Source organism: Nostoc parmelioides FACHB-3921 (assembly GCF_014696625.1).
GTDB classification, from domain to species: Bacteria; Cyanobacteriota; Cyanobacteriia; order Cyanobacteriales; family Nostocaceae; genus Trichormus; species Trichormus parmelioides.
Genome location: NZ_JACJQL010000007.1, coordinates 1 through 168,544 on the forward strand (window position 1 = coordinate 1; position 168,544 = coordinate 168,544).

At 41.0% G+C, this 168,544-nt stretch carries 146 protein-coding genes, 1 tRNA gene and 1 pseudogene; 72 read left to right on the forward strand and 76 right to left on the reverse strand.

Translation table 11 applies throughout. The features are described 5' to 3' along the window. From H6G14_RS06980 to prfB, 3 genes are all read left to right on the forward strand, one after another. Positions 1-241, forward strand: a 241-nt coding sequence (locus H6G14_RS06980) for a hypothetical protein (RefSeq protein WP_190566367.1), incomplete at its 5' end; no start/stop codon positions are given. 335 nt (positions 242-576) lie between these two features. Further along, entirely contained in the window at positions 577-3,057 is a 2,481-nt protein-coding gene (locus tag H6G14_RS06985; RefSeq protein ID WP_190566368.1) for a DUF4114 domain-containing protein, read from the forward strand. 435 nt (positions 3,058-3,492) lie between these two features. Then, a protein-coding gene (gene prfB, locus H6G14_RS06990; protein WP_190566369.1) for a peptide chain release factor 2 occupies positions 3,493-4,615 on the forward strand; the annotation gives its coding sequence in 2 pieces (ribosomal slippage) (positions 3,493-3,564 and positions 3,566-4,615; 1,122 coding nt in all). Between the two features lie 3 nt (positions 4,616-4,618). On the opposite strand, the gene H6G14_RS06995 is transcribed toward prfB, so the two are convergent. Next, positions 4,619-4,804, reverse strand: coding sequence for a hypothetical protein (locus H6G14_RS06995; RefSeq protein ID WP_190566370.1), 186 nt, complete (start codon positions 4,802-4,804; stop codon positions 4,619-4,621). Position 4,805: 1 nt separating this feature from the next. Here H6G14_RS06995 and H6G14_RS07000 point away from each other — a divergent pair, with 1 nt between their 5' ends. The 5 genes from H6G14_RS07000 to H6G14_RS07020 all read left to right on the forward strand — a co-directional run bounded on the left by H6G14_RS07000 (position 4,806) and on the right by H6G14_RS07020 (position 7,696). Beyond that, entirely contained in the window at positions 4,806-4,961 is a 156-nt protein-coding gene (locus tag H6G14_RS07000; RefSeq protein ID WP_010994449.1) for a DUF3285 domain-containing protein, read from the forward strand. 43 nt (positions 4,962-5,004) lie between these two features. After that, complete coding sequence (gene ybeY, locus H6G14_RS07005) at positions 5,005-5,535, forward strand: rRNA maturation RNase YbeY (RefSeq protein ID WP_190566371.1); 531 nt, start codon at positions 5,005-5,007, stop codon at positions 5,533-5,535. Positions 5,536-5,674: 139 nt separating this feature from the next. Continuing rightward, positions 5,675-6,130, forward strand: coding sequence for a diacylglycerol kinase family protein (locus H6G14_RS07010; protein ID WP_190566372.1), 456 nt, complete (start codon positions 5,675-5,677; stop codon positions 6,128-6,130). A gap of 195 nt (positions 6,131-6,325) precedes the next feature. Further along, positions 6,326-6,925 carry an anthranilate synthase component II gene (locus H6G14_RS07015; RefSeq protein ID WP_190566373.1) on the forward strand — a complete coding sequence of 200 codons (600 nt, stop codon included), beginning with the start codon at positions 6,326-6,328 and terminating at the stop codon, positions 6,923-6,925. A 3-nt stretch (positions 6,926-6,928) separates the two neighbouring features. Continuing rightward, entirely contained in the window at positions 6,929-7,696 is a 768-nt protein-coding gene (locus tag H6G14_RS07020; RefSeq protein ID WP_010994445.1) for an MBL fold metallo-hydrolase, read from the forward strand. Positions 7,697-7,831: 135 nt separating this feature from the next. On the opposite strand, the gene H6G14_RS07025 is transcribed toward H6G14_RS07020, so the two are convergent. Next, complete coding sequence (locus H6G14_RS07025) at positions 7,832-9,061, reverse strand: FG-GAP repeat domain-containing protein (protein ID WP_190566374.1); 1,230 nt, start codon at positions 9,059-9,061, stop codon at positions 7,832-7,834. Between the two features lie 780 nt (positions 9,062-9,841). On the opposite strand from H6G14_RS07025, the gene pepP reads away from it, so the two are divergent. After that, positions 9,842-11,152 carry a Xaa-Pro aminopeptidase gene (gene pepP, locus H6G14_RS07030; RefSeq protein ID WP_190566375.1) on the forward strand — a complete coding sequence of 437 codons (1,311 nt, stop codon included), beginning with the start codon at positions 9,842-9,844 and terminating at the stop codon, positions 11,150-11,152. Between the two features lie 142 nt (positions 11,153-11,294). Beyond that, entirely contained in the window at positions 11,295-11,855 is a 561-nt protein-coding gene (locus H6G14_RS07035; protein WP_190566376.1) for a thermonuclease family protein, read from the forward strand. A 24-nt stretch (positions 11,856-11,879) separates the two neighbouring features. Here H6G14_RS07035 and H6G14_RS07040 read toward each other — a convergent pair whose 3' ends face one another. Beyond that, positions 11,880-12,335 (reverse strand): response regulator, encoded by a 456-nt coding sequence (locus tag H6G14_RS07040; protein ID WP_190566377.1) that lies wholly within the window; start codon positions 12,333-12,335, stop codon positions 11,880-11,882. Between the two features lie 640 nt (positions 12,336-12,975). Here H6G14_RS07040 and H6G14_RS07045 point away from each other — a divergent pair. The 4 genes from H6G14_RS07045 to psbV all read left to right on the forward strand — a co-directional run bounded on the left by H6G14_RS07045 (position 12,976) and on the right by psbV (position 17,057). After that, positions 12,976-14,178, forward strand: coding sequence for an AAA family ATPase (locus tag H6G14_RS07045; RefSeq protein ID WP_190566378.1), 1,203 nt, complete (start codon positions 12,976-12,978; stop codon positions 14,176-14,178). 113 nt (positions 14,179-14,291) lie between these two features. Beyond that, entirely contained in the window at positions 14,292-15,281 is a 990-nt protein-coding gene (locus H6G14_RS07050; protein ID WP_190566379.1) for a threo-3-hydroxy-L-aspartate ammonia-lyase, read from the forward strand. 109 nt (positions 15,282-15,390) lie between these two features. Further along, complete coding sequence (locus H6G14_RS07055; RefSeq protein ID WP_190566380.1) at positions 15,391-16,221, forward strand: carbohydrate ABC transporter permease; 831 nt, start codon at positions 15,391-15,393, stop codon at positions 16,219-16,221. A gap of 344 nt (positions 16,222-16,565) precedes the next feature. Beyond that, a complete protein-coding gene (gene psbV / locus H6G14_RS07060; RefSeq protein ID WP_190566381.1) occupies positions 16,566-17,057 on the forward strand; it encodes a photosystem II cytochrome c-550 in 492 nt (163 codons plus the stop codon). Positions 17,058-17,197: 140 nt separating this feature from the next. Here psbV and H6G14_RS07065 read toward each other — a convergent pair whose 3' ends face one another. Continuing rightward, positions 17,198-17,413 (reverse strand): hypothetical protein, encoded by a 216-nt coding sequence (locus H6G14_RS07065; protein ID WP_190566382.1) that lies wholly within the window; start codon positions 17,411-17,413, stop codon positions 17,198-17,200. A gap of 51 nt (positions 17,414-17,464) precedes the next feature. Between H6G14_RS07065 and petE the strand changes: the two genes are divergently transcribed. Then, positions 17,465-17,884 (forward strand): plastocyanin, encoded by a 420-nt coding sequence (gene petE / locus H6G14_RS07070; protein WP_190566383.1) that lies wholly within the window; start codon positions 17,465-17,467, stop codon positions 17,882-17,884. 308 nt (positions 17,885-18,192) lie between these two features. Next, positions 18,193-18,558, forward strand: a complete 366-nt coding sequence (gene petJ, locus H6G14_RS07075; protein WP_190566384.1) for a cytochrome c6 PetJ — start codon at positions 18,193-18,195, stop codon at positions 18,556-18,558. Positions 18,559-18,809: 251 nt separating this feature from the next. Here the strand turns inward: petJ and H6G14_RS07080 are convergent, their stop codons facing one another. Continuing rightward, the gene (locus H6G14_RS07080) at positions 18,810-20,285 is read right to left on the reverse strand and encodes a hypothetical protein (protein WP_190566385.1); all 1,476 of its coding nucleotides are present in this window, start codon (positions 20,283-20,285) and stop codon (positions 18,810-18,812) included. A 465-nt stretch (positions 20,286-20,750) separates the two neighbouring features. Here H6G14_RS07080 and H6G14_RS07085 point away from each other — a divergent pair, with 465 nt between their 5' ends. After that, positions 20,751-21,446 carry an esterase/lipase family protein gene (locus tag H6G14_RS07085; protein ID WP_190566386.1) on the forward strand — a complete coding sequence of 232 codons (696 nt, stop codon included), beginning with the start codon at positions 20,751-20,753 and terminating at the stop codon, positions 21,444-21,446. Between the two features lie 345 nt (positions 21,447-21,791). Beyond that, complete coding sequence (locus H6G14_RS07090) at positions 21,792-22,433, forward strand: cytochrome b N-terminal domain-containing protein (RefSeq protein ID WP_190566387.1); 642 nt, start codon at positions 21,792-21,794, stop codon at positions 22,431-22,433. On the opposite strand, the gene H6G14_RS07095 is transcribed toward H6G14_RS07090, so the two are convergent. Further along, positions 22,430-24,319, reverse strand: coding sequence for a cation:proton antiporter (locus tag H6G14_RS07095; protein WP_190566388.1), 1,890 nt, complete (start codon positions 24,317-24,319; stop codon positions 22,430-22,432). The two genes, H6G14_RS07090 and H6G14_RS07095, sit on opposite strands and share 4 nt — an antisense overlap. A gap of 392 nt (positions 24,320-24,711) precedes the next feature. Between H6G14_RS07095 and H6G14_RS07100 the strand changes: the two genes are divergently transcribed. Continuing rightward, a complete protein-coding gene (locus H6G14_RS07100) occupies positions 24,712-25,542 on the forward strand; it encodes a metallophosphoesterase (protein WP_190566389.1) in 831 nt (276 codons plus the stop codon). 240 nt (positions 25,543-25,782) lie between these two features. After that, positions 25,783-26,610 (forward strand): metallophosphoesterase, encoded by an 828-nt coding sequence (locus H6G14_RS07105; protein WP_190566390.1) that lies wholly within the window; start codon positions 25,783-25,785, stop codon positions 26,608-26,610. 171 nt (positions 26,611-26,781) lie between these two features. Here the strand turns inward: H6G14_RS07105 and H6G14_RS07110 are convergent, their stop codons facing one another. The 3 genes from H6G14_RS07110 to H6G14_RS07120 all read right to left on the reverse strand — a co-directional run bounded on the left by H6G14_RS07110 (position 26,782) and on the right by H6G14_RS07120 (position 28,915). Further along, positions 26,782-26,976, reverse strand: a complete 195-nt coding sequence (locus H6G14_RS07110; protein WP_190566391.1) for a hypothetical protein — start codon at positions 26,974-26,976, stop codon at positions 26,782-26,784. A gap of 286 nt (positions 26,977-27,262) precedes the next feature. Next, the gene (locus H6G14_RS07115) at positions 27,263-27,919 is read right to left on the reverse strand and encodes a hypothetical protein (RefSeq protein WP_190566392.1); all 657 of its coding nucleotides are present in this window, start codon (positions 27,917-27,919) and stop codon (positions 27,263-27,265) included. Between the two features lie 384 nt (positions 27,920-28,303). Then, positions 28,304-28,915: a J domain-containing protein gene (locus H6G14_RS07120; protein WP_190566393.1), complete on the reverse strand. Its 612-nt coding sequence runs from the start codon at positions 28,913-28,915 to the stop codon at positions 28,304-28,306. Positions 28,916-29,067: 152 nt separating this feature from the next. On the opposite strand from H6G14_RS07120, the gene H6G14_RS07125 reads away from it, so the two are divergent. The 3 genes from H6G14_RS07125 to H6G14_RS07135 all read left to right on the forward strand — a co-directional run bounded on the left by H6G14_RS07125 (position 29,068) and on the right by H6G14_RS07135 (position 31,040). Continuing rightward, entirely contained in the window at positions 29,068-30,144 is a 1,077-nt protein-coding gene (locus H6G14_RS07125; RefSeq protein WP_190566394.1) for a tocopherol cyclase family protein, read from the forward strand. Between the two features lie 33 nt (positions 30,145-30,177). Further along, positions 30,178-30,251, forward strand: a tRNA-Arg gene (locus tag H6G14_RS07130). Between the two features lie 282 nt (positions 30,252-30,533). Then, entirely contained in the window at positions 30,534-31,040 is a 507-nt protein-coding gene (locus H6G14_RS07135) for a YdcF family protein (RefSeq protein ID WP_190566509.1), read from the forward strand. 56 nt (positions 31,041-31,096) lie between these two features. On the opposite strand, the gene H6G14_RS07140 is transcribed toward H6G14_RS07135, so the two are convergent. The 10 genes from H6G14_RS07140 to H6G14_RS07185 all read right to left on the reverse strand — a co-directional run bounded on the left by H6G14_RS07140 (position 31,097) and on the right by H6G14_RS07185 (position 41,675). Next, positions 31,097-31,390 (reverse strand): DUF2288 domain-containing protein, encoded by a 294-nt coding sequence (locus H6G14_RS07140; RefSeq protein ID WP_190566395.1) that lies wholly within the window; start codon positions 31,388-31,390, stop codon positions 31,097-31,099. 195 nt (positions 31,391-31,585) lie between these two features. After that, entirely contained in the window at positions 31,586-32,623 is a 1,038-nt protein-coding gene (locus H6G14_RS07145; protein ID WP_190566396.1) for an AI-2E family transporter, read from the reverse strand. 96 nt (positions 32,624-32,719) lie between these two features. Then, on the reverse strand, positions 32,720-33,358 hold the full coding sequence (locus H6G14_RS07150) for a lysophospholipid acyltransferase family protein (RefSeq protein ID WP_190566397.1): 639 nt from the start codon (positions 33,356-33,358) through the stop codon (positions 32,720-32,722). Positions 33,359-33,593: 235 nt separating this feature from the next. Beyond that, positions 33,594-34,472 (reverse strand): ACP S-malonyltransferase, encoded by an 879-nt coding sequence (gene fabD, locus H6G14_RS07155; protein ID WP_190566398.1) that lies wholly within the window; start codon positions 34,470-34,472, stop codon positions 33,594-33,596. A gap of 94 nt (positions 34,473-34,566) precedes the next feature. Beyond that, entirely contained in the window at positions 34,567-35,559 is a 993-nt protein-coding gene (locus H6G14_RS07160; RefSeq protein ID WP_190566399.1) for a beta-ketoacyl-ACP synthase 3, read from the reverse strand. Positions 35,560-35,665: 106 nt separating this feature from the next. Beyond that, a complete protein-coding gene (gene plsX / locus H6G14_RS07165; protein ID WP_190566400.1) occupies positions 35,666-36,691 on the reverse strand; it encodes a phosphate acyltransferase PlsX in 1,026 nt (341 codons plus the stop codon). A 230-nt stretch (positions 36,692-36,921) separates the two neighbouring features. Beyond that, the gene (locus H6G14_RS07170) at positions 36,922-38,397 is read right to left on the reverse strand and encodes a leucyl aminopeptidase (protein WP_190566401.1); all 1,476 of its coding nucleotides are present in this window, start codon (positions 38,395-38,397) and stop codon (positions 36,922-36,924) included. A gap of 173 nt (positions 38,398-38,570) precedes the next feature. After that, complete coding sequence (locus H6G14_RS07175; RefSeq protein WP_190566402.1) at positions 38,571-39,617, reverse strand: hypothetical protein; 1,047 nt, start codon at positions 39,615-39,617, stop codon at positions 38,571-38,573. A 119-nt stretch (positions 39,618-39,736) separates the two neighbouring features. Then, complete coding sequence (locus tag H6G14_RS07180; RefSeq protein ID WP_190566403.1) at positions 39,737-40,567, reverse strand: alpha/beta fold hydrolase; 831 nt, start codon at positions 40,565-40,567, stop codon at positions 39,737-39,739. A gap of 382 nt (positions 40,568-40,949) precedes the next feature. Continuing rightward, positions 40,950-41,675, reverse strand: coding sequence for a lysophospholipid acyltransferase family protein (locus H6G14_RS07185; RefSeq protein ID WP_190566404.1), 726 nt, complete (start codon positions 41,673-41,675; stop codon positions 40,950-40,952). A 379-nt stretch (positions 41,676-42,054) separates the two neighbouring features. Here H6G14_RS07185 and metG point away from each other — a divergent pair, with 379 nt between their 5' ends. The 3 genes from metG (at position 42,055) to lptC (ending at position 46,059) form a co-directional block, all read left to right on the forward strand. Next, positions 42,055-43,647, forward strand: a complete 1,593-nt coding sequence (gene metG, locus H6G14_RS07190) for a methionine--tRNA ligase (protein ID WP_190566405.1) — start codon at positions 42,055-42,057, stop codon at positions 43,645-43,647. A gap of 174 nt (positions 43,648-43,821) precedes the next feature. Continuing rightward, positions 43,822-44,451 carry a LabA-like NYN domain-containing protein gene (locus H6G14_RS07195; protein ID WP_010994409.1) on the forward strand — a complete coding sequence of 210 codons (630 nt, stop codon included), beginning with the start codon at positions 43,822-43,824 and terminating at the stop codon, positions 44,449-44,451. A gap of 450 nt (positions 44,452-44,901) precedes the next feature. Further along, a complete protein-coding gene (gene lptC, locus H6G14_RS07200) occupies positions 44,902-46,059 on the forward strand; it encodes an LPS export ABC transporter periplasmic protein LptC (RefSeq protein WP_190566406.1) in 1,158 nt (385 codons plus the stop codon). Between the two features lie 206 nt (positions 46,060-46,265). Here the strand turns inward: lptC and H6G14_RS07205 are convergent, their stop codons facing one another. The 9 genes from H6G14_RS07205 to sixA form a co-directional block, all read right to left on the reverse strand. After that, a complete protein-coding gene (locus H6G14_RS07205) occupies positions 46,266-47,870 on the reverse strand; it encodes a glycosyltransferase family 39 protein (protein ID WP_190566407.1) in 1,605 nt (534 codons plus the stop codon). Between the two features lie 478 nt (positions 47,871-48,348). Beyond that, positions 48,349-49,152: a GNAT family N-acetyltransferase gene (locus H6G14_RS07210; protein ID WP_190566408.1), complete on the reverse strand. Its 804-nt coding sequence runs from the start codon at positions 49,150-49,152 to the stop codon at positions 48,349-48,351. A gap of 322 nt (positions 49,153-49,474) precedes the next feature. Next, positions 49,475-50,395: an NAD(+) kinase gene (locus H6G14_RS07215; protein ID WP_010994404.1), complete on the reverse strand. Its 921-nt coding sequence runs from the start codon at positions 50,393-50,395 to the stop codon at positions 49,475-49,477. Positions 50,396-50,401: 6 nt separating this feature from the next. After that, the gene (gene nuoK, locus H6G14_RS07220) at positions 50,402-50,707 is read right to left on the reverse strand and encodes an NADH-quinone oxidoreductase subunit NuoK (RefSeq protein ID WP_011319473.1); all 306 of its coding nucleotides are present in this window, start codon (positions 50,705-50,707) and stop codon (positions 50,402-50,404) included. 37 nt (positions 50,708-50,744) lie between these two features. Then, entirely contained in the window at positions 50,745-51,353 is a 609-nt protein-coding gene (locus H6G14_RS07225) for an NADH-quinone oxidoreductase subunit J (RefSeq protein ID WP_190566409.1), read from the reverse strand. Between the two features lie 141 nt (positions 51,354-51,494). Continuing rightward, entirely contained in the window at positions 51,495-52,079 is a 585-nt protein-coding gene (ndhI, locus tag H6G14_RS07230) for an NAD(P)H-quinone oxidoreductase subunit I (protein ID WP_011319471.1), read from the reverse strand. An 88-nt stretch (positions 52,080-52,167) separates the two neighbouring features. Next, positions 52,168-53,286 (reverse strand): NADH-quinone oxidoreductase subunit NuoH, encoded by a 1,119-nt coding sequence (gene nuoH / locus H6G14_RS07235; protein ID WP_190566410.1) that lies wholly within the window; start codon positions 53,284-53,286, stop codon positions 52,168-52,170. A gap of 411 nt (positions 53,287-53,697) precedes the next feature. After that, the gene (locus tag H6G14_RS07240) at positions 53,698-54,834 is read right to left on the reverse strand and encodes a citrate synthase (RefSeq protein WP_190566411.1); all 1,137 of its coding nucleotides are present in this window, start codon (positions 54,832-54,834) and stop codon (positions 53,698-53,700) included. A 258-nt stretch (positions 54,835-55,092) separates the two neighbouring features. Further along, positions 55,093-55,587, reverse strand: coding sequence for a phosphohistidine phosphatase SixA (gene sixA / locus H6G14_RS07245; protein ID WP_190566412.1), 495 nt, complete (start codon positions 55,585-55,587; stop codon positions 55,093-55,095). Positions 55,588-55,853: 266 nt separating this feature from the next. Between sixA and H6G14_RS07250 the strand changes: the two genes are divergently transcribed. The 6 genes from H6G14_RS07250 (at position 55,854) to H6G14_RS07275 (ending at position 61,802) form a co-directional block, all read left to right on the forward strand. Beyond that, positions 55,854-56,570: an isopentenyl transferase family protein gene (locus tag H6G14_RS07250; protein WP_242053368.1), complete on the forward strand. Its 717-nt coding sequence runs from the start codon at positions 55,854-55,856 to the stop codon at positions 56,568-56,570. A 327-nt stretch (positions 56,571-56,897) separates the two neighbouring features. Next, a complete protein-coding gene (locus tag H6G14_RS07255) occupies positions 56,898-58,655 on the forward strand; it encodes a putative bifunctional diguanylate cyclase/phosphodiesterase (protein WP_190566413.1) in 1,758 nt (585 codons plus the stop codon). A 157-nt stretch (positions 58,656-58,812) separates the two neighbouring features. Then, complete coding sequence (locus H6G14_RS07260; protein ID WP_190566511.1) at positions 58,813-59,532, forward strand: pyridoxine 5'-phosphate synthase; 720 nt, start codon at positions 58,813-58,815, stop codon at positions 59,530-59,532. A gap of 211 nt (positions 59,533-59,743) precedes the next feature. Then, positions 59,744-60,463, forward strand: a complete 720-nt coding sequence (locus H6G14_RS07265; protein ID WP_190566414.1) for a nuclear transport factor 2 family protein — start codon at positions 59,744-59,746, stop codon at positions 60,461-60,463. Positions 60,464-60,619: 156 nt separating this feature from the next. Beyond that, positions 60,620-60,949 carry an MgPME-cyclase complex family protein gene (locus H6G14_RS07270; protein WP_190566415.1) on the forward strand — a complete coding sequence of 110 codons (330 nt, stop codon included), beginning with the start codon at positions 60,620-60,622 and terminating at the stop codon, positions 60,947-60,949. Positions 60,950-61,163: 214 nt separating this feature from the next. Further along, positions 61,164-61,802: a hypothetical protein gene (locus H6G14_RS07275; RefSeq protein WP_190566513.1), complete on the forward strand. Its 639-nt coding sequence runs from the start codon at positions 61,164-61,166 to the stop codon at positions 61,800-61,802. A gap of 95 nt (positions 61,803-61,897) precedes the next feature. Here the strand turns inward: H6G14_RS07275 and H6G14_RS07280 are convergent, their stop codons facing one another. The 3 genes from H6G14_RS07280 to folD form a co-directional block, all read right to left on the reverse strand. Next, positions 61,898-62,368, reverse strand: coding sequence for a divergent PAP2 family protein (locus H6G14_RS07280; RefSeq protein ID WP_190566416.1), 471 nt, complete (start codon positions 62,366-62,368; stop codon positions 61,898-61,900). Positions 62,369-62,491: 123 nt separating this feature from the next. After that, the gene (gene crtE / locus H6G14_RS07285) at positions 62,492-63,421 is read right to left on the reverse strand and encodes a geranylgeranyl diphosphate synthase CrtE (protein WP_190566417.1); all 930 of its coding nucleotides are present in this window, start codon (positions 63,419-63,421) and stop codon (positions 62,492-62,494) included. 148 nt (positions 63,422-63,569) lie between these two features. Beyond that, positions 63,570-64,469, reverse strand: coding sequence for a bifunctional methylenetetrahydrofolate dehydrogenase/methenyltetrahydrofolate cyclohydrolase FolD (gene folD, locus H6G14_RS07290; protein ID WP_190566418.1), 900 nt, complete (start codon positions 64,467-64,469; stop codon positions 63,570-63,572). Between the two features lie 238 nt (positions 64,470-64,707). Here folD and H6G14_RS07295 point away from each other — a divergent pair, with 238 nt between their 5' ends. The 3 genes from H6G14_RS07295 to H6G14_RS07305 all read left to right on the forward strand — a co-directional run bounded on the left by H6G14_RS07295 (position 64,708) and on the right by H6G14_RS07305 (position 66,776). Next, a complete protein-coding gene (locus H6G14_RS07295) occupies positions 64,708-65,088 on the forward strand; it encodes a hypothetical protein (protein ID WP_190566419.1) in 381 nt (126 codons plus the stop codon). Between the two features lie 31 nt (positions 65,089-65,119). Then, positions 65,120-65,560 (forward strand): NUDIX hydrolase, encoded by a 441-nt coding sequence (locus H6G14_RS07300; RefSeq protein ID WP_190566420.1) that lies wholly within the window; start codon positions 65,120-65,122, stop codon positions 65,558-65,560. 94 nt (positions 65,561-65,654) lie between these two features. Further along, a complete protein-coding gene (locus H6G14_RS07305) occupies positions 65,655-66,776 on the forward strand; it encodes an AI-2E family transporter (protein WP_190566421.1) in 1,122 nt (373 codons plus the stop codon). Positions 66,777-66,837: 61 nt separating this feature from the next. Here H6G14_RS07305 and H6G14_RS07310 read toward each other — a convergent pair whose 3' ends face one another. Then, positions 66,838-67,389, reverse strand: a complete 552-nt coding sequence (locus H6G14_RS07310; protein ID WP_190566422.1) for a PEP-CTERM sorting domain-containing protein — start codon at positions 67,387-67,389, stop codon at positions 66,838-66,840. A 444-nt stretch (positions 67,390-67,833) separates the two neighbouring features. Here H6G14_RS07310 and H6G14_RS07315 point away from each other — a divergent pair, with 444 nt between their 5' ends. Continuing rightward, complete coding sequence (locus H6G14_RS07315) at positions 67,834-69,432, forward strand: alkaline phosphatase D family protein (protein WP_190566423.1); 1,599 nt, start codon at positions 67,834-67,836, stop codon at positions 69,430-69,432. Positions 69,433-69,791: 359 nt separating this feature from the next. Then, entirely contained in the window at positions 69,792-69,974 is a 183-nt protein-coding gene (locus H6G14_RS07320) for a hypothetical protein (RefSeq protein ID WP_190566424.1), read from the forward strand. Between the two features lie 104 nt (positions 69,975-70,078). On the opposite strand, the gene recQ is transcribed toward H6G14_RS07320, so the two are convergent. The 4 genes from recQ to H6G14_RS07340 form a co-directional block, all read right to left on the reverse strand. Then, positions 70,079-72,235, reverse strand: a complete 2,157-nt coding sequence (gene recQ / locus H6G14_RS07325; RefSeq protein ID WP_190566425.1) for a DNA helicase RecQ — start codon at positions 72,233-72,235, stop codon at positions 70,079-70,081. A 211-nt stretch (positions 72,236-72,446) separates the two neighbouring features. Next, the gene (locus tag H6G14_RS07330) at positions 72,447-72,926 is read right to left on the reverse strand and encodes a PD-(D/E)XK nuclease superfamily protein (protein WP_190566426.1); all 480 of its coding nucleotides are present in this window, start codon (positions 72,924-72,926) and stop codon (positions 72,447-72,449) included. 334 nt (positions 72,927-73,260) lie between these two features. Further along, positions 73,261-74,475, reverse strand: coding sequence for a HetZ-related protein (locus H6G14_RS07335; protein WP_190566427.1), 1,215 nt, complete (start codon positions 74,473-74,475; stop codon positions 73,261-73,263). A gap of 371 nt (positions 74,476-74,846) precedes the next feature. Next, positions 74,847-75,506 (reverse strand): L-threonylcarbamoyladenylate synthase, encoded by a 660-nt coding sequence (locus H6G14_RS07340; protein WP_190566428.1) that lies wholly within the window; start codon positions 75,504-75,506, stop codon positions 74,847-74,849. A 254-nt stretch (positions 75,507-75,760) separates the two neighbouring features. On the opposite strand from H6G14_RS07340, the gene larC reads away from it, so the two are divergent. Continuing rightward, the gene (gene larC, locus H6G14_RS07345) at positions 75,761-77,035 is read left to right on the forward strand and encodes a nickel pincer cofactor biosynthesis protein LarC (RefSeq protein ID WP_190566429.1); all 1,275 of its coding nucleotides are present in this window, start codon (positions 75,761-75,763) and stop codon (positions 77,033-77,035) included. Between the two features lie 112 nt (positions 77,036-77,147). On the opposite strand, the gene H6G14_RS07350 is transcribed toward larC, so the two are convergent. Continuing rightward, positions 77,148-77,681 carry a hypothetical protein gene (locus H6G14_RS07350; RefSeq protein ID WP_190566430.1) on the reverse strand — a complete coding sequence of 178 codons (534 nt, stop codon included), beginning with the start codon at positions 77,679-77,681 and terminating at the stop codon, positions 77,148-77,150. A gap of 57 nt (positions 77,682-77,738) precedes the next feature. Then, positions 77,739-78,305 (reverse strand): DUF6658 family protein, encoded by a 567-nt coding sequence (locus H6G14_RS07355; protein ID WP_190566431.1) that lies wholly within the window; start codon positions 78,303-78,305, stop codon positions 77,739-77,741. Positions 78,306-78,810: 505 nt separating this feature from the next. On the opposite strand from H6G14_RS07355, the gene H6G14_RS07360 reads away from it, so the two are divergent. Then, positions 78,811-79,737 (forward strand): lysylphosphatidylglycerol synthase transmembrane domain-containing protein, encoded by a 927-nt coding sequence (locus H6G14_RS07360; RefSeq protein WP_190566432.1) that lies wholly within the window; start codon positions 78,811-78,813, stop codon positions 79,735-79,737. Between the two features lie 180 nt (positions 79,738-79,917). Here H6G14_RS07360 and H6G14_RS07365 read toward each other — a convergent pair whose 3' ends face one another. Further along, positions 79,918-81,249, reverse strand: a complete 1,332-nt coding sequence (locus H6G14_RS07365; protein ID WP_190566433.1) for a hypothetical protein — start codon at positions 81,247-81,249, stop codon at positions 79,918-79,920. A gap of 425 nt (positions 81,250-81,674) precedes the next feature. On the opposite strand from H6G14_RS07365, the gene H6G14_RS07370 reads away from it, so the two are divergent. Beyond that, complete coding sequence (locus H6G14_RS07370; RefSeq protein ID WP_190566434.1) at positions 81,675-82,028, forward strand: Spx/MgsR family RNA polymerase-binding regulatory protein; 354 nt, start codon at positions 81,675-81,677, stop codon at positions 82,026-82,028. A gap of 86 nt (positions 82,029-82,114) precedes the next feature. On the opposite strand, the gene H6G14_RS07375 is transcribed toward H6G14_RS07370, so the two are convergent. Next, on the reverse strand, positions 82,115-82,696 hold the full coding sequence (locus H6G14_RS07375) for a hypothetical protein (protein ID WP_190566435.1): 582 nt from the start codon (positions 82,694-82,696) through the stop codon (positions 82,115-82,117). Between the two features lie 429 nt (positions 82,697-83,125). On the opposite strand from H6G14_RS07375, the gene H6G14_RS07380 reads away from it, so the two are divergent. After that, positions 83,126-83,980 (forward strand): alpha/beta fold hydrolase, encoded by an 855-nt coding sequence (locus H6G14_RS07380; RefSeq protein WP_190566436.1) that lies wholly within the window; start codon positions 83,126-83,128, stop codon positions 83,978-83,980. Between the two features lie 102 nt (positions 83,981-84,082). Then, a complete protein-coding gene (locus H6G14_RS07385) occupies positions 84,083-85,744 on the forward strand; it encodes a serine/threonine-protein kinase (RefSeq protein ID WP_190566437.1) in 1,662 nt (553 codons plus the stop codon). 110 nt (positions 85,745-85,854) lie between these two features. On the opposite strand, the gene H6G14_RS07390 is transcribed toward H6G14_RS07385, so the two are convergent. The 4 genes from H6G14_RS07390 to H6G14_RS07405 all read right to left on the reverse strand — a co-directional run bounded on the left by H6G14_RS07390 (position 85,855) and on the right by H6G14_RS07405 (position 90,957). Continuing rightward, positions 85,855-86,643, reverse strand: a complete 789-nt coding sequence (locus H6G14_RS07390) for an ABC transporter permease (protein ID WP_190566438.1) — start codon at positions 86,641-86,643, stop codon at positions 85,855-85,857. Between the two features lie 17 nt (positions 86,644-86,660). Further along, positions 86,661-87,641 (reverse strand): ABC transporter ATP-binding protein, encoded by a 981-nt coding sequence (locus H6G14_RS07395; RefSeq protein ID WP_190566439.1) that lies wholly within the window; start codon positions 87,639-87,641, stop codon positions 86,661-86,663. Between the two features lie 335 nt (positions 87,642-87,976). Beyond that, positions 87,977-89,620: an ABC1 kinase family protein gene (locus tag H6G14_RS07400; RefSeq protein WP_190566440.1), complete on the reverse strand. Its 1,644-nt coding sequence runs from the start codon at positions 89,618-89,620 to the stop codon at positions 87,977-87,979. 272 nt (positions 89,621-89,892) lie between these two features. Beyond that, the gene (locus tag H6G14_RS07405) at positions 89,893-90,957 is read right to left on the reverse strand and encodes a mannose-1-phosphate guanylyltransferase (protein WP_190566441.1); all 1,065 of its coding nucleotides are present in this window, start codon (positions 90,955-90,957) and stop codon (positions 89,893-89,895) included. 116 nt (positions 90,958-91,073) lie between these two features. On the opposite strand from H6G14_RS07405, the gene H6G14_RS07410 reads away from it, so the two are divergent. The 5 genes from H6G14_RS07410 to H6G14_RS07430 all read left to right on the forward strand — a co-directional run bounded on the left by H6G14_RS07410 (position 91,074) and on the right by H6G14_RS07430 (position 99,792). Then, positions 91,074-92,585 carry an LCP family glycopolymer transferase gene (locus H6G14_RS07410; RefSeq protein WP_190566442.1) on the forward strand — a complete coding sequence of 504 codons (1,512 nt, stop codon included), beginning with the start codon at positions 91,074-91,076 and terminating at the stop codon, positions 92,583-92,585. An 85-nt stretch (positions 92,586-92,670) separates the two neighbouring features. Next, positions 92,671-93,177: a pentapeptide repeat-containing protein gene (locus H6G14_RS07415; protein ID WP_190566443.1), complete on the forward strand. Its 507-nt coding sequence runs from the start codon at positions 92,671-92,673 to the stop codon at positions 93,175-93,177. Positions 93,178-93,265: 88 nt separating this feature from the next. Beyond that, a complete protein-coding gene (murJ, locus tag H6G14_RS07420) occupies positions 93,266-94,870 on the forward strand; it encodes a murein biosynthesis integral membrane protein MurJ (protein WP_190566444.1) in 1,605 nt (534 codons plus the stop codon). A gap of 945 nt (positions 94,871-95,815) precedes the next feature. Beyond that, positions 95,816-97,099, forward strand: coding sequence for a DHH family phosphoesterase (locus tag H6G14_RS07425; RefSeq protein WP_190566445.1), 1,284 nt, complete (start codon positions 95,816-95,818; stop codon positions 97,097-97,099). A 545-nt stretch (positions 97,100-97,644) separates the two neighbouring features. After that, positions 97,645-99,792 carry a hybrid sensor histidine kinase/response regulator gene (locus tag H6G14_RS07430; RefSeq protein ID WP_190566446.1) on the forward strand — a complete coding sequence of 716 codons (2,148 nt, stop codon included), beginning with the start codon at positions 97,645-97,647 and terminating at the stop codon, positions 99,790-99,792. 14 nt (positions 99,793-99,806) lie between these two features. On the opposite strand, the gene H6G14_RS07435 is transcribed toward H6G14_RS07430, so the two are convergent. Further along, the gene (locus H6G14_RS07435; protein WP_190566447.1) at positions 99,807-101,219 is read right to left on the reverse strand and encodes an MlaD family protein; all 1,413 of its coding nucleotides are present in this window, start codon (positions 101,217-101,219) and stop codon (positions 99,807-99,809) included. A gap of 45 nt (positions 101,220-101,264) precedes the next feature. After that, a complete protein-coding gene (locus tag H6G14_RS07440; RefSeq protein WP_190566448.1) occupies positions 101,265-102,047 on the reverse strand; it encodes an ABC transporter ATP-binding protein in 783 nt (260 codons plus the stop codon). Between the two features lie 64 nt (positions 102,048-102,111). Here H6G14_RS07440 and H6G14_RS07445 point away from each other — a divergent pair, with 64 nt between their 5' ends. Then, a complete protein-coding gene (locus H6G14_RS07445) occupies positions 102,112-103,653 on the forward strand; it encodes a phytoene desaturase family protein (protein ID WP_190566449.1) in 1,542 nt (513 codons plus the stop codon). Positions 103,654-103,683: 30 nt separating this feature from the next. Here H6G14_RS07445 and rph read toward each other — a convergent pair whose 3' ends face one another. Next, the gene (gene rph / locus H6G14_RS07450) at positions 103,684-104,427 is read right to left on the reverse strand and encodes a ribonuclease PH (RefSeq protein ID WP_190566450.1); all 744 of its coding nucleotides are present in this window, start codon (positions 104,425-104,427) and stop codon (positions 103,684-103,686) included. A gap of 140 nt (positions 104,428-104,567) precedes the next feature. Further along, entirely contained in the window at positions 104,568-105,122 is a 555-nt protein-coding gene (locus tag H6G14_RS07455) for a nucleoside monophosphate kinase (protein WP_190566451.1), read from the reverse strand. A 313-nt stretch (positions 105,123-105,435) separates the two neighbouring features. Between H6G14_RS07455 and H6G14_RS07460 the strand changes: the two genes are divergently transcribed. The 3 genes from H6G14_RS07460 (at position 105,436) to H6G14_RS07470 (ending at position 107,125) form a co-directional block, all read left to right on the forward strand. Continuing rightward, positions 105,436-105,972: a P-loop NTPase family protein gene (locus H6G14_RS07460; protein WP_190566452.1), complete on the forward strand. Its 537-nt coding sequence runs from the start codon at positions 105,436-105,438 to the stop codon at positions 105,970-105,972. 72 nt (positions 105,973-106,044) lie between these two features. Continuing rightward, positions 106,045-106,614: a dCTP deaminase gene (gene dcd / locus H6G14_RS07465; RefSeq protein WP_199326080.1), complete on the forward strand. Its 570-nt coding sequence runs from the start codon at positions 106,045-106,047 to the stop codon at positions 106,612-106,614. Between the two features lie 160 nt (positions 106,615-106,774). Beyond that, positions 106,775-107,125: a hypothetical protein gene (locus H6G14_RS07470; RefSeq protein WP_190566454.1), complete on the forward strand. Its 351-nt coding sequence runs from the start codon at positions 106,775-106,777 to the stop codon at positions 107,123-107,125. 376 nt (positions 107,126-107,501) lie between these two features. On the opposite strand, the gene H6G14_RS07475 is transcribed toward H6G14_RS07470, so the two are convergent. From H6G14_RS07475 to H6G14_RS07485, 3 genes are all read right to left on the reverse strand, one after another. Further along, positions 107,502-107,738, reverse strand: coding sequence for a DUF4327 family protein (locus tag H6G14_RS07475; RefSeq protein WP_010994241.1), 237 nt, complete (start codon positions 107,736-107,738; stop codon positions 107,502-107,504). Between the two features lie 1,048 nt (positions 107,739-108,786). Further along, on the reverse strand, positions 108,787-109,188 hold the full coding sequence (rbfA, locus tag H6G14_RS07480) for a 30S ribosome-binding factor RbfA (RefSeq protein WP_011319421.1): 402 nt from the start codon (positions 109,186-109,188) through the stop codon (positions 108,787-108,789). A gap of 179 nt (positions 109,189-109,367) precedes the next feature. Then, complete coding sequence (locus H6G14_RS07485) at positions 109,368-109,574, reverse strand: DUF751 family protein (RefSeq protein WP_190566455.1); 207 nt, start codon at positions 109,572-109,574, stop codon at positions 109,368-109,370. Positions 109,575-109,734: 160 nt separating this feature from the next. Here H6G14_RS07485 and H6G14_RS07490 point away from each other — a divergent pair, with 160 nt between their 5' ends. The 3 genes from H6G14_RS07490 to H6G14_RS07500 all read left to right on the forward strand — a co-directional run bounded on the left by H6G14_RS07490 (position 109,735) and on the right by H6G14_RS07500 (position 114,264). Further along, the gene (locus H6G14_RS07490) at positions 109,735-110,568 is read left to right on the forward strand and encodes a DNA adenine methylase (RefSeq protein WP_190566456.1); all 834 of its coding nucleotides are present in this window, start codon (positions 109,735-109,737) and stop codon (positions 110,566-110,568) included. Positions 110,569-110,878: 310 nt separating this feature from the next. Further along, positions 110,879-111,166 (forward strand): DUF427 domain-containing protein, encoded by a 288-nt coding sequence (locus H6G14_RS07495; RefSeq protein ID WP_190566457.1) that lies wholly within the window; start codon positions 110,879-110,881, stop codon positions 111,164-111,166. Positions 111,167-112,083: 917 nt separating this feature from the next. Further along, entirely contained in the window at positions 112,084-114,264 is a 2,181-nt protein-coding gene (locus H6G14_RS07500; protein WP_190566458.1) for a Wzz/FepE/Etk N-terminal domain-containing protein, read from the forward strand. Between the two features lie 125 nt (positions 114,265-114,389). Here the strand turns inward: H6G14_RS07500 and H6G14_RS07505 are convergent, their stop codons facing one another. The 6 genes and pseudogenes from H6G14_RS07505 to H6G14_RS07530 all read right to left on the reverse strand — a co-directional run bounded on the left by H6G14_RS07505 (position 114,390) and on the right by H6G14_RS07530 (position 122,047). Continuing rightward, the gene (locus tag H6G14_RS07505; protein WP_190566459.1) at positions 114,390-115,415 is read right to left on the reverse strand and encodes a 2-hydroxyacid dehydrogenase; all 1,026 of its coding nucleotides are present in this window, start codon (positions 115,413-115,415) and stop codon (positions 114,390-114,392) included. 168 nt (positions 115,416-115,583) lie between these two features. After that, positions 115,584-117,197 carry a glycosyltransferase family 39 protein gene (locus tag H6G14_RS07510; protein ID WP_190566460.1) on the reverse strand — a complete coding sequence of 538 codons (1,614 nt, stop codon included), beginning with the start codon at positions 117,195-117,197 and terminating at the stop codon, positions 115,584-115,586. Positions 117,198-117,373: 176 nt separating this feature from the next. Continuing rightward, positions 117,374-118,693, reverse strand: a complete 1,320-nt coding sequence (locus H6G14_RS07515; protein WP_190566461.1) for a D-alanyl-D-alanine carboxypeptidase/D-alanyl-D-alanine-endopeptidase — start codon at positions 118,691-118,693, stop codon at positions 117,374-117,376. 163 nt (positions 118,694-118,856) lie between these two features. After that, positions 118,857-119,927: an LOG family protein gene (locus H6G14_RS07520; RefSeq protein ID WP_190566462.1), complete on the reverse strand. Its 1,071-nt coding sequence runs from the start codon at positions 119,925-119,927 to the stop codon at positions 118,857-118,859. A gap of 273 nt (positions 119,928-120,200) precedes the next feature. Beyond that, a pseudogene (gene trxA, locus H6G14_RS07525) lies at positions 120,201-120,548 on the reverse strand (thioredoxin); the annotation flags it as partial. Positions 120,549-120,883: 335 nt separating this feature from the next. After that, positions 120,884-122,047: a GuaB3 family IMP dehydrogenase-related protein gene (locus tag H6G14_RS07530; protein ID WP_011319410.1), complete on the reverse strand. Its 1,164-nt coding sequence runs from the start codon at positions 122,045-122,047 to the stop codon at positions 120,884-120,886. A 373-nt stretch (positions 122,048-122,420) separates the two neighbouring features. Between H6G14_RS07530 and H6G14_RS07535 the strand changes: the two genes are divergently transcribed. The 4 genes from H6G14_RS07535 to H6G14_RS07550 all read left to right on the forward strand — a co-directional run bounded on the left by H6G14_RS07535 (position 122,421) and on the right by H6G14_RS07550 (position 128,668). Continuing rightward, entirely contained in the window at positions 122,421-124,838 is a 2,418-nt protein-coding gene (locus tag H6G14_RS07535; RefSeq protein WP_190566464.1) for an endonuclease MutS2, read from the forward strand. Between the two features lie 726 nt (positions 124,839-125,564). Continuing rightward, entirely contained in the window at positions 125,565-126,170 is a 606-nt protein-coding gene (locus tag H6G14_RS07540; RefSeq protein ID WP_010994225.1) for a DUF3038 domain-containing protein, read from the forward strand. Between the two features lie 25 nt (positions 126,171-126,195). Next, positions 126,196-127,773, forward strand: a complete 1,578-nt coding sequence (locus tag H6G14_RS07545) for a DUF4335 domain-containing protein (protein WP_190566465.1) — start codon at positions 126,196-126,198, stop codon at positions 127,771-127,773. 610 nt (positions 127,774-128,383) lie between these two features. Next, positions 128,384-128,668, forward strand: coding sequence for a YiaA/YiaB family inner membrane protein (locus H6G14_RS07550; protein WP_190566467.1), 285 nt, complete (start codon positions 128,384-128,386; stop codon positions 128,666-128,668). Positions 128,669-129,045: 377 nt separating this feature from the next. Here H6G14_RS07550 and H6G14_RS07555 read toward each other — a convergent pair whose 3' ends face one another. The 3 genes from H6G14_RS07555 to H6G14_RS07565 are packed head-to-tail and all read right to left on the reverse strand — an operon-like array spanning position 129,046 to position 130,139. Then, positions 129,046-129,504, reverse strand: a complete 459-nt coding sequence (locus H6G14_RS07555) for a ferredoxin (RefSeq protein ID WP_010994222.1) — start codon at positions 129,502-129,504, stop codon at positions 129,046-129,048. Continuing rightward, the gene (locus H6G14_RS07560; protein ID WP_011319404.1) at positions 129,504-129,890 is read right to left on the reverse strand and encodes a DUF1257 domain-containing protein; all 387 of its coding nucleotides are present in this window, start codon (positions 129,888-129,890) and stop codon (positions 129,504-129,506) included. Before H6G14_RS07560 ends, H6G14_RS07555 begins: the two co-directional genes overlap by 1 nt. A gap of 39 nt (positions 129,891-129,929) precedes the next feature. Next, on the reverse strand, positions 129,930-130,139 hold the full coding sequence (locus H6G14_RS07565) for a DUF2997 domain-containing protein (protein ID WP_010994220.1): 210 nt from the start codon (positions 130,137-130,139) through the stop codon (positions 129,930-129,932). A 1,130-nt stretch (positions 130,140-131,269) separates the two neighbouring features. Between H6G14_RS07565 and H6G14_RS07570 the strand changes: the two genes are divergently transcribed. Genes H6G14_RS07570 through H6G14_RS07580 form a run of 3 tightly spaced genes read left to right on the forward strand, consistent with a single transcriptional unit; the run spans position 131,270 to position 134,807 of the window. Beyond that, positions 131,270-132,256: a glycosyltransferase family 2 protein gene (locus H6G14_RS07570; protein WP_197535804.1), complete on the forward strand. Its 987-nt coding sequence runs from the start codon at positions 131,270-131,272 to the stop codon at positions 132,254-132,256. Positions 132,257-132,268: 12 nt separating this feature from the next. Then, positions 132,269-133,225 carry a lysylphosphatidylglycerol synthase transmembrane domain-containing protein gene (locus tag H6G14_RS07575; protein WP_190566469.1) on the forward strand — a complete coding sequence of 319 codons (957 nt, stop codon included), beginning with the start codon at positions 132,269-132,271 and terminating at the stop codon, positions 133,223-133,225. Further along, the gene (locus tag H6G14_RS07580) at positions 133,215-134,807 is read left to right on the forward strand and encodes a hypothetical protein (RefSeq protein ID WP_242053369.1); all 1,593 of its coding nucleotides are present in this window, start codon (positions 133,215-133,217) and stop codon (positions 134,805-134,807) included. Before H6G14_RS07575 ends, H6G14_RS07580 begins: the two co-directional genes overlap by 11 nt. Positions 134,808-134,940: 133 nt before the next feature. Here H6G14_RS07580 and H6G14_RS07585 read toward each other — a convergent pair whose 3' ends face one another. Together H6G14_RS07585 and rfbB are read right to left on the reverse strand one after the other, a co-directional pair. After that, positions 134,941-135,816, reverse strand: coding sequence for an alpha/beta fold hydrolase (locus tag H6G14_RS07585; RefSeq protein WP_190566471.1), 876 nt, complete (start codon positions 135,814-135,816; stop codon positions 134,941-134,943). Between the two features lie 23 nt (positions 135,817-135,839). After that, a complete protein-coding gene (gene rfbB, locus H6G14_RS07590) occupies positions 135,840-136,910 on the reverse strand; it encodes a dTDP-glucose 4,6-dehydratase (protein ID WP_190566473.1) in 1,071 nt (356 codons plus the stop codon). A 562-nt stretch (positions 136,911-137,472) separates the two neighbouring features. Here rfbB and H6G14_RS07595 point away from each other — a divergent pair. The 3 genes from H6G14_RS07595 (at position 137,473) to H6G14_RS07605 (ending at position 139,316) form a co-directional block, all read left to right on the forward strand. After that, positions 137,473-137,610 (forward strand): hypothetical protein, encoded by a 138-nt coding sequence (locus tag H6G14_RS07595; RefSeq protein WP_041456794.1) that lies wholly within the window; start codon positions 137,473-137,475, stop codon positions 137,608-137,610. Between the two features lie 175 nt (positions 137,611-137,785). After that, positions 137,786-138,232 (forward strand): tellurite resistance TerB family protein, encoded by a 447-nt coding sequence (locus H6G14_RS07600; protein WP_190566475.1) that lies wholly within the window; start codon positions 137,786-137,788, stop codon positions 138,230-138,232. A gap of 715 nt (positions 138,233-138,947) precedes the next feature. After that, on the forward strand, positions 138,948-139,316 hold the full coding sequence (locus tag H6G14_RS07605) for a hypothetical protein (protein ID WP_190566477.1): 369 nt from the start codon (positions 138,948-138,950) through the stop codon (positions 139,314-139,316). A gap of 72 nt (positions 139,317-139,388) precedes the next feature. Here the strand turns inward: H6G14_RS07605 and H6G14_RS07610 are convergent, their stop codons facing one another. Then, on the reverse strand, positions 139,389-139,559 hold the full coding sequence (locus H6G14_RS07610; RefSeq protein WP_190566479.1) for a hypothetical protein: 171 nt from the start codon (positions 139,557-139,559) through the stop codon (positions 139,389-139,391). A 112-nt stretch (positions 139,560-139,671) separates the two neighbouring features. On the opposite strand from H6G14_RS07610, the gene H6G14_RS07615 reads away from it, so the two are divergent. Both H6G14_RS07615 and H6G14_RS07620 read left to right on the forward strand, forming a co-directional pair. Continuing rightward, positions 139,672-139,968, forward strand: coding sequence for a hypothetical protein (locus H6G14_RS07615; RefSeq protein WP_190566481.1), 297 nt, complete (start codon positions 139,672-139,674; stop codon positions 139,966-139,968). Between the two features lie 130 nt (positions 139,969-140,098). Further along, positions 140,099-143,944 carry a CHAT domain-containing protein gene (locus H6G14_RS07620; protein ID WP_242053370.1) on the forward strand — a complete coding sequence of 1,282 codons (3,846 nt, stop codon included), beginning with the start codon at positions 140,099-140,101 and terminating at the stop codon, positions 143,942-143,944. On the opposite strand, the gene H6G14_RS07625 is transcribed toward H6G14_RS07620, so the two are convergent. Next, a complete protein-coding gene (locus H6G14_RS07625; RefSeq protein WP_190566483.1) occupies positions 143,941-144,321 on the reverse strand; it encodes a hypothetical protein in 381 nt (126 codons plus the stop codon). The genes H6G14_RS07620 and H6G14_RS07625 overlap by 4 nt on opposite strands. A 196-nt stretch (positions 144,322-144,517) precedes the next feature. Between H6G14_RS07625 and H6G14_RS07630 the strand changes: the two genes are divergently transcribed. After that, positions 144,518-145,873: a UDP-N-acetylmuramoyl-tripeptide--D-alanyl-D-alanine ligase gene (locus tag H6G14_RS07630; RefSeq protein WP_190566484.1), complete on the forward strand. Its 1,356-nt coding sequence runs from the start codon at positions 144,518-144,520 to the stop codon at positions 145,871-145,873. 86 nt (positions 145,874-145,959) lie between these two features. On the opposite strand, the gene H6G14_RS07635 is transcribed toward H6G14_RS07630, so the two are convergent. From H6G14_RS07635 to menA, 3 genes are all read right to left on the reverse strand, one after another. Next, on the reverse strand, positions 145,960-147,378 hold the full coding sequence (locus tag H6G14_RS07635; RefSeq protein WP_190566487.1) for a 2-succinylbenzoate--CoA ligase: 1,419 nt from the start codon (positions 147,376-147,378) through the stop codon (positions 145,960-145,962). Continuing rightward, complete coding sequence (locus H6G14_RS07640; RefSeq protein WP_190566489.1) at positions 147,363-148,325, reverse strand: o-succinylbenzoate synthase; 963 nt, start codon at positions 148,323-148,325, stop codon at positions 147,363-147,365. Before H6G14_RS07640 ends, H6G14_RS07635 begins: the two co-directional genes overlap by 16 nt. 112 nt (positions 148,326-148,437) lie before the next feature. Further along, a complete protein-coding gene (menA, locus tag H6G14_RS07645) occupies positions 148,438-149,343 on the reverse strand; it encodes a 2-carboxy-1,4-naphthoquinone phytyltransferase (protein WP_190566491.1) in 906 nt (301 codons plus the stop codon). A gap of 280 nt (positions 149,344-149,623) precedes the next feature. Here menA and H6G14_RS07650 point away from each other — a divergent pair, with 280 nt between their 5' ends. Beyond that, positions 149,624-151,039 (forward strand): isochorismate synthase, encoded by a 1,416-nt coding sequence (locus tag H6G14_RS07650; protein ID WP_190566492.1) that lies wholly within the window; start codon positions 149,624-149,626, stop codon positions 151,037-151,039. Positions 151,040-151,092: 53 nt separating this feature from the next. On the opposite strand, the gene H6G14_RS07655 is transcribed toward H6G14_RS07650, so the two are convergent. The 4 genes from H6G14_RS07655 to H6G14_RS07670 form a co-directional block, all read right to left on the reverse strand. Further along, entirely contained in the window at positions 151,093-151,665 is a 573-nt protein-coding gene (locus H6G14_RS07655) for a transposase (protein ID WP_190566494.1), read from the reverse strand. A 121-nt stretch (positions 151,666-151,786) separates the two neighbouring features. Continuing rightward, positions 151,787-153,265 carry a glycogen synthase GlgA gene (gene glgA / locus H6G14_RS07660; RefSeq protein ID WP_190566496.1) on the reverse strand — a complete coding sequence of 493 codons (1,479 nt, stop codon included), beginning with the start codon at positions 153,263-153,265 and terminating at the stop codon, positions 151,787-151,789. A gap of 237 nt (positions 153,266-153,502) precedes the next feature. Then, on the reverse strand, positions 153,503-155,212 hold the full coding sequence (locus H6G14_RS07665; protein ID WP_242053371.1) for a B12-binding domain-containing radical SAM protein: 1,710 nt from the start codon (positions 155,210-155,212) through the stop codon (positions 153,503-153,505). A gap of 312 nt (positions 155,213-155,524) precedes the next feature. Then, a complete protein-coding gene (locus H6G14_RS07670) occupies positions 155,525-159,190 on the reverse strand; it encodes a WD40 domain-containing protein (protein ID WP_190566519.1) in 3,666 nt (1,221 codons plus the stop codon). Positions 159,191-159,760: 570 nt separating this feature from the next. On the opposite strand from H6G14_RS07670, the gene H6G14_RS07675 reads away from it, so the two are divergent. From H6G14_RS07675 to H6G14_RS07690, 4 genes are all read left to right on the forward strand, one after another. Next, positions 159,761-160,156 carry a hypothetical protein gene (locus tag H6G14_RS07675; RefSeq protein WP_190566499.1) on the forward strand — a complete coding sequence of 132 codons (396 nt, stop codon included), beginning with the start codon at positions 159,761-159,763 and terminating at the stop codon, positions 160,154-160,156. 193 nt (positions 160,157-160,349) lie between these two features. Then, a complete protein-coding gene (locus H6G14_RS07680) occupies positions 160,350-160,589 on the forward strand; it encodes a hypothetical protein (protein WP_224311691.1) in 240 nt (79 codons plus the stop codon). 73 nt (positions 160,590-160,662) lie between these two features. Next, positions 160,663-160,884, forward strand: a complete 222-nt coding sequence (locus H6G14_RS07685; protein ID WP_190566501.1) for a hypothetical protein — start codon at positions 160,663-160,665, stop codon at positions 160,882-160,884. 242 nt (positions 160,885-161,126) lie between these two features. After that, positions 161,127-161,567 (forward strand): SRPBCC family protein, encoded by a 441-nt coding sequence (locus H6G14_RS07690; RefSeq protein WP_190566503.1) that lies wholly within the window; start codon positions 161,127-161,129, stop codon positions 161,565-161,567. A 21-nt stretch (positions 161,568-161,588) separates the two neighbouring features. On the opposite strand, the gene H6G14_RS07695 is transcribed toward H6G14_RS07690, so the two are convergent. The 5 genes from H6G14_RS07695 to H6G14_RS07715 form a co-directional block, all read right to left on the reverse strand. Beyond that, positions 161,589-162,404, reverse strand: a complete 816-nt coding sequence (locus H6G14_RS07695) for a SirB1 family protein (protein ID WP_190566505.1) — start codon at positions 162,402-162,404, stop codon at positions 161,589-161,591. A 176-nt stretch (positions 162,405-162,580) separates the two neighbouring features. Continuing rightward, positions 162,581-162,787, reverse strand: a complete 207-nt coding sequence (locus tag H6G14_RS07700) for a phycobilisome linker polypeptide (RefSeq protein WP_010994200.1) — start codon at positions 162,785-162,787, stop codon at positions 162,581-162,583. 217 nt (positions 162,788-163,004) lie between these two features. Then, the gene (apcB, locus tag H6G14_RS07705; RefSeq protein ID WP_010994199.1) at positions 163,005-163,493 is read right to left on the reverse strand and encodes an allophycocyanin subunit beta; all 489 of its coding nucleotides are present in this window, start codon (positions 163,491-163,493) and stop codon (positions 163,005-163,007) included. 65 nt (positions 163,494-163,558) lie between these two features. Further along, complete coding sequence (gene apcA, locus H6G14_RS07710) at positions 163,559-164,044, reverse strand: allophycocyanin subunit alpha (protein ID WP_010994198.1); 486 nt, start codon at positions 164,042-164,044, stop codon at positions 163,559-163,561. Between the two features lie 455 nt (positions 164,045-164,499). Then, entirely contained in the window at positions 164,500-167,895 is a 3,396-nt protein-coding gene (locus H6G14_RS07715) for a phycobilisome rod-core linker polypeptide (RefSeq protein WP_190566507.1), read from the reverse strand. Positions 167,896-168,544 lie beyond the last annotated feature (649 nt).

Below are 168,544 nucleotides of genomic sequence, written 5' to 3' on the forward strand. Positions count from 1 at the left end.
TTGGATTGCTAATGGTAGTTTACCAACTAGTAAGAATACTGTGACAGACTTCGCTGTCGGTGTTGACAAAATTGGACTGGGTGGAGTTGGTGTGACACAATTTAGTGGTTTAAGTCTGGTACAGCAAGGTGCTAATACTTTGGTGAAGCTAGGCGCGACTGAGTTAGTGACATTACAAGGAATTACTTCAACTAGTCTGACTGTGACTGACTTTGTTTTTGCTGTCAGTGTGGTTGGTTAGTGATGCTGCAATCAAAGATTGAGTTTTAGTGAATATGCGAGGGGATTATATTCCCTCGTTTTTTATAGAAAGTTGGTTTTTTCTCAACGCAGAGGCTCGCGGAGGTTTACGCGGAGGAACGCAAAGCTATCTAAAAAGTTAGATATTTGGTAATAGTCATTGGCAGATTTTTTGTTGTCTTCATTATGGTTTGGGTATAACTTAATCTTTTAATAATCTCTCGATAAACATTTTTTAATTGTTGTATGAGTTCATGTTTATTGGTGATTAGTTATTTATTAATACCGCAATAATTGAGCTATTTATATACAAGAAATAGGTAAAAAATATAGTATATGATTATTAATGGCACTTCTGGGGTAGATGAGTTATATGCCAATAAAGATAACCAAGTTTTTGGTTGGGAAGGCGATGATATTCTAGATGCTTCTAACGGTGAAGGAAATAATTTATTAGCAGGTGGTGCTGGTAGCGATCGCCTATTTGCCAACAATAATGATACCCTCAAAGGTGACGCTGGAGAAGATTATCTATATGCGTTGGGTAGTCTAGGCTTCAATACACTAGAAGGTGGCGATGATAACGATCAGCTTTTTGTAGTCGAGGGTGGAAATAACACCCTGGATGGAGGACAAGGAAGCGATCGCCTGATAGTTTTAGATGGCAGTGGTTACAATACCCTCTCTGGGGGACTGGGAAACGATTTATTAGATGTCTCTAACGGTACAGGGAATAACATCCTCTACGGTAATGAGGGCGATGATATCCTGATTGGTGGAGTCAATACTGACCAGTTATTTGGCGGTGCTGGAGATGATTTACTCTTCGGTGGTCAAAGAGGTAGCCAATTAACCGGAGGTACAGGCTTAGATAGATTTTTCCTCACCAGTGCAGCAGTTTCTGAAGTCCCAATCGAAGTATTAGATTTTACTAAAAATGACGATAAAGTTATAGTCGCCGGTATCCCTGAAGTGCGGACATTTCAAGATTTGCAATTGCAGCAGACCGGATCTGATACAGTTGTCAAAGCTAGGATAAATAATGTTGTGCGAGAGTTAGGCATTTTAAGAAACATCCAAGCCAACACTCTAACACCAGACGATTTTGACTATACAACAGCTATTTTCTCTATTACCAACTCTTCTGCCACCGAAGGCAATAGCATCACCTTCACCATTAACCGTACAGGAGATACCCAAACTCAGCAAAGTGTGACGGTCTATACATCTATAGCCACAGGGGACACAGCTAGTAATACTGACTTTGTAGCCAAAACCCAAATCCTGACTTTTGAACAGGGAGAAACCCAGAAAACTTTTACTGTAGACACTACTCAAGATTTCTCAGTTGAACAAAACGAAAGCTTTACCGTCAGCTTAAGCAATCCTACTAACGGTACAATTCTCAGTCCTACAGCAGCCACAGCTAAAGGCACTATCAACGATGATGATAATGTAGGTGTCATCATTACCCAGACTGGTAATAACACTATAGTTACAGAAAATGGGACAACTGATAGTTACGCCATAGCACTTACTAGTCAACCTACATCTGATGTCATTATCAATATCAGTAATGGTCAACAAATTCGTACTAATCCCAGAACTTTGACCTTCACTACCGAAAATTGGAATGTAGCACAAAATGTAACAGTAACAGCCGTAGATGATTTCTTAGTGGAAGGTGACGGTAATGATACTATTACCCATACAGCTATAAGTAACGATATCAATTACAATGGTATTGCTATAAACCCCATAGCAGTAGGCATCACTGATAACGATATCCCATTATTTCAGAACCCTAACAGTGATACTTTTACAATTAAAGGCAACAGTAACAAAGCCAATCTCCAAGTCACTCTTACAAGACGCAATTCCCGTTTCACCAATGAATTAAGCGTCTTTACAGTAGATGATGCTAATGGCACCATTAATGGTATTGCTCCTGGTGCAGTCGGTTATACTGAAGCAGCGCTACAACGTGCCAGAGTAATTTTCTCAGCTATAGCTAACAACCCAAACGGATTTAACTCCAATAATCTAGCTAGTTTGTTGGAATTTAATTCTGGCGATAATTTGAGGTTTTATTTAGTCAGAAATAGTAGTACAGATGCCGTACTAGCAGGAATCACACCCATCTCAGATGTAGTATTGGCTAATTCCTCAACCCAAAAAATTACCAACTTAGGAACAGATGGGTTTTCCTTAGGATGGGAAGACGGATTCGGTAATAATAGTGGATTTGCAGATTTAGTAGTCAAGATTCAGACGACAAATCAAACTTTACCTTTAGGTGCAAATTTACAAAGTCAATCACAGGGAGAATTGATTGATTTACGAGGGGTGACACAATCAGTAAAAGCTGATTTTGTTGTTAATAGAGAAGCGGCTTTCAACAACTTCATCGGCTTCTATCAGGTGACTGATGAGAATGGTGGTATTGACACCAATAATGATGGTTCCGCAGATATTCTCCCTGGACAATCTGGTTATACTCAAGCTGCTGTTAATGGTCGTGTTCCTGGGATTGATTTGGTCGTGAATAACCGAGGAACTGCAACTTATACTGGCACGTTCCAACCCGGTTCTTTATTTGCACCATTCATCATTATTAATAGTAGACCAGAGAGAATTTTAGATAACAATCCCAATAACGACCCAGCCGTATATTTTCCATTCTTAGGCGCTAACCGTAATCGGGTTGATCATATTCGTCTATTGGCAAGCAATGTCTTTGGCTTTGAAGATTTACCAAATGGTGGTGATAAAGACTTCAACGATATGATTGTACGAGTCAATCTAAGCATTGCTTGAGACATTTAGGACTCATACTTGATTTTTGAAATATATAGCTGTTGACAGTTGACAGTTGACAGACTTGAAAGTCTTGTTTTATCAGGGTTTGATGTTGGCTGGATGTCCTAATCTATCTGGCTACGGCTATACATAGTAGCGTGGCAAGCCTTAAAAGTTGCATTAAAATTCTCTTGTGGGATAAGCTCTTTAGTCCGTCCAGTGCAGGCAAGATGCCTACACCACAAAAACTTTTTTTATACACTATTTTAGCCCGGTCACGGTTCCCGTAGGGTATTTTGAATTTTGCGGAAAGTTGCGGTGCGGTGGTTCCCCCGTTGAGCAAACTTTTCAAGACGAATTTTGAATTCGGAGCAAAGCGACGTGACCAATTACCGCTAAAATCAAAAAATCAAATACAATATCATCCAAAGCGCTGTATTTTGAGCGAGCTTTATGGAAGTTTTAGAACTGAAACGCGAAATCGAAACGTTGTCTAGCCGCCTGGGTAAAACCCAGGACTATCTTTGACGTACCTGCACTGACAGCCAAAATTCAAGACCTAGAACAAATTGCAGCACAGCCAGAATTTTGGGATGACCAAAACCAAGCCCAGAAAACGCTGCAAGAACTGAATGACCTCAAAGCCCACTTGGAAAGATATCATCAGTGGCACGCCAATCTAGAAGATACTAGGGCAGTGGTTGAGTTGTTGGAGTTGGAAACCGACGAAGCACTATTGCAAGAAGCGGAATCTACCATCACTAAGCTTAATCGAGACCTTGACCAGTGGGAATTACAACAGTTACTTTCTGGCCCCTACGATGCGGAAGGGGCAGTATTAACGATTAACGCTGGTGCTGGCGGGACAGATGCTCAAGATTGGGCATTTATGCTGCTGAGAATGTATACCCGTTGGGCTGAAGACCAAGGCTACAAGGTAGCTTTAGCAGAAGAGTCAGAAGGTGACGAGGCGGGAATTAAATCAGCCACCTTAGAAATTACTGGTCGTTATGCCTATGGTTACTTGCGGTCAGAAACAGGCACTCATCGCTTAGTGAGAATTTCACCTTTCAATGCCAACGGCAAGCGGCAAACTAGTTTTGCTGGGGTGGAAGTTATGCCGCAATTAGATAATACGGTGCAGTTGGATATTCCAGATAAGGATTTGGAAATCACTACAACTCGTTCTGGTGGTAAGGGTGGACAGAACGTTAACAAAGTAGAAACAGCAGTGCGAGTGGTTCACCTTCCCACAGGTATCGCTGTACGCTGTACGGAAGAACGTTCCCAGCTACAAAATAAAGAGAAAGCCCTCGCCCGCCTGAAAGCCAAGTTGTTAGTGATTGCTCAAGAGCAAAAAGCTCAAGAAATTGCCCAAATTCGTGGCGATATGGTAGAAGCTTCTTGGGGCAACCAAATTCGTAACTATGTATTCCATCCTTACCAAATGGTAAAGGATTTACGTACCAATGCGGAAACAACTGCGATCGCTGACGTGATGAACGGTGAACTGGATATGTTCATCCAATCCTATCTACGTCAGGAGAATCAAGTTGTAGAAGGTGAAGCAAGTTAGAAATTAGGGGTTTAGGGGTGTAAGGGTGTAGGGGTGTAGGGGAAAAACATTTACTTTATTTTGAATTTTGAATTTTGTAGGCTTGCCTTCCCGTAGGGTATTTTGAATTGATTCATCCCCAGTCCCCAATCCCCAATCCTCACCATCACCTGTTACATTTATATATAAAAGCATTTGCGATTTATTCATTATGAGTAATTCTCCCTCCACAGAGTCCCAACCCAGCTACGTCAAACTTGCCATGAGAAATATGGTGCGTAAGGGTGGTACTTCTGCAAAACATTTTTTGCTGACAGCCGTAGGCCTTTTATCTGTCCTCATAGGCCTTGCTTACTTAACTCGCTAATCGTAAGCAAAAACCTAAAGTGCTGAGTGAGGAGAGTGGGTATTTGGTACAAGTTGAACTAGATGTACAAGATTGTTTCCTTGAGTCTTCCCCGGAAGCAGCTCAGGCTTGTGGATATATGAATAATCAGGTTTCCCCTGCAACTTGGGAAGACTGGTTTCATCGTTGGTTAGAAATTCTGGATTCTTCTCTTCCGCCTGCACCAAGCTACGAAATCGGACTGCGGCTAACGGATGATACAGAAATTCAAGCGATTAATGCCCAATATCGTCAACAAAACAAACCTACAGATGTTTTAGCCTTTGCGGCTTTAGAGGTAGATTTGCCGCAAAATCCGGAAATGGTGGCAGAACCTTTGTATCTAGGTGATATTGTTGTTTCTATCAATACGGCACAGCGACAGGCTGGTCAACAAGAGCATAGTTTGTCAACTGAGTTAGCTTGGTTAACAGCTCACGGCTTATTACACCTGTTGGGCTGGGATCACCCTGATGAAGAAAGTTTAATAGCAATGCTGCAACAACAAGTAATATTACTAGAGGCTATTGGTATCAATATAAACGTTAATTATTAAAAATTTGCCATTTTCTGAGTATTTATCCTTAACCATGCTTTTATAATACTTTAAGAGAAAATTGCCTAAAACCACATAGCAGATTAAAATCGGCGAAGATTTCTCACTGAACCTATCTCAAGTTTGTATTTTTAAGCCTATGTCCCAACAAGTCTCCCCGCCACCAACGCAAAACAGCCTACCATCACTAGTAATGAAAGAACGGGAACTTTCTTGGCAAGTTGCCACTAATTTATTGATTAGCTTTAAATATGCCTGGGCTGGAATTACCTATAGTTTTCAAACTCAGCGAAATTTTCGCATTCATGTGAGTGTTTGTACTTTAGCGATCGCTTTAAGTATTTTCTTACATTTGCAAGCCGTAGAAATAGCCATTATTAGTATCACTAGCGGTTTAGTTTTGGTAATGGAGTTGTTGAATACAGCGATCGAGTCTCTTGTAGATTTGACTGTAAAACAGACTTACCACGAGTTAGCCAAAATTGCCAAGGACTGTGCCGCAGGTGCAGTCCTCGTTTCTGCTTTGGTAGCTGTGCTAGTTGCAGCAACCCTTTTGCTTCCACCCTTGGTAGTTTTAATTATCTCAGCTTTGTAGCACGAACACACAACTAGTTCCCTATTATTAATATAGGTAAACCCACTCAAAAACCAAAAAAGAGCGGGTAAAATCCCATCGTCTTCATTCTCATCTACTAATCCCCAGTCCCTAATTTGTAACGATGACGTTTATAGCAGCGCAAATCTGGTAAAAACTAAACATGGTGAGATTAGTAACCAGGAGCTATGAGCGTTGATTATAGTCATCGATAATTACGACAGCTTTACTTATAATTTGGTGCAGTACTTGGGAGAACTAGCATCTGAGTTTCCCGTCGCATCAGATATTCAAGTTTTTCGCAACGATAAGATAACTGTAGATGAGATCCGAGGATTAAATCCTGATGCGATCGTCATTTCACCTGGGCCTGGTCGTCCGGAAGATGCAGGTATATCTTTGAATTTAATTCAAGAACTCGGTACTAACCTGCCAATTTTAGGCGTATGTTTAGGTCATCAAAGCATTGGTCAGGTATTTGGTGGTAATATTGTCTCTGCTCCAGAGTTAATGCACGGTAAAACTTCTCAGGTAACTCACACTGGGGTCGGAGTTTTTCAAGGATTAGAGAATCCTATGATTGCTACCAGATATCATAGTCTGGTAATTGACCGCCCAACTTGCCCCGAAGTGTTAGAAATTACTGCTTGGGTAGATGATGGTACGATTATGGGAGTGCGACACCGGAACTATCCTCACATTCAAGGAGTCCAATTTCACCCAGAGAGTGTTTTAACATCTTTAGGAAAGCAGTTACTACGAAATTTTCTGGAACAGTTACAGTTACGAGAATAATTAATGAAAAGACGACAGTTGCTAGGCTATGCTGGGGCGGGATTAGCCACAGCTTTTGTCTCTACCCTTGGTTCAAACTTCCAAGCCGATGCACAATCTAGCGGTTTATCGGTGCAGTGGTTGGGTCATACCAGTTTTTTGTTTACTGGTGGTGGGGCGAGGATTCTTGTCAATCCATTTCGGACGATTGGCTGTACAGCGCGTTATCGTCCACCAAAAGTGACAGCAGATTTAGTATTAATTAGTAGTCAATTATTGGATGAAGGGGCAGTAGATGGGTTACCAGGTAATCCTAAACTTGTATATGAACCCGGAGTTTATGACTTTAAAGGTATAAAATTTCAAGGAATCTCCATAGCCCACGATCGCAAAAATGGTAGACAATTTGGGATGAATACCGCTTGGAAATGGACACAGGGCGGAGTTAATATCTTACATTTGGGTGGGGCGGCTGCACCCATTTCCATTGAGCAAAAAATCCTTATGGGACGACCTGATGTTTTGTTAGTCCCAGTAGGTGGTAGTGATAAAGCTTACAATGCTCAAGAAGCAAAGCAAGCAATTGAGGTATTAAATCCCAAACTGGTAATTCCTACTCATTACCGTACACAAGCAGCTGATCCGGCTGCCTGCGATATTGCCCCACTGGACGAATTTCTCACATTAATGCAGGGCGTAACTGTGCGTCGTAGTAATAGCGACAGTATTAATATTAGTTCTGGTAATTTACCGGAAACTAGTACAGTTCAGGTTTTGAGTTACAAGTTTTAATGAGGGGATTGGGGACAAAAAAGTCAAAAGTCAAAAGTCAAAAGGTAAAAGATTTTTTCTCTTGCCTTTTGACTTTTCCCTTGAACTGAGGATTGGGTCAATTTTTCTTCCCTAAACCCCTAAACCCCTACACCCCTAAGCTGTGTACCACTCTGGAGTTAGAGCATCTGTAACAGGAGTTTCAGTAGCCAAGGTACCATCCATAGTCCAAATGGCATCTGTACCGGTTGTCTGATCGCGCCAGTAAATATCAGACTTACCATCGCTGTTATAATCGCCAATATAGGCCTGGGAACCTGGAGTTCTACTTGGAAGAAAGGCTTCACTGGTAACGGATGTACCATCCATCAACCAAGCAGTGTTCTCGCCAGTTGTGCTGTTGTTCCAGAAGATATCGGTTCTACCATCACCATTGAAATCACCAATGCTGGCTTTCCAATCAGAACCGAGGGTGTTTAAAGCACCTTCAGTAACGAAAATGCCGTTCATTGTCCAAATTTTGTTTTCGCCGGTGACGGTATTACGCCAGAGAAGATCAGTAGTGAAGTCTCCGTTGAAATCACCAAGGCTGTAAGTCCAAGATGCGTCTTGTGCTTGTAGATCGTACTTGGTAGCTTGGATACCATCCATGAACCAAACGGAGTTGGCACCGGTGGTTGTGTCTCGCCAGAAGACATCACTCTTACCGTTTCCGTCGAAATCAACAATAGTAGCAGTCAATCCTGGGGTTGTGGTATCCAGAACATTGGCACTGAGGACGGTTGTGCCATCCATGAGCCAAATCGCATTTTCACCTGTTTGAGTATTATTCCAGTGGATGTCGGTTTTGCGATCGCCGTTAAAATCACCAATGCTGGCATTCCAACCCGAATCAACTTTGTCTAGATAAACAAAGTTAGCAACTCTAGCTCCATCCATAATTGCAATAGCATTCTCACCTGTTGCGTTGTTCCGTAACAGGAAGTCAGTCTTGCCATCACTGTTAAAGTCAGCAATTTTATAAGTCCAGACGCTCAGGTCAAATGTTCCTAAAGAAGCTTCTTCTTGAGTGACTGTGCCGTTCATCAACCTGACTTTGATTTCGCCTGTTTGAGTATTAACCCAAACTTTATCTGCCTTACCATCGGCATTGAAATCAGGTGAAATCGCTGCGCTAGTTAAGTAAGGATTAGGATTTGGGTTAGCACTCAAACCAGGAATGGAAATTGGCAAGTCTACTTGTGTTGTTGCAGAACTACTACTAGATGATGGTAGATCCGTATTTAAATCACTTACATAAGCACTTGATACCAAAGATGCTGATCTTGCAAAAGATGTATTAAGTGAATTATCAATTCTCTTGGAAAAGCTTTGCGTTTCTTGCATGGTGGTTTCTTAAACTTGTTGTCTTAAAAGTTTTAGCCGATAATTCGTTTTGGCTTCTGTTAGCTAATAACATTATTTTAAGTTTATAAATTACTGTATCTACACTCCTATTTTTGAGAAAATATCAAATTTTACATATAATTTTTACGGTTAATTTTAAACATATTTCCGAAAAAATCAAGGTTGTTTTGAACAATCCCTAAATCCTCAAATCATGATTTTTTATGTCAAGATCTCTAGATATAGATATTGCTTTGTATCTCTTCGACAATGATGCCAATTCACTTGATGGACTGGGAGTGATTAGAAGTTAGGTTTTACCAGATGTAATTTGAGACTGCTATGTTAAGCAAACCGTCTTCAATGCAACAGACATAAAATTAATTCGTGAAAAAATTGGCTAAAAAAATCTTTTTCTTAATTTGTGTAAAGGATAAAAACTAATAGTTATATCAGCGATTTTTAATAAAACTGCACAAAGCAGCATAAATCACAAAATATATAGTTAAATAATGCAAAATCCAAACACAAAAATTAGACGGATTAAAAATTACTTAGAAAAATTATTTTGTGTCATAGCAAATAAATATTTCAACTGTCGAAACTAATTTATGCTAGGAATACCATCTTCAAAAGATGCCTAATTTTTTGTACTAACCCCTGAGTTGAAATAAATATTGGTTAAAATACTTAAATTAGCAACTACTGCAAGATAGTAACTTTCAGACTAATAGTTGCCAAAAGTGTAAAATTATACGAAAATTTCCAAGAATAACGGTTATGCAGGCAGAATATCGGCAGCGTCGTGAGCAATTAATGGCGAAGATTGGTAGTGGTACAGGGATTTTTCGCAGTGCGCCGATGGCGGTGATGCACAACGATGTCGAATACACTTATCGCCAAGATAGTGATTTTTTCTATTTGACTGGTTTTAACGAACCGCAAGCAGTAGCCGTATTAGCGCCCCATCATCCAGAACATCGGTTTGTCTTGTTTGTCCAACCCAAGGATCGAGAAAAGGAAGTTTGGACTGGCTATCTGTGTGGGGTAGATGCAGCCAAGGAAATTTATGGTGCAGATGAGGCTTACCCCATATCTGAATTAGATGAGAAATTGCCCCAGTATCTAGAAAAAGCCGATCGCATTTACTATCATTTAGGACGCGATCGCAATTTTAATGACAAAATCCTGGGACATTACCAACAATTGCTGCGGACTTATCCCAAGCGGGGTACAGGGCCTATAGGAATAGAAGATACAGGCCCCATCCTCCACAGCATGAGATTAATCAAAAGTGCATCAGAGTTGGTTCAGATGCGTCAAGCTGCGGCGATCGCCACTGAGGCCCATAATAAAGCCCTGGAATCCTCTGCACCTGGGCGTTATGAGTACGAAATTCAAGCAGAAATAGAACATATATTTCGCCTGCGGGGGGCAATGGGGCCTGCTTATCCCTCGATTGTGGCTTCCGGTGCAAATGCTTGTGTCCTCCACTACATCGAAAATAACCGTCAGATGCGGGATGGAGACTTGCTATTAATCGACGCTGGCTGTGCTTATGGTTATTACAACTCAGATATTACTCGCACATTCCCAGTAAGCGGTAAATTTACCCCAGAACAAAAAATCCTCTATGAAATTGTACTAGAAGCGCAAAAACAAGCGATCGCTCAAGTCCAACCAGGGAACACATTTAAATCCGTCCACGATACCGCCGTGCGTGTCCTCACAGAAGGTTTAGTAGAAATTGGTATCCTCAGAGGTGAGGTTGACAAATTAATTGAGGAAGAAAAATATAAACCTTACTATATGCACCGTACTAGCCATTGGTTAGGGTTGGATGTCCATGATGTAGGCGTTTACCAGCACGGTGACGATAAACCGCAGATTTTACAGCCAGGTCAAGTATTAACGGTGGAACCAGGACTATATATTGTCCCAGATACAAAATTAGCCGAAGACCAACCAGAAACAGACCCACGCTGGGTGGGGATTGGGATTCGCATTGAGGATGATGTTTTGGTAACAGCTACAGGACATGAGGTGTTAACTGCTGGAGTTCCTAAGGAAGTACATGAAGTAGAACGTTAAGCCAGTAAGGCGGGGGGATGATAAGTGTAGGGATTGATAAAATTAAGCTATTCTGCTTTTAAGTTGCATAATCTATCGTAAGGTTTGTTGGCGGTTGACCGTTAACAGTCAACCGTCAACAGTCAACAGACATACATTTGAAATGAATAAGTCAAGTAAAAAAGCGCTGATTGTACTGAGCGCAGGTATTATTTTGTTATGTTTAATGGGTTGCGATCGCTTCTTTGGTGCGAGTGGGGATTCAGTAGAAAGAGTCAGCGATGGTGATACATTAGTTGTGAAAGATGCCCAAGGGAAGAAAGTTACTGTGCGATTTGCTTGTATGGATGCGCCAGAAATTGCCCACTCCAATAAAGAAAAGCAAAGTAAACGTGCTAGAGATCGCAATCAATTTACTTGGGGTGTGAAAGCACAGGAACGGGTGGAGCAATTGGTAAAACAAGGAGGCGATCGCGTTACCTTGAATATTACAGATAGCGATCGTTATGGGCGTAAAGTTGCCGAAGTCAGATTAAGCGATGGTACTTTTGTACAGCAAGTACTCATACAAGAAGGTTTAGCTAAAGTGTATCGCCCTTATTTAAATAAGTGTCCCAGCAAAGCGATCGTGCAGCAAGCCGAAACCCAAGCCCAACAACAAAAAATAGGAATTTGGGGAGATCCTAAATTTGTCAATCCGTGGGAATATCGCAGTTTAAAGTAAGTAGCTAAATGCCCTCTCCTGCTTCTATTCTTGACACAGTTGGTAAGCTGAACGCGGATAAAACTTACCGCACAACATTTTGTATATAACTGCTTCTAAGTCTTCAATCATGTATGGCTTGCAGATGTATTCATCAAAGCCTGCCTTCATAATTTTGTTTTGATCTTCCTTTGTAGCTAAGGCTGTGACAGCGATTACGGGGATTTCCTGAGTCAGAGGTTCTTCCTTCAGATGACGTACAACCTCCAGCCCATTTAAACCCGGTAATAAAATATCTAACATAATTAAATCAGGCTGATACTCTTTTGCCACCAATACAGTTGCAGAACTGTCTTTTTGGCAAATGAATCTACAACCAATTGACTCAAGGGCATAACTAATCAGCAAAAGACTGTCATCGTGATCTTCAACTGCCAAAACTAAAGGCTGCTGAGAGTAGTGCTTCTTGTTATCACTTATGAATGAATTGGTTAGATACATTTCTTCTCCATGAAGATGCCATTGGGTTTTATCGTCATTCTTGTGGAAACAGACCAAATATAGCGTAAAGAGCAGATTAAGCTATATTTTGATATTGGCTTACATTTTCCTGCTTCCTATTTATACTTTTCGTTAAGACCGATAACTCACAGGTGTAAGAGTTTTAGTTTTATCAGTTGAGCAGATATCTATCGATTGATTATACGCAATCCTACAGGAATATTTCTTCGTAACTTCATGATAACTTGTTATACAAAATTCGGTTTTACTGTGTCATCCTTAGTGTTATTGATTTCAGCACAACTAAAGTTACCTTTTTGTAAGGATAAATGCTCAATTTGATGTAGCAAAAATAACGCTTTTGTCTGGCATCATTCTGTAGCTAGCAGCAACTTATGGAATATATACTTGCCTCTTGCATTTATGTAGTATGTGTAATACAATAGTAGTTACAGATAACAAAAGGTAACCAATATGCCATAACTAAAAATAACAGACTATTAAAAATCAGTGAAAAGCCCGACAGATGGGTTTAGAGAGAGATCATCAAACTCGCGTTAAATTAAAGCCGATAGCATATGTATTACAAGTAAATATTAATTTTAAACCTGTCTAGTAAATGTGAATTTTCTCGGTAAATATGGAATTTGATTACTTTAGAAATAACGAAAATAGTAATAATAATCAAAATAGACAAAACTTACTATCTAGTGGTTGGCGACCATTAAATAGAGACTTGGACTTAGGTTTTTTATGGCAACTAATACACAGTGACACACGAGAATTAACTCAAAAATCATTAAGCGTAGCTAGTAATTTTGCTGAAGTTTTAGGCAGGAAAAATTTTACTTGGTGGGCTAATATATTAAGCTTAGTATCTGAAAATACCCGCTACGAAATTGAAAAATATTGGAATTACATTACACCAGATCCTCAATCACCAGACCACCGATACAAAGATGTTTTGAGTACAGAAACCCCCATACATCAATTTGTTAGCCGTAATAGTATTCCAATTGATTATGTTCTCAACCGACTGCAAGAAATTACTGTATTACGACTTTTGGAATTATTAGGTCGTCCTGATGTCATAACTCAATATTACTCAGAAAGAGATTTTTATTACCCTGTAGAAAAGTTTATTAATTGGGAACGTATAGATGTCGTTAACACTGTTTATGCTTATTGGTCAAGGCATGATATTTGGTTACAAATCGAAGCCTACGATCGCGGGCGGCGACAATACACTTTAATGTCCAAAGATATCTCACCATTAGTTAACAAAGCCACTCAGGATTTAGCTGTCATGCTGAGTGGTTATCAAAGCCGTGTCGGGAAAGTTCATAGCCAATTTCCCATTCGGACTTTTCCTACAGATATTCAAAATTTTACTGATGCAGTACAGCAGGCTATTCTCAATCAAAATCAGCTAGCCGTTGTAGTCCACGGAGAACCAGGAACAGGAAAAACTGCATGGACACAAGCTGTAGCTAAAGAAATTCTTGTACCTTTAGGGTATGTAATTTTTATTTTGGATCATGATGCTATTACCAACTTTGTCCCACCAACTTATTTAGAAAGAATTTGCATCATCATCAACGAAGCAGATAACTTAGCTCAAAATCGTGCCTCCGAAGTAGCTCAATATAACAACAAAACAGAGCATATTTTAAGTTTATTAGATGGGACTTTATACCAAAGTGTCATTGATGAAGCGGGGATTCATCTCAAGCAGCGTTTAGTTGTCTTGATGACTTGTAATACTACAGAAAGGTTAGACCCGGCAATGTTGCGTAAGGGAAGGGTAGATTTGATGTATGAATTTAATCAGCGATATGTTTAGGAATCTGGTTTCTTGATTCTTCAATTCCCTTGTTTCCTCTGCTTAAGGAATGATTGGCAGTCATACTCTTCCATCTGAAAATGAAGAGTAAATCTTTTGAAAAACTGCCATAGATGTCACAGCTTAACTCTGTAACCATAACTGATGTGCAGGCAGCACAGCAGCGTCTTGCTGGTATTGCCCATCGCACACCTGTGTTAACTTCTACAACTGTCAACGATCGCACTCATAATCAAGTCTTTTTCAAGTGCGAAAATTTTCAACGCACAGGTGCTTTTAAGTTTAGGGGTGCTTATAACGCCCTAGCACAGCTATCACCAGCACAAAAAGACAAAGGTGTGTTGACTTTTTCATCGGGGAATCATGGACAAGCAATCGCCTTAGCAGGTAAATTACTCAACATTCCCACCACAATTGTGATGCCTGATGATGCACCTATCATCAAGCAAACCGCTACCAAAAGTTACGGTGCAGAAATAATTTTATATAATCGCCAGGAAACAAATCGGGAAGAATTAGCGCAAAATCTGGCAAGCGATCGCGGTTTAACCCTAATTCCTCCATACGATCATCTCCATGTGATAGCTGGACAAGGTACGGTTGCATTAGAACTGGTGCAAGAAGTTGGTGAACTGGATTTGCTGTTGGTTTGTTGTGGCGGCGGGGGATTAATTTCTGGTTGTGCGATCGCCGCTAAAGCCCTTTTACCTAATTTGCGCGTAATTGGTGTAGAACCGACACTCGCTGATGATGCTACTCGTTCCTTTTACACCAAAACCCTACAAACAGTCAAAAATCCCCAGACTATCGCCGATGGTGCGCGGACTCCTAGCCTGGGACAGATGACATTTCCCCTAGTTTTACAATACGTTGATGAGATGGTGACGGTATCAGAGGAAGCAATTATTCACACCATGTTTTTCCTCTGGGAACGACTAAAAATAGTCGTTGAACCCACAGGAGTATTAGCAGCCGCCGCTTTACTCGAAGGTATAGTCACAGCACAAGAAAAGAGAATTGGTGTGATTATCAGTGGTGGAAATGTAGATTTCAGCAATGTAGCTAGTTATTTAGACTTGGGTGCTAAATTTGGTAATTTGTAACTAAATCAGTAGTTTTTTATACTGTAGCCGTATCCAGATAGACCAGGACATCAAGCTAAGACAAAACCCTGAAAAGCCATTCAACCGTCAACCGTCAACAGCTATATCTATGCTTCGTTCTTTACCGTTGGCTAAAGTACTGCTATATGTGTTGTTAACTACCTATGCAGTTATCACCTTAGTTCCTTTTCTGTGGGCGCTTTCTGCATCTTTCAAACCCTTATCAGAAATTGTTAGTGGTACGCCAAATTTCTTTCCTCAAAATTTCACCCTGGATAATTACAGACAAATTTTTCTACAAGAACCATTATTTTTACGTTGGCTGTTTAACAGTGTGGTAATTGCTGTCAGCGTTACTTTACTTAATTTATTGTTCAACTCAATGGCGGGTTATGCCTTAGCCAGACTCAGCTTTGTAGGTAAAGATTTTTGGTTCTTCTTAATTTTGGCAGTGCTAGCCGTACCAGCCCAAATTACGTTAATTCCTACATTTTTGATTTTAAAAGCGATCGGTTGGCTGAATTCTTACCAGGGCATGATTGTACCTAGTATGGTTAATGCCACCTTTATTTTTATGATGCGACAGTTTTTTATCAATTTTCCTAAAGAGCTAGAAGAAGCAGCGCAATTAGACGGCTTAAACACCATAGGAATTTTTCGTTACATTATTTTACCTCTAGCAAAACCAGCACTGGCAGCACAGGCAGTTTTTGTCTTCATGGGTAGTTGGAATAATTTTTTGCTCCCAGTAGTGATCTTATTTGAACCAGAAATGTTTACGTTGCCCTTAGGTTTGAACACGTTTAAAGGTCAATATATCAGCTACTGGAACTACATTATGGCTGCTTCTATGGTATTTACCTTACCAGCTTTAAGTATTTATGCTTTTTTTAATCGCTACTTTATCCAAAGCGCCACTTTTACAGGCGGTAAAGGATAGACATTAGTAATTAGTCCATAGTCAAAAGTTATTCTCCAGTGTTTCTCCAATCCCCACCTTCCCAATCCCCGATCCCCAGTCCCCAATTTTAGGCGACAAATTGCACTCTTAACATGATATTGGTATTACAGCGACTTAATCTCTATATGTCAGTTAACGAACATTATGGGTTTTGTAAACCTAGCGATTACCTACAATGGGGCGTAGCCAAATGCCTGTGGCTGCCGGATACGTCATCGCAGAGATAGCCGACTACAGTCACTCTGTAGCCAAAGTGTTGTCTCGATTGAGATTGAGTTTTGTTTTATTAGCTGTGTTGAGCGTCAAAAACTTTAAGGGGAAACATGTTTAGAAGACTTATTGGCGTTGTTGTAGCTACTGTTTTACTGACGTTTCAGTTGATTGTCGGTAGCGCAACTGCTTTGGAACTGGACGAAGCTACCCGGACAGTTCCACTAAATGCTCAGGGTGATACCGTAACTCTTAGCCTTAAACAAGTAAAAGAAGGAAAACGTCTATTTCAATACGCTTGCGCCCAATGTCATGTTGGCGGTGTTACCAAAACAAACCAGAACGTAGGACTCGAACCAGAAGCTCTGGCATTAGCTACACCCAAGCGTAACAATATTGAAGGTTTGGTGGACTATATGAAGAACCCCACCACCTACGATGGGGTAGAGGAAATTTCCGAAATACATCCCAGTACCAAGAGTGCAGATATTTTCACCGCAATGCGAAATCTGACGGATAAAGACCTGGAATCTATCGCAGGTCATATTCTACTACAACCAAAAATTCTTGGCGACAAGTGGGGCGGTGGCAAAATCTACTACTAAAGCCTGCGAACTTAACTGAGTGCTGAGTACTGAGTACTGGGTGCTGAGACTAATGGGAGCGGTAAGTTGTTAAACCTGCATTCCGGCTTCCCAGACCATACAGGACTCAGAACACAGTACTCAGATTTTTCGCTGAGGTACTAAATTAAAATTGGGCAATCTTCGCGCCCCTCTAGCTTGACAGAGGGTGTAGGGGTGTAAGGGTGTGGGGGTTTAGGGGAAAGATATTGTTCATCTATATTTATTGCCATGCAATTATAGTGATTTTTAGCGATCGCATAACGTTTTTCGCTATATTTATGCCGCTCAAAAAAAATTTTGTCCAAAGTACGACGATATGTCGTATTTGGTGTCAATTTTATTTAAAATGAAATAAGAAAAATAAAACTACAGGTTAGGAGAACGCCATGAAATTGATTGCGGCAAGCTTGCGGCGCTTAAGTTTAGCTGTGTTGACTGTTCTTTTAGTGGTTAGCAGCTTTGCTGTGTTTACCCCCTCTGCGGCGGCTGAAACATACACAGTCAAACTAGGCAATGATAAAGGACTGTTAGTATTTGAACCCTCAAAATTAACAATCAAACCAGGCGACACAGTTGAATTTTTAAACAACAAAGTTCCTCCCCATAATGTTGTGTTTGATGGTGGCCTCAACCCGGCTAAGAGTGCTGATTTAGCTAAGTCTTTATCTCACAAACAGTTGTTAATGAATCCAGGCCAAAGCACCAGCACTACCTTCCCAGCAGATACACCCGCAGGTGACTACACCTTCTACTGCGAACCTCACCGTGGCGCTGGTATGGTTGGTAAAATCACCGTCGCTGGCTAGAAATAGCGCCAGAAACAAGTGAATGATTTTCTCGGCTCCCTTACAAAACTAGCTAAGAGCCAAAACCCATAATTAATAGTGGTGGCGAGTCCTATCCAGCCAAAAGTTACAAATGCGAATTAGCGCAGTCAGGAATGGACTTGTCACCGTATATCTTGGGTAAATTTCCCTCAAATCGTTAATCTTTGAGATTAAAGTATATACTCACCATAGAGTCCCTAATTTCTGAAATCGATTACCCATAGGGGCATAGGTAATTTTGGTACTTCTAGCATAAGTTGCCAGAGACTGATTGAGAGGAAAATGATTTGAGAATAATTTTATTACTATTATTTCTGGCGATCGCTACATTTAAACTTATATTTATCAGTCCAGCCCTAGCCGCCGAACTACCAGCCGGGGAAAAAATTTTTAATAATAACTGTGCTTCGTGCCATATAGGCGGTGGTAATATACTTATCACCGAAAAAACCCTCAAAAAAGAAGCGCTATTAAAGTACCTGGAAGATTATGACACCAACTCAATCCAGGCTATTATCCATCAGGTACAGTATGGTAAAAACGCCATGCCTGCTTTTAAAGACAAATTAAGTACGGAAGAAATCCTAGAAGTGGCTGCTTATATTTTTCAAAAAGCAGAACAAGACTGGTCAAATCTAGAAAAAGAAGGTTAGCTGACATCTTGCGCCATTTCTGAAAGACTGTAAATCGCGCTGAGAATCAATGTCAGTTAGTTGAAGGGAATGCAATACGGTTCGGAGAAGCAGGGGAAGCAGAGGAGGAAAGGAGGTTATTTTCATAATTTTTCTCTTCCCCTGCCTCTCTTCTCCCCTAACTTCCCGTGCCTGCTTTAACCAAGAAATCCCTTAACCGAACCGTATTGGAAGGGAATGGGAGAGTAATTATTACTCATTACTCCCCAGTCTTATCTTTCTGAAGAATTAGGCTCTTGTCTTTGCTGTTGCTGTTGTCTAGCCTCACGCAGCTTTTCTAGAAGTGTTTGACTAGGTTCCACCGTTGAAGATAGCTGATTTTTGCCAGATGTCCTCTCAGGTGAAGCCTCAACACTTGGTGTCTGGGTAGGTTGGTCTTTTTTGATTTGTACTTGTGTTGAAGGTTGAGGGGTAGCTTCTCTCAGTTGTAGTTGTGGTAAAGGTTTAGGAGCCGTGATTGGTGCTGCTGCTGGTTGAGTACGATTGACTAACGGAGTCGAAGGTGCTTGGGGAATCACTGCACCAGGTTTTTTATCTTCAGTCACCGCAGTATTATTGCTGTTGTTTTGGATACTCAAGCTGAAAGGATAACGACTAATTTGTCTGTCTCCCTTAGGGGCATTTTTTGTAAAATATTCCCTTGCTTTTAATTGCAATTCAGGAGAAACAGTCTTGTCTTGAAACTTGATATCTAAAACTTTGCCTTCTGTATCAACTACCAAGAAACCTAAGACAGTACCTTCAACACCTGGTTTATCTGTCGCAACTGTGCTGCGAATAACCGCTTTTTCTTGGGAATTTGGATACGCTTGCTGAAGAGCTTTACGTAGGTCTTCGTATGAGTTTACCTGAGCAATCAGTCCCGTTTCTGATCTTTGCTGAGGATTCTGCCAGGGTAATTCGGGTGTTTTGAGTGTAGAACCTTGTTGCCATTTAGGGATACTTTCGTTAGCAAAAGCTAAATTATCATCCGCTTTGGGAGCTTGGACAATAGGAGCTACCTGGGGTTCTATTGGAGCCACAGTTGCGGCATCACTTCGAGAATCAGCCACTGGTGGAGTTGTATTACTGGGTAGATTCGGCGGTAAATCGTCGGGGAGTTTTGCCGCGTTTAATTCCGGTAATCTATCTACAGGTAGAGGCCTAGATGTTTCTGGTATTACTTCCCTGTCATTAAAACTGGGAGGCGTTACTGGGGTGAATTTTTCTCCAACAGCGCTAAACCCAGAGTTATCAAATCCCAAATCCCTTCTGGGTGACTGCCGCAGAGGTTGACTTCTGGGTAAGGAGGCAATGCGATAATTATCAGGGGTTGTATAAACGGGTGGTAGTGAAATTGGTGGGGCAATCGGTGGCGGTAAAGGAGGTAAAATAGCTGTCTGGTTGTTAAAACTAGGAATATTACCTAGTTGTGGTTGTTGGGGAAATTGTGATTGTAAAGGTAGTTGTGCTTGCAGACCAACTTGATTCGGATCTGTACTTTGTGGTAAACGGTTTTGGTCTGCTTGACTGAGTTCTAAAACACCAACTGATTTTGGTGATGATTCATTAGATTTATTAGCATCAACTGGCATCAATGGCACAATCAACGCAATAGCACCGTGGATGCCAAGAGAGGCTATTGCGGCTATCCCAGTTGGCTGTCCTAAGATGTCTGGTATATTTTTTAACAGGGAGACGTAAGACATAACTGTTATCGTTCACTCGGCTCGGTTGCAGTTGACTAGCAGAAAAATATTATCTTGAATGCAATAAATGCGCCCTTTTAAAAATGATAACTGTCTATGCTGGCACTAAACAGGCGAGAATAGCCACTTTGTTAATTTTTTATTTTTTACTACGCTGTGGGTATTAGTTGTGATTTGTCTTCTGGTTGCACTTGCCAAGGAAGCGATGGAAAATATTTGATTTGTACTATCCAAAGCTTACACATAGGGTAGTTAGCAGTTGGGGCGATCGCATCCACCTAAATGAATATATCCCCAAGAAGATACCCTAGCCTCTAGTCCCTGTAATATTTTGGCAAGCCGCGATATATTAACACCTCTGGTTACCTGGAAACTGTGGCCGAATTTGCTATTTTCCTGACCATCATTCCCGTTATTCTAAAATTTGTTGCTGCCCTTTTGAAAACCCAAAATTATTGCTCTCAGATGCCATTACCTACCGTGATTGTCCCTGGATATTTAGAAAGCGCGATCGCTTATCAGCAACTAGCCACCTCATTACAAGAATTGGGTTTTCCTACAGTTACAGTACCTCTGAGAAGGCGGGATTGGTTGCCTTTGATTGGTGGTAGATCAGTCGCGCCTATTATACAACAACTTGACAAAACAGTCAAACAAGCTTTACAAGAACATAACGCTACTCAAGTTAACTTAATTGGTCACTCTGCGGGCGGTTGGATTTCTCGGATCTATTTGGGTGAAAAGCCTTATGCTGCCAGGGGTAAGGCACAGACTTCTCTTTGGAATGCCTATCCTCTGGTGGCTACCCTTGTCACCCTTGGTACACCCCACATCAGCCAAGAACGCTGGACGCGGTGGAATCTAGATTTCGTTAACAAAAATTACCCTGGAGCTTTTTACCAAAATGTCCGTTACGTTTGCGTGGCGGGAAAGACTATTTTGGGAGAGAGAAGGCGAGGCGGCTGGTTAGCTTATAGCAGTTATCAGTTAACTTGCGGTACTGGTAACACCTGGGGTGATGGAATTACACCGATTGCGGCTGCTCACTTGATAGGGGCAGAAAATCTGATTATTGAAGGTGTTAGACATTCCCCCAGAAATCCAGGGATCTGGTATGGCTCTCCAGAACCCTTGAAGGCTTGGATGCAGTATTTGGATTAATCATGAATGTCGCTCTTGTAAACGTGAAACTCTCGCTGTAACTGGGTGTAGGGGTGTAGGCAATACGGTTCGGAGAAGCAGGAGAAGCGCAGGAGGCAGGGGAGGAAGGAGGTTATTTTCATAATTTTTCTCTTCCCCTGCTTCTCTCCTCCCCTTATTTCCCCTGCCTGCCTTAACCAAGAAATCCCTTAACCGAACCGTATTGGGGGTGTAGGGATTTTTATTTAGACGGGTGCTTTGTTTAGAAAAGTAAATTATTTTTATGAGAAATACAAATATATTAATATTTCTTAAGCTAAAATTTAAGAAAATACATACTATGCAAATAACCAGGAGGGGTGAACTATGCAAAACACCCAGTTTGATAGGATTTTGCGGCGAATAGCAACAGTATTATCGGTCGTGATTCTTTCCCTGTGCCTGATTTATGTATCTACGGGAATTTTATTGTCTTTTAATTACGAGCCGACAGCAGGCGGGGCTTATAGATCGTTGAGAATGATTGATACGCAAGTGGCTTATGGCTGGTTGTTCCATCGGGCCCATGATATTGCTGGTAATGCCATGATTGCGATCGCCTTAGTCCAAATAGTCATCATGTTTTTAGGACGACAATTCCGCAATAGTTGGCTGATTGCTTGGGTAAGTGGTATTTTCTTGACCTTGAGTGCGATCGGTCTGGATTGGACGGCGATGATTTTAGATTGGACTCAAGAAGGATATTGGCGTTTTAATATCGAGTTGGGAAATATTGAAGCGATTCCCGCCGTTGGTACACTGTTGAGAGATATCCTCACTGGTGGAGGAGCTATTAGCAGCTTGACAGTCCTGCACCTATACACACTCCACAATTATTTTATTTCCGTTGCAGCAATAATTTTTGCTGTGGTACATCTGTCAGCTTTATTGTGGCAAGAACGACAAATGTACGCAGAAACGAGAGAGGAAATTATTCAACTTACACAAGCGTCACTAGCTGAAAGTTAAAGCGCCTTTGCTAAAGGTACTTCTTCCACCTCTGGTAACGTTTCTAAAACTAGAGGTGTGGATTGACTAGCACCGGATAGACGTTTTAATAAGTTCGGTCTGGGGTCATGTAATAGGTAGATAATGCGATCGCCTACTTCCCATTCTTGGTTAGCTGGGATAATTTGTAGGCGTTCTTCCCTTTCTACTAACAAAGGCACTAACACCCCAGTCCGAATTTTTTCTTGGATATGTTCCTGTTGACTAGTAAACTCCGATTCGCTCAGAGTAGTTGTGCCTAACTTCACCCGTCCATCATTCAGATATTCGTTCCAAGTCTTAATGGGCAAATCGGAAACAAAAGCTTGTTGGACTTTATTATTAGTCGAACCGTTAGCCTGAGGATCGCGGGGAAAAACAGCCAAAACACGGGGCGGATTAAATTCCTCGGCTGCCCTTTCGGCTAAAACAAAGTTTACCTCACCGTTACTAGTCATCGCCAAAAAAGTCCCCATCGATGCCAGTCCCGCCTCTTCTAATACCTCGCCATCCAGCGCACTGCTAGCAATCACCCGCAGATTTTGTGTTTCGGCTTGAGCAATACAATCTGGATCAGTATCAATTAAGACGACATTTTCCCCCCGTTCTTGGAAGAATCTGGCGATTAACAGACTCAAAGGATTACAACCGACAATCACTGCACCTGTAGCTTCTTGGGAAGTGATGCCCAAAAATTTCGCCACCCAACCAGCTGTTAATCCTTGACAAACCACCGTCATGATAATGGTGAGGAAAACCAAAGCTTTGATGGAATCACCGCCATTGACCCCACGCTGAGTGAGCAAAATCGCAAACAAGGACGCAACAGAGGCAGAAACAATTCCTCTAGGTGCAACCCAGCTTAAAAATAGTTTTTGTCGCCAGTTTAAGTTACTGTTCCAAGTGCAGAACAAGATATTTACTGGGCGAACAACGAACATCAAGACCAATACAGTAAACAAGCTGCCCCAACCCAAAGCAAACACGCTGGCAATGGATAAATCAGCTGCTAACAGAATGAAGAGGACAGAAACGCTCAAAATCGTCAGTTGACCTTTGAAGCTGCGTAAGGAACGTTCCTCTGGTACGGAAGAGTTAGCGAATACTGCCCCAGCGATGACAGTTGTCATTACACCCGATTCACTGCGAATCATCTGCGCTAGAGTAAATAAGCTCCATAGCACCGCCAAAACCACTAGGTTTTTTAACTCAGACGAAAGAAAATTGGCGCGTTTGAAAATCAAACTCATGAAATAACCACCAGCCGCACCGATGGCTGCACCAATACCCAAGCGCATGAGTAAACCGATAATGGCGTTTACTGGGTCTGCATCACCGTTAACGATGGTGTCCAACACCACAAAAGCTAAAATAGCTCCCACTGGGTCGATGAGAACTCCCTCGCCTTCTAATAACGTCGCCACTTGCCTGTCTACATTGATTTGTTTGAGCAGAGGACTGATGACCGTAGGCCCTGTAACCACAACAATAGACGCGTAGAGAAAAGCTATATTCCAAGGAAATTCACCCAGCCAATGGGCGGCCATACTACCCCCAATGAGGGTGATTAGCGTCCCTAAGGTGACCAGCCTTTGCAGGCTGATAGAAACTCTACCTAATTCGCGTAAATCTAAATTCAACCCACCTTCAAACAGGATGATTGCCGTTGCTAGGGCAACAATCACTTCCAGCCCTGTACCGAGTAATTGGGGATGTAATAACCCAACCCCATCAGCACCTAGAAAAATGCCCAACAAGAGCAATATGACGATGCTGGGTACACGCAAATAAGCCGCTAGGACTTGAGCGCCGATGCCTGCAAAAACAGCGATCGCCATTTGTAGGGTGACTTCAAATGATGCTTCCATGTTTTAGATTTTGAGCGATTTCTTTCAAAATCCTTTGTAAAGAAAAGTAAATGTCATCTTTACAGGTTACAACATCAGACAGTTTATACCTCGATGAATTTAGAGATTTTTTCATAGGTAGTTGCTCACACTACTCCATTTGTAGCCGATTAGCTATAAAACTGGAAGATTAGTATTAGACATAGGAGAAGAAATCATAACAATTCAATGCTACTGAAAATATAACTGAGAATGTTCAGTGTGTACGCAAAAGTAAGTGCTGAGTCACAAATCCGCACCGCAAATCTCCTTTAAATTGTAGATTTGCGATTTTAGATTTTTTTATTCCCAATCGACAATCTAAAATTACCCAATTCCCCAGTCTCCAGTACCAATTCCCCATTCCCAATCTTATGCACCGTTTTTTATCTGGTTCGTTGAGTGTAGAACAATTGACGGTGAATATTGCAGGCTTGTCTGCATCGCTACAAGGTAAGAAGTTGGTGCATCTATCAGATTTTCATTACGATGGGTTACGTTTGTCGGAAGCAATGTTAGAAGAAGCGATCGCAGTTAGCAATAAAGTACAACCCGATTTAGTTTTACTCACCGGTGATTACGTCACTACTACTCCACAACCCATTCATCAGCTAGCCAAGAGGCTGCAAAAACTCCAAAGTCATGCAGGTATCTACGCCATTCTCGGTAACCACGACCTTTATCAGAAAAATTCCCAAACAGAAATTACCCAAGCACTGACGAAAGTTGGTATTCAGGTTCTGTGGAATGAAATCGCCTATCCCTTGGGAAAAGAATTACCCGTAGTGGGAATCGTTGATTATTACTATCGGGAATTTAATCCGCAGTTGCTTTTTAACCAACTAGAACCAACCACACCGCGCATTGTTTTATGCCATAACCCAGACACCGCAGCTACGCTGCAAGCTTGGCGAGTAGATTTACAATTATCCGGCCATACTCACGGAGGGCAAATTGTCATTCCTGGCCTTGGGGCTGTGTTACCTTATCACAAGAAAATCGTCCGCAAAGTACCAAGAAAAATACGTCAACTGTTGCCATTTATATTCAAAGAATATTTGATAGTACGTCATCCCGAATGGTTACAAGGCTTACACCGCCTTGGCAAAAACCAGCTATATGTAAATCGTGGTTTGGGAACATATCTACCAGGACGCTTATTTTGTCCTCCAGAATTAACCGTAATTACACTGGAAGCCGAGTAATTTAGATGATAGACACCTGATTTTCTTAGATATCGGGTGTCATTTTATCGTGGCGTAAATAAGCCACCCCTGGGAAACGACGACAATGTCCACAAGAATCTAGTTATAAATTAAAAATTATGCCCCAAGGTACTAGTTTTTAGTATTAAATGAGAGTTACTGTAAGCTTCTTTAAGTTTTAAGTTATTACTTTTATTTTTGATAAGCTGTAGGCGCTGGTATGAGGAGTTCTAGCGAATTATGCACTGGTTGTTTACAGGACGTTTAAGCGTAGATAAAATAACGGTTAAGATTGCTAATCTTTCACCAAGTTTACAAGGTATAAAGCTAGTACAGTTGTCGGATTTTCATTATGATGGTTTGCGGCTATCAGAAGAAATGTTAGAGGAGGCGATCGCAGTTACTAACGAAGCTGAACCAGATTTAATACTATTAACTGGTGACTATGTGACTGATGATCCTACACCAATTAACCAACTCGCACTAAGACTTAAATATCTACAAAGTCGTTATGGTATTTTTGCTGTGCTAGGCAATCATGATATTCACTATAGTCACTCTCAAACTTCAATCACAAAGGCTTTAACAGGTATTGGTGTTAATGTTCTGTGGAATGAAATTGCTTATCCTTTTGGACATGAATTACCAATAGTCGGACTGGCTGACTATTGGTCAAAAGAATTTCATCCTGCATCGGTTATGAACAAACTCGATCCAACTACACCCCGGATTGTTTTATCTCATAACCCAGATACTGCGAAAATATTGGAACAATGGCGAGTTGATTTGCAACTGTCTGGTCATACTCACGGTGGACATATAGTTCTTCCTGGTATAGGCCCTGTTGTCTATCACTATAAAAAGCTTCTAAAAAAAGTTCCCAAAAAACTGCGGCGTTGGGTACCATTTTTACTAGGAGACTGCTCAAAAGTTGTCCGCTACTGGGAATGGGCGCAGGGATTTCATCAAGTAACCAACAATCAGTTATATGTGAATCGTGGACTAGGAACTTATCGACCTGGACGCTTATTTTGTCCACCAGAGGTTACTGTAATTACCTTAACTTAGCCCAGCATAGATTGATAAAATTCTTTTAACAACTCAAGTTTTTGTTACTAATAAGATTAACCGCCATCAGCTAAGATAGAAAATCTCATTAGCAAATGGCGGTTTGGTAAATATATGATTGTCAGAGAAGATAGGAAAAAACAGAATTAAACAACTCAACTAAGGTGGACATTATCCGCAATTAAAAGCCCCTAAAATCGTGCATCCTTGATTCCAATAGGCAGGCATTTCTGGCTGTAATTTCAACACCTCCATAAAAAGCAATACACTCAAGGAGAAAACACTTTCAATGAGGATGCGGCCAACGAGTTTAGGATTGCGAATACTTAAAACATTAGAGCGAGGAGGTACAGACTCTAAGTCCAAGATTTTTTAATAAACTTTTAACCTGTTTGTACCTTGCTCTTAATGTAGCACCATTTTTTTCTAGTAGTGTATCTGTTTGCTAAACTTCATCACCATTAATTTAACGCAATAATTTAGAAATATTTCTTAAAATTACTGTTTTAACCTAAGTACCTTCCTCAATCTTAGGAAACACCAAAAAATAAATTATTTGAAATTAGTGGTTTTGTAAGATGCGTCAGTGCAATAGAACCTAACCATAGTCGGCAGTTATTCATACTGACGCACCCTTGTATATATTGAGTTGTTATTGATCCGGATTACTGTTTTGATTAACATCATCAGCAGTAGAAGAACCACTATTCACGCCGCTTTGTGACTGGTCTCTAGCTTCAGGTGTAATCGTTGGAGAGGGGCTGGGTTGTGTATTCGTAGTAGGCGTACTAGTTTGAGTTGGCTGAGGAGTAATAGCAGGCGCTGTCTCTCTTGCAGAAGGCTGGGGTGGAACAGTCACATTAATCTGTGGCTGAGAATTTGTTGTTGAAGGTGGGACTTGTTGTTGGGGAATGACAACAGGAACTTCTCTGGTTCTTTCAATAATTGTTGTTTGTTGTGGTTGAGGCGATAGGGTAGGGCTAGCGTTAGTAGGTAAAGAAGTTTCCACTGGTGTGCTAGGTTCAACTGCTGCGTCGTTCTGATTAAAATACCAAAATGCACCAGCAATCAAACCCACTAAGGAAGTTAACAATATACCAAAAATCAGCCCATTAGCGGCATTTTCATTATCACGTTCTACTTGATAGTTACGTTCAATATTACGTCCATTGATATAACCATTACGGTAAGAATTATTTGGTGTTTCAGTTGTTCTTGTTACGTTAGTGTGAGTATTACCATTACTATCAGTATGAACATCACGGTTAACGCTTTGGTTATAAGTTTCACGCTCGTTAGGATTAGTCATAGTTTTCGATTACGCTCCTTATTTTCATATTGGCAATATCAATTTTTAGTAAATACGAAATAACTTACTAATGTTTGATATATTTGGTGTTAGATTTGTAACTCTGTTTTAAATATCCTCAGAATAACTTCTCAGCTTTGACTAACGGATCTACCTTGAGGTGAAAGCTCAATACATCGGAAGAATGAATATAGGTGGGGTTTTGCTAGATTTTTCTACTTATTGAAATAAATATCTACTAATTTTCCCGCATTAGCTAATTTTTACTTATTAGATAATATATTTATGTTTGCATTAGGTTTTATGGTTGTGTGATATTGAGTACTTGTATCAAAGGTGCGATAAAAATACTCTACTGTTGTTTTATGAATCCTGAATTATTACTCAATATCTATTTAGCTTTAGTAGTCTTTTAATTTTCTGGCATAATCTTGCGAGCCAGGATTTAGGCTTAGTTTTATATCTTGGCGATGAGACATAAGCAGCTTTGGGAATTTTCCCTTCTAACTGTGCGGCTTTATTTAAATCGGAAGTAGCTCTATATTCATATCCCAATTCAGAGCAAATGAATCCTCGGTATTTGTAAGCTGCAATGTAGCTGGGATTGAGGCGAATTGCTTGGGTAAAATAGGCGATCGCTTCTTCATATTCTTTTTTGTCCACACTTTCCACACCCCAGTTGTAGAAAGTCTCTGCACCCCAACGATTAACAGATGCTTTTACAGGCTTTTTTGGTGGAGGCGTAGCTGAAGCTGGCTTCTCAACAGTTGGTGTCACTGACTTAACTCTGTTGTAAGCGGCGTTGATTCTTTTAATTTTTGTCTCGGCTTGCTGTTTTTGCTCGTCATCAACAAAGCGATCGGGATGCCAAATTTTAACTAGCTTCCGATAAGCTTGCTTTACTTCTACCTGTGATGCACCAGGTTTTAAACCGAGAATTTCATAAGCATGACTGATATCAAGTTGTAAACCATCTCGCGGCTTGTCGTTAGACATCGCGCATACTAAAAAATATAACTACGTAAATCTATCTTAACTAAACTCTCAAACTGTTTTATGAGATAGAATCTCTAAAATCGTTTGTGAATTACCAGATTCCCGACTTTTTTAAAAATTTGCTAATCGAAACGTAAGTGCGATCGCCTACAATGTTCAAAACTCTGCAAACTCCCCATAGTGGATACCATTGGGACGGTAGTAGTCGCCGTTTCTTTGAAGGTTGGTATTATCGTGTAACTTTACCAGACTGTGGTCAAACCTTTGCTTTCATGTATTCCATCGAAGACCCCATTGGCGGTAAAGCCTACAGTGGTGGCGCAGCTCAAGTCCTTGGTGCTGATGATGAATATATTTGTCGGACTTTTCCCGATGTCAACAAATTTTGGGCTAGTCCAGATGTTCTGGCTTTGGGTCATTGGGGCGAAACAAACCTCAACACCAAACCTATTTACCTGTTACCAGCAGAGTTTGAACGTCATGTACAGCAAGGATACCAAGCTACAGCCGCCCTCAATCAAGGCATAATTGTTGACCCTGCAACAGGTAACTATTGCCGTTGGCGTTACGAAATTCAACCGATATACGGCTGGGGAAATCAAGATGGTATCCAGCAATCAACGGCTGGGTGGCTGTCTTTTTTACAGATTTTTGAACCCGGATGGCAAATTTTGATGGCTCATGGCTTGGCTACTGGCTGGATTGATTGGAATGGCAAAATCTACCAATTCCAGAACGCGCCAGCCTACGGGGAAAAAAATTGGGGTGGCGCTTTTCCTGAAAAATGGTTTTGGCTTAACTGCAACAGCTTTGATGGCGAACCTGACTTAGCTTTAACTGCTGGTGGTGGTAGACGCGGTGTACTTTGGTGGATGGAATCTGTAGCCATGATTGGGTTACATTATCAAGGCAAATTTTACGAATTCGTTCCTTGGAACTCGAAAGTAGAGTGGAATATTCAGCCTTGGGGTAGATGGCAAATGAGAGCAAAAAACTTAGATTATGAGGTTGAATTAACGGGAACTACGCATCTACCCGGTACAGACTTACGTGCGCCAACAGTCCAGGGTTTACAATACTGCTGTCGAGATACTATGCAAGGAAAACTGGATGTGGAGTTACGACAAATGCGAGGGGAAAATCCTCTAGTCATCCTGAAAGCACACAGTTATCTTTGTGGTTTAGAAATAGGTGGTGATTCTTGGAGCAATTCTTGGCAGTCTAGTTAAAACTACTGCTATCATTATATATGCTTCACAGTTGGGGCTGTAGCTCAGTTGGATAGAGCGAGCGCCTCCTAAGCGCTAGGTCGTGCGTTCAAGTCGCACCAGTCCCGTCACCACAAAATAGTTAAATCAAATAATTAGTCAGAAATCCTGTATCTAGGATCATGACTAATTATGTGAAAAAATTGTGCTAATACACATTAAATGATGAATTAGCTTGACGGTATTCCTGCCAGGGTAAATTTCGCCAAAGTCTGTTAACTTACATAGATATTTTTCTTATTTTGAGAGAAAATAACGCCCTCAACAAACAAAGTTATAGAGCCTTGAAGAATAATCTATTGTTTAGAGGTAAATCATTTTCGTTTGCGGTGCTATTTTTACCGCTATTAATGTGGTTTGGATACCAAGAAGCTAAAAACGCCTACACACAACCCCAAGCCGTAATAGTTTTAGGTGGTTCGACTAGAAATCTAGAAAGAGAAAAGTTTACTGCTAGTTTTGCCCGTAAGCACCCAAATTTACCAATTTGGATTTCTGGAGGTAGTCCACCTGTCTACACTAAGCGGGTATTTAAGAAAGCTGGTATTGATACCAAGCGATTACACTTAGACTATGAAGCGGTAGATACAGTAACAAATTTTACTACGTTAATTGACGAGTTACAATCTCGTGGTATTAAAAGCGTTTATTTAATTACTTCTGATTTCCATATGCGCCGCGCCTGTATCATTGGCGAAATAGTTTTAGGTAGTCGCGGAATTACCTTTAAACCAATCTCAGTCCCTTCAGAAAACTCTCCTGAACCAATTGAAAAATCTTTGCGTGATGGGGCTAGGGCTTTATTATGGGTGGCTACTGGTTATACAGGTGCAGACGAAAAACATAAGCGTCAATAGTTCCCTGTTCTCCCACCTACCTTTTTTTATGGCGTTAGCAGTGGGAGTTACATAACCTATACTGCTATTTCCTGTATCAGAACATAGGGCTGCACTATCAGGGTGTTAAATCTTTTTTGCTGATTGGCGTTCCATTCTCCCAGTTGCTGAGGAGAAGGTTTATTAATTAATTGCTCATCAATCCATCGTTGAACTGAAGGTATATTATCACTAGCGATCGCCTCTCCCACATCTAGCAAGTTCAAATCTAGTGATACTAAAATCACAGCATCTCTCTGTGCATGAGGAATTAGCCATTCCCACTCTGATTCATCTATAGTTTCTGATAACTCTGTTCTCAAATCTGACATGATTTTTTATTCTTATCCTCATCTTTCGATTTTACATTAAATGGAAGATCAGAATAAAGAGTGAAGGGCAAACCGATGAATAAGCTATTCTGCCTTTAATTTGCATAATCTATCGTGAGGGCTGTTAACTTTTAACAGTCAACGTCAACTATCTTATTAGTAGTTGGGACATTTAGACGCGCATTAGCTTATTAACTAAACTTCAGACTTCATTTCATCAATTTCAAATAAAGATACAATCACTCCTGTAATGGGGATAGAAATAAAAACACCCAATAAACCTGCCACTCTAGCACCTACTAATAAAGCAAAAAATACTACCACTGGATTCAGATTCAACGCTCCCTGCATGATGCGAGGTGAGATTAAATTATCTTGGATTTGCTGGAGTATTACACAAGCAATCAATACTTTTAATGCTAACCAAACATCTTGGGATAAGACAATTAAAGTAATTGTTCCCACGCCTAAAGTAGCTCCAATGCCAGGAATTATATCTAATATTCCCACTATTACGGACAGTATCAAAGCAAAAGGCACTTGTAATAATAAGAAAATAATGAATGTTGAACTTGTTAAGAATAAGCACAATAATAACTGACCGCGAAAAAATCCTAGAAAACTACGTCGCATGATATTTGTAAATCTAATGCGGCGTTTTTGGGGAACTATTTTGAGAGTAAAATTCCAAAGTTTTTCACCATCGAGTAGCATGAAAAAAGCTACGACAGCAATTAAGATAAATGTCACAAAATTAGTGAGAAACTGTTGCACAATTGCCAAACTTGTAACTAATGTTGATACAGCTTGGGTTCGCAATTGTTCCTGAATGACACTTAAATCTATTTGCAGATTGCGGTTACGTAATAAACCCTCTATTCTTTCCAACAAAGGTAACAAAGAAGTTAAGAAAGCAGATATACTATCAATTAATTGTTGACCCTGGGATAAAATTGCTATAGCAACGGTAATCAGTAATCCTCCTAAAATCACTATGCTGATTAGGAAAACTACGACAACTGCAACACTGTGGGGTAAAAAACGGCGCAGCCATTGCACAGGGTAGCTCAGTAAAAAAGCCAAAATAGCTGCAAAAGTAAAAATTATAATTACTGTCTCAAAGTAAGCTAGAAGCTGTACGATCGCCCAACCAGCCGCAACTAACAGCAAAAAGCGGACTAGTGCCAAATTATTTAATCGATGCCACAGATTTTTGGCTTCAATACCGCTCATATACTGTATCAAAAAATTTGATTAATTGATTTTCAACATACAACAATCAAATAGCGATCGCTACCTACTTACAGCATATTTTCTCCAATTGGATAATCAGCGCCCTAAATCGTGCATTTGATTAATGGCTGCTGCACACTTTTGGGTAATTGACTCTAATTCGTCTTTACTAGTAGAACTGGGAGTGTCAATTAAATTACCGATTCTCACTGTTAGAGGCACTGCACGAGGTACAGAAGAACCTTTTTGTAAAATATTCTCCGAACCCCACAAACAAACGGGTAATATCGGCGCTTTTGCTTTAGCTGCTAGTAGTGCTGCGCCTCTTTTGGGGTCACTAATGCGACCATCTGGGGTGCGAGTACCTTCCAGGAATACACCCACAGCCCAGCCATTTTCCAGATATTCTAGAGCTGCACGAATGGCATTGCGATCGGCACTTCCCCTACTGACTGGGTAAGCACCATATAATTTAATCGCCTGTGCTAAAACAGGAATTTCAAATAATTCTTGCTTCGCCATGTATGCCACTGGACGACGCACACAATTAGAGACGATGGGCGGGTCAAAGTAACTAGCATGATTACTTACAACGACTACAGGGCCTGATTGGGGGACATTTTCCACACCGTAAATCCGACCCCGAAAGTAAGCGTGTAACATCGGGCTGACAACTGACCACTTAAAGGCATGATACAGTGCCAGACTAATCAATGGTTCGCGGGTTCGGGACATAAGAAATTGGGGATAAAAAAGTAAAAAGTAAAAAGTAAAAAGGTAAAAGATTTTTTCTTTTGACTTTTGCCTTTTGACTTTTGCCTTGAACTGGGGATTGGGCCAGGCTTCCCTAATAGAGGTTGCGCCAAAGGGTAGCTAGTCCGGGGGCAAGTATGAGAAGGGAAACATTTTTGAGTAGGGTCTCGTAGAAAGGGAAAGCCTCTCGCTGCGCTGTCTCAATCATCCCTAGTCTCTAATTTAGTAGTTCCGTAGCGTTGCGGATGTTTTTTAAAATTAAATTAGCAGTAGTGCGTTTAATCAAACCTGTTAGTACGTTACCGGGGCCGATTTCCACAACTTTCTCAACACCATTGGTTGGTAAGGTTAAAGAAATTTCTCGCCAGCGCACTGAACCGGTCATTTGTTGGCTGAGGCGTTGTTTTAAAATTGTGGCATCAACTGCTGGCACTGGCTCGACGTTTGATAATACGGGTACGGTAGCCTGTTGAAATTCTACAGTTTCCAGAATTTCTTGGAACTCTACAGCAGCAGTATTCATGAGGTGTGAATGAAATGCTCCCGAAACTTTCAACGGGACAGCACGCTTGGCTTTGACTTGAGACATCACCGTCTGCACAGCTTCTGGAGTACCGGATATAACAACTTGCGCCGGACTATTATCGTTTGCTAGCACCACATCAGGAGTCTGGGAAATTACTGTTTCCAACTGTTCGCGGTCAAAATTCATCATAGCCGCCATCATGCCGCCTGCGGCGCTATCCATGAGTTCAGCTCGTCGCTTGACTAGTTTTAAACCAGCCGACCACTCAAAAACGCCGGCAACGTAAAGGGCGATGTATTCTCCTAAACTATGACCAGCAACTAAATCTGGCTGGTGTCCCCGTTCTTTTGTCAGGTCTGCAAGGATACTCTCTACTACATAAAGACTGGGTTGGGTGTAGAGTGTCTGTGATAATTTTTCTTCGTTTTGGCAGATTTCGCTTACAGACCAGCCTAAGATTGCTTCAGCTTGAGCAAATTTTTCTTTGGCAGTTGGTATATCTAGTAAGTCTGTTCCCATCCCCAGTGCTTGAGAACCTTGTCCGGGGAACACCCATGCGGTTTTTGTCATTTTTCAGTCGCTTCGCTCTAATTCAAAATTCAAAATTAAAAATTCAAAATGAACAATCCAATTTTTGAATTTTGCATTTTGAATTTTTAATTGATTATCTTCCCCATTGGAAAATTGCTGCACCCCATGTTAGACCGGCTCCAAAGCCGGATGTAGCAATGATATCGTTGGGTTTTATTTTACCTTCTCGCACGGCTTCATCTAGGGCTAGGGGGATAGAAGCGGCGGAGGTATTGCCGTAATTAGCGAGATTACTAATTACTTTGTGTGAGGGAATATTTAGGCGTTGAGCTACGGTATCAAGAATGCGTTGATTTGCTTGATGTAGTAGTAGCCAATCGATTTGGTCAACAGTTAGTTGAGCCTCAAATAGAGCTTTATCAATGATTTCTGGGACTTTTTGAGCAGCAAAGCGGTAAACTTCTTTGCCGTTCATGGTTACGGGTTGATATGTGCCTTGAGTAATCTTGACATTGGGGAGAATTTCTTGGGCAGTGCCTTGATAAGCTAGGTTGAGATAATGGTTTTGTGTCCCATCACTTTTGAGGGCAAATCCTAATAAGCGATCGCTTTGGTTGGACTGCAATACAATAGCCCCAGCACCGTCACCAAATAGCACGCAGGTACGTCTGTCTTGCCAATCTACCCAACGGGAGAGGATATCAGCCCCGATCAAAAGTACATTCTGATATACACCTGTTCTGATAAATTGGGCTGCTGTGACTAGACCAAAAACAAAGCCGGAACAGGCTGCGGTTAAATCAAAGGCTACGGCTTTAGTAGCTCCCAAATCAGCTTGAATTTTAGTAGCAGTACCAAACAGATCATCAGGTGTGGAAGTTGCAAGTAAAATCAAGTCTATATCGGATGCTGTAATCCCCGCAGAGGCGATCGCCTGTCTACTAGCCGCCGCCGCCAGACTGCTTAATGATTCAGTGGGTAGGGCTAAACGCCGTTGGCGGATTCCCGTTCTGGTGCTGATCCACTCGTCTGATGTCTCTACCAGTTGGCTTAACTCTTCGTTGTGAAGGGAAGTTTCAGGTGCTGCTGAACCACTTCCGGTAATTGCGATGCCTAAGTTTTGCACTCCTACTCTCCCAAGCTATGAGTGATTAGAGACGTTTTATACAACGTCTGTACAAATTATTAGTCATTAGTCATTTACTTTTGACTAATAACCCACAGAACTGATGCTAATCGCTGGTGCTGTGTAGAATTTCATATTGGGATTGCAGTTGTTGCATCACTTGATTATCTACAGCTTCTTTGGCCATGCGAATGGCATTAAATACTGAAGGAGCTTGAGAGCTACCGTGACCGATTAGACAAACACCTGATACCCCTAACAGCAAAGCACCGCCGTGTTCTGCGTGATCCATGCGCTGCTTAATGCGCTTCAGGTTGGGTTTTAAAATGGCTGTACCGATTTGACCGTGTAAGCCTTGGGGCAATTCTTCCCGGAGGATTTGCAGAATTACTCCGCCGATCGCCTCCGCAAACTTGAGTAAAATATTGCCAACAAAGCCATCGCACACAATCACGTCAAATTCGCCGGAAAGTACATCTCGCCCTTCCGCATTACCAATAAAATTGATGTTGGAGTTTTCCTTCAATAGTTGGTGAGTACGTAAGGCTAATTCATTGCCTTTGGTATCTTCCTCGCCAATATTCAACAAACCCACCTTGGGTTCATCTGTTCCTAAGACATACTGGCTGTAAATTGAACCAATCACAGCAAACTGCTCTAAAAACTTAGGACGGCAGTCTACATTAGCGCCAACATCTAATATCAATACAGGTTTACCAGCTTTGATTGTGGGAAACACTGTACCAATTGCGGGGCGGTCAACTCCTGGTAATCGTCCCAAGCGTAATAAAGCTGATGCCATAGCTGCACCAGAATGGCCAGCCGAGAATATGGCATCCGCCTGCTCTCGCTTGACTAAATCCATCGCCACATTAATAGAAGCCTTGCGCTTGCGTCTTACCGCGTTCAAAGGCTCCTCATCCATTGCGATCGCTTCCTCAGCAGGAACGATCTCCACCCTCTCCAAATTAGTTTTTGGTGGCAAGGCAGATGCAATTTGTTGGGGATCACCTACCAACAGTACTTTCACACCCAATTCTTCGCTTGCTCGCACAGCGCCAGCTACGATTTCATTGGGTGCGTGATCCCCTCCCATTGCGTCAATTGCTATCCGTACGCAAGTCGATCCCATTGCTCAAAGCTTCTAGAAACCTTACAAATTTTACCAGATGGCTTGGCTGAAAAATCTTAACTTTCTCACCACCGCATCTCTCTTGTGATAATTGCAACAAGTTTTAGCGGCAAGCCCAAGATAGCACATTGTGTATGAGGGTGTGAGGGTGTGAGGGTGTAAGGGTGTAAGGGAAAAGAAATTTATTATTCCTTCCCCTATACCCCTACACCCCTATACCCCTACCCCCCCTACTCACTCAATACCCAATCAACCAACAACCTTACGCCATAACCGGTTGCACCTGGGCCGTTGTAGCCGTTTTCTTTGTCTGCCCAAACTGGCCCGGCAATGTCTAAGTGCGCCCACGGGGTGTCTTTGACAAATTGTTTGAGGAACAAAGCAGCTGTGATAGAACCACCAGGACGAGGCCCGGTGTTTTTCATGTCGGCAATGCCAGATTTTAGCCCTTCAAAATATTTTTCTTCTAATGGCATCCGCCAAATCTTTTCACCAGATTCACTAGCCGCTTGCTCTAGTTGCCCGGCTAAGGCATCATCGGGAGTATACAAACCAGCAATGTCATCACCTAAGGCAATAACATTGGCACCGGTGAGGGTGGCTAAATCAACGATCGCATCTAATCCCAATTTATCGGTATAGACTAGGGCATCTGCTAGAGTTAAGCGCCCTTCGGCATCGGTGTTGTTCACTTCGATGGTTTTGCCATTGGATGCTGTCAGGATGTCTCCTGGGTGCATAGCCTTACCGCTAATCATGTTTTCGGTTACGGCTGAGATGAAGTGAACTTCTACATTTGGTTTGATTTGGGCAATGGCTTTGGCTGCACCTAAGGTAGCGGCCGCACCTCCCATATCAATTTTCATGGTTTCGATACCACTACCAGCACCTTTAATATTGAGTCCACCAGAATCGAAGGTTAAACCTTTACCGACAATTGCCAGTTTCCGCTTGGGTGTGCTTTCTGGTTTGTAGGTTAAGTGAATAAATTTAGGCGGTAAATCTGAGGCGAGGGCAACTCCTAAAAATGCACCCATGCCTAGTTTTTCACAATCTTCCTGCTCTAAAATTTCTATTTGTAAACCATAATCTTGGGCAATCTGTTGAGCCGTTTCTGCCATTGTAATTGGTGTGACGCTATTGGCTGGTGCTGCTACCAATTGGCGAGCCAAGATTACCCCAGAGACGATTTGATTTGCTCGGTTAATTGCTGCTTCTTGTCCGGCAAAACCAAGTAATTCTACTGTTTCGACTTGGGAACCTTTGTCGTCTGGGTCTGATTTAAAGCGATTATCTTGATAGAGCGCTAACTGCACGCCTTCGGCAATTGCTTGGGCTGAGGCTGTAGGATCATTATTCCACAGAGGAAAACTCAGTCCGATAACTTTGCTTTTTTGTTTTTTGCCTACTTTACCTACAGCCGCCGCCGCACGTCTTAAGGTTTCTATTTTGAAGGCTTCCGTTTTGCCTAAACCCACCAAAATTATTTTCCGTACTGGGATATTAGAACTCACACGAGTAAAAACTGTGCTGTTGGCTTTGCCTGTAAATTCTTCTTCGGCAATTAGTTCTTTTAAAATACCAGCAAACCTTTCATCTAAACTCGCTAGTTCACCAGTTAACTCGACCGCATCTTCAAATAATGCGATCGCCAAAGTATCGCCTGCCCATTCTAGTAGAGGCTTATCACTCAGTTGAATTGCCATGTTGGGGTCTTATCTATGTATATATGCCTTCCTGTACCAGTATTGCTCAAAAATTTTGTTTCAGGATAGGGGGGTTGGGGATTGGGGATTGGGGATTGGGAAGAGATAAAGAAGCAGACAAGCAGGGATCAAGGGAAGTATTGATCTAGAGGAAAATAACAGTTGACTGTTGACTATTGACCAATATCGAATTTCTTGGCGATCGCATTGATTATTTCTAGCTCTCGTGGTTTAGTCTGATGGTCTAGTTCGGCAATTTTGCGACAACGGGCTAGTAAGGGGACGGCAAAATCACGATTTAATTGGTTCAGCAGTTGCTCGAAAGGTTGGGGTGATTTGATGTTTTGCTTGATTGCTGCTAAGGATGTGGGGCTGAGATTGGCAGCTTGCAAGTCTGGTAGGATTTCTTCCCAGGTTTTCTCTGGATGGCTGGCCAGGATCATGTGAACTAATATCTGATCCATAATGGCTTCTTGAGCGATCGCTTTTTCTAAATATTTCTCACTCTCGGCTTTTAAGTTTGCCAATGTCTCTGGAGAATTGATCGATGTTGCAGCGTCTAACTTGGCTTCGTAAAATCGACAAGCTGCATATCCTAAAGAATAGCTGAGTGTAGCATTGGAACTGGCAGCGATCGCCGCACCAGCAAATGGAACATTTCTTAGTAAGGCTAATCCGGCTGCTTTCAGGAGACGATTTCCACCCAGTCCTAAACCAAAAATTGTCAAAAGCTCCCCTTTTCGAGCAGGGTCTTTTAAATCCAGTCCATAAGCAGCAGCAATCTGATAAAGCATTTCTGTCTGCAATTTCATTGTTGCGGCTAAATCCACGGCAAATAAGGCTGCGGCTACTCCCGGTAAAATGCTACTCGCTAGACCTACTCCACCGGATTTAGCTGCTTTGTCCATCATGATGCGGTGGGCAATTTGGCTTGGTGATTCCTGAGGATACTTTTGTTTGAGTTTGTTAACTGAGGTGGCAACTTTTTCTATATCTACACTGTCACTTGCCCCAATTAGCCAATTAAGATTCAAAAATCCTGAAATTCTTCTAATCAGCCAATTATCACTGAGATGGTTGATGAGGTTACCTGTTATTTGAGTACCTTGCTCAAATAAATTTTGTGTTTGCTTAACCGTTGCTTGCCCAAGTTGAGCAACAGCATCTATTACAGATAGTTTAGGCGTTTTTTCGATGTTTGCTGGTGGTTTGTCTGGCATTGCTTGTCATCATCCTTATCAGACCCTCTGTTTTGGTTGTAGTTGATCTTTGCCAGCCTTGACATCTATCAACCAGGGCAATTCTCTAGGATTTAATATTTCTACCACTGGGATACATCTCAAATTTTCTGTTGGGGAATTTTGAGATGAGAAATTTTGGGGCTTTTAATTTCTAAAAAGTTATTAACTTGGAGAATTTCATAGAGATTCACATCTTGCTCTAGCAAACAGGCGTGTCCACTGTTGGGTAGAATCACTTTCTGAGAATGAGAGATAATATTTGCTAGGCGCGTAGCTTCACTGACAGATGGTAACAGGCGATCGCTACCACCGGCGATTAACAATGTTGCTTGAGTCAGACAACGCAATTGCTCATCGCTGACATCAAATTCTCGTAATAAAGATAACCGCCAAAGAACTGTTTCTGGTGGTACATAACGCATGGTTTTTAGCAGTTCTTGGCGAATATTCCGAGATATACGCTGCAAGGATGCCAAAAAGGGTAATAAACCTAGTGCGCCTGCATCATAAAGGCATTCAGGGACTAATTGCACCAGTTGAGATAGCCCATCCAACCAAGGACGGAGCTTAAAAGCTGAGGCGGAATTAATCAGAATTAGACGTTTAAATAAGTGGGGCGATTTAATCGCTACTTTCATCGCCAAACAACCCCCGAAAGACTCACCGCATAAGTAAACTACCCTTTGGGAACTTTTTTCTAATTCCGCATGAATTAAGTCTAGGACGTTATTTGTGAGGACATCCCAAGTGGTTAGGTCTTGGCGGGGGATCGCCAAACAACGGACATCAAAGCCAATTTCTAACCCCGCCGTTTGCGATCGCAATAATTGACCAGTTCCATCCATTCCTGGCAAATAGACGAACAACGGATACTCAGGGCGTACTCGTCTAGGAGTTAGGAAACACGGCTTTAGTTCAACGTCTGGCATTGTAAAATTTAAATTCTATTTGCTGTTTTTATAAACTTTACCTTATGTCAAGCTTATACTTTGTATCGATAGGACAATACAAGATGAAGCCGAATCGTTGACAGTTGACAGTTAACCGCCAGCAGTCAAGAAACCATACAACTGACTATGTAATTTAAAAGCGTAATAGCTTAGTCCAGTTAAAATCATAGCTTGCACTGTATAAATTCTTCTTGAAGATACTTTGATTAATTAATGATGATCCTAGAGATTAATCTAGGAATAAAAAAAGATTTGCTATATCGATTATGATCCTATTTACTAGTAAATCGAAGAACTGGCTTATTATTCTTAAACCCCTACACCCCTACACCCTTACACCCTTAAACCCCTATACCCCTACTTAATAACAACCTTGAGCTAGTAAAGTAGAGATTTCATCATGGCAATGTGTGGTTAGTTCAGCCACAACATTTTTCGCCTGTTTGCCATGATATTGATTGTGATGTTGGGCTGTAATCCAATAAGGACGACCGACTAAGACAGCCACTCGATGATAGATTACCAGGGGATGCCAACCATATTGATTGAATAATGGTTCGGAAGGGTCGAACAAACTCAATAATTTTAGGGGAAAAGCCGCAGTGTTACTCTCTTCTAAGGAAGCGATCGCTACTGGTAACACTGCCAAGTTCTGGACTTGAGAACGTAACGCTAGATGAGCAAAGCCCCGGCGAAATTCCCCTACTTCATTGGCTGGAGTATACTTCACCATCGGATCAGCACCTTCAGGAAATACTCCCACCATTTGTTTTGTTTGTAGTAGCTTTTGTGACTGCACAAAAAAGCTTTGCTGACGATGTTGATTTTCTTCTAAAGGAAAGCAACCCAGCTGTCCTGTGACAATCTCCCGCAATATTGGCACTTGTCCCATATAGTGATGACAAGCAAAACGAATCGGATTCGATAAAGCCGCCATTAAAGTTAGTGCGTCCATAAAACTGCGGTGATTGCTCACTATTAACAAACTAGCATCTTGGGGAATGCGATCCTCGTAATAGCGAAACATTTTAGTAGAGAGTGTGTTTAAGAATATCCGAGAAATATCTAGGGGGTTATTTGCACTCATGCCTGATCAATGTGTTTTTTTGGGAAAATATCGCAGTTTATCTTGATTTAATTTTTACATTTCTTCACCCTTGCGTTGACCGTCTTAAGGTAGAAATGTTTTATCCACAAAAGCCGCGAAATTCTCTAGTTTGGGAGATTTGTGTTCTTCATCACCATCAATGTAATGAAAGCATTCTCCAAAATTATTAATAGTTGATTTCAGTCTTTTGTTTAGGATTATTTGGATTCATAGATATTACAAAATAATACTTTGGATGGTAAATTTGCTAATATTAAAGTGTTATTTCAGTAAAAGGAGCTATTATCGTATAATTGCGTGAATTTGTTGATAGAAGTTAAGATATAAAACGTTTTTATAAGTTAATTTTTTATTTTGCATGAATCTAGTGAATAAATCAGAAAAAACATTTGCACTGACAACACCTCTGTATTATGTAAACGATGTTCCTCACATTGGTAGTGCCTACACAACAATGGCAGCAGATGCAGTAGCGAGGTTTCAGAAGCTATTAGGGCGTGATGTACTGCTGATAACAGGTACAGATGAGCATGGGCAGAAAATTCAGCGTTCAGCCGAGAGTTTAGGAAAAGCCCCACAAGAGTTTTGTGACGAAATTGTCCCCAGCTTTATGAGTTTGTGGCAATTGTTGAATATTCAATACGATCGCTTTAGTCGGACTACGGCTGTCCGTCACAAAGCCATTGTAGATGAATTTTTTGCACGGGTGTGGGAGGCTGGCGACATCTACCAAGGACAGCAAAAAGGCTGGTACTGTGTATCTTGCGAAGAATTTAAAGAAGAAAGGGAACTACTAGAAGGAAATCGCTGCCCTATTCATGTTAATAAAGAAGTTGAGTGGCGAGACGAACAAAACTACTTTTTCCGCCTCTCGAAATATCAAACTCAATTAGAAGCATTTTACGAGTCTCATCCAGATTTTATCCAGCCGGAAAGCCGTCGTAATGAAGTCCTTAGCTTTGTTAGCCAAGGTTTGCAAGATTTTTCCATTTCGCGGGTAAATCTAGATTGGGGTTTTCCAGTACCCACCGATCCAAAGCATACCTTATATGTTTGGTTCGACGCTTTGCTAGCTTACGTCACAGCATTGTTAGATCCAAAAGATGAACCAACATTAGAAAATGCCTTAGCAAAATGGTGGCCGATCAATTTGCACCTGATTGGTAAGGATATCTTACGTTTCCATGCTGTTTACTGGCCGGCAATGCTTTTATCTGCTGGCTTACCTTTACCCGATAGAGTTTTCGGCCACGGCTTTTTGACCAAAGACGGTCAAAAAATGGGCAAAAGCTTAGGTAATACCGTAGACCCCGTAGGACTAGTCCAGCAGTATGGTAGCGATGCAGTTCGTTATTACTTCCTTAAGGAAATCGAATTTGGCAAAGATGGCGACTTTAATGAAGTTAGATTCATCAATGTGCTGAATGCAGATTTGGCAAATGACTTAGGTAATTTGCTCAATCGCACTCTGAACATGGTGAAAAAATACTGCACTAATTATGCGTTATCGATTACCAATGAAGATATTCCTGCGGAAAATACATTGAAAGCATTGGGCTTAGATGTAGGAGCAAAGGTCAAACAAGCTTACGAAGTGTTAGCTTTTAATCAAGCTTGCGGAGTCGTGCTTTCACTGGTACAAGCCAGTAATAAGTTTATTGATGATCAAGCTCCTTGGTCATTATATAAACAAGGCCGACAACAGGAAGTAGAAACAGTGCTGTACACTGTTCTAGAATCTGTGAGGCTTGCCGCCTATCTGCTTTCTCCAGTGATTCCCAACATCAGTAGCAATATCTATCAGCAACTGGGTTTTGGGATCAACTTTAATGAACAAACTGATATTACTCCTTTTGCGAGTCATGCACAATGGGGCTTGCTATCTAATAAACAGCAGTTGGGTCAACCCCAACCCATTTTTAAACGCATAGAACAACCAAAAAACGTTTAATTGCTTTTAATTCTTGCTTAAAGCCAATTCAGTTCAATTTGTTAATTCTTTCCCAGAAAATCAACGGGGCTGGACTGTATCTTAGCCCCGAAAAATTATCATAAGTCGATCTAAAAAATCAAAGTTGATAATTAGTATCAGAAATAACAAGGATAAAATTGAGGTATGACATCAATGTTGAATAACTTGGAAAATGATTCAATATTTACACCAGAACAGGTTTTAGAAAATCGAGGACGGGTTGCCATTTTTATTGATGGGTCAAATCTATTCTACGCTGCTTTGCAATTAGGAATTGAAATAGATTACACGAAATTGCTATGTCGTCTGACTGGTGGTTCTCGATTGTTGCGGGCTTTTTTCTATACCGGTGTAGACAGAACTAATGAAAAGCAGCAAGGGTTTTTGTTGTGGATGCGCCGTAATGGCTACCGCGTCATTGCTAAAGACTTGGTACAGTTGCCAGATGGTTCCAAAAAAGCCAACCTGGATGTAGAAATAGCTGTAGATATGATGGCGTTAGTTGATTCTTACGATACTGCTGTACTAGTCAGTGGTGATGGGGATCTGGCTTATGCGGTCAATTCTGTTAGTTATCGTGGCGTACGGGTAGAAGTTGTGAGCTTACGTTCTATGACTAGTGATAGCTTAATTAATGTGAGCGATCGCTATATTGATTTAGAGGCTATCAAAGAAGATATCCAGAAAACCCCCCGCCAAAGCTATCCTTATCGACCTTTATCTAGCATGGGTTTTTTAGATGATCCCAGAGATAGCGATGGACACCTAGAAATGCAGGATTAATGACCTTTTCACAAGCTAGACAACAAAAAAGTATAAACTTAAACCAACGGGGGGAATCAACAAAACTTCCCCCCGCTTCTGTTTTTGATAGTAGTTTGCTTTGATTTTAAATAGGACTTACCTATGAAAATGAAAGATCAAGGGTTTGGAGAAGGGTGTAGGGGTATGAATCAATTCAAAATTCAAAATTCAAAATTCAAAATAAATGTTTGAAACCCTTACACTCGGTATCAACAGAAAATCTGGGTACGTAATACCAATTCTCTATGAAGTTGCGTCAAATAAATGATGTAGAGACGTTGCATGCAACGTCTCTACAGTACAGAATAAAGTGCATCTTTATCAAGAAACGGTATAAGTCCTATTAAAAATAGCTTGCGGTAAGGTAAAGGAGAAATTAAACATTACCAATTACCAACTCCAACAGACCATACAATTATTTAATTAGACATGATATTCAAGAAAGTAAATTGGTATCACCTGCCTTGGACTATTTTTTTAATTATTGCTTTAGTGGCTTGTGGGGTTAAATCTCCCAATAATAACCAACCAAATAATTCTGATACGACTAACCGAGAGAGTAATTTGACCTTCTTTGATGTCATCTTAGAACAAGCAGATGAAGTTGGTAGACCAGTTTGGAGAGTTAGGGCAAAACAGGCACAATATACCAAAGAAAAACAAATAGGTGAAGCCGAAAGCCCCTATGGGGAACTTTATCAAGATGGAAAAGTAGTTTATCAAGTCAAAGCCGAGAAAGCTGATATCGAACAAGATGGTAAGCAATTATTTCTCAAAGGCAAAATAGTGGCTACAGATCCCAAAAATGGTATTGTTTTATACGGTAATGAATTGGAATGGCGACCTCAAGAAGACTTATTGATTGTTCGTAATAAAATTAATGGTACTCACAAACAAGTACAAGCAGTAGCCCAGGAAGCCAGAGTAAAAACCCGCGAACAACGAATGGAATTTTCTGGTCAAGTGGTGGCTAACTCTGCTGATCCCCAAATGCAAATGCGTACTGAACATTTGATTTGGCAAATTCAAGAACAAAAATTAATAGGCGATCGCCCGATTCAAATTGATCGCTACAAAAACAACCAAATTAGCGATCGCGGTCGGGGTAACTCGGCTGAAGTAAACTTAAAAACCAAGATTGCCACAATTAATAAAAATGCCCAAATAGATTTACTAGAACCACCAGCCCGAATAACTAGTAATTCCATGAATTGGGATATGAACACGGAAATAGTCACGACCAAATCCCCCATCCGCATATTCCAACGTGTAGAAAACCTAACGGTGACCGCCAATCAGGGAGAAATGAGAATACCGCAAAAAACAGCTTATTTAACAGGAAATGTGAATGCTGTGGGGAAACGTCGTCAGACTCTCAACTCTCAAAAACTAACATGGTATCTTGACAGAAAACTCGTAGAAGCCCAAGAAAATGTAGTTTATCGACAAGTTGATCCGCCCCTGACATTTAAAGGTGAAACTGCTGTTGGTAATCTGGATACGGAAAATATAGTGGTTAAAGGCGGAAATTCTGGCGATCGCGTAGTTACAGAGATTATTCCACAAGAACCAAGCACGAGGAATTAGTATTACAAGGCGTAATTTAAAAATTCCTGTCTGAGAGGATGTTTGAAAAGTATCATTGCTAACACCAAAATCTTAAAAACCTAACCCCCCAGCCCCCCTTCCCTGCGTTCGCGCAGCGTGTCGGAGACAGGGAATGGGGGTTTCAAAGCCTCTCTCCGTGTCGGGGAGAGGTTTGGAGAGGGGTTTCTAGTATATTTTTCAACTTTTCAAACACCCTCTGAATGAGGTTGAACTAATTTCCAAACTAAGTAGTAGTCATCTCCATACACAAGATTTGGCTTTAACTGATACTTTCTAGCTATTTGCAATCGCCAAGCATTTGTGGGGTTTAGCAGGAAAATATCAGTAAAATCATTAGGTATGCTAGGCACAGTTTGATCCGGTACTAATTGAAATCTTGCCTTTGCTTCTAAAAGATAACTTAAAGAAACAACATTTCCATAATTAATCTCAGAAAAATTAGTAATTAATAATGGACGATATTTTTGATTAATAAATCTAGCAATTTGAGGATTACCGGAACTTACACCCTTACTCCACCAAGTGTCTGCTTGGTAATATACTCTAGACGAAATTAAGCTACAAATAATTAACAGTCCAATAACTATTTGCCAGATTCTTCGATGTGATACATTACCGTTATACATTTGTGTGGCGAGTAAGTAGGCAACAATAATTTGCACCCCTAAATAAGACGGTAATAAATAGGGTTCGTAACCTGAACTAATACGACCAGAAGCCAAATTTGGTAAGATTAATGGCAAGGCAGGTACTACAATCAAAGTAATGATAAATAGCCAAACTTGGTAGTTAGTTGTACGGCATAAAAAATAAATAGCGTATGCGGCTAAAATTAAAAAAATAGCGGATATTAAATAATTAATTGGATTATCTAAACTAATATTTAAATCAAAAAAACTCCTACTCATTTGTACGAGTAAGAAAGGAATTAGGGGTATGATATTTGAATCTGAATTATTTGTGCCATCTGATGAGAGGACAAATTGAAAGAACTTAGCAAAAACGACCAATAACCAAGGAAAAAATGCGAAAACAGCGAAAATCGTGGCTATCAGATAATATCTAACAGTTTCAGTCAAACGTAGTTTAGCGATTAATATTACATAAATACCATGAGCGATCGCCACAAAGATAGTCCACAAGCAAGTATACAAACTTAAAGCCAGTGTAATCACATAGATTCCCCAGGTTGTGAAGGGATCTGATTTCTGGTTTGATTGCAGACGTATCGCCCTTAGTAATGCGGTACTAGCAAGTATTATAGTCACTAACCAAAGGATATACTCCCTGCCTTCTTGGGCGTATACTAGGTGCATGGGTGAATTAGCCATGAGAGCGATCGCTAAACTAGGCAGCGATAAAGTTACATTAAATAACTCTCGACAAAACCAATAAAGGCACGGAAAAACTAATAAACTAATTAGTGCTGATAAATATCTAATTACAGTTACAGAATTGCCAAATCTTTCCACCCAAAACCTAGCTATTATAAAATATAACGGTGATTTCTCTGGGCTTTCAATCACGAGAGACATCACGGTATCACTAATATTTTTATTCAAATTGGGGCTTTGAAATTCTGTGAAGTTTTCTCTAGAGATTACCTGACTGTTAAATAATTGCTGTTTTACTTCAGCTAAGGTATAGCCAGAAATCCGCAAAGAAGTATAAGTTTCATCTAAAGAATATACCTTTCTGTCAACATATACAAATCTAAATAATATACACATTACTAAAAGTATAATCATTAAAAATCGTAACCAACTCGGCACGAGTGTTATATGCCGCATACATAGTTGTCTCAAGAATTATTTACTTCACAATCACTCAATCAATAGAAGCCTCTGCATAGTGTACTTAATTATCTATAAGATCACTACATATTTTTGAAAATATGAGTAGTGATGCCCACTCAACACATTATCTGTGGCAATATCAGCCCTATAGGCACTTTGATTTACCATAACAAACTTGATTTCTGTATAGGCAAATTTATAACCGTAGCCAGATAGATTAAAACATCAAGCTAAGACAAAACCCTGACATCACAAAGCTTTTAAGTCTGTCAACCGTCAACAGCTATATATACAGATTAATATTGTCAACATCATAATTCTCCACTTTCGCAATAATTGTTTCATCATTATTAACAGTTAAAGAAACTGCTACTGTTTATTTAGATACTATAATTAGGTATTTAAAAATATCCGCTACGTAAAAACTGATAAACAAGCTATTTTAAAAGGTGAATTTTGTATTTTTTTGAACCTATTTATCTAAACTATTGGTATGATTCCACCTTGTAAATTCTTTAATATTAGCTATAGTCAAAAAATCAATAGTTTTAAATTTGCGATCTATTGCAGGTAAGCTACAAATTTTAGCTCCGACATTTAAATAAGCTTGCAAAATATTAGGAATATCTACATGACAAACATCATTAGACTTGTGGGAAACATCTAGATAAAATTGTGAGTGAGGAAATACCAAAATATCCTTATGTATGAAATTATGTCGTTCAAAATAATGATAAGCACAAGCAGCTTCCCAAGGACGTTGTGTTAGTAATGAAGCACATCCAAAAAAATATTTGCTACAATTTAAAATAAGATAGTCAGCCAACCCTTTCCATAGCAGTAAAAGAGATTGAAAGCTGCGGTATTCTTTAGCAATACAAGCACGTCCCACCTCTACAGAAACCTTTAACACAGATTCAGGTATAGTTTTCAGTTCAAATATATCAGCAGCATCAAATCCCAATCCTTGAGAAGCCATTTTATAGGTTTGCATTCTATAAGTACCTATAGTTTTTCCCGTAAGCTTAGAAATTAGCATCAAATGATGGCAAACTTCATCAAATTCATCTTGATCCATTTTAGTCAAGTTAGAATCAGCCAATCCTAAACCTAATTCCACATTAAAAACTTCAAACCTTAAGCGAAAAATAGATGCTAATTCTTCTTCAGTCGCAGCAAGTTTAAGAATATATTTATCAGTTTCTAAGATAGGGAAATCTTTGATAATAGTAGGAGGACGAAGTGGGTAGTTGATGTGGTGATATGAAATTTCCATCTGTCTTCCAACTTAAAGATGTGAAGATATACTAGCTTTTGGGATTTACTTGCTACACAAACAGAGCATTTTATGTGTTAGCGTGTCAAAGCGATACTCATGCAGTTTTTGAAAACAACCTGATCCAAAAAGTAAAAAGTTGTAATATCGTTTTATTATGCACCTAACTGATCATCAAAATCTGGCACTAGGATACAGAATTTTCTGAATATCAAGTTTAGATAACTGTTGGCTCAACATCTACTCATATTCAGTAAAATTCGTAACTCGTAATCTCATGATTAATTACGAATTACGAATTAAAAATTACAAAATAAATTACTCAATTGTGTTGAGTACTAGTGTAGCGAACCCTAGTACCAGCCCACAGTAATTTCTCTCGCAACGTTTGATAGTAGGAATTATTTTCCCGTAATACAATAAATTTTGCCCGACAATCAGCCATGCGGATATCAACGCGATGTGCAGGCCAAATCGAAGTAGCTAAAACCCCATCCATCCACAATTTGGTACTTAAATCATAGTCTCCCAAAGGCCAAATACTGACAACAGAACCTGCGGGAAGTATGAGAGGACGACTAGAAAGACTCATGGGACAAATAGGAGTGATGGTAATCGCCTCCATACCGTCGTGCATAATGGGGCCACTAGCAGAAACAGTGTAACCAGTTGAACCTGTGGGTGTGGAAATAATCAATCCATCGCCTACATATTGATCTACTACCTCACCATCAATTTCCATTTCTAGGATAGAGGTAATCATGCGATCGGCTGAGGCTGGTTTGACGCAAAATTCATTTAACCCAAGATATCGTTCTGTTACAGGTTCCAGATTTGTTCGGTGTCCTTCATAAACAGCCGCTTGCAACATCATCCGCCGTTGAATAGCGTAGCGGTCTTCGAATAGACGATCCCAAACTTTCTCTGTGTCTTGAAATTCATCAACTGACTCAGTTAAAAAGCCCAGATGACCCCCCACATTGACACCGAGAATGGGGATACCAGCTGGGGCTAAATGTCTGGCACTAGTTAAGACTGTGCCATCACCACCTAATACAATTGCCAGGTCGATTGGTTGACTAGCTGAAGCCAAAAACACCGGATAAGGGTTATCTTTTGGCCCACTAGGTCCCATTAAGACCTGACAATTGCGATTTTCTAGCTGCTTGGCGCAGAGTTCTGCCCAACGTTTGCTTTGGGAATCTCGCGCCTTATAAGCAATGATTACCTGCTTGAGTTGCACACGCAATTACCATTTCAGGAGATTAAACTGCTCCATATCGACGGTATCGCGGTTGCGATAAATGGCCAGCACGATCGCTAAACCAACCGCCGCTTCAGCAGCTGCCACGGTAATCACAAACACTGTGAAAACCTGACCCTTAATTAATGTTGAGTCAAGATAGTTGGAAAATGCCATTAAATTCAGATTAACAGCATTCAGCAATAATTCAATAGACATCAACACACGTACAGCGTTACGGCTGGTAATCAAACCATAGATACCAATGCAAAATAAAGCTGCTGCAAGTAATAAAAAGTACTGAAGTTGCATGAATCTTTGTCTTCCTTGTGAAAAATCTGGCTTGTTGTTACTCTTGAGTTTCGCTACCAGCACCTACTAATTCTCTGGGGCGTTCTGGTAATGTCAACACGGTTTGAGGTAAGTCAGATGGTGTTACTTCAGGCAAGTACTCACGACGTGCCAAAATAATTGCTCCTACCATCGCCATTAACAACAAAACAGAAGCAAGTTCAAAAGGCAGCAAAAAGTCGCTAAAGAAATGCTCCCCAATTAAAACGATTGAACTATCTCCAGCCTTTGAAGTGGTTGAATAAGCCCAAGGTGTAGCTAACACCATCGTACTTAACAACGCAAATAATCCGACACTAACGATCGCCGTCAAAATTTTCCGTATCCCAGCGCTAGGATAAGGTGTAAAATCCTGCCGCTTGTTCACCAACATGATAGCGAACAAAATCAACACGTTTACCGCCCCAACATAAACCAGCACTTGGGCGGCCGCGACAAAATCACCGTTTAGCAACAGGTACATTCCGGCAATACTGATGAATACACCTCCCAGCAAAAAGGCAGAATAGACGATGCTGGTTGCTAGAACCACACCAAGGGCGGTTCCAATCAACATCGTAGCTAGTATGCCAAAGGAAACTACCTGTACTCCTTCCGCTAGATTCACTTTTTTTTCCTCTGTCAGTTGTTAGTTGTGAGCCAGTACGGTCTTGGGGGTTTCCCCCATGAGTAACTGGCGAACCCGGAGGGTCAGTTGTCAGTTGCTATTCTATGTTTTTTGCTACTGACTACTGACTATTGACTACTATCATGCTTCTGTTTTTTCTACCAAGTCTTCTGGACGTGCGCCAGCGCGGGGTGCATTGGCGGGTAGGTCGTGGGGGTCAAGTACACCTTTAGGTAGGTAAACTAGTTCCCGGAGTGGTGTCACCATTGGGTCGTCGGTAACTTTGTAGGGGAGACGACCTAAAGCCACACTATCATAGTTGAGTTCGTGGCGATCGTAAGTTGCCAATTCGTACTCTTCTGTCATTGATAGACAGTTTGTCGGGCAGTACTCAACACAGTTACCGCAGAAAATACAGACCCCAAAATCGATACTATAGTGGTTGAGCTTTTTCTTCTTGGTAGCTTTGTCGAATTCCCAATCAACTACAGGCAAGTTGATAGGACAAACCCGCACACAGACTTCACAAGCGATACACTTATCAAATTCGTAGTGAATCCGACCACGAAACCGTTCACCAGGAATGAGTTTCTCGTAGGGGTACTGTACGGTGACAGGACGGCGGCGCATATGGTCGAAAGTCACAGATAGTCCTTGACCAATGTAACGACCGGCTTGTACTGCTTCTTTGGCGTAATCACCAACTTGCTTGAGGAACTTTAGCATTTTGTGTCTCTCTACTCTTTTGAGGTAATTGGTAACAGGTAATTGGTAATTGGTAATGATTTTTCCATTACCGATTACCGATTACCGATTACCCGCCGAAGGCGACGGGAAAAGCCAGTTTCAGGGCTGCTGTTAAAAGTAGGTTCACTAAACCAACCGGTAACAAAAACTTCCATCCTAAATCTAACAACTGGTCAATCCTTACCCTTGGTACTGTCCAACGCAAGAGGATGGCAATAAATACTAAAAAGTAAGCCTTGACTAAGGTCATGGTGATACCTAAGGCAGCGCTGACCACCTGTAATACAGGATTTGCTTCGCTGACTCCCACCAAATTAGCTAAGACATTGATGGGAATGGGAAAATCCCAACCACCCAAGTACAATACTGCTACCAAAAGAGCCGACAGGACTAAGTTAACGTAGGAACTGAGGTAGAACAGCGCAAATTTCATCCCTGAGTATTCAGTTTGATAGCCTGCAACTAGTTCTTCTTCCGCTTCGGGTAAGTCGAAGGGCAAACGTTCGCATTCTGCAAGAGCGGCTATCCAAAAGATGATAAAACCAAGGGGTTGCCGCCAAATGTTCCAGCCCAGAATACCGTAGCCAGATTGTTGGTTCACAATATCTACAGTACTGAGGCTGTTAGACATCATGACGATCGCTAACACACTCAGCGCCAAGGGAATTTCATAACTAATTGATTGCGCTGCTGCTCGCAAACCCCCTAGTAGGGAATACTTGTTATTGGAAGAGTAGCCAGCCATTAACAAGCCAATTGGTTGGATGCTAGATAAAGCAATCCACAAGAATATCCCTGTGCCTATATTAGTAATGACAATATTCTGTCCAAAAGGAACAATCAAATAAGACAAAAATACTGGCAAGACTACAAGAATCGGGCCGAGGGTAAATAGCCAAGGGTCAGCTTGAGCCGGTACAATATCTTCTTTAAATACCAGCTTCAGACCATCTGCTACCGGAGCCAGCAAGCCCAAAGGCCCGATGTATTCAGGGCCAATCCGTTGTTGTGCGGCTGCCGAAATCTTCCGTTCTAGCCAAACACAAACCAGCACGCCCACCGTCGCCCCAATCAGCATCAGGATCATGGGCAGAGGCATCCAAATCGCTTTAGCCGTTCCTGGTGGGATTCCTAAATCCATTAGGGATTTAATAAACGTTCCTTGGAGGTCAATTCCTGAATTCATGTTTTCGCTCTTTAAGTCATCAAGTCATGGTGAAGCTCAAACATTAGTTAAACTAATACCTGCAACTACACCCATTAATATCTCTGCTGAGATGACACCTGATTGAAGATTTGTTGCCATTTCCCATGCCTAGTATATCGCCGGATGGTTTTAGGCTTTTGTAACTATATGAGAACTTCTACTTATAGGTAGGATTGAGTGGGGCTATGGGGCATGAGGAAGCACGAGGAGAACAGAGGCAGAAAAGATGGAGGGGGATTATTGTTGAACTTTCCTCCTCTGCTCCCCTGCTGCCTCTAAATCTTAATTTTTACCCCCGATTCCCCGTACTTCACAGAAGCATCAGAAAAACACCGCTTCCATTTTGGTAACGGTTATCAGCTGGCTATTGATTTACTGATTCCCCAGCTTTTAACGTTGGTCAATGGGGGTGTAAGTAACACTGTGTTTGCCGTTATAAACTTGGGTGGGACGGAAGATACGGTTTTCTTCGAGTTGTTCTTTCCAGTGGGCTAACCAACCAGCCACACGAGCGATCGCAAATATTGGTGTAAACAAGTCTGTAGGAATACCCATCTTCCTATACACCAAACCAGAGTAAAAGTCAACATTGGGATAAATCCCTTTATGACCAAGCTTCTCTTCCACTACCCGTTCCATTTCTTGAGCGATGTCGTAGTACTTATCTGCACCGAACTTAGCAAACAACTGCTCTGCCAGATGTTGCAAAATTGTCGCCCGTGGGTCTTTCACCTTATAGACACGATGTCCAAAGCCCATGAGCTTGTCTTTCCGTTGCAGCCTCTCCTCGACATAAGAACGAACATTCTCCACGGAACCAATTTCTTCCAACATCTGAATTACTTCTTCATTGGCTCCACCGTGTAAAGGCCCTCCCAAGGTTCCCACAGCGCTAGCAACCACCGCATAGGGGTCAGTCAAGGTGGAAGCTGTTACCCTAGCACTGAAGGTAGAAGCATTCATCGTATGCTCGACATGGAGAATCAAGCAGATATCAAAGATTTTTGCCGCCAAAGCATCCGGTTCTTTCTCGTTGAGCATGTAGAGAAAATTGGCGGAATAATCTAAATCATCGCGGGGTTTAACCGGGTCGTTGCCTTTCCGCATCAACTGGAATGCAGCTACCATCGTCGGGATAGTAGCTATTAAGCGCACTACAGCATCCCGAATATAGACAGGATTGTGCAAATCTCGACGGGAGTAAAACAAGCCTAAAGCCGCAGCAGAGGCTTGGAGTGCATCCATTGGATGACCAGATTCGGGGAAGCACTTCATCATATCCCGAATCCGGTATTTAATCCGCCGATGAAGACGGACTTCCTCCTCAAATACTTGCAATTCTTCTTTTGTTGGCAATTCACCCCAGATTAAAAGATAAGCAGTCTCCAGAAAAGTACTTTGCTGGGCTAAATCCTCAATCCGGATGCCACGATATTCTAGTATTCCCTTTTGCCCATCTACATAACTGATACTCGATTGGGCTGCGGGAATGCCTTCTAAACCAGGCTTATATTCGCACACCATCATGGCAACACCATTTGCTTAGTGAAATATCTGATCAAGCTAACTTACCAGAAATTATTGCCGCCATAACACTAGCCTAACTCACAACAATTCTTGGCCGAACTAACGCAAGGAGACTCTCCGTCTTAGGGGGTACAAGGGATTAAGAGTGCAGGAGTATGAGGGTTGTAAATCCTGCACTTCTACACCCCAAACCCTCCAAAACCCTCGATTTTTCGTTTTCATGCGTCAGTCCTACTTAGGGGAAAAGTTGGAGAACAGTTATAGCAAGTACCTGGGTGGTGTCAACCAGAACATCTGACTACGACCCACAGGTGAACCTATTTCTGGTAGTTTTAATCCGATCATACCTGCTTTTTTCAGGACTAAGCTGTCTTTGGCTTCCCCCCATAGGAGAATTTCTGCCCAGTTACTTAAACAAGGCTCATGTCCCACGATCGCAATTTGGGCATTTTCAGGAAAATTTTTGGGTTTTAACCAATAATCCAGCCAATTAAAGATATTGCCATTGGGTGCAAGATGATTGGATGCTTCTAGCTGACAACTGAGTCCACACGCTAAGAAAATTTCTGCTGTTTGGCGAGCGCGCATTAACGGGCTAGTGACAATTAAGTCAAATTGCCGTCCCAATTCTAAGAGACGGTGAGCAACTTTCTCAGTTTTTTGTTTTCCTTCCTTGGTAAGCTCTCGCTCCTCATCTTTTATACCTGTTTTTTGTTCTTCCGCAATGCCATGACGAATTAGGTAAAGTTCCATATTTTTAGGCGTGATTCATCGCCATCCATATCTTGTAGTACCTAAGAAATACTAATAATTATATTTTACTCTGGCATACGTAATTACAACACCTGTGACTTTACTAGTCTCTATCATGTATCATTTAAAATTTAATTTTTATTTCAGTATTAATACTGGATTTTCTGATATGCAGAACGAAATTACCGTAAATATGTCATGTTCATTGCCAGTTTCTTCCCTTAAGCTCATGGCACAAAACTTCACAGAGTTAAGTATAAACCCTCATGCAGTTACATATAATTCTTGGCCCAACTAGCGTAGGTAAGACAGATCGCTCCGTTGTTTTAGCCAAACAAACCAAAGCTCCAGTGATTGTACTAGATCGCATCCAGATTTATCAGGAACTAGCAACTGGTAGCGGCAGGCCACTGATTGACGAACTTGAGGGAACGACTCGGATATATCTTGAAGAACGTCAGCTAGCAGACGGTAATCTGAATGCACTTGAGTCGTTATCGTTGGCTTTGCAGCACATCGACCGGCTCTCATCACAACATAAATTGCTGATTCTTGAGGGAGGATCGATATCACTCTGCACAGCTTTATGGAAGAGCGGGATTTTAGAAAATTATCAAACCACTATTGAATACATAACAGTCGAGAACGAGGAACTTTATCAAAGTCGATTGTGGAGGCGTATGCAGAATGCACTGATATCGAATCCCCGACGACCATCACTTATAGAAGAACTGTCCAGGGTATGGCAAGATCCTCACAAATTGGCATTTGTACAAACAGTGGTTGGCTATGATGTATTGATATACTGGTGCCAAAAATATGATCTCTCGCCAGATAAAATGTGGAAAAGTTTTCAAGATAATTCTTTTTACATTAATCTAATACAAGAGATGTTTTTAGCTTACATACAGTACTCACAAGACCAACGTAAAGTTTTTGATCAGCTTGTAGTCGAATATAAACAAAAAATCCTTGTTTGCTAGCGCCGTAACCTTTTAAATGGTTCTAATGCTTCTATTCGCCCACAGAAAATAAATAAGATAACAAAATTTTTATCGGTTGCCAGTCAAAATCAATCAGACCCAAATTGTAAAAATCAAAAATCAGAATTAGGAATTTCAGTCAGCCTTTCAGGGGTATCAAGGAGTAAGAGTTTTCAATATTGATACTCTTACTTCCTCACATTTTCACTGCCTGTGCTATTCTTTGTCCTAGAGTTTGGCAGACTGTTGTTATCATTTCATTACAAAGACGAAAGTTTTGAGTGACCTTATATTGGATATGGGGAGGCAACACGGAGCGTCATCTGCATGACAGGCATCAGTGAAGATATTACTGACGGCAATCAAGCTGAAGCGGCACTGCGTGAAAGTGAAGCTAAATTCCGTTCGCTGATTCAAAATAGCTCTGACATCATTGGTATTTTTGAACCAGATGGAACGATTCGCTACGAAAGTCCATCTGTTGAAAGAATTCTAGGATATAAACCAGAAGAACTAGTCGGTAAAAACGCTTTTGAGTTTATTCATCCCGATGATATTGCTGGTAGTTCGGAAAGCTTTAGTTACTTAATACAAAATTTAGGCGCGACTGTACTAGTAGAGTCGCGTTTTCGACGCAAAGATGGTTCGTGGTGTTTTCTCGAATCGACTGGTAGTAATCTTTTGGCGGAGCCATCTGTGAAGGGCATAGTGATTAATTCTCGTGATATTACTGATCGCAAGTTAGCAGAAGAGCGATTAGTTCATGATGCCCTACATGATGTACTAACAGGGTTGCCAAATAGAGTCTTATTCATAGACCGCTTAAGACGTGCAGTTGAGTATGCAAAACGATATTCGGATCATCTGTTTGCTGTACTGTTTCTCGACTTGGATCGCTTCAAGTTTATCAACGACAGCCTGGGACACACAATTGGCGACCAATTACTGGTGATTATTGCTCAAAGGCTAATAGAGTGTCTGCGACCTACAGATATAGCTGCACGTTTCGGTGGAGATGAATTCATCATTCTGCTGGAAGGCATTCAAGACATTAGTGACACCGTGCGTGTGGTTGAGCGAATACAGGAGAAATTGTTAGTTCCGGTGGTTCTAAGTGGCCATGAAATTTTTACCACAGCTAGTATCGGTATTAGCTTGAGCGCCACAGGTTACAAGCAACCAGAAGACCTTTTACGTAACGCCGATATCGCAATGTACCGAGCTAAAGCGCGTGGTAAAGCGTGTTACGAAATATTTAATAGTGATATGCACGTTCAGATAGTGGAACGTTTGCAGCGAGAAAACGACTTACGTAAAGCAATTGAACGTCATGAGTTCCTAGTTTACTATCAGCCTATTGTGTCACTCACAACCGGAAGAATTACTGGTTTTGAAGCCCTTGTACGTTGGTTACATCCAGAACAGGGAATTATGTTTCCGGAGGAGTTTATGCCAATCGCCCAAGAAACCGGGTTGATTATCCCGATTGATGCCTGGGTATTGCGTGAGGCGTGTCGTCAGACAAGGCAGTGGCAGGAACAGATTCCCTCCCAATCAGCAAATTTACATAAGCAGCCTTTGAGCATCAGTATTAATCTTTGTAGTTCCCGATTCAGCCAAAAAAAGCTGCTGGAGGAGATTAATCAGGTACTACAAGACACTGGTTTAGATGCACAGAGTTTGAAATTGGAAATTACAGAAAGTGTAATTATGGAAAATGGGGAAAATGCCACTACTATGCTCAATCAATTGAGAAATTTAGGCATTGAATTGGCAATTGATGATTTCGGTACAGGATATTCCTCATTAGGTCGTCTCCATAATTTTCCGATTAATGGATTAAAGATTGATCAGTCTTTTGTCAGTGGGAGAGGTGTAGAAGCAGGCAATTTACACATTGTGGAGACTATAGTTACCCTCTCTAACAAACTGGGTGTGGATGTAACAGCCGAGGGGGTGGAAACACCAGCGCAACTACAAAGGCTGAGAGAGTTGAAATGTGAATATGGTCAGGGATACTTTTTCTCGGAACCATTGGATAGCGATTCGGCAAAGGCGTTAATTATGAGCAATCCCCAATGGTAGACATGATTTTTAGGCGATCGCTCTAAAGCCATTATGCTAATGAGTACTGTTTTGGATAATAAGCTTCTGCCGTTAGCACTGATGCAAATTATACGATTTATAGACAATCTCAGGTAAGATCAATACTCTGATGACTGTAGAGAGGGAGATATTCGCCTTGGCTACTCTTGGGGTAAACATTGACCATATCGCTACCATTCGCCAAGCGCGGCGGACGGTGGAGCCAGACCCTGTGGCGGCGGCGGTGCTGGCAGAATTAGGTGGTGCTGATGGCATCACAGTACATCTACGGGAAGACCGTAGGCATATCCAAGACCGGGATGTACAACTGTTGCGCCAAACTGTGCGTACTCACCTGAATTTAGAAATGGCTGCTACAGACGAAATGGTGGGAATAGCCCTTGACATTAAACCCGATTATGTGACATTGGTTCCCGAAAAACGGGAAGAAGTCACCACAGAGGGTGGTCTAGATATTGTTGGGCAAATTGCTAGAATAGGTGAAGTCGTAAGTAAATTGCAGAATGCTGCCATTCCTGTGAGCTTGTTTATTGATGCTGAACCGTCACAAATAGAAGCATCTGTCAAGGTACAAGCAAAGTTTATTGAACTACACACTGGCAGGTATGCTGAGGCGATCGATGAGACTAGTCGTCAGCAAGAGCTAGCATTTTTAGCCGCAGGGTGTGAACAAGCGATTAAAGCCGGACTACGAGTCAACGCTGGTCATGGACTCACCTACTGGAACGTTTACCCCGTGGCTGCACTTCCAGGGATGGAAGAACTCAATATTGGTCACACCATTATCAGCCGAGCGGCTTTAGTGGGAATAGAAAGAGCTGTTCGGGAAATGAAACAGGCAATAAGAGGGGTGTAGGGGTATAGAGGTATAGGGGTTAGTGAAATGATGATTCTTTTGGTAGTCTGAGAGTCATGACTCACTTTTTTGTAAAAAACCTACATTTGTGAGGAGTACGGACTGGGGAAGAGATCAATAATTTAGCCTCTTATGCCTAATCTTTAATTTTTAGGCTCTGGAGGGGGTCGCTGCGTAATCTGGAAAATCTGTGGTAATTTGAGAGACTTCTATGAGCGCAACACAATCTAATGACCTTCCACTTTGGGTGCAGGACAGAGACCTGGTAATTGCTGAAAGCACTGATGTTCAGTGGCGGTATCAGACTCCTCCAGACTATTCTCGCTCTAAAGAGAATCTTGCCAATGAGAGTACACGCAATCATCTAGAGGGTACACTGGAGGCTATTGTACAGAACTTAGTCAGAACCTTTGAGATGGAGGTATCTTTTAAAACTGATCCACAGCAATGGTTATCGGTTGTCAACGACCAGTTTCGCGTCAGTACTAACGGGGGAGCAGAATTCACAGCAGAAGATGTATCTGCCCAAGGTACTTACAATCTATTTATGGCGGATTCTGAACATTACAAAGCATCACAGGAAAGCTTTGAATCATCTGCTAAACTCTTCCATACAACGTTTCCTCAAGGTTTTCCTTGGGAAGTACTGGAAGTCTACTCAGGGCCACCAATCGTAACATTCAAATGGCGACACTGGGGACATTTTCAAGGTGCTTACAAAGATTATGCACCAACTGGAGAGACAGTAGAGATCATCGGCTTGAGCGTTGCTCGTGTCACAGATGACTTAAAAATTATTTCTTTGGAACACTATTTCGACAACACGTTGTTCTTAGATAAGTTAACAGCAGGTGGTAAACAAGCAAATAGCAAACCTGAAGGAAAAGGTTGTCCTTTTAGTTCTTGGTTTAAAAAATCTCCCAAGAGTTAGGGTGTGAGGGTGTAAGGGTGTAAGGGTGTGAGGGTGTAAGGACAAGAAGGATTTACGTTTAAACCCCCATACCCCTAAACCCCTATACTCCCACACCCCTACACCCCCATACCCCCAATACGGTAACCTAAAATTATTAGTAACCAGAGGATGAAAATGCAAACATATTATTACGTTTTGGCTAGCCGCCGATTTTTGTTGCAAGAGGAACCTATAGAGGAAGTGCTGAAAGAACGCACTCGCCATTACCACGAACAAGAAAAAGAAATTGATTTTTGGTTAGTTCCCCAGCCAGCATTTTTAGAAGCGCCAGAATTCGCAGATATTAAAGCAAAGTGTCCTCAGCCAGCAGCAGCTATTATCTCTACTAATTCCCAATTTATTACCTGGCTGAAACTGCGGTTAGAGTATGTCGTTACAGGTGAGTTTTCGGCTCCTTCGGAAACAATTCCTAATCCTTTGGCATCTTTAACCACAGCATCTTAGTTATTTAGTCAAAAGTCAACAGTCAAAAGTGAGATAGTGCGATTCTGTTGTCTTGGTTTCCTGTTTGCGGTAGCTTCTCCCCAGGAAAAGGGGTTCTCGTAGAGTACTCTTAAGGATCAACAGTTTTGAAATATGGACTTTTGACTATGGACTATTGACTAATAACTACATAAAATCTTTTAAAGAATTGATTTATTTATATATTCGTAATTCTGTGCAGAAATTTGCAACTTTACCTAGTGTATTAGGATTGGCGATCGCTGGTGCGGGATTGATGGGTAGCATAACTTCTGCAAACGCCCAATCTATTCCTGTATGCCAACCCCCTAGTGCTGGCGAGTATCTGTTATTGGTAGTCAGTCCGACGGTGGAAAATCGCACACAGTTACGGAATGCTTTACCGAACGAAATTAAAACTACTACCTGCCAATATCTGAATGATACGGTAACGCGGATAGGCGGGTTTAAAAGAATCGACGATGCTAACCGTTGGGCTAGATATATCAACACCATAGTTGGTTTATCTGCCATCATCACTACACGACCAGGAGAAGCACCAACTCCTCAACAGCCGACACCTCCCAGGGTTACTTATAATCCCCAAGCTTTAGGTCAAGGATATGCAGTATTGGTGGACTATTTCAACCGTCCAGAATTAGTCAGTAATGTACAACAAGCTGTAGGGGGTAATGTAGGTTTGGCTTCCTATGGACAACGCCCTTTCCTATTGGCAGTTCATACTACTAACCAACAAGAAGCCTACAACACATTGCAAAGGCTCAATGAGCGTGGTTTCTTCGCTGTGTTGGTAGATAGTCGTAATGTAGTATTACTGCGATCGGTTGTGAGGTGATGGTCGTTTCAATGTTGACTGTTGACTGTTGAATGATGACTGTTGACTGTTGACTATTGACTATTGACTGTTGACTGTTGACTGTTGACTATTAACTATTGACTATTAACTATAAATAAAGCCCTAGCTAGCCAGGAAATGGTTACACCCAAAGCTGAACCTGCTATTACTTGCACGGGTGTGTGTCCTAACAATTCTTTTAGCCTGTCTTGGCTAAAGTCTGGCTTTTCATGAAATAACTCATCAATCATTTGATTGAGAATACGGGCTTGCTTACCCGCAGCTTGGCGTACTCCTGCTGCATCGTACATAACAATGATGGCGAAAACAGTAGCCAAAGCAAAGTCTGGTGATGCCCAGCCAAGAGTTTGTCCGACACCTGCGGCTAGAGATGTTACCAAGGCTGAGTGGGCGCTTGGCATACCACCGGTGGTTACCAAAACGCGCACATTCAATTTACGATTTTTAATTAGCTCAACAAATAGCTTTAAAGCTTGAGCGACAAAACAAGCTACCAGAGCAACCAGCAGCACCCGGTTGTCTAAAATTTCGCCTATGTCCTGCATGGTGTTTTGGTTTGATTGGTCAATATTAGCAGTAGTTGTTAGTTGTCGGTTGTCAGTGGTAATTATTTTTACTGTCTTCCGTCTGTATATACTTGGGAGTCAACACAACAACTAGATGTTTGTTTAGTGATTGCGGCTAGTGATGAAGTGAGCGATCGCTTTCAGGGGCTGTGCATCTTCTCCAAATGGTTCTAGTTCTGCACAAGCTGCTTCAATTAGCTGTTGGGCTTTGAGCCGTGATTGTTCAATTCCCCACAGGCTAGGATAGGTGACTTTCTTCGCTAAAAGGTCTTTACCCGCAGTCTTGCCTAATTGCTCTTGAGTAGAAGTGATATCCAGAATATCATCGATGATTTGAAATGCTAGCCCAATATTTTGAGAATACCGTGAGAGTCTTTGTACATCTTCTGATGATGCCCCAGCTAAAATGCCACCGCAGACCACACAAGCTTCTAGAAGCGCTGCTGTTTTGTGATTATGAATAAAATTGAGTGTTTCTAAGGAAATATCTGATTTCCCTTCTGATTCTAAGTCAACTACTTGACCCCCAACCAAGCCAGCAGCTCCCAATGCTCGTCCTAAACGGGCTACTACTTGCAATACTCGGTCTCTAGGCACACTTTCAGGAGTGCGGATAGCGACAAACTCAAAAGCGTAGGCTAATAAGCCATCTCCCGCCAAAATCGCAATATCATCACCATATACCTTGTGATTTGTCAGCATACCACGGCGGTAATCGTCGTTATCCATTGCTGGCAAGTCGTCGTGAATCAAAGACATGGTGTGGATCATTTCCACAGCGCAAGCTGTTGGCATAGCTATTTCGATTGTCCCACCCATCATTTCCGAGGTAGCCAGACAGAGAATGGGACGCAGGCGCTTACCTCCAGCTAATAGGGAGTAGCGCATTGATTCATAAATTTTTTCTGGATAAATGACAGGTATGGCTGCATCCAAAGCAGCTTCACAAAGTTTTTGCCGCTCTTTAAGATAAGCTACTAGGTTAAATTTGGCTTCCTCTGACATCTTCTGGAGGTTATCAGCTGCTACCATTCTTAGATTTCCTTAAATTTTTTACTTTTGGCTGTTTATCATACACGTCACAATTTTAAGATGCTCTGGAGCTGAAAGATTAACTCATACTTGAGTAATCATCAAAGATGGATGATAAATGATGATTTATGTTACGATTCGTAATTTTTCATTTAACATCCAAGGCTCCGCTTTCTTTTGCTGTTTGTAAATAGCTAGTGACTGTATTTTGTAATAACAAAGCCACAGTCATAGGGCCAATACCACCCGGAACCGGGGTGATATATTCTGCCACATCAGCAATTGATGCAAAATTAATATCGCCTACTAAGCGACTTTTGCCATTAGCATCGGTGACGCGATTTATCCCCACATCTACCACAACAGCGCCTGGTTTCACCATGTCAGCAGTAATTAATCCTGGCAAACCAGCAGCAGCAACGAGAATGTCGGCATTTTGGGTAATCGATTTGAGGTCTTGCGATCGCGAGTGGGCAATAGTCACGGTGGCATCAGCTTCTAGGAGCATCAAAGCCATTGGCTTTCCTACCAAAATACTCCGTCCCACCACCACAGCTTGCTTTCCTCGCAAAGAAATTTCATATTCCGCCAATAGCCGCATGACTCCAGCTGGGGTACAACTGCGTAAACCTTTTTCCCCACGCACCAACCGCCCTAAATTCACTGGGTGGAGTCCATCAGCATCTTTATCCGGTTCTATTTGATGCAGCAGTTGCACTGCATCTAGATGCTCAGGTAAGGGTAATTGTACAAGAATGCCATCTACCTGTTCATCTTGGTTGAGTGCAGCAATCACATCCTCTAACTCTTTTTGGCTAGTTTCTTGGGGAAAATGCTTGCCAAAAGAAGCAATACCCACTTTGGCACAGGATTTTTCCTTGTTCCGTACATAGGCTGCTGAGGCTGGGTTATCACCAACCATCAATACTGCTAACCCAGGAGGACGACCGATTTTGGCTTGTACTTCTATAATTTGGGCAGTCAGTTCTTTTTGAATTTTCTCAGCTAAAGTCTTACCATCAAGAATTTTGGCAGTTTTTGTTTCCATGAGAATTCCCAGAAGATGCGCTTTGGTGCAAATTTCAGTTGTCCGCAGTAATTATGATGGATGGCGTTGCCATCTGATGCCGTAGCGTCTTTTCTACCGCTAGACTATGCTGTTTATTTTCTCATATTCAGGGACTGGGAAGAGGTAGGGGTTTAGGGGTTTAGGGTTGTAAGGGTGTAGGGGAAAAATAATGACAACTGACAACTGACTAATGACCAATGACTAATTAGTAACTTTTATGCAGCGAACGAAAAAAATTCACAGTTTGGGATTGATGTTTCTATTGCTAATAGGAGTATTTAGTTGCACTTCAGTGAATGTATCTGACTGGAAGGACGGTAACCTTAGCTTTGGTCGCAATATCACCCCAATTCGCAATATCAAACCAACACAGAATCAACAAACTAAAGTTTACATCCAAGGGAAGGTGGAAAAACAAGTTCCTTTATTACAACGACGGGTATATCAAATCAATGATTCAACTGGCACAATCTGGGTGGTGACTAAGCAGAATAATCTCAAACCTGGAGAATCGGTAGTTGTTCAGGGTAAAGTTCGCTATAAAAGCATTCCCATAGCTGGCGAAGAATTTGGGGAGGTTTATCTGGTGGAGGAGTAATACTGGTAACAGAAACTTCCAAGATGATTTTATGAGTAAGCAACCTATACACGTAGCGATCGCCATCCTCTACCAAGATAATAAATTTCTTATGCAGTTACGGGATGATGTACCTAATATTCCCTACCCTGCTCACTGGGCGTTGTTTGGCGGTCATGTTGAACCTGGCGAAACACCAGATATAGCAGTAAAGCGAGAAATATTAGAAGAAATCGGTTACATTCTCCCACCTTTTTTTGAATTCGGTTGTTATGCTGACGATGCAGTAGTGCGTCATGTCTTCCATGCGCCGTTATTATTAGAATTTAATCAACTGGTGTTAAATGAAGGTTGGGATATGGGTTTATTGACACCAGAAGATATTCGTAAAGGCAAATTTTATTCGGCAAACGCAGGCGGAGAGAAACCGCTAGGAGCAATACCGCAGCAGATTTTATTAGAGTTTATGGCAAAAGATCTAGTTATTAGTTAATTGTCAGTGGTCAGTGGTCATTAGTTCTTCCCCAATCCCCAGTCCCCAATCCCCAATCCCCAATCCCCCGTTCCCTCGTGTGGAGTCTTCGCTCATGCAGTCAGTCAATAAATTACCCAGATGGTTAACTGTTGGTTTGGCGTTTCCTGTTGCCATTCTCAACGGTTGGCTACTGCTTCAAGTTGTGCAGTATTTCCAACCCTTGGTGAATGTTGTTGCAGCTGCTATCTTGCTGGCTTTTGTTTTGAACTACCCAATTCAGTTTTTCCAAGAACGGGGGGTACAACGTAACTTGGCTATTGGCAGTGTATTGCTGCTGGCTGTGGTGATTTTAGTCGGGTTAGGTGTAACTTTAGTCCCGCTAATCATAGAACAGCTCAACGAACTGGTTAATATTCTGCCTTATTGGATTGATTCTGGAGGTCAACAGATTGACGCTTTCCAAAAATGGGCAGCGACTCAACAGTTACCTGTAAATTTAAGTGGTTTAGTCACGCAGATTTTAGAGAGGGTATCTAGCCAATTACAGTCTGTGACAGGAAGAATTCTGGGTTTTGCCTTTGATACGATTGGTGTTGTAGTTAATGTACTGCTGACAGTAGTATTGACTATCTACATGGTATTAAATGGCGATCGCCTGTGGGACGGTCTTTACCAATGGTTTCCTACCCATATTGGTTCTAAGGTGCGGCAAATACTACGAGAGGACTTTCACAATTACTTTATTGGTCAAGCTACCTTAGGAGCTATACTGGGGCTGGCTGTTACATTGGCGTTTGTAGCACTGCGAGTACCTTTGGCTTTACTTTTTGGCTTGGCAATTGGTTTATTTTCTCTTTTCCCCTTTGGGACAGGTATCGGTATATCTATTGTTAGTCTATTGGTGGCGCTACAAAACTTTTGGTTGGGGGGAGAAGTCTTAGGTGTTGCGGTTGCTATTGACCAAGTAAATTCTAATTTTATTGCCCCAAGGATTCTGGGTAATTTAACTGGTTTAAATCCTGTTTGGGTAGTTATTTCTTTGCTACTAGGCGCTAAATTAGGTGGTGTTTTAGGTTTATTAATTGCCATCCCTACAGCTAGTTTTATCAAGGATATAGCTGACAGTTGGCGCTCTGGAGAATTAAACGCCATAAATGCTCTGGATGTAGAACCTAAAAAAGTAGAAATTGATGTTAACGTTTCTTCAATAGAATTATTCACAAAAAAAGAATGATATTTGGTAATAGGAAAAATAATTAACTACTGATTAGTATCCATTACCAAATATATATTAATTAAAGGTTAGATTTTTTCATGAATTTTGACTTCTTGTTCCCCAAAAAAGCAAGCCCAAAAGTCAACAGAGTCCCGCCTAAAGTTGCAGGCTCAGGGATTTGTGAATAAGTTACAGTGCCAAAGCCAATTTCTGTGTTGCTGGAAGCGCCGGAAAGGATTGTAAAGTTATTATCAACAATTTCGTAAACTATTGGTTCAGCCGGATTAGTTTTATCATAAAATGAATAGCTTAACCCGACAGTTGGCTTTCCTGTTAAGTATGTAGTTGAAAGTACTACAGGAAAGAAGGGGTAAGCGATCGCATCTTTTTCGGTGTAAATGGTAGAGTCACCATCAAATTGGAAAGAGAGCGACTGCACTAGAGCTTCTGGAATACTGTCATTACTAAAAGTTGAGTCATCAAAACTAAAAAATCCCTTACCTTTATTGGTAGGACTATCTACAGTGAAAGCGTAATTAACAATTGCCGCAGATGCAGTTTGTATGCCTATACTAGCAAGACCTATTGTTAGGCTAGCAGCAGTAAGGATTAATTGTGGAAATAATTTCATATCTGGTTTCCTTTTGATAAATGTAGCTGTTGACGGTTGACTGTTGACAGATTTGAAAGCCTTGTGTTGTGAGGGTTTTATTTTAGCTTGATGTCCTAAGCTATCTGGCTACGGCTATATATTTCAGAAATGCAGGTTCTAAGGTTTATTAATCAGCTAAATTAGACTGCATTACCTTCTTGAATATTGTTCAATGCTGATTATGCACAATGAATCGAGAAAACAATTTGCTAATTGATAGATATGCAAATATTTTTGAAATTAAAGTTTAAGTGAACTTTAATTCCAGGTGAAAAATAACACCTAATTATTATTAATTAATATATAGAAATATCAATAAAAATATATTAATCCAGGGATAACTCTGTCTTTACTTTTAGTCATAACTAGCTGTGGTAAACACTGATGCTGTAAAACCTTTGTTTCAGCTTGTCATTAATTAATATGGAACCAAATCATCAATTAAAGCTAAATCGTCGCCAGTTTTTCCTCCGTTCAGCGATGACAGCAGGCGGTATTATCACCACAAATTTAGTAGCAAAATCACAAGTTTTTGCCCAAGCGCCTGGAATTATCACCTCTGATACGATGCGCCCTGCCATACCTTACGGCGTAGCTACTGGTGATATCACAAATAATAATGTGGTCATTTGGAGTAAGAGCGATCGCCCAGCCAAAATGATCGTAGAATATTCCACTAGTGAAACCTTTAGTAATGTGCAACGTATTTTAGGGCCTAACGCCTTAGAAAATAGCGACTTTACAGCCAGAATTAATCTGAGAAATCTACCCCCCAATCAACAAATTTTTTATCGGGTGCTTTTCCAGAATTTAGATTATCAAAATACCTACAGTGCCCCTGTTAACGGAACTTTCCGCACTCCCCCTACCTTCGGACGAGACATATTATTTGTTTGGGGTGGCGATACTGCTGGTCAAGGATGGGGTATTAATCCCGATTTTGGTGGGATGAAAATTTATGAAACCATGCGCCAATTAAACCCCGATTTTTTCATTCATTCTGGTGATAATATTTACGCTGATGGCCCCATTCAATCACAAGTATCATTAGGTAATGGGAGCATTTGGCGCAATATCACCACAGAAGAAAAATCCAAAGTAGCAGAAACCCTCAAAGAATTTCGTGGTAACTATATCTACAACTTACTAGATGAAAATGTGCGGCGTTTTAACGCTGAAGTTCCCATGTTGGCACAATGGGACGACCACGAAGTTACAAATAATTGGTACCCAGACGAAATTCTCAATGATAGCCGCTACACAGTCAAGGATGTTAACTTGCTAGCCCAAAGGGGAAGACAAGCCTTTTTGGAATATATGCCTATCGAGTATGCAACCAACAATACAGACCAAGCCAGGATTTATCGCTCTTTTAATTATGGCCCAGCACTAGACATTTTTATGTTAGATGAGCGTACCTACCGGGGTCGCAACACTCCCAACCGTCAGCCAACAGCCAGCAAAGATACGCAAATGTTAGGTGTCACACAAGTGCAATGGCTGAAAAGGCAACTGCTGACATCAAAATCTACATGGAAAGTGATTGCTAGTGATATGCCTTTGGGGCTGATAGTTCGAGATGGTAGCACTGATTTTGAGGCTTGGGCTAATGGAGACGGCCCTGCATTAGGTAGAGAATTAGAACTTGCAGACTTACTCCGATTTATCAAAAACAGAAATATCAAAAATGTTGTGTGGCTAACTGCTGATGTACATTATGCAGCCGCCCATTATTACGACCCCAACAAAGCCCAGTTTCAAGACTTCAAGCCTTTCTGGGAGTTCGTCGCCGGGCCTCTCAATGCGGGGACATTCGGCCCCAACCAATTAGAAAATACCTTTGGGCCACAATTGGTATTTCAAAGCCTTCCCCCAGGTACAAGAGCAAATCGACCTCCCAGTGAAGGTTTACAATTCTTTGGTGCAGTCAAAATTAATGTTTTATCGAAGGTGATGACTGTATCACTGCGTAACTTAGCAGGAGAAATAGTTTACAGTGTAGATTTGCCACCAGAAGCATAAATACTAATTTCGTAGTAAGTACTTTAGTCTTGATTTGTCTCACTACTCAAGTGCTTACTAAAACCCAAATCACAACTATGGCTGTTGACTGTTGACGGTTGGCTGTTGATGGATTTGAAAGCCTTGTTATGTGAGAGTTTTATCTTAGCTTGATGTCCTAATCTATCTGGCTACGGCTATACTTCTCAAGGAGGATATTTAGGTATAAATGGGGAAAAACTTTGCTTAATAAAAATATATATACATTAACCTTATGAACTTCAGAAGAAATTCCAATTATTGTATCTAATCAATCATCTCAATTGTGTTTCACACTAGTGAAAGAATAATAAAAAACCTTTGCAATAGGCAGTTATATTATGAGTCTGATTGACGGCATCCTCTTAACTTTAGTAAATGCTATTGTCTGTCTTGCACTGCCAAGGCTCTTATCTTTAATTTTGGCAAGCAAAAAACCTCAAAATAATTTACCCAAACAATCTCCTATAGAGTTAGAAGATTCTCACCCCAAGATTTCCAGCTACGTAGATGTGACTCCTTAATCAAGATGGGGAGTAGTGGGAGAGGATAACCACTAATAAGGGCTGCTAACTGTCAACTGTCAACAGCCCTCACGATGGATTGTACAACTTAACAGCAAAATAGCTTACTTCCTGTTTCTTTGCCGCCATTTTTCTCTGACTAAGCGAATTTCTTCAAAAGAATAGCTTTCACCTAACTGTTCTTTAATGGGTGTTAAAGCTATATCGCCAAGCACTTCTAGCACTTGCCAAATTTTTTGTTGATGTTCTAAAGGAACAAGTTGGTTTAAATCGACTGGCTGATTTTTCTCAATCAGTTTACCTAAATGGGTGGAGATTGTGGCTGGACTGAGTTTGCGTTTGCGGGCTATCTCGGCAATACTTAAACCTTGTTGATGTAATTGTAAGGTCTGTATTTCGCTATCGGAAACTACACTGCCTGTAGGTGCAAGATTAACTGGTTTTTCTTGAGGATTTTTTTCTTGGCGGTAGGCGCGAATTTCGGCAATGAATTTCTCACCATATTGGGCTAATTTGTGACTACCAACGCCAGATAGTTTAGAGAATTCTAGTAAGTTTTGGGGTTGCGCTTGTACCATTAACTTCAATGTGGAATCGTGGAAGACGACGTAAGGCGGTACAGACTGTTCATCAGCAAGTTGTTTACGTAGCGATCGCAGTCTATGTAATAATGCTTCTGCTTCTTCAAATTTGGGACTATCCTGTATCAAACTCAGCTTTTGTGCTACAGGAACAGAGAGAAACACTTGGCGTTGTCGCTTCATCACTTCCCAACTGAGGGCGTTTAATTTTAAAACTGAGTAACCATCGCTAGTTTGTTCCAGTAAACCTTGATGTAAAAGTGATCTTCCTAAAGTCCGCCACTCATCCACCGTTCTATCTTTGCCAATCCCATAGGTAGAAAGTTTATCGTGTTCGTATTGGATGATTTTGTCTTTTTTTGCCCCCCGCAACACATCAATTATGTGTAGCATCCCAAACCTTTCTTTACAACGCGCTACACAAGAAAGGAACTTCATCGCTTCAATTGTCCAATCTTGCATCGGTTTGGGATAACGGCAATTATCACAATTACCACAATTACCCGCAAACCTTTCACCAAAATAACCCAGTTGAATTGTCCGACGACAGTCTGTCCCCTCAGCGTAATCTATCATCTGTCGCAGTTGTTGTTTGGCAATTAACTGTTCTTGGGGGTCTGTTTTTTGCTCAATACTCCATTCAATAGTTTTAATATCGCCAAAACTAAAAAAAATTGTACAGCGTGATGGTTCCCCGTCTCTACCAGCCCTACCTGATTCTTGATAGTAACTCTCTAAATTTCGGGGAATATCAAAATGTACCACTAAGCGCACATCTGGTTTATTAATCCCCATCCCAAAGGCAATTGTAGCAACCATTACCCGCACATCATCCCGAATAAACCGCGTTTGATTTTTACTACGTTCATCATCAGGTAATCCGGCATGATAAGATAAAGCCGAAATCTTATCTTTTTGCAGTTTAAATGTTAGTTCTTCAACTTTTTTTCGAGTTAAACAATAAATAATTGCTGAACCTTCATTATCTCGAATTAACTCTAATAATTCAGCGTAAGCTTGTTTACTTTTGGGGCGGACTTCGTAATAAAGATTTTGACGATTAAAACTGGCAAGGTGAATACTTGGTTGCTTTAACCCTAGTTGTTGGATGATATCAGAACGGACGCGGTCTGTAGCTGTGGCGGTAAGTGCCAAAACGGGAACATTTGGGTAACGCTTGCGTAGGGATTTTAACTGGCGATATTCTGGACGGAAATCGTGTCCCCACTCAGAGACACAATGGGCTTCATCGATTGCAAAGATAGATATGCCAACTTTTTCGTTGACTAAATCGAGGAATGGCAGAAATCTTTCACTGAGGAGACGTTCCGGGGCGACGTAAAGTAATCTTACCTTACCATTGAGGATGGCTTCCTCACGCGATCGCACCTGATACGCATTCAAACTACTATTAAGGAAAGTGGCAGAGATATTATTATTACGTAGTGCTTCCACTTGGTCTTGCATCAAAGCAATCAACGGTGATACCACCACAGTTAAACCCTGCTTCATGAGTGCAGGTAACTGAAAGCACAAAGACTTTCCTCCACCCGTAGGCATCACTACCATTAAATCTCGGTTTTGCAGCGCATCTTCAATTATTTGCCGTTGTCCGGGACGAAAGTTGTCGTAACCGAAGTGATATTTTAGCGCCTGTTCGAGATTGGGATACTGAAGCATAGCGATCGCTTTTTTGATTGCGTTCTGCGTGGGTGTTTACTGAGGATAACAAGATTTTAACAACGCGGAATGAAGGGTGGACTGAATTTATATAGCTGTTGACTGTTGACTGTTGATGGTTGACAGACTTGAATGCCTTTTTTTGTCAGGGTTTTGATGTCCTAATATATCTGGCTATGCGCGCAAGATAATGACTTCGTGCATTTCTGGATCATGCAACGCCAAAAGTTTTATTAGCCCAGGCAATAAATCTATCTAGTGTATGTACTGCTAGGAGATTATGGTTAAAATTTACTTGTTGCCGTAACCATTTAATCGCCCCTTCCCTCATACCTTCACCACCAATCACGACAATTGTTGGTGCTGGATAATATTGTTGAATATTCAAATTTAAATAAGGAAATTTCTCATCAACGGAGCCACCACTTTCTTGCCATTTACACTCAATAATTAATTCTGATGGATTGAGAGGCAAGCCCACAACATAGAAATCAACTTTTAGTGATGTTTGATATACTCCGTTACCAATATAAACTTGTTTAGCGTAGCGTTTTTTTAATAAACTAGCGTTGAGTAAATATTCTTTTGTGACATGAGTGCCAATTTGAAAGTACTCATAGGCAGTTAGTATTGCTTCTACATTCGTTTCTAAAATCCTGCCTGACTGATTCGCTTTTGCACCCGGAGTCATGTTTATCACCCATCATTTTGCATCAACCATGCTCATTTCAGGATTTCATGGAACCAGTCACAAATGATCGATTACTTAATATGAATTTTCAATTGATATTTGACGAAGTTAATTTTTAGTGCAATTGTACTAAATAAATCATAGGATGATGTGAGCAAAATCAAGACTAAGAGCTAAAGAGAAGAATGTTCTGTTTTGATTCTTAATTTTGAATTTTGTAGCTTTAGCTTCCCGGAGGGTATTTTGAATTTTGAATTGATATTAGTTATGCAGTAGGATTTTGCAGAAAATCTTGGTAATAACTTGTCTAACCAACTAATGAAATCTAACTGATTTAGCCTGCTTGAACTTCAGTATTACCGTTGCGGATAGCCCATGCTGTATCTAGCAGTTCAGTCCAGCGTTTTTGTAATTGCTTGGGGGTACATTTGAGGGTTTTAGCGATCGCCTGATCACTATGTCTCGCCAGCTTTAATTGCAGGAGTTGTTGCTGTGGTAGGGAGAGTGTACCCATCAAGGTGTTCCACTGCTGGGCAGATAAACCCAATTTCTGTTCTAAACCTGCACCTAACCATTGGTGGACTAATTGCCATTGGTGTTGTTTAGCAAACTTCTGCACATGATATTTAAAGCGCTGTTGTAGATAATCGCGTTGACGGCTGGTCAGACCGAGAATTTGGTCAATTTCTGGTGCTGACAGGTCTTGCAGCTTGAGTGTTAGATAATCGATGCAGTCGGATTGACCTTGAGATTCTAGGTATTTAATTAATTCGGCAATGATGCGATCGCGTTCTGATTCTTCTGAAGGGTCAAAATTAGTTTGGGCAATCATTTGGGAGCGGATTTGTTGCACCGCCGAGTTACGCTGGTAAGATTCAGCCTCTTCACTTTTAGCAGATTCTACCGCCATTTCAATATCTACTGTTGTTTCTTGGGGCTGGCGACGAGCAAAACCTTGGGCGCGTAAAATAACTAATTGTTGATTGTTACCACCGGGTAAATTAATCCGGCGCTTGGCGTACTGTTCGGTAAACGCCATATATTCTGCTAGTTGCAGTTGAGTACGTGGCGTGTAATCTTCAGCCAGTTCATTTTCCCGACGAAAAGCTTTGATAGCTTCAATGTAAAATGCTTGGAGAAAATCTTCAATTAAACTGTAACGTCCGTCAAACCCTAAATCTGAACCGGCGATCGTCACATGACGGTAAACCATAGCGCCTAGACTACTATGTAATTCTACCCGTCCTCGTTGGGAACCTAATTGATAGTAATGTAGGCACTTTTGCAAACGATGACGAGCCAGAGTTAATTGCCAAGAATGAACTTCACCAGATGTTTGAATGCGAGAGCTTTTATCACATATCCGGTTCACTTCCTTGGCCATGCGTTGAGCTACGGCTTGTACACACTTGGGGGATGCTTTGACTTGAGAGAGCATTTCTTGGGATAAAAACTGCATCAAAGCATCTGTAGCCTGTGATTCCTCAGTGATGACGTTGCCAACAAAAGCAGATGTAGAGATTGGTAGATTTGCAAGGTTTACTTTCATGTATTTTCCTGGGTTTGGTCTTGCACCTTAAGTAGAATGCACAAACAGTACCTGAAACCAGGCTTTACTGGAGAATCTTTGACCATTCATCCATCAAAACCTAAGACAAGCACCGCTCATATATAAAACTGTACGCAATCGAAAAAAGTTACAGAGAAGGTCGTGTGTCGCTTTTTTCACTCGCAACCAGATCGAGGTTAACACACCTATATTCGCTTTGCCTGCCAAATTGCTCAAAACCTTTATGTATCTAGAAATACGCCTATTTCATCAGATCCACTAGCGGAACTCTTAGTTATGACGCTCATTAAACTGGAGGCATTTTGCTGCGCTATTCCGAAACTGACAAGAAAGGCGGTGAAGTTCGTTGTTTATACCCACGCTGTTACTGCTTCCCAACCTAATCCTTGTCTAGTAATCATTGGCTCGTCTCCCGTCAAATCAACAATTGTAGAAACATCGTAAGTTGGTTCCTGGCCAGTGTCTACAATCACATCAACTAATTTATCCACGCGGTCAAATAGCTCTACCATTGAGGTAATCGATTCGGAAACTATCCCGACTTTCCCATTGCCTGCCTCATCTGGAGGTATGTGTGCTGAAGTCGAAATAATCGGATTTCCCAAGGCTTCAAGTAAGGCTAAACATACAGTATGATTTGGTACGCGAATTCCAGTAGTTTTACGCTTGGGACTTTGGACTAATCTTGGTACTAACTTAGTGGCAGGTAACAAAAATGTGTAAGTTCCTGGTATTAGTCGCTTCATAATTCGATAAGCTGTATCACTGACAAAGGCATAAGTAGCTACATTAGACAGTGAAGGACATAAAAATGTCAGTGGTTTATCGTTTGCTAACTGCTTGATTTGCCGCACTCTTTCCACCGCAGACTTGACATTTAAATCACAACCGATCGCATAAACCGTATCAGTTGGATAAAGCATCACCGCGCCACTGGAAAGCGCTGACCTTATTTCCTCTATTCTGCGACTCTGGGGGTTATCAGGATGGACAGCGATAATTTTTGCCATAAAAGTTTGGGTTACTGAATTTTGGGGACTAGGGACTTAGAGGAGGAATCTTTCAGTAAGTTTTCCGCCTGTTTCTTATCTATCGACATTTATGTAAAATTAAGCGTTGCACATATTTACATAAAGAAGCAATTGCTTAAACTGTAGATACATATTTTTACGGGCAAATCATGAGAGTTCGTACTTAACAATGCGTAATACTTAGTTATCAGTGTTAATTACGAATTAGAAATTAAAAATTACGAATTATCTTTATGAACAAAATTGCTTACCTTCAATGTCCGACAGGCATTTCTGGTGATATGTGTCTGGGAACCTTAGTTAGCCTGGGTGTTCCGGTGGCATACCTAACAGAAAAACTCAATAACTTGGGTATAGCTGAGGAATATAAGTTAAGGGCGGAAAAGGTGCAACGGAATGGTCAGGAAGCCACTAAGGTTCATGTAGATTTGATTGACCATCATCATCACCATGACCACGAACATCATCACCACGGGCGACACTTGCCAGAAATTGAGCAAATGATTTTGCAAGCAGGTTTACCGCCAAGGGCTGAGGCTTGGAGTTTAGCTGTATTTCGGCAATTAGCGGTGGCTGAAGGGGCTGTGCATGGCATTGCTCCAGAAAAGGTTCATTTTCATGAAGTAGGTGCGGTGGATGCGATTGTAGACATCGTTGGCACTTGCTTAGGTTTAGATTGGTTGGGTATTGCTAGTGATAACGCAGGATTCCCACTGCTATATTGTTCGGCCTTTCCCACTGGTGGGGGAACTGTACGCGCCGCCCACGGACAAATGGCAGTACCAGTACCAGCAGTTTTGAAGTTATGGGAAATGCGGGGTTGTCCAGTTTATAGCAACGGTATTGACCGGGAATTGGTGACACCAACAGGAGCGGCGATCGCCACAACCCTAGTCAAAGAATTTGGAGCGCCACCACCCATGACCATCAAACAGGTAGGATTGGGAGCAGGCACGATTAATCTACCTATACCTAATATACTACGGCTCTGGCTGGGCGAAGGTGCTAGTTTACAGGCAAATATCACGGATTCTGCTGCTAATAGCCCAACCCTAGAGACAATCTCTGTACTGGAAACTCAAATTGATGATTTAAATCCACAGGCGATCGGTTATGTCTTTGAACAATTGTTCGCCGTTGGTGCGCTGGATGTCTTCACTCAACCGATAGGCATGAAAAAATCCCGTCCAGGGATTCTACTAACTGTGATTTGTCATCCAGAAACTTTAAGTGATTGTGAAGCAGTGCTATTCCGCGAAACTACCACCTTGGGAATCCGCCGGACTATCCAGCAACGCGCCATCTTACAACGGGAATTTAAACAAATAGAAACGAAATATGGCGCAGTGCGAATTAAAGTAGCGTGGCATGGACAATCATCGGAAAAAGTGATCACCAACGTGCAGCCAGAATATGAAGACTGTGCAGAATTAGCCCGCAAACACAAAATTCCCTGGCGGGAAATTCAGCAATTGGCGTTACAGGGTTGGTATGAAAATAATTCGTAATTAACAATATTAATTACGAATTACGTGTGATTAGGCTTTAACTCTTGCTCCCCTTCCTTTGCAGGGAAGGGGTTGGGGGTTAGGTTTGAGAAGAAGTCACACTAGGAATGAATTAATCGTTTCCTGTGGTTTGCTTTCCTTTTTTGACCAAATCTTCACCAGCATTCTGGGTATTCTCTTTGATATTTTCTAGACCGCGCTGAGTCCCTTTAACAACACCCTCCCGTACTTCTTCAGCAGAACTACCGATGTCCTCACCTAAGTTCTTCACCCTTTCTCCAAAAGGTGTACCTTGGCGATAATTGCGAACATATTGCTCTGTGCTGTCAATACCTTTTTCATCAACGTTTCTCTTAGCATTGTCTCGCAAAGCTTTAGCTTGAGTTTCGGCTGTTTTTTCCCCAACTTCGGATCTAGGATCTACGTCGCTAAAGTTATTCATGCCGCCTTTGGGAGTATTGAGCGGATATTCTTTTGTGGGATCATATCTTTCAATATAAGCTGATTCAGCCTTTTGCTGTGGTGGCTGTGCGGCAATTCCTTTAGCAGAACAAGATTGGGTAAACAATAGGAAAAATCCCAATACAAAAACTGTGGCAATTTTCAGGGGACGGGCATTCTTTAACCAGTTAATGAACTTTTTCATAGTGCTACTCCTTGTGTTTTTGTGACTCAATTAAACTGTGAATGACGTAAAAAATTCTTATCTACCAGCAGCCGGATTTTTGTGTAATTCAGATATAGAACCGGCTTCATCTGCCTTATTTTGGATAAATTTAGAAGCCTCTTGTACTGATTCTTTAACAGTTTCTAGTCGTTCTTGAATGCGAGTTCCTACATTTGGCTCATTCTGAATCAATCCACCTGGTTCAGGGTGCTGGAAGTCTTCTTCTCGAATGATTGGCAATTCCGCTTCTTTTTTGACTCTGCCTGCTGGTGTTTCGGCACCAGGGTAAAGTAGTTCTGATTCTCTATTAACAGCAATCAGTAGTTGTGAACTGCTTGGTAAATTAGCTTGATCACGTCTTTTTTTATTTTCTGGGTTAGTGATATTAGGATCCGTGGAGAATCTAGAATTGACGTATTTATCTCCACCATTTTTATAAGGATTATTAGCACCACCAGCTTGTACAGCAGGGTTTTGAGGGTTTGCCCCTTGAGGATTACCTTGGCTACAAGCAGTACTAATCATTAACAATATACCAGCCAAAAATACAGTCAGAATCTGGCGTAGCCGTAGTTTTTTCCATACATTCATTAAACTGTTCACTAGTTCCTCCTTTTATCAATTACAAAATTGATCGCTTAACAATTTTTGCAGCAAGCGAAAGTTTTGTTGTTTTTCGAGTTGACTGATTATTTAACCAACAGTTATCAATGTTAGGGATTTAAAAACATCTTTCCATCTAGCGTAAGTCACATTAATTTGAGCAATAATGTGTCATATTTATCTAACTACAGAGAGATAGAGCTTAATATCTCGCAATATTAAGGCTCCTATTGAAAATCTTGTAACTTGATTGGTTAATTAAATATTTACGATATTCATTTCACTCTTGGGTAAGACCTTTAATTATATTTAGGGTTAAGTTTAATTTTGAACTCATCTATGAAAATATACTCAATTCAAACAATCTAGGATACTAAATATCTGATATAAATACTAATAAAAAAACCATATTTTATTTGAAAAGAAAATTTTTTATAAAATGATAGCTTGTAACTGATTTAGCATAAAATCTGAAATATTCAGCTTCGGGTATTTTCGTTGTCTAATGAAGATAAAATTGCAGCACATTTTTCGTTGGATAATTTTGGGCGCAACGCTGATTTTTTTAGCCAAAGCTCTCAAGGATAACTGGTTGGGAGTGACGGCTATCCGCATTAGTGAAGTTGGTTGGGCAATTTTAGCGATCGCCACAGGTATAACTTTACTAGCTCATACTTGGGCAGGTTGGATCTGGACTTGGATTTTGCAAGACCTAAATCAATTAGTACCAACTACTGAGTTAATCCAGGTGTATCTAAAAACCAATATTGCTAAATATTTACCTGGTAATGTTTGGCATCATTATCGGCGAATTGTGGCGTTGAAAAATGCCAACGTTTCCACTGGTGCAGCTACTCTAAGTGTGTTGTTAGAACCTTTACTCATGGCGGCTGCGGCTTTAATAATTTTAGTGATGTTTGGCAGCCGACTCGCAGTTAGTAGTAATAGCTTAATACTACGAATTTTACAGTTATTGAGTTTAATAATCATACTAGCTGGAGTACATCCCCGATTTTTGAACCCAGTCATCAGCTTGTTGTCCAAATTGAAAGCCAAAAAATCAGATACCCAAACAACTGCGGCTTTTAGTATTGAACGCTATCCCTTACGACCATTATTAGGTGAGTTGGGATTTTTGGTGATACGGGGGATAGGATTTATTCTGACTCTGTTTGCTTTGATGCCCCTGAATATGAGTCAAATTCCCCTTTTATTGGGTGCTTTTAGTTTTGCTTGGCTGTTAGGGTTTGTGGTTCCGGGTGCGCCTGGGGGTTTGGGTGTATTTGAAGCAACAGCGATCGCCCTTTTGCAAAACCGCTTTCCCTCGGCGGCGGTGATTAGTGCGATCGCTTTATATCGTCTGATTAGTATTATTGCGGAAACTGCTGGTGCTGTTTTGGCTTCCCTGGATGAAAATCTTGCTAAGTCCTAAATTTTACCAATAGAAATTAGCAATTATTATTTCTAGGACTTACGCATGAAAACGAAATATCAAAGGTTTGGAGAAGGGTGTAGAGGTATAAATGTTTAAAACTCTTACACCCCTATACCCTTACACCCTTACACCCTTACACCCGGTCTCAACAGACAATCTGAGTGGGTAAGTCCTAATTTAATCAGGTATATTTGCATCCGCTTTCACTTGGGAAAATACACGATAAGTGTCCAAATTTGTGTGCGAATTACCAGACGCTTCATCTTCTACCATCTTCAGCAAGTTATACTCTACGTTTTCTGCATAAATTGCAAAAGTAATATTATAAAATTCAATGAACTGAATTAGCCATTTACACTCATCCTCTGATTTATCTTTATAAAAATTAATCAAATCTGCAATCCGGCTTTCTAAATGGCTACGGCTGCTTTTACAAATACAGATAATTTTCAGGAGAATAACTACTAAAGTTAAAGGATGGCCATGAGAAAGTAATAAAGTAAATAACTCCGAAGGCTCCTGGCGATTTTCTGTAGTCAGAAAATCAATTAATCGATTACAAACCCTCAACAATAAATCTTTACTTAAAGATACCTCATCTTTTTCTACTTTCCATAGTGACAGTTTTTCTGTCAAAATTTGACTAATAATTTCTGCGATCGCTTGATTGCCCACAGAAAAAAACAAATATTTATGGATACTTTGTTTAAACTGCTTCAGCGTTTGATTTTCAGTTTGCTTGAGGAATATATGGGCAATGTTCTCGTAGCTGAATTTCCCTTTTTTCACAACAATCATTTTGATGAGACGCAAAACCTCATCCCCAAAAATACTAGGGTTATGATAGCGTGTTGGACTAGACGCAGTAGACTGAGAACGAGCAATGTACATTGCTAGCTCAAACTTATACTTGTCCTTCATTTGCCTGGAGAGTTTGCTTGCTGCCTCTTGTTGTTCCTGAGGTTTATCAGGATCTACAGATTGGGCAACTAAGAGATAATTAGCATAGCGATCGCTCCAGTGTGTTTGACTTTTACTAGTATTTGTATAATTAAACTTTTTGAGTTCTTGATAATCTTGACTATGAACAAATTTCTCCAGCCATACCTGATATGTAATTAGTTCTGGGCAACTATATATTAGTAGGTTGTTTACTGGTAATTGAGTAAATAAATTAATTAACTCATGAATATACTTATGTTTCCTCTTCGCCGCCCAATTATTAATTAAAATGTAGCAAGAACGTTTGAGCGTGTAACGAAACTCTTCCTCGTTATCAAACATCACCATCTTTTGGATAACTGGCACAGCAGAAAAATTACCAGACTCCAAACAGTGAATGAATAACTGTTTAAATTCCTTTAAAGCCTCCTCTGGGGGATATATATTTACAAGTTGTATTAAGAAGTTATAAAGACTTTCTTGTAAGGCTTGTAAACTTGGCTCTGGAAAATTCGGTTTAACAGTATGTTGATTTCCTAAAATACTCGGCAAACTATTGGTGGTCATAGAATTTATCAAGACCAAATATTATTTAACTTTATTGTTAATAGCTTACCCTTGATGCACCCTAGTATCAATCAAGCTATCTTAATTTTTTTACAGAGTTTTAGTGAATTTACGGTGTAGCTGATCAACTATTCCATCTTCCTATGTCAATACTTAGTGGTAATTACTGGTATATAAATTAGAACTTACGCATACAGGTTGTCTGTTGAGACCGGGTGTAAGGGTGTAAGGGTATAAATGTTTAAAACTCTTACACCCTTATACCCTTCTCCAAACCCTCGATATTTCGTTTTCATGCGTAAGTCCCATAAATGATACTTGTACTCGTTGGTGTATGAATCATCAAGTCCAAATTAGTGGCTGTGAGAAGTTGTACCAGCTAGGTATATATTTAGATATCATGAAGTTTTTGAGAAGCCTGTATTATGTCCATTCAAGTCTACGGAATACCCAATTGTGGCACTTGTAAAAAAGCTTTTAACTGGCTTCAAGCCCATAAGGTTGACTATGAATTTATCAATACCAAGGAAAATCCCCCAACGCGTGAGAATATCCAAAATTGGGTACAATCTTTAGGTTCTATACCAATGCGTAATACTTCCGGTCAATCTTACCGTGCTTTGGGTGAAGAAAAAAAGAACTGGACTGATGAGCAATGGATTGAAGAATTTGCTCAAGATGCCATGCTACTTAAACGTCCCCTGTTCGTTAAGGATGGGATAGCGGTAGCCGTAGGTTTTAGGGATGAGAAAGTAATTCGAGAAAAGTTGGAATTTTAACAAAGTAAGCTATTTATTCTTAACTTTTATTCTCAAATAATCACTTTATCTCATTTAAAATAAATTACTGCCTTTACTTATGATTTTTATCGACAAATCGTGGGTTGAAATTGTGTTCTTTTTTGTAATATTATCTGTGGGTTGCTGTTAAATATAGTGAATACTATTCCCAAAATTGATAATGAGACTATAGTAATTCCTGTTAGCCATTTTATTTGATTGCGTAAAGTCTTCACCTCAAGACTATAATTATCTAGTGGTAATGGCTGATGCTGTTGAATTGCCGAGACTTCAACCGCTATTTGTTGAGGTGTATTTACTATATACTCAAAAGCTACTTGGGAGTGCAACCAATTAGCAATTAATTGAGGGCAGTTCTTCTTAAACCAATACCAACCGTAGACTCTAAATATAGGTTTAGACATCCGAGCAATTAATTTAACTACTCGGTTAAAAGGTCGATAGCGAAACCTTTGATTAATTAAGTTGACTGAACCGATATCATAGAGGCAATCTAGAATCAGCTTAATCGTTGCTTCTTCACTTTCAGATAAGTTTTGCAGCAAAAGCTGAACGTCTTGCATTCTCTGCGCTTCAATATTTTTCTGATCTAATAATTCAGAGGAATCTACTGAGTTATTTAAAAAATTTTGCTTAATTATTGCCATATCAATAAAATACCAAATATGAGGGTTTTCATCTGACTACCTAGAGAAAGAAATATAGAATAGCTAAAAAAACAGTTAATTTATTTTTGATTTATTACTAATCCATCAAAAGATATAACTTAGAAAATCTTTTGGAATAAGTATTTGCTAATGGTATTAGGTAATACTGAAAACAGAGGTTAATCTTACATTATGATTCCCCGTAGATAAGAATAGATAACACTTCTTTTGAGGAATGAGGATACAGTATGGGGGTATAGGCGTATAAGGTAGGACTTACGCGCTACTCCTACACCCTTGTCCAGCTAGCATCGCCACTGCTTGCATTTCTGGTATTGATTCTCGTAAAGTACCCGTAACAGCGCTTGTTTATCAGTTATTAAGCACTGTTTACTGCTGAATATTGTGAATTGTGAATTACTGAAGACGATGCCTGTACGCCAAACCTTATCAAAATCTGATATCCAACTGTCTTACTTGGAGTGGAATCAAGGCAAAGAACCCTTGCTGCTGTTACATGGTTTAGGCGACCATGCCTTAGTCTGGTCTAGCTTGGGGGATGATTTAGCGGCAGAATATCACATAGTAGCGCCAGATATGAGGGGTCATGGCGAAAGTAGCAAGCCAGATAAAGATTATAGCTTTGAGAGTGCGATCGCTGATCTAGAAGCTTTGATGAATCATCTAGGCTGGTCATCAGCCCATATTGTTAGTCACTCCTGGACGGGTAAATTAGCAGTTATTTGGGCAAGGCAAAACCCCCAACGTCTAACGAGTATGGTGCTAGTTGACCCCATTTTCATTTGGAAAATGCCCAACCTCTTCCGCCTTACCTTTCCTCTGCTTTACCGCTTCTTATCTTTTCTCAAAGCGATGGGGCCTTTCACCAGCTACGAACAAGCCGAACAAGAAGCACAGCAATTAAACCAGTTCCAAGGTTGGAGTCCTTTACAACAACAAGTCTTTCAAGCGGGACTCGAACAAAAACCCGATGGTAGTTGGGGGAGTAAATTTACAATAGCCGCCCGTGACGGCATCTTTGATGCAGTATTAAGCGTACCCGGTTTCACCATCCCCTTAGACACTCCCGCCCTGTTTGTCCAGTCAGAACAGGGACTCAACCGCCTCGAATGGCAAATCAAACCTTACAAAACTTACCTCAAAAATTTCCGTCTGTGCCAAATTCCCGGCAATCATTGGCCTTTTTTAACCGCACCACAAGCCTTTAATCAGACAATAGCAGCATTCTTAGCAGAATGTCAGGAAAATAAGTCTCATGATTGATAGATAGGAACAGAAGGATAAAATTAGCCGTGCTAGCAACGCTACAGTCATCGCCAAGGCTCATTTTACCCTTTTGACTATCGACTACTGACTTCCTTAATCATGAGCCTTTGTATCAATCCAGTTTGCCCCAACCCTAACCACCCCCATAATGACAAAAATCGCTTTTGTCAAAGTTGTGGTTCACAGTTGGAATTGCTAGGGCGTTATCGGGTGACCCACTTATTAAGTGATACAACTGGCTTCGCCACAGTTTATGAAGCCTATGAAGAAAACACAGCTAAAATCCTCAAGATACTCAAAGCCAATCTCTCCAGCGACCCTAGAGCAGTAGAATTATTTCGCCAAGAAGCAGTGGTCTTAGGACAGCTAAATCATCCGGGAATTCCTAAAGTTGATAGCTATTTTCAGCATCAAACCAGAAATGGTGTGATTCTGCACTGCATTGTCATGGAGAAAATTACGGGGACAAACTTGGAGGAGTGGTTACAACAGCAACAAAATCAGCCGATTTCCCAAGCACAAGCCATAACTTGGTTGATACAGTTGGCAGAAATTTTAGATTTAGTGCATGGCAAACTATACCTGCATCTAGATATTAAGCCATCAAATATCCTGCTCCAACCTGATGGAAAGTTAGTTTTAATTCATTTTGGTACAGCTAAGACTTATTCCAATGGAACCACCACACCCACTTTATTATCTGGTTACAACGCTCCAGAACAAATGAATGGAGAAGCTACACCACAATCAGATTTCTTCAGTTTGGGGCGCACTTTCGTTTTTTTACTAACAGGAAAACACCCGTTAGATATGTATGATGTCCATCAAAATTTACTGCGATGGCGTAACCATACCAAACAAATTGCATCATCATTATTGAATTTCATTGATTGGTTAATAGCACCAGAATCAAAAAATCGTCCCACCAATACCCAGGGAATTTTGCAGCGTCTTAGAGATATTGAACAGCAAGTGAATTGGGACGAAATTCCCCAAAGCGAACAGCAAACTCAGCTAAAATCTCATCTGCCTTTACAATCACCCACAAAAATTTTTAATAAAGTACCTTTAATCGCATTTTGTGCAGCCCTCATAGTTTCAGTTGGATTACTGAGTTTAGTTGCCTTTATGATAGGTTATCCAAGATTTACTTTATTACCACCACCAGGTCAGTCACCACAGAGAAAGGGCAAAATTGCCTACTTCCCTTATGAAACAGGTAAAGATAGTCAAGGAAGAGTCGCCAAATTTAATATTGCTGTTTTATCAATAGAATATAAATGGCTTTCAGGTAGCAATTTTCAGATTAGAAATAATGACAGAGTTATTAGTCTAGATGTTTTAAAATTACGTTTAGAACAAGAAGGTATCCAGGAAATTATGGACAATCCTGAAGAAATTATCTCTGTAGGTACTGCTTCCTGTGAAGGTAGTTTATCAGTAGCGCAACGTAAAGCTTTTGAGCGCTCCCAACAGATACAAAATTTAGTTAAAAAACTATTTCAAAATAGCCCAAGTGTTAAAAAATATCGCTTATTAAACTTAGGAAAATTTCAAGGCAGTGATTGTCAAAGTAATAGAGATTTAACTGCATACCAAAGAAGTGTAATTATTATCGGGTTAAAAAGACAATCTAAAGCTGTAGTTATAGATGAAGCTTTGCGAGATAGATTAGAAAGCAAGCCTTTTGGCGATTTTCAGTTAGATGATTATTCCTTGGGTTCTGTAGATAAATTTAAGACAATACCAAGTAAATTATAATGTAGTTTAATTTTAGGCGATCGCCTCTATTAATCAAATAATCAAAAAGTAGATATTCCTCATAATTCTTAATTAACTTTACTCATAAAATAGGCAACAAACTAGTGAATTTATGCTCCCATTCCTGAATATTTTTTCAATCCTGCACGCCACAACAAACGATTTGCCACCCAAAATATGAATATCCAAGTCAGAAGTGACAAAAATCCCCGTGCTATATCTACAGGTAGCCCTACCAACAAACTAGCGGGGAAATCAATCAAATAGGGAAAGGGTGTAAATAAAACTATCGCTTTTATTTGGGGAGGAAATACATCTAAAGGTGCAATTAATCCTGATAAAAATAAATAAAATAAAAACCAGAAATTTTCTATAGCGTTAGCCCTTTCCGTCCAAAAGGCGAACATCGCAAAGGTGTATTGAATTACAAATCGCAGTACAAAAGCCAACGTCACAGCCACTGTAAATAACAATAATTGACTGGAACTGGGAAACCACAACGCCTGGGGATAAAGAATAAAAAATAACCCTATTAATAATATTGCAAAAGGTATGCGAGCAACCCTTTCTGAAAGATGGGATGCAACATGATGCCATACTGGATCTAATGGTTGTAATAATTTAGGTGATAATTTACCTTCTACTACTTCTTTTTCAAACTCCCAAATTACCCAGACAATAGATATTTGTCTCACAATAAAAACTGTGAGAAAGTAACGGGCAAAATCCACAGGCGATAAACCAAAGGTTCCACCTTGCGCCGCTTTTATCCAAGCACCCATCAAAATAATTGGCAAAGAACCAGACAAAACCCATAAGATTAGTTCTGCCCGATACTCCACCATATAAGCGTAGTAAACTGTCAGCAAAGTTAATGCTTTTCTAATAGTCTTTTTCATGAGATTTTAAGTTTTGATTAAACCACTCCCGCCTGAAAAACTCGCCCTATCACTTCCTCAACAGGTGGCTCAGTTACCGTTAAATCTATTACTTCTAACTCTGTTAATATTTTCGATACTGTGCGCGTCAGTACCTCTTGCTGCACTATAAAGCATACCGCACGCCCTTCTAAAAGTTGCACATCACCATAAGATTTGAGTGTTTCTAAAGGTAAAGGTTGGGCTAACTCTACACGAACTTCTCGGTAAGGAGCAAAACTTTCTAGTAGTCCATCTAAACTACCGTCATACATGAGCTTTCCTTGATGAATCAACAGCACCCGTTCACACAAAGCTGTGATATCAGCCATGTAATGACTAGTTAGCAACACTGTAGCTTGATAACGTTGATTGTACTCACGCAAAAAATCACGTACCGCTACTTGAGCGTTGACATCTAAACCCAATGTTGGCTCATCCAAAAACAAGACATGAGGACGGTGTAACAGCGCTGCCAAAAGTTCAGCTTTCATGCGTTCACCCAAAGAAAGTTTTCGCACTGGTTGAGTTAGCTTACCTTCCAAAGACAGCATTTCTGTTAATTCCCCTACCCGACGCTGAAATTCTTTGTCAGAGATGTCGTAGACAGCAGCGTTAATTCTCAAAGAATCCAGTGCTGGTAAGTCCCAGATAAGTTGTTGCTTTTGTCCCATTACCAGGGTGATTTTTTGTAAAAATGCTTCTTGGCGCAGAAAGGGAACATGGCCAGCCACCTTGACTACACCATGAGAAGGATGTATCAAGCCTGTCAACATTTTCAACGTGGTAGTTTTACCAGCACCATTCGGCCCCAAAAATCCCACTACTTCACCAGGTGCAATTTCAAAAGAAACATCCTGAACAGCTTGTATTGAACGGTAAGTGCGGCGGAAAAGGTGAGTAATTGTACCTGCAATTCCTGGTTCTTTCACCGCTACTGGATAAGACTTACTGAGATTTTCGGCAATAATAATTGACATATAAGTTAGCTATTCTGCTTTTAAGTTGCACAATCCATTGTGAGGGCTGTTGACTGTTGACTGTTGACCGTTGACAGTCCTGATTAGTAGTTATGCAATTTAGACGCGCATTAGCTTACCTCTAAAAGTCTAGGAGGCAGCAAGCAATAATACTAAATGTTTCTCACACTAAATCAAATTATTTAGCCAGATTCTGCGCTCCTCTCTCTTGAAAAGTTGAGCCACTGCGTTGGACGGGTTCCCCGGCTTGTAGCAAGTGGCGTTACTAGGTCGGGCTAACCCTCCTCCGGAACTTTTCGCTGCGTTTACCTTCGTGTCCCTCTGCGTTAAAAAAATTATTTTAAACGACCCGATCGCAATATACTCACAATTAGCCACAATCCCAACAAACTTGCCACCGCGAACAAGACGCTACTTAAAAATGACAATTCACTTGTCTGGGCTTTAGTAGATATAACTGCTGCACCCATAATCAGTGAACCTACTAATATACTGAAAGACAAGCGATTAGCTGCATCGTCCATTGTGCGGCGCACCCCATCCAAACCATGTAGAGAAAGGTTCCAGCGTAAGGTTTCCGATGTTACTCGGTCTAATAATAGTTCTACCTGTCGGGGCGATTGTAAAGAGAGACTTTTTAAATCTAAGGCTGTTCTCAGGAGCGATCGCACTGGATTATCCCCCAATAACTGCCGTCGAAACAAATCTGTAATTAATGGTTGAATTTCATCAAATAAATTAACCTCTGGATTGAATGTCTGTGCTACCCCTTCCAAATTCGCTATAGTTTTGGCATACAAACCCATATTGCTGGGTAGGCGAATTTTATTATTTCTGGCAATTTGCAAAATTTCATAAAAGATTTGACTAAAATTCATCTCAGTCAAACTGACGTTATAGTATTTCCGCAACATCCGGTCATAATCACTTTCCAACCGGGACAAAATCACTGGTTGGGCGGAATCTGCCAATTGCAACGTTAACTGAGCGCATCGTCCCGCATCTAAATCCACGATCGCCAACAGCATTTCTGTTAAAATCTGTTGAGTCCGGGGATCAAGTCTCCCCACCATGCCACAATCTAACAGTGCAACCCGGCCATCACTAAGATAAAAGATATTGCCCGGATGGGGATCAGCATGGAAAAAGCCATCAACATATAATTGCTGAAAGAAAGCCCGAAATAACAAAGTCGTAACAGCTTTACGTTCGGCTACCGGGTCTTTACCATTACTATTGTTCAAGCTTGCTGACAGTATTGGTACACCATCTAGCCATTCCATCACCAACAATTTTTCTGTAGTTAAAGACCAATAAATCTCAGCTACGACTAGCTGTGTGGGGTCAAACCAGTGACTACGAGATAAATTACGGCGCAATAAATCTGTATGTCCTGCTTCCCGTGTAAAATCTAACTCTGCCTCTAAAGCTTTGGTAAATTCTTCCGCAATTGATTTAATTTCGTAATTCTGCCCAAAATCGGTACGCGCCACCAAATCAGCGATTCCTTGAATTAAAGCAATATCTTGAGCAATAGTCAGATCGATCCCCGGTCGTTGCACCTTGAGCGCCACTTCCCGACCATCTATCAATGTAGCACGATGGGTCTGAGCAATTGATCCCGCCGCTACTGGTACAGGATTAACTTTACTGAAAGTTTCTTCCAGAGGTCGTTTGAGTTGTTTGCGGATAAGAATTTCAATATCTATCCAAGGAACTGGAGGTACTTCATCCTGTAGGGTAGAAAGTTCCTCAATGTAAGCCGCATTCAGTAAATCTGGACGGGTAGACATCAGCTGACCGAGTTTCACATAAACCGGCCCTAAGTCCACCAAAATATTCTTTAAAACCGCAGGTGTTGGTAATTGGGGTTCATCAGCCTTACCACCTGTAAGTAACCGCCGCATATAATCCCAGCCATTGCGGAGGACAACTTCAATAATTTCTCGTTGACGGGGGACAGTTTGGGTGAGGAACATTGTGGGGGTGTAGGGGTGTGGGGGTGTAGGGGTGTAGGGGTGATGGATATTGATGAAACTATGATTCTTTTGTTGGTGTTAGAGTCGTCACTCATCACTTTATTAAAAACCTACACCTGTGAGGAGTAGTAACAAATTAGTGCTGAGTTTCGAGTTTCAGGTTGGGAATTTCACTCAGGACTCAAGACTCAGCACTTCCTCTTAGCTAGTTATAATAAAAACCCCGCATTTCAACCTCTGCCAAGGGTTTTAACTTTTACAACTTAGTATAATTAGAGTAGGTCAGTAAATCGGGGATCGCTTTGTAAGGTTTTGAGAATTTGCTTGATTTCCTGGGTACGTTCCTTATTGACTATGAGAGTAACATTGCGATCGCGCACAATCACTACATCCTCCAAACCAATAGTAACAATTACATCCTCTGGATCAGTCGCATAAACAATCGCCCCCTGAGTATCTAGACCTACATGAGTAGCTAGTTCTACATTATGATCATCCGGTTTTTTGAGTAAACGCTCGATCGCATTCCAATCTCCTAAATCATCCCACCCAAAATCTGCTGGTAAGACATATACTAGATTTGTCTTTTCCATGAGTGCGTAGTCTATACTCTTCTTAGGTAACTGGGGATAAACATCAACCCCATGTTTTACAAGTGGTTCAATGATTTCTGGCGCATGAGTATAGAGTTCTTTGAGAACAACTCCGGCTCGGAAAACAAACATACCGCTATTCCAGCTATATCGTCCCGTAGATAGAAAAGTTTCGGCTTTTTCCCGGATAGGCTTTTCAGTAAAGCGATTGACATGATAAGCTGGCAACTCATTAAAGGTACCAATTTTTTCACCTTGTTCAATGTAGCCGTAACCAGTCGATGGGAAAGTCGGCTTGATCCCCAAAGTGACAATTGCCTCTGTGCTTGTCGCTAATTGGCTAGCAGCATCTAAGGTGCGTTTAAACGCCTCTGGATCAGCTATCCAGTGATCAGAAGGAAAAAAGCCTATAATCGCGTCATCACCATAACGCTTTTGAATTTCCAAACTAGCCCAAGCAACGGCAGCAGCAGTGTCTCTACCCTGCGGTTCAGTCAACAAATTTTGCGATGGTAATTCGGGTAGTTGTTGTTGCACCCCTTGTCCTAACTGACTAGAGGTGATTACCCATAAGTCATTCCACTCGCCTGCGAACTTAACTAGTCGTTCGGCGGTTGATTGCAATAGACTTCTGGAACTACCATCAAGACTTAAAAATTGTTTGGGTCGGTCTTGGCGGCTGAGAGGCCAAAAACGTTCGCCTTTACCACCAGCCAGGATTACTGGGAACAATGGGCTACTCATGTTGTCATACACACAAACGGTAGAACATTTCAAGTGTACAGTGCGGTCTTACACTGGCAAGATTGGTAGCTTGCTTTAACATAAATTTTAGGGAGTGGTTGAGTGGGGAGATAATTGTGATTAAACAGGTTCAATGGTCGGATAATCAGGTCGCACCTCAACAAATACCGGATCTCAATTTAGAGGTGGGGTCTTCACAAATACAACTGGTAGAAAACCAGGGCATATCTCAACCAGTATCAGCACAAGAAATAGAGGTAGAAACTGAACAAGATTCAGCCACTGTTTCCCGTAACGTGGTTGAGTCTGTTGGTGCAATACCCAATGAACTGTACGAGCGCTTAGGCTTGACCATGCCTCGTTGGTTATTGTGGATTTTGACAGTGGTTTTAGGGGTCATCCTATCTGGGCTGTTAGTATCCACCTTGGCGCTGTGGACTCCTTTGTGGAGCAATTTGGATCGCACTGAGGAAGAATTGGGCGTTTCTGGTCAAAATGAGCAGAAAATGCCATTGCCTGGGGAATTGTGGAGCAAAATATCCCAATATCAGCTATCCAAGCCCATGAATATTCTCATCATGGGAATTGAGCCAGTCAAAGGCGCTGTTGATGGCTCACCAGAAAGTTTCTCTGGTAATAGCGATACCATGATGATGGTCAGACTCAACCCAGAAAGTAAAACTACACGGGTGCTGTCAATTCCCAGGGATACCATGATTGCTATCCCAGAAAAGGGACTCACCAAGGTATCAGAGGCTAATGCTCAAGGCGGGCCAGTATTGGCAGCCAGAGTAGTCAGCCGGACTTTAAATAATGCCAGAATTGACCGCTATATCCGTATTTCTACTAGTGGTTTACGGCAATTAGTCGATCAGTTGGGTGGTGTTGAGGTTTTTGTACCCACAGCAATGGAATATCAAGACCCCAGCAGTCGCTCTAGGGTGAGTTTAGTTAGTGGCTGGCAAACTCTCAACGGTGAACAGGCAGAAGTATTTGCTCGTTACCGAGAGGAAACATTAGGGGATTTATCTAGAGTCCAGAGACAACAAGCACTGGTAGCAGCAATCCTGCAAAGGCTGAATAGTCCCACTGTATTACCCAGATTACCTCAATTAACCCGCCTAATGCGGAAATATTTTGATACAAATTTGAAGACAGAAGAAATGATGGCTTTGGTAAATTTTGCCGTGAATTTAGAACGGGATAATTTCCAAATGACCATGTTGCCTGGTACATTCAGCAAATTTAGTAAAGACCCCAATAGCTATTGGCTGAATATGACCGGACAGCAAAATCTATTAAACAATTATGTTGGGGTAGATGTGCCTGGTCTTAAACAAGATTCTCGGCCTGTTTCTCAGCTCAAAATTGCTATTCAAAATGCTTCCAATCAACCCCAGCTAACGGAAAAAGTTATTGCTTACTTGAAACAAAAAGGTTTTAAAAATATTTACACTGTACCGGATTGGCCTGATACTCAGCGCCAAACCCAAATTATTATCCAAAAAGGCAACCGCCAAGCTGGTTTTGACCTGAAAAAAGTCTTAGGAATCGGTTTGCTAGAAACTAAATCAACAGGGGATTTAGAATCTGACCTAACAATTAGGATTGGGAAAGATTGGAAATAGTAAATTAGTCATTAGTCAATGGTCATTAGTCATTAGTTGTGGCTCTGGACTGTTGACTTTTGACTATTAATATACTTATAAATTTATGAATAAGATTTTAGTCAAATTGTTTAGTTTAATTATTATTGTTATGCTGGCTTGGTTTTGGGTAATTGTCAATCCCCAACCTGCGTTTGCTCAAGTTAATACAATTAACTACAACAATGCAAATCTGGAAAACCGTGACTTTGCCAATTCTGATTTAATAGGGGTCAATTTTGTCGCGGCGGAAATGCGAGGAACAAACTTTCAAGGCGCAAATTTAACTAACGCTATTCTCACCAAAGGTGTTTTATTAAAGGCTAATTTGTCGGGGGCAAATTTGACAGGCGCTTTAGTAGATAGAGTAACTCTAGACAATGCCAACTTAAAAAATGCCATTTTCACGGAAGCAACTTTAACCCGTAGTCGCTTTTATGATGCTGACATTACTGGTGCTGATTTTACAGATGCGATAATCGATCGCTATCAAGTTTCTTTGCTGTGTGAAAGAGCCGATGGGATAAATCCAGTTACAGGTGTTGCGACCCGTGATAGTCTGGGCTGTAAATAAATAGTTAAGAAAATTTACCTGACAGAGTGTAAGATTTCGAGTTAATGTTTTCAGGTATGCACTCTGCAAGAGTTGTCGGGTACTATTCGTGACTAATCAAGAACAAAAACCTTCTCGTTCTTTCGCTGGGATTGCTGGCATTGTTGCCGCAGCCACTTTAATTAGTAAAGTATTTGGTTTAGTGAGGCAACAGGCGATCGCAGCTGCTTTTGGTGTAGGCGCAGCTGCAACTGCCTACAGCTATGCCTACATTATCCCCGGTTTCTTATTGATATTACTGGGGGGTGTGAATGGGCCATTACATAGTGCAGTTGTCAGCGTTTTGGCTAGGCGCAAGCGAGAAGAAGCAGCCCCCCTGGTGGAAACAGTGACTACCTTAGTGGGGGGAGTGCTGTTATTAGTGACGGTAGCCCAGATTTTCTTGGCAGATAATATTGTGGATCTTGTTGGTCATGGTTTGGAGGCGAAAACTAGAGCGATCGCCATTCAACAAATCCAGATTATGGCCCCGATGGCTTTATTCTCAGGCTTAATCGGCATCGGCTTCGGTACTCTCAACGCTGCTAATCAATATTGGCTACTCTCCATCAGTCCCTTGTTATCCAGCGTGGCAGTTGTATTTGGTATTGGTATCATGGCTTTGCAATTAGGCAAAGACATTATCAAGCCAGAATACGCTTTCATTGGCGGTATGGTTTTGGCTTGGGGAACCTTAGCTGGGGCAATTCTCCAATGGTTAGTCCAGCTAATTGTACAGTGGCGATTAGGACTAGGCAGTTTAAGGCTAAGGTTTGATTTTAAATCCCCTGGAGTCCAGGAAGTCATTAGAGTCATGACTCCGGCAACAATTTCTTCGGGGATGATGCCAATTAATGTGGCTACTGACCTCTATTTTGCTAGCCCAATTCCCGGTGCGGCGGCTGGTTTTAACTATGCCAATCTTTTAGTACAAACGCCTTTGGGGATTATTTCTAATATTATATTGTTGCCTTTATTACCCATCTTCGCCAAACTAGCAGAACCTGAAAACTGGCCAGACCTCAAATTACGTATTCGTCAGGGATTATTACTGACTGCTGTCACCATGCTGCCTTTAGGAGCGTTGCTGATATCTTTGTCTGTGCCAATTGTGCAGGTAGTTTATGAACGCGGTGCATTTAAACAAGATGCTACACAGTTAGTTTCATCCTTATTGGTGGCTTATGGTATTGGGATGTTCGCTTATTTAGGGCGGGATGTTTTGGTGAGGGTATTTTACGCCTTGGGAGATGGACAAACACCTTTTCGTATCAGCACTTTTAACATCCTGCTCAACGCTTTATTAGATTGGTTTTTAGTTAAACCTTTTGGCGCTCCTGGTTTAGTATTAGCTACAGTAGGTGTAAATTGCAGCTCCATGTTGATGCTGTTATTTTTACTCGATCGCCGTCTCAATGGCTTACCTTGGCGGGAGTGGGGCTTGCCAATCCTGGGTTTGACTGGGGGTAGTGTTATCGCTGGGATTGCTAGTTTTGCTACCCTCGCCGCTTCTCAGCAATTGTTAGGGAAAGAAGGTTTATTAATTCAAATTTTGCAATTGTGTATATCTGGCTTTGTGGGAATTGCGGTGTTTGCCGCGATCGCTTCACTCATGAAAATACCAGAAGTCAATAGTTTTGTAGTGCGGATGCGTCAGCGCTTCTTGAAAAAATAGACTTTCCCAGCCTGATTGTGAGCGATCGGCAGTTTGGCTAGTTTAATTTTCTACAAATTGCTATTGTCATTAAATTCAATGTCATCCACGCCAGAGTACTTAATTATCAACACCCCCCGGCTACCCACCGGGGATTTTTCTTAATTAGCCCAAGTTGTTAGTTATGTATACCTGTTGACTGTTGATCGTTGACAGTCAACAGTCTTCACAATGGATTATGCTACTTAAAAACAAAACAGCGTACTTATTCCCCTTTTTAGTTGAAAATATAAGTAATTCTAAAATTGTTTATTGATAAACAGACCATCAAAGCACAAATATCTGCCGAGCAAAGGATAAACTGGAATATGGTATCAAAACCAAGCTTCTATCAAGCTAAAATAGAGAAACTTAAAGATATCTACCCACAAGGAAATAGAAATTTTGTCAGTAGTTAAAGGTCTTCGCGCAGTGTGTCCCTGGAGACGAAAATGTTTTAAAATCACCGATGCGCCAAACGTCTGAACCTCGCCACCTCAAACAGCTAGCAACTGACAAAAAAATACTGGCGATTCAGTAAAAAATATGCTCAGTATAATCGATAAACAAGACATAAATTTTACAAAATCACAATATCCATTTTAAATGGGAATTTGCAAAAGCTGTGATAGCAAATAACTTTGCTTCAAGAGCGTATTTATTGATCAAGCAAAGACAACAAAGATTGAGCAACATTGAATCATACCTTCCCAAAAACCTCCAATCTTTGTTGACATCCTTCATCGACAGGATGGTGAAATTGATCAGATTGCTGACTCACCATCTTGACAAAAAATATACCGAGATATGTATCCCCATATTGCTCGATTTTTGCGAAGATCAGAATGTGGGGTCAAATCAGTCAATTGCTGATGGCAATATCTCTGAACAAATAAATGGAGCCTCACATTTACAAGAACTTTGTTTATGCAATTGAATTCTTCATTTAAGCAGTCTGAGAGTTTTTCGTTGACTAAAGAGCCAAATCCAGAAGAACCGGAAGTAGACAAAGAAGCAGAAGTGACAATAACTAGACCATCTTTGCCAGCATCGACAGGTGAAGGAGTAGGTATTTATCTAGGGCAAAGAAACAATTCTCTTGCCTTTCAAAAGTCAGAAGAATTGCAAAAAACGCTATTATTACACCGACATGAGCGTCAGTTGATAATATTGCAAGACTTCCCAGACCCCGATGCTCTTTCTTGTGCGTGGACTTACCAACTAATTGCCCAGCAATATGATATCAAGTGTGAAATTATTTATGCCGGGACTTTAAGCCACCAAGAAAATATTGCCTTAGTGAAACTTACCGGTTTACCAGCCCAGCGTTGGACACCACAAACTATTAAGGGCAAAGACTTATCATGTTATCAAGGTTTTATTTTAATTGATAACCAAGGGACAACCAGTCAGTTACTCACATCTGTTCAGCAAGCAGGTATCCCCCTAGTTGCAGTGATTGATCACCACAGCTTACAGACAGAACTGAAAGCTGATTTTGTGGATGTTCGTCCTTACGTGCGAGCAACGGCAACAATCTTCACTCAGTATCTCCAGGCTGGTCTGTTAGGTTTAGATAGCAGCATTAGTCAGCACGTTAAATGTGCGACTGCCTTGATGCACGGTTTGCGATCGGATACAAATCGACTGATGCAAGCCCAAGAAGAAGACTTTATGGCAGCTGCCTATCTCAGTCGATTTTATGATGCTCAATTGCTCAACGCCATCCTTCAGGCTAACCGTTCCAAGCGGGTGATGGATGTGATCGAGCGATCGCTCAAAAATCGTATTGTCCAAAATAACTTTTCTATTGCTGGTGTTGGTTATTTGCGGTACGACGACCGCGACGCTATCCCCCAAGCTGCTGACTTTCTGGTAACAGAAGAAAACGTCCACACCGCCGTAGTTTACGGCATTGTTCATGATGAAGACGATGAGCTAGAAGTAGTCATTGGTTCCTTGAGAACAACTAAACTGACCCTAGACCCCGATGAATTTATCAAAGAAGCCTTTGGTCAGGATAGTACAGGTCGATTTTTCGGTGGCGGAAGGACAGGCGCTGGCGGCTTTGAAATTCCTATGGGTTTCTTGTCTGGGGGTAACGAAAACTCTGCCTATGCCAGAATGAAATGGGAAGTATTCGATGCTCAAATCAAGCAAAAGCTGCTGAGATTAGTTAATCCTAAAGATAACCCAATTCAATCAGAATGAGCCTAGCATTTAAGGAATAGGAAGCTATGGTAATTGATAATTAGTAATAAACATTACTTAATTAGCAATTACCGTTCTGATTTCCCTGGTGTCTGGGAGAGAAAGAGGAATTTTAGTATAAATCGATACAGCTCACTTAAAGCTAAAACGAGCATGAGTTTTAGACCCCAAAAGATGTGTTTTCTATTCATCAAAAGTAGTAAAATTCTATACCCTTATACCCTCGAACCCTGTCTCAACAGATAACCTTGGCGCGTAAGTTCTAAAATATTTATGCCGCCCTACGTGGAGCGATCGCCAATTAGTTAAAATTAAGAACTGCTATTGTTATGACATTCCCCGGCAAAATTGGCTAGAGTTAAAATCTGGTTCAATGTTAGGGTGTGCTAAAAGTTTACTGTTATAAAAATATCATTTTTTGATTAAGCATTCAATAAGCAAAATATTTTAACACGACTGTATTTTACCTTTGATAAAGTGTATTTTAAACAAGATTTTCAGCCATTAATTAAATTAGAAAAAACCAGGTATCTATTTCAAGTAATATGACAGAATTGTGGACTTATTTTTTTAATTCAGTACCATTTATTCCACATGGTCATTGCTATTTATGGCAAACGGATTTAGTGTGGCTACACATAATATCTGATGGACTGATTGCACTAGCTTATTATTCTATTCCGGCTACTCTTTTTTACTTTGTGCGTAAACGACAAGATTTACCTTTTTATTGGATGTTTTTGTTGTTTAGTGGATTTATAGTAGCTTGTGGTACAACCCACATCATGGAAATTTGGACACTTTGGTATCCCACTTATTGGGTTTCAGGTTTTTTAAAAGCTATCACAGCAATAATATCCTTATTTACGGCATTAGCACTAATGCCTTTAGTCCCCAAAGCCCTTCTACTACCTAGTCCTGCTCAACTAGAAAGAGCAAATAAAGACCTACAAAATGAGATTGGTGAACGATTAAAAGTAGAAGCAGAACTGAGAAAATATCAAAATCATTTGGAAGAATTAGTTACTATACGCACCAATGAAATCACTAATGCCAATGAAAAATTACAACAAGAAATTAACGAACGTCAGCGCATCTTAGAAATTCTCAAAGAAAGTGAGGAACGTTACCGTTATTTAGCTGAAGCAATTCCCCAACTTGTATGGACAGCTGACGCGAATGGTGAATGCGATTATTTTAATCAAAATTGGTGTGATTATACTGGACTAACCTTAGAGGAATCTTTGGGTTCCGGATGGTTGACAGCATTGCATTTAGAAGATTTAGAACGTAGTTATGAAACATGGTCAAACGCTGTAGAAACTGGTACATTATACGAAAATGAATATCGCTTGAAACGTGCTGTTGATGGTTCCTATCGCTGGCTATTAGGGCGAGGTTTCCCACTTAAAGACTACCAAGGACGGGTGGTTAGGTGGTTTGGAACTTGTACAGATATTCATGAGCAAAAACAAATTTTGGAAGAACGAGCGCGTCTATTGGAACTGGAGCAAACAGCCAGAGCCGAAGCAGAAACAGCCAATAGAATTAAAGATGAATTTTTAGCCGTCCTGTCCCATGAGTTACGTACCCCCCTGAATGCAATTCTCGGCTGGTCTAAATTGTTACAAGAGCGTAAACTCGACAGAGCTAGGACAACCCAAGCTCTAGCCACTATTGAACGTAATGCCACATTACAAGTACAACTCATTGAAGATTTGTTGGACATCTCCAGAATATTGCAAGGCAAACTAGTAATTAATATTACAAAAGTCAATCTGGTAACTGTTACATTAACGGCATTAGAAACCATGCGTCTAGCGGCAGAAAGTAAGTCAATTCAGGTATCAACTAACTTTCCACCTCAGATGGGGCAAGTGATGGGTGATTCTGCTCGCTTGCAACAAGTAGTATGGAATCTCCTTTCTAATGCTGTTAAATTCACTCCCAACGGCGGCAAGATAGAAGTTAGTTTAGAAAAGGTGGAAGGCTATGCTCAAATAGTAGTCAGCGATACAGGTAAGGGAATCAAACCAGAGTTTTTACCTTATGTGTTTGATTACTTCCGTCAAGCAGATAGCAGTTCTACCAGAAGATTTGGTGGGTTAGGGTTAGGGCTGGCAATTGTCCGTAAAATTGTAGAAATCCACGGCGGTACGGTAACAGCACAAAGTCTTGGTGAAGAACAGGGAGCTAGTTTTACTGTGCGATTACCAATGCTTCCAGAAGAAGATGGGAATGTGACATACGAACAATATCGTTCGGCATCATTAATAACTAATTCTTTAGCTCTTGAGAGTATCAAGGTGTTAGTCGTTGATGATGATGCTGATTCACGGGATTTTCTGGCTTTCATTTTAGAACAAGAGGGAGCCAAAATCAGTTTAGCGGCTTCAGCGTTAGAAGTATTACAACTATTGCCAGAAATTAAACCAGATGTTTTGGTGAGCGATATTAGTATGCCAGATATGGACGGCTATACATTGATTAAGCAAGTGAGGACTTGGAAAGCAGAACAGGGGGGAGCGATTCCCGCGATCGCCTTAACAGCTTTTGCTCGACAATATGATCGAGAACAAGCCCTCCAAGCTGGATTTCAGCTACACCTACCCAAACCCCTCAACGCCGAAGAATTAATCGCCGCCATTGTTGAATTAGTTAATGGTCAATGGTCAATAGTCAGTAGTCAGTAGTCAATGGTCAATAATCAGTTTTCATTAGTTTTTTTCTCTTTTCCCTGCTTCTCTTCACTGTTCCCTTGTTCTGCATAGTCCCGTAGCTGCTGCAACAATTTTTCCTGAGATGATACTTGAGGCTGATTGTTCGCAATTGTCACAGCATTAGGTAATGGGTGAGTAGCAAGAGAGGGAATGGCAATATCAGGTTTGTCGGCGGCGGCTTTCATCGATTCTAGGACAGTGGCTAACTTTGCTTGCTGTTCTATTTGGTCTGTAGAAGACACCAAACCACTCAAGCCGTTCACTAATTGCCTGAGATTTTGCCGAAACTTCGGATCACCAGTCAATTCATCCAAATCAGACGTAATTTTTTGGGTATTTTCAAAAGTTAATCTCGCTGAATCTAAAGTCTGTTGTAGCAACACTGCGTTTTTCGGATCATTTAAAGTTTCAGTTGCATTTCGCAAATTAGCCGAAGCTTGAGCAGCGTTTGCAGATAGAGTTTCTAAGTTTTTGATTAACTCTCCTTGAGTTAAGCGATTCAGGCTTGGTGATAAATTTGTCACAGTCAAGCGTAGTTGATTGCTAGTTTCTGTAATATTATTCAAAGTGCTGACCAAGCCGGAGCGATTGGTATTTAACAAACTATTCAAATCACTCAACAAACGACTCGCTTGAGTTGCTGTTGTGCCAAATTTATCTGCTGTGACACCGAATTGATTGACGGTTTTAGTGGTAGAAGCAGTCAGTTCATTAGTGGCTCGTTGTACAGTATTAGCAGTAGAAGCAAAAGTACCTAGTTGTCCTTGAAAGCTTTTTGTTAAACCGCGAAAATCTTGAGTGAGTGCAGCTACATTGGTGGCGGCTTGGGCTGAGGTTTCCAAGAGTCTATTCACCCTTTGATAAAATTCGGGGTTGGTGTATGTATTCGCAAAGTCAGTACTGCTACGAATCAGCGCATCAACACTTATACCTATTTGCCCCTTTAACCGAGAATTATGACAAACGATGAGGCTACTATCACAATTCTTATCCAGAGGTTTAGGAGGAGTTTGCCCAGTGGGTAGTGATGATTTGGGTGTGATATCGATAATACTTTCACTAATCAATCCAGTCTGATTAGCTTCAATCACCACATCGCGGGGAATAATCAGGTCAGATTGAGCAATTTCAATTTCCACTTCTACAGCATTTGGCCCTGGTTGAATTTGAGAAATCCTGCCCACCTTCACGCCGCGATAGCGAACTGTTGCGCCTCTTTGCATCCCGCCTGCATTGGCAAATTCCACTAGGACTTTGTAAGAACTACCACCAGCCGTATACCTATTTAACCACAACAGAATAACTCCAAACGCCCCTAGCCCTAGCAGAAATAATAACCCTACTGAACCTTCCCTCAATGTGCGTTGCGATGTAAAACGATTGGTGATTAAGTCTCGCATATTTTACCTCTACCCAAAAACTAGGCCTAAGCTACTCAGTACTCACTAACCAACTACCTGAATTGGCCCTTGTACACTCCCACTGACAAACTGATTGATTAATGGATGGTCGGTACTGTCTATATCACTAACTGTGCCTTCCCACTGCACTTGACCCTGATAAAGAAACACCAGTCTATCAGATGTACGTCGAATCGTACTATCTTGGTGAGTGACGATCGCATAAGTACCACAAACTCCTTGTGTACATTGCAAGTCACGGATTAAATCTTCGATGACAGTGGAAGCAATGGGGTCTAGTCCAGCTGTGGGTTCGTCATAAAGTAAAACCTCTGGCCCTTCTGCCGGATTATCAGGGTTAGACATAATCGCACGGGCAAAACTTACCCGTTTTCGCATCCCCCCAGAAAGTTCTGATGGGTACAGATGACCGATTCCCCGCAAACCAACCATTTCTAGTTTTTCTGCGACTAATTCTCGAATGCGCGATCGCTCTAACCGAGAATGTTGATAAAGTAAAAATCCCACATTCTCTTCTACAGTCAAAGAATCAAATAATGCTGCTTGCTGAAATACCATACCAATACCCACTGGGTCTTGACCATCCTCAATCAACCCTTCCCTTTTGACTCCTTGCACATAAATTTCCCCAGCATCAGGAGTAATTAAGCCTGCTATTATCCGTAAGATTGTGGATTTACCAGTTCCGGAAGGGCCGATAATCCCTAAAGCTTCACCTCGATAAATTGTCAAATCTACATTATCTAAAACCTGATTGTTACCAAAAGACTTAGAAACGCCTTTCAGTTGAATTAGTGGTTGTTTCATTGGTCATTAGTCAATAGTCATTGGTCAATAGTCAATAGTCATTAGTTAATAGTCATTACTCTCTATGAACTTTCCACTCCCTACTTCCAATTTCCCCATTGATATCATCGTTATTGGTAGCGGTATTGGTGGTTTATGTGCGGCTGGGTTGTTAGCACGTTATGGTAAGCGAGTGATTGTGTGCGAAAGTCATACAATTCCCGGTGGTGCAGCCCACAGCTTTAAACGGCGAGGATTTGAGTTTGATTCTGGCCCCTCCTTTTATTGTGGTTTGACGGATGTCCAGAGTTTGAATCCTATCAAACAGGTTCTTGATGCTTTAGGTGAATCTCTCCCAGTTGTACCGTATGATCCTCTAGGAAAATACCATTTTCCTGAGGGAACTGTTGCGGTCTATAGCAACACTGAAAAATACCTTCATGAAGTAGAAAAAATCACGCCCCAAGGTGCAAACGAACTACAGCAATTCACAAAACGCTTATTAGGTTTATACGATGCCATGAAAGGCATTCCCACCTTAGCATTGCGTTCAGACTGGCAGGTAATTTTGATTTTACTGCAACATTACCTAATGTCTTTGGGGCAAATGTTACCTTGCTTACCCTTGGTTCAGTCTTCTGTAGGGGATGTGATGGATAGGACTGTTAACGACTCTTGGGTAAGACGACTGATTGATTTAGAATGTTTTCTCCTCTCTGGTTTAAAGGCACACGGCACAATTGCCCCTGAGGTGGCTTTTATGTTAGGTGAACGTTCCCGTGTGGGAGTTGAGTATCCTGTGGGGGGTAGTGCCACAATTGTCAATGCCTTGGTGCGGGGGTTGGAACGTTGGGGCGGTCAGTTACGCTTGGGATGTCACGTTGAGCAGATTTTGCTGGAAGCTGGCAAAGTTGTAGGTGTGAAGTTACGAAATGGTGAAATTATCAACGCGCCTATTGTGATTTCTAATGCAACAATTTGGGACACCTACAATCACTTGTTACGTCCTGAAGATTTACCCATTGCCTATCGTCAAGAAGCATTACAAACACCGGCTGTAGAAAGTTTTATGCACCTGCATCTAGGTATCAGGGCAAATGGATTAGAAAATTTAACAGGACATCACGTAGTAGTCCATGATTCTGGTGAAGATATTACTACCCAAGGCAATACTTGTATGATATCGATTCCCAGTGTGTGGGATGCAGCCCTTGCCCCAGAGGGACATCATGTAGTTCATGCCTATACCCTGGAATCCTACGCTGGATGGGAACGGAATGATGGGTATGCAGTGAAGAAAAAACAGAAAGCCGAGTCTTTATACCGTGCTTTAGAACGCATCATTCCCGATATTAGAGAGCGTGTAGTCTTGGAACTTATCGGTACACCCTTGACTCATGCTCATTATCTCCGCCGCCATCAAGGAACCTACGGCCCTGCCATTGCGGCTGGTCAAGGGATGTTTCCGAGTACACATACACCCATTCAGGGTTTGTATCGCGTTGGTGATAGCACTACCCCAGGTATTGGTGTACCGGCGGTAGCAGCTTCTGGTATTTTATGTGCAAATACCTTGGTAGAGCGATCGCAAACAACAGATTTATTAAATATTCTCCAGAAGCAATGAGAGAGAATAAAAAGACAAACTTTTAACTCCCTACTTGCCCACAAACAACTCATCCCAATCAGTAATTGCTTCTTGTTGGGCGATTAATAGTTGCTTAATTCCTGTTTCGGCGCAATCTAGTAGCTGATTCAACTGGGTACGGCTAAAACTACCTTCTTCGGCTGTTCCTTGAACTTCAATAATTCCTAAGTTTTTATTCATCACAACGTTGAAATCTACCGTTGCAGCTACATCTTCTATATAGTTCAAATCTAAATATGCTTCTTGTTCTAATAAACCCACAGAAACGGCGGCTACTTGTCCGCATAAAGGCGATCGCTCTAATACCCCTCGCTGCAATAATTGAGAAATAGCCTCAGCTAAGGCGACAAATCCGCCTGTAATTGCTGCCGTTCTCGTACCTGCATCGGCTTGCAACACATCTGCATCTACGGTTAAAGTCCTCTCTCCCAAAGCCTCAAAATCTAACGCTGCGCGTAAACTACGCCCAATCAAACGTTGAATTTCTTGCGTCCGTCCAGATAACTTTAATAATTCTCTCTCATGTCGTTGCTGTGTAGCTGATGGTAGCATCCGATACTCAGCCGTTAACCAACCTTTGCCGCTACCTGCAAGAAACTTGGGTACACTTTCCGCAACGCTAACAGTACACAGCACCTTGGTTTCACCACATATTGTCAGAACCGAACCAGGGGCAAAACGAGTAAATTTAGTATGAAAATCTATAGGACGGAGTTCATAGGGTTTTCTACCATCGGGACGTTGCCAAACCATGAGAGTTGCCTCTAACTTTTAATTGTAGAATACCCCTTTAAAGTTACCTTCGTGGTGCAAAATATTAAGTAGTGTGTGAAGTCAGTATCTCTTGACTACAGTCGGATAAATTCCAGAAAGTTTTAAGATAACCAAAAACTCTAAGTTACTAAAAGTAGTTTGAGGATATTTTGCAACACTAATTCGGGGGCTTGATCACCGTTAATTGTCAACAGGCGGCGGCGACGGTCGTAATACTCTAAAATGGGAACTGTGCGATCGTAAAAAATCTCTACTCGACGCTGCACAATTTCAGGTTGGTCATCTGGTAGAGAACGCCCCAAAGAACGACTCACCATTACTGCTTCTGGTACTTGTAAATAAATTGCCCAATCCAATTTCTGTCCCAACTCATCCAGCAAAAAGTCCAACTCTTCAGCTTGGAAGGCGGTACGCGGATAACCTTCCAAAACCCAGCCATCACGCACATCAGGCTTTTTCAGACGTAATCGGATTAATTCAATGATCATTTCGTCAGGAACTAGTTCCCCTTTCACCATGTAAGGTTGAGCATGACGACCTAACTCACTCAGGTGGGAAATGGCTTCCCGTAAAATCTCGCCCGTAGAAATCTGCGTAATTTCTAAATGACTGCAAAGCCTTTGTGCTTGAGTGCTTTTTCCCGACCCTGAACCTCCCAGAATCACTAATCTCACAACTATTCACTCCTCAACCAGTAATATTTAAAACATAATAAATTTGTTTTGCCCAACCCTGTCGTAAATCTAACATTTAGCCCAAGAGTATAAATTGGGGACGATGAGGGAAATACTATATTATTCGCCTATCAATCTCCACTCCCCATACTCAATTAACTCTTGACTTCAGACAAACCTAGTGTTTGACTTATAAAGCAGATTGCCAGACATATAACGCTGAATCAAAATCAGATTGATTATACAGGTAGATTTTCTCCAAGAATCCCTGCAAAACCTATTTTATTGATTGTAATTTTTTGAAATTTACCCTATGGTTGCCCAGTTAGAAACGCCCAGTGCAAATTCGCCCCTCACCTTACCCTACCCAATTAAAGGACTAGTACAAGTTTTCACTAGCTCACACCGTAACTTTTTTACCAGTGTTATGGGACAAGCCCTTAGAATTGCTGGGCAAGGTACACCAGTGTTAATTGTGCAGTTTCTCAAAGGTGGGATCAAGCAAGGACAAGAACGACCAATTCAATTGGGTCAAAATTTGGATTGGATTCGCTGTGATTTACCACGCTGCATCGACACCCCACATTTAGATGAATCAGAGAATCAAGCTTTACAAAAGTTGTGGCTACACACACAGCAGGTCATCGATGAGGACAAGTATTCTCTGGTTGTTCTCGATGAGTTAAGTTTGGCGATTCACTTTGGACTAATTCCTGAAAGCGATGTTTTAGCCTTTTTAGCCAAACGCCCTCCCCATGTTGATATTATTTTCACTGGTACAGAAATGCCCCAGTCTATTTTAGATGTGGCGGATCAAATTACAGAGATTAGGCGTAGTCATTGCCCCTAAACAAGATATCCTAGTAATTCGGTTGCAATTACCTGTGAACTTGTGATTAAGAACGACATCTGGATTACTGAAATGGCTCAAAAAGGGATGATTGCTCCTTTTGAGCCGAGTTTAATCCGCAAAATCCCAAAAGATACCCTTGTAGCTGCTCAACCCGTCATTAGCTACGGCTTGTCTTCTTATGGCTACGATATTCGCCTCTCATCGGCTGAGTTCCGCATTTTTCGCCACATCCCTGGAACTGTAGTTGATCCCAAAAACTTTAATCCCCAAAATTTGGAACCAACACCACTGCATACAGATAACGATGGCAGTTACTTTATCTTGCCAGCTCATAGTTATGGTTTAGGGGTGGCGCTGGAAAAATTGGAGGTGCCAAATAATATTACAGTCATTTGCATAGGTAAATCAACTTATGCTCGTTGTGGTATAATAGCAAACCTAACACCTGCGGAAGCTGCTTGGCGGGGTCATTTAACGCTGGAGTTTTCTAATTCTTCTAGTGCTGACTGTCGTATCTACGCGAATGAAGGCGTTGTACAACTACTATTTTTGGAGGGTGAACCTTGTGCTATTAGTTACGAAGCGCGTCAGGGTAAATATCAGGATCAGTTAGAAAAAGTGACTTTGGCTAAAGTTTAGTTTTTGATCCTGGGAATATTTTTTGACGATCGCTCTTCATCCCATCCCAATATTATAGAGATGATAGAGCGATCGCTTCCTACAATTCATTCTGAGTGAATCAAGTGGGATTCCAGTAATATAGATAGAACAATAATTAATCAGTTTTTATTAAAAGCTTATGTCTTCTACTCCTCTCGTGCTGAACCTAGTTGAAGGTTCAGTGTCTTTCAGCTTTTCCCCCCAAGCGGCGCGGGAACTAAAAGCAGCGATTAATCAATTAATGGAGAGTCTAAAGGCTGTTAGCACCAAACCAGCCTCAGGTGGTAAGGTCAATCCCCAGCCGCCATTAGAATATCGTTACACTGGCGATGTGTTTTTAGAAATTTTCTGTAATCCCAATATCTGGCCTACCCCCTTTGCCGCAAAAGTACTACTTACAATCCGTGATGTTAGCATTCGCTTGACTACAGAAGCTGAACTGACAAGAGTAATTGAAGATATTAATCAGTATTTAGAGCAAGTAGGGTAGTTTTTCTCAATTGGAAATCATGAAGTTTTTCTCAACAAGCTTGAACTTGTGAGTCAGCAATACTTAACTTTTGATTTTTTCCTATGGAATATTCCCTGAAAAATTACCGGAGCAGCTTAACACAGCAAACTGCTCCGGTTAAAGATTTTACATAATTTAATCAAGTTATTACACAGGATCTACACAAAAGTTTGTTTTTAGGCGTTCTTTAATTGGAAAAGTTGTAAAAAACGAAAAATAGAGGATTCTGGATCGGGACGGAGTTATTAAAACCAGAGATTCTCCCTCAGCTTGGGAAATGAATCCTTTATTGTCAAATCCAGTCATCCAAAAATAAACTCCCAATCCAAAATCACGAGTATTTATGGATCTTGGATTAGTCGTTGTCCCATTGTTCACGACCAATGAGGTCGCCAATGCGATCGCGTAACAGAAAGTCACATTTCTCTAACTCACACTCTACACAAACCCACTCTCTAGCAGGAATATATTGGCAAAGAGTATAGATAGGCTGTTGCCTGCTAATCATTCCTTTTTCTACTAGTCGGCGTGCTTCGTCCTGAATTACGTCTAGGGAGTAGTAATTGATAGAGGGCACCGTATTCACACTCATGGTTTTTACTCACAAATTTACACTTAAGATAGTGTTCCCACCAGATTGAAGGGAACAAACATGACAGGAATTGGACTCGCGCTTAGGGTTTTGTATTTTGCTATACGGAACTAATTTCATTTTGACGCTAGACACCCTCAAATAATTTAAAGAAATGTTAAGTTTGTCAAAATTTCCTGACATTAGTGCCACAAGCATCACACAATAAGATATTTCGTCTGCTAACTTAATTCGTGAAAGAATTCATAGTTAATGTATATCAACAAGGTATGAAACTCCTGCTGTTTATGGCTTGATGTATTTATGGGTAGATGACAATTATTCATAAAGACAGATGGCTGAGGTCAAAAATCATCAAAGTGAAAGCATTTATTACCACATGAAATTCAGCAAACTCAACAGTTATGGGAAAATAAATGTATAAACTGTTGCGTAGCCAAGGTTACCCTACACTAGGAAGACTTGCAAAGTGCCATAAGTTAATAATTTCTTAAAGCAGCTCGTAATGTATGAAGTTGATGAATTTCATTTGAACTAATTGACCCCTTGAAATCAACACCTGTCGTCCCTTGAGATGACATCCCTCTAGAGTAGCAGTGGTCATATAAAGACATATCCTGCTTGAGATGTAGCTAGAAAGGATTGATTGTTACAACTATTACTTGAGTCATAATTTCATGACATATATTTACGTAAGTAAATTTTATGAGAATTATGAATTTTTGTTAAAGATGAGGATTTTCCTGTCAGCGAAATTATCAAGGCTGGAAACAATAAGTTTGGCGTTCAAATCCTAACATTGCCGATCAGTAAAGTCTTAAGGGTTCTCACCCCTGATAATGGGTAATGGGCTAAGGAATTAGATATGAATAAATTTAAACAGACGCGATTGAGTCACGTCTGTCAAATGTTGGTGGGTTATGCGGAGGTTGATTGTTCTCTAGTCACATTGTGATTGAGGCTACAGGGAAGTGATGAACGCTGAGAGTGATTGCTAGTGGCTTGTTGTCTCCTGATTCCTCTCAATCCTTAATTCCCCAAAATATGCCTAATCTTCGTCTAAAGAGTCATCTGCTGATGGTATATCATCAAGCGATCGCGCATTCTCAAGTTTGTTCAACAACGTTAGTACTTTCGTTCCTCGTTCTATTGAACGATCTTCGATGAAAGTCACTTCGGGGGTACGACGTAACCTTACCCTTGCCCCTAGTTCACTACGGACAAAACCTGTAGCTGACTTCAACCCCGCCATCGTTTCTGCCTTAGCTTCTTCTGTGCCATATATACTGACGTAGATTTTGGCGTGTTGCAGATCCCCAGAAACATCTACATCTGTGACACTGACCATGCCTGTACCCACACGATCATCTTTAATACCGTTAATTAGCATTTGGCTAACTTCCCGTTTGATCAATTCAGCAACACGGGAGACGCGGCGATTTGTAGCCATAAAAACTTTCCCTCCTCACAGAGGTTGGACAACAACATAAATTTCAGTCGGATAGGACAGCAAAACTATGGGGAACACCCTCAAAAAAAATCCGCCTACAAAATCTACAAACCTTATTTATTAAGCATTTCCTTGATTTTGTGGTCTGAATCTCTCTTTTCGGTTTGGTCTGACCTAATCTAGATTGTACCTAAGCCAAGCATGGCTCTTAATGTAAAAGTCATGAACGCTAGCCCGCCTACCAACAAACCCACAATGGCAATTAAAGTAACGGGGCGTTTTAACAGAGGGAATAATGGCTCAAAGGTGTTTAGGAAAATACCTAATACAATAGTGATCAAGTAACGGGGGTAGCGAAAAACGTTATCCCAAAATCCATCAAACATTTTAATTGAAACTGCCTTCTTATCTACTTAACGTTCATTTTGATTTACTTTATCAACACAATTGTAATATATGACGCTAGAAAAATACTCGATCAATATAAAATATGGTTCGTTGGTTATATTTGCTATATTTGATAGCCTATAGCGTAGTTCCAGTCCTATGGTAAGCCAAATCCCTAAAGAAACTTGCCCACGTCCATTTTTAAAGTGGGCTGGGGGTAAAAGTAGGTTAATTCCGCAATATCTGTCACATTTACCCAAGAATTATCAGACTTACCATGAGCCATTTTTGGGAGGTGGTGCTTTATTTTTCTATCTCCAACCGAGCAAATCTATTTTAACTGATATTAATTCTGAGCTAATTACTACTTATCGTTGTGTCCGCGATCGCATCGAGGAATTAATTAGTCTTTTAAAAGAGCATAAAAGCCAACATAATAGAGATTATTATTATAGTGTCCGAGGAAAAACTGTTGATAACGATTTAGAAAAAGCCGCACGATTTATTTATCTCAATAAAACTTGTTATAACGGACTTTATCGGGTCAATTCTCAAGGTCGATTTAACGTTCCTTTAGGGAAATATCATAATCCTAATATTTGTCAAGAAGATTTACTCAGAGCCGCTTCCAATGTGCTTGCTACCTCAGAAATTAAACAAGCAGATTTTACTGAGGTGCTGAATTACGCTACTGGTAGTGAGGATTTCGTATTTTTTGACCCGCCATATTATCCTATTAGTAGTACTAGCTATTTTACAGGTTATAGTAAAGATTCTTTTGGAGAAAAAGACCAATTAATTTTAAGAAATACTTGTGTAGAACTGGCTAATCGCGGTGTTAAAGTAGCTGTATGTAATTCTGATTGTGAATTTATTAAAAATATATATCAAAAAATAGGATTTAATATTTATTTTATCGAAGCAAAAAGGTCAATAAATTCTAACATAAAAAAACGAGGTTTAGTTAAAGAATTGCTCATTACATCATATTAAAATATCGGCGTTAATGAATCAATTAATAAGTTGATTTATAGAGCAAAAACTTGATATTTTCTATAATTAAGTAATCAATTGATAGAGTATTTTAGCATTTCCCCTGAGTGGTTAGTGATAGTCATATCCTCGAATTTTTGCCTGTAAAATTAATGCGATAGACCACTGGCGAGTGTTATAGTCACCATACATCCAGTGTAAAGCTCAGTATATTGGGAAAATTACCCGATTTTTACACATACTTTTCCTAAACTACTTGAAGCATAAAATGTCAGAATGTTAAATGTAAACTTTCATCACAAAAATACTTATGCCAAGAGCCATCTGGAATGGAGCTGTGTTAGCCGAGAGCGATAACACCGTAGTCGTGGAAGGTAACCATTATTTTCCGGCTGATGCAATTAACAAGCAATATTTTCAAGCAAGTGAAACTCACACCACTTGTCCGTGGAAAGGTGTCGCCAGTTACTACAGCATCGAAGTTGATGGACAAGTTAACAAAGATGCTGCTTGGTACTATCCCAGCACCAAAGAAAAAGCAAAGAATATTGAAGGTTACGTAGCTTTTTGGAAAGGTGTAAAGGTTGAGACTAAATAAGCATAATTAGCCCAACAACTAAACCTTGTGGAGACGCGATTGCTCGCGTCTTTTTTTGTATCATAATAAAATTTTTTCATCTATAGCCATAGCCAGGTAGATTAGGACATCAAACTAACATAAAACCCTGACAATACAGAGCTTTCAAGTCTGTCAACTGTCAACTATCAACCGCTATACCATCAGTTTCTCTTGTCACCAGGAAATAATCAGGAAATTTCAAGTAAGCTTTAAATTTTATATTGTAAATTTAGTTGTAAATCAGATAATATTGATAATTTTTATCCAAGAAATTACTGTTGTTAGTGAACCAACCTATACCTTGGAATAAATTTAATTATTTGTTGATGTATATTTGTTTTCCATAACATCAGAATTACTATGATGTTTAGTTCAATAAATAATAAAATATTTAATTGTAATTATTTTAGCGATCGCCTACACCTACACTATCTCTAAGAAGCATACAAATATTAGAGATATTGCCTTATATACTAATAAGTACAGGTAATACAAATCACTTAATCATCATCAAGTAAGTTAAATATTTTTGTATTTAAAATATCCGGAAATATAAAAATTCAATTGACCACTTATTAACAAGTGGCTTTATTTGTGACAACCTCTTTATTTATAAAATCATCTGACTATTACTTCTAAGATATCAATAAGGATATCATGAAAAATTATTAGATAAGTTGACACTACAAATACTCTTGTTTTAAGCTCAATATGCTTGTCACCCATAAACTATTTAATCAATAATTTTAGTTTTTACACAAGTTATATTTGTACTTAAAATTAAGTATATATATGTCCTTAATATAACTTTTAATAGAAATATTGTGTTTAAAAAAACATTCAAGTAAAAATATTCGTTTCTTCTAGAAACTGACCGATATTAGAGGGATTACATAGTGGCTAACATCAGTTTAAAACAAGGACAATTTGTTACCAATTCTTTGTCAAATAAATGGAAATTTAGACATCTTACTAAAATTCTTCTACGAAGACGTTTTATAGTATTGGGTGTTTCTTGTGTGGTGATTTCAGCTACTAGCTTTGCAGCTATAACAAACAAACCCACCTACAAAAGCCAGATGCAAATATTAGTAAGCCCTAATGTATCTGAAGAAGTAGGTACAACAAATAATATAGATATTCCTCTAAGTATTGAACAATACTCTGTGCAGAAGAACTTGATGCAGAGTTCTAAATTAATAGATAAGGTAGTAAATCTACTAAGTTTTGACTATCCCAATATTACTAAAGAAAATATTTTAGGGAAAACAGAAAATAGTGACAATTCTCCATTAACAGTAACTCAGCTAGCGACTAATAAAGGTGCAAAGCAAGTTCTTAACCCCGTCTTTGAAATCTCTTTTCAAGATAGCGACCCACTTAAAACTAAAAAGGTACTTCTAGCTTTACAAAAGGTTTATCAGGATTACAACCTAGAGCGAAGACAAGAGCGATTTAATCAAGGATTAGCATTTATTAATGCTCGATTGCCAGTAATAAAACAACAGGTAAGACAGGCCGAGAGAAAATTAGAACAGTTTCGGAAGAAGCATAATTTACTAGATCCAGAATTACAAAGTCAAGTTTTAATCAAATCTTTGACGGAAACTCAAGAACAGTTACAAGTAACTCGCACCCAACTACAAGATATCAATTCCCAGTATCAAAACTTAGAAAAAAGAATCGCAGAGGCTAGCCAAAAAGCACTCATCTCAATGCGTTTGGCTCAATCCAGTCGTTATAAAACATTGATAAGTGAATTACAAAAGACTGAACAAACTCTGGCCAAAGAGGAGCTACGTTATACAGATGATTCCCCTATTGTGCAGAGTCTCAAGCAGCAACGTCAGAGTCAATTAACTTTAGTACAGCAAGAGTTAAAACGGTTAACTGCGGAGATTAGAACAGAAACAACCCCAGAACCAGGACAACTGGTTGGAGTTGAGCCAAATTTAGTGGAAGAATTTGTTCAAGTACAGACGAGGGCTTTAGGATTAATTGCTAACGAAAAGAGCCTCAGAGAATCAGAACAACGTATCCGTTCTGAATTGAGAAAATATCCTAGTTTGATAGCAGAATATCAACGTCTTTTACCAGAAGTAGAAACGCAACGCAAAACACTTGAGCAAATGTTGCAAGCACAACAATCAATGGGAATGAAAATTGCTCATGGAGGTTTTGATTGGTTGGTATTAGAGGAACCAAATCTGGGAACTTATGTTGGTAATGATAGGTTCTGGTTGGTATTTGCAGGTATGATTGCTGGGCCGATTTTGGGTGTTGTCTTGGCGCTGATTTGGGGAATGCGTCATCGGATTATTCATTCTGCACAAGATTTGCAGAAAGTGAGCAACCTAAGATTACTGGGGACAGTACCGAAGTTAGCACCCCAGACGATGGAAAAACGCCTTCCCAATTTATCTTGGCTTGGGGGACGCAACTTAGGCGAGTCTGAGGAAGCAGGTAATTCTTGGCTACCTTGCCACGAAACTTTGGATATGGTCTACCAAAACACACAAATATTGAAGTATCCTGTCCCTTGTAAGTCTGTGATGGTAACTTCAGCGCTACCAGGGGAAGGAAGGACAACTTTAGCGATGGGGTTAGCGGCTAGTGCAGCTCATATGCACAGACGGGTGCTACTAATTGATGCTAACTTGCGATCGCCTAAACTCCACAAAATTCTCCAACTATCAAACGACTGGGGATTATCTTTACTACTTCTTGATGAGACAAACACCGAAGTTCAAGAGTATATCCAGCCAATTCACCCTTCCATTGATATTTTGACTGCGGGGCCAACACCAGAAGACGCGGTAGAATTGCTCAGTTCTCAGCGATTGAAAGATTTAATTGAATTATTTGAAGAAACCTACGACTTAGTATTGATAGATGCTCCACCCATTTTAGGCACAGTCGATGGCAGAATTGTTGCCTCCTACTGCAAAGGAATTATGATGGTAGGGCGTATTGGTTGGGTAACACAAACTGAACTAACTCAAGCCGTGGAGATTTTAAACAGCTTAAACTTAGTTGGCATTATCGCCAATGATATGAGTAGTTATCACAAGGGTTGAAATATTTTATGAAAACTTACTTACCCAGGTTGTCTGTTGAGACTGGGGGTAAGAGGGTAAGGGTTTTCAAAATTTCTACCCCTACACCCCTACACCCCTATACCCCTATACCCCTATACTCCTACTCAACTAACTAAAACCTTAGCTTCTACTTCTGGTTGATAACGGATTTCATTGGGACAAGAACGACCTTGTTCAATATCAGCAATGTTATTTAAGGTTGTCTCTGCTATGTTACGTAAAGCATCTTCTGTAAAAAATGCTTGGTGTCCTGTGATAAGTACATTGGGAAATGTTGTCAGTCGTTGGAAGATATCATCTTGAATGATTTCCCCTGATAAATCCTCAAAAAACAATTCTGATTCCTGCTCATAAACATCTACACCCAAAGAACCGATTTTGCCAGTCTTGAGTCCTTCAATTACAGCTTGGGTATGAATGAGCGCACCTCTGCTGGTATTGATTAACATTACCCCTGGCTTTACCTGCTCGATTGCTTGTGCGTTGATTAAGTGATGTGTTTCCGGCATCAAGGGGCAATGGAGAGAAATAATATCAGAATTGGCAAATAGTTCTGGTAATTCTACATATTCCCCCCCTAATGCTGACATTTCTGGGTTGCGGTACACATCATAGGCGAGTATGCGACAGCCAAACCCTTTCATAATTCGTCCCAAAATCAAACCGATTTTACCAGTACCGATAATTCCCACCGTGCGTCCGTTGATGTTAAAGCCTAAAAGTCCATCTAAGGCAAAATTACCTTCACGGACGCGATTATAAGCACGGTGAATTTTGCGATTGAGGCTCAAAATCAAACCTACTGCGTGTTCGGCTACACCATAGGGTGAATAGGCGGGAACACGAACTACAGTAACGCCCAACTTATTAGCCGCTTTTAAATCTACATTATTGAAACCTGCACAACGGAGGACAATCAAGCGAGTTCCCCGTGAAGCAAGAATTTCTAAAGTAGCTGCATCAACTTGATCATGTACAAATACGCAAACCGCCGGAAATCCGGCGGCTAAAATAGCGGTATCTTGATTGAGACGGGGTTCAAAAAACACCAAATCATGTTGCTTTGGAGCATTTGCAGCTTCTAAAAACTGCCGATCATAGGCTTTTGTACTGAAGACTGCTACTTTCATGCCAAACCTCAGGCTGTGTGCCGGATATTTTTCACATACATATTAGCTTGGTGTTTGAACAGGCGATGTTCACTAAGGGCTAGCTAAGAATGTCCAATATGCTTGCCAGTTATGGGTTTTAGGTTTTTTTTACCTTTAAATATTACTAAAGCAAAAATTAATTTTGAATTAATTTTTTGAGTCGGAGTATTTTTCTATTTGCCAAAGTCTTCCAGGCTCAAACACTGGAAGAACCTGATTTTTATTTTGTTTTAAAGCCCCCAAAATTTGTTGTGATGGACGAAATGTCAATAATTGATTATTTTGGGAAAGGAAAAGATTTAAATTAGCATTTTCTAAATTAGTAGGCTGAGTTAAGAGCAGTAATCGTACATGATCTTGAAGTGAATAACTTTGGGCAATTAGATCACCAGTGTTGGTGTATTCATCTCCAATATCACTGACTATCACTGGTGAGGAACTACCATTAATACGATTAATTATTTCAAAATTATAATAGCTTAAATCCTTGCTCCACCAAGTATGTGCAGAAGCACTAACAGTCGCTGATGCGATACTACCTGTGAAAATAAGTAGAGTTACACTTTGCCATAGCCAACGATGGGAAGTAATTTTAGTTCCTAATAAATAAGCAACTGCAAGTTGCACACCAGGATAGGAAGATATCAAGTAACGGCTGACAGTAGAGCGCCTGCCCCCTAATAGTAAATCTGGTAAAGCTAAACTGAGGAAAGGAACGAGAATTGTAGTAATAATAAATAACCAGGTTGCTCTTTTGGTTTGGCGACATACTAAATAAATTGCCCCAGCTATTAATGCAATAACGGCTAGTTTCAGTAGAGAAGAACGGGTACAGTTCCAGATAGTGTCAAAACCAAAGTCTAAGTCAAAAAATAAAGAACTAAAACTAACCAGCCATAGTTTTAATAAATACCATATATCAACTTTATCTCCAGTCCAATTTGTGGTTTCTAATGCCCGTTGGCGGTTAGTGACTAGTACTACTAACCAAGGAAGATATAAAATAAGCGAGCTAGCGATCGCCAATACAAAATATATGACATTATTTCTAGACGATTGCCTATTTTCTGGCTGAAATGTCCGCCCTAAAAATACATAACTTCCTTGAGCAACTACCGTTAGAACAAAAAAAGGATGGGTGTACCAGCCTATAATGTTGCTGAGAGTATACAAACTCCAGTTTTGCCAAGTAGGTAAGCGCCAAGCCCGTAATAATAAAAAATTGCTCCCAATGACTGCTACTGTTAGTAAGCTGTACTGTCTGGCTGTCTGAGCAAACAGAATATCGAAGGGAGACAAAGCTAACAGCACTGTTGCGAACAAAGCCACTGTAGTAGAAGCAAATAACTCCAGCCCCAAAGCATACATTAATGGCAACGCCAACAAACTCAGTAAAGCGGGCAATGTCCGGGACGCAGTGAGAGAACTGCCAAACATCTGCATCCAAAAGCGAGCCATTAAGAAATAAAGTGGTGGATGATGTGGGTCTTCAATTTTTAGTGAGTTAATTGTATCTACTACAGTGCTTCCTGGTTTCAATCGCTGAAACTTCAGTAAATATGGTGCTGGTATGATGTGATTTTGAAAAATTTCTTGGTCTATCTCTTGGCGTGTGAAGCCCGCCGCCCGCATAGATGTATAGGCTTCATCGTGCCAGTAAATTTTGTAGTCGAGATGAAAAAAGCGGAAAAATACACCTGTTACCAACAGTATTAGTAGAAACAACCTCAACCTGCGCGGAGTAAGTTTGAGATCCCGCATAGCAAATCACCGCATGAATTTAGAAATCTAAAGCATAGTGACTGTAATTACCACAATCACCAATGCTTCAGCGAAGTACCTGTTTAATTTCGTGTAGTGATACTAGTTGCGGTGTAAATACACGTTTATCGGCAATGTCTATAACCCTCACAACAGCGTAATTACGAATTACGCTACTAGCCGCCATACACAATTTCACTGCGGTTAGTATTCCCCAAATCGGGTAAAGATTTAGGTGAATGGGGGGTAAGGGCTGTGGGTGTACTGGGGGCTACTTGTAATTGCTGTACTAGACGTTGTAAAAGTTTGTCTTGTTGTTGACGGAAAGCGCCAATTTGAGGGCCACGGTTAATGATAGCGAACCAAACCAAACCGCGATCGCGTGTGGGTACAACTCCAGCTAAAGCACTTACATCGCGCAAAGTCCCAGTTTTCATCACAGTAGCCATCGGCAAATGTCGAGAGTGCATTGTGCCTCGGCGGTCAAAGCCAGCAATGGGAAACAAATCCGCTAGATTCAGTTGAACCGCAGCCGCTTCATGTTGCAGCGCCATCAACATCGCACAAGCCGCCCTGGGAGAAATGCGATTTTCCGGGCCAAGTCCCGAACCATTGATTAATTGAATTTCTGTTTCTGGTACTCTTGCTAGTTTGGCAGCTTTGGCTTGGACTACAGCATGGCCTCCCACTGCTTCTGCCAACATCTGCGCCATCTCATTATTACTATAAACATTCATCTCCTTGATTAATTGTTTCAAGGGTAAGGAACGGTGACGCACTAGTAAAGTTTGTTTGGGGTTAGGCTGGGCGGCAAATTTGATTGTGCCTTTAATAGCTACCTGGGGCTTTGGTGTCCCCTTGGGCATAATGGAATGTATATAATTTGCTGGACGAGTCCAGGTTTTAGAATTTAGTGATTGTTTGAGCATTTGCCCAGCTAATAGGGGATGGCGTTGGAAATTCATGGCGAAATTGCCTGTAATTACCAAATTTCCCTTTACCTGCTTAATTCCCATTTTATTGAGCGTATTACCCAGGGCGATCGCTTCTTCCCAAACAAACATCGGGTCACCACCGCCATTAATGATTAAATCACCTTGTAATACGCCATTAACAACTGAACCATTGGTGGCGATCGTCGTTTCAAATTGATGTTCTGGGCCGAAAGTAGTAAAAGCCGCCAGTGAAGTAGCAATTTTAGTGAGAGAAGCTGCCGGCAGAGGTGTAGTTCCTTGATGATTAGCCATCAACATCGGCCCTGACTGCAACCAAATTCCTTGGCTTTCTGCTAAATTCTGAGCAATTAATTTTGTCGTGACTAATCCCTTCAGATATTCCTTGACTGTATTAATTCCTGCTGGATTCGGATCAGGTGCAATAACCAAGCCTGGGCTACTTTGCCAAGTTAGTGCATCTAAAGCATCCGCAGGCTTGATTTGCACACCAGCCATTTCCAGCCAGATAGAAACCAAACCCGAACTCAACAATTCCAGCATGATTCACTCCCCACTTATGACTGTAATATATTGTTTCCTGTGCTAATATACGCGCTTTATGCTGTTCATCAGCATTGAGTTATCATAACTGGTATTTTTTTCTCCTCTCAAAGTAAGTTGGACAATATTTAAGTATTAGGTATCAATTACCCATTACCAAAAACTATTTCCTCTCTGGATGTACTTGCTCTTTGGTAGCAGAAATACCCATTTGATTAATTACCGCAATCATCTGATATAAACGTCCCAAGTCCCGTTGATTGAAGGATAAAACGAGGCGAGGTAGTCCCGCAGTTTCATCTTGGTTTTCTTGAGGTAAAGATTCACTTTTTTCAATTTTTCCTTGGACGAGAATGTCGCTAAATTCAGCATTTAGTTGCTCAATCTCAGCATCTGATAATTCTTGGGTTAAGCGAATTACCAGCTTATCACCCACATAGCGACAGGAGTGATACACCTGATAAAAGCGGGTTATAGCATCACAGGCTACTTCTAAACTATCTGTGACGGTGTACAGGCTGGGGTCTTCAGGATTTACCAAACCTGTTTTCACTAGATGCTGATTGATGTATTCACTCCAAGATTGCCAATAATCACCGCCAGGATGATCTATTAAAACCACTGGTACAGGGCCAAATTTACCTGTCTGGCTTAAAGTCATGCACTCAAATGCCTCATCTTGAGTACCAAACCCACCAGGAAATAAAGCTATAGCATCGCTTTCCTTGAGGAGAAAAAGCTTACGGGTAAAGAAATATTTAAAGTGAATTAGCTTGGGATCACCCTCAATAATGGGGTTTGCTTGCTGTTCAAAAGGTAGGTGAATGTTCAACCCAAAGGAATTTTCTCGTCCTGCACCCTCATGACCAGCCTGCATAATACCACCACCACCTCCGGTCATCACCATAAATCCCATCCGAGTCACCGCACGGCCAAATTCCACTGCCATTTGGTACTCTGGGGCTTGTGGTAATAGACGAGCCGAACCGAATATGGTTACTTTACGGACGTGTCGGTAATCATAAAATAATTGGAAGCCTCGTTCCATATCTGCTAAAGCCGCAGATAATATTTTCCAATCAAGACGTTCAATATCGCTGTCCGCTAAACGGACTATTGTTGCCAAAGCATTATAAATAAGTTGCCGATTTTTTAATGTCGGTAAGCGATCGATTAGTTCAGCAAGATCGGCTTGGAGAGACTCAAATGTTTCAAACGACGCAGATGAGGTCATGATAGATGCCACCACAATGGCATTACATTCTACCTAATTTTCGTGTGCAATTTTACGAATAAATCGGATTCCCATCACATCTCAAAGTAATAGCTTAGGGTCACCTCTCAACTAGAAAAATTTGATTAGTTTATCAATGGTGACATATATTTATTTCGTCCAATAGAAAAATTATGAGGCGCTAGAATCTGCACCTCATAAGACATTGAACAAATGTTTACCTAAACTTAATGAAAATAGATAGCTCAACAAGAGCTTACTACTGATTGAGTTTCACAGATGCTTTTCTAGGGTTTGAGATAATGTGGTTTTAGGCACCGCACCGACTACCATATCGACTTTTTGCCCACCTTTAAAAATCATAAGCGTGGGGATGCTGCGGATGCCGTACTGACTTGCAACTTGTGGGTTTTCATCAGTGTTGACTTTCACCACTTTTATTTTACCTTCGTACTGTAGAGCTATTTCATCGACAACAGGAGCGACCATTCTGCAAGGGCCACACCAAGGGGCCCAAAAATCAACCAGAACTGGTACATCGCTGTCGAGTACTTCTTGCTTAAAAGTAGAATCTGTAACTTGTGCGGCTGCTGACATGCCTAAAAACCTTTGCCAATTATATTTCTGACTTTCGTGAAAATTCTACCATAGCAAAAACAACTGCCCAAAACACAAGGATGTACATTTGCAAAGAAGCTAAAGAATTTATGTAATACATAAGGAACCGCCCGAACAGTAGTCCGGGCGGAGTGTGGTGTGAGGAGTGAACGGAAACATGCGTCTCCGCTATATATATTGTAGGCGACATATGTGATTTTTCCAGTGGTTGTTTAAGAGTCTGGAAAAAATTTCTGAATAATTTAAAGTTGGTAATCCGGAATAGGGTAGAAGGCATAGTAAAAAATTTATTTCTAATTAATCATTAGCCATTCCCTATTCCTTTTTACCTATTCCCTTTATTTACCCATACCTAATTGTTGAGCTTTTTGGTAAACTTTTCCCTCTGTTAACAAAGAAGGAGCAATCACAACTTCAACTTGCTGCATTTCTTTAATATCTTTTGCTCCCAATGTACCCATGCTAGTTTTTAAGGCTCCCAATAAGTTATGAGTACCATCATCTAGCCCGGCTGGCCCGGTTAATATTTGCTCAAGAGTACCGGTTGTACCGACGCGAATCCGGGTGCCACGGGGTAATACAGGGCTAGGTGTTGCCATGCCCCAATGGAAGCCTCTTCCTGGGGCTTCGGCGGCTCTGGCAAAGGGAGAACCGATCATTACGCCGTCAGCGCCGCAAGCGATACATTTACAAATGTCACCACCAGTAATTAAACCGCCGTCAGCGATAATGGGGATATAATTGCCTGTTTCCCGATAGTAATCATCTCGTGCGGCGGCGCAATCAGCGATCGCCGTTGCTTGGGGTACTCCTACACCTAATACCCCACGAGAGGTACAAGCTGCACCAGGGCCAATCCCTACTAAGACAGCCGCCGCTCCAGCTTTTAACAAGTTCAAGGTGACTTCGTATGTCACACAGTTACCCAAAATTACGGGAATTGGCATAGAACGGCAAAATTCAGCCAAATCTAGAGGTACTACGGATTCTGGTGACAAGTGGGCGGTAGAAACTACCGTAGCTTGAATAAAAAATAAATCTGCCCCAGCTTGGGCTACTACCTCACCATATTTGCTGGCTCCTACTGGAGTAGCACTAACAGCTGCAATCCCACCTTGTTCTTTAATTTCTTGAATACGTTTGGTAATTAATTCTGGTTTGATGGGTTCGGCATAAAGCTCTTGCATTAAAGAGACAAACTCATCTTTGCCGACCGAAGCAATCCGATCTAAAATCGGCTCTGGGTCAGCATAACGAGTTTGAATGCCTTCCAAGTTAATAACTCCTAAGGCCCCTAGCTGCGATAAACGTACCGCCATCTTGACATCAACAACCCCATCCATTGCACTGGCAATAATCGGGATTTCTCGCTCGATATTGCCAATTTTCCACCGAGTATCGGCTAAACTCGGATCGAGTGTTCTGTTACCAGGGACTAGAGCAATTTCATCAATGCCATATGCTCTACGAGCCGTCTTTCCCCGCCCAAGTTGAATTTCCACGCTGTTAACTTTTCTCAATTCTGTTCTAGCTAGGGTATCAAATTGTGAGGGAGTTTGCAGCGATTTTTTTTATTGATGGCTAATTTTTTAGATATACAGGACTTACGCAGTGTTAATAATTTTCTGTTTTTTTTGTCAATAGTCCATAGTCAATAGTCAATAGTCAAAATCAGGGTTTTTGGATTGTGGACTATTGACCACCCTCAGAAGAGTTTTTTAGTTTAGTGCGTAAGTCCTTATCTATTTGAATCAAGGGAAAATTACAACTGTTAACTGTTAACGGTCAAATGACACTTAATTCATTTTTACCTTTAATAATTGGCTATGGAAAGGCTAGAATTGTTACGATCACTTCAGATTTGATGTTGCAGCCTTGATTCAATCTGAAACTTTAGAACTACTGGAATGGTATCGCCTTTGTCAGCATCTTTCTACATTTGCGGCAACTAAACTGGGGGCGATCGCATCTCTTCATCTGCAAATTCCTGCATCTCAAGCAGCAAGTGAGCAGTTGTTAGAACAGACAAAAGAAGTTTATCAACTGGAAAGTCGTCTGGCAAGCGGTTTATCTTTTGAGGGTATCCAAGATATTGGTGATTCCTTGGAAAGATCAGAACTGCAAGGGATTTTGGCTGGAGATGAACTTTTGGCGATCGCTACTACTCTTGCAGGTGCTAGAAATTTACGACGTATAATTGATAACCAAGAAGATATACCAATTTTAACTGAGTTGGTGGCTGAGTTACGCACTTACCCTGAACTAGAACAGGAAATACATCGCTGTATTGATGAACGGGGGCAAGTAACAGACCGTGCCAGCACGAAATTAGGTGACATCCGTACAGAATTGCGGAAATTGCGGAGTCAGATTACCCAAAAGCTGCAAAATATTTTACAAGTAAAATCTAACGCGGTTCAGGAACAACTGATTACCCAAAGAGGCGATCGCTTTGTTATTCCCGTCAAAGCACCACAGAAGGATGCTATTCCCGGTATTGTTCATGACACCTCAACCAGTGGGGCGACGTTATACATAGAACCTAATTCTGTTGTGCCGATGGGTAACCAACTGCGGCAGACAATTAGAAAAGAGCAAGCCGAAGAAGAAGCGATTCGTCGCGCATTGACGGAAAAAGTAGCAGCAGTTAAACCTGATTTAGAACGGTTATTAGCAATTGTCACGACTTTGGATATGGCAACTGCTAGAGCCAGATATAGTTTATGGCTCAAAGCCAATCCCCCTAGATTTATTGACCGCCAGGAACAAGAAATCATTACCTTGCGGCAGTTACACCATCCCCTGTTGGTTTGGCAACAACAGCACGAACAAGGTCATGCTGTGATTCCGGTGGATTTGTTAATCAGCCCCCATATCCGGGTAGTGACGATTACAGGGCCTAACACTGGTGGCAAAACAGTAACATTAAAAACCCTGGGACTGGCAGCCTTAATGGCCAAGGTGGGTTTATTCGTTCCTGCCCGTGAACCAGTGGAAATTCCTTGGTTTGACCAAGTATTAGCAGATATTGGCGATGAACAATCCCTACAACAAAGTTTATCGACTTTTTCTGGGCATATCCGCCGGATTAGCCGGATTTTAAATGCTTTAGGGACTGGGGAACAGGGACTGGGTACTGGGGACAGGGAAGAATCTCATCCCCAATCCCTAGTTTTACTCGATGAAGTTGGCGCAGGTACAGATCCGGCGGAAGGGAGTGCTTTAGCGATCGCCCTTTTACAATATCTAGCCGATCATGCCCAGCTAACTGTGGCTACAACTCACTTTGGCGAATTAAAAGCCCTGAAATATGAAGATCAGCGTTTTGAAAATGCTTCCGTAGAATTTGATGATGCTACTTTGTCGCCTACCTATCGTTTGTTGTGGGGTATTCCTGGACGTTCCAATGCTTTAGCGATCGCCCTACGTTTGGGATTAAAGGCGGAAGTGGTAGAACAGGCAAAAACCCAAGTGGGAGAAGCCAGTGACGAGGTGAACTTGGTAATTGCTGGCTTAGAAGCCCAACGTCGTCGCCAGGAAACCAAAGCCGCAGAAGCACAGAAAATATTACAACAAGCAGAACGCTTGTATAAAGAAGTATCTAACAAAGCGGCGGCATTACAAGAGCGAGAACAGTCTCTGCGGGCTTCCCAGGAAGTAGCGGTACAACAAGCCATTACCCAAGCCAAAGGTGAAATCGCCAAAGTAATTCGCCGCTTGCAGCAAGGTACAGCCACAGCCCAAGATGCCCAGCAAGCAACCAACAACCTCAATCAAATCGCCCAAAAATATCAACCAGCACCACCACCAAAGGCAAAACCGGGGTTTGTACCCAAAATAGGCGATCGCATTCGCATCTCCCAATTTGGTCAAACAGCCGATGTGTTAACCGCCCCAGATGAAGATGGTGAGTTAACAGTCCGCTTTGGCATTATGAAAATGACGGTGAAGCTAGAAGATATCGAATCTCTCGATGGTCAAAAACCTGAACCAATCACCAAAGCGAAGCCAGCCCCAGTTACTCCACCCCCACCAGCCCAACCGGTTTTAGCAATTCGTACCTCCAAAAATACTGTGGATTTACGAGGTAAACGGGTAGCAGATGCCGAATACATTTTAGACAAAGCCATTTCTGAAGCAACTGGCCCAATCTGGATTATTCATGGACATGGTACTGGCAAACTCCGTCAAGGTGTCCACGCCTTTTTAGAACAACACCCTAGAGTTAGCCGTCACGAGCCAGCAGAACAATCCGACGGTGGTAGTGGGGTGACAGTCGCGCATATTTCGTAAAAGGGACTGGGGATTAGGGACTGGGTTTTCAAATGAAAAATTATGAAATTCTGCTTTAACCCCTCCATCCTATACCCTTACACCTAGTCTCAACAGACAAGCTGGGTGCGTAAGTCCTAATTACATCGTCACTTGTATAGTTTGTTGACTGCTGACGGTTAACTGTCAACGGTCAACAGCCCTCATTAGTAGTTATGCAATTTAGACGCGCATTCCTTTCTTTGATGAATTTTATTTATTAAGCCTGTATCAATAAATTTGACTAACGTCCTAATTGAATCACGAGTATCTAATTATTCATTCTTTGATGAAGCTTATTGTTAATAATTAGACATTAGATTTTCTGATTATATTTATTTATACTTAAGTACTTAATTAGGAGATAATAATTAAGTATATTTTACCATGACAATTCACTTTCTACACTGTTGAAAATAAATTTTCATCAAGTAGAGTAAGACAGTGACAATTGCTGTTTACCAAAGTTCAGAAAAGATAGTGCAGTTAAGAATCAAGCAAAGACTCATACTCAAACTTTTTCACATTCTGACTTGAACAAGGGAGTAGGAAGTGGTGAGTTCTGAATGGCGAGTAAAAATTTCTCTCCCTGTCCCCTGCTGCTCCTCCCTCCTTCTTCCTGCCTCTTTTAGAGGAAACCAACTCTAATTATTCAGAGTCTGGTTTCAAAATGGGTAACAGCAACAGCCCCTACCAGCCTGATCACCTATGCTTAAAGTTATGCAATCGGCCGCTGATCCAGCCACTCCCAATTCCCAATGGGAGGACTTAATTAAACTCCCAACTCCAAATGTTGTTGAATGGGACAACATCAAAACTCAGTTAGACTTGGTACTGTTGGCACTGGAAACCCTGACGGGAATTGGCTCTGAGGCTATGCTCTCGGCGGCAACCAGCCTGAATCTGGAGTCGAAAGTGCCAGACCGCGTAGCCTTATGGCGCTTGCGTCAGTCAAACCCTCTACGCAAAGGTCAAGGAGGGCGGAAAAAGCTGGATGTAGAAGAAGCGCGATCGCTTGTTCTCATCATCTGCTACCTCGCCAAACAGCACCAGGAATTAATTCGTCGTGCGGTGGGTCTACTAGAACAAATGGCGGAAAAAAATCGGGAACCTCATCAGGCTGCTTTACTTGGAGACTACATAGATGCTTTCTGCAACACCTACCAAGAGCGGATGGAAGAGGACGAGCAAATCTCGACGGATTTACTAACTAACCTAGCGCTGAAACTACTTGTGGATTTGCTGTTTTATAGCGCTCCTGGTGGACACCGCCGTCTTTGGCTAGCACTCATCGACCGTTCCGCAAAATTTTGAAAACATCTCCTTTGCAGTTCCTGCCATGCCTCTATCTAATTCTGTCATTCGTCGCTACACACCACCTACTTGTACGCTAGAAGTATTGGCGCAAAGCTCCCCTTTGTCACGTTGGATGGGGAAACCAGTACTTAGACACTTAACCTTTGAGTTGCGCTTTGATGACCCGCAATTGCCCGAAGAAAACAGAGTACCCATTCGAGGCGATCGCGACCAACTTGAAGCCCTATGTGATGCTGTCACCACTTACGTACAGCAATTTCTCCAACAACCCCCAGATAGTTTTCGTTTTAATGTCTCTGAACTCGAAGATTCAACTAAAGTATCTACTGAAGAATTAACAGATTTTCATCAAGCTTCACTCTTATCTAAAACCACAAAATCTTTTATACCCCAAATACCAGGGACAAAAATCTATTTAGAACCGGGCGATTATTTAACACACAATTTATTTCTTGGTTCCTTAGCTAATCAAGCATCTGGCTATGTTATTCAACTAAGTTTGCTGCAACTGTTCGATCTAGCAACAGCGTTAGATGAATATTCAACCGACGTAATGGCATTACCATCTCTCAATAAAACTAGTTCTGTCGTCCCTTTCCCAGCTTGGGCTTCTGTTGCTGCCGTATTAGTATTAGCTTTAGGTTTAACGCCTCTAACTTGGCAATATGCTAATAACACCAAACAAAAAGAGCAGCAGACAGCGACAAACAACAATCCCAACGATGAACAAATAGCTTTACAACCAACCTTACCTAATTTTCCTGCTCCTCAATCTGAACTAGCCCCTGCAAATAATTCGTTGTCTTTACCTTTAGGTTCGGCTCCACCACCACCTCCCAATACTGGTTTACCGACAACTCCCCTCATATCTCCTGACACCAGTTTCCCAGGTAATTCTGCTTTACCTCCCAATTCTGTAACCTCAAAACAGACATCAAATATACCACAGACAAACATTCCACCAATCTCTGGCAATCCAGGCATTACTATACCTGGGCAACAAGTTGCCATTCAACCAAATCCCTCAGGGGGAATTAACTCAGCAGGGGTTACTCTCAAGCGGAATTTACCCCCCAGATTATCTACCTCTACAGGTAATATTTCATCTGGTATCCCACCAGTACCGCCACCACTAGCTACCATACCTAACAATGCAATTCCTCAGGTCTACTCACCAGTAACCTCACAAGCCGCAAGAAGTAGAGTCAATACTTCCCCAGAGTTAGCTGACACTAGTTCATTAATAGATGGTTCGAGAAGTGAACCCAAGACAGCTTCGTCTGGTGACATTGCTACGAGTAACACTGGCACACTATTTGATACACCACAGGTAGCAGAAGCCAGGGAGTTTTTCAAAAAGCGTTGGCAACCACCCTCAGGCTTTGCACAAACCCTAGAGTATAGCGTCATGCTGGGTGTAGATGGCTCAATTGAGCGGATTTTACCTTTAGGCAAGGCAGCTAGAGATTATGTTGATCTAGTTGGGATGCCTGCGATTGGAGAACCCTTTGTTTCTGCTAATCGCTCTGGGCAAATGACAAGGATTCGGGTTCTTCTCAGTCCAGATGGCAAGGTACAAACCTTTCCAGAGACTGAATAAGCTATTCTGCTTTTAAGTTGCATAATCCATCATGAAGGCTGTTGACCGTTAACAGTCAACAGTCAACAACCCTTATTAGTAGTTATGCAATTTAGGCACGCATTAGCTTAGTCAAAACTGAAACTTTGAGAATATGAACTAGAGATTGATGACAATCCTAAAACTGGTACAGTTGCTGTGCCAGTTTTTACTTATTTTTATTAGTTAAAAATTACCTTTCTGAGTCCAGTTAATAAAGTGGATTGAGTATAAAAACTAGTGAATCTAGTAATCAATATAATCAAGTTTAATCTTAATTATTAACGTCGGTTCGATGACCTCTCCCCAAACCCCTCTGTCTTGAAAAGTTCTGTTCGCTCTTAGCGTTGGCGAAGCCATCGGAGGAAACCTCCGCCCAGACTTTTCGCTCCGACGTGGAGAGGGGCTTAGATATTCCGAAATATCAAGGACAAATTAGGGTTTTGAAGCCTCTCTCCTTGCAGGGGAGAGGTTTGGAGAGGGGTTTTTGAAATTCGTCGAACTCACGTTAATTATTAAACATTCAACAACCGATGGAACATTAAAAAACACACATAATTATTCTTAAGAAATTTTATCAAAGGTGGAAAATATGCAAACTATTGGGACTCAGAAAGATAGTCCGGCTTGGGTTATTCAAACATGGGCCGCTTTTTTGATTTCTATTTCTATGACCAGTTTTGGAATTGCCAACTTACCTGTAGATAACTGGGTAAAAGGCTTTATGAGTATGGGTTTGGCTTTCTCTGTTGGTTCAACTTTTACTCTAGCTAAAACCACTAGAGATTTGCATGAAGCCAGAAGATTAGCTGCGCGCATTGATGAGGCGAAAGTAGAAAAGTTGTTGTCACAACATGACCCTTTGAATCTTAAATAAAATACAGCTAAATTCAACTTAGTTAAGGGCATGAAACGAGTTTAGGCTCAGGAGTAATCATCAAAGGTGCATACCGGATTGATGCTATAGCTGTTGACGGTTGTCTGTTGACAGATTTGAAAGCCTTGCTTGATGTCCTAATCTATCTGGCTAAGCTGTTACGCATTTAAATTGTATATTTCGCACTCAGGTTGTCAAAAGTCCAGAGTCCAAGCTAGCCTTTGACTCTGGACTCTTGACTATGGACAGCCCTGACGCAAGAATATTTGATTTAGGTGCGTATCACCTTATGGCTATAAATTGAAACTTAAAAAATCACAAAAATAAAAGGGCTGTTATGAACAGTCCTTTTACTTTTATGGAGTTAATTTTTTATTTTAATAACGGGATTTTTTATTTTTTGACTTTTGCTTTCGCCGCCGCTTTTCGGTAGTTGCAACTGCATGGTCTACTGGGTAGCCAACAACAGGAATTACCTGGAATTTACGATCTTCTTCTAAATTTTTGAGTTCGGTGTAATCAACCCAATGAATACAATCAACCGGACAAGTGTCAATTGCTTCTTGAATAACTTCTTCCGCGTCCCCATCTTGACGAATTACACGCGATCGCCCATAGTCAGGCTCAATGTAGAATGTGTTCCGCGCCACATGAGCGCAATGCTTGCAACCAATACAGGTGATCTCGTCAACATAAACACCTTTTTGCCGCAATATTCCGCCCAATTCTGGTTCAAAACCAGAACGCTCCGGGGCATCCCGCAAAAAACCCCCTAGTTCTGGCTCAAAACCGGAACGATTGTCTTCTTGTTCTGGCGACGGCAGAAAATCAGCCATTACGCACTCCAGCGCTGTACAACTAGGCGAATAGAACCATCTTCATTTTTTTGCTGTTCGGAGACTTGGAAGCCTACACGAGCAGTTTCTTTCACTACTGTTTGGTAAGCATAACGTTGGGTAACTTGGCGTAAGAAACCATCAACTGACAAATTTTGTTGCCAATATTGTAGGTCTGCCACTAGCTCATATTCTTTGCCATTCCATCTAAAGCCGATGTCATAGCCATTTTCCTGCTCAATGGTAATTTCCGCAGGATGGGTCTGACCGCGATAGCCGCGCACTTCTTGTGGGCCTGGTTTCCAATCTATGCCCAAATCTGTGAGCGCTTCTTGTAAAGATTCGAGGTTACGGATCTGAGTCTTAATTTGGCTAAAGTGTGACATGGTGGTTGTAAATCAACGACAATGAACTGCTGTGAGAACTTACCAATCGCTGTAAGTAGTTTGCGTATTTGCCAGGCTAGATTCCTGAACCTGGGTGGCGAAAAATTCCGAGGTTGGCTCATGAGTGAGTACTTGCCCTAGCTGTGCTTCTATTGCTGCTGTAACCTCAGCACAGGAAGCCCCTACAATGCCAGTGACTGTTTCTTGTACCCGACCGTCTGGATAGATAATGAATTCTAATGTTTCCATACTCTTAGCCAACCGCAATAAGTCCGCTTGAATTGTACTGCCTTAGCAGCAAGCTATGTGTATAGCTCTAGGAACATTGTTACTTAGATACAAACTTGCCATTTTTTAACTAATGTTCCATCTCTCAAAATAAATATCTCAGAAAGTTTACAAAAATTATTAATTTTATAAGTCAACACATCTGTCATTAGTTAGTTTCTCTTAACCTAATCTATAAGTCAAGGTAATCTTGTGCTGATGGTTTTGGCTGAAAAAGCGTTGAAAAATCAACACTAGGGGTAGTATAGCTAGCTGTGTCGGCTGTAAAAATAGCAAATTTATTGAAAATTCTTATCATTATCATCGGCTTTGACTTATTCTCGGATGGGAAATACTGCACTGTGTTAGCCGCAGTTAAGGATTACAAAAGCAAAAATGCTGTAATCTCAGCACTAAGTATTTATCTATACAAAAGACATTACAGATGATGAGGAAGTGTCCATGTGACAAGAGATTTTTTGCAGATTTCACTGTTAGTAGTCTTGGTATCGAGGTTAGTCTATTCAGCATCACCAACACATGACACTGCTAATGGGAGAATATATTTCCTTTATGTTTTAGCCGATTAAATCCTAACTTCATTAATTAATCTTTTGTTTAAAGCAACAATCTCTTAACTTTTTTATCAAGCGACATTGAGGGACTAGGGTTAAATTAAACTTTAAAGAAGCTATGTTCAACCAAAACCAGGGAAACTGACATTGCCAGTTAGTTCTAATTCATCATTTCTTTAATTTTAAAGTAACTGTGTAAATCTCATTTGTTTAAACTTTACCTATATAGCTTTAACTGGTATTCTAAAATATTAGTTTCTCGTAAATTGTTAATTTATTTGCAGAGGCAAGCTATGTTTTAAAAAAAGATTGAAACTAAAAGCAGATTATAGAAATTTAAAAAAGAGAACTATAACTTTTTTGCGGTGTTCTCTGTCTTTTTCTCAGAAGTTTCTCATTATGAACACATTAATCATCAATGGTATACTACAAGCTGGTTGAAGATTTACTTTAAAAATAGCTAAGAGATTAACAGGTGAAGTTTTATTTGCCTGGGCAAAAGTCCTGCATTCAGCGTTTTTAGTATATCAATACTTTATGAAAAATCAGGTATCTTTCCATAAGTTGACTGATAATTTGCAGTCTATGTATTTAACTGAGTATCGCATTGCGGTTTTAATTCCTTGCCGCAATGAAGCCTTAACAATTTCCCAGGTCGTATCTGATTTTCGGAAATTCCTTCCAGATTCAGAAATTTATGTCTATAACAACTGTTCTACAGATGATACGGCTGAAGTGGCAACATCAGCAGGTGCAATTGTCTGCCATGAAGCTGTTCCAGGGAAAGGCAATGTAGTTCGGCGGATGTTTGCAGATATTGATGCTGATATCTATGTTTTAGTAGACGGCGATAATACCTACGAGACTGAGGCTGTAACGCATCTAATCAATTGTTTGGTTAAGGGAAACCTTGATATGGTGGTGGGTACTCGACGGGGTAAAACAGGTAGTGCTTATCGTCCAGGGCATCGGGGTGGAAATTGGATGCTTACTTCTTTTGTGCGAATGTTATTTGGCGCGGAATTAAAGGATATGTTATCCGGGTACCGCATCTTTTCCCGACGCTTTGTCAAATCTTTCCCGGCTTTATCTAACGGATTTGAAATTGAAACTGAATTAACAGTACACGCACTGGAATTAAAACTACCGTTTACGGAGGAGCCGACAATGTACGGCGAGCGTCCTCCCGGTTCCAATAGTAAATTAAAAACTTTTACCGATGGTTGGCGTATTTTAGGAACTGCAATCCTTCTGTTTAAAGAAGTGCGTCCTGCTCTTTTCTTTGGTATTGGGTTTGTAATTTTGATGCTGATAGCAACGTTGCTGATCCTACCTGTTCTAGAAACGTATCTAGCTACTGGCTTGGTGCCACGATTCCCTACAGCAATTTTGTCAGCATCTATGACAGTGTTAGCTTTTCTTAGCCTCACCTGTGGGATAATTTTAGACTCGGTGGCGCGGGGAAGACGGGAGATGAAGCGGATGATTTACTTGTCTTACCCAGCTTTTACTACCCACAAATAAATAAGTTTTGATATGAAAACCTCAACCGCTCTTAAACAGTGGCTACGCGGCATCATAGGGTTACTTATTGGTGTAATTTTTCTGTGGTTAGCGTTTCGGCAGACGAGTGCGGCACAGGTAAATGCAGTGTTAAGCCAAGCTGAATTACCTTGGCTGCTAGTCGCTATGGGCTGTTATGCGTTCAATATGGTAGGGCGGGTTATTCGCTGGCAGACATTATTGAAGAGCTTGAAGTTGCTATCGTTTAAGCAAGTTGGCAGTGCTTTGATGGTAGGCTATGCGGCCAATACACTCTTACCTGCCCGGTTGGGAGAATTGTTTCGGGCTGATTTTGCTGGACGGCGCTATAGTTTATCTCGAACCGCAGTCATCGCTTCTATTGTAGTAGAGCGGGTGCTGGATGGAGTGGCGGTTGTGGTATGTCTGGCGATAGGGCGCTTATTTGTCACCCAACCTGTTCTTAGTACACTGACAACAACAGGCGCGTTGCTATTTGGCAGCATTGTGCTGGGAATGTTGTTTGTTGATACTGATCTAGGAAAACGTGGAATTACCTATTTACCACCTGCGATCGCTAACCGTCTAACTAATTTCCAACAAGGGATTTCCATCCGCCGCAGAGCCGGGTTTTCTTTGGCGGTGTTATATACATTGGGAATTTGGATATTAGAAGGCTTTACCCTCTGGGCAATCATGAAAACAGTAGGTGTAACGCTCAACTGGTATCAAATGTTGGTGCTGATGGGGGTGACTAGTTTGAGTACGCTGTTACCTTCAGCCCCAGGATTTGTAGGAACATATCAGTTTTCTTATACATTTACTCTCAGCTTATTTGGATATGAACCAGCCCAGGCAGTAGCTGCGGCTATTGCGTTTCAGGTATTCCTATTTGGAGGCGTAACTTTAGTTGGACTCAGCATTTACCTTTATCTTCATTGGGTGAAACCTGCAAAACAATATGAAAACTAAAACTTTAAATCCTATAGTTAAGGTGGCTCTGATTGCTTTGTTGTGGGCTATGGTTGTTGTCCCTGGAGAGTTGTTTTTAGACACTACTCTTAGGCTAAATATGGCTCATGCTTGGTGGACAGGTACAGAGGAAGTTGCTCCACCGCCAGGATATCAAGCCAAAGTTAGGGGAGATATTCAATTTGGAGTGATTGGGGCTGGTGGTAAACGGGTAATTGCCTATGAAGTTGGACAATCGATGCTGATGTTGCCTGGTGACTGGGTAGGACAGCAGTTACATCAAGTTTTTCCGGCGATCGCTTCTAAAACATGGCGACAATGGACTGTGCTTTTCTTGATCTTTGCACCCATTAACGCAGCCGTGGTGGTGGCATCTTATTGGTTGCTGAAATTATTTAATTTTGACTCGCTGATTGCTGCGGTTAGTAGTCTTATATTGTTTCTAGGAACTACTGTTTTGCATTATGCTCAAGCGCCTCAGCATAATAATCAACTGCTGGTTTTGGTCGTTGTGGGCTATGCGGCTGCTTTAGCGTATGTATTGAAAAAACAAAATTATCTTGCGGTGTTAAGTGGTGCGGCTTTAGGACTGGCACTTTTAATTCGTACTACTAGTACCTTACATGCCTTAACTGTCCTGCTGTTTCTTAGCGGTTGCGTTTTCTATGAAAACCGTAAGTGGCAAGAGGTAGTAAAAGCAATTGGCATTTGGCTTGGGGGATATTTACCTATAATGTTGCTCAGTCGCTATGTTGACTATCTGCGTTATGGAAGCTTCTGGATTAATGGCAAAATGGCAGAGCAACAGCAATTAGCAACTGACCCTGTTTGGTCTGGGCTGCCTAATCTACCACCTGATTATCCTTTAATTAATCCGCCATCGGAAGGTATTTTGGGGGTACTACTGTCTCCAGCAAAAAGTATTTTTGTCTATGATCCTCTACTAATTCCATGTCTTGTAATCGGAGTGTTACTATGGCGCAAACTCCATCCCTTCTTACAGTGGTATTTGGTAACGATAGGGATAAATGTAGGCTTACATTTAGTTGCTTACAGTCGCTTTGTGTTTTGGCATGGCGATTCTGCTTGGGCATCTCGCTATCATGTTACCTCTGCACACCTGTTGATGATTCCTTTACTTGGTTTGCTTGTTCAATGGTTGCTGAATAGGCGGGAGCTATATGGTTGGTTGGTGCGGGGAATAATTGTACTTGCTATTGTCTGTCAGCTTGCTTCAGTAGCTATGCCTCATCAAATGGAGGTGACTCAGAAACAAGTAAATGTTCCTGGTTCTCGGCTTGATTTTCGATTAGCACAGCGATTCCTAAATGTAGGCTGCTTGCTCAACGATTCTTTATCTGCTCGATGCACCACTCGAATTGCTCCAGAAACAGGGCGATATTTGCGTAAATATAATCGGTTTGGGTTTCTACCCTTTACTTTCTTAGCAGAAGATGTAGCTGACAATCCATCATTAAAATTTATTTATTACATTTTACTTATTGCTTGGACGGTGATGGCGATCGCTGCTGTTTGGGTGACAATTAGTTACTTATACTCTGTGGGATTTTTCTATCGCTAGGATGCTAAAACCAGCTTGATGTGGTTTTCATTACAACCATTACTATGGCGATCGCAGTTTAGATGATCTGAGGGATGGTAAAGGTGAAAACTCGTTTGTTAGTTACCCATTACCAATCCCAAAAATCCCTGGATTAACAGTGAGTTAAAAACTTATAAATAGCTTGATAAGTCTCCTCTGGAGATTCTTCTGGCAGAAAATGTCCACAAGGTAGAGACTGACCGCTTACATCAATTGCCCGTTCTCGCCAAGTTGCCAACACATCATATTTGCGCCCAATAATTCCTTTCTCACCCCACAAAACCAACAGTGGACATGGAATTTTTTGTTTCATGTCGAGTTCATCATGTTCTAAATCAATTGTGGCCGCAGCACGATAATCTTCACAGGTCGCATGAATTACAGCAGGCTGAGAAAAGCAGCGTATATATTCGGCTAAAGCTTGAGGATAAAAAGCTGAAAAATCTCTACCCCATTTTTCTAAGCAGTTGCGTAGATAGTATTCAGGATTGGCTCCGATTAAGGTTTCTGGTAAATTATCGGGTTGAATCAAAAAGAACCAATGATAATAAGCTGTGGCAAATTCTTGATCGGTTGTCCTGTACATTTTATTGGTGGGTGCAATATCTAGTAAGGCTAGTTTTTTGACGCGGTGAGGATGATCTAAAGCCAGACGATGAGCAACTCGCGCTCCTCGGTCATGACCGACAACATAAAATTGTTCATATCCTAACTTTGACATGACCTCGACTTGATCTTGCGCCATCACCCGTTTGGAATAATTGATGTGATTGGGCATACCTACTGGTGCAGAACTGTCGCCGTATCCTCTCAGGTCAGTTGCGACTACGGTGAAGTTTTCAGCCAAGGGAGGGGCTATCTTATGCCACATAACATGAGTTTGAGGATAGCCATGTAATAAAAGTAGTGGCGGGCCGTGACCAGCTTTGACTAAATTGATTCGAGCTGCTGTTGTATCAACTATGGTTTGTTCAAAGTTGGTGAACATGATTTTTCCCTTTCAATCTTGACCTACTCCTTTGGTAAAAGTGCTTCCCACCAATGGCGATGAGTTAAATACCATTGGATGGTGTGGCGTAATCCGGTCGAGATTGTTTGTTGGGGTTCCCAACCTAATTCTGTTTTGATTTTTGTCGCATCGATCGCATAACGGCGATCGTGTCCGGGGCGGTCTTTGACGAAGGTAATTAGTTTATTGGCGGGAGAAACGGGTAAATCAGTGGCTAATTCGTCCATTAACTCACAGATCATCTGAACGAGGTCAATGTTTTTGATTTCGTTATTACCGCCAATGTTATAGGTTTCTCCTGGCTTACCTTGATGAATCACAATATCTAAGGCACGGCAATGATCTGCAACATAAAGCCAATCGCGGATATTTAACCCATCTCCATAAATAGGTAGAGGTTTACCTAAGAGAATATTTAGACAAATCAAGGGTATTAATTTTTCGGGGAAGTGATAGGGGCCGTAGTTATTGGAGCAGTTGGTGATTAAGGTTGGTAAACCGTAGGTATGATAATAAGCTCGTGCTAGATGATCACTACCTGCTTTGGAGGCGGAATAGGGACTGTTGGGTGCGTAAGGAGTTGTTTCTGTAAAAGCTGGATCATCTAGTTCAAGGCTGCCGTAAACTTCATCTGTGGAGACGTGGAGAAAGCGGTAGTTTGCAGGTTTACCTTGTTTTGTCCAGTGATGGCGAAAAGCTTCTAATAAGGTGAATGTACCCACGACATTGGTCTGAATGAAAGCATCTGGTGCGACAATTGAGCGATCAACATGAGATTCGGCTGCAAAGTGGGCGATCGCCTGAATCTTTTCTTCCTCTAGTAGCTGATCAATGAGGGCGCGATCGCCTATATCTCCCTTTACAAAACGTAAATTTGCTTTTCCTTCTATATCTGCTAAATTTTGGCGATTACCAGCATAGGTGAGCGCGTCCAAAACAATTATGCGATCGCCTGGGTACTGTTCATACCAATGATGGACGAAATTGGAGCCGATAAAGCCTGCACCACCTGTAATCAGAATAGGTACAGCCGGAACAGATGTTGTCACTAATTTTGTATCATTTTGTATCATGGATTTTATTTTTGCTTGAGTTGGGGAGAAAACACCGCATAATTCACAAGAAACAATATCAATAAAGTTTACCGTTGACAAAATCTTCCATCTTTAGACTGAAAATATATAAATTTTGTAAATAAATTCTTAATTCTTTCTCATAATTGACCTGATGTAAAAGCAAAGGTCTACAAGTTTTGTTTTATCAGTAAATTTCCTCAAAATGTCTGCTATGTATTTTAGCGATTGAGAACTTAAAAATTGGCTGTTATGAATTTTATGCCTGTTTATTAGGATTTAGAGCTATTTGCAGAATATAAGTGTTTTATTTTACTCCCCATCAACTAAAGTAAGAGCGATAGAGATAGCTGATTCTTCTCATAAAAAATTTTTCAGTACTGTAAGCAACAAAATCTAGGCTAATTTCATCGAATCTTCAGAAAGAAATATTTTGTTTCATAAACTGAAAGAGCTAAAGTTTTGTTAAGATGCAATTGCTAGCAGTTTCTCAACGGAATTCCTGACTCAGGAGGTGGAGAAATAAAAAGTACTAGCAGCACAGAATTCAGCAGGTGAAGCAATGACCACCTATATTTTTTTCGATGAAGCCTTGCGGATGCTAACCAGCGCCTTTTTGCTATCAGTAGTACTGTTGATTACAGCTTCTGGTATAGGTTTGGCGGTGATTGAAACGATTGAGAAGACAGGAGAACATTAAATCCACTCCTAAAGGTATACTTTTAGTCGCAACCCATTAGGTGCTAGTGTTCGCTATACAAAAATCCTGGGAACACTAAATTATGTTAAGTCTCACAGCGATGCAGACTTATCTGTAAGCCAAAAACAAACGGGTAACTGTACCGCTATTGAGACACCAACCAGGAGCGACTATCATGAATTTATTAGACACATTCCTGGGCAGAGAAAACCAAGCCCCAGAGGTACTCAGTTCAACAGAAGCTTTTGTTGCTATCGTTTTATTGGCAACAGCGCCAGATGGTTATTTATCTTATGAACAAGAGCGTTCTATCTCTTGTGAACTGTCTCGCTCAAAGCCTTTGAGAAATTACTCTACAGAAGCGATCGCCCAGTTGTGTGAGAAAACTTTGATAATTCTCAGGCGAGACGGTTTTAATGCCCTATTTAATTTGGCGAAAGAATCTTTATCTCCAGAGTTACGAGAAGCGGCTTTTGCTGTAGCCAGTGACTTGGTTTTGAGTGAAAATCACGTTACTGAAGAAGAAACAAACTTTTTAAACGATTTATATCAAGCCTTGGGTATTTCTCCTGATATAGCAATACGAATTTTACAAACCATGTCACTCAAAAACCAGATTTAAGCTGATCAAAAAATTGTTTGTGACTTTACTCATAACTTTGCCGCAATGGCAGGTTTATGCTTCCTATGAAGGGCGGCAAGGTTATGCGTATAAACCGATTTCTCTTCACAAAGGCAATTTTAGCTCAATTTATATTACTGTTACAGTTGCGATTCTTAATTGCAATAGCTATACATAAAATGTAATTTGCTACATTCACAATGTATCGCCTTGCATTAATAATGTATGGGCTTGCATTCACAATGTATTGCTTTGCATTAATAATGTATTGTCTTATAGAAAAATAATATCGACTCTCTTTGATTAAAAATCAAACCCAAAACTATATTTATAGATTCTCTGGAAAATTTGTGATTGCGTCGCTTTGCAGGATCAATTTTTTAGACGCGATGAATCGCGTCTCTACAATGGGGGTTTTCTGGATTATCTCAAGGGTATTGAGATAAAACTGGTGACTTGTGTGTACACCGTAGCCAATACATACGGGCAGAATATCATACGCGTCTATAGGGTGGGTTAATAAATATTTGATACATAAATCATGACTTTTCAAACATCCTCTGAGGGGTACTTGGAGATTAGCGGCTTTGCGTCTTGGGGAAGGTGTGTCAAAAATTAAGTTGCAGATGGCGTTAATTACGTGTATTTTCTCAAGCATTTTTATGTCTTAATTGACACGCTAAATATATAGTTCACTACGGGTATATTAACGGCCATGCAAAACACAAACCGCCGCCTCTCTCCTCCTGCCATTGATCAAGATATTAATTCATTCCACGGCTTGCAAACGATCACTAATTATCAAACTAGCCGAGATGATGCTTCCACGAGCAAGTTAGAGGAATCTTATCAAGCAATGTTAAATGCTCAAAAAGCCGAGGTTGAGAAACTAACTTTATACCGTGCTGCGGCTGATGCGGCTCGATTAGCGGAGTGGGAATTTCACAATGCGGTGTTAGCTATGAAAGAAGTTGTACGGGGACAGTATGGCTCAGATAGTGATCAGGCTCAAGCTGTGGGATTTAAGAAAAAATCAGAGCGTAAGCGTCCTAGTCGCAAAAAGTTAGTTGAGGCTGTTAGTTAGTCGTTAGACATCTGGTAGAAATTAATTCTGCGTTACCCGAAACCTTTGTAGAGAAATAGCAATGCTACGTCTCTACAAAGAAACATCTTTCAATAACTTTGGAACATAAGAAACAAACTTTCTCTTGCTCTTTCTTTCTTGTGCTTTTAAATCTTGATAAATTGCTTGTAGGTCATTATTAAATTGATTTGAATGAGATTGTCTAGCTTGATAAACTTCTTCGATAACTGGATCTTCCCACATAATTTTACTTTAAAATATGTTTACTAAGTATTCTATACTTAGGTTTTGAAAATCGGTATAATTAGAAGGTATTCTAAATTTAACTTGTTAAACTTGCGCTAGGTAAATAAAAGTGGATAATTGGAATATTTTATTAGAAAGTAGAGCTGATGGCTTTACCACAGCCACTGTCTTAGAAGTTCCTGATTGCCAAATAAGTGATGAAACTAAACAAGGTGCAGTCGAAAAAGTTCAGCAGTTGTTACAGCAGCGTCTAGCTAAAGCTGAAATCATTCAGATTCCAGTGCCGATACAACCAGTTACTTCTCAAAGCCCTCTCATGAAGTTTGCTGGAATTTTTCAGGACGATCCAGACTTTCTGGAAATCATGAAAGAAAAAAGAAGTAAGTTTGGCAAAAATCTGAGTTAATAAGCTTCAGTAGCTAGTTTTTTGTTGAATGTAGATGTAGGGGGATGAGCGATCGTTGCTGGAAACACATCACCTGTGATGAAATTCTACACTTTTCTGGAATTAAGGGCGTTAGCGTTGAATCATTCTCATGATTATGTTGCGCCTCACGCCCTTATCCATGAACGAACAGCGTCAGCAAGCCTATCTCAACCTTATTCGCAGCCTGTTAGATTCTCCCAGTGGTGAAGAAGCGGAGATTTTAGCAGTAAACCAAGAATTACTTGATGCTGGCTTTGTGCAGACGGTAGAAGAAGTAGCACAGATGTTTTCACAGCAAGGGGATGAGAATACAGCAAATTGGTTGCAAGGTTTGGCAACGCAACTAAGGGAAGCGTTGAATCTAAATACTAAAGTAGATTTGCAATCTTTCAGTGATGAGAAGATACAGACATATTACCAATTCTTGATGCAGGTACTACAAGCAACCGCAGACGGCAAAGGTGATTCCCAGGTTGTTTACCCCTTGCTGGCAAAGAATACAGACAAACTCGACGGAGTGTTAGCCGAAATATTGCGCCGTTGGGTGACAAAAGCACTGGGGAAAGTAGAAGCACATGAGGTAGAAAAGCTAGCAGTAATTATTATCGATTTTAGCAATCTAATTCAGCAATTCCCCTTGGGTGACAAAGCTAGCAATCTGGAAATTGCTATCACTGGCTATGAAATCGTGCTAACCGTCAGAACCAGGGAAGCTTTGCCTCTAGAATGGGCAGCAACGCAAAATAATCTCGCTGCTGCTTACGTAGATAGAATTCAAGGAGACAAGGCAGAAAATATCGAAAATGCGATCGCTGCTCATACTGCTGCTTTAACTGTCTACACCAGAGAAGCTTTGCCTCTAGATTGGGCGATGACGCAATATAATCTCGCAAATGCCTACAGGGAGAGAATTGAAGGAGACAAGGCAGATAACATCGAAAATGCCGTCGCTGCTTCTACTGCGGCTTTAAGTGTCTACACCAGAGAAGCTTTACCTGGTGATTGGGCAGAAACGCAAAATAATCTCGGACTTGGCTACAAGGATAGAATCAAAGGAGACAAGGCAGATAACATCGAAAATGCGATCGCTGCTTTTAATGCTGCTTTAAGTTTCCAAACTAGAGAAGCTTTACCTGCTGATTGGGCAGGAACGCAAAATAATCTCGGACTTGCCTACAGGGATAGAATCAAAGGAGACAGAGCAGATAACATCGAAAATGCGATCGCTGCTTTTAATGCTGCTTTAAGTTTCCAAACTAGAGAAGCTCTGCCTCGTGATTGGGCAATGACGCAAAATAATCTGGCTTCCGCCTACTATTCTAGAATCAAAGGAGACAGGGCAGATAACATCGAAAATGCGATCGTTGCTATTAATGCTGCTTTAAGTGTCTACACCAGAGAAGCTTTGCCTATTAGTTGGGCAATGACGCAAAACCATCTCGGACTTGCCTACAGGCATAGAATTAAAGGAGACAAGGCAGATAACATCGAAAAAGCTATCGCTGCATTTACTGCGGCTTTAAGTGTCTACACCAGAGAAGCTTTGCCTCAAGACTGGGCAGGAACGCAAAATAATCTCGCTGCTGCTTACTTAGATAGAATCAAAGGAGACAAGGCAGATAACATCGAAAATGCGATCGTTGCTATTAATGCGGCTTTAAGTGTCTACACCAGAGAAGCTTTGCCTATTAGTTGGGCAGCGACGCAAAATAATCTCGGACTTGCCTACCGCAATAGAATTAAAGGAGACAAGGCAGATAACATCGAAAAAGCTATCGCTGCATTTACTGCGGCTTTAACTTTCAGAAATAAGGAAGCTTTGCCTCAAGACTGGGCAGGAACGCAAAATAATCTCGCTGCTGCTTACTTAGATAGAATCAAAGGAGACAAGGCAGATAACATCGAAAATGCCATCGCTGCTTATACTGCTGCTTTAACTGTCTACACCAGAGAAGCTTTGCCTATTAGTTGGGCAGCGACGCAAAATAATCTCGCGGCTGCCTACAGGGAGAGAATTAAAGGAGACAAGGCAGATAACATCGAAAATGCCATCGCTGCTTATACTGCTGCTTTAACTGTCAGAACTAGAGAAGCTTTGCCTCAAGATTGGGCAATGACGCAAAATAATCTCGCAATTGCCTACTATTTGAGAATCAAAGGAGACAAGGCAGATAACATCAAAAATGCGATCGCTGCTTATACTGCTGCTTTAACTGTCAGAACTAGAGAAGCTTTGCCTCAAAACCATGCAGAAACTTTGTTTGGACTGGGAAGAACTTACCAAGATGTAAATTGGTTTGATTTAGCATACAATGCCTTTAAGTCTGCTATTGACACAGTAGAATCTTTACGGTCAGAAATAGTATCTGGTGAAGAAAGCAAACGTAAACAAGCGGAACAATTTAACAAAGTTTATAGCCGCATAGTAGAAGTTTGCTTGAAATTAAGTAATATCACGGCAGCGATTGAATATGTTGAGCGTAGTAAAACCCGCAGTTTAGTTGAACAAATTCTTGAACGTGACTCTACAACCATCTTCCCTCCAGAAGTAGTCACTCAACTAGAAACATACAGGGATGAAATAGCCACAGGACAATATCAAATCCAAAATAGCAAAGCTGAAAATCCCCAAGTTCTAGCACAACATCTGCAACAATTGAGACAACAGCGTAATGAATTGCAAAACCGCTATTTACCTGTTGGTTATGGTTTCAAGTTTGATTCATTCCAGCCTACTTTGGATGACCGTACAGCCATTATCGAGTGGTATATTCTCAATGACAAAATTCTGGCTTTTATTGTCACAAAACAAGGAGAGGTAACAGTTTGGCAATCCCAACCAGAAGACCGAGAAGCTTTAGTAAATTGGCGAATTCAATATTTACGAAACTACTATAGTCAAAAAGACAAATGGCTAAATAACTTAGGGCAATCACTCAAAGAATTAGCTTCGATTCTGCACATTGATGAAATATTAACCCGGATACCACAGCACTGCGATCAACTCATCCTAATTCCCCATACATTCTTGCATTTATTCCCCCTTCATGCGCTGCCAGTAAATCAAAGTTCTGAAAATTCGTCTTGTCTTCTAGATTTGTTTCCTAGTGGTGTCAGCTATGCACCCAGTTGTCAACTACTGCAACAGGTACAACAGCGCCAACGTCCTGATTTTCAATCCCTGTTTGCGATTCAAAACCCCACAGGTGATTTAAATTATACAGATTTAGAAGTACAAGTTATTCAAAGCTACTTTAATCCTGCCAACGTCTTGAAAAAAACAGATGCGACACTCACCGCAATTAATAATTGCGACTTAAATACTTACCACTGCGCCCACTTTAGCTGTCACGGGTATTTTAACTTAACAAACGCTGGTAAATCAGCCCTAATTTTAGCAAATGCACCCACAGCAGACACATCAACAAAACCAGACTCTGAACGTTACTTAAATGTGCGAGCAGGAGAAACTCACGATTTAGAAAAATGTCTTACCCTAGATAAAATCTTTGCTCTGCAATTAGAAAAATGTCGCCTCGTTACCCTTTCCGCTTGCGAAACTGGATTGATTGATTTTGACAATACCAGTGATGAATATATTGGTTTACCTAGCGGTTTTCTGTTAGCTGGTAGTAAAGCTGTAGTCAGTAGTTTGTGGACTGTCAGCGATTTATCTACAGCATTTTTGATGATGAAATTTTATGAAAACCTGCAAACAATAAATAATGTCTCTTTAGCACTCAATCAAGCACAAGAATGGCTACGAAATTTAACCACAGAAGAATTTGCAGCACTATTAGTTAAATATCATCCACAAATTGAAGAAATTTTTGCTCAACTTCCCAAAGAAAAGCAGCCAGTCGCTAGAGCAATATTAAAAAGAACCAGCAAGCGCAAACCCCACCCTTTTGCAGCACCGTTTTACTGGGCAGGATTTACAGCTACAGGGCTTTAAGATTCAGGTTTGGCAGTTTCACAAAACTGCTTCTTGCCGATTTTGACAACATAAATTACTACTGGAGTTGCCAAGGCTACGGGAATATTACCACTAGCTGCGAGATAGGCGATCGCCGCAGTCAATACTCCCGTTATCAACTCGTCAAATTCTTCCTGACAAATAATATTGCTGAGTTTTTCGGCTAATTTCTCTAAATAATTTGAATCTCCTCTCAAGCTAACTTCTGCGTCGGTTGTCTCAATAGCAATTAACTGTGTTGCGGCTTCCAAATCTCCCTCACACTCTTCTATAGCATCTAAAGCCGCTAAAGCCTCTGGGCTATTTGCCAACTGGCTGCGAAACTGGCTAATTTCTTCTGGTGTAACGGTAAGCATTTAATAGTTTTAGGCAGTAAATACACAAATAACTAGACGATTGTACATTGTCATGACTCTAGTGTGACAAAGTTAAGGGTAAAGTCACATTCTTTCTGGTAATTAGCAAGTCATAATGACCAAATAGCTTATATACTAGGTGTGCCAAAGGAGTTCACCTTCTTTGGCATATTTAGTTTTGAATTTTGAATTTTATATGTCTTGGTCTGTTACTTTAAATCAACTAATTGATGTTCTTTTAGCTCGTCCGGTAAATATATCTGAAGCTGCTTTGACACAAGTTAGCAGTGGTATCCAAACAGATACGCGGATTATCAAGCCTGGGGAAGTTTTTCTGGCTTTCCGGGGGGAAAAGTTTGATGGACATGAGTTTGTCCAGACAGCGATCGCTCGTGGTGAGATCGCGGCTATTGTTGATGATGATTACGAGAACCCAGGATTACCTGTCTTACAAGTCAGCAATACCCTAGAGGCTTATCAAAAACTGGGTAGATGGTGGCGCGATCGCTTCGATATACCAGTGATTGGGGTGACGGGTTCGGTAGGGAAAACCACTACCAAAGAATTGATCGCCGCAGTGTTGGAGACAAAAGGCAATGTCCTCAAGACTTATGGCAATTACAACAACGAAATCGGTGTGCCGAAAACCCTGTTAGAACTGAATGCTGAACATGATTACGCCGTGATTGAAATGGCGATGCGGGGTAGGGGACAAATTGCCGAACTCGCACAGATAGCGCGTCCCACAATTGGGGTGATTACCAACGTCGGGACGGCACATATTGAGTTATTGGGTTCAGAAGTGGCAATAGCTGAGGCAAAATGTGAGTTATTAGCCGAAATGCCCAAAGATAGTGTAGCGATTCTCAACCATGATAATCCTTTGTTGATGGCGACGGCGGCGAAATTTTGGTCAGGGGAAGTATTAACTTATGGTTTGTCTGGTGGGGATATTCAAGGTTCCCTAGTTGATAATGCCATTGTGGAAGTGGCTGGATTACGTCTACCTTTACCTTTACCTGGTCGTCACAATGCAACTAATTATTTAGCAGCTTTGGCGGTGGCGAAGGTGTTAGGGATTGAATGGTCAAGCTTACAAGCTGGTGTTACGGTGAATATGCCGACTGGGCGATCGCAGCGTTTTAGTTTGCCCAATGATGTTTTAATATTAGATGAGACTTATAATGCTGCACCAGAAGCGATGTTAGCAGCATTGCAGTTATTAGCCGATACACCAGGGAAACGGAAAATTGCGGTGTTGGGAGCGATGAAAGAATTAGGCGAGCGATCAGCACAGTTACACCAACGGGTAGGGGAAACGGTACGGAATTTAAAATTAGATGGTTTGCTGGTGTTAGTTGATGGTGAAGATGCGGAAGCGATCGCCAGAAGTGCTGAGGGAATCCCATCTGAGTGTTTTGCCACCCATGCTGATTTGGTTGCTCGATTGACGACATTTGTGCAGGGGGGCGATCGTTTGTTGTTTAAGGCGGCTCATTCTGTGGGATTGGATCGGGTAGTGAGTCAGTTACGGGCTGAGTTTTCTAGTTAGGTGGGGCTTTTTTAAACGCGGAGGGGCGCGGTAGACGCTTTTGCGGCTTGCCGCAGGCTGGGAGGCGCGGAGGTACGCGGAGTTTTTTATTTAGTTTCTATGTTCAACAGGGCTATTTGTTGTAGTTGTTGGCGATTGATTTTACCTTGGGAGTTACGGGGTAAGGTATTTAATGGAATCCAATGTTTGGGGATTTTAAATCTGCTGAGTTGATGGGAGATGGCGGTTTTAATTTCACTGATCGATGTATTGGTATCTTTGGGAATATAAATTGCTGTTAATGCTTGTCCCCATTGTTGATCTGGTATACCAATTACGCAAACATCAGCTACCATTTGTGTGGCGCGGATGGCTGATTCTATTTCTATGGGGTAGATGTTTTCTCCACCTGTGATGATTTTGTCGCTGTTTCTGCCGACAATATTTAAATAACCATGCTCATCTAAAAAACCTAAATCATCTACCTGTAAATAATGTTGGTTCTGCACAAGTTGGGGATAATAACCAAGGGATAAAGATTGAGCTTGAATTGTAATATTTCCTATGTGATTTGCTGGTAGGAATTCCCCTTGTTGATTACAAATTCTCACTTGGGCATGGGGAAGAATTTGACCACTGTTAATTTTACCATTCAAAAAATCATCTGGTTTAAGGGTGGCAATTTGAGAGGCGGTTTCTGTCATTCCATAGGTGGGTGCTAATCGAATGCTATGGAATTTGGCTTTTTCTAATAATTCATCCCAAGCCGGCGCACCACCTAAAAGTACGGTGTTGAATTGGGATAACCATGTAGTTAATTCTAAGTTTTGTAGTAGGCGTTGTAACTGTGTCGGTACTAAAGATATGAAAAATTCTGTAGGTTTAACTTGGGATATTTGATTGATTTCTAATGATTTAAATGGTTGAATTACTAACTTACCGCCTGTGATAAAAGAACGAATAAACTGCATTAAACCACTGACATGATATAGGGGTAAAACACAATATGAATTAACTTGTTTGATTTGAAAATATTCTCTAAATCCCTGCACTGAAGCCGTGAGGGTTTCCCAAGTATGGATGGCGAATTTAATTTGTCCCGATGAGCCACCGGTGGGAATCATGATGAGTGGGGAGTGGGGAAGGTGGGGCCCCCTCTGGGGATAAGGGGTAATGGGGATTGGGGATTGGGGAGTTGTTGAGTTTTGAGTTGATTTGTCTTTAGTTTCTAAGCCTAAAATAATATCTGGTTGGACTAAATTAAATACTTGATGCCATTCTTGTTCTCCCCAGTCTGGGTTACAGAGGAAAACTTGACAATTAGCAGCACAGGCGGCGATAAAACTAGCTAGAAAGTTTACGGGTTCACGTTCGGCTAGGATGATTTTTGATGATGTCTCTGGTGTTGAGAGTTGGCTAAGTTGTAAGTAGAGTTCTGTGGCTTTTTGGTGAAATTCTCGGCTGTCATAACCAATCAGCCAATCATGGTGAGTGAGGCGATTCAGATAGGCTAAGGGTTGTTCCATAAACTTTGCAGCCAGTTTTCTGCTTCTTGGTGAAAAAGGTGGTTAACGCCAAAACCAACAGCCCTATTGTTACGAGATAATTCTGCTGCTAGTTGGAGTGATGCTTTTCTGGCGATCGCCGTTTCAAATACAGATGAGAATACCGCGTCAATCTCATGCTGTTGACAAAACTGTCGTAGGCAAGAGGGGGAACCAGCGATCGCCGGTTTAATCACAAACACTTCCCGCCAACCTTGTGCATAACAAGCAGCTAGTTGTTTGAGGTTAGCTACAGATTCATCTAAAGCGATCGCTGTAGGATAAGCTTCACTCAATTCCAACATTTGGGAAAATTGCTCAACGGGTAATGGTTGTTCAATAAATTCCACTTCTATGGGTAAATTATCACAAGCCTGTAACCATAGGTGAGCTTCTGGATAACTTAGTCCTGCGTTAGCATCTAATCGCAGTTTTGCAGATGCAGGTAAACTTTTTGTGAGTAAGTCAAAAATTCTCAATTCTTGGGCGACTTCACCCACGGCTATTTTCCATTTAAAGGTGCGATATCCTTCGTCCCACAAACTTCGCCATTGATGTAATGCTGCTTCTCCGGCTGGTAATAAGGCGCTGAATTGAGCATGAGTTGTTGTTACATCCTCCCCACTCCCCATTGCTTCCAACGCCGACTCAAAGCCAAATTGACACGCTGGTAAATCATCGGGAATGGAAAAAATGATTTCTTGGGTGATTTCTTCTGGTAATTGGCGACAAAAATCTAAAGCCTGTTCTAAAGTCTCGGAACCAAACCAGCTAATGGGTGCGATTTCTCCCCAGCCGACTTTACCTGTGGTATCTGTAAGACGGAGAATAATTGCCTCGCGCACTTCCCAGATACCATGATTAGTAATGAGCGATCGCACAAATTTTCGGGCTATGGGGCGAAAGCTGAATTCATAATTGGGAAACACATTAACAATTCAAAATTCAAAATTCAAAATTCAAAATACCCTACTCTAAGGCTACGCCAACAAAATTAAAGACATTTTGCCTACTGCACGCTGTTCGCGTTCAGACGGGGATTTAAATCCCTGCAATCACAAATCCCAAACCCAGCAATAAACAACTCCAGAAATGCACGGCTACGGCGATGAATTTACAATTGCTGACTTTTTCTGGTTGGTTGTGGTTTTGCTGGACGTGGCGACATAGCTTGAAGGCGTAAGGTAAACTTAGCCAACTTAACAGCGTCCACACAGGGAAGAATCCCAAGAGTACAAATAGCAAGCTGAAGGGGTAAATGCTGGCTGTAAACCAAGTGAGAACTTTTGCTCCGTTGGCTGTACCTAAGCGGACGATGGGCGATCGCTTACCTGCTTTGATGTCATCATCAACTTGGTGAAAGTGGGAGCAAAATAAAACTAAACTTGTGACAATCCCGACAATGACGGAGGCGGCTAAACTTGTGATTGACCAAGTTTGGGTTTGGCTATAGTATCCTGCTGACACGCCCAAAGGCCCGAAGGCAAAAAAGCACAGAATTTCCCCTAATCCTTGGTATCCTAAACGAAAGGGAGGCCCTTGGTACATATAGCCTAAACCGCAGCATAACAGGATGATGCTGATAATTGTGGGGTCTTGTTGCCAAGTGGCGATCGCTAATATCCCCAATAAACCGGAAATTAGACACAAGTTTCCTAACAAAAACACCAAAGCCTTCTTGCCAGTTAAATTTACTAAAGAATGATGTTTATTTACATCAATTCCTGTTTCTGAATCGAATACATCATTACTGATATTTTCCCAAGCCAGAATTAAAATTGCGGCAACAATAAAAGTAGAAAATACTGCTAAATTAAAAACTTTATTCTCAGCAAATGCAACTGCGCCTCCTACCCAAATAGGCATGATGGCAACACTATACATCGGCGGTTTAATTGCCGCCATCCATAGCTTAATTTTAGGATGAGAAATTTGCTTTGTAGTCATCAGTCGTGGTAAAAAATTCAAAATTGAAAATTACAAACAATACCTCTAGCTAGTAGAGTACAGGTTCAATAAAGCTAGTATATTTTTTGGAAGTATCTCTCACATCCCCACACCCTTACACCCACCCCTAAAGAGCTTTGGTAAGAGTCTAGGAACACCATCAACAAGAAAAATCATACTCTGGTGAAATGGTGACTGAATATGTTACCTGTAGAAATACGACCATGATTAATTACACTTTGGAAGATAACTTAAAAAAAATTTACTATTTTTTACATCCATGACAGTTTCACCATGTCGTCGTAGCTTATTTATCGAACAAAAAGACCTCTATCAATTTTTGTTAGCTGTGCAACAAAATTGCCTCAACAATCATTGTAGGCAGATTGTGAGTATTTCTTTGGAAATTGACTGGGTTGATCCTTTGGCCGTATTTGCTAAATTAGCGCAAGCAAATGCAATAAATTTTTACTTTGAGAACAGAGGCAAAGGGGAAGCGATCGCTGGCATTGATGCAGTCACCAAATTACAAATCGATGGACAAGAACGCTTCATTCAAGCCGAGTATTTTATTAAATCTAATTTAGAAAATATAATTAATTTTGGTAATGCTAACCAACCATTTGCGGGGCCGCATTTTTTTTGTTACTTTAGCTTTTTTTCCGAAAGTAATAAAATAGAGTATCCATTTCCTTCTGCGACTGTTTTTTTACCACGTTGGCAAATATCTGTAAAAAATCAATGTTGCACATTGGTGATGAATACAGTTATTAACTCTAGCGTTAATATTCAAATATTATTACAAAATTTACGAGATAAAATAGAACTTATAAATTCGCTGGAACCTTACTCGTCTAATCTTGATTATTTTCCCACTAATCTAAGTAAAAAATTAATTACTAATGGAGAAAGATATAAAAAATCAGTGGCATCAGCGTTAGAAAGGATTCAGTCTAACGAATTAAGTAAAGTAGTTCTAGCAGATATTTTGGATGTGAGTTCAAATCAGCATTTTAATTTATTACATTCATTAAATAATCTGCGTAAAGCTCATCCTAATTGTTATATATTTTCTACCAGTAATGGCAAAGGACAGAACTTTATTGGTGCAAGTCCAGAAAGATTAATTACTATTCATAATCAACAATTAATTACTGATGCTTTAGCAGGTTCCGCGCCACGAGGAAAAACTTCTGCTGAAGATGCCGCTAATGCTAATCGTTTACTCAACAGCGAAAAAGAAAGGCATGAACATTTATTAGTAATGGATTTCATTACTCAACGTCTCACCCAGTTAGGTTTATTACCCCAAGTATTACCACCGCGTCTACGACAATTATCTAATATCCAACACCTGTGGACACCAATCAGCGCCATAGTTCCCGCTAATGTTCACCCATTGAAGATCATTGCCCAACTACACCCAACACCAGCCGTAGCCGGTGCAGCCAGGGATATAGCCTGTGAAGAAATTCGTCGCTACGAAACCTTTGAGAGGGGTTTATATGCTGCGCCTCTTGGTTGGATAGACTCTCAAGGTAACTGTGAATTTATTGTGGGGATTCGTTCCGCGTTAATAGATGGCGATCGCGCTAGACTTTACGCAGGTGCTGGAATAGTCGCCGGTTCTGATCCTGACAAAGAATTTGCTGAAGTACAACTCAAATTACAGGCCTTACTAAAAGCGCTCGTTTAATAATTCCCCCAGATACCCGACTTCTCTAAGAAGTCGGGTATCTATATTCCAAGCTAATCATCTAGCAACAGTCTTTTAAAGCCAGTGCTATCAGGTAGGTTATGATCCGCTAAAAATCCCTGATAAGCTAACTCTTGCTCAATCTGCATCTTAATATATCCTGTTTTGGGTATTGTTCCTGCTCGTAATCCTGCATACTCCAAATAACTGGAAAATTCCCATTCGCCAGGTTGATTTACTAGTCCCGCCTTCACTGGATTTAGATGAATATAACGCGAGAGATGGACAAGATAATCAGTTTGTAAAACTTCAATAATTTGAAACCTTCCCTGAAATAATACGCCAGAGCGATTAAAACGCTTATTAATTGCCTTTGTGTAGGAAAGGGAGAGAGATTTCATAGCGTCAGACAGGGTTTCATCTCTCAAATAAACTAAAAAATGATAATGATTGGGCATTAAACAGTAAGCAACAATATCTACTGCATTGCTAATGAGATGTTCCCTTATCAATTGGAGAAAATAAATATAGTTTTCACGCTCAAAGAAAATTGCTTGGCGATTGTTCCCCCGATTATAAACATGATAAAAATTGCCAATTTTCAGGGGAATATGTCTTTGTGGCATAAGCTTTGAATATGAGACTTGCCTTTAGTATTCCCTATTAATAGTCATGAATTCAGATCCCCGACTTCTTAGAGAAGTCGGGGATCTATCTCACTAGGGATATTTTAAGATTAAAAATCCCTTACCACTTATATTTAATCCATTCGTAAATATTTAAATATTCCGTGCCTGGATTATTCCATGAGTAGTCATAATTCATTCCCTGAATCGCCAATTGTTGGAATTTTTCAGGAGCCTGATACCACAAATCAATTGCCCGATTCATGGCTGATTCTAAAGCTTGGTTATCAGATTGATAAAATACATAACCATTACGTTTTTCTGGTGGTAAATTTTGGTCATAATCTCGATCAAACACCGTATTTACTAACCCACCAACACCACGTACAATAGGGACAGTACCATACTTCAAACCAATCATTTGCGTTAAACCACAGGGTTCATAATTGCTGGGAACAACAATCATATCGGCCCCGGCGTAAATCAAATGGGACAATTCTTCGTTAAAGCCCAATTCTAAATGGACATCAGGATTGCTATTTAAAAACTGTTTTTCATGACGGAAATGAGCATTGATTCCTGCTTCTGTTGCTGAACCCAATAATACAAATTGCGCTCCTTTATTCAAGGCATGATAGATGGCGTGATGGACAAGATGCACGCCTTTTTGATTATCTAAACGCCCAATGTAAGCAATGATTGGTTTATCAGCAGCTTGCAGCAACAAGCGCTCGCGTAAAGCTTTTTTGTTATATAGTTTTTGTTCAAAATCGTCTTGGTTGTAGTTATAGGGGATGTAACGGTCAATTTCTGGATTCCAGAAATCGTAATCAATACCGTTGAGAATCCCACTAAACTTATCTTTGTGTAGATACAAAGTATGACCTAAGCCACAACCAACATCAGTATATTGTGCCTCTAAAGCGTGGTTTGGTGAAACTGTGGTAACAGCATTGGAGTAGACTATACCGCCTTTCATGTAATTTAGGGCAAAGGGGTTATAGTCATCCCGTAATTTATCTTCTTGGAAGTAATAAGCTTCTCTATTTAGCCCTGTCGCCCAGAGAGTTTTGACACCACCAATTCCCTGATGTTTAAAGTTGTGGATGGTGTAGCAAACCCGTTGAGTGTCCATGCCATGATACTTGTAAATCTCATAGAGCATGACAGGAATTAATCCTGTTTGCCAATCATGACAATGGATAATATCAGGGCGCTTATTGCTTTGGTGGAGAAATTCCAAAGCAGCTTTGCTAAAGAAGGCAAAGCGCATATCGTCATCATCACAACCGTAATAGCAGCCCCGATTAAAGAAATTGTCCTCGGAATGGGGTTCAATGAAGAAACATACTCGCCCATGTACCCAACCGCAGTAAACAGTACAGTGAATGGCTGCACCAAACCAGGGAACCCACAAGTTTAAGTAAGCCTCATGCAGTCCCCAAACATGGTCGTAGCGCATACAATCATATTTAGGCAGAATTAGCTCGACGCAATTGCCCCGAATCTCTAATTCCCGACTCAATCCGTAAACAACATCCCCCAAACCCCCTGCCTTAATTACAGGGGCGCATTCCGAGGCAATCTGTACAATGTACATCCGTAGTCCTCGCTTCACAAAAATTTATCTTTACTATACTAGTGAGTACATGAAATATGTACTCATTGACAAGTGACTAAGGGAATGTTAGCTAGGGATTTTTGCTTAAAATCTGGGTTTGGTGAATATATATTCAAGATTTCGTAACTTTGGGAGGGTGAGGCGATAAGGGTGTAAGGGTGTAAGGGTGTAAGGGCAGAATTTAGACTCCACTTCTTCCCCTATACCCCTATACCCCTAAACTCTGGCAAAATCCTCTAAAGGAGCGATCGCATATCTTCCCTGTTCATCCTGACTAACTAAACCTAAAGTTAATAAATCTCTGTCAATAAATAACTTTGTAGCTTTACCGCCTGCGTCAATTTTGGCGTTAATCAATTGTATGGCGTAGCAAATTGTGTCATAAACCCGTTGGGGATTTATTGCCGTGCTTATAGGCTGATATCTACCTACTGACTCACACAGTCGGTAAACTCCATGTGTGGGCGACTGGGGATAGCCATAGTGTTGGACAGCGCGTTGTAAGAAATAGCCGGCGGTAATTGGCTTATTCCCAGAAGGACGTACACAAGAGTAGCTGCAATCACCAGGTGTATCAGCCGCAAAACTTCCCGGCATAAATCGCAGTATGTTAAAGTTCAAAAAATCAGGATGGCATTCTTCTAAGCCAAAGTGAATTGTCCTCAGATCATCTTCTAAAGTTGTTGGTTCATAACCGATGATTTCGGTTTTATCTTCATTCAGCTTGGCTTTTGGTAGTCCTAAAATCAAAAAGTAACTGCTGGGTAATTCAGCTTTATTCATATCCTGAAATGCTTGTTTTATATTAGATGGGTAATCAAAGGCTTGCTTGATTTGGCTTTGCATCGAGCCATTAAATTTATGATTAGCTAAGGATACTTCTGGTAAGCTATGCTCAACACCAAAGAACATATAGGCACAGTTATGCTCTACCAAATAGCGCATCTGTTCGTAGTCAATTTTGTCAATTCTCGTATTTGAACCCCAGACAAAACCTTCCTGTTTAAGAATTTCCGCTTCTTTTTTAGCGACTGTTACATGGGCAGTAAAGGTATCAACATCGAGATAAACTGCTTCATAACCACGCTGTTTTAATTGCCGCAACTGCTGACGGAAAGAAGCTTCACTTAATCTGACTATATGATTATTTTCTTGGCTTTTATTACAGAAGCCACAGCCCCAGGGACAACCTCTTTGAGTAAAAATCTGGGCTGTTTTTAGTTGCCTTCCGTCTTTAGTTTTAAAAATATCCATATTATGAATTTGGGGAATATGTATTAATCCCAAATTCTGGTCTATGTCATCAAAATTATCAACTCTAGGTGCAATAGAATGGTGAAATTTATTAGGCTGATTATGCTCAGGAGCAACGCGGTAAAATTCCTTATCTTTGTTCATGAAACACAATCCAGGTAAATGTTTCATGTTTCTGTAGAAGTTCCCTTTGGCAACTGCATGAGCAATTTCCACAATTGATTCTTCACCCTCACCATCACAAAATCCGGTGATCCAAGGGGTAATTTGGGCAATATCTTTGACGCTTTTAGTCGCATAACCACCAACTAAAATTGGAACATTTTCCCGCCCGTATTTCTTTAGTTCTGTAAATACTTTTTTGCTATGTTCATCAATTTCTTGCCATTGAGTAGTTAAGCAACCAGCAAAAATGATTAAATCAGCGTTTCTTACTTCATGTAAAACATGATCAACAGTCAAGTCAGGACGCTCTAAATCTAGCTGAATAACTCTGTTGAACCCAGCATTTACTAAACTAGATGCCAGTACAGGCAGAGCCTTGTTAGCTCCATTAAAAGTTCTATATTTAATATATTCGCCAATCAAAACAATTTTTGATAACTTCCAACGGTTATCAATTGGTTGCCATATTGATGATGGTAGTGATAAAACCTTTGTTGTATCTACCATATCTTGTACAAAACCAAGGAATTTTATAAATTTATTTGGCGGATTGATGAGATTTAAAAACACTTTTCACCACCTATCTTTATAGATTTTGATTGGTGGTAATGCACACCTGTTTAAGAGTATAATCTTTTCTAATTTCAGAGATATGACTCAGGAAATTATGTTGATCAAAGAATAACAAACCAAAAATATACACCGACATACATATATCTATGGAAGTATTTATAAGACATTTTTTCCTCATCAAGGTAGCATTTGCAAAGTTTCAGATCCCAACTTCTGGAAGAAGTCAGGGATCTGCTTTGAAGAAACTTAACTGTCCTCAACCGCGCCTAACATTTTCAAAGAAGCTTTTTCCGCGTCTGTAATACCTGTGATATCGGTAATGTCCATATTTTCATACAAGCGAGGAGATTTGAGGGTTTTCAGGCGGCTACAATTTTGCATATCCCACAGTTGAATTTTTTCATCTTCGCTACCACTCGCAAGCAACCTGCCATCAGGGCTGAAAGCTACAGAACGAATTGCGGCTGTATGTCCATGTTTGAGAGTGTCAATACATGAACCTTTGCTGATGTCCCACAATTTCACGGTTGTATCTTCGCTACCACTAGCTAAAATTTGCCCATTGGGACTAAATGCAACTGAGTAAACCTGTTTATCATGTCCTTTAAGGGTGTGGACACATTCACCTGTTTTCAAATTCCATAACTTGACTGTTTGGTCTTCGCTAGCGCTGGCGAGTAATGTTCCATCGAGACTAAATGCTACTGACCAAATCATGCCCAGAGGATCTGTCAAGGTTTGAAGATATTTACCGCTAGCAACATCCCAAATTTTAATTTCACTGTCAGCGCTACCACTAGCTAAGGTGCGACCATCAGGGCTAAAAGCTACTGTCCATACCCAATGGCTGTGTCCCTTTAATTCTTGGACACAATCACCTGTATCTTTATCCCACAGGCGGATGGTGCGGTCTTCACTGCTGCTGGCCAGGGTGTGCTTGTCGGGACTAAAGACTACCGTCCATACCCAGTTAGTATGTCCTGTAAGTGTACGAATACATCTACTGTGGTGAGTGTCGCTGATATCCCACAGCTTAATGGTGTTATCGGCGCTACCACTGGCGAGTATTTGACCATCGGGATGAAAGGCGACGGAACGAATGCGTCCTTGATGTCCTCGTAAGGGGTGACATTCTCCCGTGTTTAAGTTCCAGAGTCCGATAGTGTAGTCATCACGACCACTGGCGAGAATTTGACTATCGGGACTAAAGGCGACTGAATAAACATCACGGGTGTAACCGCGCAGGATATTAAGGGAATTACCTGTGATGACATCCCAAAGTCTGGCTGTTTGGTCATCGCTACAGCTAATTAGTGTACGTCCATCAGGACTGAAGGCGATCGCCCAAACTTGGCTAGAATGTCCCCATAGGGTATTGGTACATTCACCGCGTTGAATATCCCAAAGTTTGATGCTGCGGTCTTCGCCACAGCTAGCTAGGGTTTGTCCATCAGGGCTAAAGCGTACAGAATAAACTTTTTTACTATGTTCTTCAAATATTTGCCCGCACTGTCCTGTTTTCACATCCCACAGTCTGACGGTGCTGTCTTCGCTGCTGCTGGCTAGGGTTTGACCATCGGGACTAAAACTAACAGAGTGAACCTCTTTAGTGTGACCTTTAAGAGTCTTCAGACACTTACCTGTGGCAACATCCCACAGTTTGATATGCTGATCAGCGCTGCTACTGGCGAGTAACAACGGCTTATTATCGGTGACTGGACTAAAAGTGACAGACCACACCCAATCATCATGACCTGTGAGAGTTTGCTGACAATTCCCTGTGGCTATATCCCAAAGTTTAATGGTTTGATCTTGACCGGCACTGGCTAAGATGCGACCATCAGGACTGAAAGCGACTGAGTAGACTTTGTTAGCATTTTTTGAGAGTGTTTTTAGACATTCGCCTGTGTGAACATCCCAAAGCTTAATTGTCGAGTCAGCACTACCACTAGCTAACATTCGACTATCGGGACTAAAGGCAAATGCCCAAACCCAAGCGGTATGACCTTTATAAATACGCAGTTGTTTATTATCTGTGGTTTGCCACAGGCGAATTTCTCCATTCATCAAACCTGTAGCAAAGTATTTGCCATCAGGACTAAATCTCACTGACACCACACTAGACATGGTTTCAGTGAAGACAGAACCAGTTAAGTCAGAGTTGGCAAAGATGGTTTCTCTTAACTTCACCTCTTTAAAATAAGCTTGCCAGATGGTTAAACCAGAAAAATCTCGCCCACTCAAATCGATTGGGGATTCATCGGGAAACTTATCTAGTTGTAGTTGACGCAAGAGATTAATCAAGTTACCGGCAGCATAGCCTTTTTTTGGTAGGGGTTCTTTTTGTAAAGTTCCTAGCATTCTGCGTAAATGCAGTTCTAGTTCTGTACCGAAAATATTGAGTAACTTCTGCTTGACTGGTTCTAAGATTAACCGTTCTTGAATCTGGCGGATATAATCAAGCGATCGCGCCTTCATCAAGGGATAGGTGTTAATAAAATCGAGTTTTTTTTTCTGACTAAATTCCTCCACGGAGTTTTCGATAAATTTGGCGGTGATATATTCCATGACCACAGATTCCAGTCCAAATTTACTGGATTCTGCCTCTTTTTCTCCCTGGGTAGACGAGGCTTTTTCGATGAGCGTAGGCGAAGCCTTCTCGATTAGAGATCGCCGCAATAAAGACTCCAGTGCTTCCATAACTTTGATTGGCGATTCTGTGGTTAGCCAATCATCTTTAAGCTCTCTAAAGGAAACATACTCACGATTAGCCCCCAGGGAGTACATCACTTTTTTCTCTAAATCTGACAGTCGTCGAAATTGCTGTTTTAAAAGTGTGCGAATATCTCCATATACAGCACTTTCCTGGTGAATTTGGGCGAGGAATTCACTGATATTATTACTAAATAACTCATAAACTGTAGTCGCCACTATCTTGAGAGCTAAAGGATTGCCAGAGTAACGTCTGACCAATTCATCTAACTGCTCATCAGTGCAGTAACATCCCTTATCACGCAAAATTTCCCTAGCTTCCGCTAAGTTGAGACTTGATAGCTGTAACACCTTTACAGGCAGATTTTTTCCTTCTAAAGCTGCTACTTCTTTGGGTTTTTCTCGGCTAGTTAATAACAAGCAACTTTCGTGAGAAGCTTCGGCTACTTTTTTAAATAAATAGCCGTAGTTTTCATATCCTGGTTGATATTCACCAGCCCATTCTTGATTTTTGCCCTCGCCACTACGAAGGACTGATTCAACATTATCTAAAATTACCAAACATCTTTTTTTTCTTAAAACATCTATCAGTCTGACTATTTTATTGTTATCAGTGTCTGTTAAATCATTTTCATTTTCATTAGCTAAAAAGCGCAGCAGTTGTGTGAGAATATCTCCCAGTGATGGAGCATTGCGGAGCGATCGCCAAATCAAATAATCAAACTCCTGTTGGACTTTTTTAGCGACCATTGCCGCTAATACGGTCTTACCAATGCCCCCCATCCCCAATACTGCTACTAAGCGACAACGATTAGAACCATTACCTTCTATCCATTGTTCTAATTCTAGAAGTGGTTCCTTTCGTCCCCGAAACCCAGCCACATCAACAGCTTCTCCCCAGTCTTCCGAAGAGGATACAGGATGTTGATAACTGAGTTGGTACTGCTCATATAGCTTTTGCCTCAGTCCATTAATTTTTTTGTTACCCTTACCTTCTATACCTAGTTTGCGGTAACTCTCTCCTAGTCTCTTCCTGACCGCAGGTTGAGAAATATCTAGCTTGGCAGCAATCTCAGCACCAGAGTGATCGTGTAATGCCAAAACTAAGGCATCAAGCTCTGTTTTTGTAACACCATATTTGGTTGCTACTCCTGTGATGAAATCTTCTGGAAGCTGAAACACGTCAGCAGCAATCATCATTTCATCTTGGTTCCACACAATATATTCACTTAGTTATCAGTATGTGAGATAACTTCTTATAACACAGTCACTAGATTCGGGAAAGGGTATTTATACACACTTCACAATAACTACACAATAAATGTTTGCTACCAGGGGAACACCAAAAAATAACTTATTCCCAGTTGACGGTTCGTAGGGTGCGTCAGTATGAATAATTTCTTGGTATGGCTAGGTTTTCTCGGACTGACGCACCCTACATTTTGGATATTTTTTATCTGGAAGTCCCTGGTAGTAGCAAAGCATTTAATTCAAATCAAATAAGTAAAAATACTTATCAATATTTTCTGTTTTATCCCTGGGGATGAATTTTTGTGATTGGGGCTACTTTCCCTAGCGATATACCCTAGTGATATAAATATATATAAAAAACATATCTATTTTCATAACTAAACCTCTTGGGTCAAAAAAATGCCACTAAAGTACTTGCAAATTTTAATCAGATGTGATTATCTTATACCTAAGCTATATATATGTGAGATAAACAGATTAGTGTAAATCTCAACAATCAACATCACGGAGCATCTAAATATGAATAGCTTCTCACAACTGCCAGAATTCATTAAGGGTTCCAACACTCTCAGAATGCAGCTAAAGATAGAGGAGAACCCTTGGGAAACTTCACCTAAATTAGGACTGGAAGACAAAAGTCAGCCAAAAATTTTGCCGACACAATTTTATTCAGTTGATTTACCGCCAGTTTTTTCTCACATGACCTTTCTCTTAATTGAGACTTTATCAGCAACTCAACATGGTGAGTTTGTGACTCGTAGTAAACAGGGTAAATACGAAACTATTGTCGAACTTTCTGGCCACGTTAGTCATCGTTATGGCTTGACTCATCAAGAATTGGCAGAAATTCAGACGATATACGACCAAATCCTGGAAACATGGATAGCTTGGAGGATAGCGAATAAAAAGACCTAATCTGCTCAATCTGCCATAGCTATTTTACAGTTGAGAAGATTGATAGCTTGGTGAGAATGATAATTTGCAACTAAATAGGCGAAGTTTCTAAAGACATTTGGCTTTTGATAAATGAGAAGTTTACAAGCCCGGTAGTGTGATTCAGCACTGACGGGCTTTTTGCTTAGATTTGTTCTACATCGGAGGAATGATCATGAAATCGAATTTCGACAACAAACAAAATGTGATTTTAATTTGGGCTGGTAGAGGGGTGAAATATTTTCTGTTAATGCTTGTGGGTATGGCGATCGCCTTCGTCATCTCACACACCTTTACAGTTCTCCCCGTACTGATGCTACTGCGATCGCCAGATACATGGATTTGGATTGCCAGAGTGGCAGTTTCACTGGTTTGTTTACTGGCGATCGCCATGATCTTTGAGTCTTGGAGTTAATTTTGCGCCATAATTGCCCACCTTTGGCTAAATTTCACCAGCCAAAGGTTTCCAACTACTAGGAGGTTAGGTTATGACAAACAACAACGGTTTCAAAGGCGATGCACTCTCACCAATTTTAGTCATCTTAGTTGCAGGGTCGATATCTCTGGCGATCGTCAACAAAGATAATCATCCAGCATATTTTGACATTGTGAAAATAGCGATGGCTTACAGTTTTGGGTCATTCAAATCTCACAAGTCCTCTAAAAATTCTCACAACCAAGATGATGCAGACAACAATGAGGTCAAGTAATACCAATTGGAAAAAAGAATGCGACAAATAAACCATCTGTAGAGACGCGATTCATCGCGTCTTCAACCAAGGACGTGTTGCAATCATTAATTAAGTCGGCATAACATCGGGTTAATCTAATTGGTACGGGAATAAAATTAAGCATATAAGAAAAAAATGTCTTGCCTCACCCTGTCGGGTAAAGTATTAAAAACGCCTCATGCCAAGAATTTTTCTATATGCCTTGATTACGAATTACCACCATGCCCCAAATTCTCGAACAATCGATTCAAATTAACGCCACAGCCAGCACAGTAGAACGCTGTATTACAGATTTAACCCTTATGCACCGTTGGCTAAACCCCGTCCTACGCTGCGAACCGGTGGGTGAAACGTGGAGTACAGATATTGGTAGTAAAAGCCGCTTTATAATTCAAATTCCCCTACTTCAACCTACTTTAAACACCGTTGTAGCCGAACGCCAACCTGGTTTAGTAGTGTGGACGTTTCAGGGATTTTTTCAAGGAAGCGATCGCTGGGAATGTCAACCAATAGCACAGGGAACCCAACTCATCAACCGCTTTGAATTTGACATCCCTAATCCTCTAGTCAGTTGGGGCTTCAACACCTTCGCCGCCGCCTGGACAAAACAAGATATGCAGGCGCAACTCCGCCGCCTCAAACGGGTAGCAGAAAGTCAATAGTCAATAGTCAATAGTCAATAGTCACTTCATTTCTCCCAAAAACCGCCGGATAGTTACCGCATCTTCGGCGTTGGGGACATTTGCTAGGTAGGTTTCTAGGTCATTGGTAGCTTGAGGATAATAACCCAGTTGATAGTAAAGCAAACCGCGATCGCGCAATTCTGAAGTTGCTTCAGGAAACAGTAACAAAATTCTTTCAACGACACCTAAGCTTTTTTCTAATTGTTGCTGTCTCAGGTAAATATATTTTAGGTTCGTCAACATTCTTGCTAAAAATTGCCGCTTGCTGACTCTAGCTAAAAATTCCGGGCGCAAATTCACCGATTCCTTAAACATTTGATTTAGCTTGTCTTGACAATCTTGGGCAAACATCACCTCGCCACGATTAAACGCATCCACAAAAATCTCCATATCCGAGATAGCTGGACGGATGAGGAAATGTCCCGGTAATCCCACTCCTTCCATCGGAAAATCAATCCTTTGGGCAATCTCCAGATAAACTAAAGCTAAAGTAATCGGAATACCCACTCGACGGTCAATTACTTCATTGAAGAAACTATTGCGTGGGTCGTAATAATCTTTCTGATTCCCAGCAAATCCTAAATCGTCATACAAATACTGATTAATACCTTGAATCACCCGTAACGGATACCGTGAAGATGGCAAGCGTTCCTCAACTTCCATTGCCATTGTATCGAGTGCGTTCAGATATTCCTCTACATCCAGTTTGGGATATTCTTCCTTAGCAATATACAAAGCTGCCCTAGCTAGGTCAATATCCGCCTCAGATTGCTGAATTTCTTGATAAAAATATTGTCGTGCTGAGGAGAAATTCATAGACCAAGCCTCACTATGCAAAGGGGTGTAAGGGTTTAGGGGTATAAGGGTTTAGGGGTGTGAAGAAAAAAATATTTCCCTACACCCCTATACCCCTGCACCCTAATAAACATAAAAAAGAGGTCTAAACAGACCCCTCTCATAACTTAACTATAATAATTTTCGGCCTATAGGAATTATTGCAACCCAGCATTAGTACCTTGCTTACCAGTTGCGAGTTCCACCTTGATAATTTTGCCCCCTGCTTTTTGAATACGTTGCTGTTCGCGGAACCAATTTTCATAAGGAACCAACTTGGTAAAGTAGGTATTTTGTAGTTCGCGTTGGGTACGGGTTCTGCTGAGGCTAGGAACAAGCGCTGTAATTTTAAACAAACGGGACATAACTTGAAATCTCCTATCAGTATTCTGGGAAAAATTCTTTATCTCAAAAAATCTTGAGCGCAAATTAATTAATTAATCATTCCAAGGCTGGAAATCAAGCATCAATACCAGACCGCTAATACTCATCAATGTAAGCAATAGAACGTCCTAGCACTCACGACTGATTTCCAGACCTTCATCAAGCCGCACTTATAAATAACTAAGTGCGAAATAGCTTCTAGCTCAAGCCAGAGGAGATATAGTCTAGGTAGATACCCATTTCTTTACCAGCATCAGCACCAACTAAGCTAGCGGTTACTTCTTTGATAGCTTGGATAGCTTGTACGGTAGCGCCAACGGGTACACCCAAGGAGTTGTAGGTTTCTTTCAAACCGTTCAATACACGCTCATCTAGGATGGAAGGATCGCCAGCTAGCATAGCGTAGGTAGCGTAACGCAGGTAGTAATCCAAGTCACGGATACAAGCTGCATAACGACGGGTGGTGTACATATTACCACCGGGACGGGTGATGTCAGAGTACAACAAAGATTTAGCTACAGCTTCTTTAACGATCGCAGCTGCGTTAGCGCTGATTGTTGTAGCTGCACGTACGCGCAGTTCGCCAGTGGAGAAGTAAGCTTTGAGCTTTTCTAAAGCTGCGGTATCGAGGTACTTACCTTGCACGTCAGCAGAGTTAATGACGGCGGTGATTGCATCTTGAGCCATGTTGTTAATTCCTTATTTCCAACCTTATTGCAATATTCCAGTTTCAGCAGGGAAACAGCTGCACCCTACTGCAACGCACCTACTACGTAGTCAAAGTAAGAGCCAGCTTCAGCAGCATCTTCAGCAGACAGAAGGGTGGAAGCAGCATTTTTCAATGCACGTACACCTTCACCAACTGCCTCGATAGGAGTGCCGAGGGACTTGTACATTTCACGAACACCGATTACGCCAATTTCTTCAATAGGAGTAACGTCGCCAGCAACAATTCCGTAGGTAACAAGACGGAGGTAGTAGTCTAGGTCACGCAGACAGGTAGCTGTCATTTCTTGACCGTAAGCGTTACCACCAGGAGAAACAACATCAGGGCGCTTTTGGAACAATTGGTCGCCAGCTTGCTTAACCAAACGTTCGCGGTTGTCGGTCAACGCTTGAGCGATGCGGAGGCGTTGTTGACCACCAGCAACGAAGCTCTTGATCCGATCTAATTCGCCAGGGCTGAGGTAGCGGGCTTCTGCATCAGCATTCACGATGGACTTCGTGACGATACTCATTAATGGATTCCTCCAGTACGAAATGAAACCAGAATTTGATTAAACTGGTGCGATTTTAAATTTGGGCGACTAAGAATTAATTCTCGTCTTGCATACACGGCAGTAAAAGAAGTGACTGCCATAGTGATTACAATACAAGTTTGCTTGAGTTAATACAACTACACAAGCTTTAAAACTCAGTGACCTTCCGCAAAATATTCTCCGGCATTCTGTTGAGCATTTATGACTGCTCTTAATACTTTGTAATATTTGTTTCAGATTTATGGCGATCGCTCCAATAGTTACAGCAAAATTAGGGATTAAAGTTGGGTACTGTGGGATTAGGAAAAATATTCCCTAATCCTCAATTCCTAAGCTCTAGTCCCTAAATTTTCGGCTAACTATCTTCCAAAACTCACTTCATAAATTCAAAATTTTCTAATTTTGAATTTTGAATTTTGAATTTTGAATTGATCCTAGCGATCGCCTGGTCTACCTGTAAGGGTGGATGGCGACAAGCTAGACCAAGATTGTTTCACCAAGTCAGCTGCTGCTTGGACGCTACCGAGGTAGTTACCTGCGGGTAGTGATGGGAAGCGTGGGTAAGGAACCACATCTTCACCGAAGTAGCGGCTGTATTCTGGGCTATCCACAATTGCTTCTACAGCAGCACGCAAACCACTATCAGCTAGTAGCTTGTTGTACTGACGGATTTCGCCTTGAGTTGCTGGCGCACGTCCCAACAGGTGACGGAATAAGAATTCAATTACCTTGGTGTTGGGATAAGGTGTGTAGAAACGCTTGCGATAGATTTCGGAACTAGCTATTTCCCGCACGAATTCCCGTACAGAAATTTCCCCATTCCGCAGTTTGCTATCTAGTTCTGTGCGGCGGTAATAATCTGGTACTTGTCCGCTAAATACATCCAATACCTGACGGTAAATCGCGTTAATTACCAGTTGTTTTTCTGCTTGGCCGATACCATCGGTCAGGCGATAAATACGTGCAGGTTTACGACGAGTTGTACCCACACCCACTTCTACAGACTGTCCGCGACCGTCGTTGTAGGAGCGACCCAATTCAATGAACAGAGGCTTGCTCTTGTCGATTTGTTTGGCTTGGGCTGCTAAATCTGCGATCGCCTTCGCTAAAATTGGGGTCTTATCAGACTGTATCCGCGCTTGCACAGGCTTAAAGCTGGGGATAACCACATCATTATTTTGTTTGGTGAGTTGGTTATACAGCTTTTGGGTATTGGGGAAGTTCGCCGCAGGTAAGGTCGGGAAGCGTCTGTAAGGTACTGTATCTTCGCCAAATACCTCGTTGTACTCCTGACTATTTACCAAAGCGTTAATAAAAGCCCGAATCCCTTGGGTAGCCAAAATTTGGTTATACTTGCGGATTTCTGCTTGGTCAATTGGTGCGCGACCGAGGAAGTGCTTGGTTCCCAACTCGATTACTTTGGTGTTGGGGTATGGTGTGTAGAACTCCTTCAGGTAGAGGTTGGAGTAACCCAAACCTTCAATGAATTCTTTGACAGTGATTTCACCGTTACCCAGTTTGCTTTCCCAGCCTGAAAATTCATTCTGAGCAATGTATGGTGCAATATCACGCTCAAAAATTTGCCGATAAGCCGCACTAATCAAAGTTTTGATTGCAGTTTTATCGTTGTTAGCCGCTACCCGCTTGAACACCTTGGTTTGTTCACGCTGCTTGGTAACACCTTGGTTGATGCGGAAATCGATATCTGGTTGAGTCCGATTTTCTTTAACTGTACCCAGTTCTACAAAACGTGGTGTTTCTTGTTTTTCAACATTCGCCACATCTTCCCGGATAGTACCAACACGTAACTGTCTCAGTGCTACACCAGCCGGAGTTAGATAGCGTTCGTAAGGAACTGTATCTTCGCCAAAGGTTTCGGTATACTCTAGGCTGTCGAGAATGGCATCAACTACAGCGTATAAGCCCTTCTTAGAGGCGATATCGAAGTACTTGTTGTTTTCTTGACGACCGTAGGTAGGACGACCTAATAAGCGACGGTGGATATATTCGATCGCTTTACAAACATAGAAAGGAGTCCAGTAAAGCTTACGGAATAGATCCGATTTAGCCAAAGCTCTGACAAACTCTCTCACAGAAATTTCGCCGTTTTCCAGCTTAATTTCTTGGACTTTCAGGCGTTGACCTTCGTACACATCCCGACCGAAAACTTGCAAGTAAGTAGCTTTAATTACTGCTTGGGTTGAGCTTTCGGAGAACTTGACACTTGCACCCTTAGCTGCTTTCCTACCGATAGTGCCGGGTAATTGATCCAACTTGAACACTTTAGGCCCAAGAGAACCAGGAGCTAGACCGCGTGCGCTGGGGTTACTAACTTGGTTGTTAATACCAGGCCCTTGGTGAATCAAAATCCGTCTGGTGTCCTTACCAAAAGGTGCGGGACTGGTGCTGGGGTTGCGAGTTTCTTTCGGGAAAATCGCCCCAAACTGAATTTCTAATGGGTCATTACCAGAACCGTATGGGTGTTGATCTGGGAGTGGGCGATCGTAAGCCGCAAATGTAGTGATGAACTGAGGTACTTTACGGAAAGGCGCACTGTAGTTAAACAGGTCTTGCTGTGGCCCCCAGTTACGACATTCTTGAGCTTCTTGACCCAGACCACGCAGGTAAGGTACTGTCTCTTCTCCAAAGTAGTCCCCATATTCCGCCGAATCTACCAAAGCATCTACTAAAGCTGGCAGACCGCCGTTAGAAATGATTGAGAAATATTTTTGAACTTCTTCACGGCTACTTGGCCCCCGTCCCAAAATGTGACGGAAAGCTAGTTCGATAACGCGGCTGTTAATAAAAGGTTGGTAAAACTGTTTTTGGTAAAGAGGAGATTTTGCTAAACGACGGACGAACTCCTTCATGGAGATGTCGCCGTTCTTAACTTTGGATTCTAGGTCAGAGATTGACAAGCTGTAAGCACGGGTAATATCGCGCTCAAATATTTGTCTATAAGCTGCTTTGATTACTTCATTCTTTTCGGTTGCTGACAACCCAGTCTTCATGACAAACTTGGGTCTTTTTTCAGCAGCACTGAAGTAGATTTGGGGTAGCTGTAACCCTTGCTGGTCGCTAGAAGGACGTTGACGCAGTTTATTAGATGGTGTGGGTGCTTTGAATTCTGTGATCAAAACATCCATATACTGAGCCACAATTTCTGCGGCTTCAGGATCTTTGCGGAAGTAAGAAAGGGATGCTGATTTGATTTCCTGCAAAGCAACAATGGTCGCTTCACCAGAGCAAGCATTTTCAATAATTTCCCGCAAACCCCGTGTATTCACAACAATGATGTTGGGGTCGCCAGCCACGATCGCATAAGTAGCATAGCGCAAGAACCAGGACAAGTCCCGCAAGCTCTTGGCCATGTTGCTTGGGCCGTAACGAGCAATGTTGATTGGTCTAAACCCTGGAGGGGTTGGGCCACTGGGAGATGTATTAAAGATAGAGCGCAAGTTTTCTAGGAATCCACCACGGGTTTCCACGTAGGTGACAGTTCCCAACTTCATGCTCTCTCTGACATCACCACCACCAACAGCAGCCATTGCCAATTCTGGTTCTCTGGGCTTTTCCAAGAAAGCCATTGGCGAACCACCAACAAAAATCCGGTTAGCAGCACGAGAAACAATAATCTCGGAATTTTCTGTGAGAAGTTGGGCAATTTCTAGACGTTTTGCACCAGATGCAAAATAGCTTGCCAGTTCATCTAGTTCACCCCTGCCTAAAAAGCGGTCTTGCTGTTCCGCTTGGGTGATTGTTGCCACAGCTAGGGTTTGATATAGTTGCGGGCGCGCAACCGAGCTTCCTCCACTCGCCTTAACACTCATCTGATTTGTAAAACTCCCATCATAATAATTTATGTGTTAAGTCTGGGTCGCTTTGAGGCTTGACACATGGGTGTACCTATGATTTACAAATAACGCCTTCAAAACTGCCAGTAAAATTAACCCAATCAGCTTTTAGATTAGAACGTTTTGCGTTGACGCTGGTGATTTATTAAGAAGTGTGTAGATTTTTTAGTCTCAACCCTTGTATTTCTAGAAGGACATACTCTTTCAGGGCGAAGACAAAATCTAATTTTTGTTACGTTCTTTAACAAATCTGCCAAAAAAGTTCTAATTCGCTTTGGTTCTCTAATTTTTATTTGAGCATAAAAATCAAGGTACTGGGTACTGGGGACTAGGGATTGGGTAAAAATTCCTCTTTAAGTTCCCTTAACCCAGAATACTTAGTATCATACATTACTTGAATTTTATATAAGCTATGCCAATCAAACTCAGATTGGTCGTAAATCATGAGAGCGATCGCCTAATAGCTAGGATATTATAAATTCCTGTGTCTCTGTGCCTATTATTAATATAATTAGGACTTACGCATTGACAAAAAATTTCATTCATGTGTACTAAGCAACACAAGTATGGGTAAGATTTTCTACAATGTAATCACGCAAAACTAAAGTGAATAAGTTCCTTTGCA

What these genes read in the sequence shown, in the direction of transcription:
- H6G14_RS07430 (WP_190566446.1), top strand. Translation starts at nt 97,645, where the DNA reads ATGACAGAATTGTGGACTTATTTTTTTAATTCAGTACCATTTATTCCA.
- H6G14_RS07085 (WP_190566386.1), top strand. Translation starts at nt 20,751, where the DNA reads ATGCCATTACCTACCGTGATTGTCCCTGGATATTTAGAAAGCGCGATC.
- H6G14_RS07185 (WP_190566404.1), bottom strand. Translation starts at nt 41,675, where the DNA reads ATGAGTGCAAATAACCCCCTAGATATTTCTCGGATATTCTTAAACACA.
- H6G14_RS07605 (WP_190566477.1), top strand. Translation starts at nt 138,948, where the DNA reads ATGCAAAACACAAACCGCCGCCTCTCTCCTCCTGCCATTGATCAAGAT.
- H6G14_RS07570 (WP_197535804.1), top strand. Translation starts at nt 131,270, where the DNA reads ATGAAAAATCAGGTATCTTTCCATAAGTTGACTGATAATTTGCAGTCT.
- H6G14_RS07620 (WP_242053370.1), top strand. Translation starts at nt 140,099, where the DNA reads ATGATTATGTTGCGCCTCACGCCCTTATCCATGAACGAACAGCGTCAG.
- H6G14_RS07010 (WP_190566372.1), top strand. Translation starts at nt 5,675, where the DNA reads ATGTCCCAACAAGTCTCCCCGCCACCAACGCAAAACAGCCTACCATCA.
- rph (WP_190566450.1), bottom strand. Translation starts at nt 104,427, where the DNA reads ATGGTTTGGCAACGTCCCGATGGTAGAAAACCCTATGAACTCCGTCCT.
- H6G14_RS07150 (WP_190566397.1), bottom strand. Translation starts at nt 33,358, where the DNA reads ATGTCCCGAACCCGCGAACCATTGATTAGTCTGGCACTGTATCATGCC.
- H6G14_RS07405 (WP_190566441.1), bottom strand. Translation starts at nt 90,957, where the DNA reads ATGAGTAGCCCATTGTTCCCAGTAATCCTGGCTGGTGGTAAAGGCGAA.
- H6G14_RS07175 (WP_190566402.1), bottom strand. Translation starts at nt 39,617, where the DNA reads ATGCCAGACAAACCACCAGCAAACATCGAAAAAACGCCTAAACTATCT.
- H6G14_RS07695 (WP_190566505.1), bottom strand. Translation starts at nt 162,404, where the DNA reads ATGAATTTCTCCTCAGCACGACAATATTTTTATCAAGAAATTCAGCAA.
- H6G14_RS07035 (WP_190566376.1), top strand. Translation starts at nt 11,295, where the DNA reads ATGAATAAGTCAAGTAAAAAAGCGCTGATTGTACTGAGCGCAGGTATT.
- H6G14_RS07320 (WP_190566424.1), top strand. Translation starts at nt 69,792, where the DNA reads ATGAGTCTGATTGACGGCATCCTCTTAACTTTAGTAAATGCTATTGTC.
- H6G14_RS07580 (WP_242053369.1), top strand. Translation starts at nt 133,215, where the DNA reads ATGAAAACTAAAACTTTAAATCCTATAGTTAAGGTGGCTCTGATTGCT.
- H6G14_RS07145 (WP_190566396.1), bottom strand. Translation starts at nt 32,623, where the DNA reads ATGAGCGGTATTGAAGCCAAAAATCTGTGGCATCGATTAAATAATTTG.
- H6G14_RS07310 (WP_190566422.1), bottom strand. Translation starts at nt 67,389, where the DNA reads ATGAAATTATTTCCACAATTAATCCTTACTGCTGCTAGCCTAACAATA.
- H6G14_RS07415 (WP_190566443.1), top strand. Translation starts at nt 92,671, where the DNA reads ATGAATAAGATTTTAGTCAAATTGTTTAGTTTAATTATTATTGTTATG.
- H6G14_RS07385 (WP_190566437.1), top strand. Translation starts at nt 84,083, where the DNA reads ATGAGCCTTTGTATCAATCCAGTTTGCCCCAACCCTAACCACCCCCAT.
- rbfA (WP_011319421.1), bottom strand. Translation starts at nt 109,188, where the DNA reads ATGGCTACAAATCGCCGCGTCTCCCGTGTTGCTGAATTGATCAAACGG.
- H6G14_RS07095 (WP_190566388.1), bottom strand. Translation starts at nt 24,319, where the DNA reads ATGGAAGCATCATTTGAAGTCACCCTACAAATGGCGATCGCTGTTTTT.
- H6G14_RS07055 (WP_190566380.1), top strand. Translation starts at nt 15,391, where the DNA reads ATGCTTCGTTCTTTACCGTTGGCTAAAGTACTGCTATATGTGTTGTTA.
- H6G14_RS07205 (WP_190566407.1), bottom strand. Translation starts at nt 47,870, where the DNA reads ATGCGGCATATAACACTCGTGCCGAGTTGGTTACGATTTTTAATGATT.
- H6G14_RS07265 (WP_190566414.1), top strand. Translation starts at nt 59,744, where the DNA reads ATGAGCGCAACACAATCTAATGACCTTCCACTTTGGGTGCAGGACAGA.
- sixA (WP_190566412.1), bottom strand. Translation starts at nt 55,587, where the DNA reads ATGGAACTTTACCTAATTCGTCATGGCATTGCGGAAGAACAAAAAACA.
- H6G14_RS07350 (WP_190566430.1), bottom strand. Translation starts at nt 77,681, where the DNA reads ATGAAAAAGTTCATTAACTGGTTAAAGAATGCCCGTCCCCTGAAAATT.
- H6G14_RS07600 (WP_190566475.1), top strand. Translation starts at nt 137,786, where the DNA reads ATGAATTTATTAGACACATTCCTGGGCAGAGAAAACCAAGCCCCAGAG.
- larC (WP_190566429.1), top strand. Translation starts at nt 75,761, where the DNA reads ATGAACAAAATTGCTTACCTTCAATGTCCGACAGGCATTTCTGGTGAT.
- H6G14_RS07370 (WP_190566434.1), top strand. Translation starts at nt 81,675, where the DNA reads ATGTCCATTCAAGTCTACGGAATACCCAATTGTGGCACTTGTAAAAAA.
- H6G14_RS07115 (WP_190566392.1), bottom strand. Translation starts at nt 27,919, where the DNA reads ATGACTAATCCTAACGAGCGTGAAACTTATAACCAAAGCGTTAACCGT.
- H6G14_RS07545 (WP_190566465.1), top strand. Translation starts at nt 126,196, where the DNA reads ATGCCTCTATCTAATTCTGTCATTCGTCGCTACACACCACCTACTTGT.
- H6G14_RS07625 (WP_190566483.1), bottom strand. Translation starts at nt 144,321, where the DNA reads ATGCTTACCGTTACACCAGAAGAAATTAGCCAGTTTCGCAGCCAGTTG.
- H6G14_RS07655 (WP_190566494.1), bottom strand. Translation starts at nt 151,665, where the DNA reads ATGCCACAAAGACATATTCCCCTGAAAATTGGCAATTTTTATCATGTT.
- pepP (WP_190566375.1), top strand. Translation starts at nt 9,842, where the DNA reads ATGCAGGCAGAATATCGGCAGCGTCGTGAGCAATTAATGGCGAAGATT.
- H6G14_RS07375 (WP_190566435.1), bottom strand. Translation starts at nt 82,696, where the DNA reads ATGGCAATAATTAAGCAAAATTTTTTAAATAACTCAGTAGATTCCTCT.
- H6G14_RS07460 (WP_190566452.1), top strand. Translation starts at nt 105,436, where the DNA reads ATGGTTGCCCAGTTAGAAACGCCCAGTGCAAATTCGCCCCTCACCTTA.
- H6G14_RS07650 (WP_190566492.1), top strand. Translation starts at nt 149,624, where the DNA reads ATGACAGTTTCACCATGTCGTCGTAGCTTATTTATCGAACAAAAAGAC.
- dcd (WP_199326080.1), top strand. Translation starts at nt 106,045, where the DNA reads ATGGCTCAAAAAGGGATGATTGCTCCTTTTGAGCCGAGTTTAATCCGC.
- folD (WP_190566418.1), bottom strand. Translation starts at nt 64,469, where the DNA reads ATGGAAACAAAAACTGCCAAAATTCTTGATGGTAAGACTTTAGCTGAG.
- H6G14_RS07180 (WP_190566403.1), bottom strand. Translation starts at nt 40,567, where the DNA reads ATGCCAGACGTTGAACTAAAGCCGTGTTTCCTAACTCCTAGACGAGTA.
- H6G14_RS07715 (WP_190566507.1), bottom strand. Translation starts at nt 167,895, where the DNA reads ATGAGTGTTAAGGCGAGTGGAGGAAGCTCGGTTGCGCGCCCGCAACTA.
- H6G14_RS07395 (WP_190566439.1), bottom strand. Translation starts at nt 87,641, where the DNA reads ATGTCAATTATTATTGCCGAAAATCTCAGTAAGTCTTATCCAGTAGCG.
- H6G14_RS07280 (WP_190566416.1), bottom strand. Translation starts at nt 62,368, where the DNA reads ATGCAGGACATAGGCGAAATTTTAGACAACCGGGTGCTGCTGGTTGCT.
- metG (WP_190566405.1), top strand. Translation starts at nt 42,055, where the DNA reads ATGAATCTAGTGAATAAATCAGAAAAAACATTTGCACTGACAACACCT.
- glgA (WP_190566496.1), bottom strand. Translation starts at nt 153,265, where the DNA reads ATGTACATTGTACAGATTGCCTCGGAATGCGCCCCTGTAATTAAGGCA.
- H6G14_RS06985 (WP_190566368.1), top strand. Translation starts at nt 577, where the DNA reads ATGATTATTAATGGCACTTCTGGGGTAGATGAGTTATATGCCAATAAA.
- H6G14_RS07195 (WP_010994409.1), top strand. Translation starts at nt 43,822, where the DNA reads ATGTTGAATAACTTGGAAAATGATTCAATATTTACACCAGAACAGGTT.
- H6G14_RS07425 (WP_190566445.1), top strand. Translation starts at nt 95,816, where the DNA reads ATGCAATTGAATTCTTCATTTAAGCAGTCTGAGAGTTTTTCGTTGACT.
- H6G14_RS07400 (WP_190566440.1), bottom strand. Translation starts at nt 89,620, where the DNA reads ATGTTCCTCACCCAAACTGTCCCCCGTCAACGAGAAATTATTGAAGTT.
- H6G14_RS07020 (WP_010994445.1), top strand. Translation starts at nt 6,929, where the DNA reads ATGAAAAGACGACAGTTGCTAGGCTATGCTGGGGCGGGATTAGCCACA.
- H6G14_RS07340 (WP_190566428.1), bottom strand. Translation starts at nt 75,506, where the DNA reads ATGGCAAAAATTATCGCTGTCCATCCTGATAACCCCCAGAGTCGCAGA.
- H6G14_RS07675 (WP_190566499.1), top strand. Translation starts at nt 159,761, where the DNA reads ATGAATAGCTTCTCACAACTGCCAGAATTCATTAAGGGTTCCAACACT.
- fabD (WP_190566398.1), bottom strand. Translation starts at nt 34,472, where the DNA reads ATGACAAAAACCGCATGGGTGTTCCCCGGACAAGGTTCTCAAGCACTG.
- H6G14_RS07125 (WP_190566394.1), top strand. Translation starts at nt 29,068, where the DNA reads ATGTTCAAAACTCTGCAAACTCCCCATAGTGGATACCATTGGGACGGT.
- H6G14_RS07475 (WP_010994241.1), bottom strand. Translation starts at nt 107,738, where the DNA reads ATGAGTGTGAATACGGTGCCCTCTATCAATTACTACTCCCTAGACGTA.
- H6G14_RS07295 (WP_190566419.1), top strand. Translation starts at nt 64,708, where the DNA reads ATGCAGCGAACGAAAAAAATTCACAGTTTGGGATTGATGTTTCTATTG.
- nuoK (WP_011319473.1), bottom strand. Translation starts at nt 50,707, where the DNA reads ATGCAACTTCAGTACTTTTTATTACTTGCAGCAGCTTTATTTTGCATT.
- H6G14_RS07135 (WP_190566509.1), top strand. Translation starts at nt 30,534, where the DNA reads ATGTGGTTTGGATACCAAGAAGCTAAAAACGCCTACACACAACCCCAA.
- H6G14_RS07140 (WP_190566395.1), bottom strand. Translation starts at nt 31,390, where the DNA reads ATGTCAGATTTGAGAACAGAGTTATCAGAAACTATAGATGAATCAGAG.
- H6G14_RS07560 (WP_011319404.1), bottom strand. Translation starts at nt 129,890, where the DNA reads ATGTCACACTTTAGCCAAATTAAGACTCAGATCCGTAACCTCGAATCT.
- H6G14_RS07485 (WP_190566455.1), bottom strand. Translation starts at nt 109,574, where the DNA reads ATGTTTGATGGATTTTGGGATAACGTTTTTCGCTACCCCCGTTACTTG.
- H6G14_RS07595 (WP_041456794.1), top strand. Translation starts at nt 137,473, where the DNA reads ATGACCACCTATATTTTTTTCGATGAAGCCTTGCGGATGCTAACCAGC.
- H6G14_RS07300 (WP_190566420.1), top strand. Translation starts at nt 65,120, where the DNA reads ATGAGTAAGCAACCTATACACGTAGCGATCGCCATCCTCTACCAAGAT.
- H6G14_RS07025 (WP_190566374.1), bottom strand. Translation starts at nt 9,061, where the DNA reads ATGCAAGAAACGCAAAGCTTTTCCAAGAGAATTGATAATTCACTTAAT.
- H6G14_RS07170 (WP_190566401.1), bottom strand. Translation starts at nt 38,397, where the DNA reads ATGGCAATTCAACTGAGTGATAAGCCTCTACTAGAATGGGCAGGCGAT.
- H6G14_RS07470 (WP_190566454.1), top strand. Translation starts at nt 106,775, where the DNA reads ATGTCTTCTACTCCTCTCGTGCTGAACCTAGTTGAAGGTTCAGTGTCT.
- H6G14_RS07240 (WP_190566411.1), bottom strand. Translation starts at nt 54,834, where the DNA reads ATGATGGTGTGCGAATATAAGCCTGGTTTAGAAGGCATTCCCGCAGCC.
- H6G14_RS07550 (WP_190566467.1), top strand. Translation starts at nt 128,384, where the DNA reads ATGCAAACTATTGGGACTCAGAAAGATAGTCCGGCTTGGGTTATTCAA.
- H6G14_RS07315 (WP_190566423.1), top strand. Translation starts at nt 67,834, where the DNA reads ATGGAACCAAATCATCAATTAAAGCTAAATCGTCGCCAGTTTTTCCTC.
- H6G14_RS07040 (WP_190566377.1), bottom strand. Translation starts at nt 12,335, where the DNA reads ATGTATCTAACCAATTCATTCATAAGTGATAACAAGAAGCACTACTCT.
- H6G14_RS07365 (WP_190566433.1), bottom strand. Translation starts at nt 81,249, where the DNA reads ATGACCACCAATAGTTTGCCGAGTATTTTAGGAAATCAACATACTGTT.
- crtE (WP_190566417.1), bottom strand. Translation starts at nt 63,421, where the DNA reads ATGGTAGCAGCTGATAACCTCCAGAAGATGTCAGAGGAAGCCAAATTT.
- H6G14_RS07105 (WP_190566390.1), top strand. Translation starts at nt 25,783, where the DNA reads ATGCACTGGTTGTTTACAGGACGTTTAAGCGTAGATAAAATAACGGTT.
- H6G14_RS07685 (WP_190566501.1), top strand. Translation starts at nt 160,663, where the DNA reads ATGACAAACAACAACGGTTTCAAAGGCGATGCACTCTCACCAATTTTA.
- H6G14_RS07610 (WP_190566479.1), bottom strand. Translation starts at nt 139,559, where the DNA reads ATGTGGGAAGATCCAGTTATCGAAGAAGTTTATCAAGCTAGACAATCT.
- H6G14_RS06995 (WP_190566370.1), bottom strand. Translation starts at nt 4,804, where the DNA reads ATGAATAAATCGCAAATGCTTTTATATATAAATGTAACAGGTGATGGT.
- H6G14_RS07390 (WP_190566438.1), bottom strand. Translation starts at nt 86,643, where the DNA reads ATGAAAAAGACTATTAGAAAAGCATTAACTTTGCTGACAGTTTACTAC.
- H6G14_RS07555 (WP_010994222.1), bottom strand. Translation starts at nt 129,504, where the DNA reads ATGGCTGATTTTCTGCCGTCGCCAGAACAAGAAGACAATCGTTCCGGT.
- psbV (WP_190566381.1), top strand. Translation starts at nt 16,566, where the DNA reads ATGTTTAGAAGACTTATTGGCGTTGTTGTAGCTACTGTTTTACTGACG.
- H6G14_RS07440 (WP_190566448.1), bottom strand. Translation starts at nt 102,047, where the DNA reads ATGAAACAACCACTAATTCAACTGAAAGGCGTTTCTAAGTCTTTTGGT.
- recQ (WP_190566425.1), bottom strand. Translation starts at nt 72,235, where the DNA reads ATGCTTCAGTATCCCAATCTCGAACAGGCGCTAAAATATCACTTCGGT.
- H6G14_RS07445 (WP_190566449.1), top strand. Translation starts at nt 102,112, where the DNA reads ATGAACTTTCCACTCCCTACTTCCAATTTCCCCATTGATATCATCGTT.
- ndhI (WP_011319471.1), bottom strand. Translation starts at nt 52,079, where the DNA reads ATGCTAAAGTTCCTCAAGCAAGTTGGTGATTACGCCAAAGAAGCAGTA.
- H6G14_RS07045 (WP_190566378.1), top strand. Translation starts at nt 12,976, where the DNA reads ATGGAATTTGATTACTTTAGAAATAACGAAAATAGTAATAATAATCAA.
- H6G14_RS07490 (WP_190566456.1), top strand. Translation starts at nt 109,735, where the DNA reads ATGGTAAGCCAAATCCCTAAAGAAACTTGCCCACGTCCATTTTTAAAG.
- nuoH (WP_190566410.1), bottom strand. Translation starts at nt 53,286, where the DNA reads ATGAATTCAGGAATTGACCTCCAAGGAACGTTTATTAAATCCCTAATG.
- H6G14_RS07585 (WP_190566471.1), bottom strand. Translation starts at nt 135,816, where the DNA reads ATGTTCACCAACTTTGAACAAACCATAGTTGATACAACAGCAGCTCGA.
- H6G14_RS07515 (WP_190566461.1), bottom strand. Translation starts at nt 118,693, where the DNA reads ATGCTGGAATTGTTGAGTTCGGGTTTGGTTTCTATCTGGCTGGAAATG.
- H6G14_RS07505 (WP_190566459.1), bottom strand. Translation starts at nt 115,415, where the DNA reads ATGAAAGTAGCAGTCTTCAGTACAAAAGCCTATGATCGGCAGTTTTTA.
- apcB (WP_010994199.1), bottom strand. Translation starts at nt 163,493, where the DNA reads ATGGCTCAAGATGCAATCACCGCCGTCATTAACTCTGCTGACGTGCAA.
- H6G14_RS07540 (WP_010994225.1), top strand. Translation starts at nt 125,565, where the DNA reads ATGCTTAAAGTTATGCAATCGGCCGCTGATCCAGCCACTCCCAATTCC.
- H6G14_RS07575 (WP_190566469.1), top strand. Translation starts at nt 132,269, where the DNA reads ATGAAAACCTCAACCGCTCTTAAACAGTGGCTACGCGGCATCATAGGG.
- H6G14_RS07680 (WP_224311691.1), top strand. Translation starts at nt 160,350, where the DNA reads ATGAAATCGAATTTCGACAACAAACAAAATGTGATTTTAATTTGGGCT.
- H6G14_RS07510 (WP_190566460.1), bottom strand. Translation starts at nt 117,197, where the DNA reads ATGCGGGATCTCAAACTTACTCCGCGCAGGTTGAGGTTGTTTCTACTA.
- H6G14_RS07120 (WP_190566393.1), bottom strand. Translation starts at nt 28,915, where the DNA reads ATGTCTAACGACAAGCCGCGAGATGGTTTACAACTTGATATCAGTCAT.
- rfbB (WP_190566473.1), bottom strand. Translation starts at nt 136,910, where the DNA reads ATGATACAAAATGATACAAAATTAGTGACAACATCTGTTCCGGCTGTA.
- menA (WP_190566491.1), bottom strand. Translation starts at nt 149,343, where the DNA reads ATGACTACAAAGCAAATTTCTCATCCTAAAATTAAGCTATGGATGGCG.
- H6G14_RS07090 (WP_190566387.1), top strand. Translation starts at nt 21,792, where the DNA reads ATGCAAAACACCCAGTTTGATAGGATTTTGCGGCGAATAGCAACAGTA.
- H6G14_RS07700 (WP_010994200.1), bottom strand. Translation starts at nt 162,787, where the DNA reads ATGTCCCGTTTGTTTAAAATTACAGCGCTTGTTCCTAGCCTCAGCAGA.
- H6G14_RS07050 (WP_190566379.1), top strand. Translation starts at nt 14,292, where the DNA reads ATGTCACAGCTTAACTCTGTAACCATAACTGATGTGCAGGCAGCACAG.
- apcA (WP_010994198.1), bottom strand. Translation starts at nt 164,044, where the DNA reads ATGAGTATCGTCACGAAGTCCATCGTGAATGCTGATGCAGAAGCCCGC.
- H6G14_RS07435 (WP_190566447.1), bottom strand. Translation starts at nt 101,219, where the DNA reads ATGCGAGACTTAATCACCAATCGTTTTACATCGCAACGCACATTGAGG.
- H6G14_RS07495 (WP_190566457.1), top strand. Translation starts at nt 110,879, where the DNA reads ATGCCAAGAGCCATCTGGAATGGAGCTGTGTTAGCCGAGAGCGATAAC.
- petE (WP_190566383.1), top strand. Translation starts at nt 17,465, where the DNA reads ATGAAATTGATTGCGGCAAGCTTGCGGCGCTTAAGTTTAGCTGTGTTG.
- H6G14_RS07305 (WP_190566421.1), top strand. Translation starts at nt 65,655, where the DNA reads ATGCAGTCAGTCAATAAATTACCCAGATGGTTAACTGTTGGTTTGGCG.
- H6G14_RS07520 (WP_190566462.1), bottom strand. Translation starts at nt 119,927, where the DNA reads ATGACCTCATCTGCGTCGTTTGAAACATTTGAGTCTCTCCAAGCCGAT.
- H6G14_RS07670 (WP_190566519.1), bottom strand. Translation starts at nt 159,190, where the DNA reads ATGATGATTGCTGCTGACGTGTTTCAGCTTCCAGAAGATTTCATCACA.
- H6G14_RS07270 (WP_190566415.1), top strand. Translation starts at nt 60,620, where the DNA reads ATGCAAACATATTATTACGTTTTGGCTAGCCGCCGATTTTTGTTGCAA.
- H6G14_RS07380 (WP_190566436.1), top strand. Translation starts at nt 83,126, where the DNA reads ATGCCTGTACGCCAAACCTTATCAAAATCTGATATCCAACTGTCTTAC.
- plsX (WP_190566400.1), bottom strand. Translation starts at nt 36,691, where the DNA reads ATGGGATCGACTTGCGTACGGATAGCAATTGACGCAATGGGAGGGGAT.
- H6G14_RS07630 (WP_190566484.1), top strand. Translation starts at nt 144,518, where the DNA reads ATGTCTTGGTCTGTTACTTTAAATCAACTAATTGATGTTCTTTTAGCT.
- H6G14_RS07255 (WP_190566413.1), top strand. Translation starts at nt 56,898, where the DNA reads ATGACAGGCATCAGTGAAGATATTACTGACGGCAATCAAGCTGAAGCG.
- H6G14_RS07330 (WP_190566426.1), bottom strand. Translation starts at nt 72,926, where the DNA reads ATGACTCCGGGTGCAAAAGCGAATCAGTCAGGCAGGATTTTAGAAACG.
- H6G14_RS07210 (WP_190566408.1), bottom strand. Translation starts at nt 49,152, where the DNA reads ATGGAAATTTCATATCACCACATCAACTACCCACTTCGTCCTCCTACT.
- H6G14_RS07360 (WP_190566432.1), top strand. Translation starts at nt 78,811, where the DNA reads ATGAAGATAAAATTGCAGCACATTTTTCGTTGGATAATTTTGGGCGCA.
- H6G14_RS07335 (WP_190566427.1), bottom strand. Translation starts at nt 74,475, where the DNA reads ATGAAAGTAAACCTTGCAAATCTACCAATCTCTACATCTGCTTTTGTT.
- H6G14_RS07000 (WP_010994449.1), top strand. Translation starts at nt 4,806, where the DNA reads ATGAGTAATTCTCCCTCCACAGAGTCCCAACCCAGCTACGTCAAACTT.
- H6G14_RS07665 (WP_242053371.1), bottom strand. Translation starts at nt 155,212, where the DNA reads ATGGTAGATACAACAAAGGTTTTATCACTACCATCATCAATATGGCAA.
- lptC (WP_190566406.1), top strand. Translation starts at nt 44,902, where the DNA reads ATGATATTCAAGAAAGTAAATTGGTATCACCTGCCTTGGACTATTTTT.
- H6G14_RS07690 (WP_190566503.1), top strand. Translation starts at nt 161,127, where the DNA reads ATGCCCCAAATTCTCGAACAATCGATTCAAATTAACGCCACAGCCAGC.
- H6G14_RS07250 (WP_242053368.1), top strand. Translation starts at nt 55,854, where the DNA reads ATGCAGTTACATATAATTCTTGGCCCAACTAGCGTAGGTAAGACAGAT.
- H6G14_RS07080 (WP_190566385.1), bottom strand. Translation starts at nt 20,285, where the DNA reads ATGTCTTACGTCTCCCTGTTAAAAAATATACCAGACATCTTAGGACAG.
- H6G14_RS07100 (WP_190566389.1), top strand. Translation starts at nt 24,712, where the DNA reads ATGCACCGTTTTTTATCTGGTTCGTTGAGTGTAGAACAATTGACGGTG.
- H6G14_RS07565 (WP_010994220.1), bottom strand. Translation starts at nt 130,139, where the DNA reads ATGGAAACATTAGAATTCATTATCTATCCAGACGGTCGGGTACAAGAA.
- H6G14_RS07635 (WP_190566487.1), bottom strand. Translation starts at nt 147,378, where the DNA reads ATGGAACAACCCTTAGCCTATCTGAATCGCCTCACTCACCATGATTGG.